The organism is Labedaea rhizosphaerae (assembly GCF_004362825.1).
Lineage (GTDB): Bacteria > Actinomycetota > Actinomycetes > Mycobacteriales > Pseudonocardiaceae > Labedaea > Labedaea rhizosphaerae.
In genome coordinates this window covers 225602-455170 of sequence record NZ_SNXZ01000005.1, presented here as the reverse complement: position 1 = coordinate 455170, position 229569 = coordinate 225602, and the positions used below count along the sequence as shown (strand labels likewise).

212 protein-coding genes (2 of these 212 only partly in view) are annotated in these 229569 nt (G+C 70.8%); 107 read left to right on the top strand and 105 right to left on the bottom strand.

Annotated features, from left to right (window positions below; translation table 11 throughout):
- Both EV186_RS28760 and EV186_RS28755 read right to left on the bottom strand, forming a co-directional pair.
- A protein-coding gene (locus EV186_RS28760; RefSeq protein WP_133852568.1) for an NAD(+)/NADH kinase crosses the window boundary here: on the bottom strand, positions 1-668 show its 5' portion. 337 nt of this gene lie to the left of the window's left edge; 668 of the gene's 1005 nt are visible here — the first part of the coding sequence; the start codon lies at positions 666-668; the stop codon falls past the left edge of the window.
- A gap of 22 nt (positions 669-690) precedes the next feature.
- Entirely contained in the window at positions 691-1386 is a 696-nt protein-coding gene (locus tag EV186_RS28755; RefSeq protein ID WP_133852639.1) for a TetR/AcrR family transcriptional regulator C-terminal domain-containing protein, read from the bottom strand.
- A 66-nt stretch (positions 1387-1452) separates the two neighbouring features.
- On the opposite strand from EV186_RS28755, the gene EV186_RS28750 reads away from it, so the two are divergent.
- Complete coding sequence (locus tag EV186_RS28750; RefSeq protein WP_133852567.1) at positions 1453-2817, top strand: hypothetical protein; 1365 nt, start codon at positions 1453-1455, stop codon at positions 2815-2817.
- A 446-nt stretch (positions 2818-3263) separates the two neighbouring features.
- Here the strand turns inward: EV186_RS28750 and EV186_RS28745 are convergent, their stop codons facing one another.
- Both EV186_RS28745 and EV186_RS28740 read right to left on the bottom strand, forming a co-directional pair.
- Positions 3264-3617 carry a VOC family protein gene (locus EV186_RS28745; RefSeq protein WP_133852566.1) on the bottom strand — a complete coding sequence of 118 codons (354 nt, stop codon included), beginning with the start codon at positions 3615-3617 and terminating at the stop codon, positions 3264-3266.
- A gap of 33 nt (positions 3618-3650) precedes the next feature.
- Positions 3651-4871, bottom strand: a complete 1221-nt coding sequence (locus EV186_RS28740; RefSeq protein ID WP_243754335.1) for an MFS transporter — start codon at positions 4869-4871, stop codon at positions 3651-3653.
- Positions 4872-4972: 101 nt separating this feature from the next.
- On the opposite strand from EV186_RS28740, the gene EV186_RS28735 reads away from it, so the two are divergent.
- From EV186_RS28735 to EV186_RS28715, 4 genes are all read left to right on the top strand, one after another.
- On the top strand, positions 4973-5452 hold the full coding sequence (locus EV186_RS28735; protein ID WP_243754334.1) for a MarR family winged helix-turn-helix transcriptional regulator: 480 nt from the start codon (positions 4973-4975) through the stop codon (positions 5450-5452).
- Positions 5453-5616: 164 nt separating this feature from the next.
- On the top strand, positions 5617-6006 hold the full coding sequence (locus tag EV186_RS28730; RefSeq protein WP_424983574.1) for a helix-turn-helix transcriptional regulator: 390 nt from the start codon (positions 5617-5619) through the stop codon (positions 6004-6006).
- A gap of 127 nt (positions 6007-6133) precedes the next feature.
- Positions 6134-7123 (top strand): serine hydrolase, encoded by a 990-nt coding sequence (locus EV186_RS28720; RefSeq protein WP_166659378.1) that lies wholly within the window; start codon positions 6134-6136, stop codon positions 7121-7123.
- On the top strand, positions 7120-7608 hold the full coding sequence (locus EV186_RS28715) for a GNAT family N-acetyltransferase (RefSeq protein ID WP_133852562.1): 489 nt from the start codon (positions 7120-7122) through the stop codon (positions 7606-7608). Before EV186_RS28720 ends, EV186_RS28715 begins: the two co-directional genes overlap by 4 nt.
- Positions 7609-7612: 4 nt before the next feature.
- On the opposite strand, the gene EV186_RS28710 is transcribed toward EV186_RS28715, so the two are convergent.
- Positions 7613-7957 carry a hypothetical protein gene (locus EV186_RS28710; protein WP_133852561.1) on the bottom strand — a complete coding sequence of 115 codons (345 nt, stop codon included), beginning with the start codon at positions 7955-7957 and terminating at the stop codon, positions 7613-7615.
- Between the two features lie 66 nt (positions 7958-8023).
- Here EV186_RS28710 and EV186_RS28705 point away from each other — a divergent pair, with 66 nt between their 5' ends.
- Together EV186_RS28705 and EV186_RS28700 are read left to right on the top strand one after the other, a co-directional pair.
- Positions 8024-8857: an arginase family protein gene (locus tag EV186_RS28705; RefSeq protein WP_133852560.1), complete on the top strand. Its 834-nt coding sequence runs from the start codon at positions 8024-8026 to the stop codon at positions 8855-8857.
- Positions 8858-8882: 25 nt separating this feature from the next.
- On the top strand, positions 8883-10178 hold the full coding sequence (locus EV186_RS28700; RefSeq protein WP_133852559.1) for an FAD-binding oxidoreductase: 1296 nt from the start codon (positions 8883-8885) through the stop codon (positions 10176-10178).
- Here EV186_RS28700 and EV186_RS40220 read toward each other — a convergent pair.
- Positions 10142-12526 carry a CDP-alcohol phosphatidyltransferase family protein gene (locus EV186_RS40220; protein ID WP_243754333.1) on the bottom strand — a complete coding sequence of 795 codons (2385 nt, stop codon included), beginning with the start codon at positions 12524-12526 and terminating at the stop codon, positions 10142-10144. The two genes, EV186_RS28700 and EV186_RS40220, sit on opposite strands and share 37 nt — an antisense overlap.
- 223 nt (positions 12527-12749) lie before the next feature.
- On the opposite strand from EV186_RS40220, the gene EV186_RS28690 reads away from it, so the two are divergent.
- Both EV186_RS28690 and msrA read left to right on the top strand, forming a co-directional pair.
- Positions 12750-13343: a LysM peptidoglycan-binding domain-containing protein gene (locus tag EV186_RS28690; RefSeq protein WP_243754332.1), complete on the top strand. Its 594-nt coding sequence runs from the start codon at positions 12750-12752 to the stop codon at positions 13341-13343.
- A gap of 86 nt (positions 13344-13429) precedes the next feature.
- Positions 13430-13951 (top strand): peptide-methionine (S)-S-oxide reductase MsrA, encoded by a 522-nt coding sequence (gene msrA, locus EV186_RS28685; RefSeq protein ID WP_279538332.1) that lies wholly within the window; start codon positions 13430-13432, stop codon positions 13949-13951.
- Between the two features lie 120 nt (positions 13952-14071).
- Here msrA and EV186_RS28680 read toward each other — a convergent pair whose 3' ends face one another.
- Positions 14072-14413 (bottom strand): DUF3140 domain-containing protein, encoded by a 342-nt coding sequence (locus EV186_RS28680; RefSeq protein ID WP_133852557.1) that lies wholly within the window; start codon positions 14411-14413, stop codon positions 14072-14074.
- 79 nt (positions 14414-14492) lie between these two features.
- Here EV186_RS28680 and EV186_RS28675 point away from each other — a divergent pair, with 79 nt between their 5' ends.
- On the top strand, positions 14493-16754 hold the full coding sequence (locus EV186_RS28675; protein ID WP_133852556.1) for a M20/M25/M40 family metallo-hydrolase: 2262 nt from the start codon (positions 14493-14495) through the stop codon (positions 16752-16754).
- A gap of 1 nt (position 16755) precedes the next feature.
- Here EV186_RS28675 and EV186_RS28670 read toward each other — a convergent pair whose 3' ends face one another.
- Both EV186_RS28670 and EV186_RS28665 read right to left on the bottom strand, forming a co-directional pair.
- Entirely contained in the window at positions 16756-17754 is a 999-nt protein-coding gene (locus tag EV186_RS28670; protein WP_133852555.1) for an inorganic phosphate transporter, read from the bottom strand.
- A 3-nt stretch (positions 17755-17757) separates the two neighbouring features.
- Entirely contained in the window at positions 17758-18378 is a 621-nt protein-coding gene (locus EV186_RS28665; protein ID WP_133852554.1) for a DUF47 domain-containing protein, read from the bottom strand.
- A gap of 138 nt (positions 18379-18516) precedes the next feature.
- Between EV186_RS28665 and EV186_RS28660 the strand changes: the two genes are divergently transcribed.
- The 4 genes from EV186_RS28660 to EV186_RS28645 all read left to right on the top strand — a co-directional run bounded on the left by EV186_RS28660 (position 18517) and on the right by EV186_RS28645 (position 21941).
- Positions 18517-18717, top strand: coding sequence for a hypothetical protein (locus tag EV186_RS28660; protein WP_133852553.1), 201 nt, complete (start codon positions 18517-18519; stop codon positions 18715-18717).
- Positions 18718-18779: 62 nt separating this feature from the next.
- Positions 18780-19442: a TetR/AcrR family transcriptional regulator gene (locus tag EV186_RS28655; RefSeq protein ID WP_133852552.1), complete on the top strand. Its 663-nt coding sequence runs from the start codon at positions 18780-18782 to the stop codon at positions 19440-19442.
- Positions 19432-20349: an ABC transporter ATP-binding protein gene (locus EV186_RS28650; protein WP_133852551.1), complete on the top strand. Its 918-nt coding sequence runs from the start codon at positions 19432-19434 to the stop codon at positions 20347-20349. The genes EV186_RS28655 and EV186_RS28650 overlap by 11 nt, the downstream gene beginning before the upstream one ends.
- A complete protein-coding gene (locus EV186_RS28645) occupies positions 20346-21941 on the top strand; it encodes an ABC transporter permease (protein WP_166659377.1) in 1596 nt (531 codons plus the stop codon). The genes EV186_RS28650 and EV186_RS28645 overlap by 4 nt, the downstream gene beginning before the upstream one ends.
- A 1-nt stretch (position 21942) precedes the next feature.
- On the opposite strand, the gene EV186_RS28640 is transcribed toward EV186_RS28645, so the two are convergent.
- The 3 genes from EV186_RS28640 to EV186_RS28630 all read right to left on the bottom strand — a co-directional run bounded on the left by EV186_RS28640 (position 21943) and on the right by EV186_RS28630 (position 25155).
- Positions 21943-23565, bottom strand: coding sequence for an APC family permease (locus tag EV186_RS28640; RefSeq protein ID WP_208115825.1), 1623 nt, complete (start codon positions 23563-23565; stop codon positions 21943-21945).
- A gap of 214 nt (positions 23566-23779) precedes the next feature.
- A complete protein-coding gene (locus EV186_RS28635) occupies positions 23780-24373 on the bottom strand; it encodes a hypothetical protein (RefSeq protein WP_133852550.1) in 594 nt (197 codons plus the stop codon).
- Positions 24374-24408: 35 nt separating this feature from the next.
- Complete coding sequence (locus EV186_RS28630; protein ID WP_133852549.1) at positions 24409-25155, bottom strand: SAM-dependent methyltransferase; 747 nt, start codon at positions 25153-25155, stop codon at positions 24409-24411.
- Positions 25156-25230: 75 nt separating this feature from the next.
- On the opposite strand from EV186_RS28630, the gene EV186_RS28625 reads away from it, so the two are divergent.
- Genes EV186_RS28625 through EV186_RS28615 form a run of 3 tightly spaced genes read left to right on the top strand, consistent with a single transcriptional unit; the run spans position 25231 to position 28789 of the window.
- On the top strand, positions 25231-25698 hold the full coding sequence (locus EV186_RS28625; protein WP_133852548.1) for a (2Fe-2S)-binding protein: 468 nt from the start codon (positions 25231-25233) through the stop codon (positions 25696-25698).
- Positions 25695-26693 carry an FAD binding domain-containing protein gene (locus EV186_RS28620; RefSeq protein ID WP_133852547.1) on the top strand — a complete coding sequence of 333 codons (999 nt, stop codon included), beginning with the start codon at positions 25695-25697 and terminating at the stop codon, positions 26691-26693. The genes EV186_RS28625 and EV186_RS28620 overlap by 4 nt, the downstream gene beginning before the upstream one ends.
- Positions 26690-28789 carry a xanthine dehydrogenase family protein molybdopterin-binding subunit gene (locus EV186_RS28615; RefSeq protein ID WP_133852546.1) on the top strand — a complete coding sequence of 700 codons (2100 nt, stop codon included), beginning with the start codon at positions 26690-26692 and terminating at the stop codon, positions 28787-28789. The genes EV186_RS28620 and EV186_RS28615 overlap by 4 nt, the downstream gene beginning before the upstream one ends.
- Positions 28790-28826: 37 nt before the next feature.
- Here the strand turns inward: EV186_RS28615 and EV186_RS28610 are convergent, their stop codons facing one another.
- The 14 genes from EV186_RS28610 to EV186_RS28545 all read right to left on the bottom strand — a co-directional run bounded on the left by EV186_RS28610 (position 28827) and on the right by EV186_RS28545 (position 42287).
- Positions 28827-29438: a hypothetical protein gene (locus tag EV186_RS28610; protein WP_133852545.1), complete on the bottom strand. Its 612-nt coding sequence runs from the start codon at positions 29436-29438 to the stop codon at positions 28827-28829.
- A 22-nt stretch (positions 29439-29460) separates the two neighbouring features.
- Positions 29461-30042, bottom strand: coding sequence for a hypothetical protein (locus EV186_RS28605; RefSeq protein ID WP_243754331.1), 582 nt, complete (start codon positions 30040-30042; stop codon positions 29461-29463).
- Positions 30043-30045: 3 nt separating this feature from the next.
- Positions 30046-30588: a hypothetical protein gene (locus EV186_RS28600; protein ID WP_243754330.1), complete on the bottom strand. Its 543-nt coding sequence runs from the start codon at positions 30586-30588 to the stop codon at positions 30046-30048.
- A gap of 9 nt (positions 30589-30597) precedes the next feature.
- Positions 30598-31821 carry an MCE family protein gene (locus tag EV186_RS28595; protein ID WP_133852544.1) on the bottom strand — a complete coding sequence of 408 codons (1224 nt, stop codon included), beginning with the start codon at positions 31819-31821 and terminating at the stop codon, positions 30598-30600.
- Positions 31821-32855, bottom strand: coding sequence for an MCE family protein (locus EV186_RS28590; protein WP_279538334.1), 1035 nt, complete (start codon positions 32853-32855; stop codon positions 31821-31823). The genes EV186_RS28595 and EV186_RS28590 overlap by 1 nt, the downstream gene beginning before the upstream one ends.
- Before the next feature lie 104 nt (positions 32856-32959).
- Complete coding sequence (locus EV186_RS28585) at positions 32960-34093, bottom strand: MCE family protein (RefSeq protein WP_243754329.1); 1134 nt, start codon at positions 34091-34093, stop codon at positions 32960-32962.
- The gene (locus EV186_RS28580) at positions 34090-35103 is read right to left on the bottom strand and encodes an MCE family protein (RefSeq protein WP_133852542.1); all 1014 of its coding nucleotides are present in this window, start codon (positions 35101-35103) and stop codon (positions 34090-34092) included. Before EV186_RS28580 ends, EV186_RS28585 begins: the two co-directional genes overlap by 4 nt.
- A complete protein-coding gene (locus EV186_RS28575) occupies positions 35100-36119 on the bottom strand; it encodes an MCE family protein (RefSeq protein WP_133852541.1) in 1020 nt (339 codons plus the stop codon). Before EV186_RS28575 ends, EV186_RS28580 begins: the two co-directional genes overlap by 4 nt.
- Positions 36116-37414, bottom strand: a complete 1299-nt coding sequence (locus tag EV186_RS28570) for an MCE family protein (RefSeq protein ID WP_133852540.1) — start codon at positions 37412-37414, stop codon at positions 36116-36118. The genes EV186_RS28575 and EV186_RS28570 overlap by 4 nt, the downstream gene beginning before the upstream one ends.
- A complete protein-coding gene (locus EV186_RS28565) occupies positions 37411-38250 on the bottom strand; it encodes an MlaE family ABC transporter permease (RefSeq protein WP_133852539.1) in 840 nt (279 codons plus the stop codon). Before EV186_RS28565 ends, EV186_RS28570 begins: the two co-directional genes overlap by 4 nt.
- Before the next feature lie 3 nt (positions 38251-38253).
- Positions 38254-39060, bottom strand: coding sequence for an MlaE family ABC transporter permease (locus EV186_RS28560; RefSeq protein ID WP_133852538.1), 807 nt, complete (start codon positions 39058-39060; stop codon positions 38254-38256).
- Positions 39057-40073: an ABC transporter ATP-binding protein gene (locus EV186_RS28555; RefSeq protein WP_133852537.1), complete on the bottom strand. Its 1017-nt coding sequence runs from the start codon at positions 40071-40073 to the stop codon at positions 39057-39059. Before EV186_RS28555 ends, EV186_RS28560 begins: the two co-directional genes overlap by 4 nt.
- Before the next feature lie 9 nt (positions 40074-40082).
- Positions 40083-41450 (bottom strand): DUF6801 domain-containing protein, encoded by a 1368-nt coding sequence (locus tag EV186_RS28550; protein WP_133852536.1) that lies wholly within the window; start codon positions 41448-41450, stop codon positions 40083-40085.
- A 207-nt stretch (positions 41451-41657) separates the two neighbouring features.
- Positions 41658-42287, bottom strand: coding sequence for a DUF6801 domain-containing protein (locus EV186_RS28545; RefSeq protein ID WP_133852535.1), 630 nt, complete (start codon positions 42285-42287; stop codon positions 41658-41660).
- A 490-nt stretch (positions 42288-42777) separates the two neighbouring features.
- On the opposite strand from EV186_RS28545, the gene EV186_RS28540 reads away from it, so the two are divergent.
- The 3 genes from EV186_RS28540 to EV186_RS28530 are packed head-to-tail and all read left to right on the top strand — an operon-like array spanning position 42778 to position 45075.
- Entirely contained in the window at positions 42778-43515 is a 738-nt protein-coding gene (locus tag EV186_RS28540) for a thioesterase II family protein (RefSeq protein ID WP_133852534.1), read from the top strand.
- Positions 43516-43540: 25 nt separating this feature from the next.
- Positions 43541-44413, top strand: coding sequence for an SCO6745 family protein (locus tag EV186_RS28535; protein WP_133852533.1), 873 nt, complete (start codon positions 43541-43543; stop codon positions 44411-44413).
- A complete protein-coding gene (locus EV186_RS28530) occupies positions 44410-45075 on the top strand; it encodes a histidine phosphatase family protein (RefSeq protein WP_166659343.1) in 666 nt (221 codons plus the stop codon). The genes EV186_RS28535 and EV186_RS28530 overlap by 4 nt, the downstream gene beginning before the upstream one ends.
- 5 nt (positions 45076-45080) lie before the next feature.
- Here the strand turns inward: EV186_RS28530 and EV186_RS28525 are convergent, their stop codons facing one another.
- Positions 45081-46571: an acyl-CoA synthetase gene (locus EV186_RS28525; protein ID WP_133852630.1), complete on the bottom strand. Its 1491-nt coding sequence runs from the start codon at positions 46569-46571 to the stop codon at positions 45081-45083.
- 54 nt (positions 46572-46625) lie between these two features.
- On the opposite strand from EV186_RS28525, the gene EV186_RS28520 reads away from it, so the two are divergent.
- Genes EV186_RS28520 through EV186_RS28510 form a run of 3 tightly spaced genes read left to right on the top strand, consistent with a single transcriptional unit; the run spans position 46626 to position 48935 of the window.
- A complete protein-coding gene (locus EV186_RS28520) occupies positions 46626-47093 on the top strand; it encodes a PPOX class F420-dependent oxidoreductase (protein WP_133852531.1) in 468 nt (155 codons plus the stop codon).
- 40 nt (positions 47094-47133) lie between these two features.
- Positions 47134-48048: a bifunctional helix-turn-helix transcriptional regulator/GNAT family N-acetyltransferase gene (locus tag EV186_RS28515; protein WP_133852530.1), complete on the top strand. Its 915-nt coding sequence runs from the start codon at positions 47134-47136 to the stop codon at positions 48046-48048.
- A gap of 35 nt (positions 48049-48083) precedes the next feature.
- The gene (locus tag EV186_RS28510; protein WP_133852529.1) at positions 48084-48935 is read left to right on the top strand and encodes a GNAT family N-acetyltransferase; all 852 of its coding nucleotides are present in this window, start codon (positions 48084-48086) and stop codon (positions 48933-48935) included.
- Between the two features lie 9 nt (positions 48936-48944).
- On the opposite strand, the gene EV186_RS28505 is transcribed toward EV186_RS28510, so the two are convergent.
- Positions 48945-49715 carry an ABC transporter permease gene (locus EV186_RS28505; protein WP_133852528.1) on the bottom strand — a complete coding sequence of 257 codons (771 nt, stop codon included), beginning with the start codon at positions 49713-49715 and terminating at the stop codon, positions 48945-48947.
- Positions 49712-50614 carry an ATP-binding cassette domain-containing protein gene (locus tag EV186_RS28500; protein WP_133852527.1) on the bottom strand — a complete coding sequence of 301 codons (903 nt, stop codon included), beginning with the start codon at positions 50612-50614 and terminating at the stop codon, positions 49712-49714. Before EV186_RS28500 ends, EV186_RS28505 begins: the two co-directional genes overlap by 4 nt.
- A 133-nt stretch (positions 50615-50747) precedes the next feature.
- Here EV186_RS28500 and EV186_RS28495 point away from each other — a divergent pair, with 133 nt between their 5' ends.
- The gene (locus EV186_RS28495) at positions 50748-51863 is read left to right on the top strand and encodes a sensor histidine kinase (RefSeq protein WP_208115824.1); all 1116 of its coding nucleotides are present in this window, start codon (positions 50748-50750) and stop codon (positions 51861-51863) included.
- Complete coding sequence (locus tag EV186_RS28490) at positions 51860-52522, top strand: response regulator (protein ID WP_133852526.1); 663 nt, start codon at positions 51860-51862, stop codon at positions 52520-52522. The genes EV186_RS28495 and EV186_RS28490 overlap by 4 nt, the downstream gene beginning before the upstream one ends.
- Positions 52523-52722: 200 nt before the next feature.
- Here EV186_RS28490 and EV186_RS28485 read toward each other — a convergent pair whose 3' ends face one another.
- From EV186_RS28485 to gltB, 6 genes are all read right to left on the bottom strand, one after another.
- Positions 52723-54270, bottom strand: coding sequence for a M4 family metallopeptidase (locus tag EV186_RS28485; RefSeq protein WP_133852525.1), 1548 nt, complete (start codon positions 54268-54270; stop codon positions 52723-52725).
- A 95-nt stretch (positions 54271-54365) separates the two neighbouring features.
- The gene (locus EV186_RS28480) at positions 54366-55478 is read right to left on the bottom strand and encodes a chitinase (protein WP_133852524.1); all 1113 of its coding nucleotides are present in this window, start codon (positions 55476-55478) and stop codon (positions 54366-54368) included.
- A gap of 124 nt (positions 55479-55602) precedes the next feature.
- Positions 55603-56973 carry a hypothetical protein gene (locus EV186_RS28475; RefSeq protein WP_133852523.1) on the bottom strand — a complete coding sequence of 457 codons (1371 nt, stop codon included), beginning with the start codon at positions 56971-56973 and terminating at the stop codon, positions 55603-55605.
- Between the two features lie 48 nt (positions 56974-57021).
- A complete protein-coding gene (locus EV186_RS28470) occupies positions 57022-58134 on the bottom strand; it encodes a hypothetical protein (protein WP_133852522.1) in 1113 nt (370 codons plus the stop codon).
- 283 nt (positions 58135-58417) lie between these two features.
- Complete coding sequence (locus tag EV186_RS28465) at positions 58418-59869, bottom strand: glutamate synthase subunit beta (RefSeq protein ID WP_133852521.1); 1452 nt, start codon at positions 59867-59869, stop codon at positions 58418-58420.
- Complete coding sequence (gene gltB / locus EV186_RS28460; RefSeq protein ID WP_243754328.1) at positions 59862-64391, bottom strand: glutamate synthase large subunit; 4530 nt, start codon at positions 64389-64391, stop codon at positions 59862-59864. The genes EV186_RS28465 and gltB overlap by 8 nt, the downstream gene beginning before the upstream one ends.
- Before the next feature lie 551 nt (positions 64392-64942).
- Between gltB and EV186_RS28455 the strand changes: the two genes are divergently transcribed.
- Entirely contained in the window at positions 64943-67294 is a 2352-nt protein-coding gene (locus tag EV186_RS28455; RefSeq protein ID WP_133852519.1) for a lamin tail domain-containing protein, read from the top strand.
- Positions 67295-67363: 69 nt separating this feature from the next.
- On the opposite strand, the gene EV186_RS28450 is transcribed toward EV186_RS28455, so the two are convergent.
- Positions 67364-68440: a CU044_5270 family protein gene (locus EV186_RS28450; RefSeq protein WP_133852518.1), complete on the bottom strand. Its 1077-nt coding sequence runs from the start codon at positions 68438-68440 to the stop codon at positions 67364-67366.
- Positions 68437-69009, bottom strand: coding sequence for an RNA polymerase sigma factor (locus tag EV186_RS28445; protein WP_133852517.1), 573 nt, complete (start codon positions 69007-69009; stop codon positions 68437-68439). Before EV186_RS28445 ends, EV186_RS28450 begins: the two co-directional genes overlap by 4 nt.
- A gap of 108 nt (positions 69010-69117) precedes the next feature.
- Between EV186_RS28445 and mshC the strand changes: the two genes are divergently transcribed.
- The 4 genes from mshC to EV186_RS28425 all read left to right on the top strand — a co-directional run bounded on the left by mshC (position 69118) and on the right by EV186_RS28425 (position 73194).
- Positions 69118-70344, top strand: coding sequence for a cysteine--1-D-myo-inosityl 2-amino-2-deoxy-alpha-D-glucopyranoside ligase (mshC, locus tag EV186_RS28440; protein ID WP_133852516.1), 1227 nt, complete (start codon positions 69118-69120; stop codon positions 70342-70344).
- A 79-nt stretch (positions 70345-70423) separates the two neighbouring features.
- On the top strand, positions 70424-71170 hold the full coding sequence (locus EV186_RS28435; RefSeq protein ID WP_133852515.1) for a DUF899 family protein: 747 nt from the start codon (positions 70424-70426) through the stop codon (positions 71168-71170).
- Positions 71171-71389: 219 nt separating this feature from the next.
- Entirely contained in the window at positions 71390-71974 is a 585-nt protein-coding gene (locus EV186_RS28430; protein WP_133852514.1) for an ArsR/SmtB family transcription factor, read from the top strand.
- Positions 71971-73194, top strand: a complete 1224-nt coding sequence (locus tag EV186_RS28425) for an MFS transporter (protein ID WP_133852513.1) — start codon at positions 71971-71973, stop codon at positions 73192-73194. The genes EV186_RS28430 and EV186_RS28425 overlap by 4 nt, the downstream gene beginning before the upstream one ends.
- A gap of 178 nt (positions 73195-73372) precedes the next feature.
- Here the strand turns inward: EV186_RS28425 and EV186_RS39525 are convergent, their stop codons facing one another.
- From EV186_RS39525 to EV186_RS28405, 4 genes are read right to left on the bottom strand one after another with little or no spacing between them, the layout of a single operon-like run.
- On the bottom strand, positions 73373-73810 hold the full coding sequence (locus EV186_RS39525; protein ID WP_208115823.1) for a PASTA domain-containing protein: 438 nt from the start codon (positions 73808-73810) through the stop codon (positions 73373-73375).
- Between the two features lie 32 nt (positions 73811-73842).
- Positions 73843-74175: a PASTA domain-containing protein gene (locus EV186_RS28415; protein WP_133852512.1), complete on the bottom strand. Its 333-nt coding sequence runs from the start codon at positions 74173-74175 to the stop codon at positions 73843-73845.
- 16 nt (positions 74176-74191) lie between these two features.
- Positions 74192-75361 (bottom strand): MFS transporter, encoded by a 1170-nt coding sequence (locus EV186_RS28410; protein WP_133852511.1) that lies wholly within the window; start codon positions 75359-75361, stop codon positions 74192-74194.
- Positions 75358-76254: a PAC2 family protein gene (locus EV186_RS28405; RefSeq protein WP_243754342.1), complete on the bottom strand. Its 897-nt coding sequence runs from the start codon at positions 76252-76254 to the stop codon at positions 75358-75360. Before EV186_RS28405 ends, EV186_RS28410 begins: the two co-directional genes overlap by 4 nt.
- 72 nt (positions 76255-76326) lie before the next feature.
- Here EV186_RS28405 and metH point away from each other — a divergent pair, with 72 nt between their 5' ends.
- From metH to hisG, 4 genes are read left to right on the top strand one after another with little or no spacing between them, the layout of a single operon-like run.
- On the top strand, positions 76327-79878 hold the full coding sequence (metH, locus tag EV186_RS28400; RefSeq protein ID WP_133852509.1) for a methionine synthase: 3552 nt from the start codon (positions 76327-76329) through the stop codon (positions 79876-79878).
- A 35-nt stretch (positions 79879-79913) separates the two neighbouring features.
- On the top strand, positions 79914-80567 hold the full coding sequence (locus EV186_RS28395) for an HAD family hydrolase (protein WP_133852628.1): 654 nt from the start codon (positions 79914-79916) through the stop codon (positions 80565-80567).
- A gap of 49 nt (positions 80568-80616) precedes the next feature.
- Positions 80617-80880: a phosphoribosyl-ATP diphosphatase gene (locus EV186_RS28390; RefSeq protein WP_133852508.1), complete on the top strand. Its 264-nt coding sequence runs from the start codon at positions 80617-80619 to the stop codon at positions 80878-80880.
- A 9-nt stretch (positions 80881-80889) separates the two neighbouring features.
- Positions 80890-81735, top strand: coding sequence for an ATP phosphoribosyltransferase (gene hisG, locus EV186_RS28385; protein ID WP_133852507.1), 846 nt, complete (start codon positions 80890-80892; stop codon positions 81733-81735).
- 55 nt (positions 81736-81790) lie between these two features.
- On the opposite strand, the gene EV186_RS28380 is transcribed toward hisG, so the two are convergent.
- The 3 genes from EV186_RS28380 to EV186_RS28370 all read right to left on the bottom strand — a co-directional run bounded on the left by EV186_RS28380 (position 81791) and on the right by EV186_RS28370 (position 83748).
- Positions 81791-82123, bottom strand: a complete 333-nt coding sequence (locus tag EV186_RS28380) for a nuclear transport factor 2 family protein (RefSeq protein WP_133852506.1) — start codon at positions 82121-82123, stop codon at positions 81791-81793.
- Positions 82124-82168: 45 nt separating this feature from the next.
- Positions 82169-82972: an asparaginase gene (locus tag EV186_RS28375; protein ID WP_133852505.1), complete on the bottom strand. Its 804-nt coding sequence runs from the start codon at positions 82970-82972 to the stop codon at positions 82169-82171.
- 62 nt (positions 82973-83034) lie between these two features.
- Positions 83035-83748, bottom strand: a complete 714-nt coding sequence (locus tag EV186_RS28370; RefSeq protein WP_133852504.1) for a Clp protease N-terminal domain-containing protein — start codon at positions 83746-83748, stop codon at positions 83035-83037.
- 144 nt (positions 83749-83892) lie between these two features.
- Between EV186_RS28370 and EV186_RS28365 the strand changes: the two genes are divergently transcribed.
- The 5 genes from EV186_RS28365 to EV186_RS28345 all read left to right on the top strand — a co-directional run bounded on the left by EV186_RS28365 (position 83893) and on the right by EV186_RS28345 (position 90819).
- Positions 83893-84402 carry a DoxX family protein gene (locus EV186_RS28365; RefSeq protein WP_133852503.1) on the top strand — a complete coding sequence of 170 codons (510 nt, stop codon included), beginning with the start codon at positions 83893-83895 and terminating at the stop codon, positions 84400-84402.
- Between the two features lie 92 nt (positions 84403-84494).
- Complete coding sequence (locus EV186_RS28360; RefSeq protein ID WP_133852502.1) at positions 84495-85754, top strand: aspartate aminotransferase family protein; 1260 nt, start codon at positions 84495-84497, stop codon at positions 85752-85754.
- The gene (locus EV186_RS28355; RefSeq protein WP_133852501.1) at positions 85751-88558 is read left to right on the top strand and encodes an FAD-binding and (Fe-S)-binding domain-containing protein; all 2808 of its coding nucleotides are present in this window, start codon (positions 85751-85753) and stop codon (positions 88556-88558) included. The genes EV186_RS28360 and EV186_RS28355 overlap by 4 nt, the downstream gene beginning before the upstream one ends.
- Positions 88555-90003, top strand: coding sequence for an NAD-dependent succinate-semialdehyde dehydrogenase (locus EV186_RS28350; protein WP_208115822.1), 1449 nt, complete (start codon positions 88555-88557; stop codon positions 90001-90003). The genes EV186_RS28355 and EV186_RS28350 overlap by 4 nt, the downstream gene beginning before the upstream one ends.
- 30 nt (positions 90004-90033) lie before the next feature.
- The gene (locus EV186_RS28345; protein ID WP_133852500.1) at positions 90034-90819 is read left to right on the top strand and encodes a DeoR/GlpR family DNA-binding transcription regulator; all 786 of its coding nucleotides are present in this window, start codon (positions 90034-90036) and stop codon (positions 90817-90819) included.
- Here the strand turns inward: EV186_RS28345 and EV186_RS28340 are convergent.
- The 7 genes from EV186_RS28340 to fabG all read right to left on the bottom strand — a co-directional run bounded on the left by EV186_RS28340 (position 90816) and on the right by fabG (position 96034).
- Positions 90816-91685 carry an alpha/beta fold hydrolase gene (locus EV186_RS28340; protein WP_133852499.1) on the bottom strand — a complete coding sequence of 290 codons (870 nt, stop codon included), beginning with the start codon at positions 91683-91685 and terminating at the stop codon, positions 90816-90818. The genes EV186_RS28345 and EV186_RS28340 overlap by 4 nt on opposite strands.
- Entirely contained in the window at positions 91686-91868 is a 183-nt protein-coding gene (locus tag EV186_RS28335; protein ID WP_133852498.1) for a hypothetical protein, read from the bottom strand.
- A gap of 105 nt (positions 91869-91973) precedes the next feature.
- Entirely contained in the window at positions 91974-92582 is a 609-nt protein-coding gene (locus tag EV186_RS28330; protein WP_424983534.1) for a TetR/AcrR family transcriptional regulator, read from the bottom strand.
- Entirely contained in the window at positions 92579-93604 is a 1026-nt protein-coding gene (locus tag EV186_RS28325) for an acyl-CoA dehydrogenase family protein (RefSeq protein ID WP_133852497.1), read from the bottom strand. Before EV186_RS28325 ends, EV186_RS28330 begins: the two co-directional genes overlap by 4 nt.
- A complete protein-coding gene (locus EV186_RS28320; RefSeq protein WP_133852496.1) occupies positions 93601-94779 on the bottom strand; it encodes an acyl-CoA dehydrogenase family protein in 1179 nt (392 codons plus the stop codon). Before EV186_RS28320 ends, EV186_RS28325 begins: the two co-directional genes overlap by 4 nt.
- Before the next feature lie 12 nt (positions 94780-94791).
- Positions 94792-95244 (bottom strand): MaoC family dehydratase, encoded by a 453-nt coding sequence (locus EV186_RS28315; protein WP_133852495.1) that lies wholly within the window; start codon positions 95242-95244, stop codon positions 94792-94794.
- Between the two features lie 16 nt (positions 95245-95260).
- Positions 95261-96034 carry a 3-oxoacyl-ACP reductase FabG gene (gene fabG, locus EV186_RS28310; RefSeq protein WP_133852494.1) on the bottom strand — a complete coding sequence of 258 codons (774 nt, stop codon included), beginning with the start codon at positions 96032-96034 and terminating at the stop codon, positions 95261-95263.
- Between the two features lie 182 nt (positions 96035-96216).
- On the opposite strand from fabG, the gene EV186_RS28305 reads away from it, so the two are divergent.
- The 5 genes from EV186_RS28305 (at position 96217) to EV186_RS28285 (ending at position 101591) form a co-directional block, all read left to right on the top strand.
- Positions 96217-97008 (top strand): DeoR/GlpR family DNA-binding transcription regulator, encoded by a 792-nt coding sequence (locus EV186_RS28305; protein WP_133852493.1) that lies wholly within the window; start codon positions 96217-96219, stop codon positions 97006-97008.
- Positions 97009-97152: 144 nt separating this feature from the next.
- Positions 97153-98547 (top strand): ABC transporter substrate-binding protein, encoded by a 1395-nt coding sequence (locus EV186_RS28300; protein ID WP_133852492.1) that lies wholly within the window; start codon positions 97153-97155, stop codon positions 98545-98547.
- Positions 98547-99500, top strand: a complete 954-nt coding sequence (locus EV186_RS28295) for a carbohydrate ABC transporter permease (RefSeq protein ID WP_133852491.1) — start codon at positions 98547-98549, stop codon at positions 99498-99500. The genes EV186_RS28300 and EV186_RS28295 overlap by 1 nt, the downstream gene beginning before the upstream one ends.
- Before the next feature lie 12 nt (positions 99501-99512).
- The gene (locus EV186_RS28290; RefSeq protein WP_133852490.1) at positions 99513-100442 is read left to right on the top strand and encodes a carbohydrate ABC transporter permease; all 930 of its coding nucleotides are present in this window, start codon (positions 99513-99515) and stop codon (positions 100440-100442) included.
- 21 nt (positions 100443-100463) lie between these two features.
- On the top strand, positions 100464-101591 hold the full coding sequence (locus EV186_RS28285) for an ABC transporter ATP-binding protein (protein WP_133852489.1): 1128 nt from the start codon (positions 100464-100466) through the stop codon (positions 101589-101591).
- Between the two features lie 75 nt (positions 101592-101666).
- Here the strand turns inward: EV186_RS28285 and EV186_RS28280 are convergent, their stop codons facing one another.
- Entirely contained in the window at positions 101667-101900 is a 234-nt protein-coding gene (locus EV186_RS28280; RefSeq protein WP_133852488.1) for a hypothetical protein, read from the bottom strand.
- A 48-nt stretch (positions 101901-101948) separates the two neighbouring features.
- Here EV186_RS28280 and EV186_RS28275 point away from each other — a divergent pair, with 48 nt between their 5' ends.
- Both EV186_RS28275 and EV186_RS28270 read left to right on the top strand, forming a co-directional pair.
- Positions 101949-102962, top strand: a complete 1014-nt coding sequence (locus tag EV186_RS28275; protein ID WP_133852487.1) for an alpha/beta hydrolase — start codon at positions 101949-101951, stop codon at positions 102960-102962.
- Between the two features lie 130 nt (positions 102963-103092).
- The gene (locus tag EV186_RS28270) at positions 103093-106239 is read left to right on the top strand and encodes a TIM-barrel domain-containing protein (protein ID WP_133852486.1); all 3147 of its coding nucleotides are present in this window, start codon (positions 103093-103095) and stop codon (positions 106237-106239) included.
- Between the two features lie 51 nt (positions 106240-106290).
- Here the strand turns inward: EV186_RS28270 and EV186_RS28265 are convergent, their stop codons facing one another.
- Complete coding sequence (locus EV186_RS28265) at positions 106291-106881, bottom strand: NADPH-dependent F420 reductase (RefSeq protein ID WP_133852485.1); 591 nt, start codon at positions 106879-106881, stop codon at positions 106291-106293.
- Between the two features lie 64 nt (positions 106882-106945).
- Here EV186_RS28265 and EV186_RS28260 point away from each other — a divergent pair, with 64 nt between their 5' ends.
- From EV186_RS28260 to EV186_RS28235, 6 genes are all read left to right on the top strand, one after another.
- A complete protein-coding gene (locus tag EV186_RS28260; RefSeq protein ID WP_133852484.1) occupies positions 106946-107290 on the top strand; it encodes a winged helix-turn-helix transcriptional regulator in 345 nt (114 codons plus the stop codon).
- 58 nt (positions 107291-107348) lie between these two features.
- On the top strand, positions 107349-107867 hold the full coding sequence (locus EV186_RS28255) for a hypothetical protein (protein ID WP_133852483.1): 519 nt from the start codon (positions 107349-107351) through the stop codon (positions 107865-107867).
- A gap of 72 nt (positions 107868-107939) precedes the next feature.
- On the top strand, positions 107940-108506 hold the full coding sequence (locus EV186_RS28250) for a hypothetical protein (RefSeq protein WP_133852482.1): 567 nt from the start codon (positions 107940-107942) through the stop codon (positions 108504-108506).
- Complete coding sequence (locus tag EV186_RS28245) at positions 108484-110667, top strand: caspase family protein (RefSeq protein ID WP_133852481.1); 2184 nt, start codon at positions 108484-108486, stop codon at positions 110665-110667. Before EV186_RS28250 ends, EV186_RS28245 begins: the two co-directional genes overlap by 23 nt.
- Positions 110668-110783: 116 nt before the next feature.
- A complete protein-coding gene (locus tag EV186_RS28240) occupies positions 110784-111404 on the top strand; it encodes a hypothetical protein (protein WP_133852480.1) in 621 nt (206 codons plus the stop codon).
- A gap of 164 nt (positions 111405-111568) precedes the next feature.
- Positions 111569-111823: a Smr/MutS family protein gene (locus EV186_RS28235; RefSeq protein ID WP_133852479.1), complete on the top strand. Its 255-nt coding sequence runs from the start codon at positions 111569-111571 to the stop codon at positions 111821-111823.
- Between the two features lie 12 nt (positions 111824-111835).
- Here the strand turns inward: EV186_RS28235 and EV186_RS28230 are convergent, their stop codons facing one another.
- Both EV186_RS28230 and EV186_RS28225 read right to left on the bottom strand, forming a co-directional pair.
- Positions 111836-114328: a DEAD/DEAH box helicase gene (locus tag EV186_RS28230; RefSeq protein WP_133852478.1), complete on the bottom strand. Its 2493-nt coding sequence runs from the start codon at positions 114326-114328 to the stop codon at positions 111836-111838.
- Between the two features lie 12 nt (positions 114329-114340).
- Positions 114341-115231 (bottom strand): polysaccharide deacetylase family protein, encoded by an 891-nt coding sequence (locus EV186_RS28225; RefSeq protein WP_243754327.1) that lies wholly within the window; start codon positions 115229-115231, stop codon positions 114341-114343.
- A 10-nt stretch (positions 115232-115241) separates the two neighbouring features.
- On the opposite strand from EV186_RS28225, the gene EV186_RS28220 reads away from it, so the two are divergent.
- From EV186_RS28220 to EV186_RS28210, 3 genes are all read left to right on the top strand, one after another.
- The gene (locus EV186_RS28220; protein WP_133852476.1) at positions 115242-116195 is read left to right on the top strand and encodes an asparaginase; all 954 of its coding nucleotides are present in this window, start codon (positions 115242-115244) and stop codon (positions 116193-116195) included.
- 74 nt (positions 116196-116269) lie between these two features.
- Entirely contained in the window at positions 116270-116614 is a 345-nt protein-coding gene (locus EV186_RS28215) for a peptidase inhibitor family I36 protein (RefSeq protein ID WP_133852475.1), read from the top strand.
- 23 nt (positions 116615-116637) lie between these two features.
- The gene (locus EV186_RS28210) at positions 116638-117168 is read left to right on the top strand and encodes a hypothetical protein (protein WP_133852474.1); all 531 of its coding nucleotides are present in this window, start codon (positions 116638-116640) and stop codon (positions 117166-117168) included.
- Here the strand turns inward: EV186_RS28210 and EV186_RS28205 are convergent.
- Positions 117158-118066, bottom strand: a complete 909-nt coding sequence (locus tag EV186_RS28205) for a LamG domain-containing protein (protein WP_133852473.1) — start codon at positions 118064-118066, stop codon at positions 117158-117160. The genes EV186_RS28210 and EV186_RS28205 overlap by 11 nt on opposite strands.
- Positions 118067-118238: 172 nt before the next feature.
- Here EV186_RS28205 and EV186_RS28200 point away from each other — a divergent pair, with 172 nt between their 5' ends.
- Complete coding sequence (locus EV186_RS28200) at positions 118239-119819, top strand: phosphodiester glycosidase family protein (RefSeq protein ID WP_133852472.1); 1581 nt, start codon at positions 118239-118241, stop codon at positions 119817-119819.
- Positions 119820-119829: 10 nt separating this feature from the next.
- On the opposite strand, the gene EV186_RS28195 is transcribed toward EV186_RS28200, so the two are convergent.
- The 3 genes from EV186_RS28195 to EV186_RS28185 form a co-directional block, all read right to left on the bottom strand.
- Positions 119830-120189: an STAS domain-containing protein gene (locus EV186_RS28195; protein WP_166659375.1), complete on the bottom strand. Its 360-nt coding sequence runs from the start codon at positions 120187-120189 to the stop codon at positions 119830-119832.
- A 290-nt stretch (positions 120190-120479) separates the two neighbouring features.
- Positions 120480-122354: a Na+/H+ antiporter gene (locus tag EV186_RS28190; protein ID WP_166659374.1), complete on the bottom strand. Its 1875-nt coding sequence runs from the start codon at positions 122352-122354 to the stop codon at positions 120480-120482.
- Positions 122355-122592: 238 nt separating this feature from the next.
- Positions 122593-123858 (bottom strand): helix-turn-helix domain-containing protein, encoded by a 1266-nt coding sequence (locus EV186_RS28185; RefSeq protein ID WP_133852470.1) that lies wholly within the window; start codon positions 123856-123858, stop codon positions 122593-122595.
- 119 nt (positions 123859-123977) lie between these two features.
- Here EV186_RS28185 and EV186_RS28180 point away from each other — a divergent pair, with 119 nt between their 5' ends.
- The 4 genes from EV186_RS28180 to EV186_RS28165 all read left to right on the top strand — a co-directional run bounded on the left by EV186_RS28180 (position 123978) and on the right by EV186_RS28165 (position 128986).
- Positions 123978-124847 carry a hypothetical protein gene (locus EV186_RS28180; protein ID WP_133852469.1) on the top strand — a complete coding sequence of 290 codons (870 nt, stop codon included), beginning with the start codon at positions 123978-123980 and terminating at the stop codon, positions 124845-124847.
- 103 nt (positions 124848-124950) lie between these two features.
- On the top strand, positions 124951-127116 hold the full coding sequence (locus EV186_RS28175; RefSeq protein ID WP_133852468.1) for a hypothetical protein: 2166 nt from the start codon (positions 124951-124953) through the stop codon (positions 127114-127116).
- A complete protein-coding gene (locus EV186_RS28170) occupies positions 127113-128288 on the top strand; it encodes a S53 family peptidase (RefSeq protein WP_133852467.1) in 1176 nt (391 codons plus the stop codon). The genes EV186_RS28175 and EV186_RS28170 overlap by 4 nt, the downstream gene beginning before the upstream one ends.
- Positions 128289-128482: 194 nt before the next feature.
- Positions 128483-128986: a GNAT family N-acetyltransferase gene (locus tag EV186_RS28165; protein WP_133852466.1), complete on the top strand. Its 504-nt coding sequence runs from the start codon at positions 128483-128485 to the stop codon at positions 128984-128986.
- Between the two features lie 4 nt (positions 128987-128990).
- Here EV186_RS28165 and EV186_RS28160 read toward each other — a convergent pair whose 3' ends face one another.
- Together EV186_RS28160 and EV186_RS28155 are read right to left on the bottom strand one after the other, a co-directional pair.
- Complete coding sequence (locus EV186_RS28160) at positions 128991-129476, bottom strand: DUF4383 domain-containing protein (RefSeq protein WP_424983521.1); 486 nt, start codon at positions 129474-129476, stop codon at positions 128991-128993.
- Positions 129454-130581 (bottom strand): MFS transporter, encoded by a 1128-nt coding sequence (locus EV186_RS28155; RefSeq protein WP_133852465.1) that lies wholly within the window; start codon positions 130579-130581, stop codon positions 129454-129456. Before EV186_RS28155 ends, EV186_RS28160 begins: the two co-directional genes overlap by 23 nt.
- A gap of 84 nt (positions 130582-130665) precedes the next feature.
- On the opposite strand from EV186_RS28155, the gene EV186_RS28150 reads away from it, so the two are divergent.
- From EV186_RS28150 to larE, 6 genes are read left to right on the top strand one after another with little or no spacing between them, the layout of a single operon-like run.
- Complete coding sequence (locus EV186_RS28150; protein ID WP_133852464.1) at positions 130666-131508, top strand: fumarylacetoacetate hydrolase family protein; 843 nt, start codon at positions 130666-130668, stop codon at positions 131506-131508.
- Positions 131509-131537: 29 nt separating this feature from the next.
- Positions 131538-132380, top strand: a complete 843-nt coding sequence (locus EV186_RS28145) for an amidohydrolase family protein (protein ID WP_133852463.1) — start codon at positions 131538-131540, stop codon at positions 132378-132380.
- A complete protein-coding gene (larA, locus tag EV186_RS28140; protein WP_133852462.1) occupies positions 132380-133642 on the top strand; it encodes a nickel-dependent lactate racemase in 1263 nt (420 codons plus the stop codon). The genes EV186_RS28145 and larA overlap by 1 nt, the downstream gene beginning before the upstream one ends.
- Complete coding sequence (gene larB / locus EV186_RS28135) at positions 133635-134315, top strand: nickel pincer cofactor biosynthesis protein LarB (protein WP_133852461.1); 681 nt, start codon at positions 133635-133637, stop codon at positions 134313-134315. Before larA ends, larB begins: the two co-directional genes overlap by 8 nt.
- Entirely contained in the window at positions 134312-135448 is a 1137-nt protein-coding gene (larC, locus tag EV186_RS28130; protein WP_133852460.1) for a nickel pincer cofactor biosynthesis protein LarC, read from the top strand. Before larB ends, larC begins: the two co-directional genes overlap by 4 nt.
- Positions 135445-136269, top strand: a complete 825-nt coding sequence (gene larE / locus EV186_RS28125; RefSeq protein WP_133852459.1) for an ATP-dependent sacrificial sulfur transferase LarE — start codon at positions 135445-135447, stop codon at positions 136267-136269. Before larC ends, larE begins: the two co-directional genes overlap by 4 nt.
- On the opposite strand, the gene EV186_RS28120 is transcribed toward larE, so the two are convergent.
- Positions 136260-136613, bottom strand: coding sequence for an anti-sigma factor antagonist (locus EV186_RS28120; protein WP_133852458.1), 354 nt, complete (start codon positions 136611-136613; stop codon positions 136260-136262). The two genes, larE and EV186_RS28120, sit on opposite strands and share 10 nt — an antisense overlap.
- 198 nt (positions 136614-136811) lie before the next feature.
- Between EV186_RS28120 and EV186_RS28115 the strand changes: the two genes are divergently transcribed.
- From EV186_RS28115 to EV186_RS28095, 5 genes are all read left to right on the top strand, one after another.
- Positions 136812-137852, top strand: coding sequence for a chemotaxis protein CheB (locus EV186_RS28115; RefSeq protein WP_243754326.1), 1041 nt, complete (start codon positions 136812-136814; stop codon positions 137850-137852).
- 13 nt (positions 137853-137865) lie between these two features.
- Positions 137866-138612 carry an ATP-binding protein gene (locus EV186_RS28110; protein ID WP_133852456.1) on the top strand — a complete coding sequence of 249 codons (747 nt, stop codon included), beginning with the start codon at positions 137866-137868 and terminating at the stop codon, positions 138610-138612.
- Positions 138613-138622: 10 nt separating this feature from the next.
- Entirely contained in the window at positions 138623-140479 is a 1857-nt protein-coding gene (locus tag EV186_RS28105; protein WP_133852455.1) for a CheR family methyltransferase, read from the top strand.
- A gap of 29 nt (positions 140480-140508) precedes the next feature.
- Positions 140509-140904, top strand: a complete 396-nt coding sequence (locus EV186_RS28100) for a VOC family protein (protein WP_208115821.1) — start codon at positions 140509-140511, stop codon at positions 140902-140904.
- A gap of 191 nt (positions 140905-141095) precedes the next feature.
- Positions 141096-141284 carry an antitoxin gene (locus EV186_RS28095; RefSeq protein WP_133852454.1) on the top strand — a complete coding sequence of 63 codons (189 nt, stop codon included), beginning with the start codon at positions 141096-141098 and terminating at the stop codon, positions 141282-141284.
- Positions 141285-141503: 219 nt separating this feature from the next.
- Here EV186_RS28095 and EV186_RS28090 read toward each other — a convergent pair whose 3' ends face one another.
- The 12 genes from EV186_RS28090 to EV186_RS28040 all read right to left on the bottom strand — a co-directional run bounded on the left by EV186_RS28090 (position 141504) and on the right by EV186_RS28040 (position 154487).
- Entirely contained in the window at positions 141504-142214 is a 711-nt protein-coding gene (locus tag EV186_RS28090; protein ID WP_243754325.1) for a hypothetical protein, read from the bottom strand.
- A 175-nt stretch (positions 142215-142389) separates the two neighbouring features.
- Positions 142390-143394: a sugar phosphate isomerase/epimerase family protein gene (locus EV186_RS28085; RefSeq protein ID WP_133852453.1), complete on the bottom strand. Its 1005-nt coding sequence runs from the start codon at positions 143392-143394 to the stop codon at positions 142390-142392.
- Positions 143391-144545 carry a Gfo/Idh/MocA family protein gene (locus EV186_RS28080; protein WP_133852452.1) on the bottom strand — a complete coding sequence of 385 codons (1155 nt, stop codon included), beginning with the start codon at positions 144543-144545 and terminating at the stop codon, positions 143391-143393. Before EV186_RS28080 ends, EV186_RS28085 begins: the two co-directional genes overlap by 4 nt.
- Before the next feature lie 30 nt (positions 144546-144575).
- Positions 144576-145637 (bottom strand): substrate-binding domain-containing protein, encoded by a 1062-nt coding sequence (locus EV186_RS28075; RefSeq protein WP_133852451.1) that lies wholly within the window; start codon positions 145635-145637, stop codon positions 144576-144578.
- Positions 145638-145663: 26 nt separating this feature from the next.
- A complete protein-coding gene (locus EV186_RS28070; protein ID WP_133852621.1) occupies positions 145664-146650 on the bottom strand; it encodes an ABC transporter permease in 987 nt (328 codons plus the stop codon).
- A gap of 29 nt (positions 146651-146679) precedes the next feature.
- The gene (locus EV186_RS28065) at positions 146680-148206 is read right to left on the bottom strand and encodes a sugar ABC transporter ATP-binding protein (RefSeq protein ID WP_133852450.1); all 1527 of its coding nucleotides are present in this window, start codon (positions 148204-148206) and stop codon (positions 146680-146682) included.
- Positions 148203-149402, bottom strand: a complete 1200-nt coding sequence (locus EV186_RS28060) for an ROK family transcriptional regulator (protein WP_133852449.1) — start codon at positions 149400-149402, stop codon at positions 148203-148205. Before EV186_RS28060 ends, EV186_RS28065 begins: the two co-directional genes overlap by 4 nt.
- A gap of 611 nt (positions 149403-150013) precedes the next feature.
- Complete coding sequence (locus tag EV186_RS28055; RefSeq protein WP_133852620.1) at positions 150014-151120, bottom strand: ROK family protein; 1107 nt, start codon at positions 151118-151120, stop codon at positions 150014-150016.
- A 78-nt stretch (positions 151121-151198) separates the two neighbouring features.
- Complete coding sequence (locus EV186_RS39105; protein ID WP_166659373.1) at positions 151199-151798, bottom strand: DUF3558 family protein; 600 nt, start codon at positions 151796-151798, stop codon at positions 151199-151201.
- Positions 151795-152901 carry a hypothetical protein gene (locus tag EV186_RS39100; protein WP_166659372.1) on the bottom strand — a complete coding sequence of 369 codons (1107 nt, stop codon included), beginning with the start codon at positions 152899-152901 and terminating at the stop codon, positions 151795-151797. Before EV186_RS39100 ends, EV186_RS39105 begins: the two co-directional genes overlap by 4 nt.
- A gap of 1 nt (position 152902) precedes the next feature.
- A complete protein-coding gene (locus EV186_RS28045) occupies positions 152903-153286 on the bottom strand; it encodes a hypothetical protein (RefSeq protein WP_133852447.1) in 384 nt (127 codons plus the stop codon).
- A 199-nt stretch (positions 153287-153485) separates the two neighbouring features.
- Entirely contained in the window at positions 153486-154487 is a 1002-nt protein-coding gene (locus tag EV186_RS28040) for a type VII secretion protein EccE (RefSeq protein WP_166659371.1), read from the bottom strand.
- Between the two features lie 225 nt (positions 154488-154712).
- Here EV186_RS28040 and eccB point away from each other — a divergent pair, with 225 nt between their 5' ends.
- From eccB to EV186_RS28010, 6 genes are all read left to right on the top strand, one after another.
- A complete protein-coding gene (gene eccB, locus EV186_RS28035; RefSeq protein WP_133852445.1) occupies positions 154713-156086 on the top strand; it encodes a type VII secretion protein EccB in 1374 nt (457 codons plus the stop codon).
- Positions 156086-158425 carry a sensor histidine kinase gene (locus EV186_RS28030; protein ID WP_133852444.1) on the top strand — a complete coding sequence of 780 codons (2340 nt, stop codon included), beginning with the start codon at positions 156086-156088 and terminating at the stop codon, positions 158423-158425. Before eccB ends, EV186_RS28030 begins: the two co-directional genes overlap by 1 nt.
- Positions 158422-159063 (top strand): response regulator, encoded by a 642-nt coding sequence (locus tag EV186_RS28025; RefSeq protein WP_133852619.1) that lies wholly within the window; start codon positions 158422-158424, stop codon positions 159061-159063. The genes EV186_RS28030 and EV186_RS28025 overlap by 4 nt, the downstream gene beginning before the upstream one ends.
- 147 nt (positions 159064-159210) lie before the next feature.
- Positions 159211-159870 (top strand): response regulator, encoded by a 660-nt coding sequence (locus EV186_RS28020; protein ID WP_133852443.1) that lies wholly within the window; start codon positions 159211-159213, stop codon positions 159868-159870.
- Between the two features lie 6 nt (positions 159871-159876).
- A complete protein-coding gene (locus EV186_RS28015; RefSeq protein ID WP_133852442.1) occupies positions 159877-160536 on the top strand; it encodes a sensor histidine kinase in 660 nt (219 codons plus the stop codon).
- Entirely contained in the window at positions 160533-161678 is a 1146-nt protein-coding gene (locus EV186_RS28010; RefSeq protein WP_243754324.1) for a S8 family serine peptidase, read from the top strand. The genes EV186_RS28015 and EV186_RS28010 overlap by 4 nt, the downstream gene beginning before the upstream one ends.
- A 53-nt stretch (positions 161679-161731) precedes the next feature.
- Here the strand turns inward: EV186_RS28010 and EV186_RS28005 are convergent, their stop codons facing one another.
- The 8 genes from EV186_RS28005 to eccCa all read right to left on the bottom strand — a co-directional run bounded on the left by EV186_RS28005 (position 161732) and on the right by eccCa (position 170584).
- The gene (locus tag EV186_RS28005) at positions 161732-162058 is read right to left on the bottom strand and encodes a hypothetical protein (protein WP_133852441.1); all 327 of its coding nucleotides are present in this window, start codon (positions 162056-162058) and stop codon (positions 161732-161734) included.
- Between the two features lie 5 nt (positions 162059-162063).
- Positions 162064-162915 (bottom strand): M15 family metallopeptidase, encoded by an 852-nt coding sequence (locus EV186_RS28000; RefSeq protein WP_133852440.1) that lies wholly within the window; start codon positions 162913-162915, stop codon positions 162064-162066.
- Positions 162916-162956: 41 nt separating this feature from the next.
- A complete protein-coding gene (locus EV186_RS27995) occupies positions 162957-163775 on the bottom strand; it encodes a transglycosylase SLT domain-containing protein (RefSeq protein ID WP_133852439.1) in 819 nt (272 codons plus the stop codon).
- A 19-nt stretch (positions 163776-163794) separates the two neighbouring features.
- Entirely contained in the window at positions 163795-165000 is a 1206-nt protein-coding gene (locus EV186_RS27990) for a WXG100 family type VII secretion target (protein ID WP_133852438.1), read from the bottom strand.
- A gap of 4 nt (positions 165001-165004) precedes the next feature.
- The gene (locus EV186_RS27985) at positions 165005-165667 is read right to left on the bottom strand and encodes a hypothetical protein (protein ID WP_133852437.1); all 663 of its coding nucleotides are present in this window, start codon (positions 165665-165667) and stop codon (positions 165005-165007) included.
- Between the two features lie 82 nt (positions 165668-165749).
- Positions 165750-166106 (bottom strand): WXG100 family type VII secretion target, encoded by a 357-nt coding sequence (locus tag EV186_RS27980; RefSeq protein ID WP_133852436.1) that lies wholly within the window; start codon positions 166104-166106, stop codon positions 165750-165752.
- Between the two features lie 31 nt (positions 166107-166137).
- Positions 166138-166494, bottom strand: coding sequence for a WXG100 family type VII secretion target (locus tag EV186_RS27975; RefSeq protein ID WP_133852435.1), 357 nt, complete (start codon positions 166492-166494; stop codon positions 166138-166140).
- A gap of 103 nt (positions 166495-166597) precedes the next feature.
- Entirely contained in the window at positions 166598-170584 is a 3987-nt protein-coding gene (gene eccCa / locus EV186_RS27970) for a type VII secretion protein EccCa (RefSeq protein ID WP_166659370.1), read from the bottom strand.
- 193 nt (positions 170585-170777) lie between these two features.
- On the opposite strand from eccCa, the gene EV186_RS27965 reads away from it, so the two are divergent.
- The 5 genes from EV186_RS27965 (at position 170778) to eccD (ending at position 174166) form a co-directional block, all read left to right on the top strand.
- On the top strand, positions 170778-171092 hold the full coding sequence (locus EV186_RS27965) for a hypothetical protein (protein WP_133852434.1): 315 nt from the start codon (positions 170778-170780) through the stop codon (positions 171090-171092).
- A gap of 157 nt (positions 171093-171249) precedes the next feature.
- Positions 171250-171837 (top strand): hypothetical protein, encoded by a 588-nt coding sequence (locus tag EV186_RS39095; protein ID WP_166659369.1) that lies wholly within the window; start codon positions 171250-171252, stop codon positions 171835-171837.
- Between the two features lie 16 nt (positions 171838-171853).
- A complete protein-coding gene (locus tag EV186_RS27955; RefSeq protein WP_133852433.1) occupies positions 171854-172417 on the top strand; it encodes a WXG100 family type VII secretion target in 564 nt (187 codons plus the stop codon).
- A gap of 41 nt (positions 172418-172458) precedes the next feature.
- Positions 172459-172782: a YbaB/EbfC family nucleoid-associated protein gene (locus tag EV186_RS27950; RefSeq protein ID WP_133852616.1), complete on the top strand. Its 324-nt coding sequence runs from the start codon at positions 172459-172461 to the stop codon at positions 172780-172782.
- A gap of 37 nt (positions 172783-172819) precedes the next feature.
- Positions 172820-174166 carry a type VII secretion integral membrane protein EccD gene (eccD, locus tag EV186_RS27945; RefSeq protein WP_243754323.1) on the top strand — a complete coding sequence of 449 codons (1347 nt, stop codon included), beginning with the start codon at positions 172820-172822 and terminating at the stop codon, positions 174164-174166.
- Here the strand turns inward: eccD and EV186_RS27940 are convergent.
- Entirely contained in the window at positions 174134-175408 is a 1275-nt protein-coding gene (locus tag EV186_RS27940) for an FAD-binding oxidoreductase (RefSeq protein WP_133852431.1), read from the bottom strand. The genes eccD and EV186_RS27940 overlap by 33 nt on opposite strands.
- An 87-nt stretch (positions 175409-175495) precedes the next feature.
- Here EV186_RS27940 and EV186_RS27935 point away from each other — a divergent pair, with 87 nt between their 5' ends.
- Both EV186_RS27935 and EV186_RS27930 read left to right on the top strand, forming a co-directional pair.
- Positions 175496-176158 (top strand): TetR/AcrR family transcriptional regulator, encoded by a 663-nt coding sequence (locus EV186_RS27935; protein WP_133852430.1) that lies wholly within the window; start codon positions 175496-175498, stop codon positions 176156-176158.
- A gap of 83 nt (positions 176159-176241) precedes the next feature.
- Positions 176242-177156, top strand: coding sequence for a glycoside hydrolase family 64 protein (locus tag EV186_RS27930; RefSeq protein WP_133852429.1), 915 nt, complete (start codon positions 176242-176244; stop codon positions 177154-177156).
- 63 nt (positions 177157-177219) lie between these two features.
- Here the strand turns inward: EV186_RS27930 and EV186_RS27925 are convergent, their stop codons facing one another.
- The 3 genes from EV186_RS27925 to EV186_RS27915 form a co-directional block, all read right to left on the bottom strand.
- Complete coding sequence (locus tag EV186_RS27925) at positions 177220-178236, bottom strand: GGDEF domain-containing protein (protein ID WP_243754322.1); 1017 nt, start codon at positions 178234-178236, stop codon at positions 177220-177222.
- 479 nt (positions 178237-178715) lie between these two features.
- A complete protein-coding gene (locus EV186_RS27920) occupies positions 178716-180059 on the bottom strand; it encodes an MFS transporter (RefSeq protein ID WP_133852428.1) in 1344 nt (447 codons plus the stop codon).
- A gap of 183 nt (positions 180060-180242) precedes the next feature.
- Positions 180243-181163, bottom strand: a complete 921-nt coding sequence (locus EV186_RS27915) for a hypothetical protein (RefSeq protein ID WP_133852427.1) — start codon at positions 181161-181163, stop codon at positions 180243-180245.
- A 155-nt stretch (positions 181164-181318) separates the two neighbouring features.
- Here EV186_RS27915 and EV186_RS27910 point away from each other — a divergent pair, with 155 nt between their 5' ends.
- Entirely contained in the window at positions 181319-181894 is a 576-nt protein-coding gene (locus EV186_RS27910) for an NlpC/P60 family protein (RefSeq protein WP_243754321.1), read from the top strand.
- Positions 181895-181898: 4 nt separating this feature from the next.
- Here the strand turns inward: EV186_RS27910 and EV186_RS27905 are convergent, their stop codons facing one another.
- Genes EV186_RS27905 through EV186_RS27895 form a run of 3 tightly spaced genes read right to left on the bottom strand, consistent with a single transcriptional unit; the run spans position 181899 to position 183456 of the window.
- On the bottom strand, positions 181899-182324 hold the full coding sequence (locus EV186_RS27905) for a Fur family transcriptional regulator (RefSeq protein WP_133852426.1): 426 nt from the start codon (positions 182322-182324) through the stop codon (positions 181899-181901).
- Between the two features lie 32 nt (positions 182325-182356).
- The gene (locus EV186_RS27900) at positions 182357-182722 is read right to left on the bottom strand and encodes a DUF952 domain-containing protein (protein WP_133852425.1); all 366 of its coding nucleotides are present in this window, start codon (positions 182720-182722) and stop codon (positions 182357-182359) included.
- A 14-nt stretch (positions 182723-182736) separates the two neighbouring features.
- The gene (locus EV186_RS27895) at positions 182737-183456 is read right to left on the bottom strand and encodes a PH domain-containing protein (protein ID WP_166659368.1); all 720 of its coding nucleotides are present in this window, start codon (positions 183454-183456) and stop codon (positions 182737-182739) included.
- Between the two features lie 76 nt (positions 183457-183532).
- On the opposite strand from EV186_RS27895, the gene EV186_RS27890 reads away from it, so the two are divergent.
- Both EV186_RS27890 and EV186_RS27885 read left to right on the top strand, forming a co-directional pair.
- Positions 183533-185278, top strand: coding sequence for a S9 family peptidase (locus EV186_RS27890; RefSeq protein WP_133852423.1), 1746 nt, complete (start codon positions 183533-183535; stop codon positions 185276-185278).
- Between the two features lie 93 nt (positions 185279-185371).
- Positions 185372-186640 (top strand): lytic transglycosylase domain-containing protein, encoded by a 1269-nt coding sequence (locus EV186_RS27885; RefSeq protein WP_208115820.1) that lies wholly within the window; start codon positions 185372-185374, stop codon positions 186638-186640.
- A 24-nt stretch (positions 186641-186664) separates the two neighbouring features.
- Here the strand turns inward: EV186_RS27885 and EV186_RS27880 are convergent, their stop codons facing one another.
- The 3 genes from EV186_RS27880 to EV186_RS27870 all read right to left on the bottom strand — a co-directional run bounded on the left by EV186_RS27880 (position 186665) and on the right by EV186_RS27870 (position 194930).
- Positions 186665-188521: a tetratricopeptide repeat protein gene (locus EV186_RS27880; RefSeq protein ID WP_133852422.1), complete on the bottom strand. Its 1857-nt coding sequence runs from the start codon at positions 188519-188521 to the stop codon at positions 186665-186667.
- A 272-nt stretch (positions 188522-188793) separates the two neighbouring features.
- On the bottom strand, positions 188794-194262 hold the full coding sequence (locus EV186_RS27875; RefSeq protein WP_133852421.1) for an ATP-binding protein: 5469 nt from the start codon (positions 194260-194262) through the stop codon (positions 188794-188796).
- Positions 194263-194330: 68 nt separating this feature from the next.
- On the bottom strand, positions 194331-194930 hold the full coding sequence (locus EV186_RS27870; protein WP_133852420.1) for a M15 family metallopeptidase domain-containing protein: 600 nt from the start codon (positions 194928-194930) through the stop codon (positions 194331-194333).
- Positions 194931-195080: 150 nt separating this feature from the next.
- Between EV186_RS27870 and EV186_RS27865 the strand changes: the two genes are divergently transcribed.
- From EV186_RS27865 to EV186_RS27840, 6 genes are read left to right on the top strand one after another with little or no spacing between them, the layout of a single operon-like run.
- Complete coding sequence (locus EV186_RS27865; RefSeq protein ID WP_133852419.1) at positions 195081-195773, top strand: response regulator transcription factor; 693 nt, start codon at positions 195081-195083, stop codon at positions 195771-195773.
- Positions 195774-195812: 39 nt separating this feature from the next.
- Positions 195813-197228 carry an ATP-binding protein gene (locus EV186_RS27860; protein ID WP_133852418.1) on the top strand — a complete coding sequence of 472 codons (1416 nt, stop codon included), beginning with the start codon at positions 195813-195815 and terminating at the stop codon, positions 197226-197228.
- Complete coding sequence (locus EV186_RS27855; protein WP_133852417.1) at positions 197225-197692, top strand: GerMN domain-containing protein; 468 nt, start codon at positions 197225-197227, stop codon at positions 197690-197692. Before EV186_RS27860 ends, EV186_RS27855 begins: the two co-directional genes overlap by 4 nt.
- 41 nt (positions 197693-197733) lie before the next feature.
- Positions 197734-200001: a xanthine dehydrogenase family protein molybdopterin-binding subunit gene (locus tag EV186_RS27850; protein ID WP_133852416.1), complete on the top strand. Its 2268-nt coding sequence runs from the start codon at positions 197734-197736 to the stop codon at positions 199999-200001.
- Entirely contained in the window at positions 199998-200468 is a 471-nt protein-coding gene (locus EV186_RS27845) for a (2Fe-2S)-binding protein (protein ID WP_133852415.1), read from the top strand. Before EV186_RS27850 ends, EV186_RS27845 begins: the two co-directional genes overlap by 4 nt.
- Positions 200465-201292 carry an FAD binding domain-containing protein gene (locus EV186_RS27840; RefSeq protein WP_133852414.1) on the top strand — a complete coding sequence of 276 codons (828 nt, stop codon included), beginning with the start codon at positions 200465-200467 and terminating at the stop codon, positions 201290-201292. The genes EV186_RS27845 and EV186_RS27840 overlap by 4 nt, the downstream gene beginning before the upstream one ends.
- A 269-nt stretch (positions 201293-201561) precedes the next feature.
- Here EV186_RS27840 and EV186_RS27835 read toward each other — a convergent pair whose 3' ends face one another.
- A complete protein-coding gene (locus EV186_RS27835; RefSeq protein ID WP_133852413.1) occupies positions 201562-202128 on the bottom strand; it encodes a TetR/AcrR family transcriptional regulator in 567 nt (188 codons plus the stop codon).
- Positions 202129-202262: 134 nt separating this feature from the next.
- Here EV186_RS27835 and EV186_RS27830 point away from each other — a divergent pair, with 134 nt between their 5' ends.
- The 12 genes from EV186_RS27830 to EV186_RS27775 all read left to right on the top strand — a co-directional run bounded on the left by EV186_RS27830 (position 202263) and on the right by EV186_RS27775 (position 214779).
- Positions 202263-202724 (top strand): (2Fe-2S)-binding protein, encoded by a 462-nt coding sequence (locus EV186_RS27830; protein WP_133852412.1) that lies wholly within the window; start codon positions 202263-202265, stop codon positions 202722-202724.
- Positions 202711-203670 carry an FAD binding domain-containing protein gene (locus EV186_RS27825; RefSeq protein WP_133852411.1) on the top strand — a complete coding sequence of 320 codons (960 nt, stop codon included), beginning with the start codon at positions 202711-202713 and terminating at the stop codon, positions 203668-203670. The genes EV186_RS27830 and EV186_RS27825 overlap by 14 nt, the downstream gene beginning before the upstream one ends.
- A complete protein-coding gene (locus EV186_RS27820) occupies positions 203667-205838 on the top strand; it encodes a xanthine dehydrogenase family protein molybdopterin-binding subunit (protein ID WP_133852612.1) in 2172 nt (723 codons plus the stop codon). The genes EV186_RS27825 and EV186_RS27820 overlap by 4 nt, the downstream gene beginning before the upstream one ends.
- A 45-nt stretch (positions 205839-205883) precedes the next feature.
- Positions 205884-208166: a helix-turn-helix domain-containing protein gene (locus tag EV186_RS27815; RefSeq protein WP_133852410.1), complete on the top strand. Its 2283-nt coding sequence runs from the start codon at positions 205884-205886 to the stop codon at positions 208164-208166.
- 81 nt (positions 208167-208247) lie between these two features.
- Positions 208248-209333, top strand: a complete 1086-nt coding sequence (locus tag EV186_RS27810; protein WP_133852409.1) for a PPE domain-containing protein — start codon at positions 208248-208250, stop codon at positions 209331-209333.
- 12 nt (positions 209334-209345) lie between these two features.
- Positions 209346-209699 carry a hypothetical protein gene (locus EV186_RS27805; RefSeq protein ID WP_133852408.1) on the top strand — a complete coding sequence of 118 codons (354 nt, stop codon included), beginning with the start codon at positions 209346-209348 and terminating at the stop codon, positions 209697-209699.
- Positions 209696-210505 carry an ESX secretion-associated protein EspG gene (locus EV186_RS27800; protein WP_133852407.1) on the top strand — a complete coding sequence of 270 codons (810 nt, stop codon included), beginning with the start codon at positions 209696-209698 and terminating at the stop codon, positions 210503-210505. The genes EV186_RS27805 and EV186_RS27800 overlap by 4 nt, the downstream gene beginning before the upstream one ends.
- Positions 210506-210525: 20 nt before the next feature.
- Entirely contained in the window at positions 210526-210924 is a 399-nt protein-coding gene (locus EV186_RS27795) for a YbaB/EbfC family nucleoid-associated protein (protein ID WP_133852406.1), read from the top strand.
- Positions 210921-211232, top strand: coding sequence for a type VII secretion target (locus EV186_RS27790; RefSeq protein ID WP_133852405.1), 312 nt, complete (start codon positions 210921-210923; stop codon positions 211230-211232). The genes EV186_RS27795 and EV186_RS27790 overlap by 4 nt, the downstream gene beginning before the upstream one ends.
- The gene (locus EV186_RS27785) at positions 211232-212596 is read left to right on the top strand and encodes a WXG100 family type VII secretion target (protein ID WP_133852404.1); all 1365 of its coding nucleotides are present in this window, start codon (positions 211232-211234) and stop codon (positions 212594-212596) included. Before EV186_RS27790 ends, EV186_RS27785 begins: the two co-directional genes overlap by 1 nt.
- Positions 212593-213735, top strand: a complete 1143-nt coding sequence (locus EV186_RS27780; RefSeq protein ID WP_133852403.1) for a serine hydrolase domain-containing protein — start codon at positions 212593-212595, stop codon at positions 213733-213735. Before EV186_RS27785 ends, EV186_RS27780 begins: the two co-directional genes overlap by 4 nt.
- A gap of 105 nt (positions 213736-213840) precedes the next feature.
- Positions 213841-214779 (top strand): endo-beta-N-acetylglucosaminidase H, encoded by a 939-nt coding sequence (locus EV186_RS27775; RefSeq protein ID WP_243754320.1) that lies wholly within the window; start codon positions 213841-213843, stop codon positions 214777-214779.
- Here EV186_RS27775 and EV186_RS27770 read toward each other — a convergent pair.
- The 3 genes from EV186_RS27770 to EV186_RS27760 are packed head-to-tail and all read right to left on the bottom strand — an operon-like array spanning position 214695 to position 217629.
- The gene (locus EV186_RS27770; protein WP_133852401.1) at positions 214695-215654 is read right to left on the bottom strand and encodes an SDR family NAD(P)-dependent oxidoreductase; all 960 of its coding nucleotides are present in this window, start codon (positions 215652-215654) and stop codon (positions 214695-214697) included. The genes EV186_RS27775 and EV186_RS27770 overlap by 85 nt on opposite strands.
- On the bottom strand, positions 215654-216373 hold the full coding sequence (locus tag EV186_RS27765; protein WP_133852611.1) for a DUF1365 domain-containing protein: 720 nt from the start codon (positions 216371-216373) through the stop codon (positions 215654-215656). The genes EV186_RS27770 and EV186_RS27765 overlap by 1 nt, the downstream gene beginning before the upstream one ends.
- The gene (locus EV186_RS27760) at positions 216367-217629 is read right to left on the bottom strand and encodes an NAD(P)/FAD-dependent oxidoreductase (protein WP_133852400.1); all 1263 of its coding nucleotides are present in this window, start codon (positions 217627-217629) and stop codon (positions 216367-216369) included. Before EV186_RS27760 ends, EV186_RS27765 begins: the two co-directional genes overlap by 7 nt.
- A gap of 134 nt (positions 217630-217763) precedes the next feature.
- Between EV186_RS27760 and EV186_RS27755 the strand changes: the two genes are divergently transcribed.
- On the top strand, positions 217764-218984 hold the full coding sequence (locus tag EV186_RS27755; RefSeq protein WP_133852399.1) for an SAM-dependent methyltransferase: 1221 nt from the start codon (positions 217764-217766) through the stop codon (positions 218982-218984).
- Positions 218985-219027: 43 nt separating this feature from the next.
- Here the strand turns inward: EV186_RS27755 and EV186_RS27750 are convergent, their stop codons facing one another.
- Together EV186_RS27750 and sigK are read right to left on the bottom strand one after the other, a co-directional pair.
- Positions 219028-219777, bottom strand: a complete 750-nt coding sequence (locus EV186_RS27750; RefSeq protein ID WP_133852398.1) for an anti-sigma factor — start codon at positions 219775-219777, stop codon at positions 219028-219030.
- Positions 219777-220373 (bottom strand): ECF RNA polymerase sigma factor SigK, encoded by a 597-nt coding sequence (gene sigK / locus EV186_RS27745; protein ID WP_133852397.1) that lies wholly within the window; start codon positions 220371-220373, stop codon positions 219777-219779. Before sigK ends, EV186_RS27750 begins: the two co-directional genes overlap by 1 nt.
- Before the next feature lie 133 nt (positions 220374-220506).
- On the opposite strand from sigK, the gene EV186_RS27740 reads away from it, so the two are divergent.
- The gene (locus tag EV186_RS27740; protein WP_133852396.1) at positions 220507-221097 is read left to right on the top strand and encodes a hypothetical protein; all 591 of its coding nucleotides are present in this window, start codon (positions 220507-220509) and stop codon (positions 221095-221097) included.
- Here EV186_RS27740 and EV186_RS27735 read toward each other — a convergent pair.
- The 7 genes in view from EV186_RS27735 to EV186_RS27705 are tightly spaced (at most 48 nt apart) and all read right to left on the bottom strand, a layout consistent with a single transcriptional unit that may run on beyond the window.
- Entirely contained in the window at positions 221019-222302 is a 1284-nt protein-coding gene (locus EV186_RS27735) for a cation:proton antiporter domain-containing protein (protein ID WP_133852395.1), read from the bottom strand. The two genes, EV186_RS27740 and EV186_RS27735, sit on opposite strands and share 79 nt — an antisense overlap.
- The gene (locus EV186_RS27730) at positions 222299-223669 is read right to left on the bottom strand and encodes a cytochrome P450 (RefSeq protein ID WP_243754319.1); all 1371 of its coding nucleotides are present in this window, start codon (positions 223667-223669) and stop codon (positions 222299-222301) included. The genes EV186_RS27735 and EV186_RS27730 overlap by 4 nt, the downstream gene beginning before the upstream one ends.
- Positions 223666-224706: an alpha-hydroxy acid oxidase gene (locus tag EV186_RS27725; RefSeq protein WP_133852393.1), complete on the bottom strand. Its 1041-nt coding sequence runs from the start codon at positions 224704-224706 to the stop codon at positions 223666-223668. The genes EV186_RS27730 and EV186_RS27725 overlap by 4 nt, the downstream gene beginning before the upstream one ends.
- Positions 224703-226277: an NAD(P)-binding domain-containing protein gene (locus tag EV186_RS27720; RefSeq protein WP_133852392.1), complete on the bottom strand. Its 1575-nt coding sequence runs from the start codon at positions 226275-226277 to the stop codon at positions 224703-224705. The genes EV186_RS27725 and EV186_RS27720 overlap by 4 nt, the downstream gene beginning before the upstream one ends.
- Before the next feature lie 22 nt (positions 226278-226299).
- Positions 226300-227721, bottom strand: a complete 1422-nt coding sequence (locus EV186_RS27715) for a class I adenylate-forming enzyme family protein (RefSeq protein ID WP_133852391.1) — start codon at positions 227719-227721, stop codon at positions 226300-226302.
- Positions 227722-227769: 48 nt separating this feature from the next.
- Positions 227770-229020: a sensor histidine kinase gene (locus tag EV186_RS27710; RefSeq protein WP_208115819.1), complete on the bottom strand. Its 1251-nt coding sequence runs from the start codon at positions 229018-229020 to the stop codon at positions 227770-227772.
- Positions 229017-229569, bottom strand: partial view of a response regulator transcription factor gene (locus EV186_RS27705; RefSeq protein ID WP_133852390.1) — the 3' portion only. 134 nt of this gene lie beyond the right edge of the window; the window shows 553 of its 687 coding nt (coding positions 135-687); its start codon lies beyond the right edge, outside the window; it ends in the stop codon at positions 229017-229019. Before EV186_RS27705 ends, EV186_RS27710 begins: the two co-directional genes overlap by 4 nt.

Below are 229569 nucleotides of genomic sequence, written 5' to 3'. Positions count from 1 at the left end.
AAGCTGTAGGCGGTCGAGCCGGTCGGCGTGGACACGATCACCGCGTCGGCCGAATACGAGGCGAAGTGCCTGCCGTTGACGAAGACCGCGACGCTGGCCTGCCGGTCGCGGGCGAGCTTCTCGAAGACGACGTCGTTGAGCGCGAGGATGTCCAGTGGCACGCCGTCGGCGGGATCCTCGCTGACCCGTTCGCGGACGGGCGGGGAGGGCAGCGTCGGGCCGCGGCCGTAGCGGATCAGCGCGTCGATGCTGGTCGGGATCTCGAGCTTGCGGGACGCGCACATGGTGAGCATCAGCCGCTCGTCGAGGGTGAACTTCCCGGCGAGCACGGCGTCGAGGGCGTCGATGAGCCCGTCGACGGCGGCCTCGGTGAGGAACCCGACCCGGCCCACGTCCACGCCGAGGATGGCCGCGCCCGCCCGCGCGGCCACCCGCGCGCCACGCAGGAACGTGCCGTCCCCGCCGACGGTCACGATCAGCCCGGGGTGACCCGCCTTCTTGGCCTCGTCGACCGCGCTCAGCCGGGTTTCGTGGGGCTCGGCGGACCAGACGTCGATGTCCGTGCAGGGGATGTCGTGCGCCGCGGCCCACCGCCGCACCTGCGCGGCGGCCGCAACCGCGCGGTCCTTGCCGGTGTGCACGACGAGACCCACCGCGGTGATCGACACGGTGCCACAGCTTACGCGCCGCTCACCCCCGCAGCCGTGCGGCGATGCCGTCGAGCAGGAACCCCAGGCCCAGCTCGAACTGGTCCTCGGGCGAGGTGATCGGTTCGCTCAGCCACCGGGTCAGCAGCCGGTGGCCCCCGGCCTCGGCCAGCTCGCGGATCGGGGCGAGCGCGGCGACCAGGGCGTGCCCGTCGTGCAGGCCCAGCGCGAGGTGCGTCCGGCTCTCCTCGGCCTCCTGCAGCCCGCTGCCGATGATGTGCCGGTCGATGAGCGCGGCGTAGCTCATCGCGTCGCCGAGCGCGGCGCCCTGTTCGGTGAGGACGGTGAGCATGAACTCGAGCCGCCGCATCGTGTTGGGGCCGACGGGCGCGCGGGTGTGGGTGAGCTCGGCGTACCAGGGGTGGGTCAGGACCATCTCGCGCGTGTCGGCGGCCAGCGTGTGCAGGTCCTCGCGCCAGTTCCCGCTGGGCGCCTCCGGTACCGGGACCTCGCCGGCGGCCGCGTCGAGCATGAGGTCGATCAGGCCCTCCTTGCTGTGTACGTAGCGGTAGAGGGCCATCGGCGAGTAGGGCCCGAGCTGCTCGGCGACGTTCTTCATGGTGATCGAGTCCGGGCCGCCCTCGTCGGCGACCAGGATCCCGGCGGCGACGATCTCCTCCCGGCCCAGGGCGCGCTGGCGTGGGGGTGGCGGCGGTTGGGTCCAGATCGGCGGCTTCATCACGCCGCTAGTTTATGTGCTAAAGTCTCGTTTAGCACGTAAATTTTGATCTCTGGGGGAGATGGCATGACCGACGTACGGTTCGGCGTGGTGCGGGGGATCGGCTACGGGCTCTTCGGCCCGCCCGGCGAGTTCGTGCCGCAGGCCAGGGCGCTGGGGGCGTCGCTGGTGCGGTCCTATGTGTTCTGGGGAGGGGTGGAGCCCGCGCCCGGGCAGTACACGTGGGACGCGGTGGACGCGCTGCTGTCCCAGGTGGACGGCGATGACGAGGTGTGGCTCACGGTGTGCTCGTCCTCGCCGTGGGGGACACGCGAGGCGACCGACTTCCTGCCGCCCTCACCTCCGCACGACCTATCGCAATACGGTTCGTTCGTCCGCGCCTTGGTGGCGCGGTGCGGTGGGCGGGTGAAGTACTGGCAGTGCGACAACGAGCCGAGCAACGGGCCGTTGTTGTGGGCCGGATCCGCGCCCGAGTACGTGGCGCAGTTGCGTGAGTTCTTCGCCGCCGTGAAGTCGGTCGACCCCGAGGCGACCGTGGTGCTCGGCGGGTGCGGGTACGACGTGCACAGTTCGCCCGCGGGCAGTCCGCCGCGGCAGTTCTTCGACCACCTGGTGTCGGCCGGGCGGGACCACTTCGACGCGTTCAGCGTGCACCTCTACGGACGGCCGGAGGCCATACCGTCCATTGTGGATGATGTCCGGTCGATGATGCGGGCGCACGGGTACGAGAAGCCGGTGGTGGCGGGGGAGTACGCGGGGCCGGTGCTGTTCGAGTTCCCGGAGCTGGACCCGGTGGTGCAGGAGGCGTTCGCGGCTGCGTTCGCCGGCCAGGAGGCCGCGACCCAGAGCACCGAGGAGCTGGCCGCGCTGGCGGGGCAGGACACGCCGGAACGCCGGGCGATGGTGTCCTTGAGCGCGCGGATGGCGCAGCTGCCCCCACGGCTGCAGATGTTCCTGCCCGGCTGCCCGCCGGAGCTGGCGGCCAAGCGGGATCGGATCAACGCCCGGCAGGTGGTGATCCGGAATGTCCTGGCGCTGGCGTCGGGCGTGCGGGTCACCGCGTATTGGAACCTGGCGCCGGAGGTGCCCGGGCCGGTCGATCCGCACCAGATGATGTACCTGATGTTCGGCAAGCTGCCGTTACTGGACTACGACGAGTCCGGCGCCTTGACGGTCCGGCACCCCGCCGCCGACGCCTTCGCTGCGATGACGGCGCAGTTGTCCGATGCCGTTGCGGTGACCAAGGTTCCGCTGGCGGGGCATCCGACGGTGGAGGCTTACGAGGTGACGCGGGAGGGCCGGGGACCGGTGTTCATCGCGTGGGTGAGCGGCGATCCGTTCGACGGGGAGGACGAGCCGCCGGTCACCGTCGAGCTGCCCGGTCCGGTGAAGGTGGAGGTGTCGGCGACGCCGGTATTCGTGGACGCCTGAGCCGGCCCGAACCCGGGGATGGACATCCGGTGATCCACCGCAGCCGAGGACGATGGCCGCGACGGTGAGTTCTGCCCGGTGGCCGACGGCGTGTTCGGCCGTGGCGGGGTTGACGGGGACTGACGAGCCCTGACGAGCCTGACGGGTCGTTCTCGCCGAGCCCGGCGGGGCTGGTCGCCGCCACTGGCTGCCGGTCCCCGCGGCTGCGTGCGGGGGTCGCGGGGCCGCAGACGCACCAGCGCTACGTGTCCGATCCCGGGTGGGACCGGGCGGTGGCACTGGCGGCGAGGTTGGTGCCGTCGGCGCCGTTCGACCGGTGCTTCGCGCACTCCCGATCCGTGATGCCCCGGCTTGCGGCGACGGCATCCTGGCCGGTGGGCGCGGTCGTGCGCGGCCTCAGGCCTTCCGGCCGGTCTCGGCATGGCGCACGCGTCCGCGCACCCGCGTCAGGCGGGCTGCCAGAGCTCGATCCGGTTGCCCTCGGGATCGGTCACCCAGCCGAACCGGCCGACGCCGTCCATGTCCTGGATGTCATCGACCACGTCGGCGCCCTTGGCCCGCAGCTGCGCGAGCATGGCGTCCAGGTCGCGGACGCGGAAGTTGAGCATGGTCTGCTGCGATCGGGCACCGAAGTAGTCGGTCTCGGCCTCGAACTGCGCGAAGACCGTCGGGCCGGGCTCCTGGTGCCACACGCCGTGCTCGCCGGCATCCAACCCGAGGCAGTCCCGGTACCAGGCGCCCAAGGCCGCCGGATCCGACGCGCGGATGAAGTAGCCACCGATCCCGAGCACGCGTTCCATGCCGTGATCCTGCCAGCGGCCCGGGTTCGTGGGTCATCCGCGCTCGCGTTCCATCTTCCGCACGTCCGGAACCGTCAGCACCAGCGCGGTGGCGGCCACGATCGCGCCCGCCGCGCACCACAGGGTGCCCGCGAGGCCGAAGCGGTCCGCGGCGGGTCCGGCGACGGCCGCGCCCAACGGCGTGAGCCCGAACGAACCGAGGGCCTCGTAGGCGGCGACCCGGGAGAACTTCTCGTGCGGTACTTCCTGCCTGAGCGTGGTCATCCAGTTGACGCCGAAGACCTCCACGCCGACCCCTGCGAGCAGGGACGCCACGCAGATCACCACCAGCGAGGACCCGAGCGCGAACGCGGCCGGTGGCAAGGCAAGCGGGACCAACGCACAGACCCCGGAGACCAGGAGCCGCCGCGGCCGCAGCCGCACCATCAGCAAGCCGCCGATGATCATGCCGATCGCGTCGCAGGAGAGGATGAGGCCCCAGTCGCGGGCGCCGCCGAGCCTGCGGTCGGCGGCCAGCGCGCCGAGGACCATGAACGCACCGACGCCCACGGCGTTGACCACCGCCGACTGCACCACCACGCTCCACAACCACCGCCGCCCGGCGAACTCGCCCCAGCCTTCCTTCAGCTCGGTGACCATGCCGGCCCGCCGGCGCAGCCGCCCTTCGGCCTTCATCAACACGCTCAACCCGCAGGCGATCACGAACGTCGTCGCGTCGAGCGCGAGGACCCAGCCCGGACCGAAACTCGACACCACCACGCCGCCGAGCGCGGCACCGGCGACCTGCGCGCCGTTGAGCGCGGTCCGGAAGATGGCGAACGCCTTGCTCGCGTGCGCCCGGTCGACGCTGCGCATGATGAGGCCCTCGGTGGCCGGCATGCGGAACGCGATGGCGAGGCCATTCGCCGCCGAGATGAGCACCAGCTCCCACAACCGGACCGAGTGCGTGAACACCACCACCGCGAACACCGCCTGCGCCACCGCGCTGACGAGGTTCGCCGCCACGATCACGTGGTGGCGCGGCAGCCGATCGGCCACGACCCCGCCGATGACGAAGAACAGCAAGGCCGGCAGGGTGCCCGAAGCCGACACCAGGCCGATCGCCGTGCCGGAGCCGCCCGCGTAGAGGATCGCGAAGGCCGTCGCGACGGGGGCGGCGGCCGTGCCCAACGCCGAGATGACCGCGCCGGCCACCTGCAACCAGAAGTTGCGGTTCTGCCGCAAGCCCACCGGCTGCCCTGTTCCCGTACGCACCGCTGCTGCCTGCGTTGAAGGCGGTCGCATCCGTCTCCCAAATCTGTTACATCCCGGATAGTGTCAATTACCTCTATCAGGTTTGACTGTATCCTCGGGTGGTGTCAAGCGAGAAAACGCCCTCGGGCGCGGACCTGGCCGAGGCGCTGATGCGCACGACCCACGCGCTGCGGCGTTACGCGGGCCAGCCCTACGTCCAGCGCGGCTGGTCGACCTCCCGCGTGCTGCTGATGCTGGCCGTCGACGAGGCCGGTTCACCGCGGATGGGCGACCTCAAGGACCGGCTCGGCGTCACCGGGCGGTCGATCACGTCACTGGTCGACGGCCTGGAGGACGAAGGCCTGCTGCGCCGGCGCGCCGACCCGGACGACCGCCGGTCCATCCGCCTCGAGATCACCGGCAAGGGTCACGAACACCTCAGCGAGATCAAGGCACTGCACGACGCCCACGCCGATCGCACCTTCGCCGTGCTGAGCGAGGCGCAGCGGATCACCCTGCTGGCGATCCTGGACCGGCTCCGCGACCACGTCGCCGACCAACTGTCCACTCCCGACGAAGACCCGGCACGCAAGCCGCACTAGCTCGGCGCCTGGCGCTGCGGCGACGGCCGTCGCGTCGCGCATGTTCACCGACAGTGCACGCGGTCACCCGGTCCGTTGGGCAGGAGCACCGACCGGCGCGGCTGTGGGATGGTGGGAGCGTGAACCTGGAGGATCTCGTCCGGCTGCGCCGCGCGCGCGACACGATGGACCGCGACTACGCCAAGCCGCTCGACGTGACGGCGTTGGCGCAGGTCGCGCTCATGTCGCCCGGGCATTTCTCCCGTAGTTTCCGCGCGGCGTTCGGCGAGAGCCCGTACAGCTACCTGATGACCCGGCGCATCGAGCGGGCCAAGGCGCTGTTGCGGCGCGGCGACCTTTCCGTCACCGAGGTCTGCTTCGAAGTCGGCTGTACGTCGCTCGGTTCGTTCAGCACGCGGTTCACCGAATTGGTGGGCGAGAGCCCCAGTTCTTACCGGGCTCGCAATCACGAAGAGGGCGCGGCCATCCCGCCGTGCATCGCGAAGATCCACACGCGACCGATCAGGAATGGCGAAGCCAAGTCGGCCGAGTCGGCGACGTCCCACAACGCGTGACCTGCCCGGCAATCTGCTGCGGATCAACCAATCCCGCAGCAGCTAACGAATTGGTCACTGTGGCCTTGTGTGACTATCGCTGCGCATAAGGTCGCCCGATCGGGTGAGTCGGCGAAACGGGGAGTGCATGCGGAGCGCCACCATTGGGCTGCGTTTCGTGGCGGCCTGCGCCGCCGCGGTCTTCGTCGCCGGATGTGCCGGCCCCGCCAATGAAGTGGCGGCGTCCGGTGTGCCGACCGGCAGCACGACCGCCACGACCTCGACAACCACCACGACGCCGATCACCACCACCACTTCCGCGTCACCCGAGGCCAAGGGCTCGCCGACCAGGCAGGCCACCCCCACCACGGCCGCCCCGTTCCCGGTCAGCGCGAAGCTGGCCCGGACCGCGGTGGCCAGGGCCGACTCGCTGAACACCCCGGGCCGGCTCTACGCCGTCGCCGTCTACGACCGCGCCAACAACAAGCTTTCCTCCGGCCAGTACGCCACCAAGCCGATCATGTCGGCATCGGTGATCAAGCTGTTCGTGATCGTGGAGTTGTTGCACGAACAGGAAAACGGCGACATCGAACTCACCGACCAGGACCGCGCGTGGATCCGGCGCGCGCTGTCCGGCAGCGACGACAGCGCCATGAACGCCTTGTGGGGCAAGTACAACGGCATGCGGGCCCTGGTCGCCATCAAGGACCTCGCCGGTCTGCACCAGACCGAACCGCCGCAGGACCCGGCCCAGTGGGGCGAGGCGACGATCTCCGCGGCCGACACCGTCGCGGTCTACCGGTACCTGCTCACCAAGCTCGCCCCGGACGACCGCGACCTGGTCCTCGACGCGCTGGCCGAGCCCACCCACTACGGCCTCGCCGACGACTTCGACCAGTACTTCGGTTTCCTCGGCCCTGGGGTGCGGCCCAAGAACGTCGCCGCGAAACAGGGCTGGATCGGTTACCGCCCGTATCGCCTGCTGCACTCGAGCGCGCTGCTCGGCTCGCGGCACCAGTTCATCGCGGTGGTGCTCACCCAGCAGAACAACGGCTACTCCTACCCGGACGTGGCCCAGCACGTCACCGAGGTCGCCGGCACTCTGCTGAAGACCCTCGGAACGGCGGCCACCAAATGACGCCCACCCTGCGCTTCGCGACCCCCGCCGACGCGGAGGCCATCGCCCGCATCTGGCACGCCGGTTGGCAGGACGCCCACCTGGGCAACGTGCCCGATGAGCTGATCACCGCCCGCACCCCGGACTCCTTCGTCGAGCGGGCCGTCGACCGGGCCGCCAACGCCGACGCCGAAGCCAAGACCGTCGTGGCCGACGTCGACGGCGCGGTCGCCGGTTTCATCATGGTCCTGGACGACGAGGTGGAGCAGGTCTACGTGGACGCGAGCTTCCGCGGCGGCGCGGTGGCCCCGGCGTTGCTGGCCGAAGCCGAACGCCTGGTGGCGGCGGGCGGCCACGACACCGCCTGGCTGGCCGTGGTCGCGGGCAACACCCGGGCCCGGCGCTACTACGAACGCCACGGCTGGGCCGACCACGGCCCCTTCGACCACCTGGCGCCCGGCGACATCGTGGTCCCGGCCCACCGCTACGTGAAGGCGGTGCGCTGAGGCGTCACTCGCCGCGCATCTGGCGGCGGATCTCCTCGAGCTTGTCCGCGCCGGCCTTGTTGCGCTCCTCGAGCTTCTTGTCCCAGTCCGCCACGGTGTTGTCCGTGCCGAGCCCGGCCAGCTCGGTGGCGCCCGCCGCCGTGGTGGACCGGCCCTCGATCTTGTCGCGCACGTAGTCGAAGGTGGGCACGCCGCCCTCGGTGTAGTCGGGCTCCAGGCTGGTCGTCGGCACGCCGGGGCTCACCGGTCCCAACTCGGTGCTCTCCTCGACGATCTCCGCGTCCACGATGTTGTCATCGGTGTCGGTGTCGGTGTCGGGATCGCCGGCCGGCTTGTCGGTCTCGCTCATCACCCGACCATATCCGCCGACGCGCCCGCGCCGCCCGCGATCGGCGGCGACGGTCATGATGGTCCGGTGATCGGCATCATCGCGGCTCCGTCCAACCTCGGCCTGCGCCCACCCGAGCCCGGCGCGGTACCCGGCTGCGCCAAGGCGCCCGAGGCGCTGCGGGAAGCAGGCCTGTACGCCAACCTGAAGGACGCCCGCGACTACGGCGTCGTCCTGCCCGGCCGCTACCGCGACGACTGGGTGCCCGGCGCAGACCGGCTGCGCAACCAGGACGCGATCATCGACCACTCGCGGCGGCTCGCCGCTCGCATCACGCGGGTGCTCGACGACGGCAACTTCCCGCTGGTGCTCGGCGGCGACTGCGGCATCCTCGTCGGCGCCGGTCTCGCCTTGCGCGGGCGGTACGGGCTGGTGCACGTCGACGGGCACACCGACTTCCGCAACCCCACCAACTCCGCGCAGTGCGCCTCGCTCGCGGGTGAGGACCTCGCCGCGGCGGTCGGGCGGCACTGGGACGCGATCGCCGACCTCGACGGCCTGCGCCCCTACTTCGATCCCGCGCGGACCGTCCACATCGGCTGCCGCGACGACGACGAGGGCCTGGCGGAGGCCAGCGCGGTCCTGCGCGCCGTCATCCCGGCCAAGCAGCACGCGGTCGCGATCCCCGACATCGGCGGCTACTGGTTGCACGTCGACGTGGACGTGCTCGACCCGTCCGTCCTGCCCGCCGTCGACAGCCCCGACCCCGGCGGGCTCACCGCGGCCGAGCTGACCGGCCTGCTGCGATCGCTGCGGCCCGGCGCGGTCGGGATCCAGTTCACCGTGTTCGACCCCGATCTGGACCCGGACGGCCGCTACGCCGACCTGCTCGCCACGCTCATCGCGGAGGTTCTCGGCTGAGGGTTGTTGTGCCAAGGTTCCCGGCATGACGAACTGGGGTGAGTTACGCCGGGCTGTCACCGGCGCGGTGGTGACGTCCGACAATCCGGACTACGACGCGGTGCGGGTGCCCGCGATGGCCAACTACGCGGACGCCCGCCCGGCCGTGGTCGTCCGGGCGGCGACGCAGGCGGACGTGGTCGCGGCCATCCGCTTCGCCCGCGGCCAGGACCTGCGGTTGACCGCCCGCAGCGGCGGGCACTGCTTCGCGGGGCGCTCGTCGGCGGGTGACATCGTGCTCGACCTGTCCGGCCTGCGCGACGTCACCTGGTCCGACGGCCTCGCCGAGGTCGGCGCCGGGGTGCGACTGCCCGCGCTCTACGAGTCGCTTGCCGCCCACGGGGTCACGGTGCCCGGCGGCTGCGGGCCGACGGTGGGCGTCGCCGGGCTGACCCTCGGCGGCGGCATCGGCGTGCTCGGCCGCCGGTACGGGCTGACGTGCGATCGCTTGCGCCGCGCCGAAGTCGTGCTCGCCGACGGCACGACGACGGTGTGCGACACCGAGCACGAACCGGAGCTGTTCTGGGCGTTGCGTGGCGCGGGTGGCGGGCTCGTCGGCGTGGTGACGTCCTTCGTGTTCGAGACCGTGCCCGCACCGCAGACGGCGTGCGTGCGCCTGGCCTGGCCCGCCCGGCGTGCGCTCGACCTCGCCGAGGCGTGGCAGTCCTGGGCACCGGCCGCGCCGGACCCGATCGCCGCGACCCTGCGGCTGACCACCACGGGCGCCCTGCTGGACGCGACCGCCGCGGGCGCCGACCCGGAGCCGTCGATCGGCGAGTTCGTCCGGCTGGTCGGCGCGCCGAGCACCGACGAGCGGATCGTGTTGCCCTACAAGGAAGCCAAGCAGCACTTGGCCGGACCGCCCGCCGAAGCCCAGGGCCACTTCGTCGGCCGCTCGGAGTTCTTCGCCGGTCCGATCCCTCGCGCCGCCTTGGCCGAGGTGATCGAGGCGCTCCCCGACGGCGCCGAGCTCAGCTTCACCCCACTGGGCGGCGAATACGCCCGCGTGCCGGGGGATGCGACCGCCTTCGCGCACCGGGCAGCGGCCTTCGTGGTGGAGCACACCACCGAGGCGCCGCCGGCGGAGTTGCCCGCCGCGACGCGGTGGGCCGAGACGTCCGCGCGGACGCTGCATCCCCACGGCACCAGCGGTGTGTACGCGAACTTCCCGGTTCCGGGCACCGATCCGCTGGATCCGCGCTACCACGGCGCGAACCGGGATCGGCTGCTGCGGGTGCTCGACCGCTACGACCCGGGCCGCTGGTTCACCGCGACGGGGTGACCGGGATCCCGGGCGGCCATGGGCGTCGGCCGGTCACCGGACCCGAAGGCGGTGAAGAACGCGTCGCGGAAGGCATCCATCCGCCACACGGGACCGTCCGGGGCCGGGCGGAGGCCGGGCGCCCAGTGCCAGCTCGCGATCCGGTCGAGCACGGCCGGGTCCTTGGCCACGATGGTCACCGGGACGTCGCGGCTCGCACCCTCGCCGCTGACCACCGGCCCGGGCTGGTGGTCGCCCAGGAACACCAGCACGGTGTCGGCCGTACCGTAAGTCTCCACATAGGACACCAACGTCGAGAGCGAGTACCGGATCGACTGCGCGTACGCGGCTTTGACCCGGCTGGGAGCCGACCAGACCTCGTCCTTCGACGGCCCTTGAGCGGGCATCGGGTCGTAGACCGAGCCGTCGCCGACGGCGCTCCAGTCGACCATGCGCGGCAGCGGGGTCCACGGGTTGTGGCTGGTCACCAGGTCGATCTCGGCCATCACGGGCGGCCGCTGCGTGCGGGCGAGTTCGTTGCGCTGCAACGCTTCCATCGTGAACTGGTCGGGCATGGTGGCGTAGGAGAAAGACGGGCCGTGGTAGCCGACATTGCGGCTGTCGTAGGTCTGCTCGTAGCCGTAGAACTTGCCGTCCGACCAGTCGCGGGTGTTGGCGGGGATGTCGGACACCGTGCGCCAGCCGCCCGCGCGGAACGCGCTCGCCAGCGTCAGCCGGTCCGTGGTGAGCAGCGTCGCGTAGCGCTGGGGGTTGTTCACCCACAGACCGGACTGCAACGTCGAATGGGCGAGCCAGCTGGTGCCGCCGAAGGTGGCGGAGGTCAGCATGCCGGTGCGTGCTTGAAAACCCTTGGCCTGCAGGCGTTTCGTGCCGTCGGCGAGCACCTTGTCCACGTCCGGGTCGGAAAGCGCGACCTTGCCGTAGCTCTCCACGAACGTGAGCAGGACGTCCTTGCCCCGCAAGCCGGTCAGCAACTGGTTGGCCGGCACGCCGCGAAATGCGTCCACGCCGACCGAGTCGCGGAACGGGCCGAGGTCGCGCACGTCGGCGACCACCGCCGCCACCTTGTCGTGCACCTCGGCGGCCGCGTCGCTGGCCGCGACCGGCTGGCTGCCGACCTGCACGCCGGTCGCCGCGCCGGCGGTCCAGATGACGCTCAGCACGACCAGGACGCGGACGGTCGCGGTCCGGTGCTCACCGGCGACCCGGCTCACCCGCAGGGCCGCGGCGACCATGAGCACGACGAGCGCGAGCGTCGCCAGGATCGCCCCCACCACGGCGGCGATCGCGACCGGCTTGCCCGCCGACGCCGCCAGGAACTCCACCGCCGGGCGCAGCAGCACCCAGTCGAAGACGGGGTCGAACGGGCGGTCCAGCTCCGCGCCGAAGCCCATGTCGAAGCCCTTGACCAGCAGCACGAGCCCGAGCAACGCACCGAACGCGCCCGCGGTCACCCGGCGCGCCCGGCCACGCAGGACCAGCAGCACGGCGAGCGCGAGGACGCCCTCGACCGGTACCCGCAGCGCGGTCCACCCACTGAGCACGCTGAGCCGCTGCGGGGCCAGCATCGCCGCGGCCAGCAGCACCACGGCGGCGGTCGACCAGAGCAACGCCGGCACCCGGCGCGGCCGGGCAACGGCGAACCCCGCGTGCGTGGAACGGCGGACGAACAGCCAGCGGACGTCGTGGCCGAACGACCAGCCCAACGCGGCCAGCGCCGCCGCCGTCACCACCGTGCTCACCACCAGGGGCAGCACACCTGAGGCCGCGACCGCGAGCACGACGCCCTGGATCGCGGCCACGGTCTTGCGCGCCATGCTCGGCGGGATCTCCCCGCGCAGCCACGGGAACAGGAACCCGGCGGCCACGTAGAGGTAGCGAGCGGCGCCGATCAGCAGCACCCACCAGCCGTGGGTGCTCGCCACGACCGCGCTCAGCACCAGGATGAGGAACGCGTCGACCTCCATGTCGAACCGCGCGCCGAACACCGTCACGGTGCCGGTGCGCCGCGCGACCTTGCCGTCCACCCCATCCAGCACCAGCGCGACCGCCGCGAAGGTGGCCAGGACCAGCCCACTCCTGTGGTCATCGATGAGCGCAGTCCTGTGGTCGGCGGCCAACGCGGTCACGCACCCGACCAGCACGGACCTGGTCAGCGTCACCAGGTCGGCCGGGCTGAAGCGGTAGGCCGTGCTCGCCAGCACGGCGCCCCCGACCAGGCCGAACCCGATACCGGCGAGCCAGCCGGTCATGCCCAGGCCCGCGCCGGCGCCGAGCACGGTCAGCAGCGCGAGCAGCAGCAGCTGCGCGGCCGGCACCGCCATGATCGTCTTCCGGAGCTGGGTCACGGGTCCTCCTCGGGGTCTCGTGGAGCATTACGTGCGTTCCCCCAGGTCGGTTCGAACGGGGTCCGCGAGCACCGGTCGTGGCCGGTTGAAACCAAAGATCACTCGACCGGGTGGGAAACGGTCCTTGATTGGCGGCAATTCTCACCGCTGGATAGCGTCCCGATCCGTTCGACAAATGCGTCGCCGAATTGAATTCGGCCACGGACGTGAAAGGGATGTTGGTTTGACTTCCGCCCAACCAGATAAGCCCCGATCGAACACAAGTCGCGTTGTTGCCAAGGTGCTGGCCTGCGGGTTTGCCCTGGGCGTGCCCCTGATCGGCCTCGGTGGGGTAGCCGAGGCGGAGCCGGACTGGGACGCGATTGCCGCCTGTGAAAGCGGTGGGAACTGGCACGCCAACACCGGCAACGGCTACTACGGCGGGCTGCAGTTCAGCCCGGGTACGTGGCGGGCCAACGGCGGCCAGGGCAGCCCGGCGAATGCCAGCAGGGAGGAGCAGATCCGGGTGGCCCGCAACGTGCTGGCCGGCCAGGGGATCGGCGCGTGGCCGGTCTGCGGCAGGCGCGGCGGGGGAGGCGGTGGCGATAGCGCGCCGGTCACGCACCACCAGAGCCCGGCGCCCCAGAGTCACCACAACAACCGTCCGTCGCGCTCCAACCCCGACGGTGACTACGTGATCGCGAAGGGTGACACACTGTCGGGCATCGCGGCCAAGCACCGGATCACGGGTGGCTGGCGGGCCCTGTGGCAGCGCAACAAGGCCTATGTCCCCGATCCGAACTACCTGGTGGTGGGGCAGCGGATCAAGCTGCGCTGACGTAAGCAGTCGGTAAGCCGCCCGCGCGGAAGAGCCAGGGGTGCGTGCGCGTTCAATGGTGTGGGGACCAGACGAAAGGACATCGGGTGACCACTCACGACACCGCAACGCACGCCAAGGCGATCCTCGCGGGCGGCTGCTTCTGGGGCATGCAGGACCTGATCCGCAAGCAGTCCGGCGTGGTGTCGACCCGGGTCGGCTACACGGGCGGCGACGTCCCGAACGCCACCTACCGCAATCACGGCACGCACGCCGAGGCGATCGAGATCGTCTACGACCCGGCGCAGACCAGCTACCGCGACCTGCTCGAGTTCTTCTTCCAGATCCACGACCCGACGACCAAGAACCGCCAGGGCAACGACATCGGCATGAGCTACCGCTCGGCGATCTTCTACCTCGACGAGGAGCAGAAGCAGGTCGCCGAGGACACCATCGCCGACGTGGACGCGTCGGGCCTGTGGCCGGGCAAGGTGGTGACCGAGGTGAGCGCGGCGGGCCCCTTCTGGGAGGCCGAGCCGGAGCACCAGGACTACCTTGTGAACTACCCGAACGGCTACACGTGCCACTTCCCGCGGCCGAACTGGAAGCTCCCGCGCCGCACCGCCTGACCCACGCCACGAATGTCCCATTCGAGGCACTGAACGCCTCGGATGGGACATTCAGGGCAGTGGCCCGAGCGCAGCGAGCCCAGCTGCACCTGAAGCCACCCCATGCAGCAAGGACCAGGGTCAGGCGGGTTTGAGCGGGTCGTGGCCGATGGACATGAGCCGGTGGCGCCAGCCTTCGTCGCCCGCGGTCGGCTCAAGGTCGTCGCGCCGCTGCTCGTGCACGCGGCGCACCACCTTCTGCATCACCCGGCGGTCGTCCTCGGTGAGATCCGCCTTGCGCTTGCCCAGCACGTGCAGCACGTGCTGGCCGGTGGGCGGTCCGGACTGGTCGGGCAGCGCCTCGGTGCGCTCGCCGGCGTCACGGGTGCGCAGCCAGTCGGAGAGTTCCCGCGACGTCATGTTCACCACGCGGTGGAACTCGTCCCACAGTTCCTCGTCGCTCAGTTCCGGCAGCTCCGTCATAGGGGCGTCCTACCCGGCCGGGCGCGCTGGCAAACGTGATCGCTTGCCGATCATCGCCCCCGCATAGAACGATGCCGCGGTGTCGAACCGTCTGGTGGCCTGGGTCGTCTTCGTCGTGCTCGCGGCGTTGGGCGTCCTGACCGCGCTCAGCCTGCAACCGTCCAGCCCGCGTGATCGATCGGCCCCGCCGGGGGAGTTCTCGGCCGAACGCGCCATCGCGCGGCTCGGGCCGGTGGCGGCCGTTTCGCACCCGCAGGGCTCGGCGGAGAACGCCAAGGTCCGCGACTACCTGCTCGGCCAGCTGCGTGACCTGGGCTTGGCACCGACCACCGACACGCGGCTGGCCGTGCGCGCCGAGGACGACTGGCCGGTTGTCGCGGCCAACGTCACCGACCTGCACGCCACCATCAAGGGCACCGCGCCGACCGGGCGGGTGCTGCTGGTCGCGCACTACGACTCGGTGCCCGGCGGGCCCGGCGCGGCCGACGACGGCGCGAACGTCGTGTCGATCCTGGAGATCGTCCGCGCGCTCAAGGCCTCGGCGCCGCTGCGCAACGACGTCGAGGTCCTGCTCACCGACGGCGAAGAGGCCGACCTGCTCGGCGCTCAGGCCTTCGTGGACGCAGGCGGTGCGCGCGACAAGAACACCGTGGTGGTCAACATGGAGGCGCGCGGCACCTCCGGCCCGGCCATCATATTCCAGACCGTCGGGGGCAACTCCGGCGTGATGTCGGCGGTCGGTGCCGGCGATGCCGTGGCCACCTCGGTGTCCGACGACGTGTACAAGATGCTGCCCAACGACACCGACCTCACGGTGTTCGACAACGCGGGCCTGCGTGGGATCAACTACGCCTTCGTCGGCGACTCGGTGAACTACCACACCCCGCACGACGACCTCGCCCACCTGAGCCACGCGACCGTGCAGGACATGGGTGCCTCGGCCCTGGCTGCGGTGCGCAGCCTCGGCGGCGCGGACCTCGCGGCCATGCCGGACCGCAACGACAGCTACTTCACCGTGCTGGGGCTTTTCCTGCACTACCCGGCCTGGCTGGTGATCCCGCTCGCGGTGCTGGCTTTCGTCCTTTTCGGACTCGCGTTGTGGTACCACGGGTTGCGGCCCGGCCGGATCGCCCGCTCCGCGCTGACCTTCGTGCTGCCGATCCTCGGCGCGGTGGTCGTCGGCGCCGGGGTGTGGTTCCTGCTTCGCTTGCTGCGTCCCGAATACGCGCTCTTCGTCGCGGGCGACACCAACCGGCCGTTCTTCTACGCGCTCGGCATGGTCTTGCTGACGTTGGTCCTGCTGGTGCTCTGGTGCCGGTGGCAGCGCAAGCGGCTCTCGATGATCGAGCTGACGTTCGTCGTGCTCGGCTGGCTCACCTTCCTCGCCCTGGTGACCGCGTTCCTGGTGCCCGGCGGCTCCTACGTGTTCACGTGGCCGGTGCTGATCGGCTCGGCCGCGCTGCTCGCCGCCCGGCGGTGGGCGTACGAGGACTCGTCGTGGGCGATGATCGCCGCGTCCGCCGCCGCGGTGCCCGCGGTGCTGCTCGGGTTGCCGATGATCCTGCTGCTCTTCCCGCTGGTCGGGATCTCGGTCGCCGTCGCGCCGCTGGTGCTGGTCGTGTTGTTCGGCGCCACCGTGCTCGGCTTGTTCGCCGCCTCGGTGCCGCAGCGCGTGCTGACCGTCGCGCTGGTCGTGGCCGGGCTCGGGGCCGTGGTGGCGCTGGGCACCGGCCTGGCCGTGGACAGCTACGACGAGCAGTACCCGAAGCCGGTGAGCCTCGGTTACGGCCTCGACGGCGACACCGGGAAGGCCTACTGGATCAGCGCGGGCGACCCCGCGGACCGGGAGACCAACAAAGCCTTGCGCCGTCTGGTGCCGCTGCCGCCGTTCCCCTCGGTGGCCGGCAAGCGGCACACCGTCGGCGCGCTGGCTCCGCTGAGCAAGCAGGTCGTGGTCCCGTCCGCGGAGGTCCTCAGCGCCAAGGACAACCCGGACGGCACGCACACCGCGGTGCTCGAGCTGCATGCCGGCCCGGCGGCGACGGAGCTCCACCTCTACGTGATGAGCGGCGAGCTGGTGTCCGCCACGGTGAACGGCGCCCCGCTGGCCACGAACGGCCGTTACGGCGGCCGGTGGGGGATGATCTTCACCGGGCCGCCGCCCGAGGGCGTCACGGTGACGCTGGTGTCGAGGGGCGGGCCGCTGACGACGAACGTGACCGCGGTTTACCGAGGTTTGCCCGAGGACGCGGACGCCCCGTACCTCGGGCCCGGGGTGAGCTTCCCGCAGTACTCGCCGCTCTCCGGGCAGACCATCGCCGAGCGCACCTACCGGGCGTAGCTCAGCCGATTCCGAACACGAAGTACGCCGCCGCGGCCGTGAGCGCGGCGGCGGGGAGGGTGAGCACCCAACCGGTCGCGATGTCGCCCGCGACGCCCCACCGCACGGCCGAGCGGCGCCGGGTCGCCCCGGCGCCCATGACCGCCGACGTGATGACGTGGGTGGTCGAGATCGGGGCGGCGAACACGAACGCCGTCGTGTAGAGCACCGCCGACGCGGACAGTTCGGCCGCGAACCCGTAGGGCGGGGTCAGCTGGAAGATCCGCCGGCCCAGCGTGCGCATGATCCGCTTGCCGCCGGTGTACGTGCCCGCCGCCATGGCCGCCGCGCACGTGAGCACCACCCACAGCGGCACGCCGTAGCCGATCTGGTGCCCGGTCACGACCAGGGCCAGCACGATCATGCCCATGCTCTTCTGGGCGTCCTGCAGGCCGTGGCCGAGGGCCAAGGCGGCCACTGAGGCGATCTGGGCCCGGCGCAGCGCCCGCCCGGCCTTGTGCGCGTCGGCCTTGCGCAGCAACCACAGGATCGCGGTCATGACCAGGAAGCCGAGCACGAGGCCGACGGCGGGGGAGACCACCATCGGGATCACGACCTTGTCCAGCACACCGGCCCAGTGCACCGATGTCGCGGAGACCAGCGCCGCTCCGACGAGCCCGCCGATCAATGCGTGCGAAGTCGAGGAGGGCAGCCCGAAGTACCAGGTGACGAGGTTCCACACGATCGCGCCGGCGACCGCGGCGGCCACCACCCGCAGCCCGCCGGCCACGCCGTGCTCCCCGGGGTTCGCGATCACGCCGCTGGCCACGGTCACCGCGACGCCCGTGCCGGCCAGCGCGCCCAGCAGGTTCATCACCGCGGCCAGGGCCAAGGCCGGGCGCATCGGCAGGGCCTTGGTGGACACCGCGGTCGCGACGGCGTTGGCCGCGTCGTGGAAACCGTTGGTGAAGTCGAGCGCGACGACCAGCACGATCACCGCGACCAGGACGACGGAAGTCAACGGTCAGGAATCCTTGACCGCGATCGTGTGCACCACGTCGGCGAGGTGCTCGAACGCGTCGGCCGCCTCTTCGAACTGCTCCACGATCTCCTTCACCTTGAGCAGCCGGATCGGGTCGGTGCCGTTGCTGAACAGTTCGGAGAGCAATTGCCTGCGGACGTAGTCGGCTTCGTTCTCCAGTCGGTTGATCTCCACCCAGTACTCGGTGAGCCCTTGCGGCTTGACCAGCCGCGGCATCGCGTCCGCGGTCAGGCGCGCGGCCTGGACGAGCAACTCGGTCTGCGCCCGGGCGCCCTCGGGCAGCGTGCCGACCTGGTAGCAGACGATCAGGTCGACCGCCTCGTCGAGGTAGTCCACGACGTCGTCGATGCGGCTGGCCAGCCGGTACATGTCGTCGCGGTCGAACGGCGTGACGAACGAGCGGTTGAGCTGCTCCATGATCGAGTGGGTGACCTCGTCACCCGCGTGCTCGGCCGCCCGCATCCGGGCGGCCAGTTCCTTGCGCTGGTCCGGCGGGGCGTCCACCGCCTGCCGCGCGAGCTCCGCCGCCACGACGGTGTTCTCCCCCGCCGCGGTGAACAGTTCGAAGAACACCGGGGTCCGTGGTTTGATCCGCAGCCGCATTGCAGAGTTTTCCCCACGGCCCGAATCGTGAAACGGGCGTGGATCAAGCCCGCAGGGGGTACTTCCCAGGCAGCGGCGTCGGGGACGCGGTCCGTACCGGTCGCCGCGTGCGGACGGGAGGGCAATGTCATGCACTCGGTGAGTTGGTCGACGGAATTCCCTGCCGAACCCACCGCGCTGCGGTGCGGGTACTGCGGAAGGCGGCTCAGCGAGCGCGGCGGCAGCCTCGATTTCTGCGACGTGACCTGCCAGGAGCAGTGGTACGCGGCGCGGGTCGAGCAGCTGCCCGAAGGGCACAACCGGCTGGTCCGCCCGGCCATGAACATGGGCTGGTTCTGACCCGCTGGACAGCGGCCTACACACGCGTGTAGCTTCCTACACGTGCGTGTAGGGACTGTCCAGTGACCGACCAGGCCGACCTCACGGCGCGAGCGCGCATCCGTGAGGCCGCCGTGCTGGAGTTCGGCGAACACGGCTACGAGCGGGCCACGATCCGCGGCATCGCCGACCGGGCCGGGGTGTCGTCCGGCTTGCTGCGCCACCACTTCGGCAGCAAGCAGGACCTGCGCGACGCGTGCGACGAGTTCATCCTGCAGACGATCCGCAAGCTCAACGCCGACGTGCTGGCCGACTCCACGCCGGGCAAGGTCAACTACATCGGCACGATCCGGTCGGTCATCGGGCCCTACCAGGCGTACCTGGCCCGCTCGCTGGCCGACGGCTCCGCCGGGCTCGTCTTCGACGAGATCGTGAAGCTGACCGAGCAGTGGCTCGTGCTCCTCGACCAGGAGCGGTCCGATCCGGTCCCGGTCGACCGGCGTGCCCGCGCCACCGTGCTGACCGCCATGTCCTTGTCGATTTCCGTGCTGCACCACCACGTTTCGCGTGGTCTGGGCGTGCCGGTCTTCAGCGAGGACGGCGACCTGCTGCTGGCCAAGACGTTGGTCGACCTCTACTCGCATCCATTGCTCAGCCTCGAGGACGCCGCCGCGGCGCAGGCCCGTCTCGATGAATTCCGCGCCGGCAAACGAGAAAGGGAGACGGGGACACACGATGAGCGGTGACGCGATCGTCGCGGCGGGGCTGGTCAAGAGCTTCGGCGCTACCAAGGCGCTCGACGGCTTGGAGCTGAGCGTGCGCACCGGGGAGGTGCACGGGTTCCTGGGGCCGAACGGGGCGGGCAAGAGCACCACGATCCGGATCCTGCTTGGCCTGCTGCGGGCCGACGGCGGCACGGTGCGCGTGCTCGACGGCGACCCGTGGGGCCAGGCCACCGAGTTGCACCGCAAGCTCGCCTACGTGCCCGGCGACGTGACGCTGTGGCCGAACCTCAGCGGTGGCGAGGTGATCGACCTGCTCGGCCGGATGCGCGGTGGGCTGGACAAGCGGCGGCGCGACGCGTGGCTCGAGCGCTTCGACCTCGACCCGCGCAAGAAGGGCCGCAGCTACTCCAAGGGCAACCGGCAGAAGGTCGCGCTGGTCGCCGCGCTCGCCTCGGACGTGCCGCTGCTGCTGCTCGACGAGCCGACCTCGGGCCTGGACCCCTTGATGGAAGAGGTCTTCCGGGAGGCGATCGCCGAGGAGAAGCGGCGCGGTGACCGGACGGTGCTGCTGTCCAGCCACATCCTGTCCGAGGTCGAGGCGCTGTGCGACCGCGTGACGATCATCCGCGAAGGCCGGACCGTCGAGTCGGGCACGCTCGCGGAGCTGCGGCACCTGACCCGCACCACGATCAAGGCCGAGGTGAGCGGCGACGTGAACGGTCTGGCCGAGCTGCCCGGCGTGCACGACCTGGTCACCGACGGCCGCTCGATCCGCTTCGACGTGGACACCGCGTCGCTGGACCCAGCGATGCGCGCGCTCACCGCGGCGGGCCTGACCAGCCTGGTCAGCCAGCCACCGACACTCGAGGAGCTCTTCCTGCGCCACTACGGCGACGAGGTGCGCGTTCCCGCGGTGGTCGCCCCGTGACCGGCACCATGAAGATGGTCCGGCTGATCCTGCGCCGCGACCGCGTGCTCATGCCGATCTGGGTGCTGTTCATCGGCCTGGTGCCGCTGAGCTACGTCAGCGCGATCAACGGCCTGTTCCCCACGGCACCGCAACGCCAGAGCTACGCGGACTTGAGCGCGCACAACGCCGGTTTCGTCGCCCTGTACGGCCGGCTGCACGGATCGAGTCTCGGCGAACTCGTCGCCTGGCGTGGCGGGTTCATCCCCATCGTGATCGCGATCGTGGCGGTGCTGACGGTCATCCGGCACACCCGCACCGAGGAGGAAGCCGGTCGCCGGGAGCTGCTCGGCTCGACCGTGGTCGGCCGGCACGCCGGGCTCGCGGCCGCCGTGCTCACCACGGCCGTGGCGTGCCTGCTGCTCGGTGTCGTGCTCGCCGTTGGCCTCACCGGCCAGGACCTGCCCGCGTCGGGGGCATGGGCGTTGGGCATGTCGATGGCCATGGCCGGCTGGATCGGCGTCGGCATCGCGGCGGTGGCGGCGCAGTTGACCACGGGCGCGGGCGGTGCGAGGGGTATCGCCATGGGCGTGATCGCCGCGGCCTTCGTCGTGCGGATGGTCGGTGACATCGCGAGCCTGGGTTCGAACGGCCTGAGCTGGCTGACGTGGGTGTCGCCGCTGGGCTGGCTGGAGGCGATCCGGCCGTTCGGTGCGAACCAGTGGTGGCCGGTGCTGGTCCTCGTCGGTCTCACAGTGCTACTGACCGCGCTGGCCGCCGCTTTGTCCGCGCGCCGCGACGTCGGCTCCGGCTTGCTGCCGGCCCGGCTCGGACCCGCTTCGGCCGGCCCGGCGTTGCGCTCGCCGTTCGGGCTGGCCTGGCGGTTGCACCGGGGATTGCTGGCCGGGTGGACGATCGGCTTCGCCGTGCTGGGCATCGTGATGGGTTACCTGGCGTCGAGCGTGGGCGACCTGGTCAACGACAGCAAGGAGATGGCCCAGGTCTTCGCCCGGCTCGGCGGCGCGCAGGGGTTGATCGACAACTACCTGGCGTCGGTGACGAGCCTGTTCGGCCTGGTGGCCAGCGCGTACGGGATCCAGGCCGCGTTGCGGATGCGCGGCGAGGAGGCCGGCGGTCGCCTGGAGCCGGTGCTGGCCACGGCGGCGGGCCGGACCCGGTGGGCGGCTTCGCACCTGGTGTTCGCGTTGCTCGGCCCGGCCGTGGTGCTGCTCGCGTCGGGCCTGACCATGGGCCTCGCGCACGGCCTCAACGTGCACGACGTCGGCGGTCAGCTGCCGGGCGTGCTCGCCGGGGCGGTGGTGCAGTTGCCGGCGGTGTGGGTGCTGGCGAGCATCGCCGTGCTGTTCTTCGGTGTGCTGCCAAGGGCTTCGATGGCGGCGTGGGTGGCGTTGGTGCTCTGCATGGTGCTGAGCCTGGTCGGGCCCGCGGTGCGGCTGGACCAGTGGCTGCTGGACCTCTCGCCGTTCACCCACGTGCCGCACCTGCCCGGCGGCGCGGCCAACGCGTTGCCGGTGGTGGTTCTGGTGGTGATCGCCGCCGTGCTGGCCGCCGGCGGACTGGCCGGCTGGCGTCGGCGCGACGTGACCGCGTGAATCAGTCGACCGTGATCGGGTCGACAGTGATGGGGTCGACCTCACCGAGACCCGAGCGGAGGTGGGCGCGTCCGGAGGCGACCGCCCACCCGTAGACCGCCAGCGACGCCACGGCGATCAGGATCGAGTCCCAGGGCGCGCCGATCCGGCCGTTGCCGTCGAACGTGCCGAGCCACGACACGGCGAGGATCACCAGCAGGTGCACGACCACCCAGGCGCCGATCCGCAGTTCGATCCCGATCGGCTTGCCACGGCGCCACTGCTGCACCAGGAAGAGCGGCACGGCGATCAGCACGAGCGGTAGCGCGATCTTCAGGTCGTCCCAGCCCGACCAGTACACGAACTCAGCGGCCACGACGAAGCTCACCGGCGCGATCCAGCTCAGGCCCGGCACCCAGCCGGCCAGCCGGTCCGCGTCCTGCCCGCGCAGCACCGCCGCCGCGACGGCGGATGCGGTGTAGATCAACAGGTACATGTCGCCCATCACGCTGACGATGTCCTGCCAGCCGCCGAAGGGCAGCAGGAACACGACGATCACGGCGAGGTTCAGCGCGAGCGCGCGGCGCGGGATGCCGGAGCGCTCGTGCACGGCCATGAACCACCGCGGGATCAGGCCGTTCTTGGCCAGCGCGTACGTGTGCCGGGCGTCGATGGCGACGCCGACATTGGCCGAGCCGCCGGGGGAGAGGACCGCGTCGGCGTAGAGCAGGTTGGCCAGCCAGTGCAGGTTGAGCAGCAGCGCGAGCTGGCCGAACGGTGAGTCGAAGTCCACGCCGTGCCAGCCGTTGCCGAGCAGGTTGTCCGGGACGGCGAACAGGAAGGCCAGCTGCAGTCCGATGTAGACCAGCACCGCCAGCCCGATGCCGGCGAGCACCGAGACCGGGACGGTGCGCCGGGGGTTGCGGGCCTCGCCGGAGAAGTCGACGGGGGCCTGGAACCCGTTGACGGAGTAGACGATGCCGCCCGCGGCCAGCGCGCTCAGGCAGGCACCGTAGCCGTACGGGGCGAAGCCGCCGTGGTCGGTGAGCCGGCCGGGGTGGAAACCGGAGGCGAGCAGCGCGACGATGGTGAGCACCGGGATGACCAGCTTGATCACCGTCACCAAGTTGTTGAACCGCGCGAACGCCTTGACGGTGTACCAGTTGATCGCGGTGAGCACCACGCTGAACGCGACCGCCACGAACACGCCGCCGACGGTCAATTCGTCGTCCGCGTAGAGCCACGGCAGATAGTGCCCGGCGTACTGCATGATCGCGGTGATCTCCGCGGCGGTGCCGCCCACCGAGAGCAGCGTCGACCACCCGATGACCGACCCGACGAGCCGGCCGCTGGCGTAGAGCGGCCAGCGCACGGTGCCGCCACCCTCCGGGCGGGACGCGCCGAGCTCCACCATCACCAGCGCGACCAGCGCGCAGAGCAACCCGGCCCCCACCCAGGACAGGAGCGAGGCGGGCCCGGCGATCTGCGCGGCGTACATCGCCGCGAAAAGCCAGCCGGAGCCGACGATGTTGGAGAAGCCGATCGACGTGAGCCCGAGGACCCCGAGATCCCGCCGCAACCTGCGTTCCTGGACGACAACCTGTTGCTCGACCATCAGGTCATCCCAGCGCTTGTGCGCGATCACCGCCAGTCCGTTCAGGAGTTGGGACCACCATCGGGCACGTCGTTGCGCCACAGTTCGGGCCGGAACGTCGCCACTGCTCGATCGACGCCAAGCGCCTTCTGACCGCCCATCAGCAGCTGCCGATATCGATCCTCGTGACGCAAGCCCGCGAGGTCGGCTCGTTCGGCGGCCGATGCGGCGGGCCGGCGAGTCGGAACCGGCTGATCCCGGCGTGTCAGTCGGTGCCGTCGAGCCACAGCTCCGGGTGGTACGTGGCGACGGCTTCGCTGATCCACCGGGCCAAGGTGCGGCGGGCCGGCAGGTCCATGCGGTAGTGGCCCTCGGCGCCGGCCCGTTCCCAGAATCCAGCTATTTCCTTGCTGCGGGGCCGGGGCTCGCCTTCGGCCGGGTACCAGTCGAGCCAGGCGATCACGGGAGCGATGGTGGTGTTCGACAGGGTGTTCGAGGTGCCCGGCATCCGCCGGTATGCCATCACCACGGTGATGCCAGCCAGCTCCGACCAGCGCACCGTGAACGGGATGGTGCCTTTTTGCCAGTGGTGAAAGCCTACGGCGTCGATGGTCAACGTGCGACCGTTGATCGGCTTGGTCAGGCCGATCACGCACATCGACACGAACAGCAGGCCGGGCAGCCCCATGAACAAGATCGCCAGAACCACGTTGATGCCATCGCTGAAGATCGTGGTGTACACGGCGCCGTAAACGCCGAGAAGCCCAAATATCCCGATGATGATCGAGCTGGAGTTCAGCACGCGCCGGAGCTGACCGGCGAGGTTGATGACGATCCGTTGCGAGCTCACCTCGGTCACGGCGCAGATGGTACTGGTGTCACTACTGAACGCAGTCAGCGATCCATGAGGGCGAAGACGCCCCAGCCGAGGTATTCGCGGCGGTAGCGGACGTGGTTCAGCGCGGCTGTCCGCAGTTCGGCCCGGAACTCGTCGGCCAGGTCGTCGTCCGGATTGGCGTCGAGGAAGCGACGCAGGTTCAGCCACTTCGGCCCCTCGAACCGGTCCCAGCTGTCCTGGTCGGCGAGCACCATCTCCACCACATCGCAGCCCAACGCGCCGAACCGTTCGACCAACTCCGGCAACGAGGTGAAGGTCTCGCTGTGCAGGGCGTCGCAGCCTTCGATCGTCGCCTGGTCGGGTGGCGGCAGCCGCCAGTAGGGCTCGCCTACGACCATCACCCCGCCAGGGCGCAAACTCTGGCGCAGCAACGAAACCGTGCCTTCGACACCATCGCCGATCCAGGTGGCGCCGACGCACGCGGCCACGTCGACCGGAGCGGAAGCCACGTAGCCGCGGGCATCTGCGTGCACGAACGACACCTGCGACGCAACGCCCAGCTCCTCGGCACGGGCACGAGCCGAGGCCAAGAACACCGTGCTGATGTCGACGCCGAGGCCGGTGCAGCCGTGATCGCGCGCCCACGTGCACAGCAACTCGCCCGAGCCGCAGGCGAGATCGAGCACGCTGCTGCCGGGCGGCAACCGCAGGGCGGCGCCGAAGGTGGCGAGCTTCGCCTCGTCGATCGGGTTGCGCACCCGGTGGCTGCTCTCGCGGATGGTGAACTGGCGGGGAAGATCCACCGCGCGAGGGTAGGCAGCGGCGGCGACCGCGGCCAACCGGATTATCGCGGGCGCGGCGTGGGTAGCCAGTCCGGCATGGATGCCGAGATCACGCTGCGTGTCGACGGGGCGGACCAGCCGGTCACGGTCGACACCCGCACCACGGTCCTGGACGCCCTGCGCGAACGGCTGGGCAACACCAGCCCGAAGAAGGGGTGCGATCACGGTCAGTGCGGCGCCTGCACGGTGCTGGTCGACGGCAGGCGGGTGCTGTCCTGCCTGATGCTGGCCGTCGCCGCCGACGGCGCCGAAGTCACCACCGCGGCGGGCCTCGCGAACGGCGACCTGCACCCCGTGCAGCGCGCGTTCATCGACCACGACGGCTTCCAGTGCGGCTACTGCACCCCCGGCCAGATCTGCTCGGCGGTCGGCGTCCTCGAGGAGAGTGACGGCGAGCTGAGCCGCGCCGAGGTGGCCGAACGCATGAGCGGCAACCTGTGCCGCTGCGGCGCCTACCCGGGCATCGTGGCCGCCGTCGAGCAGGCGGCAGGTGAGCAGCGATGAAGCCGTTCGCCTACCAGGCGCCCACCACCGCGAGCGACGCCGTCCGGCAGGTGGCGGACGACCCTGACGCGGTGTTCCTGGGCGGTGGCACCAACCTCGTCGACCACCTCAAGCTCGGGGTTGCCCGCCCGGGCGCGTTGGTCGACGTCACGTCGCTGACCTCGGCGGAGATCACCGAGCGGGACGGCGGCCTGCTGATCGGCGCGGGGGTGCGCAACAGCGACCTCGCCGCCGACCCGCGGGTGCGCGAACGGTATCCGCTGGTGGCTCAGGCGTTGCTGTCCGGCGCGTCGGGGCAGCTGCGGAACATGGCCACGACGGGCGGGAATCCTTTGCAGCGCACCAGGTGCGTGTACTTCCAGGATGTGACCACGCCGTGCAACAAGCGTGAACCCGGGTCGGGCTGCTCGGCGATCGGCGGCTACACGCGCTACCACGCGATCCTCGGCGCTTCCGAGCACTGCGTCGCGACCCACCCGTCGGACCTGGCGGTCGCGCTCACCGCCCTCGACGCGACCGTGCACCTGCTCGGCCCGGACGGCGAGCGCACCGTCGCGTTCGGACAGTTGCACCGGTTGCCCGGCGACCGGCCGGACAAGGACACGGTGCTCGACCACGGTGACCTGATCACCGCGATCGGGTTGCCGGACCTGCCGATGGCCCGGCGCTCGACCTACCGGAAGGTCCGCGACCGGGCGTCGTACGCCTTCGCCCTGGTGTCGGTCGCGGCGGCGGTGGACCTCGACGGCGACGCGATCCGCGACACCCGGATCGCGTTCGGCGGGGTCGCGCACAAGCCGTGGTGCGCCACGCGGGCCGAGGACGCGCTGCGTGGCCAGACCGCCGGTGTGGACGCCTTCCGAGCCGCCGCCGAGGCGGAACTCGCCGACGCGGCACCGCTCGAGGGCATCGACGGCGGCAACGCCTTCAAGATCCCGCTGCTCACCAGGACGCTCGTCGCGGTGCTGCGGGAGCTGACGGGGGTGAACCGATGACCGGCCTGCTGGAACCCAAGGCGATCGGCACCGACCTGCGCCGGCGCGACGGTGCGCTCAAGGTCACCGGAGCCGCGCGCTACGCCTACGAAGCGCCGGTCGACAACGCCGCGTACGCCCACCCCGTGCAGGCGACGATCGGCCGTGGTCGCGTCACGTCGGTGGACACCGCGGCGGCCGAGGCACTGGACGGCGTGATCGCGGTGCTGACCCACGAGAACGCCGAACGGCTGGCGTCCACAGAGGACGCCGAACTGGCCGTGCTGCAGAGCGGCGACGTGGCCTTCCGCGGCCAGGTCATCGCCCTGGTGGTCGCCGAGACCTCGGAGACCGCCCGGCATGCGGCCGACCTCGTGACCGTCCACTACGACGAGCAAGAGCACGACTGCGTCCTCGACCCGGACGGCGAGCTGTACAAGCCGGACAAGGTGAACCCGGCCTTCGAGACCGACACCGCGGTCGGCGACGTGGCGGGGGCGATGGCGTCGGCCGACGTGACCGTCGAGCAGACCTACACGACCGCGATGTACCACAACAACCCGCTCGAACCGCACGCCACGACGGCGTTGTGGCAGCCCGCGGGTGACGGCGGCGACCTGACGCTGTGGGACTCCACCCAAGGCGTGCACCCGGCGCGGTCGACGGTGGCCGAGGTCTTCGGCCTGGCCGAGGACCAGGTGCGCGTGGTGTGCCCGTACGTGGGTGGCGGGTTCGGCTCCAAGGGCACCCCGCACGCCCACGTCATCCTGGCGGCGGCGGCCGCGCGTGCGGTGCCGGGGCGGCCGGTGAAGCTCGCGCTGACGCGTCCGCAGATGTTCGCGCTCGCCGGGTACCGGACGCCGACGATCCAGCGGATGCAGTTGGCCGCGAACCGCGACGGTGTCCTGTCGGCGATCGCGATCGACGTGGTCGAGCAGACCTCGCGCATCAAGGAGTTCGCCGAGCAGACCGGCGTGCCGACCCGGACGATGTACCGCGCCCCGAACCGGCGCACCACCCACCGGCTGGCCGCGCTCGACGTGCCGGTGCCCTCGTGGATGCGGGCGCCGGGGGAGTGCCCCGGCATGTTCGGTCCGGAGGTCGCGATGGACGAGCTGGCCGAGGCCCTGGGCATCGACCCGGTCGAACTGCGCATCCGCAACGAGCCGGAGGTCGACCCGGACACCGGCCACCCGTTCTCCAGCCGCAACCTCGTGGCGTGCCTGCGCGAGGGTGCGGCCCGCTTCGGTTGGGACGAAAGGGATCCGCGACCGGGTGTGCGGTTGCGGGACGGCTGGCTGATCGGCACCGGGGTGGCGTCCTCGGTGTACCCGGTGCACCAGATGCCGCAGTCGACGGCGACGATCCGGTGCGAGGACGGGCGCTACGTCGTGGAGATCGGCGCCGCGGACCTGGGCACCGGGACGTGGACCACGCTGGCGCAGATCGCGGCGGACGCCCTGGCCGTGCCGGTGGCCGACGTGCAGGTGTGCATCGGAGACACCGCGTACCCGATGGCATCGGTGGCGGGCGGGTCGTCGGGCATGATCACGTGGGGTTCGGCCGTGGTCGAGGCGGCGCACGCATTCCGGGAGAAGTTCGGCGACGACCCGGCCGACGGTGACGAGGCCGAGGGCTCGGTGTCGGAGAACCCGATGGCCGAGCGCTACGCCATGTACGCGTTCGGGGCGCAGTTCGCCGAGGCCCACGTCAACGCCGACACCGGGGAGATCCGCGTGCCGCGGCTGCTGGGTGTGTTCGCGGCGGGCCGGATCGTGAACCCGCGGACCGCGCGCTCGCAGTTCCAGGGCGGCATGACGATGGGCCTGTCGATGGCGCTGCACGAGACCAGCGTCATGGACCCGAGGTTCGGGCACGTGGTCAACCACGACCTCGCCGAGTACCACGTCGCCACCAACGCCGATGTCGCCGACCTGCAGGCGCACTGGCTGGACGAGCACGACGACAAGGTGAACCCGATGGGCGTCAAGGGGATCGGCGAGATCGGCATCGTCGGCACCGCGGCGGCGGTCGCCAACGCCGTGCACCACGCGACCGGCGTCCGCGTCCGCGACCTGCCGATCACGCTGGACAAGCTGCTGCCGCACTTGCCGTGAACGGCGGTGGCCGCACCGCCACCGCCACGCGGTCGAGCTACTTGTGGATTGCCAGATGCAGGTTGATGGTGTTGTCCGGCCCGGCGATCAGGGCGTTGAGCAGCCCCGTCACCAGCAGGCAGTTGTCCAGCTCCGGCATCGTGTAGGTGCCGGTGAGGTCGCCACCGATGAGCACGTTGAAGCCGGGCTGGCTGACCAGCGAGATCGTCGCGGGCACCTCGGTCTTGCAGTTGCTGCCGACGATCACCGGGAGGCCGCCGGACCAGACGTTGTGCACCCGGATGGTCACCTGCGCGGTCGCGGTGACCTGGGTCGCGCTGACCGTGCCGATGGCCGGGCCGTCGGGCAGGAAGTCGATGTCGGCGGACGTGGGCAGGAAGCCCAGCGCGTTGAACTTCGAGTGGGCCGTCGGCAGCGTCAGCTCCGAGGTGAGCGTGGGGTCGGGAGCGTTCAAAGTGGACTTCAGCGCGCCGGGGCCGAGCGTGATGTCCGAGTCGGTCTTCTTGATGTGGGTCACGCCGGTCACGTCGTAGGTGAGGGTGATCGGCGCGGCCGACGCGGTGCCGGTGCCGACGAGGGCAGCGGCCGCGCCGACGGCGAGACCGACGGCGACCGTCGCCAGCTTGCGCAGGCGGGATCTGCGGGGCATGGAACCTCCAATAGGGGATTTCTCAACGGGGTTGCAGGTCGCTGACCAGCCAGCGGCCGTCGACCTTCGTGGCGGTGACGCTCAATTGCGCGGCCGACGCGCTCGCGGCGTGGTTGTCGCCGCGGGTGGCCGACTGGTCGACGAACACGAGCAGCCGCGCGGTGTCGCCGGTGATGCTGGTGACGCCGATCGACACGACGCGGGTGGTGAGCACCAGCTTCTGCGCCGGCGCCTGCGCACGCACCTGCGCGAACAGCTGGTCGTACTGCTGGCGGGCGCGGCCGGTGAGGTCCTGCGCCGCGGCCCGCTCGGTGGCAGCGGTGTCGTCGAACCGGTAGGACAGCACGGCCGTCAGGGCCTGGCTGACCTGGCCGCTGACCGACGCGGTGGTCGCGGTGTCCAGCAACGCGACGTTGTCCACCTTCGCGAGCTGCTCGTAGCGCACGAGGAAGAACCCGCCTGCCGCGGCGAACAGCACGGCGAGCGCGGTCAGTACCACCGGGAGGCGGCGGACCTGGCCGAGCAACGCACGCAGACGGCCCGGCCCGGCCGGCGTCGGCTCCACAGTGGACTCGACGTCGTCGAGTTCCAGCAAGTCGGACACGGCTCACACACCACCCATCGGGACCTGGCCGAGCGAGCTCAGCTTCCAGCCGTCCGCGGTCCGCATCAGCTCGGCCCGCAACCGGTTGCGCTTGGTCACGGGCTTCCCGCTGACCGGCGTCACCACCACCCGCACCGACGCGATCACCGTGGCGGTGCCCGCGCGCGCGTCCAGCTCGGTCACCGACGCGTCCACGACCGTGCCCGTCGTGACGGTCTTCGCCGCGGCCAGCTGCTGCTTGGTCGGCTGGCTGGTCTGCGCCAGCTGCTCGTGCAACGGCCCGGCCGACACGTCCGCCCACCGCTTGAGCCCCGCGTCGGGCTGGCGGTAGTCGAGCGAGGTCAACGTGGCGATGTCGCGATAACCGGTCTGCAGCACGGCATCCCGGTCGGCCACGTACGCGCGGCTGTCGTCGCTCGACGCGCGCAGCCACAGGAACCCGGTCCAGCCCGCGAAAGCCACCGCCACCACGAGCAACACGGTGCTGATGGCGCGCGCTCCGCCGATCGAAGCCGAGCGGGGCCGGGGCTTCTTCTCCTCTTCCATTGCCACTCCTCAGCCGGGCAGGCCGAGCAGCCCGGCCAGCGATGTCGTCATGGGCAGGTCCGGGGTGTCGGCCGGGTTGGGCACGAAGGTCGTCGAGCCGCCCGCATCCGGCCGGGTCACGACCGGCCGCGGGCCCGTCGGCGCGTTCTGCGAGCCGCGCACGCCGGTCGCGTTGCCCGGCGGCAGCGTGCAGCGCGCGTCGGTGTTCAACGGCTTGCCCTTGCCCGTGTCGCCGCCGGTGCGCCGCGGTGTGCCCTGGTAACCGGCCACGCAGGGCACCGGGTCGTAGAACTCCAGCGCGAGACCCAGGTGGATGCCGTCGGGGCGGATCACGTCGGACGCCGCGGAAACGGCCTGGGGGAAGGAGACCAGCAGCTCCTCCAGGCCGGGCGCGCGCTGCAACGTGAGGTCGGCGGTGGTCAGCAGGTTCGCCACCAGCACGCCGAGCTCGGGCTGGCTGCCCTCGATCAGCTGGGAGAGCTGGGAGGACAGCTGCGGGGCCTGGGTCAGGATCTTGCGCAGGTCCGCGTCGGAGTCCTTGAGCTGCGCGGACAACAACACGAGGCTCTCGCCGAACGACGTGATCGCCGCGGACTGCTCGTTCTGCGTGCGCAGCACGGTCTTGCCGTCGGTGATCAGCGCCGTGGTCTGCGGCAGGTGCTGGGTGGCCTTGGTGGTCAGGCTGCTGGAGGTGTCCAGCAACACCTGCAGGTCCGGTCCCGCGCCCTGCAACGCGGTGTCCAGTTCGGTCACCACGGTGTTGAGGTCCTGGGTCGGCACGGACGAGGCCAGACCGTCCACAGTGGTCAGCAGGGTGGTCACCGGCAGCGGGGTCTGCGTGTGGTCCACGGGAATCGCCGACCCGTCACGCAGGAACGGCCCGCCGTCGCGGCGCGGGCGCAGGTCCACGTACTGCTCGCCGACCGCGGACCGGTCGGCGATCACCGCGTCCACGTCGTCGGGGATGTCGGTGCCGGAGTCCAGTTGCAGGTCGACGTCGATGCCGGTCGGGCTCAGGCGCATGTCGCCGACCCGGCCGACCGGCACGCCCCGGTAGGTGACCTCGGCGTTGGTGAAGATGCCGCCGGAGTCGGCCAGCGACACGGTCACCCGGTAGCCGGAGCCGCCGAAGAGCCGGCCGAGACCGACGTAGCTCCAGCCGACGTAGGTGATCCCGGCGAGGGCGATCACCACGAAGAGGATCACCTGCACGCGCACTTTTGCCGTGAGCATCAGCGACCGCCTCCTGTGTCCGCGGCGGGCAGGGGCAGTTTCGGCGCCTTCGGATCGGCCACGGCCGGCGGCGTGATCTTCGCGTCGAGGTTCAGGAACGCGTTGACGTAGTCGCCCTTGATGGCGGGCATCGCCGCGTCGCTGAACGGGAAGGTGAGCAGGATCTGCAGCGACTGCGGCAGGTCCTCGCCGGCCTCGGCGAGCTTCTGCAGGGTCGGCGCGAGCGCCTGCAGGTCGGCGAGGAGGTCCTCGCGGCTGCGGTTCATGGTGTCCACGGCCACGGTCGAGAGCTTCTGCAGCGACTGCAGCATGGTGACCAGTTGCCCGCGTTGCTGGTTCAGCACCTGCAGACCCGGGCTCAGGTGGTCGAGCACGCCCGCGACCTGGTCCTTCTTGCCGCTCAGGTTGCCCGCGAGCTTGTTCAGCCCGTCGAGCGCGTGGGTGATCTCGACCTTGTGGGCGTCCAGGTTGGTGGTCAACGCATTCAGGTTCGCCAGCAGCGAGCGGATCTGCGGCTCGTTGCCCGAGAGCGCGCCGTCGAGTTCCCGGGAGATGTTCTGGATCTGCCCGATGCCGCCGCCGTTGAGCAGCAACGACAACGCGCCGAACACCTCTTCGACCTCGGTGTTGCGGTTGGTGCGGGCCACCGGGATCGTCGCGTGATCGGCCAAGACCCCTTGGCCGCCTTGGGCCGGCGCGGACAACTCGACGTACTTCTCGCCGAGCAGGCTGGACTGGCGCAGCTCGGCGCTCGCGTCGGCGGGCAGGTGGACGTCGCCGTTGACCGCGACCGTGACCAGCGCGGTGAACCCGTCGTCGGAGAGGTCGATGGCCTCGACCCGCCCGACCGGCACGTCGTTGACCTTCACCGCCGCCTGCGGCACGAGGTCGAGCACGTCGGCGAACTGCACGGTGACCCGGTAGGGGTGATCGCCGAGGTCGGCGCCGCCGGGCAGCGGCAGGTCGTACGCGCCGCCGAACCCGCACCCGGCGAGCAGGGTGGCACAGGCTGTCGTCGTGGCAAGGAAACGCAGACTGCGTCGGCCCGGCCTGTCTCGTGGAGGTCGCCCGCGACCGGAGCGAGGCAGGCCATGAAGGGGCCGAGGCACGCGCGAACGAAGAGAGCGCCATTGACACGTCATTTGTTGCCCGCCTTCCCGCCGTGGAGGTCGCCGGCCGCGGGCAACGGCAGACCGGGCAACGCCTGCGTGTCGGTGGCCGGCGGCAGGCTGCTGTGTCCACAAGGGACGTTCACGGCCGCGGTCAGCCCGTTCGACGAGCAGCTGAGCAGCACGCCCGGCTCGATCAGCTCGAGCAGGTTGCCGCGGGCGTCGATGGTGTGCGTGGCCGGGTTGTAGGCGTTCAGCACGTTGTCCAGGGCCAGCGGGGCCGTGTCCAGCGTCTCGGCCAGCGAGTCGCGTTGCTCGACGAGCACCTGGGTGATCCCGGCCAGCTTGGTGACGTTGGCCTGGATGAGGCCGCGGTTCTCGGCGATGAAGTCGCGCACGGTGCCCAGCGCGATGGCCAGTTCCTGCATGGCGGCGCCGAGGTCCTCGCGCTCGCCGGCCAGGTACTGCGACACGCTGGCGAGCTGCGTGTTGACCTGCTGCACCTGGCCGTCGTTGCTCGCGAGCATCGTCGTGAAGCGCTGCAGGGCGTCCACGGTGCCGAAGAGGTCGTCCTGCGAACCCGACAGCGTCCGGGTGGCCTGGCCGAGCTGGTTGATCGTGTCGCGCAGGGCCGCGCCGTTGCCGCCGAGGTTCGCCGCGCCGGTGTGCAGCACGTCCGACAGGGCGCCGTCCTTGTTGGCGCCCTGCGGGCCGAGCGCCGCGGCCAGCTGGTTGAGGTTGTCGGTCAGCTCGTCGATCTCGACCGGCGTGCCGGTCTGGGAGGCGGGGATCGTCGCGTTGTCCGCCAGCCGCGGGCCACCGGTGTAGACGGGGGTGAGCTGCACGTAGCGGTCGCTGACCACAGCCGGGGCCACCAGCACCGCGCCGGCGCCGGCCGGGATCGCCACGTCGTCGTCCACCAGCAGCGTGACCTTGACCTGACGTCCTTGCGGTTCAACGGTTTCCACGGTGCCGACCTGCACGCCGAGCACCCGCACGTCCGTGCCGGGGTAGATGCCGACGGTCGAGGTGAAGAACGCGGTGACGTGCGTTCCCTTGGTGCCGTGGGAGATCCACGCGAACACCCCGGTCACCGCCACCGCGACGACCGCGACAGCGGCGAGCAACCTGACCAGCAGCAAGGTTCGTCTCGACCTGATCACCGGCCACCTCCTGCCAGCGGCGCCTCGACCTTCGCCGGCGGCTTGCAGTCCTTGGTGTTCGCGCCGACCGGCAGCAGCCCGCACAGGTAGCCGTCCACCCAGTGGCCGTTGCCGGTGGCGTTGCCCAGCAGCCGGTAGTACGACCCGGCGAGGGCCAGGGCGCGGCTGAGGTTGTCCTGGTTCTTCTGCAGCACGGTGGTCACGTGGTCGAGGTGTTCCAGGGCGGGCCGCAACTGCGCCTGGTTGTCGGCCACGAGCCCGGTCAGCTGTTGCGCCAGCGCTTTGGTGCCCTGCAGCAGCTGGCCGATGGCCGTGCGCCGCTTGTCCACCTCGGCCAGCAACGTGTTCCCGTCGGTGATCAACGCTGCGAACTGGGCGTTGTGATCGGCGAGGGTGGTGCTGACCGCGCGGGTGTTGGCCAGCAGCTTGGCCAGCTGTTCGTCGCGCGAGGAGATCGTCTTGGACAACGCGGACAGCCCGGTCAGCGCCGTGTGCACCGAGGTGGGGGAGTCCTTGAACGTGTCGGAGAGGACCCGGAAGCTCTCCGCGAGCTGACCGGTGTCGATCTGGCCGACCGTGCTCGCGAGCCCCTGGAACGCCTGTGTCACGTCGTAGGGTGCGATCGTGCGGTCCCGGCCGATGGGTGTGTCCGGGTCCTGCTCGTGCGTGCCGAGCGGGTCGAGCACCAGGTACTTCTGGCCCAGCAACGTCTTGATCTTGATGGCCGCGGTGGTCCGGTCGCCGATCCACGCGTCCCGCACGCGGAACGTCACCCGCACGTGGTCGCCTTCGAGGTCCACGTCGGTGACCTTGCCGACCTTGATGCCCGCGATCCGCACCTCGTCGTCGACCTTGAGCCCGGCCGCCTCGGAGAACTGCGCGGTGTACGACGTGCCGCTGAACAGCGGTACGTCGGGTCCGAAGTAGACACCGAGGCCGAGCACCGCGAGCAGGACGAACCCGATCAGCCCGACCAGCGCGGGATTGCGTTCCTTGAGCGGCTTGGTCATGCCACGCACCTCGACTGGGTGATCGGGATGCCGGGCAACGAGCCGCCGGGCGCGGGCTGCGCGTCGGTGGTGGCCGAGCACAGGAAGAAGTTGAACCACGAGCCGTAGGACGCGGTGCGGCCGATGGCGTCCAGCTTGCCGGGCAGCGTCTCGAGGAAGCTGTCCACCAGCGGCGAGTTCTCGTCCAGGGTGCCCGCCAGCGTGTTCAGCGCGCTGATGCTCTGCTTGAGCGGCGCCCGGTCCTCGCCCAGCAGCCCGGCGGTCGTGGTGGTGAGCGTGGCCATCGCGTCGATGGCGTTGCCGATCGGCACGGAGTCCTTGGCCAGGCCGCTCACCAGTTGCTGCGTGGTGGTGACCAGCGAGGAGAGCTGGTCGCCGCGGGCGTTCACGGTGTCCAGCACGGCGTTGAGGTTGTCGACCACCTCGCCGATCACCTTGTCCTTGCCCGCCAGGGTGTTGGTCAGCGACGCGGTGTGCGCGAGCAGGCTGTCGATGGTGCCGCCCTCGCCCTGCAGGACCTGCACGATCTCGCCGGAGAGCGCGTTCACGTCCTGGGGCGACAACGCCTGGAACAGCGGCTTGAACCCGTTGAACAAGGCCGTCAGGTCCAAAGCGGACTGGGTGCGTTCCCGCGGAATGGTCGCCCCCGGCGCCAACACGCCGTTGACCTCGCCGGTGCCCTGCTCCAGCGCGATGTAGCGCTGGCCGACCAGGTTCCGGTACTTGATCACCGCGTGCACGCTGGCGGGCAGCTTCCGCTTGGCCTGCACCGAGAACGTCACCTTGGCCAGGCGGCGGTCCTGCAGCTGCATGTCCTCGACCTGGCCGACCCGCACGCCGGACATGCGCACGTCGTCGCCGTCGTTGAGGGAGGTCACGTCGTCGAACACGGCCGAGTAGGTCACCGTGTCGCCGACCGAGCTGTTGGCGATGGTGATGGCCAGCACCGTGGTGGCGAGGACCGTGACGACCGTGAAGATCAGGCCCTTGATCAGCGGGGGAGCGAGGCTCTTCACTTCAGCGTCACCTCCGCACCCCGGTAGAGCGGGCCGACGAGCACGCTGCTCCAGCCCGGCACCTGCGCGGGCGCCACACCCAGCGACGGTGCGATCAGTTCGGACACCAGTTCCTGCTCCTGCGGTGAGTTGGGCACGCCGAGGTCACCGGTGGGCACCGGCTCCTTCGCCGGGGCGGTCGTCGCGGCCGGGGTCGGGTTGACCGGAGCGGAAACCCCGCCGGCCAGGTAACACTCGGGTGCGCCGTGTTTCGTGTAGGACGGGTCGTCGCGGCCGGGCACGTACTTGCCACGGCCGGGCACCACGGTGACCTGCACGTGCGCGCCGGGCTGCTTGGTGCCGGCGCCGAACGCCTTGTCCACCAGGGGGCGCAGCCGGTTCAGCTGGTCGAACAGGCACGGGAAGGTGCCCGAGTACTCGGCCAGCAACTCGAGGGTCTTGCGTGAGTTGCCGGCCAGCAGGATCAGGTTCGGCCCGCTCGCCGCGAGGAACGTGGTCAGGTCGTCGCTGGCCGTGGTGAGGCCGGTGAACAACGCGGCGAGCTGCTGGCGCTGGTCGGCGAACGTCCGGCTGGTCACCGTCAGGTCCGAGAGCGCCTGCACCAGGTCGGGGGCCGCGGTCGCGTAGGTGTCGGCGAAGTCGGCGAGCCGGTCGAGGTCCTCGGTGACCTCGGGCAGCTTCGGGTTGAACCGGTCGAGGTAGGAGTTCAGCGACACCAGCGTCTTGCCGAGCTTCTGGCCGCGCCCGTCCAGGGCCTGCGAGAGCGCGGTGAGGGTGGTCGCGAGCTTCTCCGGCCGCACCGCCTGCAACACCGGCATCAGGTTGTTGAGCACCTGCTCCAGCTCGATCGCGCTCGTCGAGCGGTCCTGCTGGATGACCGAGTTCTCGCCCAGGTGGTGCGCGTCGGGGGTGGCCGGCAGGTGCAGGTCGACGTAGCGCTCGCCGAACAGGGTCTTGGGCAGCAGCCGCGCGGACACGTTGGCGGGCAACAGGTCGACCTTGTCCGGCTGCAGGGCGAGCTCGATCTCGGCCTCGTCACCGCCGAGACCACCGCTGGCGCGCCCGTTGGCGTGGATGGCCCGCACCTCGCCGACGAGCAGGCCGCGCACCTTCACGTCCGAGCCGACCCGCAGCTGGTTGCCGACGTGGTCGGTGCGCAGGGTGACCTTGACGACGTCGGTGAACGCCTTGTCGTAGATGGCCACCGCGAGCGCCCCCAGCATCGCGATGACGACGAGGAACGCCAAGCCCCCCAGTTGCTTGGCCCGGCGAACACCCCGGGGCGACAGCTTCATCCCGCCACCCGCACGGTCGTCGTCGAGCCCCAGATGGCGAGGCTGAGGAAGAAGTCGAGCACGGAGATCGTCACGATCGCGGTGCGCACCGAGCGGCCGACGGCGTTGCCGACGCCCGCGGGCCCACCGCTGGCCCGGTACCCGAAGTAGCAGTGGGTCAGGATCACCGCGACGCTGAAGATCAACACCTTGACGAACGAATACACGACGTCTTCGGGCGGTAGGAAGAGCGCGAAGTAGTGGTCGTAGGTGCCCGCCGACTGCCCGAAGCCGTAGACGGTGACGGTGCGCGCGGCCAGGTAGCTGGTGAGCAGGCCGATCACGTACAGCGGGATGATCGCGATGAACCCGGCGATGATCCGCGTGGTCACCAGGAACGGCACGCTGGGCACGGCCATGACCTCGAGCGCGTCGATCTCCTCGGCGATGCGCATGGCGCCCAATTGCGCGGTGAACCCGGAACCCACCACGGCGGACAGGGCCAGGCCCGCGACCAGGGGTGCGATCTCGCGGGTGTTGAAGTACGCCGAGAGGAACCCGGCGAACGCCGACGTGCCGATCTGGTTCAGCGCCGAGAACCCTTGCATGCCGACGACGGTGCCGGTGAACAGGCACATGCCGACCATCACGCCGATGGTCCCGCCGATCACCGCGAGCGCGCCGCTGCCGAAGCTCACCTCGGCCAGCAGCCGGGTCACCTCGCCCAGGTAGCGGCGCAGCGTGCGTGGTGCCCACGCCAGCGCCCGCACGTAGAACCAGAGCTGGTCGCCGAGTCGTTCGAGGGCGTCGAACGGTCTCGCCACCACGCTTTTCGTGCGCTCCTTGATGTCCGCCACGGCTCACGTTCCTTTCGCGGGGACGAGCTGCAGGTACAGCGCGGTGAGCAGGAAGTTCACGAAGAACAGCAGCAGGAACGTGATCACCACGGACTGGTTGACCGCGTCGCCGACGCCCTTCGGGCCCTTGCCGGGGTTCAGACCCCGGTACGCGGCGACCACGCCGGCGATGAAGCCGAAGATCAGCGCCTTGATCTCGCTGATCCACAGGTCGGGCAGCTGCGCGAGAGCGGAGAAGCTGGCCAGGTACGCACCCGGGGTGCCGCCCTGCATGACGACGTTGAAGAAGTAGCCGCCCATCACGCCGACGACGCTGACCACGCCGTTGAGCAGGATCGCCACGAGCATCGCGGCCAGCACCCGCGGCGCGACCAGGCGGTGCACCGGCGAGACGCCGAGCACCTCCATCGCGTCGATCTCCTCGCGGATGGTGCGTGCGCCCAGATCCGCGCAGATCGCCGAGCCACCCGCGCCCGCGATCACCAGCGCGGTCACGATCGGGCTGGCCTGCTGGATCAAGGCGAGCACGCTGGCCGCGCCGGTGAACGACTGCGCGCCGATCTGCACGGTGAGCGAGCCGAGCTGCAACGCGATCACCGCGCCGAACGGGATCGCGACCAGGGCGCTGGGCAGGATGGAAACGCTTGCGATGAACCAGAACTGTTCGACGAACTCGCGGAACTGCAGCCGCCGGGTGACCAGCGTCCGCAGCACCTCCCAGGCGAGGCTGAACAGCCGGCCCGCCTGGCTCAGCGCCGCCACCGGGGGCGACGGCTTGCGGTAGTGCTCACGCTGTTGCTGGGCGGTCATCGCCACACCTGGCGCACGTTGTAGTGGTGCTGCTCGGCTGGGGAGAGCGAGTCGATGATGTGCCGCTGCGCGGCGGGCGGCAGCGTGTGCAGGATGCTCATCACCCGGTCCTTGCGGCGGCGGACCCCTTGGCGCTCCGGCATTCCCGGGGTCGCCTGCATCTGCTCGGGCACCCCGCTGATGTCCTCGACGCCGCCGGCGTGGTGACCCGCCTCGAACAGCGCCTGCTCGGCGGCGGCGGTCGCGGAGTCCTTCTCCTCGCTCATCCCGATCGGGCCGTCCATGCTGCCGCGCAGGAACTGCTTGACGGCCGGCTCCTCGCTGGTGAGCAGGACTTCGCGTGGGCCGAACATCACCAGTTCCTTGCGGTACAACATGCCGATGTTGTCCGGCACGGTCCGGGCGAGGTTGATGTTGTGCGTGACGATCAGGAACGTCGCGTCGATCTGGGCGTTGACGTCGAGGAAGACCTGCGAGATGTAGGTGGTGCGCACCGGGTCCAGGCCCGAGTCGGGCTCGTCGACCAGGATGATCTCCGGGTCCAGCACCAGCGCGCGGGCCAGCCCGGCACGCTTGCGCATACCGCCGGAAATCTCGCCCGGCAGCTTCTTCTCGGCCCCCGCGAGCCCGGTGATGTCGAGCTTCTCCAGCACGATCCGCTTGATCTCGGACTCGGACTTGCGGGTGTGCTCGCGCAGCGGGAAGGCCACGTTGTCGAACAGGTTCATGGAGCCGAACAACGCGCCGTCCTGGAACAGCACCCCGAACAGCTTGCGCGTTTCGTAGAGCTGGCGCTCCGAACAGGTCACGATGTCGACGCCGTTGATCAGGCAACGGCCGCGCTCGGGCTTGAGCAATCCGATCATCGACTTGAGGAAGACGGACTTGCCCGTGCCCGACGGACCGAGCAACGCCGACACCTCACCCGCGGGCAACGTCATCGTGACGTCCCGCCAGATCGTCTGCTTCCCGAAGGACTTGGTCAGTCCTTCGACGACCACCTCGGCGCCCATCGACCCTCCTCAGAGCTTTCCTTGGCACGTCAGGTAAAGGCAGACGTAGGTGATGTTGGCGATCATCGGGTTGCCGTCGCCCGCCACGAGACCGTTGAAGATCGGGTCCACCACGTCGGAGCCGTGGGCGCACCCGGTGAACGGCGGCAGGTCGACGATGCCCGGCACCGTGCCGCTGCTGACCGGGGCCTGGTACTTCCCGGCCAGGCGGATCACCGCGTTCTCCGTGGTGTGGCAGTTCGGGCCGACGTCCAGCGGCACGCCGTTCACGGTGACGTCGGTCAGCGTGATCACCGCTTCGGTGCGCGAGATCAGGTAGCCGTTGCTGATCTTCGTGCGGCTGTGCCCGCCGGGCATGACGTGCGCGACGGCGGTGACGGGGGCGAAGTTGAACATCAGGAAGTAGCCCGGCGCCGGCGGCATCGTCGCGGCCCCGTCGACACAGGCGAAGTAGCCACCCGGACCGGTCAGGTGCAGGAAGGCATCGCCGATCAGGTCGCCCTTCGGGACGGGCAGGTTCGACTTCAGCTTCAGCACCGTGATGGCGCCGTCGATCTTGTACCAGGCCTTGCCCGCCGGCCGCAGCACCGGATCCTTGATATCGCAGATGTCGTCGAAGCCGCCGACCTGGTCCGGCGGCGGGTTGGGGGTCGTCGGGGCCGCCGCGGCCGGGTCGTGCGAAGCGGACGGTGCCGAGGACCCCGGGGCGCCCGACGAGGTGCTCGGGGCGCCAGTGGTGGTGGTCGGGCTGCCGCTGGTCGTGGGTGGCGTGGTGGTGTCGCCCGGCGCGCCAGTAATCGTGACCGTGCCGAGGGTGCCGTCCTGGCCGGGATCCTCGGTGCACGGCACGTCCGTCGTGGTCTCTCCGTTGTGGAGGGTCAGCGTGCTGACCACCTGCGGCACCGCGAAGGTGGCGTCGCCGGGTCCGTCGACGGGCACCGCCGGGACGTCGGCGGTGGCGGTGATGGGCAGGTCGCCGGACTCGGGCAGCGGGTTGTCGGGCGAGGTCATGGCGGGCACCGCGATGTCGTGCGGCTGCTGCTGCCAGGTCCCGCTGAGCGCCACCGTGAACCCGGCGCCGATCGCGGTCGTGCCGCCGGTGCGCAGCGCCGCCACTGTGGCCTCCGGCACCGTCACGCTGACGGAGAACCCCTGCAAGGCAACGGGTTCGGTCGTGGTCGCGGTGTCGGGCAACTCGGTGCTGATCGTGGTGGTGACCACCACCGGGTCCATCGACGGGAACGCGCAGGACGCGGTGAGGCTGACCGTCCGCGCCGTGGCGGCGGCCGGTGTCGCGCTCAACGTGGTGGCGCACAACCCGAGCGCCACCACCCCCGCGGCCGCGACGCGCGTGGCCCGCACTGAGCTAGCCGACATCGAGCACAGCCAAGGTCGTGGTCGAGCCGGTGACGGCGACGAGCACGGCCGCGCCGCCCGAGCGCCCGCCGGTCCTCGATCCGCGCATCGCGTGTGCTCCTAGCCATCGATTCGGGGCCGTCGATTCAGGCCCGTCGATTTGGGGGCCGTCGAAAGGGTCCGGCCGGGGTGCGGGGTGCGCCGCACCCCGGCCGGGGGATCGGGAAATCAGGTGATGGTCACGTTGTGCAGGGTCCGGTCGGCGCCCGACACGGCGGTGCACGGCACGTCCAAAGTGCCGAGGATGGTCGGGTTGCCCGCCGAGTCACGCGGCGTCACGTGGGCGGTGATGGTCGAGCTCAGCGACACCGTCGCGGTGCCGGTGGCGTTCGGCGTGACCGCCGGCACGGAACCACTGGCCGGCAACAGCATGTCCGGGCCCGACGGGTTCGGGACCGGCGTCAACGGGATGGTCGCGTTGATCGGCAGGCTCTGGTCCGGCGGGTTGTTGCCGGTCAGGTGCACGTCCGCGGCGGTTTCCGCGGTGCCGTCGGCCTGCGTGGCGCCGAACGGCGTGAACACGTCGTAGACGTCGCTCGGGATCGGCGTGATGGCGGTGAAGTCGGAGGCCTGGATCGGCGAGTTCACCGTGCCGGCGTCCGGGATGTCCACCTGGACCTCGATGTTCAGCGTCTTCGTGCCGAAGATCGGGATGTCGCAGTCGTAGGCGATGGTCTTGTCGATCGCTGTCGCGCTCGCGACCCCCGCGCCCAGCAAGGCGGTCGCGGCGGCCACGGCCCCGGCGATACCGACCCCGGCGATGCGCGCGAGGGTTGACGACGACATACGTCGCTTCATGCGGAATCTCCAAACTGCCTCGGTGTGGTGATCACACTAATTACGTTCTTCATATTCTTCCGACACGAGCGCAGGAGTGAACCACGCCTGTTTCCGTATTCATCGCCATGGCTGGCGATCCGCATCCACCTGGTAGTCCCCAGCGGGGAGCTACTGGCGAGTACGTTAGTGACGGCTGCTGGATCTGCCCAGGGTACGGCGGAAAAATGCGCCGAACGGCTGAACCGCGCGGACAGGTTTGTCACGCGCATGACAAACCCGCGAGTAGCGCTTGGCACGCCCGTCCCAAGCCCGCGAATCAGCCGATCGGAGTATTGAAGGACCTTGGTTGCCGACCGACCCTGGAATTGCCGACGCGGAAACCGCATCCACCGCATTTCGGCGGGAAATGTCCTTCATTTCCCGGGCGCGTCGCGGCCGGACGCCGATCCCGGTGGCCCGCAAATGGGCCGCGGCGCGCCCCTAATCGGTGGATAAGTAGGGTGGCGCCGTGACTTGGTTCGCCACCCGTGGTGCCGCTGCGGAGACCGCCGTCGCGCAGCTGTTCTGCCTTCCCTTCGCCGGCGGTGCGGCCGCGGCGTTCCGCCAGTGGTCGCCGGAGCTGCCCGCCTCGATCGAGCTCCTGCCGGTGCAGTTGCCCGGCCGCGAACGCCGCCTGGCCGAGGACCCCGACTTCGCCATCGCCGACCTCGCCGAGGCGATCGTCCGCCGCGCGGATCGTCCCTTCGGGATCTACGGCCACTCCATGGGCGGGCGGGTCGCGTTCGAGGTGGTGCGTGAGCTTCGTCGCACCGGCGCGCCGCTGCCGGTGCTGCTGGCCGTCGGCGGCTCGCGGGCGCCGCACCTCCCGCTGACCGGCGCGCTGTCCGGGGTGTCGGCCTTGCCGGACGACGAGATGTTCACCGCGCTGACCGAGGCGGGCGGCACGCCGGCCGAACTGCTCGAGCACCGCGAGCTGATGACCTTGTTCGCGCCGATGATCCGCGCGGATTTCCGCAGGCTGGACGAGTACGTGTTCACCGACGAGCCGCCGCTGCCGGTACCGATCATCGCGTTCCACGGCACCAGCGACGACCTGGTCGAGATCGAGGACGTCGTCGCGTGGGAGCGGCACACCAGCGCGGGGTTCACCCTGCACGAGGTGCCGGGCGGTCACTTCTTCCTGCGCGAGGGCCATCGCGCGCGGTTGCTGGAGCCGTTGGCCAAGCGGTTGCTGGAGCTGAGCTGACGGGCGGCGTGGGTATGGTTCCGGCATGGACGAGGCCGAGATCCGCGATGTCGCCCGGCGCTGCCACCGGGTGCTCGACCCACTGCACTCGCTGACGTACTTCGCACCGGAGACCGAGCAGGCGCTCACCGAGGCCGGGCTGCGCCCCGGCCGCATGGGGTACTTCGCGAGCCGGTCGGCGCCGATGGGCCGGGTCGGGCCGAACGTGGTCACCGCGACCTTCTACAACTTCAGCCCGGCGCTGGTCGCCCGGCACATCCCGCGGGCGTGGACGCTGGCGTCCATCGAGGACATCCTGGCGGCCCGGCTCGCCGCCGCGGACGCCGCGACCCGCAGGCTCCTGAGCGAGGCGGTCGACTCACCCGAGATGAAGGAGGCGGCGACGCTGGCCCGCACGGCCAGCGAGGCGTGCACGCCCGAAGGCCGCCCGCTCTACGCGGGGCACGCCGAACTGCCGTGGCCGGACGAGCCGCACCTCGTGCTGTGGCACGCGATCACGCTGCTGCGTGAGCACCGCGGCGACGGGCACATCGCGGCCCTGGTCGGGGCCGGCCTGAACGGGCTGGACGCGCTGCTCACCCACACCGCGACCGGCCGCGGCTTCCTGCCCGAGGCGGCGCAGAAGCTGCGTGGCTGGAGCGACGAGGAGTGGAACGCGGCGCTGGACCGGCTGCGTGAGCAGGAGATCCTGACCGAGGACAACGAGCTGACCGAGCGCGGCGAGGCGCTGCGGGCCCGGGTGGAGGACGCCACCAACGCCGCCGCGACCGGACCATGGCTCGCGCTCGGCGCCGAGTCCGCGGCCCGCCTGTACGAGCTCGGCCGGGCGTTCAGCAGGCAGATCACCGCCGCCGGGGCGTTCCCCGACGGCCTCTTCGCGGCGGGGAAGGCCAAGTGAGCGCCGAGGTCGAGGAGTACCCGCAGGTCCGGTTCCAGGCTCCGCCCGGGTCGGCGACCTTGTTGCTGTTCCGCCACGGCGCGTCGGCTCCGGTGCGCCCGGGCGTGCCGATCCCGGACGTCGACGGCCAGGACGACCCGAACCTCGCCCCCGAGGGCGAGGAGCAGGCCGAGCAACTCGCCGCGCGATTCGGCGGGGAGCATTTCGACGCGATCTACGTCAGCACGCTGCGGCGCACCGCGCAGACCGCGGCGCCGCTGGCGAAAGCCTGTGGCCTCACGCCCATCGTGGAACCCGATTTGCGCGAGGTGTTCCTCGGCGAGTGGGAGGGCGGGGGATTTCGCCGGCACGTAAGCGAACGGCACCCGATCGCCATCAAGATGTATGCCGAACAGCGCTGGGACGTCATTCCCGGCGCCGAGCCGGGGGAGCGGTTCGCGGCGCGGGTCCAGGGCGTGGTGTCGCGCATCGCCGACCGGCACGCCGGTGAACGCGTGGCCGTGTTCTCCCACGGCGGCGTGATCGGCGCGGCCCTGGCGTGGACGACGGGTTCGCGTCCGTTCGCGTTCTCCGTGGTGGACAACGGCTCGGTGTCGGAACTGGTGAACGCGCCGTGGGGCTGGGTCCTGCGCCGCTTCAACGACACGGCCCACCTGGACTGATCAGCTCACGGGCTGAGCTCGTCGCGCAGCACCCGCTTGAGCAGTTTCCCCGAGGCGTTGCGCGGCAGCTCGTCCACCAGGTGCACGCCCTTGGGCACCTTGAACCCGGCCAGCTTGCCCTTCACGTGCGCGATCAGCTCCTGCGGCGTCACCTCGGACTTGGCCACCACGACCGCGGTGACCGCCTCGATCCAGCGGTCGTCCGGCAGCCCGATCACCGCCGCCTCCGCCACCGCCGGGTGCGTGTAGAGGGCGTCCTCGACCTCGCGCGAGGCCACCAGCACGCCGCCGGTGTTGATCACGTCCTTGATCCGGTCCACGACGGTCAGGTAGCCCTGCTCGTCGACCTTCACCAGGTCGCCGGAGTGGAACCACCCGTCGCGGAAGGCTTCCTCGGTCTCCTCGGGCTTGTCCCAGTACCCGTCGCACAGCTGGGGCGACCGGTAGACCACCTCGCCGAGCTCACCCGGCGGCACGTCGTTGCCCGCCGAGTCCACCACGCGCAGCTCCACGAACAACACCGCGCGCCCGCACGAATCCGGCCGGTCGGCATGCTCGTCGGGACCGAGCGCGGTGGCCAGCGGGCCGATCTCGGACTGCCCGAATAGGTTGTAGAAACCCAGCTCCGGCAACGCTTCCCGCAGCCGCCCCAGCACCGGGCCCGGCATGATCGACGCCCCGTAATACGCCTTGCGCAACGACGACAGGTCGCGCGTGGCGAAGTCCGGGTGGTTCGACAACGGTACCCACACCGTCGGCGCCAGGAACATCGAGCCGATCTTGTCCGCCTCGATCCGGCGCAGGATCTCGGGCACCTCCGGCGCCACCATGATCCGCCCGGTCGCGCTCACCATCAGGTACGGCAGCATGAAGACGTGCATGCCCGCCGAGTGGTAGAGCGGCATCACGTGCAGGGGGTCGTCGTCCTCGCGCAGGTCCATGGCCACCACGCACGACACGTACTCGTGGACGAAGGCGCGGTGCGACATCATCGCGCCCTTCGGCCGTGAGGTGGTCCCCGAGGTGTACAGCAGCTGGACCAGGTCGGTGTCCACAACGGACACTCCCAGCTCCGGCACCGGACCGGAGCTCACCGACGCGACGAGCGATTCGAGGGTGATCACCGGCTCGTCGCGGTGCGCGAGCCGGTCGGTGAGCCCCTCGTCGGCGAGGATCGCGGAGCTGCCGGACTGCTCGACCAGGTAGTCCAGCTCCTCGCCGGTCAGGTTGTAGTTGATCGGCACGTGCACCAGCCCGGCCCGCGCGCAGCCGAGGAAGCCCAGCACGTAGGCGTCGGAGTTGCGCCCGTAGGCGGCGATCCGCGCGCCCTTGCCATGGCCGAGGTCGAGCAGCAGGGCGGCGGTGCGGGTCACGGCGTCGTCCAGCTCGCGGTAGGTCCACGACCGGTCACCGAAGATCAACGCCGTGCGGTCGGGCGTGCGCAGGGCGCTGCGGCGCACCACGTCGTCCACTGTGCTCGAACGTGGGTTGATCATCATCCACCTCGCTGTCGGCTGCCGGGGCCCCATTCTGCGCCTAGGGTTGGCGCCATGGCACCTTCGATCGCGACAGCCGACCGGGTCGACCGGGACCGGCTGGAGGAGTTCCTGCGCCCACGCCACCGGCTGGTCCTCGTGACCACCAGAGCGGACGGCACCCCGCAGATGTCCCCGGTGACCTGTGGCCTCGACGCCGAGGGCCGGCTGGTCGTAGCGACCTACCCGGACCGGGCCAAGGCGAACAACGCCCGCCGCAACCCGCGGGTGTCGGCGTGCGTGCTCTCCGACGAGTGGAACGGCCCGTACGTCCAGGTCGACGGGACCGCCGAGGTGCTCGACATGCCCGACGCGCTGGAACCGCTCGTCGAGTACTTCCGCTGCATCTCCGGCGAGCACCCCGACTGGGACGAGTACCGCGCGGCCATGCGCAAACAGGACAAGTCGCTGATCCGGATCACGATCGAGCGCTGGGGCCCGGTCGCCACCGGCGGGTTCCCGCCCCGGCTCGCGCCGCGCTGAATACTTGCTGACTGAGTCAGCGAATTGCTAGCCTGAGTCAGTGACCGACCAAGCCATCGCTGACGTGCGGGCGTTCAACCGCTTCTACACCAACCTGATCGGCGTGCTGGACGAAGGACTCGTGGACTCGCCGTTCTCGGTGACCGAAGCACGGGTTCTCTACGAACTCGCGCACGGTGAGCCCACGGAAGTGGCCGAACTGCGCCGCCTGCTCGAGGTCGACTCGGGTTACCTCAGCCGCATCCTGGCCCGGTTCGAGGAGTCCGGTCTCGTCCACAAGCAACCGTCCACAACGGACGCGCGCAAACGCGTGATCGCGTTGACCACCCGTGGTCGCAAGGCGTTCGCGCAGCTCGACGACAACACGGTCGACCAGATCGCCGGCCTGCTCGCCGACCTGCCGGAGGCGGAGGTCCGCAGGCTGACCGGCGCGATGACCACCATCCGCCAGGTCCTGGAGCGCACGCCCCGGCCCGAGTCCTACGTGCTGCGCCCGCTCGTGGCCGGGGACCTGGGCTGGGTGATCGCCCGGCACGGCGCCCGCTACGCCCAGGAATACGGCTGGGACCAGACGTTCGAGGCGCTGGTGGCGCGCATCCTCGCCGACTACGCCGCCGAGCCGGACCCGGCGCACCAAGCGGGCTGGATCGCCGAGGTCGACGGCGAGCCGGTCGGCTGCGTCTTCTGCACCCGCAAGGACGAACACACCGCGCAGCTGCGCCTGCTGCTGGTCGAACCGGCCGCACGCGGCATGGGCATCGGCGGCCGGCTCGTCGAGCAGTGCCTGCGCTTCGCCAAGGACGCCGGCTACCGCGAGATCATGTTGTGGACCAACGACGTCCTCGCCGACGCCCGGCGGATCTACCAGCGTGCCGGGTTCGAGCTCGAACACGAGGCACCGCACCACAGCTTCGGCAAGGACCTGGTCGAACAGGTCTGGCGCCGTCCCCTCTAGAAAACCGCGTGCCGCGGCCCGGTGCTTGGTGTGTGATGACCGGTGTGATCGAGACGCCCGGGGTCGACCAGCTCAGCGAAGTCGTGCACGTGATGCGTGAGTGGCAGCACGACGGGGCACCGGCGCAACTGCATCCCGGCGACGTGGGCTGGTTCTGCCGGTTCGGAGTGCCAGCGGCGGCCGCGGCTTTGCGGGTCTGGCGCCGTGCCGGCCGCATTCTGGCCGTCGGCCTGCTGGACGAACCTGACCTGCTGCGCCTGACCATCGCCCCCGACGCCTTGGGCGACGAGGACCTGGCCCGCGAAGTGGCCGACGGCGCGGCCGACGTGCTGGTCGGGGCCAAGGTCGCCGTCAGCGCACCGGAAGAGGCCGTGCTCCAGGACGTGCTGGCCGCGGCGGGCTGGAAGGTCGACGAGCCGTGGGTCCCCCTGCGCCGCGAGCTGACTGAACCGGTGAAGGATCCGGGCATCCGCGTCGAGGTGGTCGGTCCCGCCCAGGTGCCCGACCGGGTCGCCGTGCAGCGCGCGTCGTTCTCCGGCTCGACCTTCACCGAAGAGGCGTGGCACGCGATGGCATCGGGCGTCGCCTACGCCGACGCCCGATGCCTCGTGGCCTACGACGAGCAGGGCAACGCGGTCGCGACGGTGACCGTGTGGTCGGCCGGTCCGGACAAGCCGGGCCTGCTCGAACCCATGGGCGTGCACCAGGACCACCGCGGTCACGGATACGGCACCGCGATCAGCGTCGCCGCGGCCGCCGCCTTGCGCGACCTGGGCGCAGCCACCGCGATCGTCTGCACCCCGCGGTCCAACGCCGCCGCCGTGGCCACCTACAAGGCGGCGGGGTTCGTGGAACTCCCCGAGATCCTCGACCGCGTCCGGGCCTGAGCGCCGGGCTCACGCGTCCCGTTTGGACAGCACGACCCACCCCGCGGCGATCGACGCCACCACGTAGAACGCCATCGCTGCCGCCGCGAGCCCCGGCGACATCGCGCTGCTGCCATCACCGACGATCCCGGCCAGTTCCGGGCCCAGGTTCATCGGCGCCACCGCGAAGAGCCACGGCCCGATCGCCCCCGGCAGCAGCAACGCCACGATCGGCAGCACGAACAGCAGCATCGTCATGGTCACCAGCGCACCGGCGGTCGACCGGACGGCCGTGCCGATCCCGAGCGCCAGCACGCCGACCACGCCGATCGAGAGCCCGTTGGCCAGCACCTCCGGGATGCCGTCGGCGAACGACGCCCACGGCGCGAAGTTCGCCGCCCGCCCGTGCGCGGGGAGCCAGCTGCAGACGTACATCAACGCGGCCGCCAGTTCGCCCAGCACCAGGGTGGTCGTCCCGACCACGGCCAGCTTCGCGCCGAAGAGCACACCGCGGCGCGGCACGCTGACCAGGGTCGTCCGGATCACCCCGGTGCCGTACTCGGTGGTCACCGCCAGCACCGCGAGCGCCGCCACGGCGAGCTGGATCACCGGCAGCATCACCTGGGCCATGTCCGCGTTGCCGAACCTCGCCTGCTCGACCGCCGGCGAGCTGTCGTAGTCGGCGGTCATGGCGACGATGATCACCGTACCGAGTGCGATCGCCGCGGCGATCGCACCCAGCACCGCCCAGCTCGACCGGACCGTCCGCAGCTTCGCCAACTCCGATGCGATCACCTTCACGACGCCACCGCCCGGTACTCCACGCTGTCCTCGGTCAGTTCCAGGTAGGCGTCCTCGAGCGACGCCGTGCGCGGGGTCAGCTCGTGCACCGCGATCCCTTGGCGCAGCGCCAGTTCACCGATCGCCACGGCCGCCATGTCGCCGACCGCCAGGCCGCCGTCCTCGACCGCGACCCGGGCGCCATCGGCCCGCAGGGCCGCCGCCAGCCGCACGTCGTCGGCGCTGCGCACCACGACGTCGCGCCGGAAGCGCGCCATCAGGTCGGTCATCGGCGTCTCGACGATCAACCGGCCGCGACCGATCACCACGACCCGGTCGGCGGTCAGCGCCATCTCGCTCATCAGGTGGCTGGACACCAGCACCGTCCGGCCCTGCGCGGCCAGCGAGCGCATCAGCCCGCGGATCCACCGGATGCCCTCGGTGTCGAGCCCGTTGACCGGCTCGTCGAACAGCAGCACGCCGGGATCGCCGAGCAGTGCCGCCGCGATGCCCAGCCGCTGCTTCATGCCCAGCGAGAACCCCTTGACCCGCTTGCCCGCCACCCCGGCCAGCCCGACCTGCTCCAGCACCTCGGTCACCCGCGCCTTGCCGATGCCGTTGCTCAGGGCCAGGCAGCGCAGGTGGTGCCACGCGGTGCGCCCGCCGTGCACGGCGTTGGCGTCGAGCAGCGCGCCGACCTCGTGCATGGGCTGCGGCGAACGCGCGTACCGGCGGCCGTTCACGAGCGCGCCGCCCGCGGTGGGAGCGTCCAGGCCCAGGACCACACGCATCGTGGTCGACTTGCCCGATCCGTTCGCGCCGAGGAACCCGGTGACGTGCCCCGGGGTCACGGTGAACGACAACCCGTCGACGGCGAGCTTGTCGCCGTACCGCTTGGTCAGTTCCTGTACTTCGATCATGCCGGATACGGTCCCGCTCCAGGGCCGCCGGAACATCGGAGCACGGTCCGGACCCTGAGCCCGCCGCGTCAGACCCCGGTATGACGTCGCCGGTCGGACGCGGTCGCCGCCGTGACCGGCTACCGTCGTCGACGTGGCGGAACGTGGCACGGTGCACCTGTGGCTGGTCGACGCGGCCGCCGCCGGCGTGATCACGGTGATGCACACGATCATGGTGTTCGACCACGACTACGGCGGCCCGAAGTGGTTCGGCGTCCTGCTGGCCCTGGCCATCGGGCCGCCGATCGCGGTGCGCAGGCGGTGGCCGCTGCCGGTGTGGACGGTGGTCCTGGTCGCCTCCGCGGTCGCCACCGCGGTCCACCTGATGCTGGAGCCCTACAGCGCCTTGGCGTTCGCGTTGTACCTGGTCGCGCTGGCCACGCCGGCCAACCGGGCGGTACCGGCGCTGGCCCTGAGCCTCGCGGTGCCGCTGGTGACCTTGCCGCTGGTCGAGTCGTCCCTCACCGACGCCATCGGGCTGGTGGTCGTGGTGTGGCTGGTGCAGGGTGCGGTGTGGACGGCCGGGGTGGCGTTGCGCAAGCAGCGCGCCGGGCTCGCCCGCGAACGCGACCGCCAGGCACAGCAGGCCCTGGCCGACGAACGGCTGCGCATCGCCCGCGAGCTGCACGACATCGTGGCGCACAGCATGAGCGTCATCTCGGTGAAGGCGGCCGTGGCCAACCACGTCGCCGAGACCCACCCGGACGAAGCACGTGCGGCGCTCGCCGTGATCGAGCAGACGAGCAGGCAGGCGCTGACCGAACTGCGCACGATGCTCGGCGTCCTGCGGTCCTCTGTGGATGATGCGTCGCTGGCGCCATCGGTCGGTGGTCTCGCCGCGCTGGCCGAACAGGCGCGGCTGGCCGGGGTGCGGGTGGACCTGACCGAGTCCGGCACGCAAGCGTTGCCGGAGGGCATCATGCTCGCCGTGCACCGGATCGTGCAGGAATCGCTGACCAACGTGGTCCGCCACGCGGCCCCCGCGCACTGCACCGTGCGGGTCGACGCGGATGCCAAGCACGTCCTCGTCGAGGTCCTCGACGACGGACCCGGCACCCGGACCCTGCCGCGGCCGGGCCCGGGCACCGGTCACGGCCTGATCGGCATGCGGGAACGGGTCGCGCTGTACGACGGCACCTTCGAAGCCGGCCCCCGGCCCGGCGGTGGCTTCGCCGTGCGCGCCGCGTTGCCGTACCGGGAGGACGCGTGACGATCTCCGTGCTGGTCGCCGACGACCAGGCGTTGCTGCGCGGGAGCTTCCGCGTGCTGATCGAGTCGGCTCCCGGCCTGGTGGTGGTCGGCGAGGCGGCTGACGGCGCGCAGGCGGTGTCGGCGGTCCAGGCGCACCGCCCGGACGTGGTCCTGATGGACATCCGCATGCCCGGCGTGGACGGCATCGAGGCGACCCGGCGGATCGTCGCCGACCCGCGCACCGCGTCGACGAAGGTGTTGATCCTGACCACGTTCGACCTGGACGCCTACGTGTACGGCGCGCTGCGGGCCGGCGCGAGCGGGTTCCTGCTGAAGGACACGCCGCCCGCGCAGTTGTTGTCCGCCATCGAGTTGGTGGCGGCGGGGGAGGCGTTGCTGTCGCCGTCGGTGACCCGCAAGCTGATCGCCGAGTTCGCCCGCGGACCCGAGCCGTCGGCGCGCTCGGTGGACCTGTCCGGGGTGACCGAACGGGAACGTGAAGTGCTGACCCTGATCGCCCGTGGCCTGTCCAACACGGAGATCGCCGCCCACCTGACCGTCAGCCTGCCGACGGTGAAGACCCACATCGGGCGGTTGCTGATGAAACTCGCGGCGCGGGACCGCGCCCAGCTGGTGATCGCCGCGTACGAAAGCGGCCTGGTGACGACTCGCCGCTAGCCTGCTCGGCGGGCGAGTTGTCCACAGGCGAGCGGTTGTCCACAGATCGGGTCGGCGCCATCGTGTCCCCTGGTTTCCCGCATAGGCTTGCCGCAGGAGGGAAGTCGAACCGGGGGAGCAGGGAAATGAACAGAGTTGTTGGCGTGCAAGGGAACCAGGCCGGTGGCGGTTCGTTGGTGGAACCGCCACCGGACCGCTCGTCAGTGCACGTTCACCGCCGACCACGCCGCCGCGACCGATGCGTACTCGGGGCTGGCGGCGCCGTACAGATCGGTGGCCGCCGACAAGGTCGCCGTGCGGGCGCCGGCGTAGTTCGTCGACGACGTCATGTAGACCGTCAGCGCGCGGTACCAGATCTTCGCCGCCTTGTCGCGGCCGATGCCGGTGACCGTCGAGCCGTCGCACGCCGGGCTGTCGTAGGCCACGCCGTTGATCGTCTTCGCGCCACTGCCTTCGCTTGCCAGGTAGAAGAAGTGGTTCGCCACGCCGGACGAGTAGTGCACGTCCAGGTTCTTCACCGACGAAGACCAGCAGTCCGCCGACGCCCCGTCCTTGGACGGCTTGTCCATGTACCGCAACGCGGGCCGGTCCTTGAACGCCTTCTCACCGATCAGGTAGTCGCCCGGGTCGTTGGCGTTGGCCGCGGAGAACTCGACCATCGTGCCCATGATGTCGCTCGTCGCCTCGTTCAGGCCGCCGGACTCACCGGAGTAGGTCAGGCCGGCCGTCCGCGAGGTGACACCGTGCGACATCTCGTGGCCGGTGACGTCCAGCGACGTCAGCGGGCCGGCCTGCACGCCGTCGCCGTCGCCGTAGGTCATGCAGAAGCAGTTGTCGTCCCAGAACGCGTTCACGTAGTTCGAGCCGTAGTGCACGCGGTTGTACGAGCCCTTGCCATCGGCGCCGATTCCCTGACGGCCGAACGTGTTCAGGTAGAAGTCCCACGTCGTGTCGGTGCCGTACTGCGCGTCGACGGCCGCCGTGGCGCGGTCGGTGGTGGTGCCGTTGCCCCAGTGGTTGTCGGCGTCGGTGAACAGGGTCGCCGGCGCCCGGACGATGCAGATGATCAGGATGCAGACGTCGGTCTTGTTCTGCGCGTCGCCGGTGTAGGTGTTGCCGCGGGTCGGGTCCTTGAGCTGGTAGCTGCCGCCGGATGCCGTGGTGCGCAAGGCGACCGTGCCCGAGTACAGCGACTGGCCGTCGCCGTCGGCGGTCTCGATGCGCTGCTCGGTGCGGAGCACCTTGCCGCTGGTGGCGTCCACGTACGTGTGCAGCTCGCTCGGCGTGCCGTCGGCCTGGTAGCCGCCGGTGGTCACGTCGTAGACCAGCCGCGGCGTGCCGGAGGTGGCGTCGACCAGGAGGGCGGCCGGGCCGGCGAGCTTGCCGCGCACAGCGGACTCGGCCCTCGTGCTGGACACCGCTGCCCTGGTGTCCAAAGTGAGGGTCCTGGCGGCGGTCGCGCTGACGCTCTTCAGCGCGCCCGCGCCGGATTCGTGGACCACGAAGTCGCCGCCGAGCACCGGCAGGCCCTTGTAGGTTCGGGTGACCCGGACGTGCGTCGTGCCGTCGGCGTCGGTGACGACGTCCTTCACCGACAACGCCTGGTCGCTGCCGTAACCGGCGCGGACGAGGTCCAGCGCGTGCCGGACCTTGTCCAGCGGTGCGGCGCCCGCCGGATTGACGGCGGGCACCACCACGGCCAGCCCGGTGGCGAGCGCCACCACGGCGGCAAGTCTCGGAAGCTTCATCTGGCATCGGCCTCTCTCGCGTGCAGGGAAAAGCGAGCGAGATTCATTGAAAGCGACCGATGGCCCATCCGATTACGCCGAACGGAGCAATCTGTTCACTGTCCGAAGTAGCCGGTGAACGTATTCTGGAACTGCCAGCTGCCGAAGCGGTCCCAGTTGACCGACCAGGTCATCAGCCCGGCCAGGTCCGCGTGCGTGCCGTGGGTCGCGTAGCTGCCGCAGTTCGCGCCCTTCGTCAGGCAGTCGAGGGCTTGGGTGACCCGATCGGGCCCGAGCCAGCCGTTGCCGGCGTTCTGGCCGGCGGGCAGGCCGATCGCCACCTGGTCCGGGCGCAGCGCCGGGAACACGTGCGCTGTGTTGCCCGCGACCGGGAAACCGGCGAGCAGCATGTCGGTCATCGCGATGGGGAACTCGGCGGTGCCCATCTGGTGGTACTGGTTGTCCAGCCCCATGATCGGCCCGGAGTTGTAGTTCTGGACGGTCAGCAACGTGAGGGAGTCGCGCATCGCATAGATGACGGGGAGGTAGGCGCCTGCGCGCGGGTCTTGCGCACCCTGCGGACCTGGCCCGTAGAACTGGTAGCCGAGCTGGACGAAGAACGTCTCCGGGGCCATGGTGAGCATGAAACCGGCGCCGTAGCGGTCTTTCAGCTGCTGTAGCGCGGAGATCAGGTTGACCACGACCGGCGTCGTGGGGTGGGCGAAGTCGCTGTCGCCCGCGTCGAGCTTGAGCGACTGGTTCTCGAAGTCGATGTCGACGCCGTCGAGGCCCCAGCGGTCGATGATGGCGCTGACGCTGGTGACGAAGTTGGTCGCCTGCGCGGCGTTGGTGAGCTGCACCTCACCGTTCGCGCCGCCGATGGAGATGACGACCTTCTTGCCCTTGGCCTGCTGGGCCCGGATGCCGGCCTGGAAGTCCGCATCGGACTCGACGCCCGCGCATTCGGCCGGCTGGCACCGGGTGAAGACCACGGTGCCGTCGCCGGTGGAGTCGGCGAAGGCGAGGTCGATGACCGTCCAGGCCTGCGGCACGTCGGCGATGGGCACGTACCCGGCGCCGTTGCCGAAGCTGGCGTGCAGGTAGCCGACGAGCTGGTGGCCGGCCTGGATGGCCGGCTGAGCCGCGGCCGCCGGTGCCATCACTGCCGGTGTGATCACCGCCCCGGCCAGGGCCGCCGCCAGCGCGCGCAGAACGAGGGTGGGTGCCATGGTCGCCTCCCGAGGACGCCGTGCTCCTCGGCCAAGTGGACTGGACCAATCGGATGCCTGTCAAGGTCCAGCCCACAACCCTGCCCGAACACCCAGGCCCCGAACACCCAAGCCCCGGGTGCCGCTAGTCGACTTCGTTGGGGTCGCTGCCTTGGTAGAGGCTCACCATGGTCTGTTCCACCGCACCAGCCCAAGCCTTCTGGTCGAGCTCGGAAGCGTACTTCTCCAAGGACGCCTCGATGCGGTCCCGCCGTTCCGCATCCCAGTTCTGGCCGACCTGGCCCGGGTCGTCCTTCGGCCCGGCCGGGAACTTCGCCATGTAGACCTTCATGAAGGTCTCACGAACATCTTGCGGCGAGCCGACTGCTTCCAGTTCGCCCGCTACCGAGATGTCGTCGTTCTGATCGCGGTATACCCCGGGTGGAAGGCTGTTGAGGCTGCTGCCTTTGTACATCCGCCCTCCGAAGGTGAACCCGCTTTGCACGGCAACGCCGTGCGCTTGCTGCGAGATGATGATTCGCTTGGCGCTGAACACCTGCTGGGGGGTGAACGAGACCCCGTGTCCGGAGTAGACGCCGTACACGACCGTGGACTCGTCGATCGTGCCGACGTCGATCGTCTGGTTCGGTTCGGGCTGGCCCGGTCCCGGAACCGGATCGATCTGGGCCACTTCGACCTTCGCCGCGGGGAAGGTTTCCTTGAGGGCGTTGGCGATCCGGCCCGCCGCCACGGCGCCCCGGCTGTGGCCCTTGATGAGGATCGTCATGGGCCGCTCTTCGTTCTGCAGGGCATCGAGGATCGCGTTCGCCACCACCGTGGAAGCGTTCTCCACCAGGTTCGCGATGCTGTTCGACCCGGTGTCGGACATGCCGCCGGGGATGAAGTTGTTGGCGCCGGGGCCGCCGGGACCGGCGAAGTTCCAGTCGTGCTCCCGGTGTCCGGTGTAGTAGACCGTTTTCGCCTTGCCCGCTTCCTTCTTGGTCGCCTGCAAGTCCTTGTCCGTCATTACGCCGTTGATGTCACAATGTGTCCGCCACGAGGCGTCACCCGATCCGCCGATCGAAAGCTTGACGATCAGCGGCTGCTTCGGTGCGTTGCCGTCGCCGTCGGCCTGAGCCGTTTCCCATTCCTGCTGGAGGGTTTTCCGGCGTCCCGTGGCGACGGGCTCGGCCTCCACTTGCACGCGGACATCCTCAGGTAGGTCCGTGTACTCCGGAAGGTCGGTCTTCCCTTCCTTGCGCAGCTTCCGGGCCGTGACCACCTGGTGTGCTCTCGGGGCGTGCGGGTCACCGGTCTGTTTCGTGACTTCTCGGTAGACCGAATGCCCTGTACTGGCCGCGTACATCACCTGCTCCCCAGCGGCCGTGGCCGCGCCCTGCGCGGTGGCGACGACTGTCACCGCGGCCTCGCGCGTCGCAGTTGCCGCGGTCACCAAGGTGCTCACGACCTCTTTCGCGGCCGGCGTTTCGAGGAGGCCTTCCAATATTTTTTTCATGACTGTGACACGCTCCCTGGCGCTGGCTTGGGGTTGTTTCGCCTGGGTTCAGGCGGCGGGCGTGACGACGCTTTGGAGCTCGTCCACGAGTTCCTGCTGCAGCTGGTTGCGCAGGTTGTCCAGCTCCTCCGCCCCGAGTCCGGCGAAGAGTTCGGGCTGAGCCGCCGCTGTTGCCTCGAGCCGCTCCCGCACCAACGGCTTGATCCCTTCGGCGAGCGCCGAATCGATGTTCACCGCGGCCAGGGCGCCGTCGATGATCCCGTCGATGTCCTCCGTCACCAGCCCGTCGACCGTCGCGAGGGCCTGCTGCTGCGTTGCCTCCAGCGCGGCCGCGGCGCCGGTGACCGTGAAGCCTTGCTGCTGCAAGCCGATCACCCGCTCGGCCAGCGGCGAACCCTCCAGGCCGCCGATCTGCTGACGGGCCAACGCTTCGCCGTCCGCACCGGCCCGGGTGGCGGCGACGTTGTAGAACCAGTCGCGCCACTGCGCCCAGCCTGCTTCGCTGCCGTCCCAGGCGGACCAGTCGCCGCCCTCGGCCACCAGTTCGGCCCACACTTCGCCGGGGTCACGCTTGACCGGCGCCTGCGCCGCGGCGCGCGCGGCCGGGCCGACCGTGAAGCCCTGCTGTTCCAGGCCGGCGATCCGCTGGGGCAACGGGAAGGCATCCATCGGGCCGATCTGCTGGCGGGCCAACGCTTCGCCCTCCGCACCGGCGCGGGTCGCGGCGACGTTGTAGAACCAGTCGCGCCACTGCGCCCAGCCTGCTTCGCTGCCATCCCAGGCCGACCAGTCGCCGCCGTCGGCCACGAGCTGGGCCCACAACTCACCCGGGCTCTGCTGCTCAGCTGCGGCCGGCTCCGCCAGCGCTTCGGCGTAGGCTGCCGCCAGTTCCGCTGTGCTCTCCTGAGCCAGTTGATCGGCGATCCCGGGCCACTCGGAGCTGTATTGCGCCATTTCTTCGGTGAACACGTCCACGGCCTGACTGAACGACCCGGCCTCCGGCGAGTTCTTCAGCGCCTCGGCGAAGTCGTCCCAGGTGCGCGAACTCCCGCTCTCGTCGGCGACGTTCTCCGCAACGAACTGGAACCACGCCTCGACGTCACTGCCCAGGACATCCGGCGGGACCGCGATGAGCGCTTGGCGTGCGTAATCGTCCAACATCCGACAAGTCCCCTCTGCTGCGAGGCCGTGGCACGCACCGCACCGAATCCGGACGGCACGTCCGTAGGCTACGGTCGGACGCGGTGATCAAAACGCCGACGAGGTGCAGCTACGCGGACACCGGGTGTTGCCCCTCAGCGTTGCCCCGCAAGGCAACCAGCGGACCTCAGAAGGGCACCCGGCGACGCGGGAAGACGTAACCCGAGCACTTCTCTCGAAGCAGGAAGAGGGGAAGGCCCGGAGGTGAGCGGCGCCGTTGCCGCTCGCCCCCGGACCCGGTCCTCTAGGCGATCGGCCGGTCGGTCGGCGCGATCGGGGACGGCAGCACGGTGCGGCCGGTGAGGTACTGGTCGACCGCGGCGGCGGCGGAGCGGCCCTCGGCGATGGCCCACACGATCAACGACTGGCCCCGGCCCATGTCGCCCGCGGAGAACACGCCCTCCACGTTCGTGGCGAACGAGTCGTCGCGGGCCACGTTGCCGCGTGGGTCGAAGGTCACGCCCAGCTCGGTCAGCAGGCGACCCTTCTCCGGCCCGACGAAGCCCATGGCCAGGGTGACCAGGTCCGCGGGCAGGTCCCGCTCCGAACCGGGCACCGGCACGAAGCGGCCGCCTTCGTTGCGGACTTCGGCCACCCGCAACGACTTCACGCGGCCGGTGCCGTCGTCGACGAACTCCGTCGTCGACACCGAGTAGACGCGCTCACCGCCCTCCTCGTGGGCCGACGACACCCGGTAGATCATCGGGTGGGTCGGCCACGGGTGGGCGTCCGAACGGGCCTCGGGCGGGCGGGGCATGATCTCGAGCTGGGTCACCGACGCCGCGCCCTGGCGGTGCGCGGTGCCGACGCAGTCCGCTCCGGTGTCCCCACCGCCGATGACGACCACGTGCTTGCCCGCGGCGTCGATGGGGGAGCGCTCCAGCGTGCCGGCGGCCACGCGGTTGGCGTGCGGCAGGTACTCCATCGCCTGGTGCACGCCGTCGAGCTCGCGGCCGGGGATGGGGAGGTCGCGCCACGCGGTCGCGCCGCCGGCCAGCACCACCGCGTCGAACTCGCTGCGGAGCTGGGCCGCCGTCACGTCCTCGCCGACGACGACGCCCGTGCGGAACTCGGTGCCTTCCGCGACCATCTGGTCGATGCGCCGGTCGAGCCGGTGCTTCTCCATCTTGAACTCGGGGATGCCGTAGCGCAGCAGCCCACCCGGCTTGTCGGCACGCTCGAAGACCACGACGTCGTGCCCGGCGCGGGTCAGCTGCTGGGCCGCCGCCAGCCCCGTCGGGCCGGAGCCGACCACCGCGACCTTGTGACCCGTGCGGGTCTCCGGCGGGCGCGGGGTCACCCAGCCTTCGGCGAAGGCGCGGTCGATGATCGAGATCTCGACGCGCTTGATGGTCACCGGGTCGTTGTTGATGCCCAGGACGCACGCCGACTCGCACGGGGCCGGGCACAACGTCCCCGTGAACTCCGGGAAGTTGTTCGTCGCGTGCAGGCGCTCGGCCGCCGCTTGCCAGTCGTCACGCCAGGCCAGCGTGTTCCACTCGGGGATGAGGTTGCCGAGCGGGCAACCCTGGTGGCAGAACGGGATCCCGCAGTCCATGCAGCGCCCGGCCTGCTTCTCGATCTTGCCGGCCTCGAACTCCTCGTAGATCTCGCGCCAGTCCTTGATCCGCAGGAACACCGGACGAGTCCGGGGGACTTCTCGGGTCGTGCTAAGGAAACCCTTGGGGTCAGCCATGAGCGGCCTCCATGATCGCCTGCGCCACGTCCCGGCCGTCGCGCTCGGCGGCGGCCTGCGCGGCCAGGACACGCTTGTAGTCCTTGGGCATGACCTTGCCGAACCGCTCGACGGCGAGGTCCCAGTCGGCGAGCAGCGCGTGCGCCACCGCCGAGTCGGTCTCGGCCGCGTGCCGGGCGACCACTTCTTCGAGGAAGGCCCGGTCGTCGTCGTCGAGCGGGTCGAGGTCCACCATCTCCGGGTTGACCCGGTGGCCCGGCAGGTCGAGCACGTAGGCGATGCCACCCGACATGCCCGCCGCGAAGTTGCGGCCGATCGAACCGAGCACGACCACGCGACCGCCGGTCATGTATTCGCAGCCGTGGTCGCCGACGCCCTCGACGACGGCGAGCGCACCCGAGTTCCGCACGCAGAACCGCTCACCCACGCGGCCGCGCAGGAAGATCTCGCCGCTCGTGGCGCCGTACCCGATCACGTTGCCCGCGATGATGTGGTCTTCGGCGGCGAACTGCACACCCTCGTGCGGGCGCACGGTGATCCGCCCGCCGGACAGCCCCTTCGCGACGTAGTCGTTGGCGTCGCCGATCAGCCGCAGGGTGATCCCGCGCGGCAGGAACGCGCCGAAGGACTGACCCGCGGTGCCGGTGAACGTCACGTCGATGGTGTCGTCGGGCAGGCCCTCGCCACCCCAGCGCCGGGTCAGCTCCGACCCGAGCATGGTGCCGACGGTCCGGTTCACGTTGCGCACCGGCAGTTCCAGCCGCACCTTGTCGCCTGTGGACAGTGCGCCCTCGGCCAGCTGGATCAGCGTGTTGTCCAGCGCCTTCTCCAGCCCGTGGTCCTGCTTGACGGTCTGGTGTCGCGCGGCGCGGGGCTCCAGCGGCGGCACGTGGAAGATCGGCTCCAGGTTCAACCCGGACGCCTTCCAGTGGTCGACGGCCTTGCGCGTGTCCAGCAGTTCGGCGTGCCCGATGGCCTCCTCGACCGATCGGAAGCCGAGCGCCGCGAGGTTCTCGCGCACTTCCTGGGCGATGAACTCGAAGAAGTTCACCACGTAGTCGGCCTTGCCGCTGAACTTCGCGCGCAGCTCGGGGTTCTGCGTCGCCACGCCGACCGGGCACGTGTCGAGGTGGCAGACACGCATCATCACGCACCCCGACACCACGAGCGGCGCGGTGGCGAAGCCGAACTCCTCGGCGCCGAGGAGCATCGCGACCATCACGTCGCGCCCGGTCTTGAGCTGTCCATCGGTCTGCACGACGATCCGGTCACGCAACTTGTTGCGCAGCAACGTCTGCTGCGTCTCGGCGAGCCCGAGCTCCCACGGCCCGCCCGCGTGCTTGATCGACGACAGCGGCGACGCGCCGGTGCCCCCGTCGTGCCCGGAGATCAGCACGACGTCGGCGTGCGCCTTGGACACCCCGGCCGCGACCGTGCCGACGCCGACCTCGCTGACCAACTTCACGTGCACGCGTGCCCGCGGGTTGGCGTTCTTCAGGTCGTGGATCAGCTGCGCCAGGTCCTCGATCGAGTAGATGTCGTGGTGCGGTGGCGGCGAGATCAGGCCGACACCCGGCGTGGAGTGCCGCGTCTTCGCGATCCACGGGTACACCTTCGGCCCGGGCAGCTGCCCGCCCTCGCCGGGCTTCGCGCCCTGCGCCATCTTGATCTGCAGGTCGTCGGCGTTGACCAGGTACTCGCTGGTGACGCCGAACCGGCCACTCGCGACCTGCTTGATGGCCGAGCGGCGTTCCGGGTCGTAGAGCCGGTCCGGGTCCTCGCCGCCCTCCCCGGTGTTGGACTTGCCGCCCAGCCGGTTCATCGCGATGGCAAGGGTTTCGTGCATCTCCTGGGAGATCGAGCCGTAGGAGATCGCCCCGGTGCCGAACCGCTTGACGATTTCCGAGACCGGTTCGACCTCCTCGATCGGCACCGGCGCCCGCACACCCCGCTTGAACTCGAAGAGCCCGCGCAGCGTCATCAGCTTCGCGGACTGGTCGTCGACGGCCTTCGTGTACTCCTTGAAGACCTCGTAGCGGCCCGACCGGGTCGAGTGCTGCAGCTTGAACACCGTGGTCGGGTTGAACAGGTGCGGCTCGCCCTCGCGCCGCCACTGGTAGTCCCCGCCCGTGGCGAGCTCGCGGTGCGTCGCGCGCACACCGTCGACCGGGAACGCCCGCCGGTGCCGCTGCGCCACTTCCTGGGCCAGCACATCGAAGCCGACGCCGCCGAGCTTGGAAGTCGTGCCGGTGAAGCAGCTGTCGACGACCTCGCGGCCCAGCCCGATCGCCTCGAAGATCTGCGCACCGGTGTAGGACGCCACCGTCGAGACGCCCATCTTGGACATGGTCTTGCGCACGCCCTTGCCCAGCGCCTTGATCAGGTTCTTGGTGGCCGAAGCCGCGTCGGTGGCGAGCTTCCCGGTCAGCGCCAGCTCCTCGACCGTCGCCATCGCCAGGTACGGGTTCACCGCGGCCGCGCCGTACCCGATGAGCAACGCGATGTGATGCACCTCGCGGGCGTCGCCGGACTCGACGATGAGACCGGCCTGCGTGCGGGTCTTCTCCCGCACGAGGTGGTGGTGCACCGCGCCGGTGAGCAGCAGCGAGGGGATCGGCGCCAGGTTCTGGTCGACGCCGCGGTCGGACAGGATGATCAGCCTGGCGCCGCCGACGATCGCGGCCGACACCTCGCGCCGGATCTCGGCCAGCCGCCTGCGCAGCGCGTCGCCGCCACCCCGCACGTCGTAGACGCCGTGCACGGTCACCGACGCGAACTCCGGGTACTGCCCGTCGTCGTTGATGTGCACCAGTTTGGCGAGCTGGTCGTTGTCCAGCACCGGGAACGGCAGCACGATCCGCCGGCACGAGCTCGCGGCGTCGGTCAGCAGGTTCGGCTCGGCGCCCAGTTGCGCTTCGAGCGAGGTGACCAGTTCCTCGCGGATCGCGTCCAGCGGCGGGTTGGTGACCTGGGCGAAGAGCTGGCTGAAGTAGTCGAAGAGGCCGCGCTGGTTGGCCGACAGCGGGGCCAGTGGCGCGTCGTTGCCCATCGAGCCGATCGGCTCCGCGCCCGTGCGGGCCATGGGCTCGAGCAGCAGGCTCAGCTCCTCCTCGGTGTAGCCGAAGGCCTGCTGCCTGCGCACCAGCGACGCCGACGAGAAGATCTCCCGCTCGCGCACCGGCAGCTCGTCCAACCGCAACAGTCCCTTGCGGACCCATTCGTCGTACGGGTGCGCGGCGGCGAGCTCGCCCTTGATCTCGTCGTCGTCGACGATCCGCCCGGCCGCGGTGTCCACCAGGAACATCCGGCCCGGCTCCAGCCGGCCCTTGCGCACGATCGACGCCGGGTCGAGGTCGAGCACGCCCACCTCGGAGGCGAGCACGACCAGGCCGTCCTCGGTGACCCAGTACCGCGCGGGGCGCAGGCCGTTGCGGTCGAGCACGGCGCCGATCTGGGTGCCGTCGGTGAACGCGACCAGCGCGGGGCCGTCCCACGGCTCCATCTGCGTGGAGTGGAACTCGTAGAACGCCCGGCGGGCCGGGTCCATCTCGTCGTGGTTCTCCCACGCCTCCGGGATCATCATCAGCACGGCGTGCGGCAGCGACCGCCCGGCCAGGTGCAGCAGCTCGAGCACCTCGTCGAAGGACGCCGAGTCGCTGGCATCGCGGGTGATGATCGGGAAGAGCCGCTCGAGGTCACCGGGGATCAGCTCGCTGTCCATCATGGACTCGCGGGCGTCCATCCAGTTCCTGTTGCCGCGTAAGGTGTTGATCTCGCCGTTGTGGGCGATGAAGCGGTACGGGTGGGCCAGTGGCCACGACGGGAACGTGTTGGTGGAGAACCGCGAGTGCACGAGGCCGATCGAGCTGGTGACCCGCTCGTCGGCGAGGTCGGGGAAGAACTTGCTCAGCTGCGGCTCGGTCAGCATCCCCTTGTAGACGATCGTGCGGGCCGACAGGCTCGGGAAGTAGACGTCAGCGGCGTGCTCCGCGCGCTTGCGCACGCAGAAAGCCAGGCGCTCCAGGGCGAGCGGATCGTCCACAGGCGACTGTGTTGGTTCTTTTGGGGGTGCGATGAACACCTGGGCGAAGTGCGGCATCGTGGACGCGGCGATCCGGCCGACGTGCCTGGTGTCCACCGGGACGTCGCGCCAGCCGAGCACGACCGCGTGCTCCTCGGCGGCGATGCGCTCGACGGCGGCGACCGCCGCGGCGCGCTGGTCCTCGTCGGTGGGCAGGAAGGCCGTGCCGACCGCGTACCCGCCGGTGGCGGGCAGGTCGAACGGGACGACCGCGCGGAAGAAGTCGTCGGGGACCTGGATGAGCAGCCCGGCGCCGTCACCGGTTTCCGGCTCGGCGCCGCGGGCCCCGCGGTGTTCCAGGTTGGCCAGCGCGGTCAGGGCCTTGCGGACGATGCCGTGGTCGCGGCGTCCCGCGAGGTCGGCGACGAACGCGACACCACAGGCGTCGTGTTCGTAGGCGGGGTCGTAGAGACCACCAATGCGGGGGTCGTGAGCGGTCACAGCCGGCGGCCCTCCCATTTCTGTTCGCGCGCAGCAGCGACACCGAATGGGAGGTGGGCACCATCCACCGGCTGCGTCGAACGCCGCGCTAGGAATGAGGGCTGTTCGAAGGAGCCCGGCGCCTTGCCTGACCACATCGGTACACCGTGGCTTTTCGGCGCCAGGGGCGAGCTTTGAACAGTCCTCACTGAACGCACGTCATCGTGCGGGTGGCCGAACACCTCGTCGTGTGGCCGGCGAGGCCGTCGCCCAGGGTGTGGTGGCCCCTGCGGTCGCCTCGCGTCGGTTCACCCCGGGTTCGCCGGGTGTCTTGTGACAGTAGTGTGAACCAGGCGTTGCCGCGCAACATCGTCAGCCGGACGTGTTCTTTCCCACGCTTTGGTTGACCTGAGCCCGTTGTCCGGGTTCGATGTGATGCCCGCCACAGCCCGACTGTGAATGCTCCATTCGGTCGCTGGTGCGCGACGGAAAATTGTTGTCCCGTCTTCTGGACGATCGGCGAACCCCCAACGCCTTCGTTTCCAGCACCCACAAAAGTCGGGAGAACACCCATGCGACGGCTCGGATGGCGTCCACGACGCGGGCTGGTGCTCGCGTCCCTCGGCGCTGCCGCCCTGGTCGGCGGCCTCGTCGTGGTGACCCAGGAGGCCGACGCGGCCTCCACCACCATCGTGGTCAGCGGCGTGTACGGCGGTGGCGGAAATGCCGGTTCACCCTATTCACGCGATTATGTCGAATTGTTCAACAAAGGTACGTCCACCGTCACCGTGACCGGATGGACCGTGCAGTACGCCTCGGCGAGCGGATCGAGCTGGTCGCGCACGACGCTCTCCGGCACGATCGCGCCGGGGCACTACTACCTGGTGGCGGAGGCGAGCGGCGGCACCAGCGGGGCCGCCTTACCCACGCCGGACGTGTCCGGCACCATCGCCATGAGCGCCACCGCGGGCAAGGTCGCCCTTGTCGCAGGCGGCACGGCGCTGACCTGCAGCACCGGCTGCGCGACCGCCTCGGGCGTGCGCGACTTCGTCGGCTACGGCAGCACGGCCAGCTCGTACGAGGGCAGCCCGACGCCGAACCTGTCGAACACCACCGCCGCGCAACGCAAGAACGGTGGCGCCACCGACACCGACAACAATGCCGGTGACTTCGCCGTGGCAGCGCCGACCCCGCGCAACTCCAGCACCGGCACCGGCGGCACCCGCATCCACGACATCCAGGGCCGCAGCCACCTCTCCCCGTTCTCGGGCCAGGCGGTCACGAACGTGCCTGGTGTGGTGACCGCGAAGACCACGACCGGGTTCTGGATGCAGGACCCGGCCCCGGATGCGGACCCGGCCACCAGTGAGGCCGTCTACGTGTTCACGTCCTCGGCGCCGAGCGTCGCCGTCGCGGACTCGGTCACCGTCTCCGCCACCGTCAGCGAGTACCGCCCGGCGAGTACGGCCACCAACCTGACCACCACCGAGCTGACCGGCCCGACGGTCACCGTGACCGCTCACAACGCGGCGCTGCCCGCGGCGACGATGGTCGGCTCCGGCGGCCGCGTGCCGCCCGCCTCGGTGATCGAGAACGACGCCACCGGCAACGTCGAGACCAGCGGCACGTTCGACCCGGCCACCGACGGCATCGACTTCTGGGAGTCGATGGAGGGCATGCGGCTGGAGATCGACAACGCCGCCGTGGTCGGCCCGACCAACTCCTACGGCGAGACGGCGGTCGTGCCGCCGGGCAGTGGCGTGCGCACCAACCGGGGCGGAATCGTCACGCAGGCAAACGACTTCAACCCGGAGCGGGTGATCGTCACCGACGACCTGACCACCGTGCCGAGCGCGAACGTCGGCGACAGCTACACCAAGGTCCTCGGCGTGCTCGACTACAGCTTCGGCAACTTCGAGCTGAAGGCCACCGCGTCGCCGTCGAAGACCGCGGGCAACCTGCAGCCGGAGAGCACCGCGACGCCCACCGCGGGCCAGTTGGCCGTGGCGACGTTCAACGTGGAGAACCTGGCGCCGACCGACGCACAGGCCAAGTTCGACAAGCTGGCGAGCATCCTCGTGGGCAACCTGAAGTCGCCGGATCTTGTTGCCCTGGAAGAGATCCAGGACAACAGCGGCGCGACCGACAACGGGGTGGTCGCCGCCGACCAGACGCTGACCAAGCTGGTGTCGGCGATCAGCGCGGCGGGCGGACCGGCCTACACCTGGCGCGAGATCGACCCGGTCAACGACGCCGACGGCGGCCAGCCGGGCGGCAATATCCGCTCGGTGCTGCTCTTCCGCACCGACCGCGGGCTGGCCTTCGTCGACCGTCCGGGCGGCACGTCCACGACGGCCGACTCGGTGGTCAACACGGGCGGCGTGCCGTCGCTGAAGTACTCACCGGGCCGGATCGACCCGGCGAACTCGGCGTGGAACGCCAGCCGCAAGCCGCTGGCCGGCGAGTTCACCTGGCAGGGCAAGAAGGTCTTCGTCATCGCCAACCACTTCAACTCCAAGGGCGGCGACGACCCGGTGTTCGGCGTGGACCAGCCGCCGGTGGCGTCCTCGGAGACCCAACGGCACAGCCAGGCGACGCTCGTGCGCGGGTTCGTCGACGGCATCCGGGCGGTCGACCCGAACGCCGCCGTGGTCGTGCTCGGTGACCTCAACGACTACGACTTCTCGCAGACGGCGTCCATCCTCACCTCGGGTGGTGCGTTGACCGACCTGCCGGCCACGTTGCCGATCGCGGAGCGGTACACCTACGTCTACGAGGGCAACTCGCAGGTGCTCGACCACATCCTGCTGTCGCCCGCGCTCGCGGCGAAGGCGTACGCCTACGACGTGGTGCACGTCAACAGCGAGTTCGCCACGCAGGCGAGTGATCACGAACCGCAGGTGGTGCGCATCCCGCTGCCGTGACACCGACGCCCTGGTGCCCGGCTCTTAGCGAGCCGGGCACCAGGGCTTGCGGTGGCCCACTGCGGCGGTTCAGTGCCCGGGCACCTGGCCGACCTTGTCGACCACACCGGTCACCATCGAGCTGGAATCGTGCACCGTGCCCTTCGGCATGCCCAGCGTGCCGTCGTCCACCTCGCGGAAGCCGATGTACTGGCCGGTGGCCGGGTCGATCACGATGTCGGTGCGGTAGCCCGCGGTGTCCGCGCCGAACGCGACACCGCGATGCCCGTCCAGGTTGGCGACGTTGTCGGTGATCTCGATGCCCGGCACCATCGCCAGCGCCCGGTAGATGGCGGCACGGAGATCACCGGGCACCAGCCCGCTGCGCAGCCACGTGATGGTGCGCGACAGCGCTGGTCCAGCGTTGGTGCCGAGGTACTTGTCCGTGAGCAGCTTGTGCGGGTCACGCGGAATCGTGGCGATCATCGCCGAGGTGAGCTGCTTGTCGTCGAACGGGCGACCGCACGGGTTCGAGTCCTTGTCGGGGCTGAAGAAGTCGCCGCAGCGCCCGATCAGCCTGCCGTGCGGGTAGTGCGACGTCATCGCCGCCTTGTCCTGGGGGGTCGCGCCATCGTCCACGAGCACCTCGAACGGACCGACCTGGCGCATGTCCTTGGTCCAGGTGCCGGACTGGTCGTAGGGCACCCACGTGGTCTCCACGTCGTGCTCGCGCCACGCGAAGACGGTCTTCGGCCCGTTCAAGCCCATGCCGACCGCCGAGATGTGCTCCGACACGTAGCGGTATTGGCCCGGGTGAATCGGCTCGTCCTTCTGGTGGATCGCTTGGTCGGCGGCCTGGTTGAGCACGAAGGCCGCGTTCACCGGTGCCGGGCCGCTGGGCGTGGGTCCGCTGGGCGTGGGTCCGCTGGGCGTGGGTCCGCTGGGCGTGGGCGCGCCGACGAGCGCGACCACGGCAGCCGCCGCGGCGGCGACGCCGACCGTCGTCCAGCTGGCCACGCGCACCTTGCGGTGCTTGCGCTTGTGCTCGAGGGCGGGCGGCTCGTGCGCGATCGTGGCCATCAGGCGCTCGCGTGCGGTGGCGAGCCGCGGCGTGCCCGCGCGCGGTTCGTCCGCGTTGACCTCGCCGATCATGTCCAGTTCGTTCATCGGATCTCCTCCATGTCGGCCGCGGCGAGGGCGTCGCGGACCTGCTTGCGGGCGCGGTGCAGCCGGGACCGGACGGTGCCGACCGGCAGGTCGAGCGCGGCCGCGACCTCGTCGTAGGTCAGCTGCTCCCACGCCACGAGCAGCAGCACGTCGAGGTCACCGGCGCAGAGCCCGCGCAACGCCCGGCCGACCGGCCCACGCAGGTAAGCGGCGGCCGCGGCGTTGACAGCTCGTTCGTCCGGGCTCTCTGCGGGCAGCTCCGGCAGGCTTCGCGCGTGCAGCCGGTCGCGCCGCTCGGTGTCACGCCAGTGCTGGCTCAGCAGCCGGGTCGCGATGCCGTAGAGCCACGGCCGCGCGCTGCGGTGCGTCGTGTCGAAGTCCGCGCGGCGGCGGAACGCGATCACGAACGTCTCCGCGACGAGGTCGTCCGCGCGCTCGGCGCCGGTGCGGCGTGCGAGGTAGTGGTGCACGTCGGCGGCATGCCGGTCGAAGATCGCCGCGAACGCCTCCGGTGCCGCGCGCGACCGGTTGATCACCGCGGCGTCGTCCTCTTCGGTGCTGTCCGTCATCGATACCCCTCGTCGGCGCTGCCCTTACCCCACTCTTGGCCGCTCGCTGAGATCGAGTTCACGGCTGCTGCGCGACGCCCGGCTCATCGGACGTTTAGGGTCGCAGTCATGCAGTCCTGGCCTTCTCCTCCGGTCCCGCGCGTCCCGGGCACACCCCGCCCGCTGCGGCTCTACGACACCGCGTCCCAGCAGATCCGGCCCACCGCGCCCGGCGAGACCGCGTCGATGTACGTCTGCGGCATCACGCCGTACGACGCCACGCACCTCGGGCACGCCGCCACGTACCTCGCCTTCGACCTGGTCCACCGGATCTGGCGGGACAACGGCCACGCCGTGCACTACGTGCAGAACGTCACCGACGTCGACGACCCGCTGCTCGAGCGGGCCGAGCGCGACCACGGCGACTGGCGGGTGCTGGCCATGCGGGAGACCGCCCTGTTCCGCGAGGACATGACCGCGCTGCGCGTGCTGCCGCCCCAGGACTACATCGGCGCGGTCGAGGCCATCCCGGAGATCGTGGAGGCGGTCGGCAAGCTGATCGCGTCCGGTGCCGCGTACCGCGTCGACGACGACGAGCACCCGGACGTGTACTACGACCACAACGCCAGCGGCCGGTTCGGCTACGAGTCGAACTACGACGAGCCGACCATGCTGGAGCTGTTCGGCGAGCGTGGGGGAGACCCCGATCGTCCCGGCAAGCGCCACCCGCTGGACGCGCTGCTCTGGCGCACGGCACGCGAGGGCGAACCGTCGTGGCCGAGCGACCTCGGTCCCGGCCGGCCGGGCTGGCACGTCGAGTGCAGCGTCATCGCGCGCAACCGCCTGGGCATGGGCATCGACCTGCAGGGCGGCGGCTCGGACCTGGCGTTCCCGCACCACGAGTACAGCGCGGCGCACGCCGAGGCGTTGACCGGGGAGTTCCCCTTCGCCCGGCACTACGTGCACGCGGGCATGATCGGCCTGGACGGCGAGAAGATGTCCAAGTCGCGCGGGAACCTGGTCTTCGTGTCACGGCTGCGTGCCGACGGCGTGGACCCGGCGGCGATCCGGTTGGCGCTGCTGTCGGGGCACTACCGCTCCGACCGGGCGTGGACCGCCGACGTGCTGGCTTCGGCCGAGGCCCGCCTGGCTCGGTGGCGCGACGCGGTCACCGCTTCGTCCGGGGCCCCCGCGGACGACGTGATCGCGCGGGTGCGTGATCACCTCTCCGACGACCTCGACACCGTCGGCGCGCTGGCGGCGCTGGACGCGTGGGCGGCGCAGCGCGGGGACGACGAGCAGGCGCCAGGTCAGATCCGGGTCGCCGTGGACGCGCTCCTGGGCATCGACCTCTGACAAAGTTCGGGCGCGATGTCGAAATGACGTCTCCGGGTTCGTCATAGGTCGTGCAGGGACGACGAACCCGGAGGACACCATGACGAGCACCGCTCAGCCGCCCGTGACCGACCTGGCCACCTGGCAGGCCGCCCGCGACGAGCTCCTGGTCCGCGAGAAGGCCCACACCCGTGCGGGCGACGCCATCGCCGCGGCCCGCAGGCGGCTGCCGATGGTCGAGTTCGACGCGACGGTCGAGGTCGTCGGACCGGACGGCGCGGTCCCGTTCCTGGACCTGTTCCAGGGCCGCGACGAGCTCGTGCTCTACAAGCACATGTGGTACGACGGCGCGCCGCACCAGGGGCAGTGCGAGGGCTGCACCGACGTGATCTGGAACTTGAAGGACGCCGTCTACCTCAACGCCCGCGGGGTCTCGTTCGCCGTCGTGACCACGGGCCGGTGGGCCGAGGTGGCCGCGTTCGTCGAGTTCATGGGCTACACCCAGCCCTGGTACTCGGTGCGTGACGTGGCCGCGCCGGTCGGCGGCGACATGGGCGAGTTCGCGTTCTTCCTGCGCGACGGCGACCGCGTGTTCCTCACCTACTCGACGACCGGGCGGGGCGTCGAGGCAGCCAACGCCTCGTTCGCCTTGCTCGACATGACGCCCTACGGCCGTCGCGAGGCGTGGCAGGACAACCCCGACGGCTGGCCCGAGGGCAACGCCGCCTGCTGGTACTGGCGCTCGGACGCGGACGGGAATCCCGGCTGGGGCCCGACCAGCCGCCCGGTGCCGCAGTGGACCCGCCCCGGTGCGGGTCCCGAGGAAACCCTCGGCAGGCAGGCCTGACGGCTCAACAAGGCGGAGATCCTGGCCTGGCCGAGACCCAAGGAGGCGAGCTTGCCACGCGGGTCACCGGCCAGGCCGAACTCTGCCTCCTGGTCGACCGGGTGATCTTGTTATAGACCGCCGGCGGCCAGCGGGTCCTCGTCGCTGCGGTTCTGCCGTCTTGACAACGAGTCGACGGACGCGCAATCTGAAAGAGAACTTTCGAAAGGATGCTTTCAGATGGCGGAGCTGCCTCAGCGGCGTCGGGTTCGGGACGTCGAAGTCATGCGGGCGATGGCGCACCCGCTGCGCACGTCGCTGCTGTCGTACTTGATGTCCGTCGGTCCGCGCACCGCCAGCGAGTGCGCCGCCGAGGTCGGGTCCAGCCCGTCGAACTGCAGCTGGCACCTGCGGCACCTGGCCGGGCTTGGCTTCGTCGAGCGGGTCGAGGGCGCGGACGGGCGTGAGCGGCCGTGGCGGGCCACCGAGGTCGGCATCGAATACGGCTCGCCCACCGACTCGGCGACGTTCTCGGCGCAGTCGGCGGTGGCCGCCGCGCAGCTCGCCGACCAGCAACGCCTTGCCCAGCGCTACCTCGACCACCGGGCGTCGCTGCCGGCGACGTGGCAGAACGCGGTCGGCCTCAACCGGTACGGCCTGCGCGTCACGCCCGAGGAGCTGACCGAGCTGGTCGAGGCCATCGACCGGATGCTGCGCCCGTACGTCGCCGTGATCCGCTCGGACGCCCCGGCCGGCGCGGCGGTGGTGGACGTCGGGCTGCAGGCGCTCCCGCGCATGGACGTGGACGGCGGGACGATCGCATGAGCGGCCCGTTGCGCAGACCGGCGTTCGCCCGGCTTTGGTTGGGCGGCATGCTGTCGGAGACCGGCGATTGGTTGCTGCACATCAGTTTGCCGCTGTTCGTGCTGGGCCTGACCGGCTCGCCGTTGATCACCGCGGTCACGTTCATGCTCGGCCTGCTGCCGAGCGTTGTGTGCGCCCCGATCGGCGGCGTGCTCGCCGACCGGTGGGACCGGCGTCGCATGATCGTGTGGGTCAGCGTCGCGCAGGCGGCGTTGCTGCTGCCCCTGCTCGCGGTCGACGGGCCGGACCGGCTGTGGCTGGTGCTCGTCGTGACCGGTGCGCAGGCAGCGCTGGCGGCGGTGTTCGAACCGGCGAAGAACGCCTTGGTGCCGGTGCTGGTCGAGCCGGACCAGCTGGCGGGCGCGAACGGGCTGATCGGGTTCGCGAGCAGCATGGGGCGCCTGCTCGGTGGGCCGCTCGGTGGCGTGGTGCTCCAGGTGTGGGGGATCCACGGGGTCGTGCTCGCGGATGCGTTGTCGTTCCTCGTGGTGGCCGCGTTGATGGCGCCGCGGCGGGGGATGCCGGTGTCCGGCGCGGGGGAGCGCCCGCCGTTCGGCAAGTGGTGGCGACAGTGGACTGACGGTTTGCGGGTGGTGCTGGCGCCCGGGCCGTTGCGGCCGGTGGCCATCATCGCCGGGCTTCTCGGTCTGGCGCAAGGCATGTTCGTGGCGTTGTTCGTCTTCTACGTGACCGACGTGCTCGGTGCGGGAGAGGCGGAAACCGGGCTGCTGCGCGGGGTTCAGGCGATCGGCGGGCTGGCCGGCGGGTTGATCGCCGGGTGGCTGGCGCGCCGGATGGGCGACAAGGTGCTGGCGGGTGGGAGCCTGCTGGTCTTCGCGTTGATCGGCGTGCTCGGCTGGAACGGGCCGTACCTGACGACCGCGTTGTGGGTCTACATCGGACTGTTCGCGGCCATCGGTGCGCCCGCGGTGACCGGGATCTCGGCGTTGCTGGCCCTGCTGCAACGCTCGGCCGACCCGCGGCAGCTGGGCAAGGCCATGGGCGGGTTCCAGGCGATCAGCGATGGGGCACAGGGGATCGGGATGCTGGCTTCGGGTGCTTTGGTCGGCGTGCTACCGATATCGGTGCTGCTGAACGCGCAGATCAGCCTCTACGCCCTGGCCGGCTTCCTACTGCTGGCAGGCACTTCCATGCGCCATCCCACGCCCGTGCCCGCCTGACCCTCCGGGCGTGTCCCCCGTTCCGACCGGGTGTGTCCCCTGTTCCGGCTGGGTGTGTCCCCGTTCCGGCCGGGTGTGTCCCCCGTTCCGGCTGGGCGAGTCCCGCGTTGATGAGGGGTGCGCGTATCGGAGGCGGGGACACGCGGTGGCGGAAGAGGGGACACGCGCAGAATGCGCGTTACGGGCAGGACTCGTCGTTCTTCACGGCGCCGAAGTCGATTTTCGTCTCCTCGCTGAAAGTCTTGCCCGGCGCGACGTTTTGCGAGCACACCTTCCAGTTCCGATCGAGCACTTGGTGCCGACCCGCGCCAGTGGCGTCGTGGGAAGTGGTGATGAAAACCGGATTCCCGGTGACGGACTGCATTTCGTCCTGAGCCGCTTGGAGGTTCTTGCCGACCAGGTTGGGCATCTTCCAGTGCGATGGAGCCGCTGCGACCGGCGCCGATGTAGTCTCCTCCGCGCTCTCGGAGGTGTCGTCGGTGGCGGTGCTCGACTCGGTCGTGGTAATTGCGTCACCAGGCGAAGTGGGGCCGCCATCGTCCGGTTTTTGTCCACAAGCCGCCAACAATGCCAGGGCTGCGGCGCAGATTGCGAGTTTGCCGATTTTCGGAGTCACGCCACGAAACGTCGGAGATACCCCTGTTCGCGTTACGGGCAGGACTCGTTGTTCTTGACGGCGCCGAAGTCAATGGTCGACTTCATGCCGATCTGCTGGCCGGCGGGCACGTTCTGGGTGCACACCTTCCAGTTCGAGTCGTCGATCTGCTGACGCTTCTGGCCCGTCGCATCATGCGAGGTAGTCAGGTACATCGGGTCGTTGAGCAGATCTTGGATCTTGTCCTGCGCCTTCTGCAGGTTCGACCCGACCAGGTTCGGCATCGTGGCCGAGTGCTTCGCGCCGGACGACGGGCCCGGCAGGTCCTCGCCTGGGTTGCAGGCCGCCAGGGCGAGCAGCAGTACCGCGAGAGCCGTGAGCTTCATGTCACCGAACGTAGCGCTATTCCGGTGCGCGTGCACGACCGAGCACGAGCGGCGCCGTGACCGCCAACAATGCCGCGGGCACAAGGAATCCCGCGACCGGGCTCAGGTGGTACACCGGCGTGAACGCCACCGGCGAACCGGCCGCGCCGGTGAACCGGAACGCCTGCACGACCGACACCGCACCCGACTTGTTGGGCCCGGTACCCGACAGGATCACCGTGTTCACGCCGACCAGCACGAACTGCGCGGCGATCCCGCACAACGCCCACGCCACGATCAACGCCGCCACCGACGGCACCAGCCCGGCCACCACCAACGGCACGGCCCCGGCCACCGAGCCGATCACCACCGCGGTCTTCCCGCCGATCCGGTCGATCACCCGGCCGACCAGCCGCGCCGACAACAACCCGAGCACGCCGAACGCCGTCAGCGCCAGGCCTCGCTCGGCCGCACCGAGCCCGAACCGGTCCTGCGCCCGCAACGCGACCATGAACGAGAGCCCGCCCAGACAGGCCCAGCCCACCAAGGCGGCGATGCCCGCACGCAACACGTCCCCGCGCCACGCCGTGCGCAGCCGGGGCCGCTCCTCGGTCTGCGACTGCGCCATGTCGGCCGGCAACCCGACCACGGCGAGGAACCCCGCCACCACGGCGACACCGACGAACGCCCACTGCCAGTGCGCCTCGGCCGCCAGCCCGCCGAGCAACGGCGCGCTGGTCTGCCCGGCGGCCTGCAGCGAACCGAACAGGCCGAGCGTGCGGCCGAGGCGTTCGCGCGGGGTGATCGCGGCGACGGCGGTGAGTAGCAGCGGCGTGGTGAACGCATTCGCCGCGCCCTGGATCACGCGGCCGCCCAGGAACAGCACGTACGTCCCGGCGATCGCGCAGAACAGCGACGACACGATGTACACGAGGTACGCCGTGCGGATGCTGCGCCGGGCACCCCAGCGCGCGCCGAGCGTGCCGGAGACGAGCATCAGCACCGCGAACGGCACCAGGTATGCGGTCAGCGACGAGGTCGCCGTGCCCGCGCCGATGCCGTAGGTGCCACCGAGTTCGGGCAGCATCGACGTGGTGATGCCACCGCCGAACGGGCCGAGGAACCCACCCGCGTAGAGGCAGGCGACCGCCAGCTTGCGCCTGATCGCGGACGTCGTTGTCGTCGTACCGGTCGGCGGCGTGTTCATACGCCCGTCGGACCGGGGCCGCTGCGCCCAGGTCCACCGGGCCGCCGCCGACGCAGGTACTTCTCGAACTCCGCGGCGATCGCGTCGCCGCTGGCCTCGTTCAACTCCATGTCCGCGTCGCCACGCTCTTCCAGCGCACGCACGTAGTTGCGGACGTCCTCGTCCTCCTCGGCCATCTCGCTGACCGTGCGCTGCCACTCCTCGGCCTGCTCGGGCAGCCCGCCGAGCGGCACCTCGACGTCGAGCACCTCCTCCACGCGGTGCAGCAATGCGAGCGTGGCCTTGGGCGACGGCGGTTGCGACACGTAGTGCGGCACCGCGGCCCAGATCGAGATGGCCGGGACGCCGGCCTGCACGCACGCGTCCTGCAGCACGCCGACGATCCCGGTTGGCCCCTCGTAACGCGAGCGTTCGAGGCCGAACTGCGCGGCGGAGGCGGCGTCGTAGGCGGTCCCGGTGACCGGGACGGGCCGGGTGTGCGGGGTGTCGGCCAGCAAGGCGCCGAGCGTGACCACGGTCGTGACGCCGAGCTGGTTCACGTGCTCGATGAGCTCGCCGCAGAACCGGCGCCAGTGCATGTTGGGCTCGATGCCGTGCACGAGAACGACGTCGCGGTTGGACCCGGGCGGCCGGCACACCGAGAGCCGGGTGGTCGGCCATTCAACCCTTCGGGTGATGCCGTCCACCATGCGGACTGTGGGCCGGGTCACCTGGAAGTCGTAGTAGTCGTCCGGGTCGATCTCGGCGAGCGGCGTGGCGTCCCAGGTGAGCTGCAGGTGCTCGATCGCCGTGCTTGCCGCGTCACCTGCGTCGTTCCAGCCTTCGAAGGCCGCGACCAGCACCGGGTCGACCAGGTTCGCACCTGGGTCGGCCTCGTCTGCGGGGTCGGGCACGCGCTGGTCAGGATCGGTCACCGGCCCAGCCTACGGCCCTGCCCGGGTGGCGCGAGACCGTAGTCTGGTGCCATGCCACGACGGGTCGATTCCCCCCTGCTCACCGCCCTCGACGAGCGTGTTCTGGTGGCCGATGGCGCGATGGGGACGATGTTGCAGTCGGTGTCGTTGACCATCGACGACTTCGACGGGCTCGAGGGCTGCAACGAGATCCTCAACGTCACCCGTCCCGACGTGGTCCTCGACGTCCACCGGGGCTACCTGGCGGCCGGCGCGGACGCCGTCGAGACCAACACGTTCGGTGCGAACCTGACCAACCTCGGCGACTACGACATCGCCGACCGGATCTTCGAGCTCGCGCAGGCCGGGGCCGCGCTGGCCCGCCAGGCCGCCGACGAGTTCAGCGAGCCCGACCGGCAGCGGTTCGTGCTCGGCGCGGTCGGGCCCGGCACCAAGCTGCCGACGCTCGGGCACCTGCCGTACGAGACCTTGCGCGCGGCCTACCAGAAGCAGGTCGCCGGGATGCTGGCCGGCGGCATCGACGCGGTGATCGTCGAGACCTCGCAGGACATCCTGCAGGTCAAGGCCGCGGTGATCGCCGCGCACCGCGCGATGGCCGAGGCCGGGCTGGTCGTGCCGATCATCGCGCAGGTCGCCGTGGAGACCACCGGCACGATGCTGCTGGGCACGGAGATCGGGGCCGCACTGACGGCGCTCGAGCCGCTCGGCATCGACCTGATCGGCCTGAACTGCTCGACCGGACCCGCCGAGATGAGCGAGCACCTGCGCACGCTCGCCAAGCACTCCCGCATCCCGCTGTCGGTCATGCCCAACGCGGGCCTGCCGGAGCTGGGTCCCAACGGCGCCGAGTACAAGCTGACCCCCGAACAGCTGGCCAAGGCGCTCTCCACCTTCGTCACGGAGTTCGGCGTGCGGCTGGTCGGCGGCTGCTGCGGCACCACGGCCGAGCACATCCGCCAGGTCGCCGACGCGGTCCGCACGCTCGAGCCGACCCGCAGGCGCGTGCGACCGGAACCGGGGGTCTCGTCGCTCTACCAGGCGGTGCCGTTCCAGCAGGACGCGTCCGTGCTGGTGATCGGCGAACGCACGAACGCCAACGGCTCCAAGGCTTTCCGCGAGGCCATGCTCGCCGGGCGCTACGACGACTGCGTCGAGATCGCCCGCGCCCAGACCCGCGACGGTGCCCACATGCTCGACCTCTGCGTCGACTACGTGGGGCGCGACGGCGCGCAGGACATGGCCGAACTCGCCGCGCGGCTGGCCACCGCGTCGACCCTGCCGATCATGCTCGACTCCACCGAACCGCAGGTGCTGCAGGCCGGGCTGGAGCGCCTCGGCGGTCGCTGCGCGGTCAACTCCGTGAACTACGAGGACGGCACCGGCCCGGACTCGCGGTTCCAGCGGACCATGCGGCTGGTGCGCGAGCACGGCGCCGCGGTCGTCGTCATGTGCATCGACGAGGAGGGCCAGGCCCGCACGGCCGAGCACAAGGTCCGGATCGCCAGCCGGATCATCGAGGACCTGAAGTCCGACTGGGGCATGCGGGTCGAGGACATCATCGTCGACTGCCTGACCTTCCCGATCACCACCGGTCAGGAGGAGGTCCGCCGCGACGCGATCGAGACGATCGCCGCGATCAGCGAGCTCAAGCGCCGCTACCCGGACGTGCGGACCACGCTCGGCGTGTCGAACGTGTCGTTCGGGCTGAACCCGGCGGCGCGCCAGGTGCTGAACTCGGTGTTCCTGCACGAGGCCGTGCAGGCCGGGCTCGACACCGCGATCGTGCACGCGTCGAAGATCCTGCCGATGGCCCGCATCGACGACGAACAACGCGCCGTCGCCCTGGACCTGGTGCACGACCGGCGTCGCGAGGGCTACGACCCGCTGCAGAAGCTGATGAGCCTGTTCGAGGGCGCGACCGTGTCCTCGACCAAGGCCTCGCGCGCCGAGGAACTCGCCGCGTTGCCGTTGTTCGAGCGGCTGGAGCGGCGCATCGTCGACGGCGAGAAGACCGGCCTGGAGAACGACCTGGACGCCGCGCTGCAGGAGCGGCCCGCCCTGCAGATCATCAACGACACCCTGCTGTCGGGCATGAAGACGGTGGGGGAGCTGTTCGGGTCCGGGCAGATGCAGCTGCCGTTCGTGCTCCAGTCGGCCGAGGTGATGAAGACCGCCGTGGCCTACCTCGAGCCGCACATGGAGAAGAGCGACGCCGACGGCAAGGGCCGCATCGTGCTGGCCACCGTGAAGGGCGACGTGCACGACATCGGCAAGAACCTCGTGGACATCATCCTGTCCAACAACGGCTACGACGTGGTGAACCTCGGCATCAAGCAGCCGATCACGACCATCCTCGACGCCGCCTCCGAGCACAAGGCCGACGTCATCGGCATGTCCGGACTGCTGGTCAAGTCGACGGTGATCATGAAGGAGAACCTCGAGGAGATGAACTCCCGCGGGGTCGCCGACTCCTGGCCGGTGCTGCTGGGCGGCGCCGCGCTGACCCGCTCCTACGTGGAGAACGACCTCGCCGACCTCTACGCGGGCGACGTCCGCTACGCGCGCGACGCGTTCGAGGGCCTGCGGCTGATGGACGCGATCATGGCGGCCAAGCGCGGCGAGGCCGTCGCCGTGGACGAGGACCTGCGGGCCAAGCAGGCCGAGCGCCGGGCCCGGCGCGAGCGGTCGCTGCGCATCGCCGAGGCCCGCAAGGCGAAGCATTCCACGACCGAGCCGGAAACCCCGTTGCCCGCGCGCTCGGATGTGGCGACCGACGTGCCGATCCCGACGCCGCCGTTCTGGGGCAGCCAGGTCGCCAAGGGCATCCCGCTGGCCGACTACGCCGCCCTGCTCGACGAGCGGGCCACCTTTCTCGGGCAGTGGGGGTTGCGTGGCGCGCGCGGTGGTGCCGGACCGTCCTATGAGGAATTGGTGGAGACCGAGGGGCGGCCGCGGCTGCGGGCGTGGCTGGACCGCCTGACCACCCAAGGCGTGCTCGCGCACGCCGCGGTGGTCTACGGCTACTTCCCGTGCGTGGCCGAGGGCGACGACCTGATCGTGCTGTCCGAGCCCGACGTGAACGCGCCGGAACGCACCCGGTTCACCTTCCCGCGCCAGGCCCGTGACCGGCGGCTCTGCCTCGCGGACTTCTTCCGCCCCAAGGAAACCGGCGAGGTCGACGTCGTCGCGTTCACGTTGGTCACCATGGGCCAGCCCATCGCCGACTTCGCCGCCGAGCTCTTCGCCGCCGACGCCTACCGCGACTACCTCGAGGTACACGGTCTCGGTGTGCAACTGACCGAGGCGCTCGCCGAGTACTGGCACCGCCGGGTCCGGCAGGAGCTCGTCATGCCGACCGGCAAGCCCGTGTCCGACGAGGACCCCGAGAACATCGAGGACTACTTCAGCCTCGGCTACCGCGGTGCTCGCTTCTCGCTGGGCTACGGCGCGTGCCCCAACCTCGAGGACCGCACCAAGATCACCGACCTGCTCGAGCCAGAGCGCATCGGCGTGAAACTCTCGGAAGAGCACCAACTGCACCCAGAACAATCGACCGACGCCATCGTCTTGCACCATCCGCAGGCCAAATACTTCAACACGTGAGGGGCAATACCGTGCCGGATGCCGTTTTGTGGGACATGGACGGCACCCTGGTGGATTCGGAGAAGCTCTGGGACATCCCGCTCTTCGAGATCACCCGCGAGCTGGGCGGCGAACTGTCCGCCGAGACGCGCGCCGCGATGGTCGGGTCGAACATCCCGACCACATTGGACCTGATCTTCGCCGAAGTCGGCGTCACGCCCACGCCTTCGCAACGACGTGAGATCACGGAGCGGATCGACCGGCGGATGCTGGAGCTCTTCGTCGACGGCCTGGAGTGGCGGCCCGGCGCGCAGGAGGCGTTGAAGGCCGTCCGGGCGACCGGCGTGCCCATGGCCCTGGTGACGTCGACCGAGCGCGCGCTGACCGACGTCGCGCTGGCGACCATCGGCCGCGACCTGTTCGACGTGACTGTGTGCGGTGACGAAGTGGACGGGCGCCACAAGCCCCAACCCGAGCCGTACCTGCGTGCGTCTCGCATGCTGGACGTCGACCCGGCCGCGTGCGTGGCGGTCGAGGACTCCCCGACGGGGATCGCCGCCGCCACCGGGGCGGGCTGCGCCGTGCTCGCGATCCCTTGTGAGGTGCCGATCGAGCCCGCCCAGGGTCGGGTGGTGCGTGACTCGCTGGTCGGTGTCGACCTGACCGTGCTCGCCGACGTGCTCGCCGCCGCCCGCCAGCCTGTGGGATAGCTCATCCCGATTGGCTGAACGGCGGTACGGGATGGGAGGATCAGCCCCCGTGAAGACGTTCGACGAGCTGTTCGCCGAACTCAGCGAGCGGGCACGGACCCGGCCTGAGGGGTCGGGAACGGTCGTGGCCCTGGACGACGGGGTGCACGCGCAAGGCAAGAAGGTGCTCGAAGAGGCCGGCGAGGTGTGGATCGCCGCCGAACACGAGTCCGACGAGCGGCTGGCCGAAGAGGTTTCCCAGCTGCTGTACCGGATCCAGGTCCTCATGCTGGGCCGGGGCATCACCCTCGACGACGTGTACCGCCACCTGTAGAGGAGAACCATGCTGCGGGTCGCCGTACCGAACAAGGGGACGCTGTCCGGGCCCGCCTCGGAGATGCTCGCCGAGGCCGGTTACCGCCAGCGCCACGAGCAGCGGGACCTGACCGTGATCGACTCGGTCAACGAGGTCGAGTTCTTCTTCTTGCGCCCCAAGGACATCGCGATCTACGTGGGCTCCGGCGAGCTGGACCTCGGCATCACCGGCCGGGACCTGGCCCTGGATTCCGGCGCGCCCATCAGTGAGCGCCTGGCCCTGGGCTTCGGTGGTTCCACGTTCCGCTACGCCGCCCCCGCCGGTCGCGAGTGGACGGTGGCCGACCTCCAGGGCAAGCGCCTGGCGACGTCCTACCCCCGCCTGGTCACCGACAACCTGGCCAACTACGACGTGCAGGCGGAAGTGATCCGCCTGGACGGCGCGGTGGAGATCTCCATCCAACTGGGCGTGGCCGACGCGATCGCCGACGTGGTGGGCTCGGGCCGCACCCTGCGCCAGCACAACCTGGTGGCCTTCGGCGAACCGATCTGCCGCTCGGATGCGGTGCTGGTGGAACGCGCCGGCTCGCCCGCGTCGCAGGCGAAGGACCAGTTGGTGGCGCGTCTGCAGGGCGTGGTGTTCGCCCAGCAGTACCTGATGCTGGACTACGACTGCCCCAAGTCGCTGCTGGACGACGCGCTCACCGTGACCCCCGGCCTGGAGTCGCCCACGGTGGCCCCGTTGGCCGACCCGGAATGGGTGGCGATCCGCGCCATGGTGTCCCGCATCGACGCCAACCTGGTGATGGACCGGCTGTCGGCGTTGGGCGCCAAGGCGATCCTGGCTTCGGACATCCGCTCCTGCCGCCTCTAGCCCTGAATGTCGCATCCGAGACGCTCAACGCCTCGAATGCGACATTCATGGCGTGTCAGTAGCGGCCACCGAAGAACACCTGGGTCTCGACGATCCGGCCGTCCCGCACGGTCAGGCATTCGGTGTTCCGATGGGTTTCGCCGGTGGTCGCCGTGTACTCGTACATGATGAACACGTTCCCGCCCGCCGCCTCGACCAAGTGCACCGTCCGCTGGTTCGTGATCTGCCCGGCGGCGGGGAGGCACTTGCGCACGAACGTGGCCTTGTCGATGTGGTCGTCCTGCGGACTGGTGAACACGAACTCGTCGGCGAGCAGCCCTTCCACCCGTCCCGGGTCATCGCTGCGGAACGCTTCGAACACGGCTTCGACTACTTCGATGTTGTCCATGCCAGGTGGTCGGAGCCGTCACGGCGTTCTCGACATCCGAGGACATCACAGGTGCGCGAACCACTTGCGCACCGCGTCGACCCCGCCGCCGCCGAGTGCGTACATCAAAGCAACTCGCGCCAGTTCCGGGGAAAGCATCCGTCCGCTGATCGCCCCCACCGACAGGACCAGCGCCGTCGCCCCACGCGTCTCCCGCGGGACCTCGTCACGCGACGCCACCACGACCGGGATGCCCCACCCGGTGAGCTCGTTGATGGCGGTGAACAACCCCACGGGCACGTTCCCCGCACCGGTCGCCTCGATCACCACCCCACGCGCCCCCGCGTCGACCACGGTGTGCAGCAAGGACGGCGGGATCCCCGGGTAGACCTTGATCAGCGCGACATCGGACTCGGGGTCGCCCGCGACCACCGGGAAGGAGGCGGACCACGGCCGTGTCACCACGCCGTCCCGGCACACGAACACCCCGGCCCGAGCCGATCGCGCGGCGGCGAGCGCGGCCGTCAGGTTCGGCGGACCGTCGCTGCCGGGCACGTCGAAGCCCAGCCGAGCGCCGGTGAACACCACCGGGCACCGCGGCCGCGCGATCAGCTCGGTGAGCAACGCGGTCTGCTCGAGCGTGTCCAGCCCGTGCGTGACGACGACCCCGTCGGCGTGCGCGCCCGCCACCCGGCGCGCGATCCCGAGCATGGTCCCTGGTGAGGTGTCCCAGCTCGGCTCGGCGAGCACGTCCTCGGCCACGACATCATCAGCCGGCACGCTGAGCCCGGCGAGCAGGTCGGCGCCGGTGGCCACCGCGCCGTCGAGGTGCGCGAGGGTGTCCCCGGTCGCGATCAACAACAACCCCATCAGAGCACTCCCATCGCGATCAGCAACAACACGGCGACCACGACGACCACCAGGGCCACGACTCAGCCCAGCCGCTGTTCGAGCCGCTCGATCCGTGCCACGACCGGTGCCAGCGCCGCGGTGAGCGCCGCCGACACTGCCGCCGTGGGGTCGGGCGCCTGCGCGCGCAGGTGTGCGTAACCGCTGAGCGCCGCGGCCACCGCCTTGCGTGCCGACCGGGCGTCCAGACCCAGCTCACGCAGCACCCGGCCGCCCGCGCCGTCGGGTTCGGCGACGATGCCGAGCAGGAGGTGCTCGCAGCCCACGTAGTTGTGGCCAAGCGCCATTGCCTCGACCGCGGTCAGTTCGAGCGCGTTGGCCGCGTCGGCGCCGAACCGGGACGCCTGCGGCCCGTCGTGCGCGCCGGGTTCCGGCAGGTCGAGCGTGCGCTGCACCAGGGCCGGGTCGAGTTCCTCCGTGCGCAGGATCCGCAACGCCAGGTTCGAGCCCTCGCTGATCAGCCCGTGCAGCAGGTGCTCGGTGCCGACCGTGGTCGCGCCGGCGCCGCGAGCCGCGGTGATGGCGAGTTTCAGCGCGGTGCGGGCGCGTTCGGTGAAGTGCGTCAACCCCGCCGTGGGGTCGTCGGTGTCCAGATCGCCGAGCACGGTCGCGCGGATCGCGGTGGCCCGTTTGACCGACTGTTCCAGCGCGCGCTGGCAGATCGCCGACACCGGCAGCTCGGCGGCCTTCACGGCTTCGGCCAGCTCCTCGGGCAGGTACACATTGATCTTTGGCATGACCCCATTTATAACCCTAGTTGGGGTCATAGTGCAACCTCGCGTTAACCGATCCCGAAACCGGGGTAAGTCAGGTTGCAGAAGGCCGGGCACGCGGCCACGGTTGGCGCGGACCCGATACGACACCAGGAGGTCGAACAGACGATGATCCTTCGCAGGGTGGCCCGCCCGCTGCTCGCGTCCATCTTCATCAGCGGTGGCATCGATCAGCTGCGCAACCCCGAGCCCCGGGCCGAGGCGGCCGCACCCGTGCTGGACGCGACCGTCGGCCAGGTCCAGGACAAGCTGCCGGACCAGGTGCCCACCGACACGGTGTCGCTGGTCAAGATCGACGGCGCGGTGAAGGTCGGCGCCGGGCTCATGCTGGCGCTCGGCAAGTTCCCCCGGCTCTCGGCGTTGCTGCTCGCGGGCAGCATCATCCCGACCACCGCGGCCGGGCACCGGTTCTGGGAGTACGAGGACCCGAAGGAGCGCGCGGCCCAGCAGATCCACTTCTTCAAGAACCTCGGCCTGCTCGGCGGGCTGATGCTGGCGTCGGCGGACACGCACGGCAAGCCGTCGGTGGCCTACCGGACCAAGAAGGCGGCCAAGCACGCGGCGGAGTCGGTGTCGGACACGGCGAACACGGTGCAGAACAAGCTGCCCTGGGGATGACGCCGTGAGGTTCTCGTAGGATTGTTGACAATCTTCCGGGCTCGGCCGCAAGATGCTCAGGGATCCCAAGCCGACTTGAAGGGTGGTCGCCCATGACCGCGCTGAGCCCGTTGCTGCGCCAGGCGACGCCGGTCGTCGCCGAGCGGGGCGAAGGCCCCTACCTCTTCGGCGCCGACGGCCGTCGCTACCTCGACTTCACCGCGGGCATCGGCGTGACGAGCACCGGTCACTGCCACCCGAAGGTGGTCGCGGCCGCGCAGGAACAGGTCGGCAAGCTGATCCACGGCCAGTACACGACGGTGATGCACGAGCCGTTGCGGCAGCTGGTCGCCGCGCTCGGCGAGGTCCTGCCGCCGAAGCTGGACAGCCTCTTCTTCATGAACTCCGGCAGCGAGGCCGTCGAGGCGGCGCTGCGCCTGGCCCGCATGGGCACCGGGCGGCCCAACGTGATCGTCTGCCAGGGCGGCTTCCACGGCCGCACGGTCGCGGCCGCGTCGATGACGACATCGGGCACCCGGTTCCGCGCCGGGTTCGCGCCGCTGATGGCCGGCGTGCACGTGACGCCGTTCCCGACCGCGTTCCGCTACGGCTGGGACGAGGAGACCGCGACCCGGTTCGCGCTCAAGGAGTTCGACTACCTGCTGCAAACCCAGACCGCGCCGAACGACACCGCGGCGGTGATCGTCGAGCCGGTGCTCGGCGAGGGCGGCTACATCCCGGCGAACACGGCGTTCATGCAGGGCCTGCGGGAACGGGCCGACCGGCACGGCTTCCTGCTCGTGCTCGACGAGGTGCAGACCGGCGTCGGGCGCACCGGCAGGTTCTGGGGGCACGACCACTTCGGCGTCGAGCCCGACATCCTGATCACCGCCAAGGGGATCGCGAGCGGCTTCCCGATCTCCGGCATCGCCGCGTCCGAAGCGCTGATGCGCAAGGCGTGGCCGGGTTCGCAGGGTGGCACCTACGGCGCCAACGCCGTGGCCTGCGCGGCCGCGGTCGCCACGCTCGAGGTGGTGCGCGAGGAGAAGCTCGTGCACAACGCCGAGCAGATGGGCCAGCGGCTGCGGGCCGGCCTGGAGTCCGTCGCGGCCGACCACCCGACCATCGGCGACGTGCGCGGGCTCGGCCTGATGCTGGGCTCGGAGTTCGTCGACGCCGACGGCGAGCCGGACGGCAAGACCGCCCTGCGCGTGCAGCAGGCCGCTGTGGGCGAGGGGCTGCTGCTCCTGCTCTGCGGCGCGGCCAACAACGTGGTCCGGATGATCCCCGCGCTGGTCGTGGACGAGAACGTCATCGACGAGGGTCTGCGCGCGTGGCGCGCGGCAGTCGAAGCGGGCACCAGCGAGGCATGACCGAGCTTCTGTCGGCGTTGCGGGTCGCGGCGCCCGGGCTGGAGGTCAGCACCGACGCCGGCCGCCGCGCCCAGTACGCCTACGACGCGTCCAATTACCGGATCCCGCCAGCGGCCGTCGTTTTCCCGCGCAGCGCCGAGGAAATCGCCGCCGTGGTGCGGGTGTGCGCCGAAAACGGGGTACCGGTCACCAGCCGCGGTGGTGGGACCGGGATGGCGGGCAACACCGTCGGCTCCGGCGTCGTGCTGGACTGCTCGCGGTATTTCAACAAGATCGTCCGCATCGACCCGCAGGCGCGGACCGCGGTCGTGCAGCCCGGTGTGGTCCTCGACGACCTGCGCCGGGCGGCGGCCGAGCACGGGCTGACGTTCGGCCCGGACCCGTCGTCGCACAGCCGGTGCACGCTCGGCGGGATGATCGGCAACGACGCCTGCGGCAACCACTCCGTCCGCTATGGACGGACGAGCGAGCACGTCGAGTCGCTGCGCGTGGTTCTTCCCGACGGCCGCACGGCCGAGGCCGACCACCGTGGTCTGCACGGCGCGGACGACGTAGCCGACGCCCTGCGCGAGCTGGTGATCGAGCACCTGGGCGAGATCCGCACCGAACTCGGCCGGATCCCGCGCCAGGTCTCGGGGTACCAGCTCCAGCACCTGTTGCCGGAGAACGGCTTCGACGTCGCCCGCGCGCTCGTGGGCACCGAGGGCACCTGCGTCGTGGTGACCGAGGCGACCGTCCGGCTGGTCCCGATCGCGCCCGCGGCGAACCTGATCGCGTTGGGCTACCGCGACGTCGCCGAGGCCGCCGAGGACGTCATGACCATCCTCGAGTTCGCGCCCGCGTCGGTGGAGGGCATCGATGCGGCCATCGTCGACACCATGCGGTACCGGCGTGGGGCCGAGTCCGTGGTCGGGCTCCCGGACGGCCAGGCGTGGCTGTACGTCGAACTCGACGGGGACGACGCCGCCGAGGTCGCCGAACGGTCCGCCCGGTTGCTGGAGCGGTTGCGGGCCGGCGGACGGCTGGTCGCCGGCCAGATCGTCGATGACCCGGCCGCGCGCCGGTCGCTCTGGCGGGTGCGCGAGGAAGGCGCCGGGCTCGCCTCGCGGCTCGTCGGCGGCAAGGCGTCGTGGCCGGGGTGGGAGGACGCGGCGGTCGCGCCCGAGAACCTGGCCGCCTACTTGCGCGAGTTCCAGAAGTTGCTGACCGAGCACGGCTATTTCGGTGTGCTGTACGGGCATTTCGGTGCCGGCTGCATCCACGTGCGGATCGATTTCGACCCGTCCACGGCCGAGGGCGTCGCGGCCATGCGTCGCTTCTTGCTCGACGCGTCCCGGTTGGTCGTCCGCCACGGTGGCACGAACTCCGGCGAGCACGGCGATGGCCGGGCCAGAGGCGAGTTGCTGTCCACCATGTACAGCGAGCGCATCCTGGCGGCCTTCGCCGCGATGAAGAAGGCTTTCGACCCGTCGAACCTGTTCAACCCGGGCGTGATCGTCGCGCCGTCGCCGATCGATCGCCACCTGGCGCTGCTCGACCCACCCGCGCCGGTGCGGACCGCGTTCGGGTTCCCGCACGACGAACGCGGGTTCGCGAGCGCGCCGAGCCGGTGCGTCGGCGTCGGCAAGTGCCGCGCCGACAGCGGCGGCGTGATGTGCCCGAGCTACCGGGCCACGCACGACGAGAAGGACTCCACCCGCGGGCGGGCCCGGGTGCTGCAGGAGATGCTGCGTGGTGGCCCCGTGGTGTCCCAGGGCTGGCGGTCGAAGGAGCCGCTCGAGGCGCTGGACCTGTGCCTGTCGTGCAAGGCGTGTTCCGCGGACTGCCCGGTCGGCGTGGACATGGCCACCTACAAGGCCGAATTCCTGCACCAGCACTACAAGAACCGGATCCGTCCACGCTCGCACTACTCGCTGGGCTGGCTGCCGCTGGCCGCCGCGCTCGCCACCCGGGCGGCCCGCCCGGTCAACGCGGTCATCAAGCGTGCCTTGGTCAAACGGGCCGCCGGGGTCGCGCGGGAACGGTCGTTGCCGCGGTTCGCCGGGCGCCGGGAGCTGCGCAAAGTCCTGCGCGCGGCGCCGACCGGGGACAAGGCGGTCCTGTTCCTGGACACGTTCACCCGTGCGTTCCGGCCGGGCCTCGCGGGTGCGACGGCGCGGGTGCTGGCCTCGGCCGGCGTGCCGGCCCAGCCGCGCGCTGGCCTGTGCTGCGGGCTGACCTGGGTGAGCACCGGGCAGCTCGGCGTGGCCCGCCGGGTCATGGCCCGGACGGTGCGGGCGCTGGACGGCTCGGACCTGCCGATCATCGTGCCGGAGCCGAGTTGCGCGTCGGCGTTGCGCACCGACGCACCCGAGTTGCTCGGCACCGACGCGGCCCGCCGGGTGGCCGCACGCGTCACGACCGTGCCCGTGGCGCTGGCCGAGCTGGCCGCACCGGACTGGACACCACCGCCGATGCCGGAGCGGGTCGTGCTGCAGACGCACTGCCACGAGTACGCGACGTTCCCCGGTGTGCGGCAAGCGCAACTCCTTCGCGGCCTCGGTGTCCGGACCGTGGACGAGGCGCCCGGGTGCTGCGGTCTCGCGGGTAACTTCGGCTTCGAGGCCGAGCACTACGACGTGTCGATGAAGGTGGCGGCATTGGAACTGGCGCCGAGGCTGGCTTCGGCGGACGGGGCGCCGGTGCTCGCCGACGGGTTCAGCTGCCGGCTGCAGGCCGGGCAGCTGGCGCCGCACAACGCCGCCGTGCACATCGCAGAGCTGATCGACAATTCGATCCGTGCCCAGCAGGAGGAACGGTCATGACCATCATCGAAACCGTGCCCAAGCAACTGTTCATCGCGGGCAAGTGGGTGGACGCGTCCGGCGGGGCGACGATGCCGGTGCACGACCCGGCCACCGGCGAGGTGCTGTGCGAGGTCGCCGACGCCACCCCCGCCGACGGCGCCGCCGCGCTGGACGCCGCCGTTGCCGCGCAGGCCGACTGGGCCGCCACGGCGCCCCGCGCCCGCAGCGAGATCCTGCGCACCGCGTACGAGCTGATCACCGCGCGCGCCGACGACCTGGCCGCGTTGATGACCGCCGAGATGGGCAAGCCGCTGGCCGAGGCGCGCGGCGAGGTGGCTTACGGCGCCGAGTTCTTCCGGTGGTTCTCCGAGGAGGCCGTGCGGATCGAGGGTGGCCTGTCCACCACGCCCGATGGCCGCAACCGCGTGCTCGTCTCGCGCCAGCCGGTCGGCCCGTCGCTGCTGATCACGCCGTGGAACTTCCCGCTGGCCATGGGCACGCGCAAGATCGGCCCGGCCATCGCGGCCGGCTGCACCATGGTGTTCAAGCCGGCCGAGCAGACCCCGCTGACCAGCCTCGCGCTGGCCGGGATCCTGCAGGAGGCCGGACTGCCCGACGGCGTGCTGAACCTGGTGGTCACCTCGGACGCGGCCGGGGTGGTCGAGCCGGTGCTGCGCAGCGGTCGCATCCGCAAGCTGTCGTTCACCGGGTCCACGGAGGTCGGGCGCATCCTGCTCGCGCAGGCCGCCGACAACGTGGTCCGCACGTCGATGGAACTGGGTGGCAACGCCCCCTTCCTTGTGTTCGAGGACGCCGACCTCGACGCCGCCGTCGCCGGGCTGATGGTGGCCAAGATGCGCAACATGGGGGAGGCCTGCACGGCGGCCAACCGCGTCTACGTGCACCGCTCCATCGCGTCCGAGTTCGGGACCAGGCTCGCCGAGAAGATGTCGGCGCTCACCGTCGGCCCGGGCACCGAGTCCGGTGTGGACGTCGGCCCGCTGATCGACGCCGACGGCCTGGCCAAGGTGGAGCGGCTGGTCGCCGACGCGGTCGGCAAGGGCGCCAAGGTGCTCACCGGCGGTGCCGCGCCGGAAGGGCCCGGCTTCTTCTACCCGCCGACCGTGCTGTCCGATGTGGACCCGGCCAGCGAGCTGACCGGCACCGAGATCTTCGGCCCCGTGGCGGCGATCTTCCCGTTCGACGACGAGGACCAGGTGCTCGCCATGGCCAACGACACGCCGTGGGGTCTGGTCGGGTACGTGTTCACGCGCGACCTCGACCGGGCACTGCGGGTGAGCGACAAGCTCGAGGTCGGCATGGTCGGGCTGAACACCGGCCTGGTGTCCAACCCGGCGGCGCCGTTCGGCGGGATCAAGCAGTCCGGGCTGGGTCGCGAAGGCGGCCGCGTCGGGATCGAGGAGTTCCTCGAGATCAAGTACGTGGCCGTGCCCAAGTCCTGACGGCGGCCGCGGGGGCTACGCTCTGTGGTTGTGGACCGGTATGAGCGGCTCAGCGCGTTGCTGGAGATCCTCGGCAAGCGCGGCAAGGTCGATGTGGACGACCTCGCCGCGGAGCTGGACGTGTCGGCCGCGACCGTGCGCCGCGACCTCGACCACCTCGCCGAGCAGCAACTGCTGACCAGGACGCGCGGCGGCGCGGTGGCCAACAACGTCGCCTACGACCTGCCCCTGCGCTACAAGACGGCGCGGCACGCGTCGCAGAAGGAGCGGATCGGCCGGGCCGCGGCGTCCTTGGTGGACGTTGGCAGCGTCGTGGGGTTGAACGGCGGCACCACGACCACGGAGATCGCCCGTGCGCTGGCGACCCGGTCGGACCTGAGCACCCGCGCGGACGGCCCGTCGATGACCGTGGTGACGAACGCGCTGAACATCGCCAACGAGCTCGCTGTGCGCCCGCACGTGAAGATCGTGGTGACCGGCGGCGTGGCCCGCCAGCAGTCCTTCGAGCTGATCGGGCCGCTGGCGACCAAGATCCTGGCGGAGATCACGCTGGACGTCGTGTTCATCGGCGTGGACGCGGTCGACCCCGCGCGCGGGGCGTTCGCGCACCACGAAGGCGAGGCGAGCATCAACCGGATGATGGCGCAGAGCGCGCGCAAGGTCGTGGTGGTGGCGGACAGCTCGAAGCTGAACCAGCACGCGTTCGCCCAGATCTGCCCGGTGACCGACCTGCACCTGTTGATCACCGACGCCGAGGCCGACCCCGCCACGGTGGCCGCTTTCGAGGCCGAGGGGATCGAGGTCCAGGTCGTCTAGGCGAGGAAACCCTTGAGGGCCGCGGCGACGGCGTCGGGGTTCTCCTCGGCCATGTGGTGCCCGGACTCGATGGGCTGGGCCAGCAGTTCCGTGGTCCACGGCCGCCACACCTCGGCCGGGTCGCCGTAGAGGTCCTCCAGGTCGTCCTCGGTCGACCACAGCAGCAAGGTCGGGCAGGCGATCCTGGTGCCGGCCTTCATGTCGGCCTCGTCGTGCGCGCGGTCGATGCCCAGACCCGCGCGGTAGTCCTCGATCATGGCCTTGACGGTGGCCGGGTCGTGGATGGCGCGGTGGAAGTCCTCGAAGTTCTCCGCGCCCAGCCGTTGCGGCGTGTTGCGGGTGCCGACGTTGTACCAGGCGTCGGGGTCGGCATTGATGGCCCGCTCGGGCTTGTCCGGCAGCCCGAAGAAGAACCAGTGCGCCCACTCCTGCGCGAACTTCGCGTCGCAGCGGGCGAGCGCCTCACCGATCGGCACGCTGTCCATCACGACGAGTTTCGTCACGTTGGCGGGGTGGTCGAGGGCGGTCCGAAGGGCGACGTAACTGCCGCGGTCGTGGCCGGCCACGGCGAACCGCTCGTGCCCCAGCTCGCGCATGAACGCGACGCAGTCGGCGGCCATGGCGCGTTTCGAGTAGGGCGCGTGGTCGGGCGTGGTCGGCGGCTTGTCGGACTCGCCGTATCCGCGCAGATCCGCGCACACGACGGTGAAGGTGTCCTTGAGCCGCTCCGCGACGAGGTGCCAGGTGGTGTGGGTGCGCGGGTGGCCGTGCAGCAGGAGCAGGGGCGGGCCGTCGCCGCCGTGCCGGACGCGCAGGGTGACACCGTCGGCGCCGGTCACCCGGCTGAGCGTGAAGCCGTCGAACACTCAGTCGCTCTCTTCGTCCTTCTTCGCTTCTTGCTTGCGCGGGTCTTCCTTGCGCGGGGCGAACTTCACGACGCCCGCATCGAGGTCGAGCGGGCCGGCCTCGAAGAGCTCGCCGCCTGCGTCTTCCTCGGACTCCTTGCGCAGCTTCTTCACCCCGGGAAACAACTCACCGAACGACGCCATGCCCTCACGGTACGCCAGCCACGGTTGCCGTTCAGCCGGTCGAGCCGCCCGCCGGGGCGAGTACGCGCCGCACCGCAACCGTGGTCGCCGAGTCGTGGTCCGACGTCACCGGACGCCGAGCATGCCGAGCACCAGTTCGGCGTACTGGCGGCCCAGTTCCTCCGGATCCGGTTTGCTCGTGTCGGTGTACCAGCGGGCCACGTCCACGCCCAGCGACAACACCGCCCGCGCCGCCGTCCGCACGTCCGGCACTGTGAACGCGCCCGCGTCGACCCCGGCCGAGATCACGTCGCGGACGGTGTGCTCGGTGGCCCGGCGCAGCTCGGCCACCACCTCGAAGTCCTGCGGTGGCAACGCGTGCAGCTCGTACTGCACGATCCTGGCCACTTTGTGCCTGCGCGCGTGCCAGGCCACGAACTCCGTCGTCATGCGCACCACGCAGCGGACCGGGTCCGGCTCGGCTTCGGCCGCCGAGCGGATCATGCGCAGGGCCTGGCTGTGGCCGCTGCGGCTGATCGCGAACAGCACCGCCGCCTTCGACGGGAAGTGCACGTACAGCGCCGCCGGGCTCATGCCGGCCGCGGTGGCGATGTCGCGGGTGGTGGTGCCGTGGAAACCCCGCGTGGCGAAGGCGTCCACGGCCGCGAGCATCAGCCGTCGCGCGGCGTCGGGGGTGACGTCGGGCCAGAGCTCGGTGCCGATGTCGGTATTCACAGGCGCAGGTCGACCAGTTCGGCCAGGGCCGCGCGGTGCCGGTCGGGCGTGCCGAGCGCCAGCTGGTCCGCCTTGGCGCGCTTGAGGAACAGGTGCGCCGGGTGCTCCCACGTCATGCCGATCCCGCCGTGCAGCTGCACCGCCTCCTCGGCCGCGTGGACGGCGACGTCGCTGCAGTGCGCCGCCGCCACGGCCACCGCGATCTCGACGTCCTCGCCGGTGGCCAGCGCGTCCGCCGCATAGCGCGCCGCCGCCCGAGCCGTCACCAGCTCCTGGTAGAGGTCGGCCAGCCGGTGCTTCAACGCCTGGAACGAGCCGACCGCGCGGCCGAACTGGTGCCGTTCGCGCAAGTACGCCACCGTGTCGAACAAGCACCGCTCGGCGATCCCGACCTGCTCGCTGGCCAGCAACCCGGCCCCCGTCAGCAAAGCGACGCGCAGGGCGTTCGAGGCATCCGCACCACGGGCGAGCACGGTCGACTCGGACACGGTCACGTCGGCGACCGGGCGGGTCAGGTCCAGCGACGTCACCGGGGTCACCGTGGCGGACGACGCCAGGTGCAGCTCCGGACCGTCCGGTGTGGACACCGGAACGATGAACAACGAAGCCACCGTGGCATCGGCGACCGACCGCACCGGCCCCGACGAGAACACGGGCTGCCACGAGGAGAACGGCACGACCAAGGTCGCCGTCTCGGAAGGCACGGGCTCGCCGAGGACGGTGAACACCGCGGAAGCCAGCACCGCGCTGCCTAGGAACGGCACCGGCGCCACCGAGCGGCCCAGTTCCTCCAGCACCACAGCGGTTTCCCGCATGCTCGCGCCCTGACCGCCCAGCTCCTCGGGCACGTGCAACGTCGTCGCGCCCATCTCACCGAGCAGGCGCCACAATTCCAGGTCGTAGGGCTGGTCGCTCTCGCACCGCGCGAGCACGGCGGCCGGCGACGCGTGGTCGGCCAGCAGGTCGCGCACCGAAGCACGCAGGTCCTCCTCGACCTCGCTGTAGATCAGCGTGGCGCTCATTTCGGCAGGTCCTTCCACGCGACGTCCTTGTCCACCCTCGGTTCCGACGGCAGCCCGAGCACCCGCTCGGCGATGATGTTGCGCAGGATCTCCGACGTCCCGCCCTCGATCGAGTTGCCCTTCGCCCGCAGGTAGCGGTACCCGGGCCCGCGGCCGGTGAAGTCGACCAGATCCGGCCGGCGCAGCGTCCAGTCGTCGTAGCGCAGGCCGTCTTCGGCCATCAGCTCGACCTCGAGCCCGGACAACGCCTGCGACAGCTTGGCGAACCCCAGCTTCATCGCCGACCCCTCGGGGCCGGGCGCGCCCGCCGCGAGCTGCTGGCGAAGCCGTTGCCCGGCAAGGCGCATGGCCTCGGCGTCCACCCAGTGCCGCAGCAGACGGTCGTGCAACGCGCTGGTGTGCCGGTCGGGGTTCTCCCGCCACGTCTTCGCGACCGCGCCCAGCATGCCCGACTCGCGGGGCGCGGCGTTGCCGCCGATCGCGACGCGTTCGTTCATCAGCGTGGTCTGCGCGACCTTCCAGCCCTCGCCGACCGCGCCGAGCCGGTGCGCGTCGGGGATGCGCGCGTCGGTCAGGAAGACCTCGTTGAACTCGGCCTCACCGGTGATCTGGCGCAGCGGGCGCACCTCGACGCCGGGCTGGTCCATGTCGAGGATGAAGTACGAAAGCCCTTGGTGCTTGGGCAGATCCGGGTCGGTGCGGGCGAGCAGGATGGCGAACCGCGCGGTGTGCGCGCTGGAGGTCCACACCTTCTGCCCGGTCAGCAGCCAGTCGTCACCGTCGCGCCCGTTTTCCCGTCGCGCCCGCGTGCCCACGGCCGCGAGGTCGGAGCCGGCGCCCGGCTCGCTGAAGAGCTGGCACCAGATCTCCTCCCCAGTCCACAGTGGACGCAGGAAGCGTTTCTTCACCTCGTCGGAGCCGAACCTGAGGATGGTCGGCGCGGCCATGCCCAGCCCGATGCCGATCCGGCGCGGGTCGTTGTCCGGCGTCCCGGCCAGCTCGGTGTCCACAACGGACTGCAACGCCCGCGGTGCGCCGAGCCCGCCAAGGCCCTCCGGGAAGTGCACCCAGGCCAGACCCGCGTCGAACCGGGCCCGCAGGAACTCCAGGCGATCGGTGGTCGGCTGGTTCGCCACGAACTCCCGGGCTTTCGCCCGCAAGGCATCGGCGTCCACGAAGGACTCCCTTCAGGGAACGAGCAGGGACACGGTCTCCGCGACGCACGCGGGTTTGTCGCCGCCGTCGATCTCGATGGTGATCCGGGAGAACAACTGCACCCCTTGCGCGGCCGGCTTGACGTCGAGCACCTCGCCGCTCGCGCGCAACCGCGAACCGACCGGCACCACGGCGGGGAACCGCACCTTGTTCAGGCCGTAGTTGATCCCCATGGTCAGGTTCTTGATCCGGTAGAGCGCTTTGCCGAAGTGCGCGATCAACGACAGCGTCAGGTAACCGTGGGCGATGGTGGTGCCGAACGGGCCCGCTTCCGCGCGCTCCTTGTCGATGTGGATCCACTGGTGGTCGTCGGTGGCGTCGGCGAAGGTGTCGACCCGCTCCTGGGTGATCTCGAACCAGTCGGTGGGGCCGAGCTGCTCGCCCTTGGCCGCGACCAGTTCGTCGATGCTCTCGAAGACGCGCATGCCTAATCCCGTCCGATCAGTCTCGGGGTCCGCCGGCCACGTAGATCACCTGGCCGGACACGAAACCGGCCTCCTCGCGCACGAAGAACGACGCGGTGGCCGCGATGTCCTCGGGCTGCCCGACCCGGTTGACCGGGGTCATCGCCGCCGCGCCCTTCTTGAAGTCCTCGAACGAGACGCCCATGCGCTCGGCGGTCTGCGCGGTCATCTCGGTCTCGATGAAGCCCGGGGCGATGGCGTTGGCCGTGACGCCGAACTTGCCCAGCTCGATCGCCAGAGTCTTGGTGAAGCCCTGCATGCCGGCCTTGGCGGCGGAGTAGTTGGCCTGGCCCCGGTTGCCGAGCGCGGACGTGCTCGACAGGTTCACGATGCGGCCCCACTTGGCGTCCACCATGTACTTCTGCACCGCGCGCGTCATCAGGAAGGAGCCGCGCAGGTGCACGCCGAGCACCATGTCCCAGTCCTGCTCGGTCATCTTGAACAGCAGGTTGTCCCGGGTGATGCCGGCGTTGTTGATCAGCACGGTCGGCGGGCCGAGCCGCTCGACGATCGCCTCGACGGCTGCCGTCACCTGGTCGGCATCGCTGACGTCCGCGCCGAAGGCGGCCGCGGTGCCGCCCGCCTCGGTGATCGCGGTGACGGTGTCGCCGCAGTTCTCGGCGTCGAGGTCGACCACGGCGACGGCGAACCCGTCCGCGGCGAGGCGCTTGGCCACGGCCGCGCCGATGCCGCGGGCGGCGCCGGTGACGATCGCGGTTCGACTGGCGGTACGGGCGGGCGTGTCGGTCACGGAGATCCTCCGGCGCGGTGTCGAGAACGGGGTCCGAAGCTAAGCAAGCGCTTAGCAAGCTACTCGGGCCGCAGGGCTGCTGCAACACTCTGTTCAAGACTGGCGAAATATGCTTGTTTAGTCGCAGAATCATTCACAATCTCGCAGCGGGCCGCACGGAGCCTGTCAATCGGGGAGTGTCCATGAAGCGTCACGAACGGCTCAGCTCCGTGCTCGAGCTGCTCGCCCAACGCGGCCGGCTCGACGTGGAGGAGCTCGCGGCCGAGTTCGACGTGTCCCAGGCGACCGTGCGCCGCGACTTCGACCACCTCGCCGAGCAGCAGCTGCTGACCAGGACCCGGGGCGGCGCCGCGACCAACAACGTCAGCTACGACCTCCCGTTGCGCTACAAGGAGGCCCGCAAGGCCGCCGAGAAGGACCGCATCGCCAAGGCCGCGGCCCAGCTGGTGCGCAGGGGGAGCGTCGTCGGGCTGACCGGCGGGACGACCGCGACCGCGGTGGCGCGGTTCCTGGCCACCCGGCCCGACCTCAACGGCGAGGACATGGCTGGGGGTGATCCCGGCCTGACGGTGGTCACGAATGCCCTGAACATCGCCAGTGAGCTGGCGGTTCGCCCGCAGATCAAGATCGTGGTCACCGGGGGCGTGGCGCGGCCGCAGTCCTTCGAGCTGACCGGGCCGCTGGCCGGGCGCATCCTCGAGGAGATCACCCTCGACCTGGTGTTCCTCGGCGCGAACGCGGTCGACCGGTACGGCGTCTACGCCCACCACGAGGGCGAGGCCAGCATCAACCGGATCATGACCGATCGCGCGCACGAGAAGGTGGCGATCGTGGACAGCTCGAAGCTCGACCGGCACGCTTTCGCCAAGATCTGCGCGCTCGCCGATCTCGACTGCCTGATAACGGATCGGGGTGCATCTGAGCCGGTCGTCAACTCCCTGCGGGCCGAGGGGTTGTCCGTCCGGCTAGTCTGATGCCGCTAAGGACTAGACCACTGTTGCGAATGCCGGTTTGACTGTTGACAACTGCGTGAAACTGAACAAAACTGCGCACAAATGTGCAGCGCTGTGGCGGCGGCCACAGCCACCCACACAACTCATCCCGATCAGGTGGTGACCATGCGAAGGACTCCCGGCAGGCCCAAGGGGCTGGCGGTGCTCGCACTGGGCGTGGCGTCGACACTGACGCTCGCCGCGTGCGGCAGCGGTGAGGACGCAGGCGGAGGCAACGCACTGCCAAGTGCGAGCCAGAGCCTCGATGCGGCGTGCCCGACGCCGGGGGTGATCCCCACCGACAAGACGTTCACCTACTGGTCGATGTGGACCGCCGACGAGCCGCAGGGCAAGTTGCTGCAGAAGGCGTTCGACTGCTTCAAGAAGACCGCGGGCGTGACGGTCAACGTGCAGTGGCAGGGTCGCAAGGGGTACACGCAGACCCTGGCGCCCGCGCTGAACACCGACAACGTCCCGGACCTGTTCGACCAGGACGTCAGCAAGGTCAGTGCCGCGATCATGCAGCCGGGCGGCACGCAGAGCGTCGACGACGTCTACGACATGAAGGTCGGCGAAGGCGACAAGACCGTCAAGGACGTGCTGAACCCGAGCTCGTTCGACTTCGCGGAGAACAAGGACAAGGAAGGCCACAAGTTCCTCGTCCCGTACATCCTGCAGAGCAGCGCCTTCTGGTACAACAAGGACAAGATCAAGGACTTCAAGGCGCCGACGAACACCGATGAGATGTTCGCGCTGTTCGACAAGGCCAAGCCGAACGCGATCAGCCAGGACGGCGACATCCCGTTCTACAACATGTACTTCTTCACCCAGTTCGCCGAGCGTTACGTCGGCGCGGGTGGGCTGAGCAAGGCGGCGTCGGACAAGTCCGGCCAGGCGTGGAAGACCGATCCCGGCTTCCTCAAGGCGGCGCAGCTGACCGCGCGCCTGAACCCCTACTTCATCAAGGGCTGGAACGCCTCGAAGTTCCCGCAGGTGCAGCAGCGCTGGGCCGACGGCGAGTCGAGCTACCTCTACGTCGGTACCTGGGCGCCCAGTGAGACCCGGGAGTACCTGGCCAAGGAGGGCGGCGGTACCAAGATCAACTACGGCTCGTTCCAGATCCCGAAGCCGGCCGACGCCACGCACGACACCGTCGAGCAGATCCCGATCGGCTTCGCGGTGACCAAGAAGGCCAAGCACGCCGACGCGGCGAAGGCGTTCACCGCCTACTTCCTGAACAAGACGCTGCTGAGCGGCATCCCGGCGGTCACCGACAACCTGGCGCCGCGCGCCGACGTCCCGGTGCCCGACGACCTGAAGGACGCCAAGGCGGCCGTGGACGACACCAAGAAGGAGCACGTGCTCCAGTACGACGGCCTCGACTCGCTGGCCGGCGGCAACTGGGAGTCCGAGGTCTTCGACCAGCTCGACTTCGACCTGCTCAACGGCAAGATCACGCCGCAGCAGTTCATCGACGGGCTGGTGAGCAAGCAAGCGGCCTTCTGGAAGTCCAACCACTGATGGCAACGCTCGCACCGCCGGTGACGCGGGGGACCACCCCCCGCGTCACCGGCGCGTCCGGTGGGCACCTGATGCGCAAGAAGCGGCTCTTCTGGCCGTTCGTCTTGCCCGCGTTGGCCCTCTACGTGATCTTCTTGGTGCTGCCGACGGTGGCCACGGTGGTCCTGTCGTTCACCAAGTGGGCCGGGGCGGGGGACACCCCGGCGTTCAACGGGTTCACCCAGTACTCGCAGATGTGGGCGAGCGACAACTTCCAGTCCGCCTTCCAGAACACCCTGCTGCTGCTCTTCGTCGGCGGGATCGGCACGTTCCTGCTCGCGTTCCTGTTCACCATGGTGCTGCGGGACATGCGGGGCGGGCGGTTGGTCCGCGCGATCCTGTTCTTCCCGAACATCGTGGCGCCGGTGGCCATCGGCATGTTCTTCGGCCTGATGTTCATGCCGGACAAGCGCGGCCTCGCCAACTTCGTGCTGGACAAGTTCGGCGTCGAGGCGGTGCCGTTCCTGGCGCAGGGCAGCATCGTCTGGGTCGTCATGGGCGCGATCATGTGGGCGAGCGCGGGTTTCTACATCACCATCCTGATGGCCGCGGTCGACCGGATCCCGCCCTACCTCTACGAGGACTCCGACATGGCGGGTGCCTCGCCGTGGCAGAAGTTCTGGAACGTCACGCTGCCGATGACGTGGGACGTCGTGGGCATCGCGGGCGTGCTCTGGACCATCAACGCGATCAAGATCTTCGAGCTGGTCTTCGTGCTCGCCGGGTCCGGTGGCTACGCGCCGCCGCCGTTCTCGTGGACCCTCGGCATCTACGTGTTCGACCGGTCGGTGGGCGCCAACGGCACGCCGAACTTCGGCGCCGCCTGTGCGTGCGCGGTCATGATGATCTTGCTGGTGTCCGTGCTCGTGGTCTTGCTGCGCCGTCTGATGCGCCGCGACGCCATCCAGTTCTAGGGGTCCGAACCCATGACCGTTGTCGAGACGCAAGCCACCGCCGCCGCGGCGGTGCCGGTCCGCAAGGCGCCGCGCAAGCCGAAGGCGGCGCCCGGCTCGCGCAAGCTCAGCCCGCTGCGCCTGCTCGGGTTGATCGTCGTCTGGCTGTTCACGGCGTTCAACATCCTGCTGCTCTACTGGTTGATCGCCGGGTCGTTCAAGGTGCCGGCCGAGATCTTCCGCGAGCCGTTCCAGCTGCCGGTGATCCTGTTCCAGCGCGGCACGCCGTTCGCCAACTACATCTACGCGTGGAACAACGCCGGGTTCGGCGACGCGTTCCTGGTGACGGTGCTGCTGGTGGCGGCCGCGACGGTGACGATCGTGGCCGTGTCCGCGCCCGCCGCCTACGCGTTGTCGCGCCTGGGCGTGCGGGGCTCCGGGGCGATGACGAACTTCGTCGCCATCGGCATGGGCGTGCCGTTCCAGACGGTGATCATCCCGCTGTTCGTGAGCATGGCGAAGATCCACCTGACCGACAACCTGTTCGGTCTGTACCTGGTGTACGTGGCGCTGTCCCTGCCGTTCACGGTGTTCCTGCTGACCGGGTTCTTCCGGTCGCTGCCCGATGAGCTGGAGGAAGCCGCCGCGATCGACGGAGCGTCACCCGTGCGCACGTTCCGTTCGGTCATGCTGCCGCTCGCCCGAGGCGGCCTGATCACGGCGATGATCATCAACGCCATCGGGCTGTGGAACGAGACCCTGCTCGCGCTGGTGTTCCTGCAGACCAACGCGCACTTCACGCTGGCCAGGGCACTGTTCAGCTTCTACAACGCTGCGGTATACCAGTCGCAGTACGGTGGACTCATCGCGGGCGTTGCCATCATTGTGTTGCCAATGCTCGTGCTGTACCTAGTACTGGCCCGACGCATCATCACGGGTCTCACGCTCGGCGCCGGAAAATAGGCCAGGAAGGATCAACAGAGCATGGCAAGCGTGTCGTTCAAGGGCACCACGCGGTTTTACGCGGGTGTCGACCGCCCGGCCGTCGACGGACTCGATCTCGAGGTCGAGGACGGCGAGTTCCTCGTCCTCGTCGGACCATCGGGTTGCGGCAAGTCCACCACCCTGCGGATGCTCGCGGGCCTGGAAGGCGTGGACGAGGGCGCGGTGTGGATCGGTGACCGCGACGTCACCAACCTCCCGCCCAAGAACCGGGACATCGCGATGGTGTTCCAGAACTACGCCCTCTACCCGCACATGACCGTGGCCGACAACATCGGCTTCCACCTCAAGATCTCCAAGGTGCCGAAGGCCGAGCGGGCCAAGCGGATCCAGGAGGCGGCGGAGCTGCTCGACCTGACCGAGTACCTGGACCGCAAGCCGGCCAAGCTGTCCGGTGGCCAGCGCCAGCGCGTGGCCATGGGCCGCGCGATCGTGCGCCAGCCGCAGGTGTTCCTGATGGACGAGCCGCTGTCCAACCTGGACGCGAAGCTGCGCGTGCAGACCCGCACCCAGATCGCGTCGCTGCAGCGCCGCCTGGGCATCACGACGATCTACGTGACGCACGACCAGACCGAGGCCATGACCATGGGCGACCGCGTGGCGGTGCTCAAGGACGGCATCCTGCAGCAGTGCGACACCCCGGTCGGCCTGTTCGGCAAGCCGGCCAACCTCTTCGTGGCCGGGTTCATCGGCTCGCCGGCCATGAACCTGATCCCGTCCGCCGTGACCGCCGAGGGCGTATCGCTCGGCGGACGGACCATCGGGCTGACCCCGGCCCAGCGCGAGGCGCTGACCGGTTCGGACGTGGTCATCGGCGTGCGGCCCGAGGGCTGGGAGACGACGTCGCCGGAGAACGGCATCCCGGTGATGGTCGAGGTCGTGGAGGAGCTGGGCAGCGACCAGTACCTGTACTGCACCGCGCAGGACGAGTCGGTGGAGCAGGTCGCGCACGTCGAGGAGTCCGCCGAGGAGCGCGAGGCCCCGCACACGATCACCGTGCGCACGCCGGGCATGGCGCCCTGGCAGCGCGGCGAGAAGCTGGGCCTGATCCCGAAGCCGGGTTCGGTGCACCTGTTCGACGCGGCCTCGGGTGAGCGTCTGCCCGACTGAGGTCTCACGGTCGAAAGCGGCCCGGTGGCACTGCCGCCGGGCCGCTTCGCGTTGTAGGTCAAGCGTCGTGGCGGGTCAGGCGTCGAGGCAGAAGGCGCTGATGGCCGCGGCCAGGTCGGCGGGGGCGACGCCGTGCCACTCGCCGGGCAGGCTTCGGTGCGTGCCGTTCGGCAGCGCGGCGGCGGTGTCGCGGGCCCACGTCCGCAGCCGGTGATCGCTGCCCTCGCTGGCCAGGACCGGATGGCCGCGATCACCACGCCGACGGGGGCACGAGGGTGTTCCTGGCCGCGTACGGCGCCCGTTAGCCAACAGGGGCCTCTCAGCGTGCCCACAGCGACCGCCAAGCACAGTGCCCGGGTGACCAAGCAGCAACGCGGCCCGCGCCTGATTCCACGGTCGTTGCGTGCCGGGGCGGCCGGCCTCGGGATCGGCTTCGTCGCGGCACTGGTCGTCGCCTTCGCCATCCAGGTTCACGAGGCGAAGGCGCCGCACGCGGCGGGCACGCACGCACCCACGACGACCTCGACCAACACGACAGCGACCACCACGAGGTCCGCCGAGCACGCGCCGGACGCGACGAGGCCGCACGACCGCGTGCTGACCGTGTCGATCCCCGGCGCGGTCTCCGGGTTCCGGGCGCGGCCCGCCATGATCTACCTGCCGCCCTACTACCGGACGAACGCGCACGCCCGGCCGCCGGTGCTGGTGCTGCTGGCGGGTCGGCCGGGCAGCCCGTCGGACTGGTTCGACGGCGGCGCGCTCGCCACGGTCATGGACGACTACGCAGCCCACCACCACGGGGTCGCCCCGGTCGTCGTGGTGCCGGACGACCTCGGCTACGGCCGGTCGAACCCGCTCTGCGTGGACGGCACCCGCGGGCACGTCGCGACCTACCTCGACGTCGACGTCGTGCAGTGGATCCAGGCCCACCTGCACGTCGACACCGACCCGGCGCACTGGGCCATCGGCGGCGCGTCGGACGGCGGCACCTGCTCCCTGCAGACCGCACTGCGCGATCCCGGCCGGTTCCCGACGTTGCTCGACATCGCCGGCTCGCAGGAACCGTTGGTCGGCAGTGAGTCCTACACCATCGACGAGGTGTTCGGCGGCGACGCCGCGGCCTTCCACGCGGTCAACCCGCTGGAGGAACTGGCCGCGCGCCGCTACCCGCACCTGGCCGCGGTGCTGACGGTCAGCACCGAGGACACCGTGTACGGCCCGCAACAGCACCGGGTGGCCCAAGCGCTGGCCGCGGACGGCGTGCCGGTCCAGTTCCACACCCTGCCCGGCAAGCACGGCTGGGTCACCTTCCGGCCCGCGCTCGAACAGGCGCTGCCGTGGCTGGCGGCGCGGATGCACCTCCCCGGCTGAGCCGGCCGATCGGGTCCTTACGATGCAGCTCTTGCGCAGTGATGCTCAAACTTGCTAGAAAACAAGCATCATCGTGCAGCGGAGATCACAAGGCTGCACATGCGTCCCCCTGCCGTCGGAAAGGACCGTCATGGCAAGACGACGCTTTCGAACCCTCCTCATCGCCGCCGCGCTCGCGGTGGGCGGCCTGACCGTCCTGAGCGTCCCGGCAACCGCCGCCATTGCCGCGGGCCAGCTCGGCGACGTCACCGCCTTCACCGGCACGGACGGCGACTACACCGTCGACGCGGGTGCCGCGAAGCTGCGCCTGAAGTTCTACGACGACCAGGTCTTGCGGGCCTGGCTCGCGCCCGACGGCACCTTCACCGACCCGGCGAACGGCGCCATCACCGTTGGCGAGGGCGCCTTCAAGGGCGCGAAGCCGGCGGTCGCCGACAAGGGCGACCACTACGAGATCCGCACGGCCGACGTCGTGCTGCACGTCGCCAAGCACCCTTTGACGCTCGCGCTCTACCGCACCGACGGCACCAAGCTGTTCAGCGAGACCAAGCCGCTGGCCTGGACCGACAAGGCCACCACGCAGTCACTGACCCGCGGCGCGCAGGAACAGTTCTTCGGCGCCGGTGAGCAGAACGGCAGCTTCTCCTTCCGCGACAAGACCGTCCAGGTCGCCAACAGCTTCAACTGGAACGAGGGCGGCTACAACAACTCGCAGCCCTTCTACGTCTCCAGCGCCGGCTACGGGGTCTTCCGCAACACCTTTGCGCCGGGCGCGTACTCGTTCACCGACCCGGTGGCGACCACCGAGAACGAGCAGCGCTTCGACGCGTTCTACTTCGCAGGCCCGTCCATGAAGGACGTCATCGGCCAGTACACCCAGCTCGTCGGCCGCCCGTTCATGCCGCCGGTCTACGGCTTGGAGCTCGGCGACTCCGACTGCTACCTGCACAACGCCAACCGCGGCGAGCGGCACACGATGGACGCGGTCGACGTCGCCGACGGCTACAAGGCCAACGGCATGCCCAACGGCTGGATGCTGGTCAACGACGGCTACGGCTGCGGTTACGAGAACCTGCCGCAGGTCGGCGCGGGCCTGCACGCCGACAACATGCAGATGGGCCTGTGGACCGAGAACGGCCTGGCCAACGCCGAGGAAGAGGCCAAGGCGGGGGTGACCGTGCGCAAGCTGGACGTCGCGTGGGTCGGCCCCGGCTACAAGTTCGCCCTCGACGGCTGCATGCAGGCCAAGGGCACCATCGAGGACTACACCGCCGCGCGCGGCTTCGTGTGGCAGCCCAACAGCTGGGCCGGCGCGCAGCGCTGCGCCGTGCTGTGGTCGGGCGACCAGTCGGGCAGCTACGACTACACGCGCTGGCAGATCCCGACCTACGCGGGCGCCACGATGTCCGGCATCGCCTACAACACCGGCGACGTGGACGGCATCTTCGGCGGCAGCGCGAAGACCTACGTGCGTGACCTGCAGTTCAAGTCGATGTTGCCGGTGGTCATGACCATGGACGGCTGGGCGCCCTCGGACAAGCAGCCGTGGCGCTACGGCGAGCCCTACACCGCGATCAACCGCAAGTACCTGCTGCTCAAGGAGCAGCTGATCCCCTACATGTACACGCTGGCCGCGCAGGCCCGCGACACCGGCGTCGGCCCGACCCGGCCGCTGGTGCTCGAGTACCCGGACGACCCCAACACCTGGGGCGACAACACGAAGTACGAGTTCATGGCGGGCAGCGACTTCCTCGTCGCGCCGGTCTACCAGGACACGTCGGTGCGCGACGGCATCTACCTGCCCAAGGGCGACTGGGTGGACTACTGGTCCGGCCAGGTCCACCCGGGACAGTCCACTCTGGACGGCTACGCGGCCCCGCTGGACACGCTGCCGATGTTCGTCAAGGGCGGCGCCATCGTGCCGATGTGGCCGCAGGGCACGACCTCGTGGCAGACCAGGGACAAGGGCAAGCTGAACCTGGACATCTACCCGCAGGGCCACTCGTCCTACTCGCTCTACGAGGACGACGGCGTGACCCGGCAGTACGCGAACGGTCGGAGTGCGACCCAGCAGTTCACCGTGGACGCGCCGAAGTCGGGGCACGGCAAGGTGAGCGTGCACATCGGCGCCAGCCGCGGGTCCTACGACGGCAAGGCGCCGGCGCGCTCCTACCAGCTGTCGGTGCACACCGGCACGGCGCCGGGCGCGGTCAAGGCGGGCAACGTGACCCTGGCCCACCTGACCACCAAGGACGCGTTCGACAAGGCCGCCACCGGCTGGTTCTACGACCCGGCCGACCGCGGCGGCGTGATCTCGGTGAAGACGCCCGTCGTGTCCGCCAACGGCACGCTGGACGTCACGCTGCCCGGCACCACCGCGGTCGGCGGCGCCCACCCGTACGACGGCAACGCGCCGGTCAGCGCGACCGCGCCCGGCATCATGGCGCCGGGCAAGGCGAGCACGGTGACGGCGAGCGTCACCAACAAGACCGGTGCCCAGCTCAAGGACGTCGAGCTCGCGCTCCCGGTCCCGGCGGGCTGGACGGTGACCGGCGAGTCGACCACGGCGGCGACGCTCGGCCCGGACGAGAAGCAGACGGCCACCTTCACCGTCACCCCGGCCGCCGACGCGAAGCCGGACACCTACCTGCTCCAGCCCAAGGCCACCTACACGGCACACGGCGCGAAGCAGGAGGTGTCGGGCGCGGCGCAAACCCAGGTGCCGTACGGCTCGCTCGCGGCGACGTTCAACAACGTCGGCGTGACCACGGCGGCCAACCCGGCGCCGGGCAACCTCGACGGCGGCGGGGACAGCTTCGTCGCGGAGAAGCTGGCGGCCGCCGGTGTCACGCCGGGCGGCACGGTGTCCGCGGACGGTGTGACCTTCACCTGGCCGGACGTCCAGCCGGGGCAAGCGAACAACCTTGCCGCGAGCGGTGAGACGGTAGCGATCTCCGGGCAGGGTGGCTCGCTCGCCGTGCTCGGCACCGGCACCAGCGGCTCGGCGACGGGCACGGTGACTATCCACTACGCGGACGGCACGAAGACCACCCAGCCGCTCGGCTTCGCCAACTGGTGCTGCCTGGACCCGACCGCCTACGGGTCGAAGATCGCCGTGAAGATGTTGGGCCGCAACACCCCCAAGGGCCCGGCCAACGCGACGACGGAGTACCGCATCTTCACCAACCGGGTCCCGTTGGACGCGACCAAACCGGTGGTGGCGGTGACATTCCCGGCGCAGTCCACCATCCACGTGTTCGCCACGGCGATCACCTGAGTTGTTTCTCGGGCGGGGCGCGGACCGGGTTCGGTGCGCGCCCCGCTGCTGTCATGCCACTCGGGGAACCGCCGACTGCGGGTCGACGCCGCGGAAGGCCAGGTTGATCACGAACCCGGCCACCTCCTCCAACTGGCGTGCGCTGCTCAGCCCGCCGACGACCGTGGCCTGGCTGCCGGTGTCCGTCACCAGCGCGCTGACCGTGGCCAGGGCGCGCTCGTCGTCGCCGCAGATCGGGACGGTCACCGCCGTGCCGGACGTCCACTGCGCGGCGGGGAAGAGGTGGAATGCCTTCACCACATGGGTTCCCGGCGCTGTCGCGGCGATGTGTTCGGCGGCCGACGTGGGTGGAAGCAGGACGCCCACGCCGTGCTCGACGGCGTTGACCGGGTCGATCAGGACCGTGCCGGGCGGCGGCGCGGCCAAGCCGAGCATGTCGTCGACGCCTTCCCACGCCACGGCCAGCAGCACCGCGTCCGCCTCGCGGGCCGCGTCGGCGGGAGCGGCGGCCCGGGCACCGACTTCCGCCGCGAGGGCTTCCGCTTTCGCGGCCGACCGGCCGCCGATCACCACGTCGTGCCCGGCCCACGCCCGCGCGAGGCCGCGGGCCAGGGTTCCCGTTCCGAGGATTCCGATTCGCATGGGGCCGACGCTAGGGATCGGCTGCGCACCGATCGGTGCGCAGCGGCTCGGGCATCATGGCGCCATGACGTGTGCGGACCTGGTGGTGGACTGCCGGTTGCGGGCGGCGACGGAGTTGCTGGCCCACCAGTGGGATCCGCTGGTCCTGGCCGCGCTTCGGTCCGGCCCGCGCCGCCGCGGCGACCTGCGTGCGTCGATCGGCCCGATCAGCGACAAGGTGCTCACCGAGACCCTGCGGCGCGTGCTGGCCAACGGGCTCGTCGAACGCAGCGGGAGCCACAACCGCGCCGACTACGCGTTGACCGCGCTTGGCCTGAGCCTGGTCGAAGGACCGCTTGCGGCGTTGGGTGCGTGGATCACCGAGCACGGCGAGGAACTGCTGGAGGCGCAGGAAGCCGCTACCGCCTGAGCTCGACGAGCCGCGCCCCGTCCGGCCGTTCGCGTCGTGAGCGTGGGACGATTTTCCGGTGGGCGAGGTGACCGAGACGGGGGAGCGCACGATCCTCACGGCGCGGCGCCCGGAGCTGCGGACGGTCGCGCTGTCACTGGTGGGTGCCGGTGTCGTGTGCGTGCTCGTCGACCTGGCCGTCTGGCAGAGCCTGTCCCTGCTGACCCTGGTGGGCTTCCTCTTCTGGTTCGCGGCGGCGGGCATCCAGGTTGCGCCGCCGGTCGTCCTGGTGCGGGCGAGCCCCGCCGGCATCGCGGTCGGCCCGCACGAGGCGGCACCGTGGCCGGCGGTGAAGTCCGTGGTCCTGACCCGCCGGGAAGTGTTGCGGCCCACCGGAACCGAGTCCTCGGTGTTCGTGGTGCTGGCGTCCACGCAGATCACCGAGTTCACGCCGCTGGCGCCGGTGCTGCAAGAGGATGCGCGGGTGCTGCTGGCGTACGCGTTGCCGCCGGCCTTGGCCGATCTTGACGTCGATCAGCTCCGCGCCCGGCTGCAGACCGTCCACCCGAGCGCCGTCGTCGTCGATCACCGCGGCTGATTGTTGATCATCTTTGCGTGGGCATCCCCCTGCTATCCATTAGTAACTATATAGATGTCCGATATATCTGCGATGGACACCAGATCGCTACGGTTCGCATGTGGTCACCTTCGGCCACGACCCAGGGCGATTGCCGTTTCGGGAGGGGTCCCGGAAACGGCCGGTAAACATTTCGACGTCGGCGCACTGTGGGCTTCATCGGAGGGCAAGTTGATCATCGACGGTGACGGCCGCGACGAAAGGGCCGTTTCATTTGTGCTCGCGTCGGCGGACCGCAAGCATGAGCTCCTGGTCCGGACGGATGTCGCTTTCGCCGATGCCTTTCGCGAGCACCTCACGAGCCAGGGCTTTCGCCTGCCCGACGGGGACGCCCGATCGGTGGTGTCCGAGATCATCACCGCCACCGCCGGAAATCCTGCCGCGTGGACCGCGGTCGGCGGTGTGGTCGTGGCGTTCCTGCGCAGACACCGCGGCAAGGTGCACCGGATGGAGGTCGAAGGGAAGTCGGTCTCGATCGAGGGCTATTCGGCCGACGAAGCCGAAGCATTGGCCGCGCAGTTCCTTGCCTCGAGTCGCAGACGCCAGGTGGGGGACGGGACAAGTGGCCCGGTGATCGGTGCCCGGGCCGACCTCAACTGAATCGGACGTAGGGGGGATTCAAGTGCCACAGGCTCTCGTTGTCGGCATCGACAAGTATTCGTTGAAAGGAGTGCCCGAGCTCAAGTTCGCGGCCAACGACGCGTTGGAAGTGTCGGAGCGGCTTCGCAATGCCGGTTTCGAGGTCGTGACGCTGACCGATCAAGCGGCGACCCACAAGAAGATCCACCGCGAACTGGAAGTGGGGCTGAACCAGCGGGTCGTCGACGAGGACGACCCGGTTGTGATCTATTGGTCGGGTCATGGCATGTCCGATCTGCGCAGGGGCACGGGAGACGACTGGTCGTCGACATTCCTGCTCCCCCAGGACGCGGACATCGATCAGCCACTGGGCACGTCCTTCCCGGTCCAGCACGTGTGGGCGCTGCTTGACCGGCTGAAGACCCGACGGCTGCTCGTCATGCTCGACACCTGCTTCAGCGGCGCCTTCGCCGGGGACGGTCGTCGCGGGTTCGCGATCGACGGTGCCCGCGGCGGCGCGGTGAACCCCACCGACGAGTTCCTGCGCATGGATGGCCACGGCCGCATCGTCGTGTCCGCATGCGGTCCCGACGAGGTCGCTCGCGAGGACGAGACGCACGGCCACGGCCACTTCACCAGGGCCGTGCTGACCGTGCTGGATCGTGGTGCCGGTGATCGGCGGGTCAACGTCACCGGCCTGGTGTCCGACATCCGTGCTGAGGTTCGGCGACAGACAAGGGGTGCGCAGACCCCGTCCATGCACGTGTCGTCCCAGGGTGCCGACTGGCGCATTCCGCTGCCGCCGCCTGCCCCGTACGAGGCGCCGCTGCCGAGTTGGGCCTTCGTCGGCACCTCCGGTGGCGTCGGGAAGACCACCCTGGCGATGATGACCGCGGAGTTGCTCGCCGAGTCCGGCAACACCGTGCTGTACCTGGATGCCGACATCGCCCAGCATGGCGGTACGAGCGAATGGTGCCAGCGCACTCGGGTGGACATCGGGCACGCCAGGACTTTTGCCGACCACGTGGCGGCGTTCTCCCGCGCGAAGACCGGCACGCCGGCCGCGCAGCTCAGCGATCGGTTGGTGGACGTCACTCCCGCCTACCTGCGCAGGCACGACTGCGGGCGAATCCTGTTGCTGCCCGCGGCGCGGGTGAGCGATCGGTTGTTCGTGTTCGACCTGGTGGCCGAGATCAAGGACCGCCGTTCGAACGGCGTGTGCCAGCAGATCCTCGACGAGGCGTTCGACCGGGGCATCCAGCAGGGCGCGACCTGTGTCGTCATCGACTGCGGCGCCCAGTTCGACCCGCTCGCGGTCAACGCCATCGCGGCGGCCCACCACCCCATGATCGTTGCGGCGGCCCGGGCGGGTGCGAAGGAACAGCGCGAGACCATCCTGCGCAACTGCGAACAGACCGTCGACGGGTTCAGCCGCCTGCGGGTGGCCACCGTCGTCAACCGCGTGCCCAGTGAGGAGGCGCTCGTCCAGCACTGGGGTCAGCCCGGCTACAGCAACCCCGGCATGAGTTTCCACTGGCTGCCGTTCGACCGGAACCTCTTCCAGGACTGGGAGGAGGGCCGGCCGAACTTCGAGCTCGGCTACGACGAGCTGACCCATGCGTGGCACGAGATCCTCGTCGCGTCCGACACGAGTGGGTGCCACGGCAGGCACCAGGACTTCCTGCCGAGCGAATGGGACCGGTTCAGCAAGTGGTCGCTGTGGCTCACCGAGAACCGGCAGTGGATGGAAACGAAGCGGGCGACGCTGAGCCGGCTGGTGCGGCGGTCGTACGTCGCCGGGGTCTGTTTGTTCGCAATCGCGGCGACCGCGCTGGTCAGCTTGCTGCTGCACGTGTTCGCTGAGGACGACACCGATGACGCGTCGTTCCTGCCGCAGTGGCTCGCGATCACCCTGCTGACGTTGTCGGCGGTGGCGTTGCTGGGCAACGTGATCGGGCGGCACCTGCTCAACAGACGTCGCAAGGTGCTCACCGACCTGCTGGCCCACAGCACATCGGTGGACTCGTTGAAGGACTGGTTCTCCGCGCCACGCCAGGACGGGTCTTGGTGGCAGGTGTGGCGATCGAGCAGGCGGGTGGCCATCGAATGGCTGCACGAGGAGGTGAAGGACGAGCGGAGCCGGCAACTGCCGTCCGGTCGGATCACGGAGGCGGCCTCATGACCATGCTCGCTTTCCGTTGCGGATACACCAAACGCGAGGATGCGGCGGGCGATTCGCCCTGCGGTCGGCCGGCCACCAGCCGCCACCGTGGCGAGTCCAGGTGCTTCGGTCACTGGGTGTCCGTGTGGCTCGGCGGGAGCGCCGACAAGAACGGCCGCTTGGTGCACGGGGCCCTCCTCGGGTTCACCTTCGTGGCAGTGGTCGGCCAACTCGTGACTACCGTGCGCGGCGGCATGCGGGAGCCGTTGGCGGTCGACGTGCTGATGCTCGGGCTGATCGGCTGGAGCGCCAGCGCGTTCACCGCGCTGGTGTGGGAGCACCCGCTCGGCGGCGTGGTGTGGGTCGTTGCCATGCCGATCGCGGCGCTCGCCCTCGGGTGGACGGCGACCACGATCTGGTTCGGCGGCGCCGACACGTTCATGCTGGGCACAGTGGGGGGTTCGCGGCTCGGCCGGGCTCTCGTAGCGCTCTACGCCGTGGTGTTCGCGATCACCGCGGCAATCGAGTGGGCGCGGTTCCTCATGTACCTGCGCGCGCGCCGGCGGGGACGGGACTACCTCGGGCTGCTGGGCTATTCGCTGGTCGGTGTCGTTTTGCTCATCGTCATCGTCCTCGCCATCGCGTCGCATGGGACGGAGAGCGCGCGACTGGTGTACCTCTCGGTGGCCCTCGGCGCCCTCGGCCTGGCTCGCAGCGCGCGCCGGATCATGGAGTTCGTGCGACGGTTCCGGATCTGAGCCGTCAGGTCGGGCCGACGCCGGACAGGTGGACGACCGCCGGTCCCGCCTCGTCCGAGGCCGCCGGCTCGACCTCGGCGGTGACCGGTTCCGCGCCTTGGGGCACGTCAGGCCAGGAAGGGAGGCGATTGCGCCGCGTGGCCGGCCGGGGGAGGCTGGCCACCGTGAAGCTCAAACTCGACCTGCACGACATCTACAACAAGGGCGGTGAGATCGACCGCGCCCTGCGCGGCGTCATCGACGAAGCCGTTGCCAAGAAGGCCAAGCTGGTCGAGATCATCCCGGGCAAGGGATCGGGCGCGTTGAAGAAGCACGTCCTGCGGTTCCTGGACCGCAAGGACATCAAGGCGCTCTACCACCGGGTCGAGAAGGACTCCGACAACTTCGGCCGGGTCTTCGTGCACTTCCGGTGGAAGTGACTCCTGCGGCGGTCAGGTCGGGCCGACGCCGGACAGGTGCACGACCGCCGAGCCCGCCTCGTCCGACGCCGCCAGGTCGACCTCGGCCGTGATGCTCCAGTCGTGATCGCCCGCGGGGTCGTCGAGGATCTGGCGGACCAGCCAGCGTTCCGGCTCCTTGTCGATGATCAGCAGTTGCGGCCCGCGTGCGTCCGGTCCGGTCCCGATCTCGTCGTGTTCGGCGAAGTAGCCCGCCAGGGCCTCCTGCCACGCCGCCGCGTCCCAGCCGGACGCGCGGTCCAGCTCGCCGAGGGCGAAGTAGTCCTCGACGGCGGCCAGCTTCACCCGCTGGAACATCGCGTTGCGCACCAGCACCGTGAAGGCGCGGTCGTTGCGGGTCACCGCCGGCGGGACGTACTCGCCGCCCTGCTCGTCGCCCGGGTGCTGCAGCTTCTCCCACTCGTCGATCAGGCTGGAGTCGACCTGGCGGACCAGCTCGCCCAGCCACTCGATCAGGTCGGCCAGCTCGTCGGTCTTCGCCTCGTCCGGCACGGTCTGGCGCAGCGCCCGGTACGCGTCGGCCAGGTACCGCAGCACGAGGCCTTCGGAACGGGCGAGCTGGTAGTAGCCGACGTACTCGGTGAACGTCATCGCGCGCTCGTACAGGTCGCGCACCACGGACTTCGGCGAGAGCGGGTGGTCGGCCACCCACGGATGCCCGGCGCGGTAGGTGTTGTAGGCCGCCTCCAGCAACTCCGCCAGCGGCTTGGGGTGAGTGACGTCCTCCAGCAACGTCATCCGTTCCTCGTACTCGATGCCTTCGGCCTTCATGGCCTGCACAGCCTCGCCGCGCGCCTTGTGCTGCTGTGCGGACAGGACCTGGCGCGGGTCGTCCAATGTGGACTCGATGATGCTGACCACGTCGAGGGCGTACTCCGGCGACTCGCGGTCCAGCAGCTCGATGGCCCCCAGCGCGAACGGCGACAACGCCTGGTTCAGCGCGAAGTCCAGCTGCAGCTCGTCGGTCAGGCGCCAGCGACGGCCCTGCTCGTCCGGCTCGTCCAACCGGATGACCACGCCCGCGGCCAGCAGCGCACGGAAGATCGCGATCGCGCGCAGGATGTGCTTGCGCTGCGCGGGCCGGTCCTCGTGGTTGTCCTCCAACAACTTCCGCATCGCGGCGAACGCGTCGCCCGGGCGGCCGATGACGCCGAGCACCATCCCGTGGCTCACCCCGAACCGCGACACCAGTGGCTCCGGCGCGGCCGCCACCAGCCGGTCGAAGGTCTTGTCCGTCCACGACACGAAACCCTCGGGCGCCTGCTTGCGCACGACCTTGCGCCGCTTCTTCGGGTCGTCACCGGCCTTGGCGAGCGCCTTCTCCGTCTCCACCACGTGCTCGGGTGCCTGCACGACCACGTTGCCGACGGTGTCGAAGCCGGCCCGCCCGGCCCGCCCGGCGATCTGGTGGAACTCACGCGCGTTGAGGTGGCGGGTCCGCACACCGTCGTATTTGGACAGTGCGGTGAAGACGACCGTGCGGATGGGCACGTTGATGCCCACGCCGAGGGTGTCCGTGCCGCAGATGACCTTGAGCAGCCCGGCCTGCGCGAGCCGCTCGACCAGCCGCCGGTACTTGGGCAGCATGCCGGCGTGGTGCACGCCGATGCCGGAGCGCACGAGCCGCGAAAGGGTCTTGCCGAACCCGGCCGTGAACCGGAAGTCGCCGATCAGCTCGGCGATCTTGTCCTTCTCCTCGCGCGTGCACACGTTGATGCTCATCAACGCCTGCGCCTGTTCCAGGGCCGAGGCCTGGGTGAAGAACACGACGTAGATCGGCGCCTGGTTGGTGTCGAGCAGCTCGGAGATCGTCTCGTGCAGCGGCGTGACCACGTAGGAGTGGTACAGCGGCACCGGGCGCTCGGCCGACGCGACGACGGCGGTGGTGCGGCCCGTGCGCCGGCTCAGGTCGTCGACGAACCGGGTGACGTCGCCGAGCGTGGCCGACATCAGCAGGAACTGGGCATTCGGCAGTTCCAGCAGCGGCACCTGCCACGCCCAGCCGCGCTCGGGCTCGGCGTAGAAGTGGAACTCGTCCATCACGACCTGGCCGACGTCGGCGTCCTTGCCGTCGCGCAGCGCGATGTTCGCGAGGATCTCCGCGGTGCAGCAGATGATCGGCGCGCCCGGGTTGACGCTCGAGTCGCCGGTCATCATGCCGACCTTGTCGGGGCCGAAGACGTCGCACAACGCGAAGAACTTCTCCGACACCAGGGCCTTGATCGGCGCCGTGTAGAACGTTCGCACCCCGGCGGCGAGCGCGACGAAGTGTGCGCCGGTGGCCACCAGGCTCTTCCCGGAGCCGGTCGGCGTGGCGAGGATGACGTTGTTGCCCGAGACCAGCTCGATCAGCGCCTCCTGCTGCGCCGGGTAGAGCTCGATGCCCGTGCCGGTCACCCACTCGGTGAAGGCGTCGAAGAGGGCGTCGGGATCGTTGGTGGCCGGGAGCTGATCGGTGAGCGTCATGGTTGTTCGAGCTTAACCGCGCACGTGGGCGGCCACGTCGGCGTGGGTGGCGAACCAGATGCCCGGGTGGGTGGCGATGTACTCGACGAGTTCGGTCAGGATCGCCATGCGCGAGCGGTGGCCGATCACGTGCGGGTGCATGGTCAGCTGGAGGAGCCCGCCGTCGGCGTAGGCGGCGTCGAACTCGTCGCGCCAGATCGTCAGCACGTCGCGTGGTGCGGTGTAGGGCCGCGACTGGCTGAAGCGGTCCATCGTGAAGTAGGGCGCGTCGTCGCGGATCCACTCGACGGGGATCTCGACGATCCCGGTCGGCTCGCCGCGCGCGACGATCTCGTAGCAGTCGTCGTCGGCCATCAGCGACGAGTCGTAGGCCAGGCCCAGCTCGCGGGTGATGTCCAGGGTGTGCGCGCTGAAGTCCCACGACGGCGTGCGGATGCCCACCGGGCGGTGGCCGCTGGTGCGTTCCAGCGCGTCGGCCGCCCGCAACGCCAGGTCCCGCTCGGTGCCGGCGTCGAGCAGCGCGTTGCGTTCGTGGATCCAGCCGTGCATGGCGACCTCGTGCCCATCGCCCACATAGGACGCGATCTCGTCCGGGCGCAGCAGCGCGCTCACCGCGGGCACGAAGAACGTCGCCGGGATCCGGTGTCGGGCCAGCAGCCTCAGGATGCGCGGCACGCCGGTGCGCGCGCCGAACTCGCCCCGCGACAACGCCCCGGGGCTGGTCTCGCAGTCGCGCAGCGAGATCGTCTCGTGGTCGGAGTCGAACGACAGCGCCACCGCGCACCGGGCCCCGCCCGGCCAGGACGACGGCACGAGCGGGCGGCCGGCGCGGACGAGGTCCACGTGCTCCCGCCAGGTTGATTCTGGCCACTCCCACGGTTTCGGGCGCTGCGCGTCGGTCACAATCGGCACGATGCCACAACACGAACGCTCAGACATCGTCGCTGAGGTGTGGCGCGGGGACCTGGTCGAATCGGTGCACCACGGGTCCGTGGTCGCCCTCGATGCCGACGGCGCGGTCGCGCTGACCGTCGGCGAACCGGACCGGGTCATGTACCCGCGCTCGTCCAACAAGCCCATGCAGGCCCTCGCGATGCTGCGTGCCGGGCTCGACCTGGACGGCGAGCTGCTGGCCCTGGCCTGTGCGAGCCACTCGGGCGAGCCGTTCCACCTCGACGGCGTCCGCCGGATCCTGGCCGCGGCCGGGCTCACCGAGCACGACCTGCAGAACACGGCCGGTCTGCCGCTCGACCTCGAGGCCCAGCAGGCCTACCTGGCGGCGGGCGGTGTGCCGGTGCCGCTGGCGATGAACTGCTCCGGCAAGCACGCCGCCATGCTCGCGACCTGCGTGGTCAACGGCTGGCCGCTAGAGACCTACCGGTCACCGGAGCACCCGTTGCAGCGGCTGATCGCCGACACGCTCGCCGAGTGCGCGGGGGAGCCGGTCGGCGGGGTCGCGGTCGACGGCTGCGGCGCACCGCTGTTCGCGCTGACCCTGACCGGGCTGGCCCGGGCGTTCCGGCACCTCGCGCTGGCCGGACCCGGCACGCTGGAACACCGCGTGGTGACGGCGATGACCACGCACCCGCGGTTCGTCGGCGGCACCGGGCGGGACGTCACGGCGCTGATGTCGGCGCTGCCGGGCGCGGTGGCCAAGGACGGTGCCGAAGGCGTGTACGGCCTCGCCTTGCCCGACGGCCGCGCGGTCGCCCTCAAGATCGCCGACGGTGCGGCCCGCGCTCGCCCGGTGGTGATGGTCGCCGTGCTGCGCGAACTCGGCGTGGACGTGTCCGGGGTCGCCGACCTGGCCGAGGTGGCGGTGCTCGGCCACGGTGAACCGGTGGGCTCCGTTCGGGCGATCTTGTAGGCCCCGGATGGACCTGTAGCCGCTCGCCCCGCGGGTGTTGGGTGAAGGCGACCGACAACGATGGGGGAGTGGTGATGATCCGACACGTGGTCACGCTGGCGGCCGTGGTGCTGGGCGCCGGGCTGGCGTCGGCGATGCCGGCCGGCGCGGCGGGCGAGCACTGCCAGAGCGGCGCCTACTGCCTGTTCTCGGGCACCAACTACACCGGCACCAGCGCGGTGGTGGCCTCCGGGCTCGGCTGCCACGCGGTGTCGTCGCTCGGGTTCCCGGTCGCCCACTCGGCGGCCCGCGGCTTCGGCGACTCGTACGCGTTGCAGCTCTACGCCGACAGCTCGTGCAGGACGCTGCTGGGGAACGTCAACTCCGACGTGCCGAACACCTCGGCGGCGGGCTACCGGTTGATCCCGATTCCGGGCTGAAAGCGCTGGTAGCGTCCCCGCGCATGACGGCGTTGATCGCGTGGTGCGGCTTCTTCGGGGCGTGGCTGCTGGTGGCCGGCCCGATGTTCCAGGCCGTGGTCGAACTGCACGACGAGGACGTCGCCCGCGACGAGTTCGAGGCGGCGAGCAAGGCCGTCGTGCCGCGGTACCCGCCGGTCTCGCCGTGGTGGTGGCTGCTGCCGCCGGTGGCCTATTACCTGCGCCGCAAGCGATCGAGCCAGTTCCGCCGGGCCGTCATGGCGCAGCTCGGGCCGGAGGTGGTGGAGCAGTTCATCTCCTTCGTCAACAAGGCCACCGGCTGGTTGTACGTGGCGGCCGGCGCGTCGCTGATCGCGGTGAAGGAGACCTGGGAGCTCGCCGAGCACGAGGAGTGGCACCACTGGGTGTTCTGGATGTTGGTCGTCGTGATGGCGGGGTTGAGCCTGGGCAACGCGGCATTCCGGATGTTCCGTTCGCAGCGGGTGCTGGCCAAGCACGCCCGGCTGCGTGCGGGGGCGGAGAGCACTCCGCCCCCGCACGGGGTCATGGGCTGACCCGCACCGTGAAGGTGTCGATGCTCATGCCGAAGCCCGGCGTGATGTCGGCCGACGGTGACGTGCAGCCGCACACCTTGTTCGGGTAGGAACCGCCGATCGCCACGTCGAAGATGGCGAAGAAGCCGTGGTCGACCGCGGCGGCCCAGGTGCCCGCGGACACGGCGTTCTGCGGCACCGAGTACGTCTGCGTGCCGTCGAGGTAGAAGCGCAACTCCTCGGCACCGGCGGTGCGCCGGTCCACGACCACCGAATACGTGTGGTAGCCGGTCTGGCAGCCGCCGCAGCCCTGCAGACCGCTGGAAATCCCGTCCGGGTCGTGGCACTCGCCCGCCCACTGTCCACAGTGGAACGTGGTGGAATGCTGGCTCAGCGCGTTGACGTCCTCCATGATGTCGAGCTCACCGATGCTCGGCCAGTTGGTCGCGCCGACCGGCCGGGCGTCCGCGCCCATGGCCCAGAACGCCGGCCAGTAGCCCAGGCCGTGATCCGGGTTGGGCTGCATGAGCGTCGCGCTCATCTCCATCTGCCCGCCCGCGGGCGCGCCGAAGTCCGTGCGCTGGGTCTCGATCCGGCCGGAGGTCCATTGGCCGCCCGCGTCGCGCAACGGCTTGATCACCAGGTGACCGGCGCCGTCGTGGTAGACGTTCTCGGTCGAGGTGGTCGCCGACTCGATCTCGCCGGTGCCCCAGTTTCCGGCGCCGCCCGGGTAGCCGGTTCCGGTGTCGTAGAGCCAGTTCGCCTGGTCCAGACCGGTGCCGGCCGGGCCGTCGAAGGTGTCCTCGAAGACGGTGGTCCAGCCGTCGTCGGCGGTGGCCACGGCCGGTGTGAGGCTCAGCGCGGACGCCGCCAGCGCCAGCACGGCCAGGATGCCTGATGTTCTCCCCGCGGAACGCATGCGTGCATCTCCTTGTCGTGAAACGGACTTGTTGCACTGTGCGGGTGGTTTCGGCGGGGCGGAACCGGGTGCCGACGGGTCTGCGCGAGCGTGCAGGATCGCGGCCCGGTCTTCCCTCGGTCGTGAAGTTCCCACATAATCGGCGCGCGTTCCGTGAAACCGTGGAGGTGCGATGCGCACGCGAGTGGGCGGTTTGCTGGGCTCGGCCGTGCTGGCCGGTACGTTGCTGGTGGGTTCGACGGCGGTCGCTCCGGCGGCGCCGGCCTCGGGCACACCCGCGGCGCTGGCCGGGTGGGACGTCCAGGAACTGGCGCCTGGCCTGCGGCTCTACTCCGGCGTGGTCGGCACGACCTCGCCCGCGCAGCACTGGACGGTCACCGTGCAGGTGCCGCACGACACGGGACCGAACCCCGATCCGGACGCGCCCGTGGCCGACCTCGGTTCGGCCGACGGCGCCACGGCGCTGGCCGAGCGGGTGCGTGCGGCCGGGTTCGACCCGCAGGTCGAGTCGGTGCCGTGGCCGGACTACGCCGACACCCCGCACGGCACGCTCGGCTGGCGGGTGCGGGTCGGCAGCTACCCGGAACAGGCCGCGGCTCAGTCCACTGTGGACGCTTTGGTGGCCGTGGGGTTGAAGGCCCACGCGGATTGGACCGGCTTCGACGGGACCGCGATCCCCGGCCCGTGGCGGATTCGCGTCGCGGTCGTGGATCCCGGCTATCGGGGCGGTGTCGTGGCTTCACACGGCGACACGGTGTCCGGCCGGCGCACGACGTCGGCGCAGTCGGCCGCGGCGGGCGCGCTGGTTGGCGTGAACGGCGGGTTCTTCGTGATCTCCCCGGCCGACGGCATCCCGGGCACGCCCGCGGGCATCGGGGTCTACCAGGGCGAACTGGACCGCGAGGCGACGAACGGGCGGGTCGACCTGGTGCTGGGCGAGCACCCGGCGATCGAAGGGCTGACCACGCAGGTCACCGTGCGCGCGGGCGCGGCCAAGCGCGTGGTCAACGGCATCAACCGCAAGCCCGGCCTGATCCGCGACTGCGGCGAGCCCGGCGACCAGCCCACCGACAAGCCCCGCCACGACACGACGTGCACCAACCCGAACGAGCTGGTCCTGATCACGCCCGCGCTGGGTGGCCCCGCACCGGATGGTCCTGGCGTGGAGGCGGTGCTCGACGGCCACGACCGGGTGACCGCGGTGCGGCCGCGCGGCGGTGCGGTGCCTGCCGGTGGTTCGGTCCTGCAAGGCATCGGCGATGGCGCGGCCTGGCTCAACGCCCACGCGCGGCCCGGCACCCGCCTGGCGGTGGCCGAGCGGGTCACCGACGACCGGGCCCGCCCGGTGCACTTCGACCGCTCCGACTCGGTGGTCGGCGGGGGCCCGTGGCTGGTCCGCGACGGCCGCGTGTGGATCAACGCCGCGGCCGATGGTCTGGTCCACCCGGACGACCCGGCGTGGATCTACGGGTGGGCGGTCAAGCGCAACCCGCGCACGATGGCCGGCATCGACGCGTACGGCCGGTTGCTCCTGGTGACGGTCGACGGGCGGCAGGCCGGGTTCAGCGAAGGCTTCTCGATCACCGAGGCCGCGGCGTTCATGCGCTCGCTGGGCGCGGTCGACGCCATGAACCTCGACGGCGGCGGCTCGACGGCCATGGCCGTGGACGGAAAACTGGTCACGTCCCCATCGGACGCGACGGGCGAGCGCCCCGTCGGCGACACGGTTCTGGTGCTGCCGCCGGGCGCCTGAGCCCGCGTGGTCAGGCGCGCACGTCGCCCTCGGTGGCGCGGACGTCCAGGGTGCTGGACACGCCGGTGAGGTCCAGCAAGCGCCGGATGAACTGGGGTGCGACCACGACGAAGTGGATGTTGCCCGCATCCGATTGCTGTTGCACGCGCATCAACTCGGCGATGCCGACGCTGCCGAGGAAGGTCAGTCCGGTCAGGTCGGCGACCAGCGTCTCGTCCGCCTCGGTGATGGCGGCATCGAGCTCGGTGCGCATCTTGGGCGCGCTGAGGATGTCGACCTGGCCCTCGAAACGCAGCACCAGCGCGTCGTCACGTGACTCGCGCTGCACGGTCAGCAATGTCTCCGACAAATCGATCACCTGTTCACTCACGCGTCTGCGCCCATGCCCACGGGGCACCGCGACCGTGACCAGCTGTCTGCTCAACTCGTCCGGCATCTGATGTTGGCTAAACCTTACCTGGTCCAGGCCGATGCGGCGCCATTCAGGACAGCGCGGCTCGTACCCGCCGGGTTTGCCGCCTCACGGCGGCGACGGCGACCCCCGGTGGTCTTCAGTACATTGTGGACGGTCGAGAATCTGGTGATCACCGTGCTTCCCAAGCGGGACCGGGCATCGAGCGACCGACGGCGAGCGGGTCCCGTGCTCGTCGTGCCGAGCCGTCAACCCAGCTGCCGGTCGACGTAGCACCAGCGCCACGTCTCGCCGGGCTCGAAACTGCGCATGACCGGGTGCCGGGTGTCGTGGAAGTGCTGCGTGGAGTGCTTGCGCGGCGATGAATCGCAACACGCCACCTGGCCGCATTTCAGACACATCCGCAGGTGCACCCACGTCGTGCCCTCGTCGAGGCACGCCTGGCAGACGTCCTGTGCGCTCGGCTGGATCTCGGGCCACTGCTTGTCGAGGTGCTTGCACGACCCGGCCGTCGTCACCGGCGTGCGCAGCTCGCGGTCGGACTCGACCGGGGTCTCGTCCTCGCGGTCGAGCATCGACTCCTCGATGTCCAGCCGCTCCAGCACCCGGCGCAGCACGACGTCGTCGGCGGTGCCGTTGTCGCGGGCCTTGAGGCATTCCGCGCGCTCGGCGTGGAGCAACTCCAGGCGCAGGCGCCGGTACGCGTCGCTCGGGGTCTCGGCGAGCGTGCTCTGGCGGCCGAGCTGCTCCCAGGCGGAGTCGGTCCGGTCACGCAGCCGGTCACGCAGCCGCTCGATCACCTCCGGCGGGTCGGCGGGCGTGCGCAGCTCCTCGAGCTTCTTCAACGCGACGTGGCTCATGTCGTTGAGCACCGCCGCCTCCTGCAGGGCGTCGACGGCCGGGTCGGGCGCGGGCAGCCGCAGCTTGCGGATCAGGCCGGGCAACGTCATGCCCTGCACGGCCAGCGTGCCCGCCACCACGACGAACGCGCAGAGCACCAGCACCGCGCGCCGCGGCGTGTCCGCCGGCAGCACGAACGCCGCGGCCAGCGTGACCACGCCACGCATCCCGGCCCACGCGATCACGGCCGAGTAGCGCCACGGCCAGACGTGCTTGCGTTTGGTGAGCCCCTTGGTGGCCCGCTTGAACAGGCCGATGCCCACCATCCACACGACCCGGCTGAAGATCGTCGCGGCGAGCACGGCCACGCAGATGCCGATGAGCTGCCACAGCGACAACCCGTCGCGGCCCGCTTCGAGGATGATCTGCCGCAGCTGCAGGCCGATCAGCAGGAAGACCATGTTCTCCAGCAGGAACTGGATGGTCTGCCAGTTGTGCCTGCTGGACAGGCGCGCCGAACCGGACAGGATGCTCGGCGACTTGTGCCCGATGATGATGCCCGCGGCGACCACCGCGAGCACGCCGGAGCCGTGCAGCTCCTCGGCGAGCAGGTAGGCCACGAACGGCACCACGAACGAGATGGCGGTGTCGATCAGCGGATCGGTCAGCTTCGCCCGCACCCAGGAGACGGCGAACCCGATCACCGCGCCGACCGCCGCACCGCCCAGCAGCGCCACCGCGAAGTCCGCGCTGACCTGCACGAACGTGACGGAGCCGGCGATGGCGGCAACGGCCGTGCGCAACGCGACCAGGGCGGCCGCGTCGTTGAACAGGCTTTCCCCTTCGAGGAGGCGGATCAGCTTGCGCGGCATCCCCACGCGGTGGGCAACGGCGCTGGCCGCGACCGCGTCCGGGGGCGCGACCACCGCGCCGAGGGCGATGCCGGCGGCCAGCGGCAGCCCTGGCACCACGGCCCACGCGACCAGCCCGACCGCGAACGCCGTGAACACGACCAGCCCGACGGACAATGTGGCGATCGGCCCGCGCATCTTGCGGAAGTCCAGCAGCGACGTCTGGATCGCCGCGCCGTAGAGCAGCGGTGGCAGCAGCCCGACCAGCACCAGCTCGGGGGAGAGGCGGTACTCGGGGAAGCCCGGCACGTAGGACGCCCCGACCCCGACCACGATCAGGCAGAGGGGCGCGCTCCAGTCCAGTCGCTGCGACAGCCAACTGACCACAAGGACGATGACGACCAGCGCCACAACCTCAGCCGCGATGTGCACCGGCCCATTCTTACCGACCCCACCGCCATCTCGACGCGACGAGGTTTTCCACAGACCGCGGGTTGTCCACAGATCCGCTCGACGCCGGTCCTCGACCCCGCCCCACCGAGAGACTGGCCTCGGCGCGCCTCCCGGGATAGGTGGGGGCGGGTCTCAGCTCAAGAGGCGACCGGGATGTTGCGGACCGAGTTCACGGATCCGCAGGTCAGCCCCGGTTTTGTCGCTCCGCAGGTGCAGTTCATCGGGGTTGGCGCACGTGCAGGGCCGCACGCAGGTCGGGCTCCAGCTCCCGCACCGCGCCGTGGCTGCGCCAGCGGGCCAGTTCCCGAGCCAGGTGCTGCAGGTCGGCCCGCACGGTGGCCGAGTCCACGTGCGCGGCATCGGCGAGCACGTCGCGGGCCAGGACACAGGCGTGCTCGACCTCCCCGTTCGCCGCGTGCGCCAGCACCCGTCGCGCACCGAAGCGGGCTCGGGCCCGGCGGGCCCGCGGCGCGATCGTGGGCACCGACTCGTCCAACAGAGCCGCCGCCTCGCCCGGCCGCCCCAGGTCGAACAGCGACCAGCCGCGGGCCAGCGCGATCTGGTCGGTGACGGTCGTCGAGCCGAGCAACGGACCCTCGGCGGCCTCGTGCCGGGCCAGCAGCTCCGTTGCCCGGTCCAAGGCGCGCCGGTGCGCCGCCTCGTCTCCGGCCAGCGCGTGCCCCTGCGCCTCGCCCCGCGCGGCGATCCCGAGGATGCGCGCGCCGGCTCGTGGGTCGGCCTGGGCCTGCATCGCCAGCGCCACCGTGCCCAGGCCGTCCCCGCGGTACAGCGCCAGCTCGGCCCGCCGCAGGTTCGCGTAGCTGGCCAGGTAGGGATCCCCGCCCAGCTCCGCGTGCTCGACGGCGCGGTCGGTCCACCAGCGGGCCCCCTTCTCGTCGCCCGCCTCCTGGTGCATCCAGCCCGCGTACTCCATCGCCCGCGAGGCCAGCCGCAGCAACCGCGACCGGCCTGGCCCGGGGCAGTCGACCGCCAGGGTCCGGATGGTGTTGATCTGCGCGACCAGCGGTCCCAGCACCACGGCCGGACTGGACAGGGCGCCGAGGTTGCGGTGCTGGTCGAACAACGTCCGCAGGGTGGTGACCGTGGGGTCGTCCGGTTCAACGAGCACGCCGCGGGTGATCGCGAAGCCGAGCACGCCGCCCGCGCCGGCCAGCACCTGGCGCCGGCTCAGGGGCTGGAACCGCAGCTCGCCGTCGTCGAGGGCGAGCAGCCACACCTCACCGTCGTCCCCGCCCGCCGCCTCGGCCGGGGCGGACGCGGCCGGCACCAGCGCGACCAGCGCCCCGCCGGTGCCCAATTCGGCGTCGCAGCGCCTGGCCACGTCGTGGGTGGGCGGCTTCAGGTTGTTCTCGATCTTGCTGAGGTAGCTCTTGCTGTACGTGATCCGCTTGGCGAGCTCACCGAGTGAGACCCCCGCCGCGATCCGGCTCGCTCGCAGTCGCGCCCCGAAGGTTTCGGCCATGGTCCGCCTCCCCTCACATCGAACATCACCAAGGACCGCGATTGCGGACAAAATCAGGTCAGATGGTGGAAAAGTGGATACCGCGACACCACGCGATCAGCGGTTGACATACTCGATAAGTGATCCTGGGACTTCTGCTGGCCGTCGTGGCCACGGTGTGCTCCGGCAGCGGCTCGGTGCTCGAGTCGCTCGGGGTGCGCCGGGCGGGTGCCTACGGTGGCAGGTCGGCGGACCTCACCCGGGTGTTTCGCCAGCCGCTCTACTTCCTCGGCCTCGGCATCGACCTGGTCGGCTTCGGGCTGGCGGCGGTCGCGTTGCAGCGGCTGCCGTTGTTCCTGGTGCAGGCGTTGCTCGCGTTCTCCGTCGGGATCACCGCCATCCTCTCGGCGATCCTCGGCGCTCGCCTGGCCGGGCGGGGCTGGAGCGCCCTGGTGCTCGGCGCGGTCGGGCTCGCCATGCTCGGGGTCTCCGCGGACATCGGCCCGGGCAAGGCATTGCCGGTCGGGTGGCGGTTCCTGCTGTTGCTGATGCCGATCCCGATCGCCGGGATCGCGTACTTCGCCCGGCGCAAGGGCGGGCGGTGGACCGCCCAGCTGCTCGCGTTCGGCGCGGGGCTCGGGTTCTGCGTCGTCGGCGTCGCCGCGCGCACGCTGGTGGTGCCCGATCCGTTCTGGAAGATCGCGTTCGACCCGGCCGTGTGGGCGCTCGCGACCAATGGCGCCGCCGCCGCGGTCCTCTTCGCGATGTCGTTGCAGCGGTCCGGGGCCACGGCGGTCACGGCCATCATGTTCACCACCAGCACCGCGCTGTCGTCGTTGATCGGCGTCGCCTACCTCGACGACCGGGTGCGGTCCGGGTTCGCGGTGATCGCGGTGATCGGCTTCTGCTGCGCCGTGATCGGGTCGGTCACCACGTCGCACTACGCGGCGAAGCAGCACCTGCCGGAGGCGAGCACTCTCCAGGAAGTCACCCCGGCCGCGCGGATGTGACCGTCGTCACGCGCGTGCAGCCGGTGGAGCGGCAACTGCATTGAGTAGGTGATCGGCGCCGAGGAGGAGGCGCCGGCACTGCTTCGTGTAGGGAGACGCTCCGGTGACACGACATCTACCGCTGACGGCCGCACTGCTGACGGCGGGGGCACTGGCAACAGGCGTGGTGGTGGCCCTCAGCGGTCCCGCGGGCGCCGCGCCGGCCCGGAAAGCGCCGAGCACGGCGCACACGGTCACGCTGCCGACCGGCGACCGGTTCACGGTCACCCCGGACAGCTACTACCCCACACCCGGCAGCGGGCCGGGTGGACCCATGGCCCGGTTCACCTCGCCCGACGGGCACCGCCACGTCGTGCCGGGCGGGCTGTCCCGCTACCTCGGCGCCGGCCTCGACCCGGCCCTGTTCGACCTCGACGCGCTGGCCGCGGCCGAGACCGACGGGAAGCTGCCGGTCTCGCTGACCTTCGCGCCGGGCACCCAGCCCACCGCGCCCGCGGGCGTCACGGTCACCTCGGTCACCGGCAGCACGGCGACCGGGTTCCTGACCTCCGGTGCCGCGTTCACCGACGCGCTGCGCCGCGGTGGACCGGACCACGCCGCGGCCGGGCTGCGTTCGGTCGGCCTGACCGGAGTGGTGCGGGCGCCGGTCGTGCAGCCGCGTTATCCCTTGCACACCTTGGAGATCGACGCGATCGACAAGACCGGCGCGCCCGCCTCCGCGCTGGTGGTCCTGTTCAACACCGACGACCTCGCCAAGCAGGACATGACCTTCGTGCCGGTCGTCGACGGCATCGGCAAGGTCGCGGTCCCGGCGGGTCACTACATGGCGCTCGGTGACATCGACGACCTCGCCGCCGACGGCCGCCCGCTGGCCATGCACATCATGTCCGTGGACACCACGGTCACCGACGCCCCGCTCTCGAAGCTCACCGTCGACGCACGCACGGCCACCGCGAAGCTCTCGGTGAGCACCCCGAAGCCTGCCACCCAGGCCATGGTCGACGTGTACATGCACGTCGGCGACGCGCGGGGCAAGGCCGAGACGTTCGGGTTCGGGGTGATCGGCGACGACAGCCTGCCGATGTACCTCGCCCCCCGCGCCAAGCCCGCCGTCGGCACGCTGCACACGTTGACCGACTGGCACGGCTTCGCCGGCACCGACCCGAACGCCTCCGACCCGGCCTACCGCTACGACGTCGCGTTCAACTCCGACAACGGGATCGCCGCCGACCAGCACCTCGTCGTGCGGCCCGAGGAGCTCGCGACCGTGCACGCCCGGTTCGCCGCCGACCCGGCCTACACCGACCAGGACATGCTGCAGCTCTCGGTCATCGACGACTCCAACGTCGCCGACGCCGGGCACGACGCGCTGGGCTGGCCGGTCCCGCCCGCCGGGGTGGCCACCGAGTACCTCGGCACCGCGCACGGCGGCCGGTGGATCCTCACCGGTTACGCGGGTGTCGCGGGGTACGACGGCGAGCTGAGCACGTTCCGCGGCGGCCGCGAGTACACCGTCGACTACGGCCACGGCGCGCTCGCACCGAGTGCCGGCACGCACACCGGCACGCAGCCCTGCATCGCCTGTGCCGCAGGCGGAACGCTCACCTTTGGCCTGCACAGCACCGGCGACAGCCAGCACTCCGGGGACGTGTGGGTGAGCCTCGACAACGCGCACTTCACGTTGTCGCGCAACGGAACCACGCTCGCCGACGAGACCGGGATCAGCGGCGTCGTGCTCCCGTCGGTGCCCGAAGGTCCCGCGGTCTACCACTCGACGTTCGACGTCGACCTGTCCGGAGTGGACGGTGTCACCCTCTCGACGGCCACGCACACCGAGCTGACCGTGCCGTTCGACCCCGCCAAGGCGGCGACCCTGCCGGACAACGACGGCTGCGAGGGCGAGTCGGCCGGCACGCCCTGCCGGATCCTGCCGCTGCCCACGCTGCGCTACGACCTGCCCGGCACGGACCTGCACAACACCACCACCTCGCCGGTCCAGGTGCTCCACCTGGAGGCAGGACACCTGAGCTACGACGGCGCGGGCTCGACGGCCCGGTTCACCTCGGTCAAGGTGTCGGTCTCCTTCGACGGCGGCAAGACCTGGCGGGCCGCCCCGGTGGCCGGCGCGGCCGGGCACTACGTCGCGACCTGGCCGAACAACGCCCCGGCAGGCACCAAGCCGGCGCTCCAGGTGACGGCGACCGACGCCGACGGTGGCGCCATCACCCAGACCATCGCCAACGCCTACCAGATCGGGGCCCGCTCATGAACCGGCTGATCGCGGCCATCCCGGCCCTCGTCACCCTTGCAACCATGGCCGTGCCCGCGGCCGCCACACCCGAGCCGAGCACCGCACACGCCGTCTGCGGGGCCGCACAGCCCGGCCACGTCCGGTGCTACGCGCAGGTGCGCGGCGACGTGCACGGCACGCACGGCGTGCGCCCGCTGGCCGCGCCGCCCCAGGGCTATGGCCCGGCGGACCTGCGCGACGCGTACGACCTGCCGGAGACCGGCGCGGCGCACCAGACCATCGCGATCGTCGACATGGGCGACGACCCGAGCGCCGAAGCCGACCTCGCCGTGTACCGCCAGACCTACGGATTACCGCCGTGCACCACCGAGAACGGCTGCTTCAAGAAGGTCAACCAACGCGGTGACGCGAGCCCGTTGCCGCAGGACTGGGGTTGGGGGCCGGAGATCTCGCTCGACCTGGACATGGCCTCCGCGGCCTGCCCGTCGTGCTCGATCCTGCTGGTCGAGGCCGACGACCCGGGGCTGGCCAACGCGGCCGAGGCGGAGAACACGGCCGTCGCGCTGGGCGCGGACGTGGTGTCCAACAGCTACGGCATCGACGAAAGCAACGGTCTCGACAAGTTCGCCGCCGCCTACAAGCACCCGGGGGTCGCGATCGTCGCGTCGTCGGGGGACTCCGGCTACGGCATCCCGTCGTTCCCGGCCGTGCTCGACTCCGTGGTCGGGGTCGGCGGCACCAGCCTGACCAAGGCGGACAACGCCCGCGGCTGGACGGAGTCGGCGTGGAACCGCGCGTCGAGCGGCTGCTCGGCCTGGTTCGCCAAGCCGGCTTGGCAGCACGACGAGAACTGCCCGGGCCGCATGGTGGCGGACGTGGCCGCCGTCGCCGACCCGAACACCGGGCCCGCGGTCTACGACTCCTACGACGGCTACGGCTGGACGGTCATCGGCGGCACCAGCGCGTCGGCGCCGTACCTGTCGGGCGTGATCGCGCTGGCCGGTCACGCCGAGCGGTTCGGCGACGCGTCGAGCCTCTACACGGCTGTGAGCGGGCTGAACGACGTGACCGCGGGCAGCAACGCGCGCTACACCGACTGCGGCGGGGACTACCAGTGCACGAGCGGTCCCGGCTACGACGGCCCGACCGGCATGGGCACGCCCGCCGGGTTGGCCGCGTTCGGCGGCTGACGCCCGGGCGTAGGGCGTGTCCCACGTTCAGCGCGGGTGTGTCCCCCGTTCCGACCCGGTGTGTCCCACATCCACGCACGGTGTGTTCCACATCGATCGTGCGTGAGTGTGGGACACGCCCGACGTGAGTGTGGGACACACCCTGCTCGAGTGTGGGACACGCTAGGTCAGGCGCTGGCGTAGCTTCGTGATCCATGGCTGCCTCAGTGATCCTTCGCGACGCCGCGCCGGGTGACGGTCCGGGTCTGGCCCAGGTGTGGCTGGACGCCGCGCGGTTGTTCACCGAGATCGACCGGGCGTTCTTCCGCGTGCCCGACCGCGACGGCCTCGAGGAGTGGTTCGAGCAGCTCATCGCCCGCCCGCGTGAGGGGAAGCTGCTGCTGGTCGCGGATTTGAGCGGCGAGGTCGCGGGCCACCTCGCGGCGACGTTGCACCCGCCCGTGCCCCATGCCGGTCGCCAACTGCTGGCCGATCTTGGCCGGCACACCATGCACGTGGACGTGCTGGCCGTCGCCGAGCGGTGGCGCCGCAACGGCGTCGGCCGGGCGCTGATGGACCGGGCGATGGGCTGGGCGCGGGCCAACGGCGCGGTCGCCGTCTCGCTGGAAACCGAACTCGACAACCCGTCGTCGATGGCGTTCTACGAGAAGACCATGGGGATGCGACGGCAGAGCGTCGTCTTCCGGAAGGTCCTGTAGCGCTTCACATCCGGGCGGTCGCACCGCCGCGCTCGGTGGACGGCGCGAAGATCCCGAGCGCGACCATGCCGAGCGCGAGCCCGAGGTGCAGCCAGTTGTCCGCGCCGTTGACCGGCACGAAGTTGGCGGCGCTGTCCTGCGGGACGATCGCGCCGTAGAGCCAGAGCGCGAGGTAGACCACCCCGCCCCAGATCAGGAAGCCGCGGGCGCCGCCGTTCGTGCGGGCGAGCGCCAGACCGGCGACGCCGAAGAGCAGGTGCACGATGTTGTGCAGCACCGACACCATGAACAGCCCGAGCAGCTTGGCCATCGAGTCGTGGCCGGCGAAGGACATCTCGTCGTAGTGGGTGGTGACGCCGGGGATGAACCCGGCGATGCCGACGAGCAGGAAGACGGCCCCGACCGCCGCGGCGACGAACTGGACGGGCGTACGGGTTGTGCGGGAGGTTTCGGTGATGCGCGCGCAATTACCCGGGCCGGCGCGCGGCAAACATGAACAGCGCACCCGCCGCCAACGCGGCGCCCACGACCGGGAGCGCGCTGGTGCCCGCTGCGTCGAGCACCGCGCCGCCGAGCAGGCCGCCGGTCGCGATGGCGAGGTTGACCGCCGACCCGTTGAGGGTGATCAGCAGGGCGCCGGTGTCCTCGAACGTCGCGAAGAGGCGGTTCACCTGGGCGGGGGTGAACGTCCAGCCGAACACGCCCCAGACGAGCAGGCACGCGCAGACCAGGACCTCCGTGTGCGCGAAAGCCAGGCACAGCAACGCCGTTGCCACCACGGCCATGCTGGTCACGAGCATCCGCCGCCAGCCGAACCGGTCGACGAGGAAACCGCCCAGCAGCGTGCCCGCCGTCGTGCCGATGCCGAACACAGCCAAGGCGAGGGCGACCGCCCGGGGGTCGTCGCCGACGATCACCGAGATGTAGGTGTAGACGACGAACTCGGCGGTGACCACCGCGACGGTGAGCGCGAGGATCGCGAGCAGGCGCCGGTCACCCAGTAATCGCACCCGGGCCCGGAAGCCGAGGCCGATGACCGGGGCGTCGGTGAGCCGGCTGAACTGGTGAGCCACCGCGATCACGACCGCGCTGCCCGCGATGAACACCAGGATCATCCGCCAGCCGGCCAGCCCGGCCAGGGCGACGCCGGCCGGGCCGCCGACCAGCGCGGCGGCGGTCGAACCGGACGCGATGATCGACAACGCGCGCCCGCGCCGGCGCGGACCAAGCGTGGTGGCGCGGGCGCCCGCGTTGGGCGAGTACAGGCAGGCACCGAGCGAGGCCACCAGCCGCCCGACGACGAGCACCGCGATCGACCCGGCCGACGCGGAGATGAGGTTGCCCGCAGCGAAGACGGCGAGGCCGGCCGTGCAGGCGGCACGCTGCGAGTGCCCGCCCGCGAGCGTGGCCAGCAGCGGCGCGCCGAAGACGTAGGTGAGCGGGTAGATCGCGAGCGCCTGCCCGACGTGGCTCGGATCGGCGTGCAGGTCGGCGGCCAGCAGGGGCAGCACACCGGTCAGCACCGAGCTCTCGGCGGCCATCGCGAACGCCCCGACCACGAACGGCGCGAGGCTCCACCACGACGCAGACCTCATACGACTGACCCCTCACCGCGCACGAGTGCGAGGTCACCCCCTGGTGTCTTTCTTAAAGGTCAGATGTCTGGCACGCTGTGCTGCATGCGACTGCTGCGCCTGGGTGTCGAAGGATCCCTCCGTCCGGCCGTCCTCGACGACGCCGGAGGTTATCGCGACCTCTCGGCCATCACGGCCGACATCGACGGCGCGTTCCTCGCGGGCGACGGCCTCGCGCGAGCGCGCGACGCACTGAGCACGCTGCCCGAGCTGGACGCGTCCGGCCTGCGGGTCGCCGCGCCGATCGCCCGGCCCGGCAAGGTGGTCTGCATCGGGCTGAACTACCGCGACCACGCCGCCGAGACCGGCGCCGAGCCGCCGGCCGAACCGGTGATCTTCATGAAGGCCAGCAATACGGTGGTCGGGCCGGACGACGAGGTGCTGATTCCTCGCGGCAGCAGCAAAACCGACTACGAGGCCGAGCTCGCGGTGGTCATCGGCAAGACCGCCCGCTACCTGGATTCCCCGGAGCAGTCCGACGAGGTGATCGCCGGGTACGCGATCGCCGACGACGTGTCCGAGCGCGAGTTCCAGCTCGAACGCGGCGGCCAGTGGGACAAGGGCAAGTCGTGCGAGACGTTCAACCCGCTCGGGCCGTGGCTGGTCACCGCCGACGAGGTGGGCGACCCGCAGGCCCTGGGCGTGCGGCTGAGCGTGAACGGCGAGGAACGCCAGAACGGCACCACCAAGGACATGATCTTCGGCGTGCGGCACGTGGTCTGGTACCTCAGCCAGTTCATGGTGCTCGAACCCGGCGACGTGATCAACACCGGTACGCCGGCCGGGGTGGCGCTCGGCGGCCGCTTCGGTTACCTGCGCCCGGGCGACGTCGTCGTGGCCGAGATCGACAAACTGGGCCGTCAACGGCACGTCATCGGGCAGGCATGAGCGCCGCGAAAAAGGGTTAGAGTTCGGCTGTGAGCCGGGTCGACGCGCACCACCACGTCTGGGATCTCGGGCGCAGGCCGCACACCTGGCTGGACGGCCAGGAGATGGCGCCGATCCGCCGCAGCTTCTCCCTCGACGACCTCGCCCCGCTGGCCGCGGCGGCGGGCATCGAGGCCACGGTCCTGGTGCAGGTGCTGCCGGAGGTCGGGGAGACCAGGGAGTTCCTGGCGCTGGCCGGGTCGAGCCCGTTGGTGGCCGGGGTGGTCGGCTGGGTCGACCTGACCGACCCGGGCGTCGCGGATGTGTTGGCGCAGCTGCGATCCGGTCCCGGCGGCGACGCCCTGGTCGGCATCCGCCACCTGGTGCAGGGCGAGGCCGACGGCTGGCTGGACCGCCCCGACGTACGTCGCGGGCTGGCCGCGGTCGCCGACGCCGGGCTCGTCTACGACCTGCTCACGCTGCCGCCACAACTGCCGGCGGCGATCGAGGTGGTGCGGGCGCTCCCGCAGTTGACCTTCGTCTTGGACCACCTGTCGAAGCCACCGATCGCGTCCGGTCCGCGGGGACCGTGGGCGAGCGACCTGCGTGCACTCGCCGCGCTGCCCAACGTTTCCGCGAAACTGTCGGGGCTGGTCACCGAGGCCACGCCGGACTGGACCGTCGAGGACCTGCGCCCCTACGTCGAGGTGGCGATCGAGGCGTTCGGGCCGGACCGGCTGATGACCGGCTCGGACTGGCCGGTGTGCCTGCTCGCCGCGCCGTACGCCGACGTGCTCGCCGCGGCCGACGTGGTGATCGCGGACCTGAGCCCCGCCGAGCGCGACCAGGTGCGCGGCGGTACCGCACAGCGTGTCTACGGGTTGGAGTGGTGATGCGCGTTCGGCTCGCCTACGGCGAAACAGGCCTCGAGGTCGACTTCGACGACCGGCGCACCACGGTGATCGAGCCCACGTACAACGCGGCGGCCGCGGACCAGGCCGCGGTGCTCACCGCCGCGCTGCGCGACCCGGTGGCCGGCCCGCCGCTGCGCGATCGTGTGCGGCCCGGGCAAACCGTGGCCATCTCGGCGTGCGATGGCACCCGGCCGCAGCCACGCCACCTGATGATCCCCGCCATCCTGTCCGAATTGGACGGTGTGGTCGACCTCGACGACGTGACCATCCTGGTCGCCACCGGAACCCACCGCGGCAACACCGACGCCGAGCTGCGCGCGATGTTCGGCGACGAGGTGGTCGACTCGGTGCGCATCGTCAACCACGACGCCCGCGACCGGGAATCGTTGCGGTGGCTGGGGGAGTACGGCCGGGGCGTGCCGGTCTGGCTCAACCGCGCGTGGACCGACGCCGACGTCCGGATCACCACCGGCTTCGTCGAGCCGCACTTCTTCGCCGGGTTCTCCGGCGGTCCGAAGCTCGTCGCCCCGGGGCTCGCCGCGCTGGAGACCGTGCTGGTGTTGCACGACGCCAAGCGCATCGGCCACGCCAACGCCACCTGGGGCGTGATCGAGGGCAACCCCGTGCACGACGACGTGCGCGCCATCGCCGAGGCCACCGGCGTGACGTTCGCCTTCGACGTGATCCTCAACCGGGACAAGGACATCGTCGAGGCGTTCGGCGGCGACCTCGCCGCCATGCACAAGCTGGCGACCGACCGGGCCCGCACCATCGCGATGCGCGCCGTGCCCGCGCCGTTCGACATCGTCGTGACCACGAACTCCGGCTTCCCGCTGGACCAGAACCTCTACCAGTCGGTGAAGGGCATGTCCGCGGCCTTCCAGGTGGTCAAACCCGGCGGCACGATCATCTGCGTCGCCGAGTGCCGCGACGGGTTCCCCGACCACGGCTCCTACCGCGATGTGCTGGCGTCGGCCGCGTCGCCGCAGGCGCTGCTGGCCGAGATCGAGGCGCGGCCGGAGACGATTCCCGACCAGTGGCAGGTGCAGATCCAGGCCAAGATCCAGTCCGCGTGCGACGTCGTGGTCCACACGGGCCACCTGTCGGCGGCCGACCTGGCGAGCGCGCACCTCGGCCACACCGACGACATCGCCGCCACGATCGCCGCCGCCGGACCGGACGCCACGATCTGCGTGCTGCCCGAAGGTCCGCAGACCATCCCGTACCTGACCCATGGCTGACGCCCTCGACCTCGGCTACGCCACCGTCGACCTGGCCCGCGAACGCCGTCAGGGTCTGCCCGAGGTGGTCTACGGGCCGGGTAAGACCGCTGAGCAGGTCGTCGGGATCGTGCGTGGCCTGCTCGCGGCGAACACCGGGCCCGTGCTGGCCACCCGCATCGAGCCGGCGACCGCCGCCACGGTGCTCGACGCCGTGCCCGACGGGACCTACGACGAACGTGCCCGGCTGCTGTGCTGGCGGCCCGCGCCCGTGCGGGCGGTGCGGCTGGTCGTGGTGACCGCGGGGACCTCGGACGGCCCGGTCGCCGCCGAGGCGGCAGCCGTCGCCACGGCGATCGGGCTCGACGTGACGAAGGTCGAGGACGTCGGCGTGGCCGGGCTGCACCGCCTGCTGCGGGTCCGGCCGGTGCTCGCCGACGCGGACTGCGTGATCGTGGTGGCCGGCATGGAAGGCGCGCTGGCCAGCGCGGTCGGCGGCCTGGTCGCCGCGCCCGTGATCGCCGTGCCCACGTCGACCGGGTACGGCGCCGCGCTCGAGGGCGTGACCGCCTTGCTGGCGATGCTCAGCTCGTGCGCCGCAGGCCTGACCGTGGTCAACATCGACTCCGGCTTCGCGGCCGCGATGGCCGCGCACCGCCTCGCGATGAAGATCGAGCCGGCGAGGAAGCCGTGATCGCTTGGCTCAACCCGGCGACGGGCCTGGCCGGTGACATGTTCCTGGCCGCGCTGCTCGACGCGGGCGCGCCCCTGACCGTCGTCTGGGGCGCGATCGCGTCCACCGGGCTGACCGGCTGGGACCTCACGGCCACCCGGGTCGTCGACCACGGGCTGACGGCCACACGCGTGCACGTCTCCGTCGAGGACACGGCCACGAGCCGGTCCGCCGCCGAGCTGATTTCCCTTGCCGGACAAGCGAAACCGGCTCCGGTGGCCGACCTCGCCGTGGCCGCGCTGCGCGCCATCGCGCAGACCGAGGCGCGGTTGCACGGCACCGACCCGGACTCGGTGCACCTGCACGAGCTCGGTGGGCACGACACGCTCGTCGACATCGTCGGGGTGGCGGCCGCCTTGCACGCCCTCGACGTGACCTCGGTGTACTGCGCGCCGTTGCCGCTGGGCGCCGGCACGGTGTCCACCCGTCACGGTGTGCTCCCGTGCCCGGCACCGGCGACGGTCGCGTTGCTCGACGGCGCGGCGGTCACCGGCACCACGCTCACCGGTGAGACCGTCACGCCGACCGCGGCCGCGTTGCTGCGGGCGATCGGCGCCTCCTACGACCCGGTTCCCCTGCTGCACCTCGGCACCACCGGGTACGGTGCGGGCACCCGCACGCTGGCCGACCGGCCGAACGTGGTCGCCGTCAGCCTCGGCTCCTCGACGGTGGAGACCCGTTCGCTGGTGATGCTCGAGACCACAGTGGACGACGTGACCGGTGAGACGCTCGGGCACGTGCTCGACCGCGCGCTCGAGGAAGGCGCGCACGATGCGTGGGCGGTGCCGGTGACGATGAAGAAGAGCCGCCCGGGACACGTCGTGCAGGTGCTGGCCTCGCCGCAGACCGCGGCGGCCCTGAGCGAACTGCTGCTGGCCGAGACCGGGTCGCTGGGCATCCGCTCGTACCCGGTGGCGCGCACGGCGTTGCCCCGCTGGACGTCGTCCGTGCTGGTGGGTGGGTGCGAGGTGCGGCTCAAGAGCGGACCGCACGGGTCGAAACCGGAGTTCGACGACGTGGCCGCGGCCGCCCGGACCCTCGGGCTCCCGTTGCGGGAGGTCGCCCGCCGGGCCGTGCTGGGAGGCGACCAATGACCGTCGACGAACGTCCCCTCCTCGACCGCTTGCGCGAGCTCGGTCCGCTGGCCGTCGCGTACTCCGGCGGGGTCGACTCGGCGTTGGTGCTCGCCGCCGCGGCCCGTGCGCTCGGCCCGGACCAGGTGCTCGCCGTGACCGCGGTGTCGGAGAGCCTGGCGAGCACCGAACTGGAGCGGGCGGCGGCGTTCGCCCGCGAGTTCGGCGTGCGCCACGAGACGCCCCGCACCGCCGAACTCGACCGTCCGGGGTACCGCGCCAACAGCCGAAACCGTTGCTACTTCTGCAAGTCCGAAGTCCTGGACGTCATCGGTGACCTCGCGCGAGAGCGCGGCTTCCAAGTGGTCGCCACCGGCACCAACGCCGATGACGCCGCGTCCCGGTTCCGGCCCGGCATCCGCGCGGCCGACGAGCGCGGGGTGCACGCGCCGTTGCGGGACACCGGCATGACCAAGGCCGACGTGCGTGCCGTGAGCCGCCGGTGGGGACTGTCCACTTGGGACAAGCCGGCGATGCCGTGCCTGGCCAGCCGGATCCGCTACGGCGTCGAGGTCAGCGCGGACCGGCTGGCGCGGGTGGACCGGGCCGAGGCCGCCGTGCGCGGGCTGCTCGCGGTCGCCGGTGTGGACGCCGTCGATCTGCGGGTGCGCGACCTCGGCGACGTCGCCCGGGTCGACGTGGACGCCGAGCGGGTCGACGCCGTGCGCGCGGTGCCCGGTCTGGCCGAGGCCGTGCTGGCCGCTGGGTTCGAGTCGTTCGCCGAGGTGCGCTCGTTCCAGTCGGGCGTGCTCAACATCGAGCCGGTGGCCCCTCAGGCGTAGCGCCTGGTCGCGAGTTCGGGGTCGCCGACCACGGGCACCCGGTCACGCAGGCCGACGAGGTCGATGATCCGGGCCACCGCGCTGTCCGGCTGCGCTACCAGGCAGACGCGTACCGCGCGGCCATAGCAGTCGGCGGAGAACTCGGCCAGCGCGCGAGCACCGGCCGCACCGCAGAAGGGGACGTCGCGCAGGTCGAGCACGACCAGTGACGGTGGCGGCAGCTCGGCCACCACCGCGGACAAGCTTGTACGGCAGGACGGGCTCGTCACCGCGTCCAGCTCACCGGTCAGCCGCAGGACCAGCGCGTCCCTGGTGGGCACGGCGGTGATGTCGACATCGGACATCGTCACGGACCTCCCCCCACGGGTACGAGCAACCGGGGAGTTGCCACCACCTGTCAACTTTACCGCTCAGCGTGTCCGTTGCCAGTCGGCTGACCGGCCTGTTCCGCCGCCGACCCGGCGGGAGGACGATGGTGCGTGATGCATGGAATGCCGCCCGGGGCGGTAGCCATGGATCAGACGGCCAGGAGGTGGCGACGGGTGGCACAAGGACACGATCCAAAGGGAAACGGCGAACCACAACGCGACCTCGTCGTGATCGGCGCGTCGGCGGGCGGGATCGAGCCACTGCGCACCCTGGTGGCCGGGCTGCCCGCCGACTTCCCCGCCGCCGTGCTGGTGGTCATGCACATGCGGGCCGGTGGGACGTCGGCGCTGTCGATGATCCTGGACCGCGCCGGCCGCTTGCCCGCCGTGTCAGCCAGTGACGGCATGCCGCTGGAACCGGGCCGGATCTACGTCGGCCGCCCGGACCACCACCTGCTGGCCGACCCCGACCGGCTCGTGCTGAGCAAGGGCCCGACGGAGAACGGGCACCGTCCCGCCGTCAACGCGCTGTTCCGCTCCGCCGCGGTCTCGGCCGGTCCGAGGACGGTCGGCGTCGTGCTCTCCGGGGCACTGGACGACGGCGCGCTCGGCCTGCGCGACATCGCCGACCGCGGGGGCACCACCGTGGTCCAGGACCCGCACGACGCGCTGTACTCGGGGATGCCGGCGAGCGCGTTGCGCCTGGTGACCGCGGACCACGTGGTCCCGGCCGCGGCGATCGCCGACGTCCTGGTCAAGGTGGTGGGCCAGGTGGTCGAGCTCCAGGACGCCGCCGAGCCCAGCCCGTCGATGGTCCTGGAGGACAAGATCGCGCGGGACGGGATGCGGCCCGTGCGACGCCGAACGGGCAACCACGACGTCGCGCTGGAGTTCTCCTGCCCGGACTGCAACGGAACATTGGCCGAGGTCGAGCCCGACAGCGGGGCGTATCGTTGCCGCGTCGGCCATGCTTGGTCGCAGGATGCGCTGCTCACCGCCCAGGACGACGAGTTGCGGCGCGCGTTGTGGATCGCGTTGCGCTCCCTCGACGAGAAGGGAGCCCTGGCTCGCAAGATGGTCAGCCAGGCGCTCGATCGGGGCCAGGACGCGTTGCGCGAACGGTTCGGGGAGATCCGGCGGGAGAGCGAGTCGGCGGCCGAGGTGCTCCGGCAGTTCCTGCTCTCGATCGAGGACACCACCGAATCCGCGAGCTGACGAAGGCGAGGTTGTGCTGAAGATCGAGGTGTCAGCGCACGGCCGGCGCACGGACGTCACCGTCGACGGGGTGTTGTCCGACGCCACCGCCGGGCGGCTGCGCGACGATCTGCTCAAGTGCAGCACCGACGGTCCGGATGTGCTCGCCGTCGACATCAGCTCGCTGCGGGTCGAGAGCCGGCACCTGCTCAGCGTGTTCAGCGTCGTCGCACGGCGCCTGGAGGAGTGGCCGGGAACCGCGCTCGTGCTGGTCTGCGCCGCGCCCGACCTGCGCGACACGCTGGGCCGCATCGCGATCAACCGGTTCGTCCGGGTCGTGGGCGACCGGGCGGCGCTCGACACCGAGGTCGGCACGCCGCAGCGCCGGCGGGCTTGGCTCCGGTTGCCGTGGGCCAAGCAAGCCCCTCGCTACGCCCGTGAGTTCGTCGGCGAGACCTGCGCGCAGTGGAACCTGCCGGCGTTCACGGACGTCGCCACCGCGATCGTGAGCGAGCTGGTCGAGAACGCGTTGGTGCACACCACATCCGGCCCGCGCCTGCGCCTGGAGTTCCGCCACGGCATGTTCACCGTCGCGGTGACCGACGACAGCCCGGTGCCGCCGGTCCTGCGCGAGGCACCCCGCACTCTCGGCCTTGGTCTGCACATCGTCGCGGAGCTGGCCACCACCTGGGGGTCCACCCCGACGCCGGCGGGCGGGAAGGTCGTGTGGGCCGTGCTCACCGAGTCGAGCCTGGGACCGCGCAAGCAACCGCCGGGGTAGCGTCTGCACGGTGAGTGAGCAGGTCGCCGAGGGCAATGGTGAGTTCGAGTCGGTGCTCGCGTACCTCAAGGAGGCACGCGGTTTCGACTTCACCGGGTACAAACGCAGCAGCCTGATGCGCCGGGTGCGCAGGCGCATGGCGCAGGTGGGCACCGAGGCCTACGCGGAGTACCTCGACCAGCTCCAGGTGAACCCCGACGAGTTCGTCGCCTTGTTCAACACGATCCTGATCAACGTCACCGGCTTCTTCCGCGACCCCGAGGCCTGGGAGTACCTGCGTGCGGAAGTGGTGCCGCGGTTGCTGGCGGAGCGGTCGCCGGACGAGTCGCTGCGGATCTGGAGCGCGGGCTGCGCGTCCGGGCAGGAGGCCTACAGCCTGGCGATGCTCTTCGCCGACGCGCTCGGCGTGGAGACCTACCGCCAGCGGGTCAAGATCTACGCCACGGACGTCGACGAGGACGCGCTGCGCCAGGCCCGGCACGCGACCTACTCCAGCGCGGAGCTCGAGGGCCTCGACGAGCAGAAGCTCGAGTACTACTTCGAGGCGCAGAACGGGCGGTACGGCTTCCGCAAGGACCTGCGCCGTTCGGTGATCTTCGGTCGCAACGACCTGGTGCAGGACGCACCGATCTCCCGGATCGACCTGCTCGTGTGCCGCAACACGCTGATGTACTTCAACGCCGAGACGCAGACGAAGATCCTGGAGCGGTTCCACTTCGCGCTCGCGCCACGGGGCACGCTGTTCCTCGGCAAGGCGGAGATGTTGTTGAGCCAGAACCGCATCTTCGAGCCCATCGACCTCAAGCGGCGTGTGTTTCGCAAGGCGTCCAACGGGCGGGCGAGCTACAACAGCTCGTTCACCCACGGCATGGGCCAGCACCGCGGTCTCGAGGTCCCGATCACCGAAAGGCTGCGGGAGCTCGCCTTCGCCGCCGGGCCGGTGGCGCAGCTGGTGGTCACCGAGGACGAGCTGCTGGCCGTCGTCAACGACCAGGCCGAGCTGGCCTTCGGGTTGTCCGAGCGCGACATCGGCAAGCCGTTGCGCGACCTGGACCTGTCCTACCGGCCGCTGGCCCTGCGCGGTCTGGTGGAGCAGGCCCGGCTGGAGCGCCGGTCGCTGCGGATCAAGGACGTGGAGTGGCGGCGAGCCGGCGAGATCGTCTGGTACGAGGTGCACGTCAACCCGTTGATCGCCAAGGATGACACGCTGATGGGCGTTTCGGTGGTGTTCCACGACGTCAGCGGCGCACGCCAGTTGCTCGCCGAACTGGAGCGCACCAACCGCCAGCTGGAATCCGCGTACGACGAGTTGCAGTCGACCAACGAGGAGCTGGAGACCACCAACGAGGAGCTGCAGTCCACTGTCGAGGAACTGGAGACCACCAACGAGGAGCTCCAGTCCACCAACGAGGAACTGGAGACGATGAACGAGGAACTCCAGTCCACCAACGACGAGCTGCAGACGATCAACGACACCCTACGCGACCGCAGCCTCGACCTGGACGAGGTCAACGAGTTCCTCGAGTCGATCATGCTCTCGATCCGGGCGGGCATCATCGTGGTCGACAGCGACCTGCTGATCAAGACGTGGAACCGCGGCGCCGAGGACCTGTGGGGCGTGCGCCGGGACGAAGCCGAGGGCACCCACCTGTTCAACCTCGACATCGGGCTGCCGGTCACCGACCTGCGGCCGATGATCCGCACCGCGGTCACCGACGTCGCCTACGAGAACACCGTGATGATCAACGCCGTGAACCGGCGCGGCCGCGACGCGGTCATCCGGTTGCGGTGCGCGGCGTTGCGCGGCCCCGACGGCACGAGCCACGGCGCGCTGCTCACGATGGAGGACACCGCGGCAGAGGTTTGAGCGGCCGCGTACGGGGTTACTGTGTCGCCATGGTCGGTGAACCGGTGGACACGGTCCTCGTGCGCTACATCGTGCACGACGTCGATACCGCCCTGGCGTTCTACATCGCTCACCTGGGCTTCCGCGTGCTGATGCACCCAGCGCCCACGTTCGCGATCCTCGCCCGCGGTCCGCTGCGGCTGGCGTTGTCCCAGCCCAGCAGCCAAGGCGGCGGCGGGCAGACGCTGTCCGACGGGCGCACGCCGGAGCCGGGCGGGTGGAACCGGTTCTCCTTGCTCGTGACCGATCTCGAGACGACGGTGACGCAGCTGCGTGAGGCCGGGCTGACCTTCCGCGGCGACATCGTCGACGGGGTCGCGGGCCGGCAGATCCTGCTCGACGACCCGTCGGGCAACCCGGTGGAGTTGTTCGAACCGAAGCGCTGACCAGTATCCCGCGGCGCGGAGCGGTACCCCGCGTCGCTGGGCCGCAAACACGCGTCAGCCGTTCCGGCACAATCGGCGCCGAATATCGCTCAATGGGGTTACCTCACCGTCGGTCGAGGTTGCGGGGGTCCGCGACCGGTGCTTGCGTGAGCCTCGTCCGATGCGGAACCGAATGTGAAAGGGATTTCCCAATGAGCATGTTCGACAAGGCCAAGGAAGCCATGGGCAACCACTCGGACAAGGTCGGTGAAGGCATCGACAAGGCGTCCGAGGCCGCCAAGGACCGCTTCGGCGGCCACGACGAGCAGATCGACCAGGCGGCGGACAAGGCTCGCGACTTCGCGAGCAACCAGGGCGGCGACCAGGAGCAGGGCCGCTGACCAGAGCCTGACCTGGGACCTGCAGAGGGGCGGCCACCCGGCCGCCCCTCTGGTTTCTCTGGGCCTGGCGCTAATGGCCGGTGCTCAATTCTTCAACAATTTCCCTGGTCAAGGGGAATCGCGTCCATTCGGAAGAGTCGACGGTTTTTGACAGGCGTTACCCGTGCTGTTCACCAGCGGCCGGGAGCGCGCACGACGGCGGCGCCTCGGCAGCCGCGGTCACGGCCGAGGGAACTCCGCGGCGACCGCCGCGACCTCCTTCATGAAGTCGGGGTCGGGAACCCCGTGCACCGGCTCCACCTCCGCGATCACGACCATCGACCCCGATGGCCGGGAGTGGTAGTAGCGACCGGTCCACTTGACGCGCCCGGCTCCGACGAGCGCACCGGGCAGCGGCGACACGTTACCCGTGCCGTAGGTGTCCGCGAGCGAACGAAGTTTGGTGGCCGAGCGACTGGACCTCATGCGTACCCACGAAACCGACACGATCATTTCGCCGCCGTTGCCATCGTCCAGCCGGACCAGGAAGCGGTCGAGGGACCGGCAAGGCGTGCGCAGGAAGAACTTGTGCACCTCTCCATAGGAATTGGCCGCGCACGGCAACCCATGCTTCACGATCTGCTTGAGCCGCTTCAGGTTCATCCGGCGCCAGGTGAGGTCACGGTTGCCTTTCCGCGCCGGCTCCTTGCCCTTTGCCGCTCGGTCGACCACGCTCTTCGGCACGCCTCCTCCGGAGACCGTTGCACCGAGACCGCCCTCGGCGGCGATGGCGCCGCCGCCCACCACCAGGGCGAGCGCACCCGCCGACAGCCCTTTGGTCCACCGCCCGTTCTTGTCCCGAGGCTGGCTTCGCCATGACATCGTCCATCCCCCCTTGCGGGGATCGACTGTGCCAGCAATGGCCAAGAGGCAGTTCGAATACGACTGCACACCGCTCCGATGGAGCAGCGGTATCAGTCAGTCGGAGCCACAGAAGACCCGATCAGGAACCTCCCACAGTAGATCCTGCTTGGGCCGAACGAGGGACACCCCGGAGGCTTGGTAGGAGCTCGGTCCGGCACGAGAGGTCGGCGGTCGCTCGTGCCGAACCGAACCCACCCCCAAGTCAGTCCTTGGTCGAGAACGCCGCGTCGAAGGCGGCCGCGGGCTTGTCGAACAGCATTCGGCGGATCACGCCCACCGCCTCCTCGGCGCCACGCAGCCGGTCCATCCCGGCGTCCTCCCACTCCACTGAGATCGGTCCGTCGTAGCCGATGGAGTTCAAGGCCCGGAAGCAGTCCTCCCACGGCACGTCGCCGTGCCCGGTGGACACGAAGTCCCAGCCACGCCGGGGATCCGACCACGCCAGGTGCGAGCCGAGGCGCCCGTTGCGCCCGTCGAACCGCTTGCGTGTGTCCTTGCAGTCCACGTGGTAGATCCGGTCGGCGAAGTCCAGGATGAACCCGACCGGATCCAGGTCCTGCCAGATGAAGTGCGACGGATCCCAGTTCAGGCCGAACGCCGGGCGGTTGCCCACGGCGTCCAGCGCACGACGCGTCGTCCAGTAGTCGTACGCGATCTCGGACGGGTGCACCTCGTGGGCGAACCGCACCCCCTCGGCGTCGAACACATCGAGGATCGGGTTCCACCGCTCGGCGAAATCGGCGTACCCGTCGTCGATGACCTCCTGGGACACCGGCGGGAACATCGCCACGTACTTCCAGATCTTCGACCCGGTGAACCCGACCACAGTGGACACCCCGAGCAGCGCCGCGGCCCGCGCGGTGTCGGCCATCTCCGCCGCCGCCCGCTGACGAACCCCCTCCGGCGAGCCGTCACCCCAGATGCGCGCGGGCACGATGTTGCGGTGCCGCTCGTCGATCGGGTCGTCGCAGACGGCCTGGCCGACCAGGTGGTTCGAGATCGTCCACACCCTCAGCCCGTGCCGCTCCAGCTGCGCGAGCTTGTCCGGCACGTAGTCGGACTCGGTCACCGCGCGGTGGACGTCGAAGTGGTCACCGGAGCAGGCGACCTCCAACCCGTCGTAGCCCCATTGCGCAGCGAGCTTGCACACCTCTTCGAACGGCATGTCCGCCCACTGCCCGGTGAACAACGTGACCGGCCTGCTCATCGGCCTGCCCCTTCCTCGATCGGGATCTCCGTCCACACCGAACCCTTCGCGGCACTGCGTTGCACCGCGTCCAGCACCCGCTGCACCTGCAACCCGTCCACGAAGGACGGTGCCGGGTCCACCCCCGAAGCCACCGCACGCACGAAGTCGACCACCTCGTGGGTGAACGTGTGCTCGTAGCCGAGCAGGTGCCCCGGCGGCCACCAGGCCCCCACGTACGGGTGCGAAGGCTCGGTCACCAGGATCCGCCGGAAGCCCGCGGAATCCCCGTCGGAACCGTCGTAGAACGACAGTTCGTTCATCGATTCGAAGTCGAACGCCAGGCTGCCCTTCGACCCGTTCACCTCGACCCGCATGGCGTTCTTGCGGCCCAGCGCATACCGCGTCGCCTCGTAGCTGGCCACCGCGCCGGAGGCGAACCGGCCGAGGAACAGCGCCGCGTCGTCGACCGTCACGTCCTCCATGCCCGACCCCGACGGCCGCTGCGGCACGAACGTGGTCGTGGTCGCGCAGACCCCGGTGAGCAGATCCCCGGTCAGGAACTGGGTGGCGTCCACGATGTGCGCCCCGAGATCACCCAGCGCACCCGACCCGGCCTGCTCCTTGCGCAACCGCCACGCCATCGGCGCTTCGGCGTCGGAGAGCCAGTCCTGCAGGTAGACCGCCCGGACGTGCCGGATCTCGCCGAGGCGCCCCTCGGCGATGAGCTTGCGGGCGTAGGCGAGCGCGGGCACCCGGCGGTAGTTGAACGCCACCATCGACCGCACCCCGCGCGCCGCGGCCTCGGTGGCCGCGGCCGCCATCGCCTCCGCCTCGGCGACCGTGTTGGCCAGTGGTTTCTCGCACAACACGTGCTTGCCGGCAGCCAGGGCGGCCAACGCGATCTCGGCGTGCGTGTCGCCGGGCGTGCACACGTCCACCAGTTGCACGTCATCCGACTCGACGACCGCCCGCCAGTCGGTGCTGGACGCGGCGAAGCCGTACTTGTCCGCTGCCGCCGACGTCCGCTCCGGGTCGCGGCCACCGAGCACGGCGAGCTGGGGGACCAGCGGCAGGTCGAAGAACCGGTGCGCGGTCCGCCACGCGTGCGAGTGCACCGCACCCATGAACGCGTGGCCGATCATCCCGACCCCGATGGAACCCTCGGTCATAAGTGTCTCCAGTCGATCAGCCGAAAGGGGTCAGGAGTCGAAGCCGACGTCGAGGTAGGAGTCGACGTTGTCCTTGGTCACCACGGCCGAGTAGGTGGTGATCGACGCAGGCACCTCGTGCTCGGCGAAGTCGCCGACGCCCTTGCCCTGGCCCAGCAGGCGGGCCACGGCGATCGCGGTGGACGCCATCGACGGGCTGTAGAGCACGGTCGCCTTGATCACCGTGTTGTCGGCCTTGATGCGGTTCATCATGTCCCGCGAGCCGGCGCCGCCGACCATCACGAATTCCTTGCGGCTGGCCGAATCGATCGCGGCCATGACGCCGATTCCTTGGTCGTCGTCGTGGTTCCACAAGGCGTCCAGTTTGGACGCACCCTGCAGCAGGTTCGCCGTCTGCCGCTCGCCGGACTCGGCAGTGAACTCGGCCGACACCCGCGGGCCGACCTTGAACCCGTTGCGGGCCAAGGCATCCTTGAAGCCCTTGCTGCGTTCCTGGGTCAACGGCAGGGAGTCGATGCCCGCCACCTCGCCGATGATCGGGTTGCTGACGTTCTTCGCCTTCATCTGCTTGGCGATGTAGTCACCGGCGTTGACGCCCATCCGGTAGTTGTCGCCGCCGATCCACGTGCGGTAGGCGAGCGGGGTGTCGAACACGCGGTCCAGGTTGATCACCGGGATGCCCGCGTCCATGGCCTGCTGGCCGGCGGCGGTGAGTGCCTTGCCGTCGAAGGGCAGGATGACCAGCACGCCGACCTTCTTGTTGATCAGCGTCTCGACCTGGGCGATCTGCTGGTTGACGTCGTTGGTGCCCTCGGTGGCGTCCAGGGTCACCTCCTTGAACGCCGCGGCCTGCGCCTTGGCGTTCTTGGTCATGGCCGCCATCCAGCCGTGGTCGGCGGCGGGCGCCGAGAAGCCGATGGTGACGGGTTTGCCGGGCTGGGCGTTGGCGCCCGAACCACCCGCGACCTGCTGCGGCCCGGCCGCGGCCGGGGTGTTGGACGTGCAGCCGGCCACCAGCGCACCCGCACCCAGTGACATACCGAGGGCGGAGGCACCGAGCAGGAACTTGCGACGGGAGGGATCGATCGACATGGCTACTCCGGTGTAGGTGTCGGGGCCTAGGTTTTCCGAGTTCGATTGGTGCCGTACTGCAGCAGCACGGCGGCGACGATGATCACGCCCTTGGCGATGTTCTGGACGTCGGTCTCGAGGTTGTTCTGGGTGAAGATGCTGTTCACCACGGTGAAGATCAGCACGCCGATCAGGGTGCCGATGAGCGTGCCGCGCCCGCCGGTGAGCAGCGTGCCGCCGATGACGACTGCGGCGATGGCGTCGAGTTCGTAGTAGAGGCCGTTGGTGGAGGCTCCCGACGTGGTGCGGGCGACGACCATCAAAGCCGCGATGCCGCAACACAATCCGGCCACCGCATAGACCATCGCGGTGTGCCGCTTGACGTTGATGCCCGCGAGGCGAGCGGCCTCGGCGTTGCCGCCGACCGCGAACGTGCGCCGGCCGAACGTGGTGCGGTTGAGCACCACCCAGCCGACCACGTAGACCACCGCGAGCATCCAGATCAGCACCGGGATGCCCAGGAAGGCACCGCGGAAGAAGTCCAGGTAGCCCTGCTGGTTGACCACCTGGGTGCGCCGGCCGGAGAGGCGTTCGGCCAGACCGCGGGCCGAGGCGTACATCGCGAGCGTCGCGATGAACGGCACGAGCTTGCCGTACGCGATCAGCAGGCCGTTGATCAACCCGGCGCCCAGCCCGACGGCGAGCGCGCAGACCACCATGACGAACGGGCCGTAGGACTGCGTGGCGAGCGTCGTCATCCACACCGACGCCAGCGCCACCATCGAGCCGACCGAAAGGTCGATGCCGCCGGAGATGATCACGAACGTCATCCCGACGCTGACCACGCCGATCGCCGCCGCGAGGCGAAGCATCGTGGAGATGTTGCTCTCGGACAGGAACGTGTCGGGCCCGGTGACGTACCCGATGACGCACAACACCACGAGCACGCCGAAGAGGATCGAGAGCCGCAGGTCGGGCCGGAACCCGCGCACCTTGGGCACGTTGGCGGGCGGCGGTTGCACCGGTTGGTCCACCGTCTCGGCCGTGCCCGGACTGGACGCTGTCACGTCATCACCTCGCTGCCTTCCATCACCAGGTCGAGCACGGCCGCCTCGGTCAGCTCCGCGGCGGGTGCCTCGGTGAGCAACCGGCCCTCACGCATCACGAGCACGCGATCGGCGAGCCCGAGCACCTCGGGCACCTCGCTGGAGACCAGCAGCACCGCGACTCCGGCCGCGGCCAGCTGGTGGATCAGCCGGTAGAGCTCGGCGCGGGCGCCGACGTCCACGCCGCGGGTCGGCTCGTCGAGCAGCAGCACCGAGCAGTCGCGCACCAGCCACCGCGCGACCACGGCCTTCTGCTGGTTGCCGCCCGACAGCGTGCGGGCGATCCGCCGCGGGTCCGCGGGACGCAGGTCGAGGCGTTCGAGCGTGGCGCGGGCCGTGCGCAGTTCCTTGCCGCGCTCGGTGAACCCGGCGCGGCTGAACGCGGGCAGGCTCGCGAGCGTCACGTTGTCGGCCACGGACTGGTCGAGCAGCAGGCCCTGGCTCTTGCGCTCCTCCGGCGCGAGCCCGATCCCGGCGGCGACCGCGGCGGGCACGCTGCCCGGCCGCAAGGGTTTGCCGTTCACCATCACGGTGCCCGCGTCGGCCTTGCGCGCGCCGAACACCGTCTCCAGCAACTCGCTGCGCCCGGCGCCGACCAGCCCGGCGATCCCGACGATCTCCCCGGCGTGCAGGGTGAAGCCGATGTCGGCGAACTCGCCTTCGCGGGTCAGCCCCTCGACCCGCAGCACCTCGCGCGACTCGTCCACTGTGGACACATCACGGCGCGGGAAGACGGTCTCCACCATCCGCCCGGACATGAGGTTCACCAGTTCGCTGGTCGGCGTGTTCGCGGGCAGGCCGGCGGCGACCGTGCGGCCGTCCTTGAGGACGGTGACCCGGTGCCCGATGCGGCGGATCTCGTCGAGGCGGTGGGAGATGTAGACGACCGCGACGCCCTCGGCGGTCAGCTCGGCGACGATCCGGAAGAGGTTGTCCACCTCGTCGGCGGCGAGCGCGGCGGTCGGCTCGTCCATCACGATCAGGCGGGCGTCGTGGGCGAGCGCGCGGGCCATCGACACCAGTTGCTGGCCGGCCGAGGACAGCAACCCGACCTCGCGTCCGGGCGGGATCTCCGGGTGGCCGAGGCGGCGCAGCAGGTCGCGGGCGGCGCCCCGCATGGCAAGCCGCTTGGTGAAGCCGAAACTGGCGGGTTCGTTGCCCAGGAAGATGTTCTCCGCGACCGACAACCCGGGGACCAGGTCGAGCTCCTGGTACATCGTGGCGATGCCGAGGCGCAGCGCCGCGACCGGCGAGCCCAGCGTCGCCGGCTCGCCGCGCCAGGTGATCACGCCGTCGTCCGGCTGGTGGGCACCCGACAGCACCTTGATCAGCGTGGACTTGCCCGCCCCGTTCTGGCCGAGCAGGCAGTGCACCTCGCCGGGCAGCACGTCGAGGTCGACGCCGTCGAGCGCCCGCACGCCGGGAAACGCCTTGACGATGCCGGTCATGGTGAGCAGCGATTCGGGGTTCGGTGACTCGCTCATGCTGGCGCCTCCTCGCGCATCGGCACGATCGCCGGGTCCGCGAACACCCGGCGCAATCCGGCGAGGGCGGCTGCCTCGGCGAAGTCGAGCCGTGAGCCCACGATGCGCACGCCACCGCCGCCGGGGGCCAGGGTCGTGGCCACCACCTGGTCGCGGACCGGCTCGATCAGCCACTCGGGCAGCGCCGCGAAGTAGCCCCCCAGCACCACGACCGCCGGGTTCACCAGGTTGACCACAATGGACACACCGATGGCCAGCGAGGACCCGGTGGCGTGCAAGGCATCCAGCGTGCGCCGGTCACCCTGCTCGGCGCGCTCGCGGATCAGCCGCATCCGGCTGGCGAGGTCCAGGGACGGGTCGTGCACGGGGTCGGTGGGATCGGCGCAGGCGTGCAGCAGCGCGGCGAGCCCGACCTGGGACTCCCAGCAGCCGCGCCGTCCACACGAGCAGGTCGCGCCGAACGGGTCCATGGGCATGTGCCCGATCTCGCCGGCGTAACCCAGGCTGCCGCGGATCAGGCGGCCGTCGGCGACCAACGCGCCGCCCACGCCGAAGTCGCCGTTGACGTAGGCGAGGTCGTGCACGTTCGGCATCGCCTCGGACTCGGCTTGGGCACCGAGGTTCGCGTCGTTGCCGACCGCGATCAGGTCCAGGGCGAACCCGGTGCGCGCGGCCAGTTCGTCGGCGACCGCGACGCCCTGCCAGCGCAGCCGGGGCGCGATCGTGACGGCGCCCGCGTCGGTGTCGACCAGACCGGGCACGGAGACGGTGACGCCGACCGGTTCCTGGCCGACCTGCCGGGCCAGCTCGGCGAGCGCGTCCATGGCGCGGGCCGGTCCGGCGGCCGGCACGTCGAGGGCGACGCGCGCCTGGTGCACGACGGCGCCGGTGAGGTCGATGACGGCGACGCCCACGTGGTCGGCGTGCACGTCGAGGCCGAGGCCGTGGGCGCCGTCGGGCCGCAGCGCGACCTGTTGGCCGGGCCGGCCCTGACCGGGGACGGCCGCGCCGGTCTCGTGCACGAGACCGCGCAGGCCGAGGTCGGTGACCAGGCTGGAGACGGTCGCCTTGGCCAGGCCGCAGCGGGCCGCGAGCTGTGCGCGGGAGAGCGGCCCGTGGGCGCGCAGCGCGCGCAGCACGAGCGCGAGGTTGCCGCGGCGCAGGCCGTTCTGGCTCGCTGGCTGGTGCTCGGTCACGACATCCGTTTCGTTCGGGAGATGGTCGAAGTGGGTGGGTCCGATCACAGGAGAGCTTGCGGGAGCCTCCCCCGTGACGGCAATAGGCCGTTTGGCCGCATCCTTCCGACGGTCTTTCGATCAGAATCGACAAAAGTCTGCCGAACCAGTCCCAAACTCTCTCCGCTCACCTTCGCGGCACAACGGGCGTGTCCCACAGTCAGGCGGGGTGTGTCCCCTCTTCCGACCCGGTGTGTCCCCTCGTCCAGCCGGGCGTGTCCCCCCGTTCCCGCAGAGCGTGTCCCCTGCTCCCGCCGGGCGTGTCCCACGCGGAGTCGCGTTTGGCCGCCCCGAGGCCAAACCGCCGCCAACCGCCGCTCGTGGGTTCGGTTTTACACGGGGCACGACGGCCCTAAACTCGCGCGGTGCGGGCGCCTCACCTTCCTGCCCGTTTTGGCGCCCGCAAGGGCCGTCGTGGGGGTCCCCGTGTCAAACCGAACCCACCCAACTCGACCCGCACCCCGAAACCAACCGGACCAGCGCGCACACCGAGCCGGACAAGCGGACACACCCGGCTGGACGAGGGGACACGCGCGGTCGGAAGGGGGGACACGCGCGGAGGGGTGTGCGGGTCAGGTGAAGGCGCGGTCGGTGGCTGACCAGGCGGCGCCGGTGACGCCGGCCAGAGTGCCGAGTTCGGACAGCACGATCGGCAGGTTGCCGGTGGCGAGCGGCAGCGACCGGCGGTAGACCGAGCTGCGCACCTCGGCAAGCAGCGGGTGGCCGAGTTGCGAGACCCCGCCGCCGATCACGACCATGCCCGGGTTGAGGAAGCTGACCAGCGACGCGACCACGTGCCCGAGCCGCCGCCCGCCCTCGCGCACGAGGTTCGCGGCGGCGAAGTCACCAGCGGCGGCCGCTTCGCCGACGTTCTTGGCGGTCAGCGTGCCGCCGTGCTCGAGCTGTTCGGCCAGCGCGGGGGAGCGACCGCTGCGGGCGAGGGTCAGCGCGTCGCGGGCGAGCGCGGCGCCGCCGAAGTAGGCCTCCAGGCACCCGACCTCGCCGCACGCGCACGCCGGGCCGTAGTCGTCGAGGCGGATGTGCCCGATGTCGCCGGCCGTACCCGCAACGCCGCGGTAGACCCGGCCGCCGAGCACGATGCCGCAGCCGATGCCGGTGCCGATCTTGACGAAGATCAGGTCGTCCAGGGACCGCGCGACCCCAGCATGCCGTTCGCCCAGGGCCATCACGTTCACGTCGTTGTCCACTGTGACCGGACAACCCCACGCCCCGGACAGCTCGTCACGCACCGGGTAGCGGTCCCAGCCGGGCATGATCGGCGGGGCGACCGGCATGCCCTCTCGGAAGCTCACCGGGCCGGGCAGCCCGATGCCGGCGCCGAGCAACCGGCCGGGTGCCTTGCCGAGCACCTGGTCGGCGAGCGTGCGCACGGTCCCGAGCACCGGCCCAGGCCCTTGGCGCACAAGGCAATCCTGGCTTTCGCTGGCCAGCACCTCGCACCGCCCGTCGGTCACGGCGACGGTCACCGAGGTCGCGCCGACGTCCACGCCGAGGAATCGCAGGTCGTCCGCGAGGTGCACCAGCGTGGACCGCCGCCCGCCCCGGCTCGCCGCCGGGCCGCCGATCGCGACTAGCCCGGCCTCGACGAGCCGGCCGAGCTCGCCGCTCAGCTTCGCCCGCGGCAGCTCCAACCGCTCACCGAGCGCGACCCGGGACATCGGCCCCTCGTCACGCAACACGGCGAGCAGGTTCGGCGCGTTGCTCCCGTCCACGCGGCCACTGTAACCGCGCGACGCCTACTCGCTGCCGGTGATCGTCGCCAGCACCTGCTCCGCGACCGCCGTCGTCGACTTGCAGGTGTCTTCCCGCGGCTTGTCGGTGTTGAACTTCGTCACTTCGACGCCGACGTAGCTCCGGTCGGTGAAACCGATCGCGACGCTGCAGAACTCCGGGGAACCCTGTCCGGTGTAGTAGAGCACCGGGTGGCTCGCCAAGGTGCCCTGCTTCCAGTACTCGGGGGAGAGCCCCTTGGCGTGGTCCGCGGTCAACTCCGCCAGCCCGGCGTCGGTCACCACGAAGGCGGTGACCCACAAGGTGCCGGTCTCCCGGTGCTGCAGGTCGCCGTACTGGCACGTCGGGGACTGCGCGTGCGCCTTGACCGTGCCGGCCCGGACGGTGAAACCGTTCTTGTCCAGGGCCGTGCGTTGCGCGTCGGTGAGCACTGAGCAGGGACTCGCCACGAACGACGCGAGTTCCGCCGGCGCGGCCGACGCCGACGTGGTGGCGACCGTGCGCGTCGTCGGCCCGGGCGGCGGGCTGTCCTTCTCGCCGCAGCCGGCGAGAAGGACACCCACGAGCGCCGCGGCTGCGCCGACGGCCGCGATGCGGAGCGTCACACCCGCCAGTTCTTGGCGTAGTCCATGAACTGGGGCGCCATGTCCGACGAGGCGTTGGTGCTCTTGTTGGTGTACCGGCGCGCCTGCTCGAGTTGGCTGACGCGGGTGTGGAGATTCATCCCCAGATCGTTGATCGCCTTCGCCGTGTCCTGCTCGAGCTTCGTCATGTTCTTCATGTAATCGATCACGGTGTCCTTGAGGAACGCGTGCTTGCCGATCGGGTTTTCTTCTTCCTTGGGCTTTTCCGCCGAGGTGGCGCCCTTCGCGCCCTCGCCGACCATCTGCGCGCCGGCCGCGGCGAGGGTCGAGGCCTGGACCACCGCGGACACGCCGTCGGTGAGGACCGCGCACACCAGCTCGACGATGCCGGTGATGATGATCGACGTCCAGTTGATGGGCGCGCCGTCGTCCTTCCCGTAGTCGGCGAACCGCTTGGTGAGCCCGTCCATCTGCTTGGCCATGGCCTCGCTGGCCTTCTTGTAGATCATCCGGTACTTCACGAGCGTCTCGGCGATGCGCAGGAAGCCGTTCTCGACGTAAACCTGGAACCGGATCAGGTCGTCCTCGAAGAGCTGCGCGTCCAGGTGCTCGGTGGCCGTCCAGCCGTAGCGCATCGACAACCAGTCGATGCGGATCTGCCCGAGCTCGTCGTACAGGTCGCCGTCCCGGACGGGCTTCTCGGCCGTCGCGTTCGGCGGTGGCTGGGTGTCGACGTGGTCGGCGGGCGGCGGGAAGGTGAAGCAGCCCTTGGTCAGCATGTCGTAGCCCTGGCTGATCGTGGCCTCGTTGATGCCCGCGATCGCCTTGGCGAAGATGAAGAACTGGTCCGGCATGGTGGCGAAGCCGTCGAGCGCGGACACCGCCCGGTAGTCCGGGTCGCCCTCCCGGTTGTCCGGGGAGAAGACCGGTACGTCGATCAGCGTCTGTCCGCTGATGTTCTTCTCGACGGTGGGCCGGTAGATGCGCGGACCGTTGTTGGTCTGCGGGTTGGACAGGTAGTCGACCCAGGCGTTCAGCTCGCCGGCGGCTTTCGCCAGCTCGGGGTCGGTGTCGGCGTTGATGCCCGGGACCGGGATCGGCCCGCGGCCGGGAGGCAGGGTCATGTCAGTTCCCCTGTCCCAGGTTGTTGGCGATGTTGGTGAAGTTCTGCGCGTGCTCGGCGTCGGTCCGCTCGGCCCATGCGATGTGCTTGAGCGCCATGTCCCGGTAGGTGCTCAGCGAGTCGATGACCTGACCCTGGTCGATGCGCAGGAACTCGATCGCCGCGCCGACCTGGTTGAGGAACGACTGGCTCGCGCTGAGCACGTCACCGTGCCCGTACCCGCTGACCCAGCCGGGCGTCGACCCGGCGGAGTTCATGGTGTTGTACGCGTTGGTGTACGAGTCGTTGTTCTGCTTCAGCCGGTCGATCACCGGTGTGAGCCAGAGGTCGATGGCACGCCGGAAGGCGTCCGCATCGATCGCGTATTCGTTGGACGGGTCGCCCATGACAGATATCCCCCAGTGGATGCTCTGTGTGCACGCGGGTGCGTGCGTTCGGCATCATGACATGGGTGGTTGCCAGCGCGCTGGGAAAGCGCGGTTCAGGTGGCCGGTGAGGATCGCCACGGCGGCCGTTCGCGCAGCTTGACCTCGGTCTCGGCTATGCCCGGCTGGGGTTCGAGTCCGGTGAACGCGCAGGAGCAGGTCAGCTGATCGCCACGGGCAGGGTGGCGCGGACGTGCTCGGCGTGCCTGCCGTTGGCGGGCACCAGGGGTACGCCGAGCGCGGCGAGTTGTTCGGCGTCCACACCGGACCGGCCGCGGTGCAGTCCGATGCGGACCGTCGCGGCCGGTTTCGGCTCGCCCTGCGCGTTGCGCCGCAACGTGTACGCGACGCAGGTGAACATGCTGCGGGGCGCGCACCGGCCGATCACCGCGGCGACGTCGCCGGGGGAGCGGGTCAGCAGGCACGCCTGGCGCTGGTCGCCGATGCGCCAGTACCGCCACGTCTCGGCGGCTTCGTAGCCGACCGTCTTGGCGAACAGGGAGTCCTGGCCGGCGCCGACCGAGACCACCAGCTCATTGTGCAGGTCCAAGGTGTCCAGCACGGACGCGTCGTACCCGAGCTCGGCGAGGTCGCTGACCAACCGCAGCGCCGCGCTCGACGCCGCCTTGAACGCGCCGTCGCGGCCGTCGCCGCGGGCCAGCGCGGCCCACGGCGCGTCCTCGCGCTGGTAGCGCACGGCGAGCCAGTAGACGCTGATCGGGTTCGGGCTCACCGAGGCCGCGGGCACCGACCACACCACCAGCTGCGCCGCCGCCAACGGGATGTCGGTGCGCTCGAATGCCTTGTGCAGCACCAGGAGCAGCCGGTCCGGGTCCGGGTGGACGGTCGGCGCCAGCCGGATCGTGACGCTGTAGCCCTCTTCCTCGCCGATCGTGGCCACGCCGACGCGGTTACCGGCCCGGTCGACGTGGGTGTGAATGGTCAGGTCCGGTTCGAGTGCGCGGACCGGGGTGGCCGTGTCGGCATTTTTACCCTTGCGGCGTGCCAGGTATTTGAGGTAAATGGCGAGCCATTGCGCACCGCATTGGCCGCCTATCCGCACCGAGCTGGCCGCGATCGCGACGAGGGCGGCGACGATGACCACGACGGTGAGCACGGTGAGCTCGCCGTCGGGAAAGAGTGTTGCCAGAACGGCGGTCACGGCCAGTTGCCAAACGGCGATCTGACCTGCGGAAACCGGCAGGATCCAGGGTAGCCGCCGACCGGCGCCGTGAGGCCGGGCCGGGACGCGCGGACTTGCCGTCATCACCATCAGATACGCACCGTTCGCCAATCCCTGGTGAGATATTGCCAACGCAATAATGCTTCTCGGTATTATGTCGCGTACCGAGCGTGCCATCAAGCTCGCAAAGAGGAGCAGTGCCGGGTGTGGACTCAGCGGGATCAGATTCAGGCATACCAGTTCCTGCGCAGGCGTCTGGTCTCCGCACTCGTCGCGGCCGACGCCAACCACCCCACGTCGCCCTCCAAGCGGCTGGTGCTCGGCGTGGTCCTCGGCCTGGCCGGCACCCTGCTCGCCGCCGCCGTCTTCGGCGTGATCGGTCTGCTCACCCCGAGCCGCGCGCAGGAGTGGCGCCAGGGCGGCCAGGTGATCGTCGAGCAGGAGACCGGCGCCTTGTTCATCCTCGGCGCGGACGACGCCCTGCACCCGGTCCTCAACTACGCCTCGGCGCGGCTGCTCGCGGGCGGTGACGGCACCAAGACCGTGGTGGTCCCGGCCAAGTCGCTGCGGGACGTGCCGCGCGGCGAAGGCGTGGGCCTGGCCGGTGCGCCGGCGTCGTTGCCGCAGCCGGACCGCCTGGTGTCCGGCCCGTGGACCCGGTGCAGCCGCACGTCACCGGACCGCCCGGCCGGCGCCCCGCCGATCTCGACCGTCCTGTTAGGACAGGACCCGGCCGGTTCGGTGCTGCGCGACGGGCAGGGCCTGCTGGCCCGGCTGGACGGCGACCGCCAGTACCTCATCACCGGCGGGCACCGCTACAAGCTGGCCGACAAGGCCACGGTGACCGCGCTCGGCTACGACTCCGCCGACGTGCTCACCGTCTCGCCGGAGTGGCTCAACACGGTTCCCGCGGGCCGCGACCTGGGCACGATCGACGTGCCGCAGGCCGGCGCGCAGGGCCCGGCGGTCGGCGGGCAGGCGACCCGGATCGGCCAGGTGCTCACCACCGGCGGCGGCTACTACCTGGTGCGCCCCGACGGCCTCGCGGTGGTCACCGAGACCGAGGCGCGGCTCGCGCTGGGCGCCGCGCACGCGGGCGCGGCCTACCCGGGCCGGGTGCCCGAACCGCTGCCGGTCGCGGCCGCCGACGTCGCCGCCGCGCCCCGCTCGGCGGCGAAGTCCACCGGCTACCCCCGCTTCCACCCGGTGACCGTGACCGTCGACCAGTCGTCGGTCGTCTGCACGACCGGGACCGAGGTGACCGTCGGGCACGGCACCCTGGCGCTGGCCAGCCCGCCGATCCTCACCGACCCGAAGGCCAAGGCGGCCACCGAGGTCTCGGTGCCCGGCGGCATGGGCGCGGTGGTGGAGTCGCAGCCGACGCCCGGCGCGGCGAGTGGCACGGTGTACGTCATCACCGACACCGGCAAGAAGTACCCAGTGGTCGACGAGAAGGCGCTCGCCGCCCTCGGCTACGGCGGCGCGCCCAAGGTCGGCGTCTCGCCCGACGTCCTGGCGTTGTTCCCCACCGGCGTCACGCTCGACCCGAACGCGGCCGCGCGGACGGTGCCGACCTGATGGGACCCGCCGAGCGGTTGCTGCTGCGTCAGGGCCTCAAGTACGCCCTGATCCTGCGGCTGATCGTGTCCGGTGTGGCCAGCCTGGTCTCGCTCGTGCTCGAGCCGGGGCCGGTGTGGTGGCGCACGGCGGCGGTCGTGCTCGGCCTGAACGCGTGGCAGCTCTGGTTCGCCCGCGAACGCCTGCGCACCTGCACCGAGGACGGCGGCACGTCGCGGCGTTGGCTGGTGCCGCTCGACGTCGCGGTCATCTGCGCGATCTGCCTGTCCCAGACGTGGACCACGGTGCTCCCGCACACCAGCGAAGACGGCGCCCTGCTCAACTGGGTGCAGGTGGCCGCGGAGATCGCCGTTGTCGCCTACCCGTGGGTGACCGGCCCGCTCGGCCTGGCGCTGCTGACCGCCGCGGTCACCGCCGCCTACATCGCCGGCCAGACGATGGCGCAGCCCGAACTGTTCCTCGGCGGCGCGGCCCTGCACCTCTGGCTGATCGTCGAGGCCGCGCTGTCGTGGGGCATCTACCGCCTGGTGCGCGGACGCGCGCGGACCGCCGACGAACAGGTCGCCCGCGAGGAACGGCTGCGCACGCGGACGGCGCTGGCCAACGCCCGGCGCGTCGACGAGAACGAATACCTCGCGACGCTGCACGACACCGCGTCGGCGACGCTGCTCATGGTCGGCGCCGGCGTCGTCGCGGGGCGCCAGGAGTGGCTGGCCGAGCAGGCCGCCCGCGACCTGGAGGCGATCCGGGGGCCGGCCGCCGTGCCCGGCAGCGAGGTCGACCTGGTCCCGATGCTGCGCGAGGTCGTCCGGCAGAGCCCGCTGCGGGTGCGCTGGCACGGCGTCGAGTCGTTGCGGGTGCCCGCTTTGGACGCGGTGATGCTCTGCCACGGCACCCGCGAAGCCCTCACCAACGTGTTGCGCCACGCGGGCACCGACGAGGCGACCACGACCGTCGCGGTCGAGGGCGGCGACGTGGTCATCGAGGTGACCGACCACGGCCGCGGCTTCGACCCGGCGTCGATCTCCGGGCACCACCACGGCGTGACGCGCTCGCTGGTGGCGCGGATGGCCCGCATCGGCGGCAACGCGACGGTGACCAGCAAGCCCGGCGTCGGCACGACCGTGCGGATGACCTGGCCGCTGAGCCACGGGACCCACGGCCAGAGTTCCCACAGCAGCGGGCCGATCAGGCTGACCGACCCGATCGACACCGAGATCATCGCCGCCAACTACGGCAAGGGTCTGCGCTGGTCGGTGGTCGGGATGAGCGCGATCATCCTGCTGCTGCTGGACGTGCCGAAGCTGCTGGCCAACCTCGACGCCTACGACTCCGTCGTCGCCCAGGTCGTCGCCCTCGCGGGGTTCCTCGGGATCACCGTGGTCGCCGGGATCTCGACCCAGCGCGACCGCCCGCTCGGCGGGTGGCGCTGGCCGTTGCTGGCGCTGGCCCTGGGCCTGTCCGTGCTCGCCACCCAGGCCGTGTCCGCCGAACACCGGCTCGGCGTGGCGCACTGGGCCGAGGGCGACGCCGCGTGGTGGGTCGCGTTGCTGCTGCTGGATTCCCCGGTCGCCGTGTTCGTCAGCGCGGTGGTCGCGCAGTACGTGCTCACGTACGCGGACTCGCTGATCTTCGGGCACGCCGCGGTCACCGTGGCCGGCACCGTGAACGCCGTGCTGCTGGTCCTCTCGTTCCAGTTCGCCGTCGGTATGATCGCCGCGGTCCTGCGGTCGATCGCCGCGCCCGCCGCGCGGGCGGCCCGCGAGGCCGAACAACTGCGCACGGCCGAGGCGGTCGAGCGGGCACTGCACGAGGACCGCAAGGAGCGCTGGGCGGCACTGGCCGACACGACCGTGCCGTTGCTGGACGGGCTCGCCTCCGGCAGGCTCGACCCGGCCGACGACGCGGTGCGCCGGGCGTGTGCGGTGGAGGCGACGCGGATGCGCAGGCTCTTCGTGGAGGCGGCCGGTGAGGCCGACCCGCTGCTGCACGAGCTGCGGGCGTGCATCGAGCTCGCCGAACGCAACGGCGTCTCCGTGTCCTTCGCCGAGTACGGCAACCGGCCGAAGGTGCCGATCCAGGCCCGCCGGATGCTGACCGAGCCCGCCGTCGCGGTGCTCGCGACCGCGCGGGGCAAGGTGCGGCTGACCATGGTCGGTACGGTCGGCACCGACGGTGGAGACGGCACGGACGGCGCCCAGGAGTCGGTGACGGTCAGCGTGGTCGCGGCTCGCACGCCCTACGCCGTTCCGGCCCCCGACCGTGACGGCGTCCGCACCGCGGTCGTTGAGGAAGGCGACCGGCTGTGGATCCAGACGACCTGGCGAGGCGGGACATGATCTCCGTTGTCGTGGTGGACGACCACTCCGTGGTGATCGCGGGGATCCGCGCGTGGTGCGCGCTGGCGGACCCGCCGATCAAGGTCGTCGACGCCGGGCCGTCGGTCGCGGTGGCGTGGCTGGACCCGGGTGGCTCGGCCGACGTCGTCGTGTTCGACATGCAGCTCGACCGCACCGGCCCCGCCTACGCCGACCTCAAGCGGCTGGTCGACGCCGGCCGCCAGGTCGTCGTCTACAGCGGACGCACCGACCGCGAGACGATGCTGACCTGCATGGACATCGGGGCGTTCACCTACCTCACGAAGGCCGAGGGCGAGGAGCACCTCGTCGCGGCCATCCAGGCGGCCGCCACGCACGGCACCTACACGCCGCCGATGCTCTCCGGCGCCTTCGGCACCGACGACCGTCCAAACCGGCCGACGCTCGCGCCCCGGGAGAAGGAAGTGCTCCTGGAGTGGTTCCACTGCGAGTCCAAGGAGATGGTGGCCAAGCGGCTGGGCATCACGGCCTCGCGGGTCAACCACTGCCTGGAGCGGGTGCGGCTCAAGTACGCCAAGGTCGGCCGGGAGGCCCCGACCAAGGCCGCGCTTGTCGCGCGCCTGATCCAAGACGGCCACGTCGACGTCGACGAGTTGTGACACCTCTTGGTGACCGCTTGTCGGTGACTTGTCGACCACCTGTTTCCACGATTCGGGGACAAACAACCACCATCATCTCGGGGTGACCCTGGCTACATTCTGGTGCAGCACCACTACGCACTGACGCCGCACCTTCGGGGAGGAGCGATGGCAACCGCGGGTATTCCGGTCGGGGTCGTCGAGGACCACCCGCTCTACCGCACGGCGCTGGCCGGGCTGCTCCAGGAGGAGCCCGACATCGAGCTGGACGCCGTCGCGGAGTCGGTCACGCAGTTCGCGGCGCGCCGACAACGGCAGGGCAGTGTGGTGCTGCTCGACCTGAATCTGCCGGGGGTGCAGGACGCGGCAGCGGTGATGGAGGTCGTCCGGTTGGGGCACAAGGTGCTGGTCATCTCGGCACAAGCGGGCCGGACGCAGGTCTTGGGCGCGATGGACGCGGGCGCCCGCGGCTACCTCTGCAAGGACGCCGACGCCACGGAGATCCTGCGGGCGATCAGGGAGATCGCCGCCGGACGGCGCTACATCTCACCCACGGTGGCGTCGTTCGTGCTGGACACCTCGGCCTCGCGCGCGAAGTACCCGGAACTCTCCGTGCGCGAGATCGAGGTGCTGGCGAAGGTGGCGGCGGGGGAGCGGGACCAGGACATCGCCGACGCGCTGCACATCAGCGTGCGGACCGTCCGCTCCTATTTGGACAGGATCAGGGACAAGACCGGGCTGCGGCGCCGGTCCGAGCTGACCCGCTACGCGATCGGCCGGGGATACGTGGACCACGGAAGCTCGAACGACTCTTTGTTGCCCGCCTGAGCGCCCATGGAGCTCTTCGCGCTCGCCTGCGGTGCGTTGCTCGGGGCCGCGGTGGCGGGCTGGACGGCGTACGGCGCGGGGCTGCGTGCCGGGCGGGCCCGCGAACGGGTCGCGACGAACCGGTTCCTGCACGATTCGGTGCTGCCGACGTTCGAGGCGTTCGGCCTGGCCACGGCCTCGGACGAATCGCGTGCGGCCACGAAGCTCGCCGAACTGCGCCGTGTGGCCCGTGCGCAGGCCACCGTGTTGCGCCGGGGACTCGCGAGCACGCAGCGCACCGACCAGGTCATCGGCCTCGGCCACGACATCGACCGGGTGCTGGCCGACTTCGCGGGTGAGGGCCTGCGGGTCGAGCTGACCGCCCAGGTCGACGGCGTGCTGCCGGAGCCGAGGCAGGCGGCGGTGCGCGAGGCGTTGCGGGAAGCGTTGCGCAACACGGTCAAGCACGCCGGGGTGGACCGCACGCGGGTGCGGGTGTCCGAACGGGACGGTGGGATCGCGGTGGAGGCGTGGGACGAGGGCAGTGGCTTCGACGCCCGCGACCGGCCGCCGGGCTTCGGCATCCGCGAGTCGATCGTCGCGCGGATGCGGGAGGTCGGCGGCACGGGTGCGGTGGTGTCCGAACCGGGCGTCGGCACCCGGGTGACCTTGTGGGTGCCGCGGTGAAGCGCCTGGCGCCCTTGGGTTTGGTATGCGTGGTGCTGGGGCTGCTGGTCGCGCCGGCCTCGTCCGTGGCCGTGGCCGCGCCGCCGTGCGTGACGCCGACCGGGGTCTACAAGGACCCGCCGAAGTGGTCGCAGAAGGTCACCGAAACCAAGGACGTGCTGCCGCTCGCCACCGGCGCGGGACAGACGGTCGCGGTGATCGGCACCGGCGTCGACCCGCACAACCCGCAGTTCGGCAGCCGGGTCACCGTGCTCGGCGGGGGCGGCGACGACTGCGACGGTCGCGGCACGTTCGCCGCCGGAATCGTTGCGGCACAGCCGAATCCGGCCACGACGTTCGTCGGCATGGCGCCTGGCGCGCGGTTGCTGGGCGTGAAGTACACCCAGGCGATGACCAACGGCAACGACGCTGAACCGGATCCGAATGCCTTGGCCTCGGCGATCACCAACTCGGTTTCCTCTGGGGCCACCGTGATCCTGGTCGTGTTGCCGGCGTATCGGACCACTCCGGCGCTGACTACCGCGGTGCGCAACGCGATCAACGCCGGGGTCGTCGTCGTGTCGCCGGCCATGGGGACCCAGCAGGGCGTGAAGACGTACCCGACGGCCTTGCCCGGGGTGATCGGGGTGGGCGCCGTCGACGACAAGGGCGCGCCGTTGCAGACCGAGTCCGGGGACTACATCACCATGGTCGCGCCGGGCGCGGATGTGGTGAGCACGTCGGCGAAAACCGCTGGGGTGGGGCAGATCTGGGGGCTCGGTGATCACCCGCCGATCTATTCGGGAGCCGCTTATGTGGCCGGGGCAGTGGCGTTGGTGCGGTCCTACCGGCCGGGGCTGAACCCCGAGCAGGTGGCCAACCGGCTGATCGCCACGGCGAACCGGCCGCCGAGCGGTGGGCGGGATCCCAAGCTGGGCTGGGGGATGCTGGACGTGACCGCCGCGGTCACGGCGGAGCTACCGGGGGAGCGGGAGGGCGACAGCCGGCCGGAGTTCATCGTGCCCGCGGCGGCGGCGGTCGAGCCCGCACCGCACGACCGGGCGCCGGGCTGGCTCGCTGTCGGCGGTGTGGTGCTGGGGGTTTTGGCGGTTGTCGCCGTGCGGGTTTATCGGCGTGGACAGGCCCGCGGCTGGCGGCCCTGAAGCGACTGCCATGAATGACCCATTCGAGGCGCTCAGCGTCCCGAGTGGGACATTCAGGGCTTTGCGTTCATCCGGGCCGCGTTGTTCGCGTCGAAGCGCTGGATCGCCGCGGCGGCCAGCTTCATCCCGGCGATCATGGTGTTCAGGTGCTCGTCGGTCAGCGCGAAGCGGGTTCGGCTGCTCTCCAGGAAATCCACGTGGGCGTTCGCCGCGGTGGCGGAGGCTTCTACGTTGCCGAACGCTCCCGCCGGCAGGCGGTGGGCGTCGACCTTTTTGGCTACTTCGGCGAACGCCGCCACCTGGGCCGGCAGGTCCCTGGTCGCGGCCGCCATCACGAGGTCGGGCGTGACCTCGTAACCGCGACCAGGGGTGGGCTCCATGCCGGCTACTGGGCCGGCTGCTGGTGCTGCTGGGCGTTGCGCAGCTGCTGGGCGTACGCGGCGACCTGGTCGGGCGTGCCGACGATCTCGAAGTGCATGCCGTCGACCGGGGCGTGCTGGTAGTCACCGCCCCAGCGAACGACGCCGCCGGTCTCGTTGACGATGTTGTGGATCTCGTCGATCTGGGCGGGGGTGAAGGTGTTCGCCACGGGGACCCCGCGCGGGTGGCTGCCGGCGTTGAGGTCGATCGCCGTGCCGCTCGCGTGGTTGGAGATGGTGGTGCTGCTGCCGCGGACGTTGCGGTGCGCGTAACCCCAGTCGTCCGCTTCGCCGGTCGGGGCGTTCTGGTCGATGTTCTCCACGCGCCGGTTGAACTCGTCGGCCACGTGGACCAGCACGTCGCCGGCGTCGCCGTTGGCCACGTTCAGCCGCACGCCGGTGCCCGGCACGGTGCGCGAGCTGCGCGGCGGGTCCACCGGGTAGCCGTTCTGCGAGGTCGGGCCGGCGTTCTGGGCGACGCGCACGGGTTGCGCGATGTCGTCGGTCTGCTGCGCCCGCTGCTGGTCGTTCTGGCGGTAGGCGTCGTCGGAGTCGTTGACGCCACCGATCCAGTCGCTCAGGCGCTTCATGGCGTCGCGCAGCCGCTGGGCGCCGTCCTGCACGTTGGTCTGGTGCCCGCTGGACGCCGTCTGAGAGCCCGACACCTTGCCGAAGCCCTCGCCGGGCACCTGGCGGCCGGTCAGCAACGACTTGATGCTGTCCAAAGCGGACACCTGCTTGGGCATGTGGCTGTTGGCCGCGGTCTGCAAGGCCTCGCTCTCGGCGAGGAAGCCCTGTCCAGCGGGCGTGTAGGTCATGGCCGGGCTCCTTCGTGCTGGCGGGGTCGGGGGTCAGCCGGTCAGGCGAGGTTGGACGGGATCGGCGGGTTGATCATGTCCTCGCGCACCGGCGCGGTGGTCTGGTCGATGCTCTGCGCGCCCTGGTTGCTGAAGTTCTGGTAGTCGGTCGCGGTGCACTTGATGTCGTCGCTGTGGGTCCGGACGCGCTCGCTGCCCTTGCTGGCGTGCTGGCCGTACTTCTGGGTGTTGCTCACGTGCGCCTGGTGGGCCTGGCTCGAGCCCTGCACCTTGCCGAACGCCTGACCGCTGGCCGCGGCGCGCTGTGCCTGCTGCGAGGCCTTCGACAGCTTGTCCGCCGGGTTCATCAGCTTGCCGACCGACTCCATCAGCTTCTCGAGCTCGCCGAGGAAGCCCTGGGAGTTGCTGCTGCCCTGGCCGTTCTGCTGCGGCGTCTGCTGCTGGGCCGGGGTCTGCTGCAGCTGGTCGGTGGGCGTGGTCGTCTGGTCGCCCGAGTGCGCGGCCCGGGCCCGGTCGAGGTACTGGCGGTACTGCCCGCCGGTGTAGGTCGACCACTGGTTCCAGCCGTAGTGCTGCTGGATCGCGTAGGCGTTGGCGGCGTTGGTCGCCGGGTCCATGTTGGCCTGCTGGTTGCGGTGCGCCTGGTCGAAAGCGTTGCCGTAGCCCGGGTTCACCGACCGGATCTGCCACAACCCGACCGAGGGGCCGAACGTCGCGTTCTGCAGGTTCACGTCGCCGATGTTGCTGGAGTTGCCGCCCGACTCGGCGAGCGCGACCGCGATGGCCGTGTCCAGGTCGGGACCGGTGAACCCGGCGCCAGCCGCAAACTGGGCGATCTGCTGGTCGGTCAGCTGAGCCATGGTGCGTCCCTTCGAAACGTCAGAATCGGTAGTCGTCCGGCGCCGGGGCGGGCGGGTCCTCGCCGACCACGGGCGGCGTGATCGTCGACGACTGGCCCCAGACCTCTTCGGTCTCCATCAACCACGGCGGGATGCGCCGCGCGCCCGCCATGTCGTGGCCGCCGGGCGCGTACGGCATCATCGGCATCATGGGCATGCCGGTGCCGCCCGCTCCCGCGCCCGCGGCGCTCCCGAGGGCACGCAGTGCGGCCGCGGCTCCCGCCGCGGGCACCGCGGCGCCGGTGAGCCCCGCCCGTGGAGTCGGTGGTGGCGAGCCGCCACCGATCGTCCCGCCACCACCGATGCCCTTGCCGCCACCGAGACCGCTAAGGCCGGCCTTGGCCTTGTCGTCGGCGGCTTTGTCCTTCTTCTCCTTGGTCTTCTGCGCCCACGGCGGCACCTTCGGCAGGATCGGGATACCCAGCCGTCCTGCGCCGGCCGCGGTCACCGCGGCCAGGCCTGCCGTGAACATGTTGCCGAACACCGGTTTCCCGGTCGGCTGACCCGTGGTCGGGTTGGGCTCGCCCGGGGCCAAGGTGCTCGGAAGTTGTTGCCCAGTACCGGTGCCGTTCTGCGGCACGTCCGGGGCGGTGCCGCCGGTCGCCGGGCGGGGGATCTCCGCGTCGGCTGCCTGGTAGTGCCCGGCGAGCTCGGTCATCACCTGGACCGCCTTGGCGTGCGCGGCGTCGGCTTGGGCCACGGCCTGCTGGTGCTGCTGCAGGGCCTGCACCGCGTCCTGTTGTTGCTGCTGCATGGTGATCACCTGGTTCGGCGCCATGAACGGGCTCACCTGCATCGGCGTCGTCGCCAGCTGCACCGTGGCCGCGGGCAGGTCCGGCACCGACACCGGTGGCGGCATCTCCGCCTTCGCTTTCACCAGCGCGTCACCCGCGTCGTTGGTGAGGTCGCGCATCCGGAACGCCACGTCGCCGATCTCGCGCAAGCCACCGGACAGGTCGCTGACCATTGTCTGGTACTGGTCGGCGGCGCCGCCCTTCCAGTGGTGCTTGAAGGCACCGAGCTTCGCGTCGAGGTTCGACGCCTGCTCGTGCAGCCGGGCGCCGACGGAGTCCCAGTTGTTCGCCGCGTCGCGCGCGGTGCTCTCCACGCCCGCGTGCAGCATGTCCCACAGCTGCTGGTGGGTGTACTGCGCGAACGGCGTCTTGGCCGTGTTGTCGACGAACATCGCTTCAGGCCCCCGTTCCGCCGGTCAGCTTGTCCGGTCCCGTGAGCCCGCCGAGGATGTCGACGCCACCACCGCCGGTCAGCTGGTCGCCACCGGAGAGCGGCAGGATGTCCCCGGTCCCGCCCAGGACGTCGCCGAGCCCGTGCGTGAGGCCCTCGACCGTGCCGGTGATCCCGTGGGTCAGCCCGTCGACGGTGCCGGTGATCCCGTCGGCCAGTCCGTCCACGGTGCCGGTGAGGCCGTGGACGAGTCCGTTGACGCTGTGGGTGATCCCGTCGGTGATCCCGTCGACGGTGCCGGTCACGCCGTCGACCAGCCCGCCGGTCACCGAGTCGACCACGCCACCGATCCCGCCGGCCGCGTTGATCTTCTGGTTGTACTCGTCGTCGAAGTGGTCGTACGAGTGGTGCACCGACTTCGTGATCTCTTCGGCGAAGTCGATCGCGTCGCGGGCCTGCCCGACGAGCGTGGTCATCTTCTCCGCGGCGGTGTCGTGGTTGTGCCACAACAGCTTCGCCTCGGAGAAGGCGCCGAACTCGATGACCTCCCCGGTCAGCGAGGTGAGGTGGCTCAGCGGTTTGGTCATCCCGCTCAACTGCGTTTTCAGTTCCTCCGAGAAGGCTGTCAGCGACTCGAGGTCGACGTGGAATCCCTCATGGGCTGACATGACCACCCTTTCCGGCGCGTCCGGGTGAGGTGGGTCCGGCGCCCACCTCACCCTTGTGCTGACCTACTTGAGCGTTGTGATCTCAGTACAGACCCGAGCTGGCCGGGGTCGCACCGTGCTGCTGGAACTTGCCCGCGAGGTGGGAGTCCAGGGCAGCGCCGTCCTGGGCGGACTGGCTGAGCAGACCACCGAGGTTGTGGATGATCTGGTTCATCTCGTTGAGCAGCTGGCGGAGCTTGGTCTCCGCCTGCTGGGCGTCCATACCGGACTGCGAACCCGAGGCGTACCAGCTCTCCCGGACCGGGCCGAGCGCGGTGTTGAGATCGGACATCGCGACGTTGATGGCCCCGGAGTACTTCACGAGGGTGCCACCGGCGTTGTCCACCGCGCCGTAGTTCATCGCAACGGTGCCGGAACTGGCCGCGCCTTGTGCGAACATTTCGGTTCTCTCCCTTCTTGGTGAGTGGGCGTCAGCCGTTCAGGCCGGCGACGACGCCGCCGCCACCGCTGACGGCCTGCGTGGTGTTGGTGAACCGCACGCCCTGCTGACGGGAGAACTCGGCGTGCTGCGTCATGACCTCGTTGAACTTCTGCGCGATCACGGTGAGCTCGATGCGCGCCTTCTGGATGCGGTCGTTGAGCAGCATCTTGTTCTGGTCGAACGAGAGGCGGGCCGCGCCGTTGAAGTTCTGGGTCGCGCCGACCAAGCCGTCCACCTCGGCGTTCAGCTTGGCCATCATGTCCTGGATGCGGGTGGACGTCTCGTCGAAGTCCTTCGCGGCCTTCGACATGACGCCCTGATCAACAAGGAATCCCTGAGGTGCCATTGTGTTTTGCCCTCCTTCCGCGACCAACGTTATGGGGCGGGGTGGTCCCGCCAAACGGCACAACTGCCCAACCTGACGTCGGCGTTTTTACCCACACGCGCTCCTATTCCGCCGGTGGCGACCAGGTGACCTGGACCAGTTGGGGACCGGTGCGACGGCGGACGAGCGTGCCGCGGCCGGGTGGCTGGGCGCTGGGTCGCACGTCGCCGAGCAACGCGCCTTCGTCGCGGTCACCGGACATCACGATGCCCGGCGAGCCGAGTTCGCGGATGCGTTGGATGACCGGGTCGAACATCGCCCGTGACGCGCCGCCGCTGCCCCGGCTGATGACCAGGTGCAGGCCGATGTCGCGGGCGTGCGGCAGGTAGTCCAGCAACGGTGCGAGCGGGTGCACCATCTTGCCCGGCGACGCCACGAGTTCGTAGTCGTCGACGATCAGGAAGAGCTCGCGCCCGGTCCACCAGTCGCGCCTGCGCAGTTGTTCGGGCGTCACGTCCGGTCCGGGCAGCCGGTCGCGCATCGCCGTGGCCACCTGCATCACGAAGTCCTCGAGCACCGGCTCGGAACCCGCGTAGCCGAGCAGGTGCTCGCCCTCCACCGCGCCGAGCAGCCCGCGCCGGTAGTCGACGAGGATGATCCGCGCCTCGGCCGGGGTGTACTTGCGCGTGATGCCTTGCGCGATCGCCCGCAGCAGCGCGGTCTTCCCGGATTCCACGTCGGCGAAGGCGAGGAAGTGCGGATCGGTGGTGAAGTCGAGGTACACCGGCTTCAGATCCGATTCGGCGATGCCCAGCGGGATCAGCTTGCCCGGCCGCTCCCACGCGCCGTTGAGCGACTCGACGGGCAGCTCGCGCGGCAGCAGGCGCATCGGCGGGGCCGGCTTGCCCTTCCACGCCTCGGTCACCCTGCGGACCAGGTCCTGCGTGCCCGCGTTGAGCGTCTCGACGTCCTGGTCGCCGTCGATGCGGGACAGCACACCGAGCATGTGCAGCTTGCTGACCGTGATGCCGCGGCCCGGCCGGTCCTTCGGCACGTTCATCGCGACCCGCCGGTCGATCATCGAGTCGCTCGGGTCACCGAGGCGCAGCTCGATCTTCGTGCCCATGGCGTCGCGCAACGGCGTCGGCGTGTTCAGCCACCACGTGGTCGAGATGATCACGTGGATGCCGAAGCCGAGGCCGCGTGTGGCGATGTTGGTGATGCTCGCCTCGAGGAACTCGTACTGCTGGCGCACCGTCGCCCAGTCGTCGATCACCAGGAACACGTCGCCGAACTCGCGGCCCTCCGGGTCCATCGCGGCGAACTTGGCCCGCTGCTGGCGGAACGTGGTGATCGAGTCGATGCCGTGCGCGGCGAAGAGTTCCTCACGCTGGTTGAGCAGCGTGGCCACCTCGGCCACCACGCGGCGGCAGCGCTCGGCGTCGCGGCGCACCGCGTAGCCGCTGACGTGGGGGAGCGGGGCGACGCCACCCAAGGCGCCACCACCCATGTCCAGCAGGAAGAACTGGACTTCCTGCGGCGTGTGCGTCAGCGCGAGCGAGGCCACCATGCCGCGCAGGAACGTGCTCTTGCCGCTCTGTGGCGCACCGATCAGCATGACGTGCCCACCCGCGCCGGTCAGGTCGAACCAGAGCTGGTCACGCTTCTGCTCGAACGGCTTGTCCACGATCGCGACCGGCACGACGAGCTTCCCGTTGCCCTGCCAGTCCTTCGGGCACAGCCCACGCTCGGGGTGCACGTGCAGCTTCGGCAGCAACTGGTCCAGCGTCGGCGGCTCCTTCAGCGGCGGCAACCAGATCTGGTGCGCCGGCGGGCCCTTGCCGATCAGGCGGTCGAGCATCGCGCTCATGATCGTCTCGCCGGTGCCGGTCACGTCGCCCCACTTGTGCTCGGGCGGGAGCTCCGGCGGCGGGTTCGGGTCGTCGACCTTGACCAGCGTGAACGGCAGCACCTGGCGGCCGGGCGCCGCCTGCGGGCCGGGACCGTTTGTGCGCGGCGGGAGCTCACCGGAGACGTACGCGGTCTTCAAGCGCCGCAACGTGTCCGTGTCGGTCTTCAGGTAGGCCGAGCCGGGCACGGCGGGCAGGTGGTAGGCGTCGGGCACGCCGAGCACGGCGCGGCTCTCCGACGCGGAGAAGGTGCGCAGGCCGATCCGGTAGGACAGGTGCGCCTCGAGACCACGCAACCGGCCTTCCTCCAACCGTTGCGAGGCAAGCAGGAGGTGGACGGCCAGCGACCGGCCCAGGCGGCCGATCTGCACGAACAGGTCGATGAACTCCGGGCGTGCGGTGAGCAGCTCGCTGAACTCGTCGATGATCACCAGCAGCGACGGCAGCGGCTGCAGGTCCGCGCCGGTCTCGCGGGCGCGTTCGTAGTCGCGCACGGAGGCGAAGTTCCCGGCCGCGCGCAGGAGTTCCTGGCGGCGCACCAGTTCGCCGTTGATGGCGTCGGCCATGCGGTCGACGAGCGCGAGGTCCTCGGACAGGTTCGTGATCACCGCGCAGGTGTGCGGCAGGTCGGTCATGCCCGCGAACGTCGCGCCACCCTTGAAGTCGATGAGCGCGAGGTTGATCGACTCCGAGGAGTGGGTGACCACGAGGCCGCACACGAGCGTGCGCAGCAGCTCGCTCTTGCCGGAACCGGTCGCGCCGATGGCCAGGCCGTGGGGGCCCATGCCGCCTTCGGCGGACTCCTTGAGGTCCAGCTCCACCGGCTGGCCCTGCGGGTCGAGGCCGAGCGGGGTGCGCAGGCGTTCGCGCGGGGTGCGGGGCCGCCACGTCACGGCCGGGTCGGTGTCGCGGGGGTCGCCGAGCCCGAGCAACAGCGCGAGGCCGAAGGTGTTGGCCAGCGGGTTCTCCCGGACGATCACGCCGTCACGGTGATACGGCGCCAGTTCGCGGGCGAGGGCGACCGCGGGCAGCGGGTCGAGCTGGTCGGGTACGCCGAGGTAGGCGAAGCCGGCCGACTCGCCGTTCTCCACCAGCATGCCGAGGCGCCCGTCGGACAGGTGCAGGGCCAGTTCGCCCGGCTTGACCGTCGGGGGCGGCGCGTCGGTCATCTCCAGCACGGTCACGCCGTGCAGGCCCGTGTCGCGCGGGATCCGGCTGGACCCGTTGGTGCGCCCGCCGTCCACGATGATCAGCAGCTGCGGCTGGTCGAAGCCCATGCCGCCGCGGCGGGTGAACGCGGGCCGGTCGCCGAGGTCGCCGCCGAACATCTCGGCCAACTCGTCGAGGTCGCCGGACAGGTGCCGGACCGGGCCGACGGCGTCGGCCTCGGTGGCCGATGCCGCGTGCGGCAGCCACTTCGTCCACTCCCAGTCGTCGCGGCGGTCGGCGGCGACGCAGAGCCCGAGCAACAGGTCGCCGGGGGCGTGGAAGACCGCGGCCTGCCCGATCAACGCGCGCACCAGGGCGAGCGCCTGCGGTCGCGGCCCGCTGACGTCGATGAACGCGAACGCACGCAGCGAGATCGCCACCGGCAGGTCGGGCACCGTGGAGTACGCGCGGATGAAGTGGCGCAGGGCGGTCGAGGACACCGGGTCGAGGTCTTCCAGCGGGGCGGTCTGCGGCATCCGCAACGGCGTCGCGAGCCGCTGCGGCCCGACGCCGACGCGCAGCTGGCCGAAGTCCTGGTCGGAGCGGCGCCGCTCGAACAGCCGCCCGGTGTGCACGTAGGTCCAGAGGTCGTGCGGCTCAGGCTGGTCGAAGACGAGGGCGCTGCGCTGCTGGGTCGCGGTGTCGTGCACCTGCTTGCGCAGCCCCGCCAGGTAGCGCTGGTAGTCGCGGCGCTCCTCGTTGATCTTCGCCTTGGACGCGTGCCGGCCGCCGACCAGCATCATCAGCACCATGCCGACCATGACGACCAGGAACAGCCCGCCGAACAGGTAGGTCATGACGCCGCCGGAGCGTCCGATGTAGACGAACGACATGCCGCCCATGCCGAGCATCATCGGGATCATGAACAGCATCGGCATCATCGACTGCATGCCGCCGCTGCCCTTGGCCGTGACCGGCGGGGACTCCAGCATCAGCTCGCCGGAGGGCATCTCGGGGCCGGGCACCCTGCGTTGGCGGACGGAGGCGGTCATCGGCCCATTCTGGGCAGTACTGCCGTGCCGCACGTGGGCACTTTTGCCGTCGTCCGATCGTCCCTTCGCTGTCTCACAGGTCAAGGCGGTCGTCGCCGTGGTCGGGGCGGCGCGTCAGGTGGGTACTTTTGCCGTCCGCCGACCGAGGTGCGCCTCCCTAATCTGGGCTTCGACGCCGGCGGAAGGGAGTGAGATGTCCGGGTACTCGGTCGACATCGACCTGTTGCGCGCGGCCTCCGCCGACCTCGACGAGCGGCTGGGCCGGGTGGGTGACCTGGTGCGCGAGATCGATTCGCTCGGCGTGCCGACGCGGTCGTTCGGTGGCATCGGCCAGTCGGTGGCCTCGACCTATTCGGGTCTGCACCAGCGCAAGGTCGCCGCGCTCGAGTCGATCATCGCCCGGCTGCGGGACGCCGGCTGGATGACCTCGGCGGTGGCCGACATGTACCAGGTGCGGGACAACGCCACCGCGGACGCGCTCGCGAGATTCGGGCAGGAGCTGGCATGACATCCCCTGTGCCAACCTCAGAATCGAGCTCAGACTGCGGGGCTGTCAGCCGCACCTCAGGGGAACGTGACGCAGCTCAGCCACGACCACGGGACCAACCGGAACTGTCCGCGCTCAACGCTACCGGCGGAGAGAAACTCGGGGAGGCGGGCCAGCCATGAGCACCCCTGCCATGACGATGCCGGTGCCGTACACGCCGCTCTACATCGGCCTCGCGCAGTTCGTCGCGAACCAGCTCGGCGCGATCGCCGAGAGCGACCCCGACGACATCAGCCATCGCGCCGATCAGCTGTCGCAGAAGGGCAACGACCTGCGCGCGCTGGTGCAGGAGTGCCAGCAGGCGCTCGGCGCGGCCTACGGCTCGGACGCGTGGAGCGGCTCGGCCGCCGACTCCAGCCGCGGGCTGATCACCGCGCTGCTGCAGCAGCTCTCGCAGCGCGCGGACAAGGCCGAGGAAGAAGCCCAGACGCTGCGGGCGATCGCCAAGCTGCTCAAGACCGCGCAGGACTACTACACCAAGCAGGCGACGCTCGCCGAGAAGATCGTCAGCTCGCTGCTGCAGAGCCCGTTCTCCCGGCCGCTGGCCCAGATGATGGCCGTCGCGATGGGCATGCAGCTGGCCCGGATGATGAACCGCTTCGAGCAGGCGCTCTCGGCGTTGGGCGCCAACCAACTGACGCCGCTGTGGAACGACGCGGACCAGGTGGCCGCTCAGTCGTTCGGATACTCGTACCCATCTATGTGATGACGGAGGTTTGACGATGAGTGGCCCGGGACCGATCTTCCAAGCCACGGCGCAGTTGCTGGCGACGGCGCTCGAGAACGTCACCGGCAGCCCGTCGGAGCTGCGCAGCAAGGCACAGGAGTGCCAGCAGTGCGCCAACGACGTGGACAGCGCGGCCAACGACACCAAGCAGATCGTGATCAACCTCGGTCAGGGCTGGAACGGCGCGGCCTACGACGCGGCCAAGCAGTCCACCGACCAGCTCGTGCAGGAGCTGATCAACGTTCTCAAGCAGAACCTGCAGCAGGAGGCGCAGCGGCTGAACTCCTCCGCCGACGCCCTGACCCAGGCCCAGCAGAACGTCAACCAGGAACAGAACGACTTCCAGCAGATGGCCCAGCAGATCATGCAGATCATGCAGGCCATGATCCAGGCGGCGCAGGGCAGCCCGAACGCGGCGATGCTGATCGCCATGGCCATCATGCAGGCGGTCATGAAGGCGATGCAGTTGAAGTCGCAGAAGCAGAACTCCGCCAACCAGATCCAGAACAACCTGAGCAACACCTTGACTTCCCTCTACAGTCAGGCGAACGCTCACTGACCCACCAAGATCGGCAGCGGCACGGGAGACAGGCACCCCACATGACAGACATCGAGGTTCCCGACTCGCAGACGCTGATGGCGGAGTTGCGCCAGCAGCAGGAGGCGGTCGCGCAGTTGCGCGCCAGCATCGACGCGCTCGTGGTGAAGGGTTTCTCACGGGCGAACGAGGTCACGGTGACCGTGCGCGGCACCGGCAAGGTCGCCGAGATCTCGATCGACCCCGCGCTGCCGCGGCGCTACGACGCGCACGACCTCGGCGGCATCATCACCGAGGCGGTCAACGACGCGCTGGCGAAGCTCGCGGCCGCGACGAGCGCGCGGTTCGCGCCGCTGCTCGAAGGCGTGCCGAAGATGACGGCCTGACGACGGTCCTATGTCGACACCACGCAGGGTCACGGTGGTGGCCCCACGCGCCCGGATGGATGTGGGGCTCCCGCTGGAGTGCACCGTCGCCGAACTGGTGCCACAGCTGGTGCGGATGGCGGGCGCGCCCGCGCACCCGACCGCGGACAGTTCTGGGTGGGTGCTGTCCAGGGTCGGTGAGCAGCCGCTCTCGCCCGGGTTGACGGTGTCCGCGGCGTCGTTGCGCGACGGCGAGGTCCTCAACCTGCGGCCGCGCCCGAAGTACGAGGCGCCGCTGCTGTTCGACGACGTCGTGGACGCGATCGCCAGCGCCGCGCAGTCCCGCCGGGGCGCGTGGCGGCCGCGGGTGGGCCGGCGGCTCGGCGTCGGCGCCGCGGTGGCTCTGGTCATCGGGGCCGCGTTGTTCCTCGTCGCCGCATGGGAAGGCACGTCGCGTCTGGCCATCGGCGCGGGGGTGCTGGCGATCTGCCTGCTGGTCGTGGGCGGGGCGCTGGAACGCGCGCTGGGCGATCCGGGCGCCGCGAGCGCGTGTTGTGGCGGCGGGCTCTTCGTCGCGTTCCTGGCCGGGACGAGCGCTTTGCCCCCGCACACCGTGTGGCCGCTCGAAGTGGACTCCCTCGCCGTCGGGTTCGGTGTGGTGACGGTCTACGGCGCGGTCGCGGCCATGGTGGTGGTGCACCGGCTGGCGTGGTTCGCCGCGGCTGCCGCCGCGGCCGCCGGCGGTGCGTTGATCACCTCGTCGGTGTTGTTGTTCGACGCCGAACTGGCGCACGCGGTGACCATCGCGACGGTCGTGGTGACGGCGCTGACCGCGATGGCACCGATGATTTCCTTGCGGCTGGCCAGGATTCCGCTGCCGCACGTGCCCGCGGACATGGAATCGTTCCGCGAGGACGAGCAGCCCGCGCTCGGGTCCGAGGTGCTCGGGGTCACCTCGATGGCCGCCCAGATCCTGACCGGCCTGGTGACCGCGCTGGGCTCGATCGCCATCGGCTGCTGCGCCGTGCTGCTGGCCCAGCCGGGGTGGTTCTGGCTGTACGTCCTCATCGGACTCGTCGGCCTGGCGTGGATCCTGCGGTCGCGGTCCTACGCCGGTGCCGCCCAGCGCGTCGCCCCGGTCGTGGTCGGCCTGGTGATCCTGACCGGCCTCGGCACCCGGATGGCCATCACCCTGGACACCGACTGGCTGATCGTCGGAGCGGCGCTGCTTGTGCTCGCCGCCGCGCTCTGCCTGTTCTACGCGAGCCGTGTGGTGCGCAACGTGCACTCGCCGTTCCGCGCTCGCTGGCTCGACTGGTTGGAATACCTCGTGCTGATCGCGTTCGTCCCGGTCGGCGGCGCCGTCCTGGGGCTATACAACGGAGTGCGCGACGCGGTGAGCTGAGCTCGCCGGCGCGGGCTCGATGGTGTGGTGCGGCGTGAAGACCAGGTCGGGGTCGTAGCGCCGCTTCGCCGCGCGCAGCCGGGCGAAGTCATCCACTGTGTACGCCGACGCCGTCTTGCTGGTGTCGTGCAAGAAGTTCAGGAACGACTTGCCCGTGGCGTGCCGGCGCAACCGTGCCACGACGTCCGGCGAACCGTGGATCGTCAACGAGAACGGTGTGTCCCGGTGGCCGACCGGTCCGGCGTCCGCGGCCGGGCGGCCCATCGCGCCACCCCAGTAGCGCAGCTCGATCCCGACGGCGGGGGAGCGCAGGATCTCCGCGATCGCGTCGTCGGGCACCGTGTCCAGCAGTTCGAACCCGAGCGGCGCCGTGCCACCGAGGGTGCCGGAGTCGGCGTAGGTCATCGACTCGTAGCCGCCGCTGACCTGCTCACCGGTCACCCGTGACAACGGTCGCAGCGCGCGCTCCGCGGCTTCGGCGTCGCCCGCGTAGCAGACCCGCACGGCCACGCTGTCCGCCGAGACGACGATGGCGGTGGTCAGCTCGTCGGGCTGGGCCGGCGCCCAGTCGCGGTAGAACGCGAGCACCTCGGCCGCACGCTCGCGCGGGAAGTGCGCGGTGCCACCGTAGATCCGCGGCACCGGGTGCAGCCGGAACTCCAGCGACGTCGCGACCATGAAGTTGCCGCTGCCGCCGCGGATGGCCCAGAACAGCTCCGGGTCACGGTCGGCGGTGACCACGATGCGCTCGCCGTCGGCGTCGACACCCTCGACGCGCAGCAGGCTGTCCGCCGCGTAGCCGTGGCGCCGGGAAAGCCAGCTCATCCCGCCGCCGAAGGTGTACCCGGCCACGCCGACCGACGGGGACGTGCCCGAGAGCGGCGCCAGCCCGAACGGCGTGGCCGCGGCGATCACGTCACTCCACCGGGTACCGGCACCGACCCGGGCCACCCGGCGGTCCGGGTCGACGAGCACCGAGGTCAGCCGGCCGGTCTTGACCAGCACGGCGTCGTCGGCCGCGGTCAGGGTGCCGTGCCCGGTGCCCTGCACGGCGAAGCGCAGGTCGTGCTCGCGTGCGGCGAGGACGGCGCGGCGCACGTCCTCAGCGTTGGCGGCTTCCACGACGTAGGCGGGCTTGGCGTCCACCGCCGGGCTGAAGGCGGCGCGCTGCTCGTCGTACGCGGGCTCGCCGGGGCGGTGCACCGGGCCGGTGAAGTGGCGGTTGAAGTTCTCGGTGGTCATCGCGAACGCCTCCCAGGCTGGTGTCTCACTAAATTTAGAGCCACCATAAGTTTGGTGCAGCGCTAAGTCAAGTGTTACTCTAAGAACATGGCAACGGAGCTGGGGCTGCGCGCACGCAAGAAGCAGCAGACGCGCCGGCGGATCGTCGCGGCGGCCATCGAGCTGTTCGCCGACCGCGGCTTCGACCGGGTGCCGGTGGCCGAGGTGGCCCGGCACGCCGAGGTCTCCGAGGCGACGGTGTTCAACTACTTCGCCACCAAGGAAGACCTCGTCTACGACGGCATGGAGGAGTTCGAGCGCTCGCTGCTCGACGCGTTGCGTTCACGACCGGCCGGGACCCCGGTGCTCGCGGCGTTCCGCGAGTTCGTGCTGCAGCCCCGGGGTGCCATCGCCACGGGGGACCCGGAGGCGATGGCGGGCATCGCCACGGTCGCCCGGATCACCGCGGAGAGCGCGAGCCTGCAGGCCCGTGAGCGGCAGACGTTCGAGCGGTACACCGCGGCGCTGGCCGCGTTGCTGACCGAGGAAACCGGTGCGGGGCAAGAGGATCTGCGGCCGTTCGTGGTGGCCAACGCGATGATGGGGGTCAACCGGGCCATGAAGGAGTTCGTGCAGCGGCAGGCCACGGCCGGGCGCACCGGCCCGCAGGTGGGGGCCGACACGCTGGCGGTGGGGGAGCAGGCCCTCGAGTTGCTGGAACGCGGACTCGCCGGATATCCGGGCGATCACGTTGCCCGTCCGGGAAAGTAGCCGCGGCAGGCCTTGACGCGTCGTGACGGCGGTGCGAAACCTTGGCTGGGCAAGGGAATTTGCCGTCTCGTCGGGGAGAGAGCATGTCCGTCAAACGTTTCGCGGTCGTCGTGGCCGCGGTGGGTGTCGTGCTGGCCGGGGTTTCCGGGCCGGCCCAGGCGTCGGCCCGGGGCACCACGCCACCGGAGGACTTTTGGGGTGACACCGGATCCATCCCGCCGGCCCAGAACGTCCTGACCGTCAAGGTCCTGAACCGCACCAACGGTCAGTACCCGGACGACCAGGTGTACTGGAGCTTCGGCGGCCAGACCCATTCCATCGCCGAACAGCCCACTGTGGACATGGGCGCGAACTCGGCCGGGCGCATGTACTTCCACCTGGGCTCGCCGGACAGCCAGTACCAGGACTTCATCGAGTTCACCGTGGGCGACGACGTGTTCAACGGCAACCAGACCCGGGTGGACGGGTTCGGGTTGAAGCTGGCCATGCGGCTGCACGCCCACGACGGGTACGACGTGCAGGTCGGCGACGGTTACGAGTTGTTCCAGGAGAACCGGGAGGCCACCTTCGCCCGCTTCCGCAACGAGGTGCCGGCCGAGTTCCAGGGGCTCGCCGCGGATCCGGTCCGGATCCCGTCGCCGGGCAACTCACCGGACTTCCGCGACGGTGGGCAGTACGCCGGCTACTTCACCGCGTACGCGCAATCGGTGGGGGTGACCGAGTCGACGGCCAACATCACCGGGTGTGCGGGATCGTTGGCGCAGAACGCCAACCTGTGCGCGGCGTTGAACCGCCACACCGCGCAGTTGCCGCAGGACCAGCAGCAGGACCCGGCCAACTTCTACCAGGACGCGCCGGCGAACTACTACGCCAAGTTCTGGCACGACCACGGGATCGGCGACAAGGCCTACGGCTTCCCGTACGACGATGTCGCCGGGCAGTCTTCCTTCGTGTCCCACGGCGATCCGCAGTGGCTCGAGGTGGCCGTCGGCTGGTGAGCCGGCTCGGCTGATGGCGGTCGCATCCAGGGCGTCGGGCGTCCTGGATGCGGCTGCTCGTCGCTAGGACGCCTGCGACGTGGGCGTGTGCACGACGCGGTTGCGGCCCGCGGCCTTGGCCCGGTACAGCGCGGCATCCGCCGCGTCGAGCAGGCGCTGCAGGGCCGTGCCCGCGGTCGGGTACATGGCCGTCCCGATCGAGACCGAGAGGCTGTTCAGCACCGTGTTCGAGTCGAGCTCGAGTTCGATGTCGTCCACGGCCTTGCGGATGCGTTCGGCCACCACGTGGATGTCGGCGTGGGAGATGTCGGGCAGCAGCACGACGAACTCCTCGCCACCGAAGCGGCCGACCGCGTCGTTGTGGTCGCGAACCGTGGCTTGGATCGTGCTCGCGACCGCCTTGAGCACCAGGTCGCCGTTGAGGTGGCCGAAGGTGTCGTTGATCGACTTGAAGTGGTCGAGGTCGACCATCAGCACCCCGAACGACGTGCTCTCGCGTTCGGCGCGGGCCAGCACCCGCTCGGCCAGGCTGTGCCAGCCGACCAGGTTGAAGGCGCCGGTCTTGGCGTCGCGCTTGGCCGCGGCCTCCAGCTGCCGGACCAGGACGGCGCGGTGCAGGATCAGCAGCGGCGGGATCACCAGCAGCGCCAGGCCGGGCTGGCTCGCCAGGGCCAGGGCGTTCAGCGTGCCCAGGCAGAGGGTCGCGAACTCGAGGGCGTTGTCGGCCCAGCCGCCGAAGAGGTCGACCAGGGTGCGGCCGATGCGGTCACGGGCCGGGAGCACCAGCAAGGCGTTGACGACGAAGTAGACGACCAGGGCCAGCACGACCGTCGCGGTGCCGGTCCAACCGCGGTCGATCGCCGTCACGAGATCGGGCGCGCCGCCCACGCACATGACCAGTGCCGCCGTGTAGCAGCACAGCATGATGATGCAGGCGTTGCTCACCGTGCGGAAAGCGGGCACGCGCTGCAACCGATACCAGCTTCGAATGGCCAGGTGTGCGTAAAGTATCGCGGTGAGTGCCGCGGCGAATGCGGGCGGTAGCAATAGCACGCCGGCCAGCGTCCAAACGGACGTCATGTTGATATGTGCGCTACCGGAAACGCGCCGACGAACGCGTTCCACCTGACGGCTCAGTTCCGCTTGCAGCAAACCGAGTCCGGCCAGTGCACCCAACATGCCCAAGTCGTGCGCGGTCGGAGTATCGGCCTTCCACCAGGCAACTGTGGTGAAGATCGCCACCAACTCGGTGACCAGGCAATACGCGATTACCCGGGGCCGCTGGCGCCAAAGCGCCCAGTCCGCGGGGTGTCGTACCGCCCCAAGAAATGCCACAGTCGTTGCCCTAGATTGATGTTCTGCGCCCATACTCTTCGGTGTGCCCACTACGGCTGCGCAGGCGGTGGGTGCCAGCGCCAGGGAGGTCCGCCATGAGCAACCGTGACAACTGATACCGCCATTGCCGTCATGGTCAATGACAGTATGCTCACCATCCAATCAGACCCGCCATAGCCGCGATGGGAGGCCCGCTGTGCGCAACCGCGACAACTGACGTCCACCTAGGCCTCCGATGTGTCGGCGGATGAGCCGCGCGCCCGGTTCCACGCCACGGCGATGGGAACAGCGACGAGTGCACCCGCCGCACCGGCCGCGGCGATGGCATGGGCCGGGCCGATCGCGTCCGCGAGCAACCCCGCCACGAGCGCGCCGAGGCCCTGGACGGTGATCAGGCCCGCGGAGTTCAGTCCCGAGCCTTGCGCACGCTGGTTGTTCGGCAGCCGCCGGACGAAGTTGACGGTGCCCTGGATGTTGTACCCCGTCGCCAGCAGGCCCGACAGGGCGAAGAAGAGCATTCCCGTGACGAGTCCAGGCCACAGTAGACACAGGATCAGGGGGATACCGGCCAGGATCCCGAGCACGCCCAGGCCGCGGACCTGGACCGGCTCGGGGATCCACCGGCGACCGAAGATCCAGGCCCCGATCACGCTGCCGATCGGGTCGGCGGCCATGAGCCAGCCGACCGCGGCGCCGGTGCCCGCGCCGATCGCGTTCGCGTACGGCGCCGCGAGCGCCTCCGGCACGACGTAGAACCCGGCAAGCCAGTTCAGCGCCACGAGCGCGCGCAGCGCCGGATCCCGCCACACGAGGCGCGCTCCGGCGCCGGTTCGGTACAGGAACGCGCGCACCCCCGTGGCCCGGTCCTCCTCCGCTTCCGTCACGGCCGCCGGCCGCTCCCGGACCCCGAAGCGGATCAACAACGCCGACACCACGAACGTGGCCGCGTCCAGCGCGAGCCCCGCCGTCGGGCTCACCGCGGCGACCAGGAGGCCACCGCCGGCGAAGGCCACCAGCTGCGCCGATTGGCTCGTGAGGTTGCGCAGCGCCATCCCGGTCAGGTACGCCTCGCCCTCGAGCACGTCGGGCAGCAGCGCTTGCTGGGCGGCCTTGAACGGCCCGAAGAACAAGGTCATGACCGCGACCAGCACGCACAGGACCCACAGCGGCATGCCCGGCACGATCATCAGCCCGACGAGCACCGCGCGGATCACGTCGGCGATCACCATGACGTCGCGGCGCGGGTACCGGTCACCCCAGCCGCCGAGCAGGATCCCGCCGAGCAGCGTGGGCACAAAGGTCAGCGCATAGGTCAGGCCGGTCAGCGCCGCCGATTCGGTGCGGTCGAACACCAGGATGGCCAGCGCCACCCGCGCGAGCTGGTCGCCGAGCACCGACAGGACTTCTGCGGTCCACAGGGCGCGGAACTCCCGCACCTTGAGCACGCCGAGAAACGTCACCCCGCTCGCGGCTCGCGCCACCAACTCCCCCTCGTCCCCGCAGCTGTCCGCGGCGTCGGCGCACTGGCCGCGACCGACACCGCCGCTGGTCCCCCGTGACCGTCGCATGCGCACGAGCAGCGCGCACCTGGCTCAGAATATGTCACGGGCGGCATCGGAATCGAGGCTTTGCGTGACTAAGAGCCAGGTGTCGCGGCCCGGCGGTATCACCGAGGCGGGTGACCTTACGCCGTGCACTACGACTGACGGTTGATCGGCTTCGGCCGGAGCAAGACGAGTAGGCCGAACCGCCTAATGCGGCATACCCAGCCGTTGCATCGCGATGTTCGCGATGTCGCGCTGGTTGGCGTCCCACACGGAGTTGCTGAGCGCCCCGGTCATCCACTCGATCGGCCAGCTCTGCTGCCACGCGCGGCCTTCGCCCCAGCTCTCGATGGTGATGGTGCCGTCGGGGGCGAGCGCGCCGCGGCGCAGCACGAACCCGGGGGACAGGGTGTGGTCGGGCTGCGTGTAGTTGACGACCATGTCGGTGTACTTGCCCGGGTCCTGCGAGGGCACCACGTACGAGCTGACCTTGCTCGGGGCCCAGCCGAGGGCGTCGTTGGTGGCGCCGTCCGGGGTGGCCGCGTGGTGGTCGGAGTTCGGCACCGGGTTCTCGATCAGCGCCTGCTGGACCGCGTCGCGCCCGGTGTCCCACGGGATCTTCGTCGGCGTGTCGACGCTGTAGGTGTGGCTCGCGTCGAAGAAGCCGGGCGGGGTGTCGACGTTGAAGCCCTGGTGGTTGCCCGCGGTGTTGGGCAGGGTGAACGGCGACCAGTTCTTGTTGGTCGGCGTGATCAGGAAGCTGTCGTGGCCGTCGGTGTTGTGGATGATCTCCGCGCCCGGGATCGCCGCGCCCTGGACCTTCTGCTGGTCCGCCTTCTGCTCGTCGAAGGACTTCACGTCGGCGTCGCTGGAGCTCACGCCCCGGGTGAGCTCGTCGATCCGCTTGGCGTGCCGGTCCAGGTTCTGGGCGAGCTGCCGGATGGTGGTGTCGTGCGCCGAGGCGGCCGAGGGCGAGCCGGACACCTTGCCGAACGAGGTCCCCGCGACCTGGTGCGCGGTCACCGCGCCGCGGATCTTGGTCAGCGCCGAGGACTGCTGCGGCAGCCGGTTCGCGGCCAGTTGCAGCGCCTCGTGTTCGACGCGGAAACCCTGCTGCGCGTTCACCATGCGGCGAACGGTAGATCCGGTGCCCGGCCGTCCCAACGGCAGTTTTGCCCACATGCCCACATGCCCACATGCCCGGTGTCCGGAACCGGCAACGGCGCTGGCCGGGGTAGGGCATCCGCGTTGTGCTGAGCCGCGTCGTCTGCCACAACTTGCCCGTGAGTGGCGGAAAGGTGGTGGCGCCGGTGACCCAGGCGGCGGTGGACGCGGTGACCGGGTGGAAGAACTCCGTTGACGGCATTTACCAGCGGCAGGTCGAGGCCTTCGCGGCCGCGGCGCCGCCAGGCGACCGCAACGCGCGGGTGCAGGCGGCCATCGACCGGGCGAAGTCGCAACTGGGTGTGCCTTATGCATGGGGTGGCGGCAACGCCAACGGGCCCACGCGGGGCATCACCGACCACGGCGGCCCCGCGGACGCGCACGGGGACTTCAAGAAGATCGGGTTCGACTGCTCGGGGCTGATGGAGTACGCCTTCGCGGGCTCGGGCGCGAACGTGCACCGGCCGGCGGCGGCCGAGGCGGGACAGGGTCCGCACGTGCCGCTCGACCAGATCCAGCCGGGCGACATGGTCTTCTACGCCGGCGCGGGCGGGAAAGGCCACATCCACCACGTCGCGATGTACATCGGCAACGGGCAGATGATCGAGGCCCCGCAGTCGGGGCTGAACGTGCGCATCGTTCCCATGCGCCGCGACAACACCCTGGTCCAGTACGCCACGCGCCCGATCCCGTGAACCGCTAGTTGGCGGCCGCGCAGCTGGGGCACACGCCGCGGTAGACGACTTCGGCCTCGTCGATGGTGAAGCCCGCCGCGTTCGACGGGGTCAGGCAGGGCATGGTGTCGACCGCGCAGTCGATGTCCTCGACCGCGCCGCACGAGCGGCACACGATGTGGTGGTGGTTGTCGGCGATGCGGGCCTCGTAGCGCGCGACCGGGCCCGTGGGTTCGATGCGGCGCAGCAGGCCCGCCGTGGTGAGCGCCCGCAGCACGTCGTAGACCGCCTGCTGGGAGACGCCACCCAGATCCGCGCGCACCTGGCCGATGATCGACTCCGTGTCGGCGTGGGGGTGCTGGTGCACCGCGGACAGCACGGCCATGCGCGGCCGGGTCACCCGCAGGGACGCGCGGCGCAGCATCCGCTCGAAGTCCATCGTCGTTGGCACGCCGGGAAGTCTGCCGGATAAACTGGAACGAATCAAGATTGGCTGGCGGGCTGTCCCCGATCGTGGGTGGCCAGAGCGGGCGGCAACCGGAACGTGCCGTCGGGTGCCGGTGGGAACTCGTGCACCGCGACCACCGCCGCCGCCGGGATGGGCCCGTAGACGTGCGGGAACCAGACGCCGTCGGGTGACGGTGGATCGCCTGGCTCCCAGCGCAACGGCACGTCCAGCGCGGCCGGGTCGACCTGCAGGAGCAGCAGGTCCGTGCGCCCGGCGAACAGCCGCCCGGCGGGCAGGTGGACGGTCCCGTAGTCCGAGCAGTGCACGAACGCCGTTGGTGGCACCGGCCGGATGTCCTGACCGGGCCGGTATTCACCCCTCGGCACGATGTGCAAGATCACGACCAGCGACGTTACTAGGCCTGCCGCCGCCGGTGCCGCCAGACCAGCCCGAACGCGAACGTGAGCACGGCGAGCACCGCGGGCACGCCGAAGATGAACGGCTCCCCGAACGCGGTGTTCCCGTTTTGCGGCGCTTCGAGGATCGCCAGCGAGATGATCAGCGTCAGCACCATCGACACCATGCCGATGCCCAACGCCGCCAGGTAGATCGCGATCACCGGGATGGTCCGGGCCGCGCGCCGGTCCAGCTGCGCGAGTTCTTCGTGGCGCGGTCGCCAGTCCGGGCCGCGGCCGGCCTGCCACGCCTGCCGCAGCTCGGTCAGTTCCCGCGCGAGCGCGTCGGCGCCGCCGAGCCGCTTGTCGCTGATGTTCGACAGGACCACTCGCTTGAGGTCGCGGTCGTAGAGGATCACGTTGGGGAACGTCGCACGCGACATGGTAGTCCGGTCGGCCCGTTCGATCCGCAGTTCGGCGATGTCCGGCCAGCGGTACCGCTTCGCGCGCACCAGCGAGTGCACCACGATGCCGTCCTGGTCCACCGTGGTACGCGCACGGAGGACGGCGGCGATCAGCAGCCCGGCGAACAGCACGGCGCACCCGATGATGATCAGCTCACCGGTGCCGCCGACGTCCTCGTTGTGCGCCTTGAACAGCAGCCGCGCCACGCCGAGGGCGATGACGCCGAGCAGGACCGGCACGATCTGCCAGGGGGTCCGGTAGGTCCGCGGGGTCATGGGCCGATCGTGGCAGCGCCCGCCCGGCCGCGACCGTTGGTGACCGCTACCTGCCGCGTCCGGCATCCTGGGTCCCATGCTGACCGCGGAGATGGTGGTGGATGGCCGGATTCCCTCGGCGCCGGCGGTGTCGCCGGACGGCCGGCGGGTCGCTTACGTCGCGGCTCCTTTCGGCCGGACGGGCGACGTCCCGGAGCGGGAGCTGTGGGTCGTGGACGGCACGACGGAGCCACGGTGCGTGGCCACCGGCGACCTGAATGGCCCAAAGTGGACACAGGACTCGGAGTCGTTGCTGTACCTGGTCAATCGGCAAGTCCACCGCGGCGGCGAAGCGGTCACGGCCTGGCCCGGCGGCGTGGACGGATTCGTGCCACTGTCCGATGCGGACTCGTTCGCGATCATCGCCGAGTCCGGGCTGTGGCTGCTGCTCCACGGCGACGTGCGCGCGGTCGACGGGTTCGCCGGCCGCCACGTCGCCGAGGCGGCATTGCGGCCCGACGGCGCGGCGCTGGCCGTGCTCACCTGGGCGTCGCCGGAGATCGACCCGGGCCTGCTGACGCCCGCGCTGCACGTCGTCGACCTCGCGACCGGAACGGTGCGCGACCTGGGCACCACCCCGGCGGCTGCCGAGTCGCCGGTGTGGTGGCGGGCCGACGACGGCTGGCACGTGGCCTACCTGGCGTTGACGCCGCCCGAACTGCACGCAGGCACCGCCGTGTTCGACATCGGTCCGGACGGCGAGCACCGCAACCTGACCGAGGGCATGCCCGCGTGCCCGATCGAACTCGTCCAGACCGACGGGCGGCCGCTGGTGCTCGTCGCCGACGGCCTCGACACCACCCTGCGCGACCTGGACGGCGAGCGCGCCCGGTTCACCGGCCGGGTCGAGCAGCTGAGCGTGAGCCGCGACGGCCAGGTGATCGCGGCGGTGGTGGGCGACCCCACCTGGCCGAAAACCGTGTGCACGGGCCGGATCGGCGAGCCGCTCACCCCGTGCGCCGACCTGCGCCCGGAACTGCGGGACGTGACCTGGGGCAAGCAGCGACGGCTGGCCTACCGGGCCGAGGACGGTCTCGACCTCGACGGGCTGCTGGTCCTGCCACCGGGCAAAACCGAGGACGACGGGCCGTTCCCGTTGATCACCATCGTGCACGGCGGTCCCTACGACCGCTACGCCGACGAGATCACCCTGCACTGGGCCCCGTCCGGGCAGTGGCTGGCGCACGCGGGCTACGCCGTCTTCCTGCCCAATGCCCGTGGCGGCCAAGGACACGGGCACGCCTTCGCCGCCAGCATCGTCGGCGCGCTCGGCCAAGCCGAGTGGACCGACATCCTGACCGGGATCGACCTGCTCGTCGACGAAGGCGTCGCCGACCCGGACCGGCTCGGCATCGCGGGCTGGAGCCAGGGCGGGTTCACGGCCGCGTGGGCCGTCGGGCAGACCGACCGGTTCGCCGCGGCCCTGGTCGGTGCGGGTATCACCGACTGGGGCATGCAGGCGGTCACGGGGGAGTGGGGCGCGTTCGAGGCGGCGCTCTCCGGCAGCTTCGGCTGGGAAGGTCCGGGCCCGCACCCGCACGACCGGGCGAGCCCGATCTCCTACGCGTCGTCGATCCACACGCCGGTGCTCATCGTGCACGGCGCCGACGACACCAATGTCCCGCTGTCCCAAGCGGAATTCCTGCGCCGGGCATTGCGGCACCACGGCGTCGAGCACGAGTTCCTGGTGTACCCGGGCGAAGGTCATTCGCTGCGCAAGCGGGCGAACCAGCTCGACGTGCTGCACCGCACCAGGGCGTGGTTCGACCGCTGGCTGCGGTGACGCGGCACCTGCCCGGACGGGCAGTTCTGGTTGCGTCCAAGGGTGCCCGCGAGCAGGTTAAGACCGCCGGGGCCCGCTGTTGTACTCGAACGCATGTCGCATTCGTCGCACCGCAGGCGTGGTCGCAGGAAGCCGGCCAGCACGCACCTGGCCGCAGCGCTGATGCTCGTCGCCGCGGGGGTGAGCGCCGCGAGCAACGGAGGGCCGCGTGAGGTCCCCCAGGCGCTGACCGCGACACCGCCGGTCGACCCGTACGGTGTCGACGGCGGCACCGTGCCGCAGGACACCCAGCGCACCGAGCCGCTGCTGCCGCCCGCCGTGCCCGCGCCACCGGTGGTGGCGCCCCCGGTGCAGCCCGTGCACGACGCGCCAGACGTGGTGTCGCTTCCGGGCAGCGCCGGCATCCCCGGCATGGTGCTGATCGCCTACCAACGCGCCGCGAAGGCCATGGACCTGCGCGCCCCCGGCTGCGGGATCCCGGTGGCGCTGCTCGCGGCCATCGGCAAGGTCGAGTCCGGGCACGCCCGCGGCGGCCAGGTCGACGCGCGCGGCACCGCCCTGCGCCCGATCCTCGGCCCGATGCTCGACGGCGCCGGGTTCGCCGCCATCGCCGACACCGACGGCGGTGCGCTGGACGGCAGCGCCACCTGGGACCGCGCCGTCGGCCCGATGCAGTTCATCCCCTCGACGTGGCGGCACTGGGCCGTCGACGGCAACGCCGACGGCGTGGCCGACCCGGAGAACGTCTTCGACGCGTCGGGCGCGGCCGCGTCCTACCTGTGCGCGGGCGGTCGCGACCTGACGACACCGGGCGGCATCGACTCGGCCATCCTCAGCTACAACCACTCCGATGCCTACCTGTCGTTGGTGCGGGCGTGGCTCGCCGCCTACTCGGGCGTCGGCGCGGACACCATCGGGCTGCCGGACATCCAGACGGTCGCGGGCACCACGCCCCTCGACCCGTCGCCGCTCCCGCCGGCCGACGGTGCCGGTGGCCCGGGCGACGTCCAGGCGGGCAGTGCCCACGGCGGCAGTTCGACGACCACGACCCCGCCCACGTCGTCGACGACAGTGCCGCCGTCGACCACGGTTCCCCCGACCGCGCCGGGCTCGCCGGGTTCCCCCACCTCGCCGAGTTCCCCGACCTCGCCCACCAACCCGCCGGCTTCGCCGCCGTCGTCGGGCTCGTCGGGTTCATCCGGGTCGTCCGGCCCGCTCGCGCCCGTGCTCGACCCGGTGACCGGGCTGCTCACCTGCACGGTGTCCGGGGTCGGTGGCCTGCTGGGTGGCCTGTTGGGCGGCAACCAGAACCAGGACCTGAACCACAACGGGATCCCGGACGCGCAGGAGTGCGCGGGCTGAGCTCCGACCGACGATCGGCCGAAGTCAGTGGAGCTCGCGGTGGGCGGCGCAGGCTTGCCGGTGCTGCTCGTCGTCGAGCAAACCCAGGTTGTGCAACAGGTCCAGCACCGGTAGCCCGTTGCTGGCGCGGATGGCCCGGGTCGTGGCGAGCTGCGTGTACCGCTGCCGGCCACGGCTGTCGCCCTTGCCCGCGGCCACGATCGCCTGCTCCGCCGCGGTCACGGGGTCGTCCGGCACGTGGCTCGCCGCGACCGCGAGGTACTGCTCGGCCCGGGCGTCCTCGCCCCTGGCCCGGTGCACGGCGTACTGGCCGAGCGCGATCGCGTGCCGCATCGGCCGCAGGTCTCCCTGGCAGGAGCGCAGGAACCCTTCCGCGCGCTGCAAGTGGCGTTCGGCGGCGGCCGGCCGGTCCTCGGCCAGCGCACGGTAGGCCAGGCGCAACGACGCCTGCGGGTGCACCGGGCGCACGGCGAGCAGCTGCTCCCACACGACGGCGGCCCCGGTCGTGTCACCGGCCTGGTCGAGGCAGTCGCCCAGGCGCAGCAACGCGGCCGGGCCCGGCTCGCAGTCGGGGGTCGGCAGCACCTGCAGCAGCTGGCGCAGGTCGGTGACGGCGCTTTGCAGGTGACCGATGGCGTACGAGTTCTCCGCCCGCAGCAGCAACGGTTCCAGCGTGTCGGCGACGCTCTCGACGTGGTGCACCAGCACCCAGTCGAGCAGTTCCCGCACCGCGTCGGCGTGGTGGCGGGGCTCGGCGTGCACGAGCACCCGCGCCAGCCCGCAGGGCAGCGCCCTCGTGCCCGTGGAGCTCGACAACCGGCTGGCGACGTGGTCGAACGCGGACCGGAAGCGCCCACACACCACCAGGGCCCGGGCCGCCTTCAGGACCTCGCGCTCCTCGGCGGTGACCGGCGGAACCGGTTGGGCCGCATCGGGTTCCGGCCGTTCCTGGCGCCACGAGTCCAACACGACGGCGACCCGGCCCGGCTCGATCCGCTCGCCGGGCGCGGCGGTGGCCGGGGTCGCGGTCCACCCCGGGAACAGCCGCGGCATCAACCGGACGATGCGCAGCGGGCCCGACCCCCGCGGCGTCGTCGGCTCCTGGCGAGCCAGGTCCGTTCCTGGTGGGCGGCGCGGGCCGCCGGTGCGGTCGGGCACGTGGATCCACGCCGGTGCCTGGAACTCCTTGTCGGCCGCGACGACCGGCCAGAACGATCGGGCCGCCAGGCCGTGGCGCTCGTGGACGATCACGTCGTGGAACACATCCTCGGACACGATCAACGCGACGTCCGAGGCCGGGTAGCCGACCAGGGCCGCTCGCAGCACCGAGCAGTTGACCAGCCGCGCGACCCCGATGGTCACGTCGTCGGAGAAGCCGAACGGCGTCGTGTGCAGCGTGCCCTGGGCGATGCTCAGCCGGACCCGCAACCGTTCGCCCGCCGGCTGGACCTTGTTGTACCGGCCCAGTTCCGCGGCGAGGCTGCGGGTGAGCGCGGCGATCATCGCCGACTCGTCGATGTCCCCCGGGAACACGATCAGCGCGCCGTCCCCGGCCGCGTGCATCGTCCACCGTTCGATGGGCACCGCGATGGATTCACCCGCCAACCGCAGTGCCTCATGCACGACCGACGCCGTCTCCGCGCGTGCGCCGCCTTTCGTCCGGCTCGACCACGCGGCGATGTCCAGCGCCGCGCACAACCGGCGAACACCGTCGGGAATGGTGTCGTTCCCAGTTGCCGATTCGATCACCAACTCGATTCCGGGAACCATGGCGCGGTGCGCGTAAGCCGAAGCCGCGCGCACGAACGGCCTCGTCATCCGCACCGGCGCGATGGTCGTCGAATCGTTTGATTGCCTGGGCTCGTTCGACTGCTCTGACATCTGGCCCCCTTGTCCCCCGACCAGCAGGTGGCCCATTCTGACAGGCTGCGCAACCCCACGCGATTCGGGGCACGGCGATTCTCCGGAGTGGCCACACATTTTGCTCTCGACATGGGAAACGTTGCCGAGAATGGTCCAAATTGGAAGATCGAATCATTGAGAAACCGGTCGGTCGTACTGTTTGGTCACGCATCGAACACAAGAACGCCTCGGACACAAGAACGCCGCCGGCCCCCGGGGAGACCCGGGAGCCGGCGGCGGACTTGGTCGGACTAGCGAAGGCCGGACGTGATGGCCTCGATGATGCGCGGGCGCAGCTCGGCGGCGCGGATCACCGCGTCGACCGAGCCGACCTCGACGGCGCGCTGGATGTTGTGCACCTTGTCGAACTCGGCGGCGACCTCGTTCAGCTTCTCGGTGCGGACCGACGTGCGCAGGTCGTCCAGCTCCGCGCTCAGCGTCGCGCGGTCGGCGCCGGTGGCCGCCTGCAGGCGGGCCTCCAGCTCGCGCACCCGCGGGTCGGCGGCGGTGCGGGAGTTGACGTCGCCGGCGAACACCGCGGCCGCGGCCGGGGCGCCGCCGAGCACCGAGGCGAACGAGCCCTCGATGGCCAGCACGGTCATGTTCGGGTTCAACGCCTTCGAGAACACCACGAACGCGCCACCGTGGTACCGCGAGATCACCACGAACACGATGGGCCCGCGGAAGTTCACGATCGCGCGGCCGATCTCCGCGCCGTACTCCAGCTGGAGCTTGCGCATCGACTCGGGCGACCCGTCGAAGCCGGACAGGTTCGCCAGCACCACCAGCGGCCGGTTGCCGCTGGCGGCATTGATCGCGCGGGCCGCCTTCTTCGACGACCGCGGGAACAGCGTGCCCGCGGTGTAGGTGTCCGGGCCGTCGGTGGGCGGGAACCCGCGACGGGGCACCGAGCGGGACTCGATGCCCAGCAGGCACACCGGGATGCCGCCCATGTGCACGTCCTGCACAGCCGCGGTGTCCGCGTCGGCCATGCCCGCCCAGCGCTCCAGCACCGGGTGGTCCTGGTCGGACACGGCCCGCATGACGGTCCGGATGTCGAAGGGCTTCTTGCGGTCCGGGTTGGACTGCACCGAGAAGATCTCGCCCACGGTCTTGAAGTCGCTGTCGACCACCGCGTGCGGGAAGTCCGAGATGTCGCGGTCCACCGGGTCGGTGGTGACCGCGCGCCGCGGCGCGTCCTCGCCCGGCGCCACATAGGCGTGGTCGTAGTGCGACATCAGCACGTCGCGGGCCGCGGCCAGGTTCGGTGCCCAGTACTGCGCCTGGCCGTTCGGGCCCATGACGCGGTCGTAGCCGCCGATGCCGAAGTTGTCCTCGGCCGACACGCCACCGGAGAAGTCCAGCGCCTGCTTGCCGGTCAGCACCATCGCCGAGTCCGGCGTCATCACCAGGATGCCCTTGGTGTGCATGAGCATCGTGGCCTCGGCGTTCCAGTACGGCTGGGCGCCGACGTTGATCCCCGCGACCACGATGTTGATCTCGCCGCCGTCCTGGGTGAACTCGACGATCCGCTTGAGCGCGGCCGCCACCCAGTCCATGTTCTCGGTGCCGGAGGTCATGGAGACCCGGGCCCCCGACGACAGCGAGTACCACTCCAGCGGTACCCGCATGGACTCGGCGAGGTCGAGCGCGGCGATCACGCGGCGGCACTCCGGCTCCGACAACGCACCGAGCGACTTGGTCGGGTCGCCGAGGAGCACGACCCGGGTGACGCCTTCGGGGTAGCGCTCGGTGCGGGTGGTGACCACACCGGCGACCATCGCGGCCTTGTTCTGGCCCTTGGGCCGGTCGACCGGGACCAAGGCATTGTTCTCGTCGAGGTCGTGCTCGACGAACTCGCCGAGCATCGACGTGAGCTCGTACGGGTAGACGGTGTTGCGGCTGGCCGCGCGCAGCACCTTCTGCCGGTAGTCGTCCAGCGGCTCGACCGGCGCGTCCGCCGGGTCGCCGAAGGTGAGGTGGCTGCCCCCGGCCGCATCGAAGGAGATCCGCACGGTCGTCTTCTCCAGCTGACCCGTCTGCGGGTGCCGCTGGCGCGCGATGAACAGGATCTCCTCGAGGCCCGCGCCCGCCGTGGTGGGCAGCACGCGGTCGGCGATCATCTCCAGCTCGGCGCGGGTGAGGTCGCTCGGCGGCCACACGTAGACGACGATCCTGTTGGTGTTGAAGCGAGTCCGCGACGGCCGGCGCGACTGCGCGCGGCGGATCGAGTCGAGGCACGCGGCGATGGTGTCCTCCGCCGTGGGCAGCGAGACCAGGCGCCCGTCGTGCTCACGCAGCTCGGTCAGGTCACGCACCTGCGCGAAGGCCACCAGCCGGTCGTCGGACGGGTTTTCCCGTGCGACGCACTGGAAGAGGTAGACCTCCTCGTCGGAGGACGGCAGGCGCGTCAGGTCGAACTTGCGCAACCGCTCGAGCTGCATCCGCTGCGCGATGTACGGGTGCAGGCCGCGGATCAGCCGCTCCTCGGCCATGCCGGTGGTGGTCGGGCGGAACGTGAAGTGGTGGTGCATCACGGCGTTGCCGCTGCCCGCGACCGTCAGGGTCAGCCTGCGGACCAGGTTCGGCAGCGAGTGGGTGGCGACCACTTCGTGCAGTGCCGCGGCGGCCGAATCGAAGTCGTCGGGCTGGTTCTCCCACGACAGGTAGATGTCCGCGTCGTAGGCGTGCTCGCCGGTGACGAGCTCGGCGAGCCCCTGCAGTGCGTCGCCCAGCGCCTCGAACCGCACGGCGGCGCTCGCCAGGCGGGCGTCGGCCCGCTCCGCGACGACGAACCGGCAGCCGGAACGCTCCTCGGCGTGCACCCCGGTCAGGCCCTTGTTGCCGTAGTAGCGGCGGGTCAGCACCTCCAGCATCACCGAGTTGTCGGCGACGCCGCGGGCCAGGCGCTGGCCCAGCAGCCGCACCAGCGGCTCGGTGCTGCGCACCATCTCGGCGATGCGCTCGGCGCGGTCGGCCGCGTCCGGATGCTCGTCGAGGTGGCGCAGGTGCTTGCGGACGTCGGCGTAGACGCGGGCCCGGTTGCGGCGCAGCAGTGGCTGGCCGAGCCAGGTGAACACCACGCCACGCGCGAGGTCGGACACCGCCGGGAAGCGGACCTGGGTGGCCGCGACCAGCCGCTCCAGGGCGAGACCCACCGGCTCGCGCAGCGACTCGCCCGGCGGGGGCTCGCGCAGCCACGAGCGCAGCAGCGTGGTGACCACGGCCGCGTCGGCCGAGGCACGTTGCTGGGCAAGGAAAATCCGGAAGACCGCGGCTTCCAGCTCCGGCGTGCGCTCGAGGTCGGCGACGCCGTAGTGCGCGAGCGCCGTGCGCAGCTTGGCCTGGAACGACTCCGGCAGCCCGGCTCGCTCCACGTCGAGGCTCTGCAGGTACGTGTGGAAGTACTCGCGGGCACTGTGCACGTGGTTGTTGCCACCGGTCTCCGGCTCGCCGGCCGGCCGGTTGCGGCTGAGCTCGGCCAGATCGGCGAACACGCCGATCAGCTCCAGCTCCTCGGCGATCGTGCGGCCACCACTGGCGTTGACGGCCTTGCGCGCGGCGAGGTAGTCCGCGAGCACGCGGCCCTCGTCGTGCGGGTCGACGTCGTAGCCGAGCAGCAGACCACTCAGGCCTTCCAGACCGCGGCGGGCGCGATCGGCCGCGGGCACGTCGGCGGGTTCGGCCGGCAGGTCCAGCTCGACGGCCTCGCCAGCCGGGTCGTCGGCGGCTTCCTCGTCGTCGTCGGCGATCGGCTCCAGGCGCAGCAGCGGGGCCCCGGTCTCGACCTGGCTGCCGACGGAGACCGGCAGTTCCTTCAGCCGGGCCTTGAACGGCGCACGCAGCACCGTCTCCATCTTCATGCTCTCCAGCACCAGGACCGGCGCGCCGGCCTCGACCTCGTCGCCGATCGCGAGCGGGGTCGCGACCACGAGGGCGGGCGCGGGGGAGCGGACCACGCCGCCCTCGTCGCGGCTGACCCGGTGGGTCACGCCGTCGACCTCGACCAGGTGCACGGGGCCGTGGGTGGCGGTGAGCAGCCGGTAGCGGGCGCCGTTGACGACGATCTGCCCGGTGTCCTGGTCGAACCGGTCGAGCTCGACGTCGGCGGTGCGGACCTCGTCGCCTGCCTCGATGCCGACCCGGAACCGGGTCGCGCCGACCCGCGCGACCCGCACGCGGTAGCCGATGCCACGCAGCTTCAGGTCGAGCGGGCGGCCGCTGCGGTGCTGCACCTGCGGGCGCCCACCGAACGCGGTGGAGAGCAGCCGCTGGCGCTCGGCGCGCTCCTCTTCCTCGTAGGCCTCGATGGCGGCCGCGGCGAGCGCGACCGCGGAGTGGCGGTGCGAGACGAGCCTGCCCTCGCCGCGGACGCGGTCGATCCAGCCGGTGTCGGCGCTGGCGTCGATCACCTCGGGCTGGTCGAGCAGGTCGAGCACGAAGCTCTTGTTGGTGGCGCCGCCCTCGATGATCACGGTCGTCTCGGCCATCGCGCGGCGCAGGCGGCCCAGCGCCTCGTCGCGGTCGGCGCCGTAGGCGATGATCTTGGCGATCATCGAGTCGAAGTCGGCGGGGATCGTGTCGCCCTCGCTGACCCCGGTGTCCACGCGGATGCCCGGCCCGGCCGGCAGGTCGAGGCGGGCGATGCGCCCGGGGGAGGGCGCGAAGTCGCGGTCGGGGTCCTCGGCGTTGAGCCGGGCCTCGATGGCGTGCCCGCGCTCGGCCGGCGGCGTGCCTTCGAGCTTGCCGCCACCCGCCACGTACAACTGCGCCTTGACCAGGTCGAAGCCGGTGGTCGACTCCGTGATCGGGTGCTCGACCTGCAGCCGGGTGTTGACCTCGAGGAACGCGAAGAGCTTGTCGCCCGGGTGGTACAGGAACTCCACCGTCGCGGCGCCGCGGTAACCCACGCGCACGGCGAGGCGCTCGGCGGAGGACTTGAGCTCGGCGGCCTGCTCCGGCGAGAGCAGCGGCGACGCGGACTCCTCGATGACCTTCTGGTTGCGCCGCTGCACCGAGCAGTCGCGCACGCCCAGCGCCCACGCGGTGCCCTGGCCGTCGGCGATCACCTGGACCTCGACGTGGCGCGCCCCGGTGACCAGCCGCTCGAGGAAGACGATGCCGCTGCCGAACGCGCGGGCCGCCTCCTGGCTGGTGCGCTCGTAGGCGTCGGTCAGTTCGTCGGCGCTGGCGACCATGCGGATGCCGCGGCCACCGCCACCGGCGGTCGCCTTCAGCATCAGCGGGTAGCCGATCTTGTCGGCGGCGGCGATCGCGTCCTCGAGGGTCTCGACCGCGCCCCGGCTCCACGGCGCGACGGGCACGCCGACCTCTTCGGCGATCAGCTTGGCGCCGATCTTGTCGCCCAGCTGACGCATGGCGTCGGCGTTCGGGCCGACGAACGTCACGCCTACCCGCTCACAGAGCTCGGCGAACGCGGGATCCTCGGCGACGAAGCCCCAGCCGACCCACGCCGCATCGGCGCCGGTCTCGACGAGGGCCTGTTCCAGCACCTTGAGGTCAAGGTACGGGCGCGCGGAAGCCGGACCGAGGTCGTAGGCGATGTCGGCCTCGCGCACGAACGTCGAGTTCTTGTCGACGTCGGTGTACAAGGCGACGGTCTCGATCGGCCTGCCGGTTTCCGCGGCCAGGTCACGAGCGGCGTGGATGAGCCGCATCGCGGCCTCACCACGGTTGACTATGACGATGCGGCTGAACACGCGTGTGAGGGTACTGCGGTTGGAAAGCCCCCTGGCGTGAACTCCAGGCGCGCTCCGCGCCCGCGCGATCAGCGCTGCAGCGACCCGCGACCGCCGGCCTGCCGAAAGCTCTGCGACCTGCCCGAACGCGGGTCCGGGACGGACATGACCACGGTCGCGGCCTCGGCGGCGACGCCGGGGTAGGGCAGCCGGGGCGGCGGGGTCCAGTGGTGTTCGAAGTGCCACCACTCGTTGTCGTAGCGGCGGTAGAGACCGAACGCGGCACCGTGTTCCTCCAGCCACCGCGCGCCCTCGGTCGGCCGCACGTCCAGGGCGATCCCGCTGACGTGGGACGACTCGTCCGGCGGCAGCACCCGGCAGCGCGCGGCGGCGACCGAGCCCGTGCGCCGCACCTCTTCCATGAACATCCGGTGCTGCAGGGCCGCGTCCCGGTGCCCGCAGGTCAACCCGATCAGCTGGTGATCACGCCAGAACGCCAGGGTGCGGGCCTCGGTGAAGGCCCGGGCGGTGGCGGCCGTGAGCCCACGCAGGTCCTCGGCGGGGAAGCGCAGCCCGAGCGCCCACTGGCACGCGAAGTAGCGGGCCCGCCTGGGCGACCGTAAGAACGCCGCCGGCAGCAGGGCGACGGCGAGGACGCGGGTCACGGCGGCAAGCACGCGAGGATTCATGACACCCACGTTCGGCCGCTCACGTGCGCATCCCGTGCGGGGAACCACACCGTTCTGCAACAGTTCCGCACGGAATCGGCTGTTACCGAGCCATGACACGGCGCGCACGTCGCCATGAGGTGCGGCGAGGATCCTGCGATAGTGAGTGCCATGCCCAAGGTGTTGTTGATCGAGGACGACCAGGCCGTACGCGACGGCCTGCGCATCGCCCTGACCTACCAAGGGCACACCGTGGACGCGGTCGGCTCCGGCGAGGACGGCCTGGCCCGGATCAGCGGCGGGGACGTCGACGTCGTGGTGCTCGACCTGATGCTGCCCGGCATGGACGGCTTCGAGGTGTGCCGGCGCATCCGCGCGTCCGGCGACCTGCCGATCATCATGCTGACCGCCCGCAACGACGACATCGACGTGGTCGCCGGACTGGAGGCGGGCGCCGACGACTACGTCGCCAAGCCCGCGCAGGCCCGCGTGCTCGAGGCCCGGATCAAGGCGGTGCTGCGGCGCACCGGCGGGCAACGCCCGGCGGGCACGCCGAAGCCGGCGCTCGAACGGCACGGCAAGCTCACCATCGACCGCGAGGGCCTGGTCGTCACCAAGGACGGCGTGCCCGTCGCGCTCGCGCCGACGGAACTGCGGCTGCTGCTGGAGCTCTCGGCGTCGCCGGGCCGCGTGCAGAGCCGCCAGCACCTGCTGGAATCGGTGTGGGACCAGGGTTACCTCGGCGACTCGCGGCTGGTCGACGCGTGCGTCCAGCGGCTGCGCGCGAAGATCGAGGACGACCCCGCGGCGCCGGTGTACGTGCAGACGTTGCGTGGCTTCGGTTACCGCTTCGGCCCGCTGTGATCGGCCCGCTGTGATTGGCCCGCTTGTGATCGGACCGCTGTGATCGGACTGCGCACCCGCCTGCTGCTGGCGTTCGCGTTGCTCAGCGCCGTCACCGCGGCCGCGGTCGCCGGAGTCGGCTACGCCCGCTCGCGCGACGCCATCGTGCAGCGGACCCAGGACAACGCGGTGATCGAGACGACCAACCGGATCGAGCAGCTCTACCCGTTGCCCGCCGACCCGGACCAGGACGCCCTGGAGAAGATCGCGGGTGGGGTGTCCGGGCGGGAGGGCAACGCGCTGGTCGAGGCGAACGGCCTGCGTGCGGGCGGCCTCGACCCGTCCATCGTGACCGCCGCGCTGCGGGAGGAGGTCGACTCCGGGCGGATCGCCTGGCAGCGCGTGGCCGCGGGCAACCACACGATGCTGGTCATCGGCAGCCAGTTGCGGATCACCGACGACAGCGGCGTGACCGAGCCGTCGGGCATCACGGTGTACGTGGTGCGTGGCCTGTTGCCGGAGGAAGAGGTGGTCCACGGGCTGGCCCGGGATGCCTGGTTGATCGGTGGCGCGGGCGTGGTGATGACGATGGTGCTCGCGCTGCTGGCCGCGCGCAGCGTGTTGCGCCCGGTCCGGGAACTGCAACGCACCGCGCAGCGCCTCGGCTCCGGCGACCTCAACGCCCGCCTGCACGTCGTGCGCGGCCGGGACGAACTGGCCGCCGTGGCCCACACGTTCAACCAGACCGCGGAGTCGTTGCAGCACCACGTGGGTGAGCTGCGCCGGATGGAATCCGACGCGCGCCGCTTCGTCGCCGACGTGTCGCACGAACTGCGCACGCCGCTCGCCGCGATGAGCGCGGTCACCGACATGCTCGACGCCGAGGCCGCGGAGCTGCCGCCGGTCGCGGGCGAGGCGGTGCGGCTGGTGAGCCGGGAGACCCACAACCTGACCCGGCTGGTGAACGACCTGATCGAGGTGACCCGGTTCGACTCGGGCACGGCGGCGCTCGCCCTCGACGAGATCGACGTGGCCGACGCGATCCGCGTGACGTTGCGCGTGCGCGGGTTCGGCGACCGGGTCGAGACCGACCTGCCGGACGGGATCCGCGCGGTCGTCGACCCGCGCCGCCTGGACGTGATCGTCGCGAACCTGGTCGGCAACGCCTTGCGCCACGGCGCCCCACCGGTCACCGTCACGCTGCGCACCGAAGGTGATGACCTCGTGCTCACCGTCACCGACGCGGGTCCCGGGCTCGACCCGGAGGTGCTCCCGCACGTGTTCGACCGGTTCTACAAGGCCGACACCGCCCGCAGCCGGTCCGAGGGCAGCGGCCTCGGCCTGGCCATCGCGTGGGAGAACGCCCGGCTGCACGGCGGGGCCCTGATCGCGGGCAACGGCGCCGGAGGCGGGGCCGTGTTCACCTTGCGCATGCCGCGGCACCAGCCGGGTCAGGTCGTGGGGGTGCCGCGATGACCCGGCTGCTCGCGACCTTGCTGGTGGTACTGGCCGTCGCCGGGTGCGGGGTGCGGCCCAGCGGGGTGATCCCCGGTCTGGAGGCACCGGCGGGGCCACGCAAGGACACCATGCCGACCCTGTACTTCGTGTCGCCCGACAAGAAGGAAGTAGTGCCGGTGGACCGGATCGCCCCGGCCCTGCCGGGCGCCGACGTGCTCAGCATGCTCGCCGCCGGTCCCGACGAGGACGGGCGTGGCAAGGGCCTGAGCACGCAGGTGCCGCGGCGGGCGGCGCCCGCGATCGTCACGCAGAACGGCACGACGCTCGAGGTGTGGCTGCACACCGATGTCGCCGGGTTGAGCAAGATCGCCGTGGACCAGATCGTCTGCACTTTGCTCTTGCAGTACCCCCGTGCCGAGCGGGCGAACCTGCACGGTGGTTCGCACACGCTGGGTCAGCGGACCTGCCCGGCGGGGAGGTAAGTTCGCCGGTGGACGATCCACCGCCGTCGGAAGGTCCGTGCATGAGCATCCTGGGTACCCGCGTGCACCGCGTCGAGGACCCGGCGTTCCTGACCAAGGGTGGGACCTACACCGACGACCTGACCGATGAGCGCCTGGCCGGCGCACTGCACCTGACGTTGGTCCGCTCGCCGATCGCGCACGCCACGATCACGTCGATCGACACGTCGGCGGCCAAGCAAGCGCCGGGCGTGGTTGCCGTGCTCACCGCCGCCGACTGCGATCTCGAGCCGGTGCTGGTGTTCGATCGTGCCAACAAGAAAATGGTGCGGCCGTACCTGGCCACCGACCGGGTCCGGTTCGTGGGGGAGCCGGTGGCCGCCGTGCTCACCGAGCACCCGTACCAGGGCGAGGACGCCGCCGAACTCGTCGACGTCGACTACGACCCGCTGCCCGCCGTGGTCGACGTCGAGGCGGCGCTGAACGGCGAGGTGTTGTTGTTCCCCGAGGCGGGCACCAACGTGGCCACCGCCAAGGGTTCGGCCGACCCCGGTGCCGGCTTCTTCGCCGACTGCGAGGTCGTGGTCACCAAGCAGATCCTGAACCAGCGGGTCGCGCCCGCGCCGTTGGAGACCCGAGCCGCCGCGGCCGCATGGGACGACGGCCGCTACACGGTGTTCTGCTCCAACCAGAACGCCCAGGGCACCCGCGACGACCTGGCCGAGCGGCTCGGCGTCGACGTGGCCGACGTGCACGTGATCCTCCCGGACGTCGGCGGCGGGTTCGGCGCGAAGATCGGCGCCGACCCGGAGTACGTGCTGGTCGCGTGGCTCGCCCGGCGCCTCGGTCGTCCGGTGCGCTGGAGCGAGAGCCGCTCGGAGAACATGACCGGGTTGGTGCACGGTCGCGCGCAGCACCAGACGATCACGATCGGCGGCGACCGCGACGGCACGGTCAAGGCCTACCAGTTGAAGATCGTCGGCGAAGCCGGCGCCTACCCGGCCTTTGGTGCCGCCTTGCCCAACCTCACCGGCATGATGGCCCGCGGCACCTACGACATCGCGCGCAAGCACTCCTCGTACGTCTCGGTGGTCACCAACACCACGCCGACCGGCGCGTACCGCGGTGCGGGCCGGCCCGAGGCGACCCAGGCCATCGAGCGGGCCATGGATCTGTTCGCCCGGGCGATCGGGATGGATCCGGCCGACGTGCGCCGCAAGAATTTCATCGCGCCGGAGCAGTTCCCGTACGAGATCACCGACGAGATCTCCTACGACACCGGCGAGTACGCCAAGGCCCTCGACCTGGCGCTGCGGTCGGCCGGGTACGAGCAGTTGCGTGCCGAGCAGGCGCGCCGCCGCGAACGCGGGGACACGAAGCTGCTCGGCATCGGCCTCTCGTCCTATGTGGAGATCACGGCCGGGGGTGGCGCGTCGGAGAACGGCTCGGTCGAGGTCCACCCGGACGGCACGGTCACGGTGCTCACCGGCAGCTCACCGCACGGGCAGGGCCACGCGACCGCGTGGGCGATGCTCGCGCACGAGCAACTGGGCATCCCGATGGAGAAGATCACCGTCCGGCACGGGGACACCGACCAGATCCCGGAGGGCGCCGGGACCATGGGGTCACGCAGCCTGCAGACCGGCGGCATCGCCGTGCACAAGGCGGCGGGCGAACTGGTGGAACTGGCCAAGCAGCGGGCCGCCGACCTGCTGGAGGCCGACGTCGCCGACCTGGTGGTGGACAAGGACGTCGCCGCGATCACCGTGGCCGGGGTGCCCAGCGCGCGGAAGATCACGTTCGCCGAGCTGGCCGCCCAGGAGCAGCTTCGCGTGCACACCGAGTGGGATGCCGGGAAGGCGACGTTCCCGTTCGGCGCGCACGTCGCCGTCGTCGAGGTCGACGCGGAGACGGGAAAGGCCGCCGTGCAACGGATCTGGGCGGTGGACGACGCCGGTCCGGTGCTGAACCCGTTGCTGTTCGACGGGCAGCGCCACGGCGGGATCGCCCAGGGCATCGCGCAGGCCATGCTGGAAGAGGTCACCTACGACGAGGACGGCCAGCCGCTCGCGGCGAGCTTCGCCGACTACGGCATCCCGTCCGCCGCCGAGCTGCCCAGCTTCGACCTGGTCGGCATGGAAACCCCGACCGACGCGAACCCCTTGGGGTACAAGGGGATCGGCGAAGCCGGCACGATCGGGTCGTGCCCCGCGGTGCAGAACGCCGTGATCGACGCGGTCGCGCACCTCGGCGTGGACCACATCGACATGCCGCTCACCCCGGTGCGGGTGTGGACGGCCATCCAGCAGGCGGCCGGAGGAGCCAAGTGAAGGTCGAGATCAACGTCAACGGCACGGCCACGACCGCCGACGTCGAGCCGCGCACCCTGCTCGTGCACTACCTGCGCGACAACCTGGGGCTCAAGGCCACCAACATCGGGTGCGACACCACCTCCTGCGGCGCGTGCACGGTCCTGCTGGACGGCGAGTCGGTCAAGTCGTGCACCGTGCTGGCCGCGCAGGCCGACGGGCTTTCGGTGACCACCATGGAGGGCCTGTCCGACGACGGCACGCTGTCCCACCCGGTCACCGCGGCGTTCCGGCAGGAACACGGCCTGCAGTGCGGGTTCTGCACGCCGGGCATGGTGATGGCCGCGGTCAGCCTGATCGAGGAGAACCCCGATCTGACCGAAGCGGACGTCCGAAGTGGACTGGAAGGCAACCTGTGCCGCTGCACGGGTTACCACAACATCGTTCGCGCCGTGCTCGTGGCCGCGGGGAAGGACCCCGACGCATGATCCCGGTCGCCTTCGACTACCAGCGCCCGCAGACCCTCGACGAGGCGGTCGCGCTGCTCGCCACCCGCGGCGAGGACGCGACCGTGCTCGCCGGTGGCCACTCGCTGCTGCCGGTGATGAAGCTGCGCATGGCCGCGCCCGAGCTGGTGATCGACATCGGCCGCCTGGCGGAACTGCGGCACCTCCGTGTCGAGGGTGACGAGATCGCCATCGGCGCCGCGACCCGCTACCGCGACCTGGTGACGTCAACGGTGCTGGCTGCCGAGTGCGCGCTGCTGCCCGCCGTCGCGGCGACCGTCGGCGACCCGCAGGTCCGCCACCGCGGCACCCTGGGTGGGGCGATCGCCCACGGCGACCCGGCCGGCGACATGCCCGCCGCGATCCTCGCCCTGGACGGAACCGTTGTCCTGCAAGGCCCGAACGGCCGCCGGTCGGTCCCCGTGGCCGAGTTCTACACCGGCCTGTTCTCGACGGTCCGCGAGCCGGACGAGCTGGTCGTCGAGATCCGCGTGCCCCGCACCGGCGCCACCGGCTGGGCGTACGAGAAGTTCACCCGCCGCAGCAACGACTGGGCCATCGTCGCGGTGGCCGTGGCCACGATGCCATCGGGCGCGGTCAACGTCGCCATGGTGAATATGGCCGGCACACCGATCCGCGCCACCGCAACGGAAGCCGCGCTGGCCGAAGGCAAGTCCATAGTGGACGCCGCCGCCCTGGCCGCCGAGGGCACCAACCCGCCCGCGGACACGCACGGCACCCCGGAGTACCGCCGCCACCTCGCCCAAGTCCTGACCCGCCGCGCCCTGCAAACCGCCATCGCCTGACCCCCACCCACTCCTTCACCCAGGCGTGTCCCACGTTCGCGCCGGGTGTGTCCCACACTCGGGAGGGCCGTGGCCCGCGTGAGGGTGGCAGCGGTGTGGAACACGGGCTATCGGAACGGGGGACACGCCCTGTCGGAACAGGGGACACGCCCCGCCGGAACAGGGGACACGCCCGGCCGGAACAGGGGACACACCCAGCTGGAACGGGGGACACACCCGCTCGGAGCGGGGGACACGCCGGGTCGGAGCGGGGGACACACCCGTGAGGGTCAGGGGCGCATGCCGCGCCAGATGAGGTCGAGCAGGCGCTCGGTCTGGTCCTTCCAGTCGCCGTCCGGGTCGAGGTGCAGCAGTCCGGCCAGGCCACGCATGACGATCGTCGCGTCCAGTTCGGGGCGCACGTGGCCGGCCTCGATGTTGGCCGCCAGCAACACACCCAGCGCATCCACAATGGACTGGAACGCGCTCGCCGGCAACCGCCCGCGGGACGCGGTGGCCGCGCTCAGGGCATCGACCAGTCCGCGCTTGGTCATCATGTAGCGGGCCAGGTGGTCGACGATCCAGGCCCGGAACGCTTCTTCGGGTCCGTGGTCGGCGAGCAGTTTGGGCACCACCTCGACCAGTTGCCGCACCTCACGCTCGTAGACCGCGAGGATCAACGCCTCCTGGGTGGGGAAGTGCCGGTACACCGTGCCGACCCCGACCTCCGCCTGCTTGGCGATGGCGTTGAACGAGACCTCACCCGACGAGGTGAGGGCTTTGGCCGCCACCGCCACGATGCGCTCGTGGTTGCGCCGGGTGTCCGCCCTGCGGGAGCTGACGGATCCGGTGCTCATCGGCGAACCTCCCACGGATTGGCGCTTGACCTGGAGCAGCTCCAGCATAGGACACTCGTTTGCGAAGCGGATTGTCATCCGCTAGCGTCGCGGACAGTGAAGCGGATGATTATCCGGTTGGGGAGTGTGGACCAGTGAACATCTCTCTCGAAGTCGATGGCAAGACCGAAGAACTCGACATCGAGCCCGGCGTGACGTTGCTCGACGCGTTGCGTGAACGACTCGACCACACCGGTACCAAGAAGGGCTGCGATCGCGGCCAGTGCGGTGCGTGCACCGTCCACGTCGGCGGCCGGCCGGTGCTGTCCTGCCTGACCCTGGCCGCGACGGTGCGCGAACCGGTCACCACGGTCGAGGGCCTGCGCGACGGCGACGAACTGCACCCGGTGCAGCGCGCGTTCGTCGACCAGGACGCCATGCAGTGCGGGTTCTGCACGTCCGGTCAGATCATGTCGGCCGTCGCGGCGGTCGAGCAGGGCATCGACAACCCCGAGGACGTGCGCGAGTTCATGTCCGGCAACCTGTGCCGCTGCTCGGCCTACCCCAACATCGTCGCCGCGATCGAGCAGGCCAGGAGCACCGATGCGACCGTTTGAGCTGACCGCCCCCACCACCGTCGACGACGCCATCCAGAGCCGCGCGACCTTCCTCGCCGGCGGCACCACCCTCGTCGACCTCATGAAGCTCGACGTCCTGACCCCGCGCCACGTCGCCGACATCAACGGCCTCCCGCTGCGCGGCATCGACAGCAGCGACGGCCTGCGGATCGGCGCGCTGGCGCGGATGGCCGACGTCGCGGCCCACCCCGGCGTCTACCCGGTGATCTCGCGTGCCCTGCTGCGCAGTGCTTCCCAGCAGCTGCGCAACATGGCGAGCATCGGTGGCAACCTGGTGCAGCGCACCCGGTGCACCTACTTCCGCGATGTCAGCACGCCGTGCAACCGGCGTGAGCCCGGCAGCGGTTGTCCCGCGATCACCGGCGCGAACCGGATGCACGCGATCTTCGGCGGCAGCGACCACTGCGTGGCGACCCACCCGAGCGACCTCGCCGTCGCCCTGGTCGCGCTGGACGCGCAGATCCGGCTGGCCGGCCCGGACGGTATACGCACGGTCGCGCTCGCCGAGTTCTACCGCCTGCCCGGCGACACCCCCGAGCTCGAACACGACCTGCGCGAGGGTGAGCTGATCACCGAGGTCGTCGTGCCGCGCCTGGACTGGGCGGCCAACTCCACCTACGTGAAGGTGCGCGACCGCGAGTCCTACGAGTTCGCGCTGTGCTCGGCCGCGGTGGCCCTGGACGTGCACGACGGCGTGATCCGCGACGCGCGGGTCGCGGTGGGTGGCGTGGCCACCGTGCCGTGGCGGCTGCCCGGCGTCGAGGCGGCCCTGCGTGGCGCGCCGCTGACCGAGGACGCCTTCCAGCAGGCGGCGGCACTGGCCACCGAAGGCGCGCGACCGTTGCCGGAGAACGGTTTCAAGACGAAGTTGCTGCCCCGGACGCTGGTCCGCGCGCTGCACGAACTCACCGAGGAGAACCGCTGATGCCCCGGCTGGACGCGCCGCTGAAGGTCACCGGCGCCGCCAAGTACGGCGTCGACCACAACTTCCCGGGCATGGCCTACGGCTACGTCGTGGTGAGCACCGTCGCCAACGGCGAGATCGAAGGCATGGACGTCGAGGCGGCCAAGGCGGCGCCGGGCGTGCTCGGCGTGTATTCGCCGTTCGACCCGCTCGTGCTCACCGCGCCGACCCTGGCCGCGTTCGGCGAGACCTGGGTTCCCTTGCAGAACAAGGAGGTCGACTACCACGGGCAGCCGATCGCCTTCGTCGTCGCGGAGACCTTCGAGCAGGCGCGCGACGCCGCGGCGCTCATCGATGTGACCTATCGGGAACGCCCGGCGGTGACCTCGCTGCAGGAAGGTCTTGCCACCGCCGAAGACCCGCCCGCGGTGCGGGGTGGCGGCCCGACATCGCTCGACGTGCTCGCCGACGGCGTGGCGTCCATCGAGGACGCGTTCGCGGCCAGCCCGGTGGTCGTCGACAACACCTACAGCACCGCGGGGCAGCACCACGCCCCGATGGAGCCGCACTCGGCCGTCGCGGTGTGGGAGTCGGGTGAGCTGACCGTCTACAGTGGAAGCCAGGGCAGCCACCTGCAGGTGGCCGAGCTCGCCGACGCGCTGCGGCTGGACCGGTCGGCCGTGCACTCGGTCAACCCGTTCGTCGGCGGTGCGTTCGGCGGCAAGGGCCGCACCTCGGCGCCCGCCTTCCTCGCCGCGGCGGCGGCGATGGTGCTCGAACGCCCGGTGAAGGCGTCGCTGACCAGGGAGCAGGTCTTCACCGCGACCGCGGGCCGCGCGGCCACCGTGCAGCGGGTTTCCCTTGGCGCGCACCGCAACGGCATGCTGGTCGCGTTGCGCCACGACTCGTGGTGCGCGACGGACGTGGACCGCTCGTTCGTCGAGCCGACCTCGCACGGCACGTCACGGGAGTGGTACGCCACCGAGAACCTGTCGATCAGCCAGAAGATCGTGCCGCTGAACCTGCCGCGCACCACATTCATGCGCGCGCCGGGTGAGGCGCCGGGGTCGTTCGCGCTCGAGAGCGCCATGGACGAACTCGCGGTGGCACTGGACATGGACCCGATCGAGCTGCGCCGGCGCAACAGCTCGGTGGCGCCGCCCGGTGTGGACCTGCAGTGGTCGAGCAAGCACCTCGACGAGTGCTTCGAAATCGGCGCTCGCCGCTTCGGCTGGAACCGTCGCAGGCCGGGCGAGCGCGTCGAGGGCGACTGGGTGGTCGGGATGGGCACCGCGACCGCCATGTTCCCCGCTATCCGGTTCCCCGCAACGGTTCGCGTCACGCTGCACGCCGACGAGACCGCCGAGGTCGCCACCAGCGGCGCCGACCCGGGCACCGGGCTGCTCACCGTGCTCAACCAGATCGCCGCGGAGTCGCTGGACCTCGCCCCCGAGCGCGTCACCGCCAAGCTCGGCGACTCGAACCTGCCGCCCGGCGGGTTGTCCGGCGGTTCGACTGCCACGGCAAGCACCGGCACGGCCATCATGATCGCCGCGACCCAGCTGATCGACGAGCTGGTGGCCTTGGCGTCCGAGCCGGGCGCGCCGTTCGCGGGCAAGGAGGTCACCTACGCCGACGGCAAGGTGTTCGCCGACGGCCAGGAGTTGACCTTCGGGGCGTTGTTGCGGGAATTGGGCCGCGAATCGTTGGTGGTGTCCGGCTCCTCGGCGCCCGGCGAGGAGATGACCAAGCACTCCTTCAGCTCGTTCGGCGCGCAGTTCTGCGAGGTCCGGGTGCACCGGCTCACCCGCGAGGTCCGTGTGTCCCGGATGCTCGGCGTGTTCGACGCGGGCCGGATCATCAACGAGCAGACCGCCCGCAGCCAGCTCATGGGCGGGATGATCTGGGGTGTCTCCGCCGCGTTGCACGAGGCGATGGAGTTCGAGGCGGACGGCCGGCTGGCCAACGGCGACTTCGCCGGCTACCTGATCCCGGTCAACGCCGACATCCCCGAAGTCGATGTCGAGTTCGTGCAGTACCCGGACACGTTGCACAACGCGGTCGGCGCCCGGGGCGTCGGTGAGATCGGCGTGGTCGGCATGGCGGCGGCGATCGCCAACGCCGTGTACGACGCCACCGGCATCCGGGTGCGTCACATCCCGATCCGCATCGAGGACCTGCTCGACTGATCCCGCTAGAGTTGTCCCCCAGCCGCGGGATGGGGGACAACCGGCGTGATCAGCGAGTTCGGCGAGCTGCTGCGACGCCTGCGCAAGAACGCCGGGTTGACCCAGGACGAGCTGTGCCGCCGTTCGGGGGTATCCGAGCGCACCATCCGCAGGCTGGAGACCCACAAGGACGCCAACCCGCAGCTGGAAACCGTGCGGTTGCTGGCCGACGCGCTCGGCCTCGGCCCGGACGAGCACACCCAGCTGCTGGCCGCCGCGGGCGGCACACCCGTTGCCGCCCAGGACAACGCCCAAGGCAGCGCCCAGGACAAGACACAGGACAAGACACAGGACAAGACACAGGACAAGCCGCCGAGCCCGCCAGTGGACCGCGCGCTCGCCGCGGCGGGCGACGACCTGGCGGGTGCGGTCGCGGCCCGCTGCAAGCGGGAAGAGGAACTGCACCGCATCCAGGACCCGTTGCCGCTGCCCGTGCGGTGGCGAGCCGCCCCCGACGAGCTGATCGACCACTGGACGAACATCCGCCGCGCGAAGCCGGGGGCCGGCGCCGAGCCGCTGCCGCTCGCGGGTCGCCTGGACGAGATCGTCGACGTCTACCGCCGCATCCCGTCCGGGCGGCTCGTCGTGCTGGGCAAGGCCGGGTCGGGCAAGACCATGCTTGCGGTCCGGTTCGTGCTGGACGTGCTGGCCACACGCACGCCGGGCGATGTGGTGCCGGTCCTGGTCAGCCTCGGTTCGTGGGATCCGACGAAGGCGAGCCTGCGCGACTGGCTGACCACGCGGCTCGAACGCGACTACCCGGGGCTCGCCGCGACCGGCGACGACGGCGCGACGCTGGCCGCCGCGCTGGTGGCGCGCGACCGCGTGCTGCCCGTGCTCGACGGGTTCGACGAGCTCGCCGAGGGCCTGCACCGCGACGCGCTCGAGGAGCTGAACCGCACCACGCTGCCGTTGCTGCTCACCAGCCGCCCGCACGACTACGCCATGGCGGTGGCCCGCACCGACGTGCTGACCGCGGCCGCCGGGGTCGAGGTCACCGACCTCACCGTGGCCGACCTGGCCGACTACCTGCCCCGCACGACCCGTGGCGGTGGGTGGGACGTCGTGCTCGACGAGTTGCGTGCGCACCCGCACGGCGCGGCCAGCGAGAACCTGCATGCGGTGCTGACGACGCCGTTGATGGTGGGGCTGGCCCGGGCGACCTACAGCGACACCCCGGACCGCGACCCCGCGGAGCTGCTGGACACCGAGCGGTTCGCCACGCCGGAGGCGGTGGAGGACCACCTGCTCAGCAGCTTCATAGCCACCGCCTACCGCGGGGTCCCGCAGCAGCGGTGGGGTGCCGACCGCGCCCACCGGTGGCTGCGGCACCTCGCGCGCCACCTCGACCGGCTCGGCAGCCGCGACCTCGCGTGGTGGGAACTGGGCACCTCCCTGCGCCCCCGGCAACGGATGCTGGTGATCGGGCTGGTCGCGGGCTTCGTGGTGGGTTTCGTCGATCTCCTGGTGGAGGCGCCCAAGTTCGGCATCGCGCGGGGCGGGGTCAGCGCCATCCTGGTCGCGTTGACCACGGCGCTGACCCTTGGCCCGATGCACTGGATCGTGGCCCGCTCCGCCGGGTTCGTGCTGCAACCGGCCAAGTTCCGGATGGGCTGGTGGGCCGGGCGTGGCCCGGTGCGCCGGCTCGGCACCCGCCTGCGCTACGGCTTCACCGCCGGGATGATCCTGGGGGTGGGGTTCGCCGCCCTGCGCGACGTCCTTCTGTCCGGCGCGACCTGGGCGCCGGGTGGCGTCGTCGTCACGCTGTTCGACATGCTGTTGTTCGGCACCGTGTTCGGGGTCGGCATCGCGCTGGGCGCGGGGATGGTCGCGGTGCTCGAGTCGCCGCTCGACGTCCGGTCCGTGGTCAGCCCGGAGGACCTGCTGCGGACCAACCGCACCACGATCGCGGGCCAGATGGCGGTGTTCGGCTCGGTCTTCGCCGTGATCATCGCCTTCGGCACGAGCCTGCTGACCCGGCTGCTGCACCTCGTGCGGCTCGACGAACTCGCGGGTGTCACGTTCGTATGGGACACCCGGGACGGGATCTTCATCGGCTTGATCGGCGGGGTCGGCGGTGCCCTGGGCTATGTCGTCAGCCTGACCGCGTGGGGGCAGTGGGCGGTCTTCGCGCGGCTGTGGCTGCCGCTGACCGGACGCCTGCCGTGGGCACTGAACTCGTTCCTCGACGACGCCTGCCGCCGCGGTCTGCTGCGCCGGTCCGGCGCGGTCCACCAGTTCCGCCATGCCCGGCTGCAGGACCACTTGCTGGCTGCTGACCGGCACTGACCTGCGCTGATGCGTGACCGGTCACCGATGACCGGTCGGTGACCTGGTTCTTTCCGGTCCGTGCGACCCAAGCTCGGCCCCATGGTTGACGGGCTGCAGGGGCTGGCGGACACGGTCACGTCCATCCTCGGTCAGGCGGGCGAGCTCACCGGCACGGTGCTCGACGCCTTGAACAACGTGTGGGAGCAGGCGACGTCCGTGTTGGTGCCCGAGGGGCGCACCAACTGGTCGGCCTACACCCACAAGCAACTGCACGAGATGCTGTTCGACGACGCCGACGTCGGTGACGTCAGCACCATCGCCGACGCGTGGGGGCGCCACCGCACCGAGCTGGCCGGCCACGCCGAGGCGCTGCGTGGTCAGCAGAACGACCTGCGGGCCAACTGGCACGGCCAGGCCGCGGACCTCGCCGCCGACCGGCTGGGCTCGCTGCACGACCGGGTGTCGAGCATCGCGAGCCACGCCGGGGAGATCCAGAAGGCCGCGCAAGGCGCCGCGGACGCGCTGGCGCTCGCCCGGCGCACGATGCCGCCACCACCGGACGACTCGACGAACGCGAACTTCATGGGATTCGCGCCGCTGCCCCCGGCGCCGGCCACACCGCCGCCACCGGGGGCGGCCATGGCATCCGCGTTCGACAACGTCGCCTCCGGCGGGGCCAGCTTCTACTTCGGGACGAACACCACGATGGGTGGCAAGGCGCAGGCCGTGCAGGTCATGCAGAACTACGAGACCGGCCTGCTCGGCAGCGGCAGCCTGATCCCGAACCGCCAGGGCAACACCGACGCCGCGTCCTACCGGGTCGACGCCGTGCACACCGCGTCGACGAGCGCGGCGAGCTTCGCCGGCGGGGGCAGCCCTTCGCCGGGCGCCGGTTCGGGGTCCGGTGGCGTCGCGTGGCACGACCTCACCGGCCGCGACCGCCTCGGCGCACGCGGCACGACGGGGTTCGGTGCGGGCGTCGCCAACCAGATCGCGGTCGGCGAAGGTGCGCTCGCCGAGTCGGCGGCGGCCCAGCGCGGCGGGATCGGCGGCTTCGCCCCGGCCGCGGGCACCCGGCCCAGCGGCGGCGGCGACAAGGACCGCACGAGCGTCAAGCTGCCGACCGTGGACAACCAGCTCTTCGCCAGCGACGAACAGCCGAGCCTGCCGGTCATCGGGCTCTAGGAGGGGATTCCCATGCACGACAACACCGATGACCACCAGGGCGGCAAGCGTGTCGAGGTCGCGCCGGACGAGCTGCGTGGCCAGGTCGCCGCGCTGACCGAGATCGCCGACAAGACCAGTGAGCTGGTCGGCTCCGCGCGGGAACTCGCCGAACGCAACCCGAAGCTGGGCACCGCGCCGCCCGCGGTGAACATCGGCAAGCTGCTGCGTGCCGGTGGCGCGATGCTGACCGCCGAGATCGACGCGGCCGAGACCGAGCTGGCGAGCTTCCACGGGGCGTTGCACGACACGGTCGTCGAGTACGAGGAAGGCGATCGCGCCATCGCGTGGCGGTTCACCAAGGCCGACCAGAAGCACGAGTCATGACCGACACGGCACCTAGGTTGATCGGGCTGGGACTGGTCGAGCTGGACCTGCTGTGCACGCACGCGGGCGTGGCCGCGCCGTTCCCCTTGCAGGTGCCGTCGTTCGGCCGGATCGAGGGCGAGCGCGCGGTGCTGCTGGCCGCCGCGGGGGAGACGCTGCGCGCCCGCGGTCTCGCCGACGAGGACGGACCGCTCGGCGTCGCCGCCGACCTGGTGACCGCCCTGCGCGACTACCGGGGCGCGGTCGACCTCGTGCTCGTCGGCCGGGACTCGGTGATCGGCGCGGTCGCCCTGGTCCACGGCTCGACCGCGGTGCTGTGCGTGCAGACGACCGCGGTCGACGCCGAGCAGCCGGGCACCGTCGAGGTCCGCAAGGTCGCGCACACGGCGCTGGCCGACGAGCTGGTCGCGGTGGTGCCCGAGGTCGCGGCCGCGGTGTCGATGCCGATCACGTTGCCGCCCGGCGTGCTGGCGCCGGCCGATCGCCGGCCACCGAGCCAGGACGACGGCGTGGTCGAGCAGCACCTGCGGGTCATGGTGCGCGACCGCGGCGGCGATCCCTCGGTGCTCGACCAGCTGGCCAAGCTGCTGCCGACGCTGAGCGGGCGCGGCCAGCTCGGCGCCACGCGCCGCGAGGAGAACGAGGTGACCAGGGCGGGGACCGAGCTGTCCTGGTTGGACGGTCCACAGGGGAGGGTCACGGTGTCCCGGACCGACGACGGGTGGGTGAGCGTGAACCCGTTGCGCCCGGCCGATCTGCGGTTCGCGCTCGACCGGTTCGCCATGACCGCACGCAGTTCACGCTAGACGACGAAGGGGAGATCCAGATGGACCCGGCACAATGGCTTGCCGACTACGACCAGAAGCTGTCCGAGACAGAACGGACGACTGCGCAGGCCTCGGCCCGGCTGGCCGAGGTCAGCGGGCACGCGGTGTCGCCGCGCGGTGAGGCGGAGGTGACCGTCGGCGCGGGTGGCGCGTTGCAGCAGCTGACGCTCAGCCCGGCCGCGCGTGCCCTCGAGGTGGACGAGCTGGCGCAGCTGATCATGGCGACCGCGCTGCGTGCGCAGGCCGACGCGAAGGCGCAGGTCGCCGACGTGGTGGCCGAGGTCTACGGCGACGTCCCGGCGCTCGAGGCGCTCACCAACGCGGTTCCCGAGGCGCCGGTGGAGCACCGGAACCCCACCGATGACGAGTACTTCGCCGCGCCGGAGGTGCGCGCATGACCGCCTACGACCAGTTCGGCATCGACCCGGACGACCTGCGCAGGCACGCCACCACGGTGAGCGGTCTGGCCGACCAGCTCGCCACCGCCGCCGGGAGCCTGCCCGGCGACCTCGGCGGGGGTGCGCTCGGCTCGTTCTGCGAGTTCCTGGCCGGCGGCCTGCAGGCCGGGATGGGTGGCGTCGCCGAGGCGACCACCAGCGCGTCGGCGTCGGTCGACCAGATCAGCACCGGGTTGCGCCAGACCGCGGAGGCCTACCAGCGCATCGACGACGCCAGCAGCACCAGCCTCGAGCAGGAGTACGCCTGATGACCCCGACAAGCACCGCCGACCTGCTCGCGCGGATCAACGAGACCGCCGCGGCCGTGCGTGGCCGGAGCTGGGCGTCCCCCGAGCTCAGCGGCGGCATGGGCGGCCTGGGCAACCTGGCCGGCGGCACCGACCCGGTGGCCGGGCTGAGTTCGGCCGGCCTCGGCTGGTTCGCGCCGTTCGTGTCCTTCCTCAGCCAGCCTTCCTCGGTGCTGCAAGGAAACCCGGGTCCGGTCTCGACCGGCGCGAGCGGGTTCGCCCAGGGCGGGCAGGCCGTCTCCGGGCTGGCGAGCCAGTACCAGCAGGCGGCGAGCACCGAGACCAAGGGCTGGTCCGGCGACGCCTCGTCGGCCTACCAGGGCGCCAGCACGCAGATCCTCGACTCGATCTCGTCGCTGGCCGAGGCGGCCTACTCGATGTCCGATGCCATCGCCGGTGCGGGCGAGGTGGTCGGCCAGGCCGTCGACATCATCACCCAGCTCGGCGGCGAGGCGATCGGGCAGATCGTGCCGATCATGAGCCAGGCGGTGGCCGCGGCCCCGCTCACCGGCGGCCAGAGCATCGCCGCCGCGATCCCCCAGTGCGTCGCGATCGCCACGAACTACGGCCAGCAGATGCTCGCCAAGCTGGCCGCCCTGCTGGCCAGCGGGCAGAACCTGCTCAAACTCGTCAAGGGTGCGCTCGCGGTCGTGCAGTTGGTGACCAAGGCGCTCAAGCAGCTCGGCCAGCAGAGCACCAGCGGCGGCGGCTCGAGCCAGACCGGTGGCGCCACCCAGCAGGGCGGCGCGCAGCAGAAGCAGGTGGACGCGCCGACCGCGAACGGTAACGCGGCAACGGAAAGCGGCGCCGCCACCGACGGCGCCACGTCCGGGCTGAGCTCCGGCGGCGACGTGAGCCAGGCGCCGGTGACGTCCCAGTCACTGGCCGACGGCAGCCTGGGCTCGGGCCCGCTCTCCGGTGCGGGCTACAACAACGGGACCGCGGCCGGCACGTACACGCCACGCCAGACCACGACCGCGTCCGGCTTCGCGCCTGGCGGCTACGGCATGGCACCCATGGGCGCGGGCACGGGCAGCTCCCGCGACACCGAGGCGGCCGCGAGCCGGCGCGCCCAGGGCCCGCTGACCGGCGCGTTCGACAACGACGAGAAGGAGCTGACGGCTGGTCGCGCCGCCACGCCCGCGAAGAGCGCGCAACGCGGTGGCGGGATGGGCGGCGTCGGCATGGGCGGTGCGCGCGGCGCGCAGCGCGAGGAGGACAAGGAACACCGCTCACGCATCGAACTCGTCGAGTACGAGGACGTCTTCGGCGCGAAGAGCGACGACGTGATCGCGCCTTCGGTGATCGGCGAGGTGCAGTCGTGAAGCCCTTGCGTGCCACGGTGTCCGCCGCGGTGGTGGTGCTGGTGGTCGCCACCGCCGGCCCGGCGGCCGCGGCCGAGCAAGCCCCCGAGCCGAGCCCTGAGCAGCTCCTGCAGGCCGGGGCCGACCTCGGCGTGCGCGACGGTTACCCGGGCGTGATCGGGCTGGTTCGCAACGGCGAGGACGTGCACCGCGTCCACGCCGGGTACGGCGACAAGTTCGCCGCCGTGCCGGCGGATCCGGCTCAGGAGTTCCGGATCGGCAGCAACACCAAGGCATTCGTCGCCACGGTCCTGCTGCAGCTGCAGGGCGAGGGCAAGCTGTCGCTCGACGACACGGTGGCGACGTGGCTGCCCAATGCCGTGAACGTCAACGGGTTCGACGGCACGAAGATCACCATCCGGCAGCTGCTGAACCACACCTCGGGGCTGCCGGACTACGCCGGCGACCCGCAGGTCAACTGGCCGTACGTGGCCAACCTCGACCCGAACCAGCGTTGGGCACCGCAGACGCTGGTGAACATCGCGCTCACCCACCAGAAGACGGGTGATCCGGGCCAGAAGTGGGCTTATGCCAACACGAACTACGTGCTGGCCGGGATGGTGATCAAGGCGGTCACCGGGAACGAACCGGCCGCGGAGATCCAGCACCGGATCATCGAGCCGCTCGGGTTGACCCACACGACGTTCCCGACCGCCGACCCGCGGCTGCCCGCCACGGCGCTGCACGGCTACTTCTGGGCGACCAGCCTGGCGATCCGCGACGTCACGGTGTCCAACGTGCAGACCTTCGGCGCGGCCGGGGCCATGGTGTCCACACTGGACGACCTGGCGGCGTTCGAGCGGGCGTTGTTCAGCGGCCGGTTGCTGGCGCCCGCGCAGCTGGCCCAGCTGAAGACCACGGTGCCGATCGACGACACCGGAACCGGGCGCTACGGCCTCGGCGTCGTCTCCGCGCAGACGCCGTGCGGTCAGGTGTGGGAGCACTCGGGTGCCGTGCTCGGCTTCCTCACGCTCTGGCTGACCAGCGACGACGGCAGCAAGCAGGTGGTCGTGGCGGCCAACGAGTACCACATGCTCTCCGGCACCAGGGGCCAGCAGGACGTGGGTGCGGCGGCCGTGGACACCTACTGCCGTTTGTGAACAAAGCCTGCCCGGACGTGCCTTGATCCGCGCGGCGATCCTCGTTGTAGTCGAATCATGCGCACATTCGGTCGGGGAACCAGGCGCTTGCTCAGCTCGGCAGTGGTGGCCACGGCAGTCGCCGTGGCCACCACGCCGTTCGCGGCGGCGGCGTCGAGCGGTCACCACCCCCGGGTGACCAAGAGCGGCCCGGTGTCGGTCGCCTACGTCGAGGTCAACAACAACGGCATGGAGAACGTCGGCAAGTACACGCTCAGCGACGGCTCGCCCGTGTTCGACGTGGCGGTGATCTTCGCGGCCAACATCAACTACGACGGCGCGAACGCCTACCTCTACTTCAACCCGCAGGTCCAGTCCGTGCTCGACAACGCCGAGACCACCATCCGGCCGTTGCAGCAGAAGGGCATCAAGGTCGTGCTGTCCATCCTGGGCAACCACCAGGGCGCCGGGTTCGCGAACTTCCCGTCCCAGCAGGCCGCTTCGGCGTTCGCCGGGCAGCTCGCTGACGCTGTGGCCCGCTACGGCCTGGACGGCATCGACCTGGACGACGAGTACGCCGACTACGGCAACAACGGCACGGGTCAGCCCAACGACAGCTCGTTCGTCCACCTGGTGTCGGCGCTGCGCGACGACCTGCCGGACAAGCTGTTGACGTTCTACTTCATCGGCCCGTCGGCGTCGCGGCTGAGCTACAACGGCGTGGACGCCGGCGCGAAGTTCGACTACTCGTGGAACGCCTACTACGGCACCTGGAGCGTGCCGAACGTGTCGTTGCCCAAGGAACGCCTCTCGCCCGCGGCCGTGGAGATCAACGGCACGCCGCCGGGCACCGCGCAAGGCCTCGCCCACCAGACCGTGGCCGAGGGGTACGGCGTGTTCCTGACCTACAACCTGGGCGGCGGCGACCAGCACGACTACGTCTCGTCGTTCACCCGGGAGCTCTACGGCAGCGACGCGGTCTACACCGGCCGACCGACCGCGGTCCAGCACGCGGCCCAGCCGCGGCGCACGGCCTGCGGGTCGTCCCCGCCCCAGGGGAGGTAGTGCGTCGGGCGTTGCCTGCGGTCGTGCCAGAACCGGCCCGTCGGCGGCGGTGGTGTGGTCGCGGCGAGCCAGATCGCCGTGTCGGCGCCCTCGGCCGCGGTGCGCAGCAGCGGCCCGGTGATCCGGTGGAAGCCGGGCAGCGACCCGGCCACGCCCGGTGTGTCCGCCCAGCCGGGGTGCAGGGCGTGCACGGCGATCCCGTCGCTTGCGTAGCGCTCGGCGAGCAGGGGCGTGAACGCCACCTGCAGCCGTTTGGTCCGGGCGTACGCCACCGCGCCCTTGTAGCGGCCGGTTCGGTATTCCACGTCGCCGGGCACGGGCTGGGCGTACATGCCGCCCGAGGACATGAGGATCACCCGCGGGTCGGTGGCGCGGGCGAGGGCCGGGCGGAGCTGCTCGGTGAGCAGCAGCGGGCCGAGCACGTGGGTGGCCAGGGCCAGCTCATGCCCCTGCGGCGACGCGGTTCGCTCGGGTGGCATGGTCCCGGCGTTGTGCACCACCACGTCGACGGTCGGCCACCGGTCGAGGGCGTCGGCGGCGAAGCGGCGCACGTCGTCGAGGTCGTCGAGGTCGCAGCGCGCCACGGCGAAATCGGCTTCGGGCAACCGCTGCGCGAGTTCGGCGCGGGTTCGCTCACCGCGCTCGACGCTGCGCACCACCAGCACGGTCGTGGCGCCGAGGGCGGCGACACCGGCGGCCGTCGCCGTGCCCAGGCCGGAGCTCGCGCCGGTCACCAGCACCACCTTGCCCGCCAGCGCGTCCGGCGCGGGGTCGCCTTGGCGGAACCACCGGCGCCGCAACAGGTAGCCGAGCTTGCTGTAGCCGATCACCACGCTGCGATCGGCGAGCGTGTCCAGGGTCGAAGCAAGGCGCATCAGGCGTCCAGGGGTGCGGTGGCGGGAACGGATTGCCTGCGCAGCCACAGGTAGATCCCGTGCTTGCGGATGGCGGCCGAAATGCGTTGCGGCATCAGGGGTTGGCGCACGGACGTGCGCAGCACCTGGCCGAGCGTGGCCGGGCGTCTGCGGCCGGACAGCGTCGCGGCGAAGACCGGCCTGCCGCCCTGGTGCAGGGTGACCACGACCCGCAACCGCTCGTCCGGCTCGGGCACGACCATCCGGTAGCGGCCGTGGTCGGCGAGGAACGGCGAGACGTGGAACGCCTTGTCGGTGTCCACCACGCCACGCTCGTCGATGTCGCCGGCACGCAACAGGTAGGGGTGCCGTCCGCCGTAGGTGTTGTGCACCTCGGCGATCACGCAGGCGAGGCGACCGTCGCGGTGGTGGCACCAGAACACGGTGAGCGGGTTGAACGTGTGGCCGAGCACGCGGGCGTTGCTCAGCATCAGGACCCGCCCGCCGTCGAGGTCGACGCCCCGCTCGGCCAGCCACGCCGTCACGTTGTCCTTGATGGACAGTCGCGGGTCGCCCAGGTGGTCGCGGGCCTCGAACCGGGCCAGCGGACGAGCCCAGCGCGGCAGCGCCGGCGGGTCGTCGAGGTCGACCAGCCACAGGTGCGTGCGGTAGCTGAACCGGCGGCGCAACCGTTCGCGCCGGTCGTGGGTCAGGACCGCGTCGTAGAGCGCGGTCACCAGCCGGCCCCGAAGTGCTCGGCCGCCCGCACACCGGACGCACACCCGTCCTCGTGGAAGCCCCAGCCGTGGTACGCCCCGGCGAACGCCGTGTGTGAGGTGTTCAACCCGGGCAGACCGCGTTGCGCGGCAAGCGATTCCGGCGTGTAGACCGGGTGCGAGTAGTTCATCTTGGCCACCACCCGCGCCGGGTCGACCCGGTCGGTGGCGTTGAGCGTGACCACGAACGGCTGCGGGTCCTGCAGGCGCTGGAGGCGGTTCATGTCGTAGCTGACCGCCACCTGGTCGGACTCGCCGTGGCACTGCGTCTTGAGGTAGTTCCACGACGCCCGCGCCCGCTCGACGCGGGGGAGGATGGCGGTGTCCTGGTGCAGCCAGGTCTCGTTCTGCGAGTAGGGGAACGCGCCGAGCGTGGCGCGTTCCCGCTCGGTCGGGTCGCCCAGCAACGCCAGCGCCTCGTCGGCGTGGGTGGCGATCACGACCTTGGCCACCGCGTGCGGGGTGTCCGCCTCGTCCCGGACCTGCACCCCTCGCGCGGTCCGGGTGATGGCGCGCACCGGTGTGCCCACGTGCACCGCGGTCAACTGCTTCACCGCACGCTCGACGTACACGCGGGATCCGCCGACCACGGTGCGCCACGGCGGCGAACCGGTGACCGCGAGCATCCCGTGGTGGCTGAGGAACTCGAACAGGTAGCGCGCCGGGTAACGGGTGCTGATCCGTTCCCCGGCCGACCACACCGCCGACACCAGCGGCAGCACCAGGTGGTCGACGAAATAACGCGGGTACCGCCCGGCGCGCAGGAACTCGCCGAGCGTCGGGTCGTGGCCCGAGTCGTCGGCGAGCAGCGCCTTGGCGTTGCGGTAGAACCGCTTCACCTGCGCCAGCATGACCAGGTAGCGGCCGCGCCGCACGGCGTCCCACGACGGCGCGAGGCCCGGCAGGCCCTTGCCGCCGGCGTACTCCAAGCCGCAGCCCAGGCAGCGCACGCTCATGGACATCTCGGTGGCCTGCGTGGTCACGCCGAGGTCGCCGAAAAGGCGCAGCAGGTTCGGATAGGTCCGTTCGTTGTGCACGATGAAGCCGCTGTCCACCGCGACCGTGCCCCCGGCCGCGGCCGGCAGGACGTGGGTGTGGGCGTGCCCGCCGAGCCGGCCCTGCGCCTCGAACAAGAGCACGTCATAGCGCCGTTGCAGCAGGTAGGCGGCCGTCAGGCCGGACACCCCGGCGCCGATGACGGCGATCCGTTCACGCTCCATGCTTGCTGCTCCTCCTCGCCTCGTTGTGGAGCATTCGGCGCGGGCGGCCCACCGGATTGGACTTATGTCGCCAAGCCGTTCACGCGCGGGCTCCGAATGACGACGCAGGACCAGCGAATGGAGAGGAGTGCGCCATGGTGAGCACGCACGACCGGGCACCCGGCGCGGCGCAGCGGATCGCGAACGCGGTCACGGAGGTGCTGGGCGCCCCGCCGCCGGTACGGGTGCGCGCCTGGGACGGCAGCGTCGCCGGTCCCGAGGACGGTCCTGAGCTGGTGCTCCGCTCGCGGCGGGCCGTGCGGCACGTGCTGTGGCGCCCGGGTGAGCTCGGCCTGGCGCGGGCCTACGTGTCGGGTGACCTCGACGTCGAGGGCGACCTGCAAGAGGGCCTGCGGCGTGCGTGGTCGGCCCCGCACCGGTCGCTGACCTTGCCCGCCGTTCTGCGGGCGGCCGCCGCGGGCCTGCGGCTCGGCCTGGCCGGGCCGCGGCCGAAGGTGCCGGCGCAGGAGGCGCGGCTGCGCGGACGGCTGCACACCCAGCGCCGGGACAAGGACGCGATCGCCCACCACTACGACCTGGGCAACGACTTCTACCGGCTGGTCCTCGACGAGACCATGTCGTACTCGTGCGGCTGGTACCGGACCGATTCGGACACCCTGCTCGACGCCCAGCGCGCCAAGCTCGACCTGGTGTGCCGGGGCCTCGGGCTGCGCGCGGGCATGCGCCTGCTCGACGTCGGGTGCGGGTGGGGTGCGCTCGTGCTGCACGCGGCCCGCGAGTACGGCGTGCGGGCCACCGGGGTGACGCTCTCGAAGCAGCAACACGCGTTCGTGACGGCCCGCGCCGCCGAACTCGGGGTGGCCGACCGGGTGACCGTCGAACTGCGGGACTACCGCGACGTCCGCGCGGAGCCGTTCGACGCGGTCGCCTCGATCGAGATGGGGGAGCACGTCGGCGAGGGCAACTACGCCGAGTACCTCGCCGTGCTGCGTCGGGCCGTCAAGCCGGGCGGACCGGTGGTGCTGCAGCAGATGTCCCGCGGTGGCGCGCCGGGCGGCGGCGCGTTCATCGAGCGCTACATCGCGCCGGACATGACCATGCGCCCGCTGCCCAAGACCCTGACTCACCTGGAGAACGCCGGGTTCGAGATCCAGCGGGTGCGGGCGATGCGGACGCACTACGCCCGCACGATCGACGCGTGGGCGGCGGAGCTGGAACGCAACTGGGACGAGGTCGTCGCCACCGTCGGAGTCGGCTGGGCGCGGGTCTGGCGGTTGTACCTGGCCGGTGCGGCGCTCGCCTTCGCCGACAACCGGATGGGCGTGGACCAGATCCTGGTGACCAGCCCGGCCTGAGAAGCCGGGGGCCGCCCACGCGGGCGGTCCCCGGCTTTTCCGATCAGGCGAGGGTGACCGTGACGACCGGCGGTGTGGTCGGCTGCTCCGAGCCGTTCTCCGGCTCGACCGTCACGGCGATCTGGTCGCCGGTCAGCACGTCGCGGGCGAGCATCGCCCCGCCGTCCTTGCCGCCCTTGCTCAGGCCGACCGACTGCATCCGATCACCGCGCACCACCCAGCCCTGGTACGCGTGCTGGTGCGGGGCGAGGGGCATCTCGGCGCCCAGCATCGCCGCCGTGTGCGTGCCGGGGGAGTACACGACGGTCGCCACCCCACCGGGAATCGGCTTGCGCAGCAGCTTCGCGTCCGGCTGGGCCAGCAGGTCGGTCAGCGCGGCGTAGTTGTCCTGCGTCTGCTTGAGCACCTCGACCTGCCGGTTGAGGTCGGCGCTGGTCGAGGTCGCGCGGTAGCCGAACAGCACGCCCGCCACCGTCGCCGCGACCAGCAGGGCAGCGGCCACGGGCATGAGCCAGCGGCTGAGCGGCTTGCGCGGCTGGTCGCGGCCCGCCACCACCGGCGGCAGCCTGCGGGTGACGGCGGTCTTGGCCAGCACCTGCGCGCGCAGGTGCTCGGGTGGCGGCTCGGCCACCGTGCCGGCGAACACCGCGACCACCTCGCGCAGGCTCGCGACCTCCTCGGTGCAGTCGGCGCAGTCGGCGAGGTGCCGCTCGAACTGGCGCCGCTCGACCTCGGACAACGCGTTGACCACGTAGGCCCCGGCGAGGGTGTGCACTTCCGGGTTCGGCGTCATCAGCTTGCCCCCAGACAGTCACGCAGCCGGATCATGGCATCTCGGATCCTGGTCTTCACGGTGCCGAGCGGCGTCTCGAGCAGGGTCGCCACCTCGGGGTAGGTGTAGCCGCGGTAGAAGGCGAGCAGCACCGACTCGCGCTGCAACTGCGTCAGGTTCCCGACGCACCGGCGCAGCCGCTGCGCCTCGAGCCGCGATCCCGCCTGCTCGGCGACGTCGTCGTAGGGGCGTGGCACCGACCGGTCGGTCGCCGTCTGCTCCCGGCGCGCGGACGCGACGGCCGAGCGAACCCGGTCCACCGCGCGCCGGTGCGCGAGCGTGGACACCCACGCCATCGCGCTTCCCTTGGCCGGGTCGAACCGGGCCGCGACGCGCCACACCTCGACGAGGACCTCCTGGGTGACCTCTTCGGACTGGGCGTGGTCGCGGACCACGCTGCGCACGAGGCCCCACACGGTCGGCGCGATCGCGTCGTAGAGCGGTTCGAACGCGCCGTCGTCGCCGCGGGCGACCCGCAGCAACATCTCACTCACCGGATCGGTCGCCCGATCGGGTTGATCGGGCACCGCCCGGGGTCGCCACCGTCGTTCCGCCATGAGCAGGCTCCTCCACGCAGGTACCTTTTGCGGGTTCTTCGGCGCACGGCGGCCCACGGATTGGATGCGTCGACTCCGGAACGTACCGGACCTCGCGTCCGTCGCACCCGGAACGGAAGGCGAAGGGGAGGCGGTGGCAGTCGTGGCGGTGGTGGAACCGACGTTCGCGCCCGCGGTACCACCGGACGCACCGCTCGTGGCCCGCTCCAAGGGCAGCACGCGGGTGCTTGCCGTGGTCATGCTGGTCGCGGTCGTCCTGGAGGTCGTGTTGCTGGCCGCGGTGGGCTTGCTGGTCTACCTGTCCGGGTTCCCGATGTTCCTGGCGGTCCTGCCGCTGCTCCTGCTCCAGCTCGGCCTGATGGTCGTGGTGCTGCGCGAGTACCAGGGCCTGCTCGGCCCGCAGCTCGCGGCGAACGCGTCCGGTGTGTGGGTGCGCACGGGCCTGGGCCGCAAGCCGGAGGTCGTCCACCTGCCGTGGCCGGCCATCGACGCGATCGACGTCGCGCGCGGTCCGGCCCTGCGGATCATGAGCAGGCAAGGTGACGCGTTGTTCGCGCGCCGGGCGCACTGGCGGGTGCGGTCGCTGCGCCGCCGGTTCGGCACCCCGTTCATCGTGGACGGTCGCCGCTCGGCGACCGAGGCGCATCAGCTGGCCGCCATGCTCGACTCCTTCGGGCGCTCGGGCACGAACTGGTCCATGCCGCCGGGCAGCGACGCGCGGTAGATCGGCATCGCCGCGGCGGTCGTCAGGATCGCGACCGCGACGAGGATCGCGAAGAGCTTCGGGGTGACGATCCCGTGGGCGAGCCCGATGTTGATGAACACCAGGATCATCAGGCCGCGGGCGTTCATCAGGCCGCCGACGGCCGAGGCGTGCCGCCACGAGAAGCCCTGGACCCGCACGACGACCGCGCAGCCGAGGTACTTGCCCGCGAACGCCGCCACCATGATCACGAACAGCGGAATCCAGAGCCCCAGGCCCTCGCCGAACCCGGACACCTGGGTGTTCAGCCCGCTGAAGGCGAAGAACACCGGCAGCAGCAGGATCGAGTTGAAGTCGCTGAACTTGCTCTCCAGCTCCCGGCGCATGACCGGGGACTTCGGCATGGCCAGGCCCGTGACGAAGCCGCCGAACACCGAGAAGATCCCGATGTGGTCGGTGAACCAGCCGGCCGCGATGACCAGCAGCAGCACCAGGGCCACGGTGTCGCGGCTCAGCCCGCCCGCGCGCTCCACGCGGCGGCCGAGCTTGGCCAGCAGCGCCCGCCCGGCCGTGAGCATCACCGCGGCGAACACCGCCGCACCGATGATCGTGGTCAGCGCGCCCAGCGGCGTGCCCGCCGTGCCGACCGCGATGATCAGGGCGAGCAGGATCCACGCCACCGCGTCGTCGATCGCGGCGGCGACCATGGTGAGGCCACCGATCGGGGTGTTGGTGATGCCGCGCTCCTGCAGGATCCGGGCGAGCATCGGGAAGGCGGTGATCGACAACGCGCCGCCGACGAAGAGCAGGTACTCGCCGAGGCTCGCGCCCCGCGGGCTCAGCGAGTGGAAGAACGGCACCGCGGCACCGGCGCCGAGCACGAACGCGGGGATGATCCCGGACACCGCGAGCACCGCGGCCTGCCGCACGGTCCGCCCGCCGGTGCGGCCGTGGTCGAGCCCGGCGCCGACCAGGAACATGTAGAACGTCAACCCGATCGTGCTCAGCACGTACAGGACGTTCTTGATCTCCGGCGCGAAGAGCCAGCTCTGCGCGCCCGAGGCGACCGCCCCGAACAGCGCGGGTCCGAGCAGCACCCCGGCCACCATCTCGCCCACGACCCTCGGCTGCCGCACGAGCATGGCCAGCCGTCCGCACAGCGTGGTCGCGGCCAGCACGGCCACCAAGGCGAGGAACACCTTCGCCGAGAATTCGACCTGGTTCACCGGGTGACCTCCGAGCGGTGGGGTACGGGGCAGCCGTGGGTGTCGTGGGTGGCGAAGTACCGCTCGGCCAGGCGCAGCCGGCGCGCGTCGAGCACCATGGCGGTGCCGAGCACCAGCTGCACGACGCTGCGCCAGACGTCCTCCCACCGGTCCCGCAGCCGCAACCCGGCGCCGATCAGGGCGAGCGTGGTCACGGGCAGCGACTGTCCTTTTCGGACCAATAGGCAGGGTCCCCGGTGGGGCAGCGACCGGGTGTGCGCGACGGTGGAGTGCAACGTGAAGCGCCGCAACACTTCCCGCGTCGCCGCGCGCAACGCGATGGGGGAGATCCGCCACGCCGGGCACGGCCGGTTGGCGGCGATGCCGAACGGGATGTGGTGCGCGGTCTTCGCCGACAGGTGCGCCCAGCGGTCCGGGTCGAACTTCTCCGGCTCGGCGTAGCCGCTGGCGTGGTAGTCGGGATAGCTGAAGCAGAGCACGGACCCGGTGGGCAGGGTGGTGTTCTCGTCGAGCTCGATCTCGCCGGTGGTGATCCTGTGCGCGATGCCGAAGAGCGGGTAGCGGCGGAAGGTCTCGTCGAGCACATGGGCGAAGTAGCGGTCGTCGTGCCCGGCGCGCTCGGCCACCTCCGGGTGCTGGGCCAGCGCCAGCACGAGGTGCGCGAACGCCTCGGACATCTGGACGACGGCCGTGTTGAAGAACGTGCCCTGCAGGTAGTGCACCTGCTCCTGCGCGGAAAGGCTTGCGGGCAACGCAACCCGCACCTCGGTGACCCGGGTCGCGAGGTAGCGGGTCAGCGCGGCCCGCCGCCGCGGGTGGCGCAGGCCGGTGCACTTCAACGAGGTCACCACGTCGTTCGCGTGCGCGACGATCAACTCCCGGCCCGCGCGGGGGCACGGCTCGCCGAACACCAGCTCGTAGAAGTACTCGGCCCACAGGGGCATGGCGAGATCGCGCAGCCGCACCAGGGTGACCCGCCCGGGCACGAGTTCGTCGAGCACCCGCCGCGCGCACCGGCTCGCCGCGGTCGCGAAGGATTCGCTCGGCCCGGCCAGCAAGGCGAGCGTCGTGCGGGCGACGTCGTCGTAGCGCGGCCCGGCCTCCAGGTGTTCCTGGTGCACCTCGGGGCCGGGGGAGAGCCAGTACCAGAACAGGTCGGAGAGCCCGGCGCCCTTGCTGCGCCCGTTCGCCGACGGGTGCCCGTAGACCTCGCGGAACCGGTCGGGACCGACCGTGGCGTTGGGGAACGTGATCGCGTTGTCCCCGTTGACCTTCTCGAACACCTTGACCCGCAACGCGACCACCTGCTCGGGCAGCCAGCGCGGCGCCGTGAGCACGCCCGCGGCCGCCAGTGCCAGCCAAGTCATCCGCATGTCCGTACCACCATGTCCGGGGTCAGGTCGGCCGGACTTCGCCCACCGCACAACGTGAGCACGTGGTCGAACTCGTCCCGCAGCGCCTCGAGGACGGCGGTGACGCCGGCCGCGCCGTCGGCGGCGAGCCCCCACAGCACCGGCCGGCCGATCCCGACCGCGGTCGCGCCCAGGGCAATCGCCTTCGCCACGTCGCCGCCACTGCGCACACCGCCGTCCAGCAGCACCGGCACCCGTCCGTCCACAGCGGACACGATGGCGGGCAGGGCGTCGATCGACGCGGGCACCAGGTCGAGCTGGCGGCCGCCGTGGTTGGACACGATGACGCCCGCCATGCCGTGCTCGACCGCCAGCTCGGCATCGGCCGGGTGCAGGATTCCCTTCAGCCACACCGGAAGCGTGGTCGACTCGCGCAGCCGGTCCACGTGCGACCACGACAGCGGCGCCATGGCGATGTCCCGGCCGCGCATGTTCTCGGCTGCGAGCCCCGGCGGCAGGTCGTGGAAGCCGTGCGCGCGGTCGCGGCGGTGCCGGCCGAACACCGGCGAGTCGGCCGTCACCACCAACGCCGCGCAGCCCGCGTCCTCGGCCTGCCGCACCAAGCCCGCCGTCACGTCCTCGTCGGCCAGCGGGTAGAGCTGGAACCACACCGCCGCGTCCGGATCGACGGCCGTGACCCGCGCGATCGCCGTGGTGGAGGCGACCCCGGACACCAGGATCGTGCCCGCCGCCGCGGCGGCCCGTGCCGTGGCCAGCTCGCCGTCCGGGTGGGCGAGCTTGTGGAAGGCGGTCGGCGCGATGAGCACCGGCATGCTCGCCCGCCCGCCGGGCAGCTCGACGCCGAGCTCGCGATCGTCGTTGCCCCGCAACACCCTGGGCCGCAAGGCGAGCCGCCGGAAGGCCGCCTCGTTGGCCGCGAGCACCGCCTCGTCGCCGGCGCCGCCCGCGAAGTAGTCGTAGTGCACCGGGTCGAGCGCGGCGCGCGCCTTGGCGTGCAGGTCGGTGAGTACGGTGCTGAGCGACTCGGTCACGCCGGTACCGGATCGAGCTGAGCGCCCAGGAACCTGACCAGCGGTGCGCGGTGCACTTCCTCGCTGTCCCACTCGTTCTCGAGGTTCTCGGTGATGTGGTGCTCGCCGATCAGCTCGCCGGCGCGGAACCGGCGCACGGCCGGGTGCAGGTAGCGCCCATCGAGCCCGCTGGTGCTCTCCTGGGACACCCGGCCCGCGGTGATGTCGAAGGGATCGACGGTGTCGTGGTCCGCGCCGTACTCCAGCGTGACCGCGAAATAGCTGTCGACGTCGCCGAACTCGCCGCGCGCGACCGCCTCGTGCAGGTACGCGACCGGCACCTCCTCGAGGTAGTGCACCGACGAGTCGCGGCCCACGAGCACGGCGTCGCACAGGAAGCCGAACTGCTGCCACAGCGCCGAAGTGCGGTTGACCCGGGCGATCACGGCGTCGGCGATGGCCGCCGGGCTCGCGGCCAGGTTCTGCCGCGGCCACGCGACCGCGTGGTAGCGGTGCTCCATGACCCGGTGCAAGGCGCGCACGGAGTAGCGGAAGCCGTGGATGAACCCGCTCGTGGACTTCTTGAAGTCACGGGCCTGCGTGATCGTCCCCGCGAAGAACAGGTCGGGCACGTTGGTCGACTCCCACGACGACGTCTGCTCGGGGAACCGGTCCTTGATGGTCAGGTTCGGCCGGCACTCCGATGCGAAGATCGACGCGTCGAACCGGAACCCTGCGGCCAGCAGCACCCGGTCGTAGCGGATCTCCTTCACCCGCTCGGCCACGCGGGCGAACGCGACCTTCACCAGCAACTGCTCACCTTCGCGGCGGATGCTTTGCACGGTGCCGTCGAGCAACGCGTTCTGCGACTTGAGCTGGTACGTGTCGAGGAAGTTGTTGTTCACCGCACGCAGGTGGCCGACGAAGTGCGTGCGCCAGGCCAGCTTCAGCGAGCCGGGACCGACCACGTGGATGACCGCGGCGGTCTCGATCAGGTTGTCCGCCGTCTCGAACGCGGAGTTGCCGCGGCCGATGACCAGCACGCGCTGCCCGTGGAAGCCGGCGGGGTCCACCGGCATGTCCACATAGGGCTCGGCGAGCTCGATGCCCTCGATCGGCGGCACGTAAGGCTTCGACACCCCCGTCGCGACGATCATGCGTGGCGCCCGGTAGGTGTTGCCGTCCTGGTCGCGCACAACGAAGTCGTCCGGTCGCGTGATCTCCGCGACGCGGGTGCCGAGGCGGACCGGTAGGTCGTGCTTGGTGGCGAAGTCGCCGAGGTAGCGGACGAACTCGTCGGCGGGCGGGAAGTACTTCGGCGTGTAGCGGGTGAAGAGCAGCTCGGGGTCGTCGTTGAGCAGCGAGTTCCAGTCCATCCGCAGGTTCAGCTCGGGATCGGTGTACCCGGTGACGACCTTGTTGTTGGAGATCATGGTGCGGTGGCGGGGAAAGCGGGTGAAGAACGCGCCCGGCCGCTCGCCCGCCTCGAGCACCAGGTGATCCCGCCCGTCGCGGGCGAGCAGGTACGACGCCTGCAGGCCGGCGGGGCCTGCGCCGAGTACCAGGCACTGCGTGGAAACGTCGCTGGGCACGGTGTTTCTCCTCAACTCTCGGTCAGTTGTCGCTGGACAGCAGGCGCTTGTCGGGCTTGCCGCTCGGGGCGATGGGCGGTTTGTCGATCACGGTCATCCGCTTCGGCGCACACCCCGCGCCGAGCTGGTCGATCACCAGGGCCCGGACCTCGGCCAGGTCCGGGACGGCGTCGCCGAGGGGCACGATGAAGGCGTGCACGGCCTCGCCGGTCTCGTCGTCCGGCACCCCGACGACGTAGGCCTCGGCGACGTCCGGGTGCCCGGTGATGGCCCGCTCGATCGGCCCGGCGTAGTGCACGACGGCGTTGACGATCACCACGTCGCGGGCGCGGCCGGTGAGGTGCAAGCGGCCCTCGGCGTCGCGGTGGCCGAGGTCGCGGGTGCGCACCCAGCCGCCGGTGAAGACCTCGGCGGAGCGCACCGGATCGCCCCAGTACTCCCGAGACTGGCCCGGCGTGCGGACGAAGAGCTCGCCTTCGGTCCCGTCGGGCACCGCAGCGCCGTCCGGGTCGCGGATCTCGACGGTCACGTCGTCGGGCGCGCGGCCGACGTCGCCGGGCGGGTCGGTCGGGAAGGTCATGGCGATCAGCCCGGCCTCGGTCTGGCCGTAGCCGTGGAAGACGATGGGGCCGAGCACGTCGAGCGCTTCCCGGTGCCGCGCCTCGGACAGCGGTGAGCCGGCCACGACGATCCCTTGCAGCGTCGAGAGATCAGCGCCCGCGCGCTTCGCGGCCACCAGGGCGGCCAGCCGCGGCACGGTGGACACGAGCGAGGTGGCACGCAGCCGGGTGATCGCCTCGGGCATCGTCGGCGGGTCCGCGACGACGACCGTCCCGCCCGCACCGATCGCGAGCAGCGCGTACTGGAACATGACCTGGCTGGCGAGCGTGCCGAAGACGAGGTGGCGTCCCAGCCGTGGCGCGAGCTCCCGGATCACCGCCGGCCACCGCGCGGGATCCGCGGCCCATTCGGCGGTCATCGCGGCGTAGGTCTGGGCGACCGCCTTCGGCATTCCGGTGCTGCCGCTGGTGTGGATCAGGCGGGCGACGTCGTCGGGTTTGCCTTGCGGGCGCAGCGATCCAGCGGGGTTCGTCGTCAGCCCTTCGACCTGCGCGTCGGTGATCACGGCCGCGTTGTCGAGGCTCAGCAGGTGCTGGACCTGGTCGTCCGGCAACCCCGGCCGGATCCCCAGCACCCGCGCCCCGACCACGTGCGCGGCGAGGATCGTGGCCAGCGCCTCGGCATTGACCCCGAGCATGAGCGCGATCCCGACGCCGGGCCCGATGGTCATGCCACGCAGCCCATTCGCGATCCGGGCGGTCAGGTCCAGCATCTCGGTGCCGGTGACCGTACGATCGCCGTGCTCGAACACCGTCCGGTGCCCGGCCTCGGCGAGCGCGTCGAGCGCTGACGAGGGGAACGGCTCGGGGTTGTCGTGGCCCATGCGCCGGAAGCTACTCACGCGATCTCAGAACTCTCTGAGATCAGGCACCTACCGTCCGTGCGCCACCGACGCCACTTCCGGCAGCCGCAGGGTGAAGCTGGCACCCCGGCCCGGGTGACCCACGGCCTCGATCGTGCCGTTGTGGCTCGTCACTACCTCGCGCAGCAGCGCCAGCCCCAACCCGAACCGGCGCTCGCTGGCCGACGGCCCTCGGTGGAACCGCTCGAACAACCGATCGGCCTCCACCGGATCGAAGCCGTCCCCGGTGTCGGCGACGGTCAGCTCGATCTCGCCCGGCGGCACCGACCGGGCCAGGCGCAGCTCGATCCGCCCGCCCTCCGGGGTGTGCCGCACCGCGTTGGCCAGCAACTCGCCGACCGCCCGCCGCAGCGCGGTTTCCACGCCCAGCACCGTCAGCGGGCCGGGCGGCCTTTCCAGGGACAGCGTGATCCGCTTCTCGTCGGCGCGGTCGCATTCGCGCGCCACGGCGGCGCTCGCCAGCTCCGCCAGGTCCACCAGCATGTCCCGCCGCGGCGTCGGATCGGCGGCCAGGCGCGCGGACAGCAGCAGGTCCTCGACCACCTCGCCGAGGCCGCGGATCGACGTGGCCAGCCGGTCCAGCCCGTCGCGGTGCTCGGCCGGGAGGTCGGCCGCGGCGGCCCGGCGCACCAGCAGTTGCAGGCGGGTGTAGGCCTGGGTGATCGGCGTGCGCAGCTCGTGGCTCGCGTCGGTGACGAACCGGCGCTGCTTGTCCAGCGCCTCGGCCAGCGGCGCCACCGCGTGCCTGCCGACCAGCAACCCGGTCAGCGCCGCGGCCAGCAGACCGCCGAGCTCCGCGATCAGCACGGCCAGCAACAGGTGGTGCCGGTCGGCGAGCTGGTAGCGGGCGTCGAAGATGGCCTGCACGGTGCGCCCGCCCGCGCCGGGCTGGGTGCGCACGCGGTACTCGGTGCCGTTGGCCGCGACGGTGCGATCGACCGCGACACCGGTCGCCTGCACCGCGTCCAGGTCCGCCCGCAGCGGGAACCCGCGCGGCGCGGGCACGATCCCGGGGTGCACGACGCCGTCGTCCAGCGCGACGAGCCACGTGCAGCCCGGCGGCGTCGCCGGAGCTCCGTTCTCCGCACTGCTGCGCAGTTCCGACGCGATCTGGTTGTCCTGCGTGTGCACCATCACCTGGTAGCCGACGGCACCCACGGCCAGCACCAGCACGGTGATCACCACCGCCACCAGCGCGCTGACCCGCAGCCGGGTCCGCCGGATCAACGCCCGCTCGATGTCCGCCGCGGAGCAGGTCACAGCGTGCCCAGCCGGTAGCCGAGCCCGCGCACCGTGCGCACGGCCGAGCGGCCGACCTTGGCCCGCAGGTAGTACACATAGGTGTCCACAATGGATGGAGCGGACGCCTCGCCGAACACCGACCGGCGCAGGGTCGACCGTGTGTGCACCACCGTCGGGCGGGCCGCGAGTTCGCGCAGCAGCTCGAACTCGCGGGTGGACAACGGCACCCGGGTCCCGTCGGCGAGCACCGCCTCGCGCCGGGCCAGGTCGAGGTGACCGTCGCCGATCCGCAGCAGCTCGCTCGCCTCCTGGGCGCGACGGCACAGCGCCCGCAACCGGGCGCTGAGCTCGTCGAGGTCGAACGGCTTGACCAGGTAGTCGTCCGCGCCCGCGTCCAGCCCGTCGATCTTGTCGTGCACGGTGCCGAGCGCGGTGAGGAACAGCGCACGCGTGCGCACTGCCTTGGAGCGCAACCGTTTCAGCAGGTCGAGGCCGTCGAGGGTGGGCAGCCGACGGTCGATCACCAGCACGTCGTAGGGCCGGGTGAGCCCGAGGTGGAGGCCGCGT

Excerpts from the sequence above, each read along its gene's own strand:
- EV186_RS28065 (WP_133852450.1), bottom strand. The coding sequence starts at position 148,206 with ATGAGCGAGTCACCGAACCCCGAATCGCTGCTCACCATGACCGGCATC.
- EV186_RS28545 (WP_133852535.1), bottom strand. The coding sequence starts at position 42,287 with ATGAAGCGACGTATGTCGTCGTCAACCCTCGCGCGCATCGCCGGGGTC.
- EV186_RS28445 (WP_133852517.1), bottom strand. The coding sequence starts at position 69,009 with ATGACGGACAGCACCGAAGAGGACGACGCCGCGGTGATCAACCGGTCG.
- metH (WP_133852509.1), top strand. The coding sequence starts at position 76,327 with ATGCCACGACGGGTCGATTCCCCCCTGCTCACCGCCCTCGACGAGCGT.
- EV186_RS28410 (WP_133852511.1), bottom strand. The coding sequence starts at position 75,361 with ATGAACACGCCGCCGACCGGTACGACGACAACGACGTCCGCGATCAGG.
- EV186_RS28700 (WP_133852559.1), top strand. The coding sequence starts at position 8,883 with ATGACGAACTGGGGTGAGTTACGCCGGGCTGTCACCGGCGCGGTGGTG.
- EV186_RS27965 (WP_133852434.1), top strand. The coding sequence starts at position 170,778 with ATGTCCGGGTACTCGGTCGACATCGACCTGTTGCGCGCGGCCTCCGCC.
- EV186_RS28520 (WP_133852531.1), top strand. The coding sequence starts at position 46,626 with ATGGCACCTTCGATCGCGACAGCCGACCGGGTCGACCGGGACCGGCTG.
- EV186_RS28555 (WP_133852537.1), bottom strand. The coding sequence starts at position 40,073 with ATGGGCGCCGAGGTGGTCGTCGAAGGACTGACCAAGTCCTTCGGGAAG.
- EV186_RS28370 (WP_133852504.1), bottom strand. The coding sequence starts at position 83,748 with ATGCCAAAGATCAATGTGTACCTGCCCGAGGAGCTGGCCGAAGCCGTG.
- EV186_RS27950 (WP_133852616.1), top strand. The coding sequence starts at position 172,459 with ATGACAGACATCGAGGTTCCCGACTCGCAGACGCTGATGGCGGAGTTG.
- EV186_RS27855 (WP_133852417.1), top strand. The coding sequence starts at position 197,225 with ATGACCCGGCTGCTCGCGACCTTGCTGGTGGTACTGGCCGTCGCCGGG.
- EV186_RS28435 (WP_133852515.1), top strand. The coding sequence starts at position 70,424 with ATGACGAGCACCGCTCAGCCGCCCGTGACCGACCTGGCCACCTGGCAG.
- EV186_RS28085 (WP_133852453.1), bottom strand. The coding sequence starts at position 143,394 with ATGAGCAGGCCGGTCACGTTGTTCACCGGGCAGTGGGCGGACATGCCG.
- EV186_RS28415 (WP_133852512.1), bottom strand. The coding sequence starts at position 74,175 with ATGAAGCTCACGGCTCTCGCGGTACTGCTGCTCGCCCTGGCGGCCTGC.
- EV186_RS28470 (WP_133852522.1), bottom strand. The coding sequence starts at position 58,134 with ATGTTGGACGATTACGCACGCCAAGCGCTCATCGCGGTCCCGCCGGAT.
- EV186_RS28600 (WP_243754330.1), bottom strand. The coding sequence starts at position 30,588 with ATGGAAGAGGAGAAGAAGCCCCGGCCCCGCTCGGCTTCGATCGGCGGA.
- EV186_RS27995 (WP_133852439.1), bottom strand. The coding sequence starts at position 163,775 with ATGGCTCAGCTGACCGACCAGCAGATCGCCCAGTTTGCGGCTGGCGCC.
- EV186_RS27730 (WP_243754319.1), bottom strand. The coding sequence starts at position 223,669 with ATGACTTGGCTGGCACTGGCGGCCGCGGGCGTGCTCACGGCGCCGCGC.
- EV186_RS28265 (WP_133852485.1), bottom strand. The coding sequence starts at position 106,881 with ATGCGAATCGGAATCCTCGGAACGGGAACCCTGGCCCGCGGCCTCGCG.
- EV186_RS27985 (WP_133852437.1), bottom strand. The coding sequence starts at position 165,667 with ATGTCAGCCCATGAGGGATTCCACGTCGACCTCGAGTCGCTGACAGCC.
- EV186_RS28075 (WP_133852451.1), bottom strand. The coding sequence starts at position 145,637 with ATGTCGATCGATCCCTCCCGTCGCAAGTTCCTGCTCGGTGCCTCCGCC.
- EV186_RS28525 (WP_133852630.1), bottom strand. The coding sequence starts at position 46,571 with ATGATCAACCCACGTTCGAGCACAGTGGACGACGTGGTGCGCCGCAGC.
- EV186_RS28475 (WP_133852523.1), bottom strand. The coding sequence starts at position 56,973 with ATGAAAAAAATATTGGAAGGCCTCCTCGAAACGCCGGCCGCGAAAGAG.
- EV186_RS28270 (WP_133852486.1), top strand. The coding sequence starts at position 103,093 with ATGGCAAGACGACGCTTTCGAACCCTCCTCATCGCCGCCGCGCTCGCG.
- EV186_RS28325 (WP_133852497.1), bottom strand. The coding sequence starts at position 93,604 with ATGAGCGCCACGCTGATCTACAGCGAGGTCGAGGAGGACCTGCGTGCT.
- EV186_RS28295 (WP_133852491.1), top strand. The coding sequence starts at position 98,547 with ATGGCAACGCTCGCACCGCCGGTGACGCGGGGGACCACCCCCCGCGTC.
- EV186_RS28450 (WP_133852518.1), bottom strand. The coding sequence starts at position 68,440 with ATGAACGAACTGGACATGATCGGCGAGGTCAACGCGGACGAACCGCGC.
- EV186_RS27920 (WP_133852428.1), bottom strand. The coding sequence starts at position 180,059 with ATGCGACGGTCACGGGGGACCAGCGGCGGTGTCGGTCGCGGCCAGTGC.
- EV186_RS27805 (WP_133852408.1), top strand. The coding sequence starts at position 209,346 with ATGCACGACAACACCGATGACCACCAGGGCGGCAAGCGTGTCGAGGTC.
- EV186_RS28210 (WP_133852474.1), top strand. The coding sequence starts at position 116,638 with ATGACGGCGTTGATCGCGTGGTGCGGCTTCTTCGGGGCGTGGCTGCTG.
- EV186_RS28710 (WP_133852561.1), bottom strand. The coding sequence starts at position 7,957 with ATGAGCGAGACCGACAAGCCGGCCGGCGATCCCGACACCGACACCGAC.
- EV186_RS28535 (WP_133852533.1), top strand. The coding sequence starts at position 43,541 with ATGGACGAGGCCGAGATCCGCGATGTCGCCCGGCGCTGCCACCGGGTG.
- EV186_RS28290 (WP_133852490.1), top strand. The coding sequence starts at position 99,513 with ATGACCGTTGTCGAGACGCAAGCCACCGCCGCCGCGGCGGTGCCGGTC.
- EV186_RS27980 (WP_133852436.1), bottom strand. The coding sequence starts at position 166,106 with ATGTTCGCACAAGGCGCGGCCAGTTCCGGCACCGTTGCGATGAACTAC.
- EV186_RS28055 (WP_133852620.1), bottom strand. The coding sequence starts at position 151,120 with ATGTCCCGGGTCGCGCTCGGTGAGCGGTTGGAGCTGCCGCGGGCGAAG.
- EV186_RS27925 (WP_243754322.1), bottom strand. The coding sequence starts at position 178,236 with ATGACGTCCGTTTGGACGCTGGCCGGCGTGCTATTGCTACCGCCCGCA.
- EV186_RS28155 (WP_133852465.1), bottom strand. The coding sequence starts at position 130,581 with ATGAGGTCTGCGTCGTGGTGGAGCCTCGCGCCGTTCGTGGTCGGGGCG.
- EV186_RS28220 (WP_133852476.1), top strand. The coding sequence starts at position 115,242 with ATGCCACAACACGAACGCTCAGACATCGTCGCTGAGGTGTGGCGCGGG.
- sigK (WP_133852397.1), bottom strand. The coding sequence starts at position 220,373 with ATGGCGGAACGACGGTGGCGACCCCGGGCGGTGCCCGATCAACCCGAT.
- EV186_RS28080 (WP_133852452.1), bottom strand. The coding sequence starts at position 144,545 with ATGACCGAGGGTTCCATCGGGGTCGGGATGATCGGCCACGCGTTCATG.
- EV186_RS28360 (WP_133852502.1), top strand. The coding sequence starts at position 84,495 with ATGACCGCGCTGAGCCCGTTGCTGCGCCAGGCGACGCCGGTCGTCGCC.
- EV186_RS27930 (WP_133852429.1), top strand. The coding sequence starts at position 176,242 with ATGTCCGTCAAACGTTTCGCGGTCGTCGTGGCCGCGGTGGGTGTCGTG.
- EV186_RS28150 (WP_133852464.1), top strand. The coding sequence starts at position 130,666 with ATGCGACTGCTGCGCCTGGGTGTCGAAGGATCCCTCCGTCCGGCCGTC.
- EV186_RS28350 (WP_208115822.1), top strand. The coding sequence starts at position 88,555 with ATGACCATCATCGAAACCGTGCCCAAGCAACTGTTCATCGCGGGCAAG.
- EV186_RS28465 (WP_133852521.1), bottom strand. The coding sequence starts at position 59,869 with ATGGCTGACCCCAAGGGTTTCCTTAGCACGACCCGAGAAGTCCCCCGG.
- EV186_RS28500 (WP_133852527.1), bottom strand. The coding sequence starts at position 50,614 with ATGATCGAAGTACAGGAACTGACCAAGCGGTACGGCGACAAGCTCGCC.
- EV186_RS28305 (WP_133852493.1), top strand. The coding sequence starts at position 96,217 with ATGAAGCGTCACGAACGGCTCAGCTCCGTGCTCGAGCTGCTCGCCCAA.
- EV186_RS28625 (WP_133852548.1), top strand. The coding sequence starts at position 25,231 with ATGGATGCCGAGATCACGCTGCGTGTCGACGGGGCGGACCAGCCGGTC.
- EV186_RS28095 (WP_133852454.1), top strand. The coding sequence starts at position 141,096 with ATGAGCATGTTCGACAAGGCCAAGGAAGCCATGGGCAACCACTCGGAC.
- EV186_RS28665 (WP_133852554.1), bottom strand. The coding sequence starts at position 18,378 with ATGCGGCTGCGGATCAAACCACGGACCCCGGTGTTCTTCGAACTGTTC.
- EV186_RS27975 (WP_133852435.1), bottom strand. The coding sequence starts at position 166,494 with ATGGCACCTCAGGGATTCCTTGTTGATCAGGGCGTCATGTCGAAGGCC.
- EV186_RS27915 (WP_133852427.1), bottom strand. The coding sequence starts at position 181,163 with ATGGTGAACGCGCAGCAGGGTTTCCGCGTCGAACACGAGGCGCTGCAA.
- EV186_RS28485 (WP_133852525.1), bottom strand. The coding sequence starts at position 54,270 with ATGAAGCTTCCGAGACTTGCCGCCGTGGTGGCGCTCGCCACCGGGCTG.
- EV186_RS28430 (WP_133852514.1), top strand. The coding sequence starts at position 71,390 with ATGGCGGAGCTGCCTCAGCGGCGTCGGGTTCGGGACGTCGAAGTCATG.
- EV186_RS27895 (WP_166659368.1), bottom strand. The coding sequence starts at position 183,456 with ATGACCCCGCGGACCTACCGGACCCCCTGGCAGATCGTGCCGGTCCTG.
- EV186_RS28020 (WP_133852443.1), top strand. The coding sequence starts at position 159,211 with ATGGCAACCGCGGGTATTCCGGTCGGGGTCGTCGAGGACCACCCGCTC.
- EV186_RS28595 (WP_133852544.1), bottom strand. The coding sequence starts at position 31,821 with ATGCTCACGGCAAAAGTGCGCGTGCAGGTGATCCTCTTCGTGGTGATC.
- EV186_RS27760 (WP_133852400.1), bottom strand. The coding sequence starts at position 217,629 with ATGGAGCGTGAACGGATCGCCGTCATCGGCGCCGGGGTGTCCGGCCTG.
- eccCa (WP_166659370.1), bottom strand. The coding sequence starts at position 170,584 with ATGACCGCCTCCGTCCGCCAACGCAGGGTGCCCGGCCCCGAGATGCCC.
- EV186_RS28580 (WP_133852542.1), bottom strand. The coding sequence starts at position 35,103 with ATGACCAAGCCGCTCAAGGAACGCAATCCCGCGCTGGTCGGGCTGATC.
- EV186_RS27935 (WP_133852430.1), top strand. The coding sequence starts at position 175,496 with ATGGCAACGGAGCTGGGGCTGCGCGCACGCAAGAAGCAGCAGACGCGC.
- EV186_RS27795 (WP_133852406.1), top strand. The coding sequence starts at position 210,526 with ATGGACCCGGCACAATGGCTTGCCGACTACGACCAGAAGCTGTCCGAG.
- EV186_RS28680 (WP_133852557.1), bottom strand. The coding sequence starts at position 14,413 with ATGACGGAGCTGCCGGAACTGAGCGACGAGGAACTGTGGGACGAGTTC.
- EV186_RS28455 (WP_133852519.1), top strand. The coding sequence starts at position 64,943 with ATGCGACGGCTCGGATGGCGTCCACGACGCGGGCTGGTGCTCGCGTCC.
- EV186_RS28365 (WP_133852503.1), top strand. The coding sequence starts at position 83,893 with ATGATCCTTCGCAGGGTGGCCCGCCCGCTGCTCGCGTCCATCTTCATC.
- EV186_RS28610 (WP_133852545.1), bottom strand. The coding sequence starts at position 29,438 with ATGCCCCGCAGATCCCGCCTGCGCAAGCTGGCGACGGTCGCCGTCGGT.
- EV186_RS28480 (WP_133852524.1), bottom strand. The coding sequence starts at position 55,478 with ATGGCACCCACCCTCGTTCTGCGCGCGCTGGCGGCGGCCCTGGCCGGG.
- EV186_RS28730 (WP_424983574.1), top strand. The coding sequence starts at position 5,617 with ATGGACCGCGACTACGCCAAGCCGCTCGACGTGACGGCGTTGGCGCAG.
- EV186_RS28560 (WP_133852538.1), bottom strand. The coding sequence starts at position 39,060 with ATGACCGCCCAGCAACAGCGTGAGCACTACCGCAAGCCGTCGCCCCCG.
- EV186_RS28120 (WP_133852458.1), bottom strand. The coding sequence starts at position 136,613 with ATGTCCGATGTCGACATCACCGCCGTGCCCACCAGGGACGCGCTGGTC.
- EV186_RS28025 (WP_133852619.1), top strand. The coding sequence starts at position 158,422 with ATGATCTCCGTTGTCGTGGTGGACGACCACTCCGTGGTGATCGCGGGG.
- EV186_RS27785 (WP_133852404.1), top strand. The coding sequence starts at position 211,232 with ATGACCCCGACAAGCACCGCCGACCTGCTCGCGCGGATCAACGAGACC.
- EV186_RS27990 (WP_133852438.1), bottom strand. The coding sequence starts at position 165,000 with ATGTTCGTCGACAACACGGCCAAGACGCCGTTCGCGCAGTACACCCAC.
- EV186_RS27880 (WP_133852422.1), bottom strand. The coding sequence starts at position 188,521 with ATGTCAGAGCAGTCGAACGAGCCCAGGCAATCAAACGATTCGACGACC.
- EV186_RS28205 (WP_133852473.1), bottom strand. The coding sequence starts at position 118,066 with ATGCGTTCCGCGGGGAGAACATCAGGCATCCTGGCCGTGCTGGCGCTG.
- EV186_RS28620 (WP_133852547.1), top strand. The coding sequence starts at position 25,695 with ATGAAGCCGTTCGCCTACCAGGCGCCCACCACCGCGAGCGACGCCGTC.
- EV186_RS27810 (WP_133852409.1), top strand. The coding sequence starts at position 208,248 with ATGGTTGACGGGCTGCAGGGGCTGGCGGACACGGTCACGTCCATCCTC.
- hisG (WP_133852507.1), top strand. The coding sequence starts at position 80,890 with ATGCTGCGGGTCGCCGTACCGAACAAGGGGACGCTGTCCGGGCCCGCC.
- EV186_RS27885 (WP_208115820.1), top strand. The coding sequence starts at position 185,372 with ATGTCGCATTCGTCGCACCGCAGGCGTGGTCGCAGGAAGCCGGCCAGC.
- EV186_RS28650 (WP_133852551.1), top strand. The coding sequence starts at position 19,432 with ATGAGCGGTGACGCGATCGTCGCGGCGGGGCTGGTCAAGAGCTTCGGC.
- EV186_RS28375 (WP_133852505.1), bottom strand. The coding sequence starts at position 82,972 with ATGGGGTTGTTGTTGATCGCGACCGGGGACACCCTCGCGCACCTCGAC.
- EV186_RS28285 (WP_133852489.1), top strand. The coding sequence starts at position 100,464 with ATGGCAAGCGTGTCGTTCAAGGGCACCACGCGGTTTTACGCGGGTGTC.
- EV186_RS28170 (WP_133852467.1), top strand. The coding sequence starts at position 127,113 with ATGAACCGGCTGATCGCGGCCATCCCGGCCCTCGTCACCCTTGCAACC.
- EV186_RS28165 (WP_133852466.1), top strand. The coding sequence starts at position 128,483 with ATGGCTGCCTCAGTGATCCTTCGCGACGCCGCGCCGGGTGACGGTCCG.
- EV186_RS28185 (WP_133852470.1), bottom strand. The coding sequence starts at position 123,858 with ATGGCCGAAACCTTCGGGGCGCGACTGCGAGCGAGCCGGATCGCGGCG.
- EV186_RS28720 (WP_166659378.1), top strand. The coding sequence starts at position 6,134 with ATGCGGAGCGCCACCATTGGGCTGCGTTTCGTGGCGGCCTGCGCCGCC.
- EV186_RS28315 (WP_133852495.1), bottom strand. The coding sequence starts at position 95,244 with ATGCGCGTCTTCGAGAGCATCGACGAACTGGTCGCGGCCAAGGGCGAG.
- EV186_RS27840 (WP_133852414.1), top strand. The coding sequence starts at position 200,465 with ATGATCCCGGTCGCCTTCGACTACCAGCGCCCGCAGACCCTCGACGAG.
- EV186_RS27755 (WP_133852399.1), top strand. The coding sequence starts at position 217,764 with ATGGTGAGCACGCACGACCGGGCACCCGGCGCGGCGCAGCGGATCGCG.
- EV186_RS28750 (WP_133852567.1), top strand. The coding sequence starts at position 1,453 with ATGACCGACGTACGGTTCGGCGTGGTGCGGGGGATCGGCTACGGGCTC.
- EV186_RS27870 (WP_133852420.1), bottom strand. The coding sequence starts at position 194,930 with ATGAATCCTCGCGTGCTTGCCGCCGTGACCCGCGTCCTCGCCGTCGCC.
- EV186_RS27750 (WP_133852398.1), bottom strand. The coding sequence starts at position 219,777 with ATGACGCCGAACCCGGAAGTGCACACCCTCGCCGGGGCCTACGTGGTC.
- EV186_RS28015 (WP_133852442.1), top strand. The coding sequence starts at position 159,877 with ATGGAGCTCTTCGCGCTCGCCTGCGGTGCGTTGCTCGGGGCCGCGGTG.
- EV186_RS28300 (WP_133852492.1), top strand. The coding sequence starts at position 97,153 with ATGCGAAGGACTCCCGGCAGGCCCAAGGGGCTGGCGGTGCTCGCACTG.
- EV186_RS28250 (WP_133852482.1), top strand. The coding sequence starts at position 107,940 with ATGGACACCAGATCGCTACGGTTCGCATGTGGTCACCTTCGGCCACGA.
- EV186_RS28000 (WP_133852440.1), bottom strand. The coding sequence starts at position 162,915 with ATGACCTACACGCCCGCTGGACAGGGCTTCCTCGCCGAGAGCGAGGCC.
- EV186_RS28260 (WP_133852484.1), top strand. The coding sequence starts at position 106,946 with ATGACGTGTGCGGACCTGGTGGTGGACTGCCGGTTGCGGGCGGCGACG.
- EV186_RS28215 (WP_133852475.1), top strand. The coding sequence starts at position 116,270 with ATGATCCGACACGTGGTCACGCTGGCGGCCGTGGTGCTGGGCGCCGGG.
- EV186_RS28745 (WP_133852566.1), bottom strand. The coding sequence starts at position 3,617 with ATGGAACGCGTGCTCGGGATCGGTGGCTACTTCATCCGCGCGTCGGAT.
- EV186_RS27835 (WP_133852413.1), bottom strand. The coding sequence starts at position 202,128 with ATGAGCACCGGATCCGTCAGCTCCCGCAGGGCGGACACCCGGCGCAAC.
- EV186_RS28755 (WP_133852639.1), bottom strand. The coding sequence starts at position 1,386 with ATGAAGCCGCCGATCTGGACCCAACCGCCGCCACCCCCACGCCAGCGC.
- EV186_RS39100 (WP_166659372.1), bottom strand. The coding sequence starts at position 152,901 with ATGACCCTGCCTCCCGGCCGCGGGCCGATCCCGGTCCCGGGCATCAAC.
- EV186_RS27890 (WP_133852423.1), top strand. The coding sequence starts at position 183,533 with ATGCTGACCGCGGAGATGGTGGTGGATGGCCGGATTCCCTCGGCGCCG.
- EV186_RS28570 (WP_133852540.1), bottom strand. The coding sequence starts at position 37,414 with ATGAAGCTGTCGCCCCGGGGTGTTCGCCGGGCCAAGCAACTGGGGGGC.
- EV186_RS27940 (WP_133852431.1), bottom strand. The coding sequence starts at position 175,408 with ATGACCACCGAGAACTTCAACCGCCACTTCACCGGCCCGGTGCACCGC.
- EV186_RS28355 (WP_133852501.1), top strand. The coding sequence starts at position 85,751 with ATGACCGAGCTTCTGTCGGCGTTGCGGGTCGCGGCGCCCGGGCTGGAG.
- EV186_RS27790 (WP_133852405.1), top strand. The coding sequence starts at position 210,921 with ATGACCGCCTACGACCAGTTCGGCATCGACCCGGACGACCTGCGCAGG.
- mshC (WP_133852516.1), top strand. The coding sequence starts at position 69,118 with ATGCAGTCCTGGCCTTCTCCTCCGGTCCCGCGCGTCCCGGGCACACCC.
- larA (WP_133852462.1), top strand. The coding sequence starts at position 132,380 with ATGCGCGTTCGGCTCGCCTACGGCGAAACAGGCCTCGAGGTCGACTTC.
- EV186_RS27865 (WP_133852419.1), top strand. The coding sequence starts at position 195,081 with ATGCCCAAGGTGTTGTTGATCGAGGACGACCAGGCCGTACGCGACGGC.
- EV186_RS28230 (WP_133852478.1), bottom strand. The coding sequence starts at position 114,328 with ATGACGCTCACCGATCAGCTCCCGGCCACCAACGATCCCGACGCCCTC.
- larB (WP_133852461.1), top strand. The coding sequence starts at position 133,635 with ATGGCTGACGCCCTCGACCTCGGCTACGCCACCGTCGACCTGGCCCGC.
- EV186_RS27955 (WP_133852433.1), top strand. The coding sequence starts at position 171,854 with ATGAGTGGCCCGGGACCGATCTTCCAAGCCACGGCGCAGTTGCTGGCG.
- EV186_RS28045 (WP_133852447.1), bottom strand. The coding sequence starts at position 153,286 with ATGGGCGACCCGTCCAACGAATACGCGATCGATGCGGACGCCTTCCGG.
- EV186_RS28335 (WP_133852498.1), bottom strand. The coding sequence starts at position 91,868 with ATGGCGTCGTTCGGTGAGTTGTTTCCCGGGGTGAAGAAGCTGCGCAAG.
- EV186_RS28380 (WP_133852506.1), bottom strand. The coding sequence starts at position 82,123 with ATGGACAACATCGAAGTAGTCGAAGCCGTGTTCGAAGCGTTCCGCAGC.
- EV186_RS28615 (WP_133852546.1), top strand. The coding sequence starts at position 26,690 with ATGACCGGCCTGCTGGAACCCAAGGCGATCGGCACCGACCTGCGCCGG.
- EV186_RS27715 (WP_133852391.1), bottom strand. The coding sequence starts at position 227,721 with ATGGGCCACGACAACCCCGAGCCGTTCCCCTCGTCAGCGCTCGACGCG.
- EV186_RS28550 (WP_133852536.1), bottom strand. The coding sequence starts at position 41,450 with ATGTCGGCTAGCTCAGTGCGGGCCACGCGCGTCGCGGCCGCGGGGGTG.
- EV186_RS27770 (WP_133852401.1), bottom strand. The coding sequence starts at position 215,654 with ATGCGCCTTGCTTCGACCCTGGACACGCTCGCCGATCGCAGCGTGGTG.
- EV186_RS28200 (WP_133852472.1), top strand. The coding sequence starts at position 118,239 with ATGCGCACGCGAGTGGGCGGTTTGCTGGGCTCGGCCGTGCTGGCCGGT.
- EV186_RS27850 (WP_133852416.1), top strand. The coding sequence starts at position 197,734 with ATGAGCATCCTGGGTACCCGCGTGCACCGCGTCGAGGACCCGGCGTTC.
- EV186_RS28715 (WP_133852562.1), top strand. The coding sequence starts at position 7,120 with ATGACGCCCACCCTGCGCTTCGCGACCCCCGCCGACGCGGAGGCCATC.
- EV186_RS28425 (WP_133852513.1), top strand. The coding sequence starts at position 71,971 with ATGAGCGGCCCGTTGCGCAGACCGGCGTTCGCCCGGCTTTGGTTGGGC.
- EV186_RS27800 (WP_133852407.1), top strand. The coding sequence starts at position 209,696 with ATGACCGACACGGCACCTAGGTTGATCGGGCTGGGACTGGTCGAGCTG.
- EV186_RS27825 (WP_133852411.1), top strand. The coding sequence starts at position 202,711 with ATGCGACCGTTTGAGCTGACCGCCCCCACCACCGTCGACGACGCCATC.
- EV186_RS28510 (WP_133852529.1), top strand. The coding sequence starts at position 48,084 with ATGACCGGTGTGATCGAGACGCCCGGGGTCGACCAGCTCAGCGAAGTC.
- EV186_RS28005 (WP_133852441.1), bottom strand. The coding sequence starts at position 162,058 with ATGGAGCCCACCCCTGGTCGCGGTTACGAGGTCACGCCCGACCTCGTG.
- EV186_RS28395 (WP_133852628.1), top strand. The coding sequence starts at position 79,914 with ATGGACGGCACCCTGGTGGATTCGGAGAAGCTCTGGGACATCCCGCTC.
- larE (WP_133852459.1), top strand. The coding sequence starts at position 135,445 with ATGACCGTCGACGAACGTCCCCTCCTCGACCGCTTGCGCGAGCTCGGT.
- EV186_RS39095 (WP_166659369.1), top strand. The coding sequence starts at position 171,250 with ATGAGCACCCCTGCCATGACGATGCCGGTGCCGTACACGCCGCTCTAC.
- EV186_RS28100 (WP_208115821.1), top strand. The coding sequence starts at position 140,509 with ATGGTCGGTGAACCGGTGGACACGGTCCTCGTGCGCTACATCGTGCAC.
- EV186_RS28030 (WP_133852444.1), top strand. The coding sequence starts at position 156,086 with ATGGGACCCGCCGAGCGGTTGCTGCTGCGTCAGGGCCTCAAGTACGCC.